This is a genomic window from Paraburkholderia phenazinium (assembly GCF_900141745.1).
Lineage (GTDB): Bacteria > Pseudomonadota > Gammaproteobacteria > Burkholderiales > Burkholderiaceae > Paraburkholderia > Paraburkholderia phenazinium_B.
This window is the reverse complement of sequence record NZ_FSRM01000002.1, coordinates 227,992-456,719: the sequence shown is the minus strand read 5'-3', so window position 1 is coordinate 456,719 and position 228,728 is coordinate 227,992. Positions and strand designations below refer to the sequence as shown.

The 228,728-nt window shown below is 60.8% G+C and carries 202 protein-coding genes, 3 tRNA genes, 3 rRNA genes and 1 pseudogene (2 of these 209 only partly in view); 110 read left to right on the top strand and 99 right to left on the bottom strand.

Translation table 11 applies throughout. From position 1 onward, the window contains the following. Together BUS06_RS22160 and BUS06_RS22155 are read left to right on the top strand one after the other, a co-directional pair. A protein-coding gene (locus BUS06_RS22160) for a c-type cytochrome (protein ID WP_074266580.1) crosses the window boundary here: on the top strand, window positions 1-658 show its final stretch. Its footprint begins 770 nt before the window's first position; the window shows 658 of its 1,428 coding nt (coding positions 771-1,428); the start codon falls outside the window, past its left edge; its stop codon occupies window positions 656-658. 164 nt (window positions 659-822) lie between these two features. After that, complete coding sequence (locus BUS06_RS22155) at window positions 823-1,560, top strand: metallophosphoesterase (RefSeq protein ID WP_083611770.1); 738 nt, start codon at window positions 823-825, stop codon at window positions 1,558-1,560. A 23-nt stretch (window positions 1,561-1,583) separates the two neighbouring features. On the opposite strand, the gene BUS06_RS22150 is transcribed toward BUS06_RS22155, so the two are convergent. Together BUS06_RS22150 and BUS06_RS22145 are read right to left on the bottom strand one after the other, a co-directional pair. After that, window positions 1,584-2,285, bottom strand: a complete 702-nt coding sequence (locus BUS06_RS22150; RefSeq protein ID WP_074266578.1) for an RES family NAD+ phosphorylase — start codon at window positions 2,283-2,285, stop codon at window positions 1,584-1,586. Next, window positions 2,282-2,644: an MbcA/ParS/Xre antitoxin family protein gene (locus tag BUS06_RS22145; RefSeq protein ID WP_143787722.1), complete on the bottom strand. Its 363-nt coding sequence runs from the start codon at window positions 2,642-2,644 to the stop codon at window positions 2,282-2,284. Before BUS06_RS22145 ends, BUS06_RS22150 begins: the two co-directional genes overlap by 4 nt. Window positions 2,645-2,837: 193 nt before the next feature. Here BUS06_RS22145 and BUS06_RS22140 point away from each other — a divergent pair, with 193 nt between their 5' ends. Continuing rightward, window positions 2,838-3,416, top strand: coding sequence for a hypothetical protein (locus tag BUS06_RS22140; protein ID WP_074266576.1), 579 nt, complete (start codon window positions 2,838-2,840; stop codon window positions 3,414-3,416). A 36-nt stretch (window positions 3,417-3,452) separates the two neighbouring features. Here the strand turns inward: BUS06_RS22140 and BUS06_RS22135 are convergent, their stop codons facing one another. From BUS06_RS22135 to BUS06_RS22125, 3 genes are all read right to left on the bottom strand, one after another. Continuing rightward, entirely contained in the window at window positions 3,453-3,854 is a 402-nt protein-coding gene (locus BUS06_RS22135; RefSeq protein WP_074266575.1) for a DUF2442 domain-containing protein, read from the bottom strand. Continuing rightward, complete coding sequence (locus tag BUS06_RS38675; RefSeq protein ID WP_074266574.1) at window positions 3,851-4,093, bottom strand: DUF4160 domain-containing protein; 243 nt, start codon at window positions 4,091-4,093, stop codon at window positions 3,851-3,853. The genes BUS06_RS22135 and BUS06_RS38675 overlap by 4 nt, the downstream gene beginning before the upstream one ends. A gap of 75 nt (window positions 4,094-4,168) precedes the next feature. Next, window positions 4,169-5,023, bottom strand: coding sequence for a LysR substrate-binding domain-containing protein (locus BUS06_RS22125; RefSeq protein WP_074266573.1), 855 nt, complete (start codon window positions 5,021-5,023; stop codon window positions 4,169-4,171). 98 nt (window positions 5,024-5,121) lie between these two features. Between BUS06_RS22125 and BUS06_RS22120 the strand changes: the two genes are divergently transcribed. Further along, a complete protein-coding gene (locus BUS06_RS22120; RefSeq protein WP_074266572.1) occupies window positions 5,122-5,505 on the top strand; it encodes a tautomerase family protein in 384 nt (127 codons plus the stop codon). A gap of 182 nt (window positions 5,506-5,687) precedes the next feature. Here BUS06_RS22120 and BUS06_RS22115 read toward each other — a convergent pair whose 3' ends face one another. Next, complete coding sequence (locus BUS06_RS22115) at window positions 5,688-6,398, bottom strand: phosphatase PAP2 family protein (RefSeq protein ID WP_074269233.1); 711 nt, start codon at window positions 6,396-6,398, stop codon at window positions 5,688-5,690. Window positions 6,399-6,820: 422 nt separating this feature from the next. Here BUS06_RS22115 and BUS06_RS22110 point away from each other — a divergent pair, with 422 nt between their 5' ends. After that, window positions 6,821-8,011, top strand: a complete 1,191-nt coding sequence (locus BUS06_RS22110; protein WP_074266571.1) for an extracellular catalytic domain type 1 short-chain-length polyhydroxyalkanoate depolymerase — start codon at window positions 6,821-6,823, stop codon at window positions 8,009-8,011. A 131-nt stretch (window positions 8,012-8,142) separates the two neighbouring features. Further along, a complete protein-coding gene (locus BUS06_RS22105; protein ID WP_074266570.1) occupies window positions 8,143-8,319 on the top strand; it encodes a DUF3563 family protein in 177 nt (58 codons plus the stop codon). Window positions 8,320-8,399: 80 nt separating this feature from the next. Here the strand turns inward: BUS06_RS22105 and BUS06_RS22100 are convergent, their stop codons facing one another. The 6 genes from BUS06_RS22100 to BUS06_RS22075 all read right to left on the bottom strand — a co-directional run bounded on the left by BUS06_RS22100 (window position 8,400) and on the right by BUS06_RS22075 (window position 13,452). Continuing rightward, complete coding sequence (locus tag BUS06_RS22100) at window positions 8,400-9,899, bottom strand: cryptochrome/photolyase family protein (RefSeq protein WP_074266569.1); 1,500 nt, start codon at window positions 9,897-9,899, stop codon at window positions 8,400-8,402. Between the two features lie 36 nt (window positions 9,900-9,935). Continuing rightward, window positions 9,936-10,355 (bottom strand): organic hydroperoxide resistance protein, encoded by a 420-nt coding sequence (locus BUS06_RS22095; RefSeq protein ID WP_074266568.1) that lies wholly within the window; start codon window positions 10,353-10,355, stop codon window positions 9,936-9,938. A gap of 147 nt (window positions 10,356-10,502) precedes the next feature. After that, window positions 10,503-10,955 carry a MarR family winged helix-turn-helix transcriptional regulator gene (locus tag BUS06_RS22090; protein ID WP_074266567.1) on the bottom strand — a complete coding sequence of 151 codons (453 nt, stop codon included), beginning with the start codon at window positions 10,953-10,955 and terminating at the stop codon, window positions 10,503-10,505. 130 nt (window positions 10,956-11,085) lie between these two features. After that, complete coding sequence (locus BUS06_RS22085) at window positions 11,086-11,892, bottom strand: BPSS1780 family membrane protein (RefSeq protein ID WP_074266566.1); 807 nt, start codon at window positions 11,890-11,892, stop codon at window positions 11,086-11,088. Further along, a complete protein-coding gene (locus BUS06_RS22080; protein ID WP_074266565.1) occupies window positions 11,883-12,878 on the bottom strand; it encodes a homoserine kinase in 996 nt (331 codons plus the stop codon). Before BUS06_RS22080 ends, BUS06_RS22085 begins: the two co-directional genes overlap by 10 nt. Window positions 12,879-13,056: 178 nt before the next feature. Beyond that, complete coding sequence (locus tag BUS06_RS22075; RefSeq protein ID WP_074266564.1) at window positions 13,057-13,452, bottom strand: hypothetical protein; 396 nt, start codon at window positions 13,450-13,452, stop codon at window positions 13,057-13,059. A gap of 199 nt (window positions 13,453-13,651) precedes the next feature. On the opposite strand from BUS06_RS22075, the gene BUS06_RS22070 reads away from it, so the two are divergent. Then, complete coding sequence (locus BUS06_RS22070; protein ID WP_074266563.1) at window positions 13,652-15,178, top strand: AMP nucleosidase; 1,527 nt, start codon at window positions 13,652-13,654, stop codon at window positions 15,176-15,178. 16 nt (window positions 15,179-15,194) lie between these two features. Here the strand turns inward: BUS06_RS22070 and BUS06_RS22065 are convergent, their stop codons facing one another. Together BUS06_RS22065 and BUS06_RS22060 are read right to left on the bottom strand one after the other, a co-directional pair. Continuing rightward, complete coding sequence (locus BUS06_RS22065; RefSeq protein ID WP_074266562.1) at window positions 15,195-15,725, bottom strand: chromate transporter; 531 nt, start codon at window positions 15,723-15,725, stop codon at window positions 15,195-15,197. Then, window positions 15,722-16,291: a chromate transporter gene (locus tag BUS06_RS22060; RefSeq protein ID WP_074269232.1), complete on the bottom strand. Its 570-nt coding sequence runs from the start codon at window positions 16,289-16,291 to the stop codon at window positions 15,722-15,724. The genes BUS06_RS22065 and BUS06_RS22060 overlap by 4 nt, the downstream gene beginning before the upstream one ends. A 98-nt stretch (window positions 16,292-16,389) precedes the next feature. Between BUS06_RS22060 and BUS06_RS22055 the strand changes: the two genes are divergently transcribed. After that, window positions 16,390-17,298 carry a transcriptional regulator GcvA gene (locus BUS06_RS22055; RefSeq protein WP_074266561.1) on the top strand — a complete coding sequence of 303 codons (909 nt, stop codon included), beginning with the start codon at window positions 16,390-16,392 and terminating at the stop codon, window positions 17,296-17,298. A gap of 10 nt (window positions 17,299-17,308) precedes the next feature. Here the strand turns inward: BUS06_RS22055 and BUS06_RS22050 are convergent, their stop codons facing one another. Next, window positions 17,309-18,052, bottom strand: a complete 744-nt coding sequence (locus BUS06_RS22050) for an LOG family protein (RefSeq protein ID WP_074266560.1) — start codon at window positions 18,050-18,052, stop codon at window positions 17,309-17,311. A 1-nt stretch (window position 18,053) separates the two neighbouring features. Here BUS06_RS22050 and polA point away from each other — a divergent pair, with 1 nt between their 5' ends. The 3 genes from polA (at window position 18,054) to BUS06_RS22035 (ending at window position 23,346) form a co-directional block, all read left to right on the top strand. Beyond that, a complete protein-coding gene (gene polA / locus BUS06_RS22045) occupies window positions 18,054-20,807 on the top strand; it encodes a DNA polymerase I (protein ID WP_074266559.1) in 2,754 nt (917 codons plus the stop codon). A gap of 165 nt (window positions 20,808-20,972) precedes the next feature. Next, window positions 20,973-22,328, top strand: a complete 1,356-nt coding sequence (locus tag BUS06_RS22040) for an NAD(P)/FAD-dependent oxidoreductase (RefSeq protein WP_074266558.1) — start codon at window positions 20,973-20,975, stop codon at window positions 22,326-22,328. 148 nt (window positions 22,329-22,476) lie between these two features. Beyond that, window positions 22,477-23,346, top strand: coding sequence for a dienelactone hydrolase family protein (locus BUS06_RS22035; protein ID WP_074266557.1), 870 nt, complete (start codon window positions 22,477-22,479; stop codon window positions 23,344-23,346). An 81-nt stretch (window positions 23,347-23,427) separates the two neighbouring features. On the opposite strand, the gene BUS06_RS22030 is transcribed toward BUS06_RS22035, so the two are convergent. Both BUS06_RS22030 and BUS06_RS22025 read right to left on the bottom strand, forming a co-directional pair. Beyond that, complete coding sequence (locus BUS06_RS22030; RefSeq protein WP_074266556.1) at window positions 23,428-24,297, bottom strand: sulfurtransferase; 870 nt, start codon at window positions 24,295-24,297, stop codon at window positions 23,428-23,430. A gap of 217 nt (window positions 24,298-24,514) precedes the next feature. Continuing rightward, window positions 24,515-25,621, bottom strand: coding sequence for an aromatic ring-hydroxylating oxygenase subunit alpha (locus BUS06_RS22025; protein WP_074266555.1), 1,107 nt, complete (start codon window positions 25,619-25,621; stop codon window positions 24,515-24,517). Between the two features lie 287 nt (window positions 25,622-25,908). Here BUS06_RS22025 and BUS06_RS22020 point away from each other — a divergent pair, with 287 nt between their 5' ends. From BUS06_RS22020 to folE2, 4 genes are all read left to right on the top strand, one after another. Continuing rightward, the gene (locus BUS06_RS22020; protein WP_074266554.1) at window positions 25,909-26,214 is read left to right on the top strand and encodes an exodeoxyribonuclease VII small subunit; all 306 of its coding nucleotides are present in this window, start codon (window positions 25,909-25,911) and stop codon (window positions 26,212-26,214) included. Further along, a complete protein-coding gene (locus tag BUS06_RS22015; RefSeq protein ID WP_074266553.1) occupies window positions 26,211-27,092 on the top strand; it encodes a polyprenyl synthetase family protein in 882 nt (293 codons plus the stop codon). The genes BUS06_RS22020 and BUS06_RS22015 overlap by 4 nt, the downstream gene beginning before the upstream one ends. A gap of 85 nt (window positions 27,093-27,177) precedes the next feature. Then, window positions 27,178-29,085: a 1-deoxy-D-xylulose-5-phosphate synthase gene (dxs, locus tag BUS06_RS22010; RefSeq protein ID WP_074266552.1), complete on the top strand. Its 1,908-nt coding sequence runs from the start codon at window positions 27,178-27,180 to the stop codon at window positions 29,083-29,085. 177 nt (window positions 29,086-29,262) lie between these two features. After that, window positions 29,263-30,069: a GTP cyclohydrolase FolE2 gene (gene folE2 / locus BUS06_RS22005; RefSeq protein WP_074266551.1), complete on the top strand. Its 807-nt coding sequence runs from the start codon at window positions 29,263-29,265 to the stop codon at window positions 30,067-30,069. An 85-nt stretch (window positions 30,070-30,154) separates the two neighbouring features. Here the strand turns inward: folE2 and tsaD are convergent, their stop codons facing one another. Continuing rightward, a complete protein-coding gene (gene tsaD, locus BUS06_RS22000; RefSeq protein ID WP_074266550.1) occupies window positions 30,155-31,183 on the bottom strand; it encodes a tRNA (adenosine(37)-N6)-threonylcarbamoyltransferase complex transferase subunit TsaD in 1,029 nt (342 codons plus the stop codon). 79 nt (window positions 31,184-31,262) lie between these two features. On the opposite strand from tsaD, the gene BUS06_RS21995 reads away from it, so the two are divergent. The 8 genes from BUS06_RS21995 (at window position 31,263) to BUS06_RS21955 (ending at window position 40,696) form a co-directional block, all read left to right on the top strand. Continuing rightward, on the top strand, window positions 31,263-32,480 hold the full coding sequence (locus BUS06_RS21995; RefSeq protein WP_074266549.1) for a BaiN/RdsA family NAD(P)/FAD-dependent oxidoreductase: 1,218 nt from the start codon (window positions 31,263-31,265) through the stop codon (window positions 32,478-32,480). 68 nt (window positions 32,481-32,548) lie between these two features. After that, window positions 32,549-32,761 carry a 30S ribosomal protein S21 gene (rpsU, locus tag BUS06_RS21990; RefSeq protein ID WP_074266548.1) on the top strand — a complete coding sequence of 71 codons (213 nt, stop codon included), beginning with the start codon at window positions 32,549-32,551 and terminating at the stop codon, window positions 32,759-32,761. Between the two features lie 224 nt (window positions 32,762-32,985). Next, on the top strand, window positions 32,986-33,432 hold the full coding sequence (locus BUS06_RS21985; RefSeq protein WP_074266547.1) for a GatB/YqeY domain-containing protein: 447 nt from the start codon (window positions 32,986-32,988) through the stop codon (window positions 33,430-33,432). 93 nt (window positions 33,433-33,525) lie between these two features. Then, the gene (dnaG, locus tag BUS06_RS21980; RefSeq protein ID WP_074266546.1) at window positions 33,526-35,391 is read left to right on the top strand and encodes a DNA primase; all 1,866 of its coding nucleotides are present in this window, start codon (window positions 33,526-33,528) and stop codon (window positions 35,389-35,391) included. Between the two features lie 81 nt (window positions 35,392-35,472). After that, window positions 35,473-37,857 (top strand): RNA polymerase sigma factor RpoD, encoded by a 2,385-nt coding sequence (rpoD, locus tag BUS06_RS21975; RefSeq protein WP_074266545.1) that lies wholly within the window; start codon window positions 35,473-35,475, stop codon window positions 37,855-37,857. 164 nt (window positions 37,858-38,021) lie between these two features. Further along, window positions 38,022-38,109: transfer RNA gene (locus BUS06_RS21970), tRNA-Ile, on the top strand. Between the two features lie 443 nt (window positions 38,110-38,552). Then, a complete protein-coding gene (locus BUS06_RS21960; protein WP_074266543.1) occupies window positions 38,553-39,410 on the top strand; it encodes a methyltransferase, TIGR04325 family in 858 nt (285 codons plus the stop codon). 287 nt (window positions 39,411-39,697) lie between these two features. Then, complete coding sequence (locus tag BUS06_RS21955; RefSeq protein ID WP_167379417.1) at window positions 39,698-40,696, top strand: glycosyltransferase family 2 protein; 999 nt, start codon at window positions 39,698-39,700, stop codon at window positions 40,694-40,696. A gap of 41 nt (window positions 40,697-40,737) precedes the next feature. Here BUS06_RS21955 and BUS06_RS21950 read toward each other — a convergent pair whose 3' ends face one another. Both BUS06_RS21950 and BUS06_RS21945 read right to left on the bottom strand, forming a co-directional pair. Continuing rightward, window positions 40,738-41,964, bottom strand: a complete 1,227-nt coding sequence (locus BUS06_RS21950) for an alpha/beta hydrolase family protein (protein ID WP_074266541.1) — start codon at window positions 41,962-41,964, stop codon at window positions 40,738-40,740. Between the two features lie 18 nt (window positions 41,965-41,982). Beyond that, window positions 41,983-42,279 carry a class I SAM-dependent methyltransferase gene (locus tag BUS06_RS21945; RefSeq protein ID WP_143787631.1) on the bottom strand — a complete coding sequence of 99 codons (297 nt, stop codon included), beginning with the start codon at window positions 42,277-42,279 and terminating at the stop codon, window positions 41,983-41,985. Window positions 42,280-42,692: 413 nt separating this feature from the next. Between BUS06_RS21945 and BUS06_RS21940 the strand changes: the two genes are divergently transcribed. Next, window positions 42,693-42,983, top strand: a complete 291-nt coding sequence (locus BUS06_RS21940) for a hypothetical protein (protein ID WP_074266539.1) — start codon at window positions 42,693-42,695, stop codon at window positions 42,981-42,983. A gap of 68 nt (window positions 42,984-43,051) precedes the next feature. Here the strand turns inward: BUS06_RS21940 and BUS06_RS21935 are convergent, their stop codons facing one another. The 5 genes from BUS06_RS21935 to BUS06_RS21915 form a co-directional block, all read right to left on the bottom strand. Further along, complete coding sequence (locus BUS06_RS21935) at window positions 43,052-44,008, bottom strand: alpha/beta fold hydrolase (RefSeq protein ID WP_074266538.1); 957 nt, start codon at window positions 44,006-44,008, stop codon at window positions 43,052-43,054. A 126-nt stretch (window positions 44,009-44,134) separates the two neighbouring features. Beyond that, window positions 44,135-44,899 (bottom strand): bestrophin-like domain, encoded by a 765-nt coding sequence (locus tag BUS06_RS21930; protein WP_074266537.1) that lies wholly within the window; start codon window positions 44,897-44,899, stop codon window positions 44,135-44,137. A gap of 230 nt (window positions 44,900-45,129) precedes the next feature. Then, window positions 45,130-45,978, bottom strand: a complete 849-nt coding sequence (locus BUS06_RS21925) for an SDR family oxidoreductase (protein ID WP_074266536.1) — start codon at window positions 45,976-45,978, stop codon at window positions 45,130-45,132. A 72-nt stretch (window positions 45,979-46,050) separates the two neighbouring features. Beyond that, the gene (locus tag BUS06_RS21920; protein WP_074266535.1) at window positions 46,051-46,812 is read right to left on the bottom strand and encodes an SDR family NAD(P)-dependent oxidoreductase; all 762 of its coding nucleotides are present in this window, start codon (window positions 46,810-46,812) and stop codon (window positions 46,051-46,053) included. Between the two features lie 36 nt (window positions 46,813-46,848). Continuing rightward, a complete protein-coding gene (locus tag BUS06_RS21915; RefSeq protein ID WP_074266534.1) occupies window positions 46,849-47,589 on the bottom strand; it encodes an SDR family oxidoreductase in 741 nt (246 codons plus the stop codon). Window positions 47,590-47,889: 300 nt separating this feature from the next. On the opposite strand from BUS06_RS21915, the gene BUS06_RS21910 reads away from it, so the two are divergent. Continuing rightward, complete coding sequence (locus BUS06_RS21910; protein WP_429406444.1) at window positions 47,890-48,798, top strand: AraC family transcriptional regulator; 909 nt, start codon at window positions 47,890-47,892, stop codon at window positions 48,796-48,798. A gap of 17 nt (window positions 48,799-48,815) precedes the next feature. Here the strand turns inward: BUS06_RS21910 and BUS06_RS21905 are convergent, their stop codons facing one another. Next, window positions 48,816-49,730 (bottom strand): LysR family transcriptional regulator, encoded by a 915-nt coding sequence (locus tag BUS06_RS21905; protein ID WP_074266532.1) that lies wholly within the window; start codon window positions 49,728-49,730, stop codon window positions 48,816-48,818. Window positions 49,731-49,941: 211 nt separating this feature from the next. Between BUS06_RS21905 and BUS06_RS21900 the strand changes: the two genes are divergently transcribed. Together BUS06_RS21900 and BUS06_RS21895 are read left to right on the top strand one after the other, a co-directional pair. Beyond that, the gene (locus tag BUS06_RS21900; RefSeq protein WP_074266531.1) at window positions 49,942-50,808 is read left to right on the top strand and encodes an NmrA family NAD(P)-binding protein; all 867 of its coding nucleotides are present in this window, start codon (window positions 49,942-49,944) and stop codon (window positions 50,806-50,808) included. 91 nt (window positions 50,809-50,899) lie between these two features. Next, window positions 50,900-51,916 carry an aldo/keto reductase gene (locus BUS06_RS21895; protein ID WP_074269231.1) on the top strand — a complete coding sequence of 339 codons (1,017 nt, stop codon included), beginning with the start codon at window positions 50,900-50,902 and terminating at the stop codon, window positions 51,914-51,916. Between the two features lie 67 nt (window positions 51,917-51,983). On the opposite strand, the gene BUS06_RS21890 is transcribed toward BUS06_RS21895, so the two are convergent. Both BUS06_RS21890 and BUS06_RS21885 read right to left on the bottom strand, forming a co-directional pair. Further along, the gene (locus tag BUS06_RS21890) at window positions 51,984-52,382 is read right to left on the bottom strand and encodes a hypothetical protein (protein ID WP_074266530.1); all 399 of its coding nucleotides are present in this window, start codon (window positions 52,380-52,382) and stop codon (window positions 51,984-51,986) included. Between the two features lie 133 nt (window positions 52,383-52,515). Then, window positions 52,516-53,112 (bottom strand): uracil-DNA glycosylase family protein, encoded by a 597-nt coding sequence (locus BUS06_RS21885; protein ID WP_074266529.1) that lies wholly within the window; start codon window positions 53,110-53,112, stop codon window positions 52,516-52,518. Between the two features lie 419 nt (window positions 53,113-53,531). Here BUS06_RS21885 and BUS06_RS21875 point away from each other — a divergent pair, with 419 nt between their 5' ends. After that, a complete protein-coding gene (locus BUS06_RS21875) occupies window positions 53,532-54,293 on the top strand; it encodes a glucose 1-dehydrogenase (RefSeq protein WP_074266527.1) in 762 nt (253 codons plus the stop codon). Between the two features lie 205 nt (window positions 54,294-54,498). Continuing rightward, window positions 54,499-54,870 (top strand): DUF6697 family protein, encoded by a 372-nt coding sequence (locus tag BUS06_RS21870; protein ID WP_074266526.1) that lies wholly within the window; start codon window positions 54,499-54,501, stop codon window positions 54,868-54,870. An 85-nt stretch (window positions 54,871-54,955) separates the two neighbouring features. Here BUS06_RS21870 and BUS06_RS21865 read toward each other — a convergent pair whose 3' ends face one another. The 7 genes from BUS06_RS21865 to BUS06_RS21830 all read right to left on the bottom strand — a co-directional run bounded on the left by BUS06_RS21865 (window position 54,956) and on the right by BUS06_RS21830 (window position 60,535). After that, complete coding sequence (locus tag BUS06_RS21865) at window positions 54,956-55,381, bottom strand: organic hydroperoxide resistance protein (RefSeq protein ID WP_074266525.1); 426 nt, start codon at window positions 55,379-55,381, stop codon at window positions 54,956-54,958. Between the two features lie 489 nt (window positions 55,382-55,870). Next, window positions 55,871-56,278: a TetR/AcrR family transcriptional regulator gene (locus BUS06_RS21855; protein ID WP_143787630.1), complete on the bottom strand. Its 408-nt coding sequence runs from the start codon at window positions 56,276-56,278 to the stop codon at window positions 55,871-55,873. Between the two features lie 250 nt (window positions 56,279-56,528). Next, window positions 56,529-57,665 carry an amidase gene (locus BUS06_RS21850; RefSeq protein WP_074266522.1) on the bottom strand — a complete coding sequence of 379 codons (1,137 nt, stop codon included), beginning with the start codon at window positions 57,663-57,665 and terminating at the stop codon, window positions 56,529-56,531. Then, entirely contained in the window at window positions 57,662-58,195 is a 534-nt protein-coding gene (locus tag BUS06_RS21845; RefSeq protein WP_074266521.1) for a nuclear transport factor 2 family protein, read from the bottom strand. The genes BUS06_RS21850 and BUS06_RS21845 overlap by 4 nt, the downstream gene beginning before the upstream one ends. Window positions 58,196-58,304: 109 nt before the next feature. Further along, entirely contained in the window at window positions 58,305-58,691 is a 387-nt protein-coding gene (locus tag BUS06_RS21840; RefSeq protein WP_074269230.1) for a tautomerase family protein, read from the bottom strand. Between the two features lie 63 nt (window positions 58,692-58,754). After that, complete coding sequence (locus tag BUS06_RS21835) at window positions 58,755-59,255, bottom strand: aromatic-ring-hydroxylating dioxygenase subunit beta (protein ID WP_074266520.1); 501 nt, start codon at window positions 59,253-59,255, stop codon at window positions 58,755-58,757. Next, window positions 59,252-60,535, bottom strand: coding sequence for an aromatic ring-hydroxylating oxygenase subunit alpha (locus tag BUS06_RS21830; protein WP_074266519.1), 1,284 nt, complete (start codon window positions 60,533-60,535; stop codon window positions 59,252-59,254). The genes BUS06_RS21835 and BUS06_RS21830 overlap by 4 nt, the downstream gene beginning before the upstream one ends. Before the next feature lie 169 nt (window positions 60,536-60,704). Between BUS06_RS21830 and BUS06_RS21825 the strand changes: the two genes are divergently transcribed. Next, window positions 60,705-61,625 carry a LysR family transcriptional regulator gene (locus BUS06_RS21825; RefSeq protein WP_074266518.1) on the top strand — a complete coding sequence of 307 codons (921 nt, stop codon included), beginning with the start codon at window positions 60,705-60,707 and terminating at the stop codon, window positions 61,623-61,625. A 17-nt stretch (window positions 61,626-61,642) separates the two neighbouring features. Here the strand turns inward: BUS06_RS21825 and BUS06_RS21820 are convergent, their stop codons facing one another. From BUS06_RS21820 to BUS06_RS21795, 6 genes are all read right to left on the bottom strand, one after another. Then, on the bottom strand, window positions 61,643-62,953 hold the full coding sequence (locus tag BUS06_RS21820; RefSeq protein WP_074266517.1) for an MFS transporter: 1,311 nt from the start codon (window positions 62,951-62,953) through the stop codon (window positions 61,643-61,645). A 163-nt stretch (window positions 62,954-63,116) separates the two neighbouring features. Beyond that, window positions 63,117-64,037 carry a LysR family transcriptional regulator gene (locus BUS06_RS21815; protein ID WP_074266516.1) on the bottom strand — a complete coding sequence of 307 codons (921 nt, stop codon included), beginning with the start codon at window positions 64,035-64,037 and terminating at the stop codon, window positions 63,117-63,119. After that, entirely contained in the window at window positions 64,034-64,768 is a 735-nt protein-coding gene (locus BUS06_RS21810) for an ethyl tert-butyl ether degradation protein EthD (protein WP_074266515.1), read from the bottom strand. Before BUS06_RS21810 ends, BUS06_RS21815 begins: the two co-directional genes overlap by 4 nt. Window positions 64,769-64,770: 2 nt before the next feature. Beyond that, window positions 64,771-65,307 carry a 4-hydroxyphenylacetate 3-monooxygenase, reductase component gene (gene hpaC / locus BUS06_RS21805; RefSeq protein WP_074269229.1) on the bottom strand — a complete coding sequence of 179 codons (537 nt, stop codon included), beginning with the start codon at window positions 65,305-65,307 and terminating at the stop codon, window positions 64,771-64,773. Between the two features lie 31 nt (window positions 65,308-65,338). Beyond that, on the bottom strand, window positions 65,339-66,556 hold the full coding sequence (locus tag BUS06_RS21800) for an acyl-CoA dehydrogenase family protein (protein WP_074266514.1): 1,218 nt from the start codon (window positions 66,554-66,556) through the stop codon (window positions 65,339-65,341). Between the two features lie 61 nt (window positions 66,557-66,617). Next, on the bottom strand, window positions 66,618-67,958 hold the full coding sequence (locus BUS06_RS21795; protein WP_074266513.1) for an MFS transporter: 1,341 nt from the start codon (window positions 67,956-67,958) through the stop codon (window positions 66,618-66,620). 388 nt (window positions 67,959-68,346) lie between these two features. Here BUS06_RS21795 and BUS06_RS21790 point away from each other — a divergent pair, with 388 nt between their 5' ends. After that, window positions 68,347-69,468: a porin gene (locus BUS06_RS21790; RefSeq protein ID WP_074266512.1), complete on the top strand. Its 1,122-nt coding sequence runs from the start codon at window positions 68,347-68,349 to the stop codon at window positions 69,466-69,468. Window positions 69,469-69,519: 51 nt separating this feature from the next. Here BUS06_RS21790 and BUS06_RS21785 read toward each other — a convergent pair whose 3' ends face one another. The 8 genes from BUS06_RS21785 to BUS06_RS38280 form a co-directional block, all read right to left on the bottom strand. After that, on the bottom strand, window positions 69,520-70,455 hold the full coding sequence (locus BUS06_RS21785) for a 3-hydroxyacyl-CoA dehydrogenase NAD-binding domain-containing protein (RefSeq protein WP_074266511.1): 936 nt from the start codon (window positions 70,453-70,455) through the stop codon (window positions 69,520-69,522). A gap of 28 nt (window positions 70,456-70,483) precedes the next feature. Further along, the gene (locus BUS06_RS21780) at window positions 70,484-71,689 is read right to left on the bottom strand and encodes an acyl-CoA dehydrogenase family protein (protein WP_074266510.1); all 1,206 of its coding nucleotides are present in this window, start codon (window positions 71,687-71,689) and stop codon (window positions 70,484-70,486) included. A gap of 23 nt (window positions 71,690-71,712) precedes the next feature. Continuing rightward, window positions 71,713-72,468: an acetoacetate decarboxylase gene (locus tag BUS06_RS21775; protein ID WP_074266509.1), complete on the bottom strand. Its 756-nt coding sequence runs from the start codon at window positions 72,466-72,468 to the stop codon at window positions 71,713-71,715. A gap of 86 nt (window positions 72,469-72,554) precedes the next feature. Continuing rightward, complete coding sequence (locus BUS06_RS21770; RefSeq protein ID WP_074266508.1) at window positions 72,555-73,784, bottom strand: CaiB/BaiF CoA transferase family protein; 1,230 nt, start codon at window positions 73,782-73,784, stop codon at window positions 72,555-72,557. Between the two features lie 92 nt (window positions 73,785-73,876). Beyond that, window positions 73,877-74,806 carry an enoyl-CoA hydratase/isomerase family protein gene (locus BUS06_RS21765; protein WP_254368934.1) on the bottom strand — a complete coding sequence of 310 codons (930 nt, stop codon included), beginning with the start codon at window positions 74,804-74,806 and terminating at the stop codon, window positions 73,877-73,879. Between the two features lie 89 nt (window positions 74,807-74,895). Beyond that, window positions 74,896-76,137, bottom strand: coding sequence for a PucR family transcriptional regulator (locus BUS06_RS21760; RefSeq protein WP_074266506.1), 1,242 nt, complete (start codon window positions 76,135-76,137; stop codon window positions 74,896-74,898). Between the two features lie 293 nt (window positions 76,138-76,430). After that, window positions 76,431-78,050, bottom strand: a complete 1,620-nt coding sequence (locus BUS06_RS21755) for a phospholipase D family protein (RefSeq protein ID WP_167379416.1) — start codon at window positions 78,048-78,050, stop codon at window positions 76,431-76,433. 687 nt (window positions 78,051-78,737) lie between these two features. After that, the gene (locus BUS06_RS38280) at window positions 78,738-79,214 is read right to left on the bottom strand and encodes a hypothetical protein (protein WP_254368933.1); all 477 of its coding nucleotides are present in this window, start codon (window positions 79,212-79,214) and stop codon (window positions 78,738-78,740) included. On the opposite strand from BUS06_RS38280, the gene BUS06_RS21750 reads away from it, so the two are divergent. Together BUS06_RS21750 and BUS06_RS21745 are read left to right on the top strand one after the other, a co-directional pair. Next, window positions 79,161-82,211 (top strand): sensor domain-containing protein, encoded by a 3,051-nt coding sequence (locus tag BUS06_RS21750; RefSeq protein ID WP_367946978.1) that lies wholly within the window; start codon window positions 79,161-79,163, stop codon window positions 82,209-82,211. The genes BUS06_RS38280 and BUS06_RS21750 overlap by 54 nt on opposite strands. 139 nt (window positions 82,212-82,350) lie before the next feature. Beyond that, complete coding sequence (locus tag BUS06_RS21745; RefSeq protein ID WP_074266504.1) at window positions 82,351-83,142, top strand: SDR family NAD(P)-dependent oxidoreductase; 792 nt, start codon at window positions 82,351-82,353, stop codon at window positions 83,140-83,142. 90 nt (window positions 83,143-83,232) lie between these two features. On the opposite strand, the gene BUS06_RS21740 is transcribed toward BUS06_RS21745, so the two are convergent. The 5 genes from BUS06_RS21740 to BUS06_RS21720 form a co-directional block, all read right to left on the bottom strand. After that, the gene (locus tag BUS06_RS21740; RefSeq protein WP_074266503.1) at window positions 83,233-83,994 is read right to left on the bottom strand and encodes a DUF4410 domain-containing protein; all 762 of its coding nucleotides are present in this window, start codon (window positions 83,992-83,994) and stop codon (window positions 83,233-83,235) included. A 165-nt stretch (window positions 83,995-84,159) separates the two neighbouring features. Then, on the bottom strand, window positions 84,160-85,509 hold the full coding sequence (locus tag BUS06_RS21735; protein WP_074266502.1) for an ATP-binding protein: 1,350 nt from the start codon (window positions 85,507-85,509) through the stop codon (window positions 84,160-84,162). Window positions 85,510-85,511: 2 nt separating this feature from the next. Next, window positions 85,512-86,225, bottom strand: coding sequence for a response regulator (locus BUS06_RS21730; protein WP_074266501.1), 714 nt, complete (start codon window positions 86,223-86,225; stop codon window positions 85,512-85,514). A 26-nt stretch (window positions 86,226-86,251) separates the two neighbouring features. Continuing rightward, entirely contained in the window at window positions 86,252-86,542 is a 291-nt protein-coding gene (locus BUS06_RS21725) for an EF-hand domain-containing protein (protein WP_074266500.1), read from the bottom strand. A 67-nt stretch (window positions 86,543-86,609) separates the two neighbouring features. Further along, complete coding sequence (locus BUS06_RS21720; RefSeq protein WP_074266499.1) at window positions 86,610-87,608, bottom strand: hypothetical protein; 999 nt, start codon at window positions 87,606-87,608, stop codon at window positions 86,610-86,612. Window positions 87,609-87,910: 302 nt separating this feature from the next. Here BUS06_RS21720 and BUS06_RS21715 point away from each other — a divergent pair, with 302 nt between their 5' ends. Beyond that, window positions 87,911-88,837, top strand: a complete 927-nt coding sequence (locus BUS06_RS21715) for a sterol desaturase family protein (protein WP_074266498.1) — start codon at window positions 87,911-87,913, stop codon at window positions 88,835-88,837. A gap of 12 nt (window positions 88,838-88,849) precedes the next feature. Here the strand turns inward: BUS06_RS21715 and BUS06_RS21710 are convergent, their stop codons facing one another. The 4 genes from BUS06_RS21710 to BUS06_RS21695 form a co-directional block, all read right to left on the bottom strand. Further along, window positions 88,850-90,391, bottom strand: a complete 1,542-nt coding sequence (locus BUS06_RS21710; RefSeq protein WP_074266497.1) for an efflux transporter outer membrane subunit — start codon at window positions 90,389-90,391, stop codon at window positions 88,850-88,852. After that, window positions 90,388-91,464 carry an HlyD family secretion protein gene (locus BUS06_RS21705; RefSeq protein WP_074266496.1) on the bottom strand — a complete coding sequence of 359 codons (1,077 nt, stop codon included), beginning with the start codon at window positions 91,462-91,464 and terminating at the stop codon, window positions 90,388-90,390. The genes BUS06_RS21710 and BUS06_RS21705 overlap by 4 nt, the downstream gene beginning before the upstream one ends. Window positions 91,465-91,475: 11 nt before the next feature. Next, window positions 91,476-93,047: an MFS transporter gene (locus tag BUS06_RS21700; protein ID WP_074266495.1), complete on the bottom strand. Its 1,572-nt coding sequence runs from the start codon at window positions 93,045-93,047 to the stop codon at window positions 91,476-91,478. Window positions 93,048-93,152: 105 nt separating this feature from the next. Continuing rightward, window positions 93,153-93,827, bottom strand: coding sequence for an antibiotic biosynthesis monooxygenase family protein (locus BUS06_RS21695; RefSeq protein WP_074266494.1), 675 nt, complete (start codon window positions 93,825-93,827; stop codon window positions 93,153-93,155). 240 nt (window positions 93,828-94,067) lie between these two features. On the opposite strand from BUS06_RS21695, the gene BUS06_RS21690 reads away from it, so the two are divergent. Beyond that, window positions 94,068-95,000, top strand: coding sequence for a LysR family transcriptional regulator (locus BUS06_RS21690; protein ID WP_074266493.1), 933 nt, complete (start codon window positions 94,068-94,070; stop codon window positions 94,998-95,000). Here the strand turns inward: BUS06_RS21690 and mug are convergent. After that, entirely contained in the window at window positions 94,961-95,491 is a 531-nt protein-coding gene (mug, locus tag BUS06_RS21685; protein ID WP_074266492.1) for a G/U mismatch-specific DNA glycosylase, read from the bottom strand. The two genes, BUS06_RS21690 and mug, sit on opposite strands and share 40 nt — an antisense overlap. Further along, window positions 95,488-96,513 carry a GlxA family transcriptional regulator gene (locus BUS06_RS21680; protein WP_074266491.1) on the bottom strand — a complete coding sequence of 342 codons (1,026 nt, stop codon included), beginning with the start codon at window positions 96,511-96,513 and terminating at the stop codon, window positions 95,488-95,490. The genes mug and BUS06_RS21680 overlap by 4 nt, the downstream gene beginning before the upstream one ends. A gap of 299 nt (window positions 96,514-96,812) precedes the next feature. Between BUS06_RS21680 and BUS06_RS21675 the strand changes: the two genes are divergently transcribed. The 3 genes from BUS06_RS21675 (at window position 96,813) to BUS06_RS21665 (ending at window position 98,649) form a co-directional block, all read left to right on the top strand. Beyond that, the gene (locus BUS06_RS21675) at window positions 96,813-97,388 is read left to right on the top strand and encodes an AraC family transcriptional regulator (protein WP_074266490.1); all 576 of its coding nucleotides are present in this window, start codon (window positions 96,813-96,815) and stop codon (window positions 97,386-97,388) included. Between the two features lie 65 nt (window positions 97,389-97,453). Further along, a complete protein-coding gene (locus tag BUS06_RS21670) occupies window positions 97,454-97,753 on the top strand; it encodes an ArsR/SmtB family transcription factor (RefSeq protein WP_074269227.1) in 300 nt (99 codons plus the stop codon). Window positions 97,754-97,911: 158 nt separating this feature from the next. Then, complete coding sequence (locus BUS06_RS21665) at window positions 97,912-98,649, top strand: dienelactone hydrolase family protein (RefSeq protein ID WP_074266489.1); 738 nt, start codon at window positions 97,912-97,914, stop codon at window positions 98,647-98,649. A 137-nt stretch (window positions 98,650-98,786) separates the two neighbouring features. On the opposite strand, the gene metG is transcribed toward BUS06_RS21665, so the two are convergent. Both metG and BUS06_RS21655 read right to left on the bottom strand, forming a co-directional pair. Beyond that, window positions 98,787-100,322, bottom strand: a complete 1,536-nt coding sequence (gene metG, locus BUS06_RS21660; protein WP_074266488.1) for a methionine--tRNA ligase — start codon at window positions 100,320-100,322, stop codon at window positions 98,787-98,789. A 263-nt stretch (window positions 100,323-100,585) separates the two neighbouring features. Further along, window positions 100,586-101,377 carry an SDR family NAD(P)-dependent oxidoreductase gene (locus BUS06_RS21655; protein ID WP_074266487.1) on the bottom strand — a complete coding sequence of 264 codons (792 nt, stop codon included), beginning with the start codon at window positions 101,375-101,377 and terminating at the stop codon, window positions 100,586-100,588. Window positions 101,378-101,574: 197 nt separating this feature from the next. On the opposite strand from BUS06_RS21655, the gene BUS06_RS21650 reads away from it, so the two are divergent. From BUS06_RS21650 to BUS06_RS21635, 4 genes are all read left to right on the top strand, one after another. Then, complete coding sequence (locus BUS06_RS21650; RefSeq protein ID WP_074266486.1) at window positions 101,575-102,540, top strand: GlxA family transcriptional regulator; 966 nt, start codon at window positions 101,575-101,577, stop codon at window positions 102,538-102,540. 145 nt (window positions 102,541-102,685) lie between these two features. Further along, window positions 102,686-102,976, top strand: coding sequence for a hypothetical protein (locus BUS06_RS21645; RefSeq protein ID WP_074266485.1), 291 nt, complete (start codon window positions 102,686-102,688; stop codon window positions 102,974-102,976). Window positions 102,977-103,131: 155 nt separating this feature from the next. Then, window positions 103,132-103,962 (top strand): class I SAM-dependent methyltransferase, encoded by an 831-nt coding sequence (locus BUS06_RS21640; protein WP_074266484.1) that lies wholly within the window; start codon window positions 103,132-103,134, stop codon window positions 103,960-103,962. Between the two features lie 121 nt (window positions 103,963-104,083). Beyond that, the gene (locus tag BUS06_RS21635; RefSeq protein ID WP_074266483.1) at window positions 104,084-105,232 is read left to right on the top strand and encodes an iron-containing alcohol dehydrogenase; all 1,149 of its coding nucleotides are present in this window, start codon (window positions 104,084-104,086) and stop codon (window positions 105,230-105,232) included. 55 nt (window positions 105,233-105,287) lie between these two features. Here BUS06_RS21635 and BUS06_RS21630 read toward each other — a convergent pair whose 3' ends face one another. After that, window positions 105,288-107,099 carry an IlvD/Edd family dehydratase gene (locus tag BUS06_RS21630; protein ID WP_074266482.1) on the bottom strand — a complete coding sequence of 604 codons (1,812 nt, stop codon included), beginning with the start codon at window positions 107,097-107,099 and terminating at the stop codon, window positions 105,288-105,290. Window positions 107,100-107,392: 293 nt separating this feature from the next. Here BUS06_RS21630 and BUS06_RS21625 point away from each other — a divergent pair, with 293 nt between their 5' ends. The 6 genes from BUS06_RS21625 (at window position 107,393) to katG (ending at window position 112,896) form a co-directional block, all read left to right on the top strand. Then, entirely contained in the window at window positions 107,393-108,163 is a 771-nt protein-coding gene (locus tag BUS06_RS21625) for an SDR family oxidoreductase (RefSeq protein ID WP_074266481.1), read from the top strand. Window positions 108,164-108,203: 40 nt separating this feature from the next. Next, window positions 108,204-108,959 (top strand): aldolase, encoded by a 756-nt coding sequence (locus tag BUS06_RS21620; RefSeq protein ID WP_074266480.1) that lies wholly within the window; start codon window positions 108,204-108,206, stop codon window positions 108,957-108,959. A gap of 101 nt (window positions 108,960-109,060) precedes the next feature. Continuing rightward, window positions 109,061-109,741, top strand: coding sequence for a LysR family transcriptional regulator (locus BUS06_RS21615; RefSeq protein WP_254368931.1), 681 nt, complete (start codon window positions 109,061-109,063; stop codon window positions 109,739-109,741). Further along, complete coding sequence (locus tag BUS06_RS38275; protein WP_254368930.1) at window positions 109,675-109,947, top strand: LysR substrate-binding domain-containing protein; 273 nt, start codon at window positions 109,675-109,677, stop codon at window positions 109,945-109,947. Before BUS06_RS21615 ends, BUS06_RS38275 begins: the two co-directional genes overlap by 67 nt. 71 nt (window positions 109,948-110,018) lie before the next feature. Further along, on the top strand, window positions 110,019-110,510 hold the full coding sequence (locus BUS06_RS21610) for an ester cyclase (protein WP_254368929.1): 492 nt from the start codon (window positions 110,019-110,021) through the stop codon (window positions 110,508-110,510). Between the two features lie 205 nt (window positions 110,511-110,715). Further along, complete coding sequence (gene katG, locus BUS06_RS21605) at window positions 110,716-112,896, top strand: catalase/peroxidase HPI (protein ID WP_074266478.1); 2,181 nt, start codon at window positions 110,716-110,718, stop codon at window positions 112,894-112,896. Window positions 112,897-112,990: 94 nt separating this feature from the next. Here the strand turns inward: katG and BUS06_RS21600 are convergent, their stop codons facing one another. After that, the gene (locus BUS06_RS21600; RefSeq protein ID WP_074266477.1) at window positions 112,991-113,509 is read right to left on the bottom strand and encodes a cysteine hydrolase family protein; all 519 of its coding nucleotides are present in this window, start codon (window positions 113,507-113,509) and stop codon (window positions 112,991-112,993) included. 122 nt (window positions 113,510-113,631) lie between these two features. On the opposite strand from BUS06_RS21600, the gene BUS06_RS21595 reads away from it, so the two are divergent. Beyond that, window positions 113,632-114,594, top strand: a complete 963-nt coding sequence (locus BUS06_RS21595) for a helix-turn-helix domain-containing protein (RefSeq protein WP_074266476.1) — start codon at window positions 113,632-113,634, stop codon at window positions 114,592-114,594. Here the strand turns inward: BUS06_RS21595 and BUS06_RS21590 are convergent. Next, window positions 114,576-114,824, bottom strand: a complete 249-nt coding sequence (locus tag BUS06_RS21590) for a hypothetical protein (RefSeq protein ID WP_074266475.1) — start codon at window positions 114,822-114,824, stop codon at window positions 114,576-114,578. The two genes, BUS06_RS21595 and BUS06_RS21590, sit on opposite strands and share 19 nt — an antisense overlap. A gap of 184 nt (window positions 114,825-115,008) precedes the next feature. Continuing rightward, a complete protein-coding gene (locus BUS06_RS21585) occupies window positions 115,009-116,292 on the bottom strand; it encodes an MFS transporter (RefSeq protein ID WP_083611551.1) in 1,284 nt (427 codons plus the stop codon). Between the two features lie 104 nt (window positions 116,293-116,396). Between BUS06_RS21585 and BUS06_RS21580 the strand changes: the two genes are divergently transcribed. Next, complete coding sequence (locus tag BUS06_RS21580; protein ID WP_074266474.1) at window positions 116,397-117,296, top strand: LysR substrate-binding domain-containing protein; 900 nt, start codon at window positions 116,397-116,399, stop codon at window positions 117,294-117,296. A 6-nt stretch (window positions 117,297-117,302) separates the two neighbouring features. Here BUS06_RS21580 and BUS06_RS21575 read toward each other — a convergent pair whose 3' ends face one another. The 4 genes from BUS06_RS21575 to msrB all read right to left on the bottom strand — a co-directional run bounded on the left by BUS06_RS21575 (window position 117,303) and on the right by msrB (window position 121,685). Next, the gene (locus BUS06_RS21575; protein WP_083611550.1) at window positions 117,303-118,241 is read right to left on the bottom strand and encodes a glycoside hydrolase family 6 protein; all 939 of its coding nucleotides are present in this window, start codon (window positions 118,239-118,241) and stop codon (window positions 117,303-117,305) included. Window positions 118,242-118,431: 190 nt separating this feature from the next. Continuing rightward, a complete protein-coding gene (msrA, locus tag BUS06_RS21570; protein ID WP_429289303.1) occupies window positions 118,432-119,139 on the bottom strand; it encodes a peptide-methionine (S)-S-oxide reductase MsrA in 708 nt (235 codons plus the stop codon). A 104-nt stretch (window positions 119,140-119,243) separates the two neighbouring features. Next, window positions 119,244-121,127 carry a cytochrome c biogenesis protein DipZ gene (locus BUS06_RS21565; RefSeq protein WP_074266472.1) on the bottom strand — a complete coding sequence of 628 codons (1,884 nt, stop codon included), beginning with the start codon at window positions 121,125-121,127 and terminating at the stop codon, window positions 119,244-119,246. A 45-nt stretch (window positions 121,128-121,172) separates the two neighbouring features. Beyond that, a complete protein-coding gene (msrB, locus tag BUS06_RS21560) occupies window positions 121,173-121,685 on the bottom strand; it encodes a peptide-methionine (R)-S-oxide reductase MsrB (protein ID WP_074266471.1) in 513 nt (170 codons plus the stop codon). Between the two features lie 198 nt (window positions 121,686-121,883). On the opposite strand from msrB, the gene BUS06_RS21555 reads away from it, so the two are divergent. Then, the gene (locus BUS06_RS21555) at window positions 121,884-122,633 is read left to right on the top strand and encodes a response regulator transcription factor (RefSeq protein ID WP_074266470.1); all 750 of its coding nucleotides are present in this window, start codon (window positions 121,884-121,886) and stop codon (window positions 122,631-122,633) included. After that, window positions 122,630-124,111 (top strand): sensor histidine kinase, encoded by a 1,482-nt coding sequence (locus BUS06_RS21550; protein WP_074266469.1) that lies wholly within the window; start codon window positions 122,630-122,632, stop codon window positions 124,109-124,111. The genes BUS06_RS21555 and BUS06_RS21550 overlap by 4 nt, the downstream gene beginning before the upstream one ends. Before the next feature lie 15 nt (window positions 124,112-124,126). On the opposite strand, the gene alr is transcribed toward BUS06_RS21550, so the two are convergent. Continuing rightward, window positions 124,127-125,194 carry an alanine racemase gene (gene alr, locus BUS06_RS21545; RefSeq protein ID WP_074266468.1) on the bottom strand — a complete coding sequence of 356 codons (1,068 nt, stop codon included), beginning with the start codon at window positions 125,192-125,194 and terminating at the stop codon, window positions 124,127-124,129. A 243-nt stretch (window positions 125,195-125,437) separates the two neighbouring features. Here alr and BUS06_RS21540 point away from each other — a divergent pair, with 243 nt between their 5' ends. From BUS06_RS21540 to BUS06_RS21505, 8 genes are all read left to right on the top strand, one after another. Beyond that, window positions 125,438-126,556, top strand: coding sequence for a metallophosphoesterase family protein (locus BUS06_RS21540; protein WP_074266467.1), 1,119 nt, complete (start codon window positions 125,438-125,440; stop codon window positions 126,554-126,556). Then, window positions 126,553-129,180 carry an AAA family ATPase gene (locus BUS06_RS21535; RefSeq protein WP_074266466.1) on the top strand — a complete coding sequence of 876 codons (2,628 nt, stop codon included), beginning with the start codon at window positions 126,553-126,555 and terminating at the stop codon, window positions 129,178-129,180. The genes BUS06_RS21540 and BUS06_RS21535 overlap by 4 nt, the downstream gene beginning before the upstream one ends. Continuing rightward, window positions 129,177-132,821: an exodeoxyribonuclease V subunit gamma gene (recC, locus tag BUS06_RS21530; RefSeq protein WP_074266465.1), complete on the top strand. Its 3,645-nt coding sequence runs from the start codon at window positions 129,177-129,179 to the stop codon at window positions 132,819-132,821. The genes BUS06_RS21535 and recC overlap by 4 nt, the downstream gene beginning before the upstream one ends. Further along, window positions 132,818-136,726 carry an exodeoxyribonuclease V subunit beta gene (gene recB, locus BUS06_RS21525; protein WP_074266464.1) on the top strand — a complete coding sequence of 1,303 codons (3,909 nt, stop codon included), beginning with the start codon at window positions 132,818-132,820 and terminating at the stop codon, window positions 136,724-136,726. The genes recC and recB overlap by 4 nt, the downstream gene beginning before the upstream one ends. After that, window positions 136,723-138,873 carry an exodeoxyribonuclease V subunit alpha gene (recD, locus tag BUS06_RS21520; protein ID WP_074266463.1) on the top strand — a complete coding sequence of 717 codons (2,151 nt, stop codon included), beginning with the start codon at window positions 136,723-136,725 and terminating at the stop codon, window positions 138,871-138,873. Before recB ends, recD begins: the two co-directional genes overlap by 4 nt. A gap of 106 nt (window positions 138,874-138,979) precedes the next feature. Then, window positions 138,980-139,690 carry a response regulator transcription factor gene (locus tag BUS06_RS21515; protein WP_074266462.1) on the top strand — a complete coding sequence of 237 codons (711 nt, stop codon included), beginning with the start codon at window positions 138,980-138,982 and terminating at the stop codon, window positions 139,688-139,690. 154 nt (window positions 139,691-139,844) lie between these two features. Beyond that, the gene (locus BUS06_RS21510; protein ID WP_074266461.1) at window positions 139,845-140,219 is read left to right on the top strand and encodes a transposase; all 375 of its coding nucleotides are present in this window, start codon (window positions 139,845-139,847) and stop codon (window positions 140,217-140,219) included. A gap of 151 nt (window positions 140,220-140,370) precedes the next feature. Further along, window positions 140,371-142,044, top strand: coding sequence for an acyl-CoA synthetase (locus BUS06_RS21505; protein WP_074266460.1), 1,674 nt, complete (start codon window positions 140,371-140,373; stop codon window positions 142,042-142,044). Between the two features lie 16 nt (window positions 142,045-142,060). Here the strand turns inward: BUS06_RS21505 and BUS06_RS21500 are convergent, their stop codons facing one another. From BUS06_RS21500 to BUS06_RS21490, 3 genes are all read right to left on the bottom strand, one after another. Continuing rightward, a complete protein-coding gene (locus tag BUS06_RS21500; protein WP_074266459.1) occupies window positions 142,061-142,285 on the bottom strand; it encodes a hypothetical protein in 225 nt (74 codons plus the stop codon). A gap of 246 nt (window positions 142,286-142,531) precedes the next feature. Next, a complete protein-coding gene (locus BUS06_RS21495) occupies window positions 142,532-142,735 on the bottom strand; it encodes a cold-shock protein (RefSeq protein ID WP_012428559.1) in 204 nt (67 codons plus the stop codon). A gap of 332 nt (window positions 142,736-143,067) precedes the next feature. After that, window positions 143,068-143,706: a LysE family translocator gene (locus BUS06_RS21490; protein ID WP_074266458.1), complete on the bottom strand. Its 639-nt coding sequence runs from the start codon at window positions 143,704-143,706 to the stop codon at window positions 143,068-143,070. Between the two features lie 373 nt (window positions 143,707-144,079). Here BUS06_RS21490 and BUS06_RS21485 point away from each other — a divergent pair, with 373 nt between their 5' ends. The 3 genes from BUS06_RS21485 (at window position 144,080) to BUS06_RS21475 (ending at window position 147,161) form a co-directional block, all read left to right on the top strand. After that, window positions 144,080-144,343, top strand: coding sequence for an H-NS family nucleoid-associated regulatory protein (locus BUS06_RS21485; protein WP_074266457.1), 264 nt, complete (start codon window positions 144,080-144,082; stop codon window positions 144,341-144,343). 221 nt (window positions 144,344-144,564) lie between these two features. Continuing rightward, a complete protein-coding gene (locus BUS06_RS21480) occupies window positions 144,565-146,082 on the top strand; it encodes a sugar ABC transporter ATP-binding protein (protein WP_074266456.1) in 1,518 nt (505 codons plus the stop codon). Window positions 146,083-146,204: 122 nt separating this feature from the next. Further along, entirely contained in the window at window positions 146,205-147,161 is a 957-nt protein-coding gene (locus BUS06_RS21475) for an ABC transporter permease (RefSeq protein WP_438803563.1), read from the top strand. Here BUS06_RS21475 and BUS06_RS21470 read toward each other — a convergent pair. Genes BUS06_RS21470 through BUS06_RS21455 form a run of 4 tightly spaced genes read right to left on the bottom strand, consistent with a single transcriptional unit; the run spans window position 147,152 to window position 151,710 of the window. After that, complete coding sequence (locus tag BUS06_RS21470; protein ID WP_074266454.1) at window positions 147,152-148,111, bottom strand: ABC transporter permease; 960 nt, start codon at window positions 148,109-148,111, stop codon at window positions 147,152-147,154. The two genes, BUS06_RS21475 and BUS06_RS21470, sit on opposite strands and share 10 nt — an antisense overlap. Further along, the gene (locus BUS06_RS21465) at window positions 148,104-149,129 is read right to left on the bottom strand and encodes an ABC transporter permease (protein WP_074266453.1); all 1,026 of its coding nucleotides are present in this window, start codon (window positions 149,127-149,129) and stop codon (window positions 148,104-148,106) included. The genes BUS06_RS21470 and BUS06_RS21465 overlap by 8 nt, the downstream gene beginning before the upstream one ends. Next, window positions 149,126-150,685, bottom strand: coding sequence for a sugar ABC transporter ATP-binding protein (locus BUS06_RS21460; protein ID WP_074266452.1), 1,560 nt, complete (start codon window positions 150,683-150,685; stop codon window positions 149,126-149,128). Before BUS06_RS21460 ends, BUS06_RS21465 begins: the two co-directional genes overlap by 4 nt. Then, window positions 150,682-151,710, bottom strand: coding sequence for a sugar ABC transporter substrate-binding protein (locus tag BUS06_RS21455; RefSeq protein WP_074266451.1), 1,029 nt, complete (start codon window positions 151,708-151,710; stop codon window positions 150,682-150,684). The genes BUS06_RS21460 and BUS06_RS21455 overlap by 4 nt, the downstream gene beginning before the upstream one ends. 237 nt (window positions 151,711-151,947) lie before the next feature. Here BUS06_RS21455 and BUS06_RS21450 point away from each other — a divergent pair, with 237 nt between their 5' ends. The 5 genes from BUS06_RS21450 to BUS06_RS21430 all read left to right on the top strand — a co-directional run bounded on the left by BUS06_RS21450 (window position 151,948) and on the right by BUS06_RS21430 (window position 157,668). Next, window positions 151,948-153,186, top strand: a complete 1,239-nt coding sequence (locus tag BUS06_RS21450; protein ID WP_074266450.1) for an SfnB family sulfur acquisition oxidoreductase — start codon at window positions 151,948-151,950, stop codon at window positions 153,184-153,186. A 4-nt stretch (window positions 153,187-153,190) separates the two neighbouring features. Beyond that, entirely contained in the window at window positions 153,191-154,420 is a 1,230-nt protein-coding gene (locus BUS06_RS21445) for an SfnB family sulfur acquisition oxidoreductase (protein ID WP_074266449.1), read from the top strand. Between the two features lie 55 nt (window positions 154,421-154,475). Further along, window positions 154,476-155,858 (top strand): LLM class flavin-dependent oxidoreductase, encoded by a 1,383-nt coding sequence (locus tag BUS06_RS21440; RefSeq protein WP_074266448.1) that lies wholly within the window; start codon window positions 154,476-154,478, stop codon window positions 155,856-155,858. A 59-nt stretch (window positions 155,859-155,917) separates the two neighbouring features. Then, a complete protein-coding gene (locus BUS06_RS21435; protein WP_074266447.1) occupies window positions 155,918-156,988 on the top strand; it encodes a substrate-binding domain-containing protein in 1,071 nt (356 codons plus the stop codon). Window positions 156,989-157,089: 101 nt separating this feature from the next. Continuing rightward, window positions 157,090-157,668 carry an NnrU family protein gene (locus tag BUS06_RS21430; RefSeq protein ID WP_074266446.1) on the top strand — a complete coding sequence of 193 codons (579 nt, stop codon included), beginning with the start codon at window positions 157,090-157,092 and terminating at the stop codon, window positions 157,666-157,668. A gap of 139 nt (window positions 157,669-157,807) precedes the next feature. Here BUS06_RS21430 and pcaG read toward each other — a convergent pair whose 3' ends face one another. Further along, on the bottom strand, window positions 157,808-158,398 hold the full coding sequence (pcaG, locus tag BUS06_RS21425) for a protocatechuate 3,4-dioxygenase subunit alpha (RefSeq protein ID WP_074266445.1): 591 nt from the start codon (window positions 158,396-158,398) through the stop codon (window positions 157,808-157,810). A 3-nt stretch (window positions 158,399-158,401) separates the two neighbouring features. Further along, window positions 158,402-159,106 carry a protocatechuate 3,4-dioxygenase subunit beta gene (pcaH, locus tag BUS06_RS21420; protein WP_074266444.1) on the bottom strand — a complete coding sequence of 235 codons (705 nt, stop codon included), beginning with the start codon at window positions 159,104-159,106 and terminating at the stop codon, window positions 158,402-158,404. Between the two features lie 109 nt (window positions 159,107-159,215). On the opposite strand from pcaH, the gene pcaQ reads away from it, so the two are divergent. After that, window positions 159,216-160,280 (top strand): pca operon transcription factor PcaQ, encoded by a 1,065-nt coding sequence (gene pcaQ, locus BUS06_RS21415; RefSeq protein ID WP_074266443.1) that lies wholly within the window; start codon window positions 159,216-159,218, stop codon window positions 160,278-160,280. 253 nt (window positions 160,281-160,533) lie between these two features. Then, window positions 160,534-161,652 (top strand): 4-hydroxyphenylpyruvate dioxygenase family protein, encoded by a 1,119-nt coding sequence (locus BUS06_RS21410; protein WP_074266442.1) that lies wholly within the window; start codon window positions 160,534-160,536, stop codon window positions 161,650-161,652. Between the two features lie 70 nt (window positions 161,653-161,722). On the opposite strand, the gene BUS06_RS21405 is transcribed toward BUS06_RS21410, so the two are convergent. Further along, window positions 161,723-162,655 (bottom strand): LysR substrate-binding domain-containing protein, encoded by a 933-nt coding sequence (locus tag BUS06_RS21405; RefSeq protein ID WP_174567543.1) that lies wholly within the window; start codon window positions 162,653-162,655, stop codon window positions 161,723-161,725. Between the two features lie 167 nt (window positions 162,656-162,822). On the opposite strand from BUS06_RS21405, the gene BUS06_RS21400 reads away from it, so the two are divergent. Both BUS06_RS21400 and BUS06_RS21395 read left to right on the top strand, forming a co-directional pair. After that, window positions 162,823-163,860, top strand: a complete 1,038-nt coding sequence (locus BUS06_RS21400; RefSeq protein WP_074269224.1) for a DUF1338 domain-containing protein — start codon at window positions 162,823-162,825, stop codon at window positions 163,858-163,860. 156 nt (window positions 163,861-164,016) lie between these two features. Beyond that, window positions 164,017-167,037 (top strand): FAD-binding and (Fe-S)-binding domain-containing protein, encoded by a 3,021-nt coding sequence (locus BUS06_RS21395; RefSeq protein ID WP_083611549.1) that lies wholly within the window; start codon window positions 164,017-164,019, stop codon window positions 167,035-167,037. On the opposite strand, the gene BUS06_RS21390 is transcribed toward BUS06_RS21395, so the two are convergent. Next, window positions 166,955-167,581 carry a helix-turn-helix domain-containing protein gene (locus tag BUS06_RS21390; RefSeq protein WP_074266440.1) on the bottom strand — a complete coding sequence of 209 codons (627 nt, stop codon included), beginning with the start codon at window positions 167,579-167,581 and terminating at the stop codon, window positions 166,955-166,957. The genes BUS06_RS21395 and BUS06_RS21390 overlap by 83 nt on opposite strands. Window positions 167,582-167,714: 133 nt before the next feature. On the opposite strand from BUS06_RS21390, the gene BUS06_RS37905 reads away from it, so the two are divergent. Then, window positions 167,715-167,864, top strand: a complete 150-nt coding sequence (locus BUS06_RS37905; RefSeq protein WP_167379415.1) for a hypothetical protein — start codon at window positions 167,715-167,717, stop codon at window positions 167,862-167,864. 101 nt (window positions 167,865-167,965) lie between these two features. Then, window positions 167,966-169,111 carry an acyl-CoA dehydrogenase family protein gene (locus BUS06_RS21385; RefSeq protein WP_167379414.1) on the top strand — a complete coding sequence of 382 codons (1,146 nt, stop codon included), beginning with the start codon at window positions 167,966-167,968 and terminating at the stop codon, window positions 169,109-169,111. A 24-nt stretch (window positions 169,112-169,135) separates the two neighbouring features. Here the strand turns inward: BUS06_RS21385 and BUS06_RS21380 are convergent, their stop codons facing one another. Continuing rightward, the gene (locus BUS06_RS21380) at window positions 169,136-170,692 is read right to left on the bottom strand and encodes a class I adenylate-forming enzyme family protein (RefSeq protein ID WP_074269223.1); all 1,557 of its coding nucleotides are present in this window, start codon (window positions 170,690-170,692) and stop codon (window positions 169,136-169,138) included. Window positions 170,693-171,235: 543 nt separating this feature from the next. Between BUS06_RS21380 and BUS06_RS21375 the strand changes: the two genes are divergently transcribed. The 8 genes from BUS06_RS21375 to BUS06_RS21340 all read left to right on the top strand — a co-directional run bounded on the left by BUS06_RS21375 (window position 171,236) and on the right by BUS06_RS21340 (window position 181,056). Continuing rightward, window positions 171,236-172,480, top strand: coding sequence for a branched-chain amino acid ABC transporter substrate-binding protein (locus BUS06_RS21375; protein WP_074266438.1), 1,245 nt, complete (start codon window positions 171,236-171,238; stop codon window positions 172,478-172,480). Between the two features lie 67 nt (window positions 172,481-172,547). Further along, a complete protein-coding gene (locus BUS06_RS21370; protein WP_074266437.1) occupies window positions 172,548-173,495 on the top strand; it encodes a branched-chain amino acid ABC transporter permease in 948 nt (315 codons plus the stop codon). Between the two features lie 3 nt (window positions 173,496-173,498). Next, a complete protein-coding gene (locus BUS06_RS21365) occupies window positions 173,499-174,815 on the top strand; it encodes a branched-chain amino acid ABC transporter permease (RefSeq protein ID WP_074266436.1) in 1,317 nt (438 codons plus the stop codon). After that, on the top strand, window positions 174,812-175,585 hold the full coding sequence (locus BUS06_RS21360) for an ABC transporter ATP-binding protein (RefSeq protein ID WP_074266435.1): 774 nt from the start codon (window positions 174,812-174,814) through the stop codon (window positions 175,583-175,585). The genes BUS06_RS21365 and BUS06_RS21360 overlap by 4 nt, the downstream gene beginning before the upstream one ends. Then, window positions 175,585-176,298: an ABC transporter ATP-binding protein gene (locus BUS06_RS21355; RefSeq protein ID WP_074266434.1), complete on the top strand. Its 714-nt coding sequence runs from the start codon at window positions 175,585-175,587 to the stop codon at window positions 176,296-176,298. The genes BUS06_RS21360 and BUS06_RS21355 overlap by 1 nt, the downstream gene beginning before the upstream one ends. Window positions 176,299-176,323: 25 nt before the next feature. Continuing rightward, window positions 176,324-178,363, top strand: coding sequence for an acetoacetate--CoA ligase (locus tag BUS06_RS21350; RefSeq protein WP_074269222.1), 2,040 nt, complete (start codon window positions 176,324-176,326; stop codon window positions 178,361-178,363). A gap of 100 nt (window positions 178,364-178,463) precedes the next feature. Next, the gene (locus BUS06_RS21345; protein ID WP_074266433.1) at window positions 178,464-179,633 is read left to right on the top strand and encodes a fumarylacetoacetate hydrolase family protein; all 1,170 of its coding nucleotides are present in this window, start codon (window positions 178,464-178,466) and stop codon (window positions 179,631-179,633) included. Between the two features lie 37 nt (window positions 179,634-179,670). Next, window positions 179,671-181,056, top strand: coding sequence for an FAD-binding oxidoreductase (locus BUS06_RS21340; RefSeq protein ID WP_074266432.1), 1,386 nt, complete (start codon window positions 179,671-179,673; stop codon window positions 181,054-181,056). Between the two features lie 52 nt (window positions 181,057-181,108). Here the strand turns inward: BUS06_RS21340 and BUS06_RS21335 are convergent, their stop codons facing one another. Both BUS06_RS21335 and BUS06_RS21330 read right to left on the bottom strand, forming a co-directional pair. Then, window positions 181,109-182,779 carry a glycoside hydrolase family 13 protein gene (locus tag BUS06_RS21335; RefSeq protein ID WP_074266431.1) on the bottom strand — a complete coding sequence of 557 codons (1,671 nt, stop codon included), beginning with the start codon at window positions 182,777-182,779 and terminating at the stop codon, window positions 181,109-181,111. 200 nt (window positions 182,780-182,979) lie between these two features. Next, a complete protein-coding gene (locus tag BUS06_RS21330; protein ID WP_074266430.1) occupies window positions 182,980-183,246 on the bottom strand; it encodes a DUF4148 domain-containing protein in 267 nt (88 codons plus the stop codon). Between the two features lie 258 nt (window positions 183,247-183,504). On the opposite strand from BUS06_RS21330, the gene BUS06_RS21325 reads away from it, so the two are divergent. From BUS06_RS21325 to BUS06_RS21315, 3 genes are read left to right on the top strand one after another with little or no spacing between them, the layout of a single operon-like run. Then, on the top strand, window positions 183,505-184,182 hold the full coding sequence (locus BUS06_RS21325; protein WP_074266429.1) for a response regulator transcription factor: 678 nt from the start codon (window positions 183,505-183,507) through the stop codon (window positions 184,180-184,182). A 9-nt stretch (window positions 184,183-184,191) separates the two neighbouring features. Continuing rightward, on the top strand, window positions 184,192-185,553 hold the full coding sequence (locus BUS06_RS21320) for a sensor histidine kinase (protein ID WP_074266428.1): 1,362 nt from the start codon (window positions 184,192-184,194) through the stop codon (window positions 185,551-185,553). Window positions 185,554-185,565: 12 nt separating this feature from the next. After that, on the top strand, window positions 185,566-186,315 hold the full coding sequence (locus BUS06_RS21315) for a response regulator transcription factor (RefSeq protein ID WP_074266427.1): 750 nt from the start codon (window positions 185,566-185,568) through the stop codon (window positions 186,313-186,315). A 106-nt stretch (window positions 186,316-186,421) separates the two neighbouring features. Here BUS06_RS21315 and rpoD (BUS06_RS21310) read toward each other — a convergent pair whose 3' ends face one another. After that, window positions 186,422-188,407, bottom strand: coding sequence for an RNA polymerase sigma factor RpoD (gene rpoD, locus BUS06_RS21310; RefSeq protein ID WP_074266426.1), 1,986 nt, complete (start codon window positions 188,405-188,407; stop codon window positions 186,422-186,424). A 773-nt stretch (window positions 188,408-189,180) separates the two neighbouring features. Here rpoD (BUS06_RS21310) and BUS06_RS21305 point away from each other — a divergent pair. From BUS06_RS21305 to cyoD, 10 genes are all read left to right on the top strand, one after another. Next, a 16S ribosomal RNA gene (locus BUS06_RS21305) occupies window positions 189,181-190,711 on the top strand. Between the two features lie 80 nt (window positions 190,712-190,791). After that, window positions 190,792-190,868 (top strand) — tRNA-Ile (locus tag BUS06_RS21300). 84 nt (window positions 190,869-190,952) lie between these two features. Further along, window positions 190,953-191,028, top strand: a tRNA-Ala gene (locus BUS06_RS21295). Window positions 191,029-191,347: 319 nt separating this feature from the next. Then, window positions 191,348-194,229: ribosomal RNA gene (locus BUS06_RS21290) — 23S ribosomal RNA — on the top strand. 230 nt (window positions 194,230-194,459) lie between these two features. Beyond that, window positions 194,460-194,573 (top strand): 5S ribosomal RNA (rrf, locus tag BUS06_RS21285). Together the 16S, 23S and 5S rRNA genes with 2 tRNA genes alongside form the textbook arrangement of a ribosomal RNA operon. A 595-nt stretch (window positions 194,574-195,168) precedes the next feature. Beyond that, window positions 195,169-196,716 (top strand): complex I subunit 4 family protein, encoded by a 1,548-nt coding sequence (locus BUS06_RS21280; protein ID WP_074266425.1) that lies wholly within the window; start codon window positions 195,169-195,171, stop codon window positions 196,714-196,716. Between the two features lie 317 nt (window positions 196,717-197,033). Then, a complete protein-coding gene (gene cyoA, locus BUS06_RS21275) occupies window positions 197,034-197,927 on the top strand; it encodes a ubiquinol oxidase subunit II (protein WP_074266424.1) in 894 nt (297 codons plus the stop codon). A gap of 3 nt (window positions 197,928-197,930) precedes the next feature. Next, window positions 197,931-199,925 (top strand): cytochrome o ubiquinol oxidase subunit I, encoded by a 1,995-nt coding sequence (cyoB, locus tag BUS06_RS21270; protein WP_074266423.1) that lies wholly within the window; start codon window positions 197,931-197,933, stop codon window positions 199,923-199,925. Continuing rightward, a complete protein-coding gene (cyoC, locus tag BUS06_RS21265) occupies window positions 199,925-200,530 on the top strand; it encodes a cytochrome o ubiquinol oxidase subunit III (RefSeq protein WP_074266422.1) in 606 nt (201 codons plus the stop codon). Before cyoB ends, cyoC begins: the two co-directional genes overlap by 1 nt. Then, window positions 200,531-200,863 carry a cytochrome o ubiquinol oxidase subunit IV gene (cyoD, locus tag BUS06_RS21260; protein WP_074266421.1) on the top strand — a complete coding sequence of 111 codons (333 nt, stop codon included), beginning with the start codon at window positions 200,531-200,533 and terminating at the stop codon, window positions 200,861-200,863. Window positions 200,864-200,924: 61 nt separating this feature from the next. Here cyoD and BUS06_RS21255 read toward each other — a convergent pair whose 3' ends face one another. Then, window positions 200,925-201,953, bottom strand: coding sequence for a LacI family DNA-binding transcriptional regulator (locus BUS06_RS21255; protein WP_074266420.1), 1,029 nt, complete (start codon window positions 201,951-201,953; stop codon window positions 200,925-200,927). Between the two features lie 366 nt (window positions 201,954-202,319). Between BUS06_RS21255 and BUS06_RS21250 the strand changes: the two genes are divergently transcribed. The 7 genes from BUS06_RS21250 to BUS06_RS21220 all read left to right on the top strand — a co-directional run bounded on the left by BUS06_RS21250 (window position 202,320) and on the right by BUS06_RS21220 (window position 210,209). Next, on the top strand, window positions 202,320-203,561 hold the full coding sequence (locus tag BUS06_RS21250) for an ABC transporter substrate-binding protein (protein WP_074266419.1): 1,242 nt from the start codon (window positions 202,320-202,322) through the stop codon (window positions 203,559-203,561). A 93-nt stretch (window positions 203,562-203,654) separates the two neighbouring features. Further along, window positions 203,655-204,563 (top strand): carbohydrate ABC transporter permease, encoded by a 909-nt coding sequence (locus BUS06_RS21245; protein ID WP_074266418.1) that lies wholly within the window; start codon window positions 203,655-203,657, stop codon window positions 204,561-204,563. A 9-nt stretch (window positions 204,564-204,572) separates the two neighbouring features. Continuing rightward, window positions 204,573-205,424 (top strand): carbohydrate ABC transporter permease, encoded by an 852-nt coding sequence (locus BUS06_RS21240; RefSeq protein WP_074266417.1) that lies wholly within the window; start codon window positions 204,573-204,575, stop codon window positions 205,422-205,424. 88 nt (window positions 205,425-205,512) lie between these two features. Next, window positions 205,513-207,495, top strand: coding sequence for a beta-galactosidase (locus BUS06_RS21235; protein WP_074266416.1), 1,983 nt, complete (start codon window positions 205,513-205,515; stop codon window positions 207,493-207,495). A 75-nt stretch (window positions 207,496-207,570) separates the two neighbouring features. Next, window positions 207,571-208,866 (top strand): sugar efflux transporter, encoded by a 1,296-nt coding sequence (locus tag BUS06_RS21230; RefSeq protein ID WP_074266415.1) that lies wholly within the window; start codon window positions 207,571-207,573, stop codon window positions 208,864-208,866. Further along, on the top strand, window positions 208,866-209,705 hold the full coding sequence (locus tag BUS06_RS21225; RefSeq protein WP_074266414.1) for an AraC family transcriptional regulator: 840 nt from the start codon (window positions 208,866-208,868) through the stop codon (window positions 209,703-209,705). Before BUS06_RS21230 ends, BUS06_RS21225 begins: the two co-directional genes overlap by 1 nt. 93 nt (window positions 209,706-209,798) lie before the next feature. Then, window positions 209,799-210,209, top strand: coding sequence for a DUF2000 domain-containing protein (locus BUS06_RS21220; protein WP_074266413.1), 411 nt, complete (start codon window positions 209,799-209,801; stop codon window positions 210,207-210,209). 107 nt (window positions 210,210-210,316) lie between these two features. Here BUS06_RS21220 and BUS06_RS21215 read toward each other — a convergent pair whose 3' ends face one another. Beyond that, window positions 210,317-210,940, bottom strand: a complete 624-nt coding sequence (locus BUS06_RS21215) for an ABC transporter ATP-binding protein (protein WP_074266412.1) — start codon at window positions 210,938-210,940, stop codon at window positions 210,317-210,319. 122 nt (window positions 210,941-211,062) lie between these two features. Next, on the bottom strand, window positions 211,063-211,839 hold the full coding sequence (locus BUS06_RS21210; protein WP_074266411.1) for an SDR family NAD(P)-dependent oxidoreductase: 777 nt from the start codon (window positions 211,837-211,839) through the stop codon (window positions 211,063-211,065). A gap of 208 nt (window positions 211,840-212,047) precedes the next feature. Here BUS06_RS21210 and BUS06_RS21205 point away from each other — a divergent pair, with 208 nt between their 5' ends. Both BUS06_RS21205 and BUS06_RS21200 read left to right on the top strand, forming a co-directional pair. After that, window positions 212,048-212,638, top strand: a complete 591-nt coding sequence (locus tag BUS06_RS21205; protein ID WP_074266410.1) for a TetR/AcrR family transcriptional regulator — start codon at window positions 212,048-212,050, stop codon at window positions 212,636-212,638. Window positions 212,639-212,750: 112 nt separating this feature from the next. Further along, window positions 212,751-213,149, top strand: coding sequence for a PaaI family thioesterase (locus BUS06_RS21200; protein WP_074266409.1), 399 nt, complete (start codon window positions 212,751-212,753; stop codon window positions 213,147-213,149). A gap of 60 nt (window positions 213,150-213,209) precedes the next feature. Here the strand turns inward: BUS06_RS21200 and BUS06_RS21195 are convergent, their stop codons facing one another. After that, window positions 213,210-214,652, bottom strand: coding sequence for an alkaline phosphatase family protein (locus tag BUS06_RS21195; RefSeq protein WP_074266408.1), 1,443 nt, complete (start codon window positions 214,650-214,652; stop codon window positions 213,210-213,212). Window positions 214,653-215,053: 401 nt separating this feature from the next. On the opposite strand from BUS06_RS21195, the gene BUS06_RS21190 reads away from it, so the two are divergent. Further along, window positions 215,054-215,968, top strand: coding sequence for a CHAD domain-containing protein (locus BUS06_RS21190; protein ID WP_083611546.1), 915 nt, complete (start codon window positions 215,054-215,056; stop codon window positions 215,966-215,968). Window positions 215,969-216,004: 36 nt separating this feature from the next. On the opposite strand, the gene BUS06_RS21185 is transcribed toward BUS06_RS21190, so the two are convergent. The 3 genes from BUS06_RS21185 to BUS06_RS21175 all read right to left on the bottom strand — a co-directional run bounded on the left by BUS06_RS21185 (window position 216,005) and on the right by BUS06_RS21175 (window position 218,431). After that, on the bottom strand, window positions 216,005-216,226 hold the full coding sequence (locus tag BUS06_RS21185; protein WP_074266406.1) for a hypothetical protein: 222 nt from the start codon (window positions 216,224-216,226) through the stop codon (window positions 216,005-216,007). A 217-nt stretch (window positions 216,227-216,443) separates the two neighbouring features. Further along, window positions 216,444-217,367, bottom strand: coding sequence for an NADP-dependent oxidoreductase (locus BUS06_RS21180; RefSeq protein WP_074266405.1), 924 nt, complete (start codon window positions 217,365-217,367; stop codon window positions 216,444-216,446). Continuing rightward, entirely contained in the window at window positions 217,364-218,431 is a 1,068-nt protein-coding gene (locus tag BUS06_RS21175; RefSeq protein WP_074266404.1) for an alkene reductase, read from the bottom strand. The genes BUS06_RS21180 and BUS06_RS21175 overlap by 4 nt, the downstream gene beginning before the upstream one ends. A gap of 106 nt (window positions 218,432-218,537) precedes the next feature. Here BUS06_RS21175 and BUS06_RS21170 point away from each other — a divergent pair, with 106 nt between their 5' ends. Next, the gene (locus BUS06_RS21170; protein ID WP_074266403.1) at window positions 218,538-219,437 is read left to right on the top strand and encodes a LysR family transcriptional regulator; all 900 of its coding nucleotides are present in this window, start codon (window positions 218,538-218,540) and stop codon (window positions 219,435-219,437) included. 16 nt (window positions 219,438-219,453) lie between these two features. Here BUS06_RS21170 and BUS06_RS21165 read toward each other — a convergent pair whose 3' ends face one another. From BUS06_RS21165 to BUS06_RS21140, 6 genes are read right to left on the bottom strand one after another with little or no spacing between them, the layout of a single operon-like run. After that, window positions 219,454-220,947, bottom strand: coding sequence for a M81 family metallopeptidase (locus BUS06_RS21165; protein WP_074266402.1), 1,494 nt, complete (start codon window positions 220,945-220,947; stop codon window positions 219,454-219,456). Window positions 220,948-220,988: 41 nt separating this feature from the next. Then, on the bottom strand, window positions 220,989-221,690 hold the full coding sequence (locus BUS06_RS21160; RefSeq protein ID WP_074266401.1) for an ABC transporter ATP-binding protein: 702 nt from the start codon (window positions 221,688-221,690) through the stop codon (window positions 220,989-220,991). Continuing rightward, the gene (locus tag BUS06_RS21155; RefSeq protein WP_074266400.1) at window positions 221,687-222,454 is read right to left on the bottom strand and encodes an ABC transporter ATP-binding protein; all 768 of its coding nucleotides are present in this window, start codon (window positions 222,452-222,454) and stop codon (window positions 221,687-221,689) included. Before BUS06_RS21155 ends, BUS06_RS21160 begins: the two co-directional genes overlap by 4 nt. Continuing rightward, window positions 222,451-223,503, bottom strand: coding sequence for a branched-chain amino acid ABC transporter permease (locus BUS06_RS21150; RefSeq protein ID WP_074266399.1), 1,053 nt, complete (start codon window positions 223,501-223,503; stop codon window positions 222,451-222,453). Before BUS06_RS21150 ends, BUS06_RS21155 begins: the two co-directional genes overlap by 4 nt. Then, complete coding sequence (locus BUS06_RS21145; RefSeq protein ID WP_074266398.1) at window positions 223,500-224,360, bottom strand: branched-chain amino acid ABC transporter permease; 861 nt, start codon at window positions 224,358-224,360, stop codon at window positions 223,500-223,502. Before BUS06_RS21145 ends, BUS06_RS21150 begins: the two co-directional genes overlap by 4 nt. 52 nt (window positions 224,361-224,412) lie before the next feature. Beyond that, on the bottom strand, window positions 224,413-225,621 hold the full coding sequence (locus BUS06_RS21140) for an ABC transporter substrate-binding protein (RefSeq protein ID WP_074266397.1): 1,209 nt from the start codon (window positions 225,619-225,621) through the stop codon (window positions 224,413-224,415). 264 nt (window positions 225,622-225,885) lie between these two features. On the opposite strand from BUS06_RS21140, the gene BUS06_RS21135 reads away from it, so the two are divergent. The 4 genes and pseudogenes from BUS06_RS21135 to BUS06_RS21120 form a co-directional block, all read left to right on the top strand. Continuing rightward, window positions 225,886-226,737, top strand: a complete 852-nt coding sequence (locus BUS06_RS21135; RefSeq protein WP_074266396.1) for a FadR/GntR family transcriptional regulator — start codon at window positions 225,886-225,888, stop codon at window positions 226,735-226,737. 115 nt (window positions 226,738-226,852) lie between these two features. Beyond that, a complete protein-coding gene (locus tag BUS06_RS21130) occupies window positions 226,853-227,299 on the top strand; it encodes a hypothetical protein (RefSeq protein WP_074266395.1) in 447 nt (148 codons plus the stop codon). 1,064 nt (window positions 227,300-228,363) lie between these two features. Beyond that, a pseudogene (locus BUS06_RS21125) lies at window positions 228,364-228,546 on the top strand (hypothetical protein); the annotation flags it as partial. Window positions 228,547-228,672: 126 nt separating this feature from the next. Next, a protein-coding gene (locus BUS06_RS21120; RefSeq protein ID WP_074266394.1) for a phospholipase D-like domain-containing protein crosses the window boundary here: on the top strand, window positions 228,673-228,728 show its start. Its footprint extends 1,855 nt past the window's final position; only the first 56 of its 1,911 coding nucleotides appear in the window; it begins with the start codon at window positions 228,673-228,675; its stop codon lies beyond the right edge, outside the window.

Below are 228,728 nucleotides of genomic sequence, written 5' to 3'. Positions count from 1 at the left end.
GACCGATCGCTTTTCTGGCGCAACCCAGGCCGGCTGGCACGCATTCAATATCACGCCGGATAAAAATAGCGGCATCGGAAACTGGAGCGACGATGATCTGGTCAAATATTTGTCGACGGGTGTCGTGCCGGGCCGTGCAAACGCGGCGGGACCGATGGGCCAGGTCGTCGAGGACAGCACGCAGTATCTGACGCCTGAAGATCTGCGTTCGATCGCGACGTACCTGCGTTCGGTTACACCGGTGAGCGGCGGCGAAACGCATCCGCGCGACCAGCTGGGTACGCCCGCCAGCGACGTGACCGCGCTGCGCGGCACCGAGGTTACCGGCGTGAACGGCGCGCAACTGTTTGTCGCCAACTGCGCGTCGTGTCATAGCTGGACGGGGCAAGGTACCGGCGCGAGTGCGCCCGGGGCGTATCCTTCGCTGCTCCACAACTCGACGGCCGGCGCGAACGATCCTGCGAATCTGGCGATGGTGATCCTGCACGGCGTCAGCCGCACGACGAAGCAGTCCGATGTGCTGATGCCGGCATTCGGCGGAGAACTTACTGACGATCAGGTGGCGGCGATCACGAACTATGTGACGAAGCAGTTTGGTAACCCGCAAGCCACATTGTCCGTCGATCAGGTGGCGAAACTGCGGGCGCAGCAACAATGACCGTTCAGGTCTGAAAATTGCGGTGCAGTCCGGGATGCCTTTCCGGGTTGCATCGCTGATTCAACAAAAAGCAGACCGCGGCAGGTCATGCCGCGCAGCAACCGTTTAAGAAAAGATGGAAAGCGCGCATACGCACTTTGCGTTCGCGTTCTATTATGGTCCCCATGACTCCTGCAATCGTTACTACCGTCGAGCATCACGACGTCAACCGCACCGGCCGCGACTTTGTCGTGGGCGATCTGCATGGTTGCGTCGACGCGTTGCGTTATCTGTTGCGCGAGGTGGAGTTCGATCCGTCGCGGGACCGGCTGTTTTCGGTTGGCGATCTGATCGATCGCGGCACCCAGTCCGAGGAGGCGCTGGCGTTACTCGACAAGCCCTGGTTTTACGCCGTGCTCGGCAATCACGAAGACACGCTGTGTGCCGTCGCCGAAGGGCGCTTGCGCCGGCAGTGGTGGTACGGCATTGGCGGCACCTGGGCGGCGGAATTGCCGGATGAGAAGCTGCGGCACTACGCGCAACGTTTGTCCCGTTTGCCGCTGGCACGCGTGGTCGGCACCGGCCGCGAGCGTTTCAATGTGCTGCATGCGGAATTCTTCGGTACAGACACCGATCTCGACCTCGCCGACTTTTCCGCCGACGAACGGCAGCAAATGCTGTGGGGGCGCCGGCTTGCCATGGGCAACGGCGACCCGAGCCGGCAGCGCAGTCTGTCGCTCACCTACTGCGGCCACACGCCGATGCGTGAAGTTCAGCAGATCGGTGCGCAGGTATTCATCGACACCGGTGCGTTCGGGCCGGGCGGCAAGCTGACTTTGGTCGAGGCCCGCAAGATCGAGCGCTGGTCGGTGACTGTCGAGACGGCGCGCGCCGTAGGCGCCGCAGCGCTCGCGTTGCCGTGAGCGGACCGCTTTAGCGGTCGCTCCTATCCCACCTGATTCAGTTCGAACACCATATCGACGGCGCTGCCGTTCCAGTTGTATTCCAGATAGGCCGCGTGGTGGCAGTCTCGCAACAGCGTGGTTCTGAACGCCGCGAGACATTCGCCGCCGGGATCGCGTACGGACGGATAGGCGATTCCTGGCGCACCCGCCTCGCGTATTGCGCGACCTGCCGCTTGCCCGGCGCTGTAGTCGTGCGGTGATAAAACCGCGGGATCTAGCGATGCGTCGCCGCGCAGATCGACCACCTCGCCACCCGCGATCACCGTGTATAGGCGCATCTGCTGACGCGTCGGCGCCTCGGCGGTAGCCGCGAGGAATTTGCCGGTGTGATAGCGCGTCTCCGCGATCGCGGTGGCGCGGGAACGGGCGCAGTAGAACACGCCGTAGCTGCCGTCCGAAAAGCGGCTGCCAAGCGGATTCAGATGCGTGAACGCGGCCATGATCGGCCCATATCCGGGACCGAAGCGCCGTTCCTCGCGCGGCACCAGATCGAGTTCGCCGACTTCGGTGCGCAAGCGGTCGTTGGTCATTGCCTCGAGCGCGTAAAGCGCGTCGAAGTCTTCGGGAGAGGCGACCCGGTCGTACAGATTCACCGCGGGGAAGCGCGTCGGAATGACGCGATACGCGGGCGACCAGTCGAGCGGCGCCACGCGCCAGCGGTCCTGCCAATACAGTTCTGTCACGCCCAGCCGCCTCGCATCGCATCGAGATATTGGCGCACGGCGACGAGGTCGCTGATATTGCCGGCGAGCATCCGGTCGAGCGCGCGGCGGCCGCCGAACGGCGCCGCGCTGTTGGGGCGCTTGATCCAGCCGTCGGCTGCGGCGGGCTGCGGCAACAGGATCTGCAATGCTTTGTAAATGCCGAGCAGCAGCGAAAGCCGTTCGACGGTGTCGCGCCCCACCCGTGCTGTTTGCGGCTCGGCCTTCCATTTGAAGAACGTCGAGCGTCCCGGCGAGCCGAGCAGGATGATCTGCTCGTCTGTGCTCAGATCCCAGTCGCGCGCGATCTTGAAGAAGGCGCGCAGGCCCGCCGCCGACATTTCGGTCAGCGAGGGTTCCGTGACGGGCCGGCGTAGCGGCGGATCGTCGGGGGTGAGACGGGCGGCGTGAGGCATGTGGTCTGGTCCTTATCTGTACTTTGTATCAATATTAGTCCAGATATGGATTATTGCAAGGATAATTGGGTATAATCGCGTCCCAACAAGCGAACGAGATTACGAGGAGCGGCGGGCGATGTGGGTGCGAGCAGTGGCGGTAGCGGTGGTGGCAGTAGCTTGTGGTGTGGCGACGGCGCAAGCGCAGGCGGCCCAGTATTCGGAGGTGTGGAATCCGCCTGAGGCGGCGCATCCGGTAAAGCGGGCCAAGGGGCGTACGGCTGTGCCTGTGGATGCGAGGAAGGTTGCGGTGAAGGGCGCGCCTCGCAAAAAGGTCGCGTCGGTTCGCGCTGCCCCTGGAACCAAGACGCACCTCGCGCGTCAAGCGACGCCCCACGTAAGGGTCGCTGCTGCGGGTGTATCCGGTCGGTCTGCACATGCCTCGACGGTAAAGATGGCTGGCGCCAGGAGCGTATCGAGCAGGCCGCTCAAGGTGGCCCGTTCCAGTAGTGGCCATGTGCAGATGGCGGCAGTGCGTCCCAAGGCGACGCAGCGCAAGCAGCAGAAAATCGCCGCAAAACCGGTTTCGACACAGCCGGCGTCCGCAATGGCGGGCGTAGCGCCGAGACCGGCTCCTGCTCAGCCGGACGCCACGATGGCGAGTACGGCAGCAAGGCCTGTAGCCCAAAGCAGCAATTTGCCGCCGATCCTGCACTGAGTTCGTACGGTTGGGCTGAGTTTGCTTCCAGGAGGATCACGCCGCTTTTCGGGGGCGCCCTCCCTTCTTGCCGTTCTCCCTCGCAGCCGTCGCTTTCGCCTCCGACTTCGCACTCCCACCCACCCGTCCGATATCGCGCATCCAGGCTTTCGAGCCGAACACTCCGTCGATCAGGGCATGCACCGAGACCACTTCATCCAGCGCGGGAAACAGTAGCGCGGAGCCTAGACCGAAAATCTCGATCTGACGAAGGTCGGCTGCCACCGCTTCGTGCAGCCCTTCGATATAGGCGATCGGAACCAGCAGCGAAATACCATTGGTTAGCGTAATTTCCAGCCGCTTCGTTCGTGGCTTGTAGCAAGCCGTGCGCGCGGCAGGCCGCTTTGCCGTTTCCGCCCCTCGCTCGCGCGCGAGGCGCCATTCTTCATGCGTATTCATGCGTGGATTCCTTTCCATGCGGAGCACAAGAACGGCACCAGTTCGTTCACGCGCTTAGCGAGCTTGCGTGCCTCGCGTTCCGAATAGCCTCTAACCTCACGGATCGATACTGGGCCGGCTGGGCAATTCAGTTCGTAAATTATTTCACCATCAGGCCCAAGCACATGCACGTGCGGCGGCGTGTGGTCATGTGGATAAATGACGATGATCAAACCGTCGATTCGGGCAATGATTGGCATATTAATGATTATATACCGTAGCCGCTTGGGTTTTATGCGCCGCGGCAGAACGATGCCATGCGCCTTGAGGACAAGTCAAACCCCACTCCCCAACCCACCCGCCAGCAATCTCAGCGTCTCCACCGATCGCGCGTCCCGCAACCGCGAATGCAGTGTGACGCGCGATTCCGGCAACGGCGGCAAGCCAAGCCTCTCACCGACGTCGATCAACCTCCGCGGGGCCACCCGTCGCGCCAACGGCGCCACAGCCAGACCGGCCGCCGCCGCTGCGCCGACAGCAGCCACTCCACCGCCAACAAACGCTTCGCGCCACGCGATGCCCGCCTCGTCCAACGAATGAATTGCCACAGCGCGCACATTGCACGGCGCAGTGAGCAGCGCGAGCGGCAGCGGCTCGCCGACCCGCAACAGCCACTCCGGCGCCGCGAGCCAGCCGAGTGGTTCGCTGAAAAGCACCGTCGCATCGTCGCGCGGCGCATCCTCAGGCTCGTAGCGGACGATCACCGCGTCGAGCCGTCGCTCGTCGAACTGTGCCAGCAGTGCCGACGACATGCCCAGATGCAGTTCGATTACCAGCCCCGGATCGTAGCTGTTGAGCTTTGCCAGCAAGTCCGGCAGGTCTCTGCCGGCGACATGCTCGCTCAAGCCCAACGCCAGCCTGCGCCGTTCCACCGACAACGAACCAAGCGCCCGTTCATGTGCGTTCAGCAGATCGCGCGCGGCCATGAGAAACGCGTGGCCATCCGCGGACAGCCTTACGACACGCGGCGTGCGTTCTACTAGCTGCTTGCCTAGATGCGCCTCCAGCCGCTTGAGCTTCAGACTTACGGCCGACTGCGTGGTATCGAGCGCATCCGCCGCGCGAGTGAAGCTGTGCAGATCGGCGACCAGAACGAACGCGCGAACCGCATCGAGATCGAGTACTTTCATTTCAATTGAAAATATATGAAATAGCCGATGATGTCTGTTAATTATGATCGATGCGGTCTAAGCTGTGTACTCAATCTTCATCGAAAGGAGCTTTCATCATGCCGTTCACCCGAATTGCTGTCCGCGCCGGCAAGCCGGCGGCTTACCGGAAGGCCCTCACACAAGGCATTCAACGTTCGTTGATTGAGGTGTTCAATGTGCCGGAGGACGACATGTTCATGGTCGTCACCGAGCACGATGAGGACAACTTCTTTTATGGCAAGCACTACCTGGACATCAACCGTAGCGACGATCTCGTGCTGATCCAGATCACCGCGAACAATACGCGCACCGTCGAGCTGAAAAAGGCGCTGTACAAGCGGATCGCCGAGCTTCTGGCGGAAAGTCCAGGCGTGAGGCCGGAAGACGTGTTTGTGAATCTCGTCGACGTGCCGAAGGAAAACTGGTCGTTCGGTAATGGGATTGGGCAGTACGCGACTTAGGATCGAGCTGTTTGGCGATCCTGGCGCATAGGATGGCGAATCGATTTGGGTGCGACCCGGCTGTTTGCGGGCTATGTAGCATGACCGGAAAGAGGCTATGCCTCTTTCCTCTACCTGCTGTGAGCGGCTGCGCCTGCTGTGATGGCGGCGACCTGACCCCGACGGTCAGCGCTGCCGCGCCGTCACACGCTATCGTTGTTCAAAAGAACCGGCGGCGCCAAGGTGTTTTGAGTTTGCGACAGCGGCGCGGCACTCGGAGAGTCGTAGCGACCCGCCTTCCAACGCGCACGAATGAACGGCCGATCGTGGCCGGATACCTTGAGGGCAATGTGCGTCACCCAGCGCTGTGTCGGCACATGGACGCCGTGCAGTCCCACCGTCAGCATCATGAGGCTGACAGCGACGGGCACCGCGGACAAGCGGCCCGGCTCTGCATCCCACGACCAGCGCACGAACAGCAGCGCGGTCACCGCACCGACGATACAGCCGGTGATCGCCTCAGAGGGTGAGTGGGCACTCAGCACCACACGTGACATCCCTACAGCGATGCCCGCGACCAGTCCGAGCAACACGCCCACAAGGCGAAACTTGGGCCGTGCGGGCAGCAGCATCAGGAACAGGGCAACCGGATAGACGGCGGTGGACAGCATGGCGTGACCGCTTAGGCCGGTGAAATCCAGTTCGCGCACGCCGACGCCCCAGCCGAGAAAAGCCAGCTTGGTAACGGTCACGACGCCGATTGCCGCACTCAGCAGCAACAGCCAGCCCGCCGCCATGCGCCACGAGTAGCCGAGCGCCAGCCACAGCGCGATCGCAATGGCGAGCGGCAGCGTCAGGCCGGCGCCGCCGAGGCTGGTGATCGAATACCAAAGGTGATAGGACAAGTCAGGCATGGAAAGGAAACGTGGCAAGCGCCGCGTAGAATCAGGACCGTAGTTATATTTAACGCGCCAGCCGTCCATCTGGCCGACAAGGATCAAGACAGGGTTTACGTGTTCAATCTATCTGACTGTCAGTATAGACGGGAGTGCCCGACGGAGTTTGCACGGCGGCCATTTGGCGCCGTTTTGGCGGGAGGCGCCGATCTGCCGGTTACTCCTGCTTACGTATGAAACCCTGGGCAAAAAGTCTTGGCAATGCGCCGTACCACCGCGGACAGCCAGACACTGCGTGACTGCGAGCCCGGAAATAGGGATGCGCCAGGCGTTCGGCGCAGCATCGGAATTGGTGTTATTGTGCATTGCACAACGACCTACGGTTCGAACCTGAGGTTTTGTAGAACAGTATCGGTCCCTTTTTGCGAGGTCACCATCCGATGGCAAAAAGTCTGACGAAAATCTGGCTCGGCGGTCTGAAGCGTCTGATGTCGATTCAGGCCAAACACGCGCGCGACGTCAAGCGCACGGCCGCGCGGCCAACCCGGCCGACGGGCAAAGTGTCCGCCAAGCTCAAACCGGTCAAACCCGTACCCACACTGCGTACGCCCGCCAAACGCGAGACGCCCCGGCCGGGCGCGCGCGAATCGCGTGTGCGTCCGCGGGCAGCCGCCTGGGCGAGCGGATCGTGGACGCGCTCGTTCCATTCGGCGCCGGCTGCGCCGGGGCGCCTGGTCAATCATCTGCAATATGGCTTGTATGTGCCGCCGGGGACGCCGTCTGCGCCGCTGCCGCTCGTTGTGATGCTGCATGGTTGCAAGCAGTCCATCGACGAATTCGCCGAGGGCACTCGCATGAACCTGCTCGCCGATCGGTTCGGCTTTGCAGTGGTGTACCCCGAGCAGTCCAAGCATGTCCACGCGCACCTTTGCTGGCACTGGTACGACGCCAGTGACACCGCCGGCGGCGCCGAGGCGCGCGCCGTGGTGTCGCTGGTCGACGCGCTGGTCGCCGAACATGGCTTCGATGGTGAGCGCGTATATGTGGCGGGGTTGTCGGCGGGAGCAGGGCTGACGGCCTTGCTCGCGACGCACTATCCTGAACGGTTCGCCGCGGTTGCGATGCATTCTGGACCGGCGTTCGGCGAGGCCCGCTCGGGGATCGCGGCAATGGACGTCATGCGGCGCGGTACGCGGCACGACCCGATCGTGCTGGTCGACGAAGCCGTCGATGTCCGAGGTTTTCCCGGTATGCCCGCCGTCATTATCCATGGCGACGCGGATCATGTGGTCGCGCCGGCCAATGCGGAGCAGTTGACGGCCCAGTTTCTGCGCCTGAACGGGTTGGTGGATGCCGAGGGCAAGCTCATAGCGGGCGAAGAGCGAGAGGAGCGTAAAGCGGGGGTCGTGACGCGCGACTACATCCGGGGCGGACGGCGCGTGGTGCGTATGTGCCGCGTTCAGGCTCTGGGTCATGCGTGGAGCGGTGGTGACGACGCGGTGCCGTTCCATTCGTCCAAAGGACCCGATGCGAGCGCGCTGATCTGGGAGTTTTTCAAATATCAGCGACGCGCGACGGCGACTCGCGAGACCGCGCGTGTTTCCGTGGGAGCCGCGTCGGGCGGGGCTTAGCGGGAAAAAGACGAAGCCGGAGAGCAGTAGAGCAACACCTCAGAAAAGATATCTTGGCAGAACCTAGGGTTTTCCCTATAATACGGGTTATCCACTAGGAATTAACCCTAGATCACTGTCCGAGGTTCACCATGTATCTCTTGACCCGCTTGTTCCTGTTCCTGACGAAATCCGCTGACCAGATGGCCAAAGAGCGTAGCGACGCTTACCTGGCTGAAGCCACGGACCTGTATGACCTCGAGTTTCGTATGCGCAAGCTCGACCGTGAAGCAGCGACACGTCACCCGGCGTGGATGACCCAGCACTAAGCAGGCTGTAGGTAGCTTTACCTGCGTTACTGTAGTTCGATCATGTGAGTGCTTACTAGCGGGTGAATCGCCCGAGTGAGTCACTTGCCGAATCGAGCCAAGGTCCGTTCACGCGCTTCCGCGTGATCGACGATCGGCGCCGGGTAGTTTTCCCCAAGCGTCACCCCGAAGTCCGCCAGCCGATCTACGCCAGCCAGCCAGGGCGCGTGAATCCACTTCGGCGGCACGTTCGACAATTGCGGAAGGTAGCGTTTGATAAAGCGCCCTTCCGGATCGAATTTCTCCGATTGGGTCACCGGGTTGAAAATCCGGAAGTACGGTTGCGCATCGCAGCCGGTTGACGCCGCCCATTGCCAGCCGCCGTTATTGGCCGAAAAATCGAAGTCGTTCAATTGCTCGGCGAAATAGCGCTCGCCGAGGCGCCAGTCAATTCCAAGATCCTTCACCAGAAAACTCGCCGTTACCATGCGCAGCCGGTTGTGCATGTAGCCCGTCTGGTTCAGCTGCAGCATGGCTGCGTCGACCAGAGGGTAGCCGGTGCGGCCATCGCACCATGCTGCAAACGCGGCGTCGGCTTGCGGACCGGTTTCCCAACGTAACTTGTCGTACTCGGCCTTGAATGCCGACCCGCTCGACAGCTTCGGGTGATACGACAGGATCATGAAATAGAAATCCCGCCAGATCAGCTCAGAGAGCCATGTCGCCGCGCCTTGTCCGTCCGGCTGCAATGAGATCTCGTGCGCGAGCCGCGCTAATGTGCGGATCGACACGGTACCGAAACGCAGATGCATCGAGAGATAACTCGGACCCTTTACGGCCGGGAAATCGCGACGCTTGCCGTAGCCCGCGATCCGGGTAAGGAAATCGTCGAGCAGATGTTGGGCGCCGCTCATGCCGGTAGGCAATTTCAGTTCGGCGAGATTGCTGGGCGCGAAGCCCAACTGTTTGAGCGTGGGCAGGCCGCGATCCAGCCCAGTCGGCGGAGCGGCCAGATGCGCCAAATACGTCTCCACTGGATACGGCTTGAGATCGAAGGCGTTTAGCTGCTTCAACCACGCATTCTTGTACGGTGTGAACACCGTGAACGACTTGCCTTGTCCCGTGAGAATCTCGTCGCGTTCAAAGATCACCTGATCTTTGAACGTGATCAACTGGCGACCCTGCTCGGCCAACTGTTCGTGTACCGCTTCGTCACGCTCGATCGCAGCGGGTTCGTAATCATGGTTCGTGAAGACCGCTTCGACCTCGAGTTGCGCCGCCAGTGCCGGAACCGCATGGCGGGCATCGTCATGCAACACGATCAGGCCGCCGCCATTCTGACGCAGCGCCTGATCGAGTTCCTCCAGCGCGGCGCGAATGAATTCGACGCGCCGGTCTTCGGGTAGATGATCCGGCCGGCGGCTACGCCATGTCTCGATGATCGGCTGCAGGATCGTCGTGTCGAATACGAAGACGCACCAGACCCGTCGGCAATGCTTCAGCGCGTAGTAAAGCGCGGCCTGGTCCGTGCTGCGAAGATCGCGGCGAAACCAGACGAGGCCGGTGTCGAATTCGGTATTCAGGCGTCGGACGCGCGTCATGAGTATCGATTGATGGAGTGGGAGCGCCGTCTCAGGTCAGGCGACCTGCAAGCGCACGTCAACATTATTGCGCGTGGCGTTCGAGTACGGGCAGACCTGATGCGCCGCGTCCACCAGTTCGCGGGCCGCTTGGGCCTCGAGACCCGGCAGTGACACCCGCAGTTCGATGTCCAGTGCAAAGCCGCCATTGTCGTTCGGGCCTACGCCGACACCTGCCGTGACCGTCGTGTCCGCGGGCAACGCCTGCTTGCGCTGACCGGCGACAAACTTCATCGCACTAAGAAAGCAAGCCGAGTACCCGGCGGCGAAGAGTTGCTCCGGATTCGTTCCGACCGCGCCATTGCCGCCCAGTTCGCGCGGCGCAGCCAGCTTGACATCCAGAACCTGATCCGACGATACCGCGCGGCCATCGCGTCCACCCGTGCTGGTTGCCGTTGCCTTGTAAAGTACGCTCATTTCGCTGCTCCTTGGTTTGGGTCGGAAGATTGCCGCGCTTCGCGCTGACCATCGTCGAATCGGCATGCTATAAAGATAGCTCACTAATCATTAGTGTGCAAACGAAATTGCAAATGAAAGTGATAGCCGCCCTGCAGGTCGTGCGAACTAGTGGTCGAGATAGTCGTTGAGCGTGCCACGCAACTGTGTCAGATCGTCGCGCAACTGGATGAGGAATTCCGGAGACTGTTGCGTAGCGCAGAAAATATCGGCGGGCACGTCGCGCGCCATGCGTTTGAGCGCCGCGCCCTGCTTGGTGAGCCGGATATAAACCAGCCGCTCGTCTTCGACGCCGCGCGTCCGCTCGAGATAACCCTGCGTTTCGAGCCGTTTCAACAGCGGCGTGACGGTGGCGGAATCGAGATTCAACCGCGCCGCGATGTCCTTCACGGTCACATCGTCGCTTTCCCAGAGCACCAGCATGGCGAGGTACTGCGGATAGGTTAGCCCGAGCTTTTCGAGCAACGGTTTATACGCCTTCGTCATGGCGAGCGAGGTCGAATAGAGCGCGAAGCAGAGTTGCTCGTCGAGCGTAAGCGGAAGGGCGGGGCGTTGGGTCATGACGCGGCTCAGTCAAAATGGACGCACGCAAATGGATTGCGCACAAAGCAATTGTGACGTAATTCCGCCGTGCGCGCAGCATGCGACCGGCTAAGAACGGCAACCTGGCGCAGCGCGTAAAGATAAGACTTCAGCTAGCCGGCGTGGTAGGCAGATCAGGCGTGTCGGACGTTTGCACCCCAAAACATCCGCGATAGGTCGCGTAGAAGGAGCAGTAGAGCATCGTCGTGACGATGATCGTGGCCGGCATCAGCGCGGCGACCGCGAAATCTCCCGCGCCGAGCGCCTGCATGAGCGCGGTCAGTCCGAACGAGACGGTAGTGGCCACCGCAAACCACAGCGCGCCAAACACGATAAAGGCGCCGCGGTTGCGCCAGCAACTGACGATGCTGAAAAACATCGCCTTGACGGGCGACACGTCGTGCCACGCAGCGAGGATCGGCGCGAACCAGAACAGCATTACCACCGGAATATAGAAGACCAGCGCTGCAAGGAAGCCCATCGTGATGTTGCTGTTGACGATCGTGTCCGGGTCCATCGTCGTCGTGCCCAGCATGACCTTGAGCAGCATGCCGTCATCGGCGAGCGCCGAGCCGGCCAGCACGAGCGCCATCGCGACGAGGTACAGCACCCCAAGCAGAAGCAGGCGTTTGGCGACGACCGAGCCGTACGAGCGAAAGCCGTCTACCAGAATGGTGGGAAACACCGGTTTGCCCGCGATCGTGTCTCGGCAGGCGGCCATAAAGCCCACCGCGACGCCCGGAATGAACGCGAGCGGCAGCACGCCGCCGACGTAAGGAATCTGCGCGACCAGCGTCATTACCAGCAGATACGCAAAGAACAGCGTCAGGAAGGCGAGCGGGTTCTTGCGAAACAGCCAGATACCTTGCCGAAACCATACATAGCCGGTCTTCGCGGGAACTTCAATTAGTTGCATGAGGTATGGATGCCTGGAAGTGCAGCGCCGGAAAGGCGTTCGCGCAGAATGCGCTCGAAATGGCCCGGGTCGTGCGGCTTGAGCAGTTCGGCCGCCCGCGGCATATGAAAATCATACAGGCGCGAGACCCAGAAGCGGTAGGCGCCCGCGCGCAGCATGTCGCCCCAGTGACGGTTCTCTGCGGGGGTAAACGGCCGTACAGTCTGATAGGCGCGCAGCATCGCCTCGACGCGCGCGTCGTTCAGCTTGCCGGTCGTCAGATCGACACACCAGTCGTTGACGGTTACCGCCACGTCGAACAGCCATTTGTCGCAGCCGGCAAAATAAAAATCGAAGAACCCGCCCAGACGCACTGTGTGCCCGCTGGCCGGCGCCGCGTGGGCGAACAGCACGTTGTCGCGGAACAGATCGCAGTGGCACGGACCTTCGGGCAGTGCGGCGTAGTCCGCTGAGGCGAAAAAAGCCTGCTGGTGCGCGAGTTCTTCGCTGAGCAACGCACGCTGTGCGTCGGTGAGGAACGGTAGCACGCTCGGCACGGTTTCCTGCCACCACGAGAGGCTGCGCAGATTCGGCTGATGACGCGGGTAATCGCGCCCCGCGAGGTGCATGCGCGCCAGCATCTGACCGACCTCGATGCAGTGCTCGACGCCTGGCGCCAGTTCCGGTCCACCCTCAAGCTTGGTCACGATAGCGGCTGGCTTGCCGTGCAGCATGCCGAACAGGGCGCCGTCTTCGCGCGGCATCGGGTCCGGCACCGGCACCTGGTGCGCGGCCAGATGCTGCATCAGGTCGAGGTAGAACGGCAGTTGCCCGGCCGTCAGCTTTTCGAAAATCGTGAGGACGTATTCGCCGCGCGTCGTCGTCAGAAAGAAGTTGCTGTTTTCAATACCCGAGGAAATGCCGCGAAACTCGACGACTTCGCCGAGATCGTAATGTCGCATCCATTCAGCCAGTTGGGGTTCGGTGACAGCAGTGAAGACAGCCATGCGGGAAACGTCGGATCAGGTGGTCGGGCTGGCGCGGTGCGGCCAGTGCGGCAAGGTATGGGTAATCAGGGCAAGCGGGACAAACCGGTTGAAGGCCCGGGCGCCAGGCCGCGGGCGATTCACTGCGTGCAAGCGGAGCCGTCCGCGCTCCGCTGCTGGGCCGCACTCAAACGATCGATTAGTAGCTCAGGCTCATGGACGGCAGACGCGTGCTCGGATGGCCGCTGTTGTTTGCGGTAGGCGATGTGTCGAGCGGTGCACCCATGTGATAGCTCGTGCCGAAATTCGAATGCACGTCGATTTCTACCGGCTTACCCTTGTCGCGATATTCGGTAATTTCAGTGCCGTTCGGGCTCTTTTCGTAGAAACTCGGCAGCCGCGGCTGGTTGATTTCGACCTTCGAGCTGACCTCAGCGGCCGGACGGTTGATCGCGGCCAGGTCAGGCAGCCCAGCCTGTTCATTGGCGGACAAGGGCGGGCTGGCGGGCGGCGTTGCGTCTGCGGGCTGGGCAGCCATCGCGGTGTTGCCGATGGCGAGCGCCAAAGCAACGGCGACGGGAAGGAGCGGCTTCATGGTCATTCTCCAATAAGGTGCCCCGATTCTAGCAAATCCAGCCTTGCCCACGCGGAGCGTCAGGCTTATTTTGCGCCGCTTTCGCGCTTCGTGTGCGCGGCATGCGCTCAAACGTGCCGACGCCCGCTGGTCCGTCCCCGGATGACCAAACGGTCAGGTTTCCGTGGTAATGTGGATTCATCACTCGAGGCGAACGAAGATGAACAACAACACCAATCAGCGCGCGGTGCAGACACCCGCCAATGACTTCCCGACCGAGGCCTTCGACGACGCAGCGGATGCCGTGACTCACCTGTCCGCTATCTACGAAGCCAACACCTCATTCCTGCGCGATGCCTTCGCGCGTTACCGGCGTAATGAGCTGTTCGAGCGCCGGGTGCGTGCGTGTTACCCGTTTGTCAGGGTGTCGACCGAGGTCAACACGCATATCGATTCGCGCCGGTCCTATGGCTTCGTGGCTGGCCCGGGCGTGTTCGAAACTACCGTGACGCGGCCCGACCTGTTCGGCAACTATTATCGTGAGCAACTGCGTCTGCTGGCGAAAAACCATCACGTGCAGATCGAAGTGGGCGTGTCGGATCAGCCCATTCCGGTTCATTTCGCCTTTGCGGAAGGGATCCACCTCGAAGGTGACCTCGATCGCGAGCGGCTGCTTGGCATCCGTGACGTGTTCGATACGCCGGATCTGCGTTTTCTCGACGATCGCATTGTCAACGGCACCTACGAGCCGGGGCCCGGCGAGCCGCATCCGCTCGCGCTGTTCACGGCCGCGCGGGTCGACTTCTCGCTGCATCGGCTCAAGCACTACACGGCGACTTCGCCCACGCACTGCCAGAACTACGTGCTGTACACGAACTACCAGTTCTACATTGACGAGTTCGTCAAACTCGGCCGCACGATGATGGGACATACGGACGACGAAGAGTTGCGCGCCTATCGCAGCGAATACACGTCGTTCGTCGAGCCGGGCGACGTGATCACCTACAACGAGAATCTTGGCGAGCAGGCCGTCGAAGGCACGGCGCCGCCGCGCTTGCCGCAGATGCCCGCATACCATCTGAAGCGTGCAGACGGCAGCGGCATCACGATGATCAACATTGGTGTGGGCCCGTCGAACGCGAAGACCATTACCGATCACATCGCCGTGCTGCGCCCGCATGCGTGGGTCATGCTTGGCCACTGCGCCGGCTTGCGTAACACGCAGCGTCTGGGCGACTACGTGCTGGCGCACGGCTACGTGCGTGAAGACCACGTGCTCGACGACGATCTGCCATTGTGGGTGCCGATTCCTGCGCTCGCAGAAGTGCAGGTGGCGCTGGAGCGGGCGGTCGCGCAGGTGACGCAGCTCGACGGCGTCGAACTGAAGCGCGTGATGCGTACCGGCACGGTGGCGAGCGTCGACAACCGCAACTGGGAGCTGCGCGATCACCGCGAACCGGTGCAGCGTCTCTCGCAGAGCCGGGCGATTGCGCTGGACATGGAAAGCGCGACGATTGCCGCGAATGGCTTCCGGTTCCGCGTGCCTTACGGCACCTTACTTTGCGTCTCCGACAAGCCCTTGCATGGCGAACTGAAGCTGCCGGGCATGGCCGACCAGTTCTATCGGGCGCAGGTGGATCAGCACTTGCAGATCGGCGTGAAGGCGATGGAGTTGTTGCGCATGAACGGTCTGCATCGTCTGCATAGCCGCAAGCTGCGCAGCTTTGCTGAGGTGGCCTTCCAATAACCGTAACCTGCTCGCTCTAGAACTGGCCGAGGCCGGTTAGCCCTATCAGGCTGCCGGCGGCCAGCAGCCAAAGCGGATGGATGCGCGTCTTGATCGCAAGCACGGCGCATACGGCGGTAATGGCCCATGCAATCAACGTCGTATCCGACGCATGCGCGATCAGCGCAGCACTTGCCGCCACTAGCCCCGCCGTCACCGGCACCAGTCCGGCTTGGGCATAGCGCCGCCACGGGCGGTCCTTAAAGCGCTCCCAGGCCTTGAGCGCGAGGATCGTCACAATCGAAGACGGACCGAACTTCGCAACCGAGGTCACCAGCATCCCCGCCCATCCGGCCACGTGCCATCCCACCAGCGTCACGACCATCAGGTTCGGGCCGGGTGCGGCCTGTGCCAGCGCGAAGAGCGCGCTGAACTCGCTGGCTGGCATCCAGTGATGCACGTCCACCACCTGGCGCTGCATCTCCGGCAGGATCGTATTGCCGCCGCCGAAGGCAAGCAGCGATAACTGGCTGAAAATGATGGCGAGTGAAATCAGGGTGCTGCTCATCGTGCGGCCCTCGATGCGAGATAGATACTCAGCGGTGTGAGCACCAGCATGGTGGGCAGCAGAGGGAAACGCAGCAGCGCGATCGCCACGAAGCCCAGTGCGGCAATAGCGATCGCGGCCGGTTTGCGCCATAGCGGCAGCAGGATCTTTACCGCCATCGCTATCAGCAGGCCCGCAGCCGCGGCCGCGAGTCCCGCAAACAGATGGCGGATATGCGGATCGTTCTGCGTGTGCTCGTACAGCACACCGAGGCCGATCACGACCAGCGACGGCCCCGCAATCAACCCAAGCAGGCCTGCTAGTGCGCCCGGCAGGCCGCGAAAGCGCATGCCGATCGCCACCGAAAGATTGATCACGTTGCCACCCGGCAGGAACTGGCACAGGCCGAGCAGATCGGTGAAGTCCGAGGCGCTGAGCCAGCGGCGCCGCTCGACGATCGCGCGCCGCGCCAACGGCAGGGCGCCGCCGAACGAGATCAGCCCGAGACCGAGGAAGCCGCTGAATATCTCGCCGATGGTGGGCGGTGACGCAGGGTTGGCGTCGGTTGAAGTGAGGTTTTGATTCATGGTGCGCGCCGTGTTGTCCATGCTGCGGAGGTTAACTCCGATTCATCTTTGGGCAAAACGATTTTTCGGGCGCTTCTTTGTGATCTAGAATCACAAGCATGGCTCGCAATCTTCCCCCCTTTCCGGCGCTACGTGCCTTTGAAGCCGCGGCGCGGCATGAAAGTTTCACCGCTGCTGCGAACGAACTCCATGTGACTCACGGTGCAATTAGCCGGCAGGTCGCCGCGTTCGAGGCGTGGGTTGGCGTGCAGGTATTTCATCGTATCGGCAAGCGCGTGCGGCTAACAGACGACGGCCGCCGCTACCTGGCAGCCGTCCAGGCCGCGTTCGACAGCATCGCCCTCGCGACCAATCAGCTACGCGATAGCGGCGTCGTGCATGTGCTGCGCATCAACGCGCTGCCTACGTTTGCCATGAAATGGCTGCTGCCGCGGCTCAACCAGTTTCAGCGCAAGATGCCCAACGTTGAATTGCGGCTGTCGACGTCGAGCGTGCCGTTCGAGATGCTGGAAGGTTATGACGTCGCGGTCAGGCGCGGTCCCGAACATTGGCCGAACTGTGTGAGCGGACACTTTCTTGGAGAGAGCGAGCTGCCCGTGTGCAGCCCGGCGCTATTACAGCGCTCGCCGATCAAGGTAGCCGACGATCTCGCGCGTCATGTGCTGCTGCATTCCGATACGCGGCCCGATGCGTGGCGCAACTGGCTGACGGCGGCAGGCGTGAAAGCGAAATGCCGCAAGAAGCAGTCGTTCGATCATTTCTATCTGGCGTTGCAGGCGGCTGTGGACGGACTGGGCGTCGCCCTCGGACCATTGCCGATGCTGGCCGATGAACTGGCTTCGGGACGCCTCGTGATGCCGCTCGACGCTCCGCGCACCGACGCGCGCGGCTATTGGTGGGTAGCGCGCCGCGAAGTCGCGCACGCGCCGGTGGTCGAGCAGTTTTGCCGCTGGCTGCAGGAGCAGGGCGATCAGGCGGACGAAGTGGGGGATGCTTCGCCCGGCTGATCAACTCACGTCACAGATAGAACATCCGGTCTTCATCGGACTTCGCAGGATGCGGTTCTGCCTCGTCGCGGTCTTCGTAGAACTTCAGCACCGCTTCGAGCACCTGGTCCGGATCGTCGATCACCTGCATCAGGTTCATGTCGTCCGGATTGATGAGGCCCATCGGCACCAGCGAGTCCTTGAACCACGCCAGCAGGCCTTGCCAGAACTCGCCGCCCACCAGAATGATAGGCACGTGGCGCGACTTCTTGGTTTGAATGAGCGTGAGCACTTCGGCCAGTTCATCCAGCGTGCCGAAGCCGCCCGGCATCACGATCACCGCGTCCGAGTTCTTCACGAAGGTCACTTTACGCGTGAAGAAATGGCGGAAGCGCAGGGAGATATCTTGCCACTGGTTGCCCGATTGCTCGTGCGGCAGCTCGATATTCAGGCCCACTGACGGCGCCTTGCCTGCATGAGCGCCCTTGTTGGCCGCTTCCATGATGCCGGGGCCGCCGCCGGAGATCACCGCAAAGCCCGCATCGGAGAGCTTGCGTGCGATTTGCGTGGCGAGTTTGTAGTACGGCGAGGCCGGTTTCAGGCGCGCCGAACCGTAGATACTGACAGCCGGGCGAATCTCCGAGAGGTACTCGGTCGCCTCAATAAACTCTGCCATAATCGTGAACATCTGCCACGATGCGCGGGCCTTTTTGGCTGTCGCGCGCTCTTGATCTGCGAGCGATCGCAGACTCGGAATCACTTTTCTCTTGTTCATAATGCCTGAAGAACGAATCCTGGAAGCTGAGCTGGAAGGTAAGACCCTGCTACTGGTTGACGGTTCGAGTTATCTGTACCGGGCCTACCATGCGATGCCTGATCTGCGCGGACCCGATGGCGGACCGACGGGTGCGCTGTATGGGATCATCAACATGCTGCGGCGCATGCGCAAGGAAGTCACAGCAGAGTATAGCGCGTGCGTGTTCGACGCCAAGGGCAAAACGTTCCGTGACGACTGGTATCCCGACTATAAGGCGAACCGTCCGTCGATGCCGGAAGACCTCGCCCGGCAGATCGAACCGATTCACGTTGCGGTGCGCGCGCTCGGCTGGCCGCTGCTGATGATCGACCACGTCGAAGCCGATGACGTGATCGGCACGTTGAGCGTCGCTGCCGAGAAGCGCGGCATGAAGGTGATCGTCTCGACCGGCGACAAAGATCTGGCGCAACTGGTGACGGACAAGGTCACGCTCATCAACACGATGACCAACGAGACGCTCGACCGTGCCGGCGTAGTGGCCAAGTTTGGCGTGCCGCCGGAACGGATTGTCGATTACCTGTCGCTGATCGGCGACACCGTCGACAACGTACCTGGCGTCGAGAAGTGCGGTCCAAAGACGGCGGTCAAGTGGCTTACGCAGTACGAAACGCTCGACGGCATCGTCGCTCATGCGGATGAGATCAAAGGCGCAGTAGGCGACAACCTGCGCCGCGCGCTGGATTTCCTGCCCATGGCGCGCAAGCTCGTAACCGTGGATACGGCTTGCGATTTGACGCCGCATCTCACATCGATCGAAGAGAGCCTGACAAGCCGTCCCGAAGCGCGCGATGAACTGCGCGATATTTTCTCGCGTCACGGCTTCAAGACGTGGCTGCGTGAAGTCGAAGTGGCGGAGGTCGTGGAAGGCCCTGGCGCTGGCGTGGATGTGGCGCCTGTGATCGACGGCGAGCGCAAATACGACACCGTGCAGACGTGGGAACAGTTCGATACGTGGCTCGCGAAAATCAATGCGGCGGAACTGACCGCGTTCGATACCGAAACCACCGCACTCGATCCGATGCTGGCGCAACTCGTTGGCATTTCGCTGTCGGTCGAGGCGAACTCGGCCGCGTATATTCCGGTGGGGCACCGCGGGCCTGATCATCCTGTGCAGTTGCCGCGCGACGAAGTGCTCGCGAAGCTGAAGCCGTGGCTCGAAAGTGCCGAGCACAAGAAAGTCGGTCAGCACATGAAATACGACGAGCAGGTGCTCGCGAACTATGGCATCGCGATGAACGGCATCGAGCACGACACGCTGTTGCAGTCATATGTGCTCGAATCGCATCGCACGCACGATATGGACAGCCTCGCGCTGCGCCATCTCGGCATCAAGACGATCAAGTACGAAGAGGTTGCGGGCAAGGGCGCGGGGCAGATTGGTTTCGACGAAGTCGCGCTCGAACAGGCCGCGGAATACGCAGCGGAAGATGCTGACATCACGTTGCGTTTGCATCAGGCGTTGTACCCGCAGGTTGCCGCAGACGCAGGTTTGAAGCGCGTGTATAGCGACATCGAAGTACCCACGTCCCGCGTATTGCGCAAGATGGAGCGCAATGGTGTGCTGATCGACGCTGAGAAACTGCGCCAGCAAAGCAATGAAATTGCGGCGCGGCTGATCGAACTGGAGACCGAAGCTTATGTCCTCGCCGAGGGCGAATTCAATCTCGGCTCGCCCAAGCAGATCGGGCAGATCTTCTTCGAGAAACTGCAATTGCCGGTGGTCAAGAAGACGCCGAGCGGCGCGCCCTCGACCGATGAAGAAGTCCTGCAGAAGCTGGCTGAAGACTATCCTTTGCCCAAGCTGCTGCTTGAACACCGTGGCCTGTCGAAGCTGAAGTCCACGTATACCGACAAACTGCCGCGCATGGTCAACGCGCAAACGGGCCGCGTGCATACCAACTATGCGCAGGCGGTGGCGGTCACCGGACGGCTTGCTTCGAACGATCCGAATCTGCAGAACATCCCCGTGCGCACGGCGGAAGGCCGTCGCATCCGTGAGGCATTCATTGCGGCGCCGGGTCACAAGCTCGTCTCCGCGGATTATTCGCAGATCGAACTGCGCATCATGGCGCATATCTCGGGCGATGCGTCGCTGCTGCGTGCTTTCGCGCAGGGCGAGGATATTCACCGCGCCACCGCTGCGGAAATCTTTAGCGTGACGCCGCTCGAAGTTTCGAGCGACCAACGGCGCGTCGCCAAAGTGATCAACTTTGGCCTGATCTACGGGATGAGCGCGTTCGGTCTGGCTGCCAACCTCGGCATCACGCGCGATGCGGCGAAACTTTATATCGACCGCTACTTCGCGCGCTATCCCGGCGTCGCAAGTTACATGGACGAGACCCGCGCGAGCGCGAAGGAAAAGGGCTACGTCCAGACCGTGTTCGGACGCCGCCTGTGGCTGCCGGAAATCAACGGCGGCAACGGACCGCGTCGTCAGGCTGCGGAACGCGCTGCCATCAACGCGCCAATGCAGGGCACCGCAGCCGATCTGATCAAGATGTCGATGATCGCCGTGCAGGACTGGCTGGAGGCGTCGAAGGTCGGCACGCGCATGATCATGCAGGTGCACGACGAACTGATCCTCGAAGTGCCCGACAGCGAACTGTCCGAAGTACGCAAGCGCTTACCTGAGCTGATGTGCGGCGTAGCCGCTCTGAAAGTGCCGCTAGTCGCCGAAGTGGGTGCGGGCATGAACTGGGAAGAGGCACATTGACGCAGAGTTGACTATCAAGCGATATCGTCGTGCGCATGTCACATATGCGCCTTGATGGCTTGTGGCAAACCCTGCTGCTCGCAGACAATCTCTGACAGACGGCCCCTACGCGGATGACACCGGCCGTCTCGACGCACAACCGATCGGCAAATACGGAGAACTGCGATGCATCGTTTTATCGTCATTGGTGGAGGTGCGGGAGGACTGGAACTGGCGACGCGTCTTGGCGATCGCTATGCCTCACACAAGTACAAAGGCCAGGAGCGTGTGCAGGTCACGCTCGTCGATCGCAATCCAACCCATATCTGGAAGCCACTGCTGCACGAAGTGGCGGCCGGCAGCATGGACCCGTTCACGCAGGAACTCGCCTATGCGGCGCAGGCGCGCTGGCATCACTTCGAGTTTCAGCAGGGCGAACTGAAGAGCCTTGACCGCGCGGCGAAACGCATCACACTTGCGGCCGTGATGGATGACGAGGACGGTGCGGAACTGCTGCCGCAACGCGAACTGGAGTACGACACGCTGGTGATTGCCATCGGCAGCACCACGCATTTCTTCGGCGTGCAAGGCGCGCCGGAATACTCGCTTGCGCTCGATACGGTGAGTCAGGCCGAGCGCTTTCGCAAACGCCTGATCGCGGCCTGCGTGCGTGCGGAGCATCAGGCGCACGAGCTGGTGGAGTCGACGCCGGACGCGACGACCCCGTCGACGGAGCCGCGCATTCAGGTGGCGATTGTCGGCGGGGGAGCGACGGGCGTCGAATTGTCAGCGGAATTGCGCAACACCGCTCAGGTGTTGTCCGCGTATGGACTGCATAAGCTCGATCCGCGCCACGACGTCGGCATTGTGCTGATCGAGGCGGGGCCGCGGATCTTGCCGGCCTTGGCGGAGCGCGTGTCGACCGCGACCGCGGAACTGCTGACGAAGCTGGGCGTAAAGCTGATGACCGGCGAAACCGTAGCCGAAGTCGCGCCCGGAGTGGTGCGAACTGCCAGTGGTAAGGCGATTCGTGCCGATCTGACGGTGTGGGCAGCGGGCATCAAGGCTCCCGCGATCCTGAGCCAGCTCGACGGCCTGCCGGTCAACCGGCTCGGCCAACTGGTCGTGCGCCGCACGTTGCAAACCGAAACCGACGACAACATTTTCGCGCTTGGCGATTGCGCCGCTTGCCCGTGGCCGGGCAACGAACGCAACGTGCCGCCGCGCGCGCAGGCCGCTCACCAGCAGGCGAGTTTCCTGCTGACGGCGCTGGCAGCGCGGCTCGAGAATAAGCCGCTGCCGGAGTTCACCTATCGGGACTTCGGCTCGCTCGTTTCGCTCGGGCATTTCAGCGCGGTGGGCAACCTGATGGGCGGGGTGATCGGCGGCAATATGCTGATCGAAGGTCTCTTTGCGCGCTTTATGTATATGTCGTTGTACCGCTTGCATATTGCCGCGCTGCACGGGTACGCCCGCATGGTGCTCGACACCTTTGCGCATTGGCTGCGTCGTACGACGCTGCCGCGGGTGAAATTGCACTGAGGCTGGGGCAGAGGGCGGCTCGAGGCCGCCATTCGGGCGCCAGACGGACATCAGGCAAGCCACTGCAAGAGGATGCGCACGAGCGTATCCTGTGGCCTTTGCCTCGTCCGTCACCGCCGTTCACTGCCCATCACTCAAGGAGTGCCGCATGCTGAAGCCCGAAGTCGACAGCCTGGTTCCACACGTCCCCTTCAATCGACGCACCTTCATCAAGGCCGCACTCGGCAGTGGATTTGCCGCTGCCGTGTTGCCGGTGTCTGCTCAAACCATCCATACCGATAGCGATGGGCTCGAAGCCGGCGAAATCGCCGTGCATTCCGGCGACACGCTGGTGCCGGCCTATCGCGCGCAGCCGGCGGGCACGACGCACTTGCCGGTGATCATCGTCGTGCACGAGGTTTTCGGCGTGCATGAACATATCTCCGATGTCTGCCGGCGCTTCGCCAAGCAGGGCTATCTGGCGATTGCACCGGACCTCTATGTGCGGGAAGGCGATGCGTCGGTGTATCCGACGATCCAGCAACTGAGCGAGCAACTCGTTAGCAAGGTTCCCGATGAGCAGGTGCTGGCCGATATCGATGCGACGGTCGCGTGGGCTGGGCAGAACGGTGGCGACCTGAACCGGCTCGGCATCAACGGCTTCTGCTGGGGTGGGCGGATTACGTGGCTGTACGCCGAACACAATCCGCGCGTGAAGACGGCGGTGGCGTGGTACGGCCGGGTGGCCGGCGATCACACGGCAATGACGCCCGAGAATCCGATCGACCGCGTGGCCGATCTCCATGCGCCCGTGCTGGGCCTCTATGGACTACAGGATCAGAGCATTCCGCAGGACACCCTGGCGCAGATGAAGCAACTGATTGCGCAGGGGCCGGAGGCAGGGAGAGGCTCGCAGTTCGTCGTCTATGACGATGCGGGGCACGCGTTTTTTGCGGACTACCGGCCGAGCTACAAGAAGGTCGACGCCGAAGATGGCTGGCGCCGCGCGCTGGTCTGGTTCAAGCAGCACGGGGTATAGCGTCGGCGTTGCCGGTAAGGGTCGGTAAGGCGCGGCGGATGACGGCGGGCATGCTGCGCGCCCGCCATCCGCCATCTGCTCTTACGGGTTCGGCCCGGTCGCAACCGGTCGTGCCGGATTGGAACTCCATTCACTCCACGATCCCGCGTAAAGCGCTGCGCCATGCAGACCCGCGACCTCCATGGCCAATGCGTTGACACAGGCCGTCACCCCCGAGCCGCATTGCAGCACGACGTGATCGGGCGCGATGCCCGGCAACAGCGCCTGGAATTCTTCTCGCAGTGAATGAGCCGGCTTGAAGCGGCCGTCGGCCGTCAGATTGTCTTTGAAGAAGCGGTTCAACGCGCCCGGGATGTGTCCACCGACCGCGTCGAGCGTTTCGTTCTCGCCGCGATAGCGATCCGCAGCGCGCGCGTCGATCACCACCCGCTCGTGCGTACTGAGATTGCGCTCCACCGCCTGCACGTCGAAGGTGACCGCGAGCGGCGCGCCCGCCTTGAAATCACCAAGGCTTTGCGGCGCAACATCTTGTGACAGCGCGTAACCCGCTGCCTGCCAGGCCTGCAGCCCGCCGTCGAGCAGCGCGACCGCGTCGTGCCCGAGCCAGCGCAGCAGCCACCAGGCGCGCGCGGCGTACATGCCGCCTTGCGCGTCATAGGCAACGACCTGCTGACCCTGCTTCAGGCCGAGTGCGGCCAGCGCGGCGACCAGCGTGGCGCGGTCCGGCAGTGGATGGCGGCCATTGGCGCCGGTCTTCGGGCCCGACAGATCGTGGTCCAGGTTCAGATACTGCGCACCGGGCACGTGGCCCTCGGCATAGGCCTTTGCACCGGCTTCGGGATTGGCCAGATCGAAACGGCAGTCGATCACGAATACGCTGCCGGGCGCAGCGGCGAGCCGTTCCGCGAGATTCGTCGCGGAGATCAACGTGGTGTAATGAGTGTGCGGCATGACGGCTCCTCTGTCGGCCGGAGTGAGCGCTTTAGCGCTTACCCCGGTCCCATGCAAGATAGTTGCGGAACGGACGACTTCGGTGCGTGCAGCGGGGACATGTAGCGATGCCCAAGCCGCTCAACCGACTGATGTGTTAAGTCTAAACAAAAAAAGACGGGCCGAAGCCCGTCTTTCCATCAATGCTATCACCGCGTGCGCCATATGACGCTACCGGTCAGATCGTGCCGAGCTCTCGGCGCAGGAACTCGTGGAAGTGCTGCATGCCGTCTTCCATCGGGCTCTGATAAGGGCCAACCTGCGACTCGCCCCGCTCCATTAACGCGCGGCGGCCGGCGTCCATCCGCTCGGCAATTTCGTCGTCTTCGCGGGCCGTTTCCATGTAGGCGGCGCGCTCAGCCTCGATGAACTCACGCTCGAACAACGCGATTTCCTCGGGGTAATAGAACTCCACGACGTTGGTGGTTTTCTGCGGACCGCGCGGAATCAACCATGAAACGACCAGCACGTGCGGATACCACTCGATCATGAGGCCCGGGTAGTACACCATCCAGATTGCGCCGAAGTCGGGGGCTTTGCCCTCGCGGAAGCGCAGCACCTGATCGTGCCACTTGCGATACGTCGGGCTGCCCGGCTTTTCGAGTCCCTTGTGGACGCCGACCGTCTGCACGCTGTACCACTCGCCGAATTCCCACTCGAGGTCGTCACAGGAGACGAAGCTGCCGAGGCCTGGATGGAACGGCGCGACGTGGTAGTCCTCGAGGTAGACCTCGATGAACGACTTCCAGTTGTAGTTGCACTCGTGGACTTCGACATGATCGAACATGAAGTTCGAGAAGTCGAAGTGCTGCTTGGTGCCCAGACGTGCCAGATCTTTGGCGACGTTGCGCCCTTGCGCTTCGAACAGCAGCCCTTGCCAGTTCTGCAGCGGCGTGGCGCCGAGATTCAGGCAGGGGTTGTCCGCAAAATGCGGTGCGCCGAGGAGCTGACCGTTCAGATCGTAGGTCCAGCGGTGCAGGGGGCAGACGATGTTCTCCGTCTGGCCGCGGCCGTTCAGCATGATGGCTTGCCGGTGGCGGCACACGTTCGACAGCAGTTCGATTTTTGACTGCTGGTTACGGACGAGCACACGCCCTTCGCTCTCGCTGGGCAAAGCAAAATAACTCCCCGCATCTGGCACCATGAGTTCATGGCCGATATAGCGAGGACCTTTCTTGAAAAGGGTTTCGATTTCGCGCGTTAGAAGCGCTTCGTCAAAGTAAGCCGTGACTGGCAGCTGGCTGTGAACAGACCGCAACTGCAATGCATTGCTCAGATTGGACATTCCCACTCCCGATGAAGACGTGAAAGCAGTGAACAACCCAACCATCGAAGATTCGATTTAGGGAGCCCGCGATTATACCCGTTTCCCCTTGCTTGGGGCGACTAAGTGTCTGATTTGGGTCAAAATTGTGAAGATGGTTCACTCCTTTCGTCCGAGCAAAAAGGATTTTTTTCTGTCACGCTCTGGTTGAGCCGTAAGGGGAGCAAGCGGGGCGGAGGGCGTCGAGCGGATCGGATAAGTCGCTTTTGCCGTAGAATGTCCGACTTGTTTTAATTTTGCGACCATTCATGGCGAAGACCGCATCGAAGGACACCGCTGCAACACCTGAGGGCGTCGACAGCACGCCGCTGCCCGAGAATTACGAAGCGGCGCTGGCGGAGCTGGAAGGGCTCGTTGCGCGGATGGAAGGCGGCAGTCTGAGTCTGGAGGAATCGCTGTCCGCGTACCGGCGCGGCGCGAGCCTTGTGACGTTTTGCCAGCAACAACTGGAAAAGGTCGAGCAGCAGGTGCGGGTCCTCGACGGCGAGACCCTCAAACCGCTGCCCATGAGTGGCGCAGGCACAACCGCTACAGAGAGCGGGGACGACCTATGACTTTCGAACAATGGATGCACTCGGTACTCGAGCGCGTCGAGACGGCACTCGGACACTACTTGCCGGAGCCGGCCGTCGAGCCGGCACAACTGCACGAAGCGATGCGCTATGCAGTGCTGGGCGGCGGTAAACGGGTGCGCCCGTTGCTTTGCCACGCCGCCGGCGAGCTGACCGGCGCTCGTGTCGAATGCCTCGACGCGGCCGCGGCAGCGCTGGAGATGATCCACGTCTACTCGCTTGTGCACGACGACATGCCCTGCATGGACGACGACGCGCTGCGTCGCGGCAAACCCACGGTGCATGTTCAGTATGATGAGCCGACCGCGCTGCTGGTCGGCGACGCGCTGCAATCGCAAGCTTTCGTTACGCTGACGGCCGACGTGCTGCCGCCGGCGCAACAGGCGGCGCTGGTGCGTGAGCTGGCACTGGCGAGCGGTTCGATCGGCATGGCTGGGGGCCAGGCGATCGATCTGGCGAGCGTCGGTCACACGTTGACCCGGCCGCAACTCGAAACGATGCACCGCATGAAGACCGGCGCGCTGCTGCGCGCTTCGGTTCGCATGGGGGCACTGGCGGGCGAAGCGCCTGGCGCGGACGCAATGCGTTCGCTCGACGCCTACGCGGCCGCTGTGGGTCTCGCGTTCCAGGTCGTGGACGATATTCTCGACGTCACGACCGATTCCGCGACGCTCGGCAAAACGGCAGGCAAAGACGCGAAGGACGGCAAGCCGACCTACGTGTCGATTATTGGGCTCGAGGCGTCGCGCGAACTCGCCGCGCAACTGCGCACCGACGCCCACGCTGCAATCGCGCCGTTTGGCGCGCGGGCGCAGCGTCTTGCCGAACTGGCTGACCTGGTGGTGAACCGGGTGAGCTGAACGCGAAAGCCCGCCGCCGCGCATTTGCTACGACGAATGCGTGAATGAAGTGCGGGCGCGTAAGTTTTCCTACAATGGAACGACGATGTACGACTTGCTGAAAACCATCGACGACCCGGCTGACCTCCGCCGCCTCGATCGCCGCCAATTGCAACCGCTTGCAGACGAGTTGCGCGCCTACGTGCTCGACAGCGTCTCCAAGACGGGTGGACACCTGTCGTCCAATCTTGGCACGGTCGAACTGACGATTGCGCTGCACTATGTGTTCGACACGCCGCGCGACCGGATCGTCTGGGATGTCGGCCATCAGACCTACCCGCACAAGATCCTGACCGGCCGCCGCGACCAGATGCACACGCTGCGTCAGTACGGCGGCATCTCCGGTTTTCCGCGCCGCGACGAGTCGCAGTACGACACGTTCGGGACGGCCCACTCCAGCACGTCGATTTCCGCGGCGCTCGGCATGGCCGTCGCCAGCAAGCTGCAGGGTGAGGGCCACATGGGCATCGCCGTGATCGGCGATGGCGCGATGACCGCCGGCATGGCCTTCGAGGCAATGAACAATGCGGGCGTCGAAGACGACGTTCCATTGCTCGTCATCCTCAACGACAACGACATGTCGATTTCGCCGCCGGTGGGCGCGCTCAATCGCCATCTGGCGCGTCTGATGTCGGGCCGTTTCTACGCTGCCGCGCGTGCCGGTGTGGAGCGCGTGCTGCGCGTCGCGCCGCCGATGCTCGACCTCGCCCGCAAGCTCGAAGAGCACGCGAAGGGCATGATCGTGCCGGCTACGCTGTTCGAGGAATTCGGTTTCAACTACATCGGCCCGATCGACGGTCACGACCTCGACTCGCTGATCCCGACGCTGCAGAACATCAAGGAACTGCGCGGTCCGCAATTCCTGCACGTCGTGACGAAGAAGGGTCAAGGGTACAAGCTGGCCGAGGCCGACCCGGTGCTGTACCACGGGCCGGGCAAGTTCAATCCGGCGGAAGGGATCAAGCCGGCCACTGCGCCGTCGAAGAAGGCCTACATGCATGTCTTCGGCGAATGGCTGTGCGATGCGGCTGAGCTCGACTCGCGCGTCGTCGGCATTACGCCGGCCATGCGCGAAGGTTCGGGTCTGGTGGAATTCGAAAAGCGCTTCCCGGACCGTTACTTCGACGTGGGCATTGCGGAGCAGCATGCGGTGACGTTCGCAGGCGGCCTCGCCGCCGACGGTATGAAGCCGGTCGTGGCAATTTATTCGACGTTCCTGCAGCGCGCTTATGACCAGTTGATCCATGACGTCGCCTTGCAGAATCTGCCGGTGGTCTTCGCGATCGACCGCGCGGGTCTCGTTGGGGCAGACGGTGCCACACACGCAGGCGCATACGACCTGGCGTTCCTGCGCTGCATTCCGAACATGACCGTCATGGCTCCGTCTGACGAAAACGAATGCCGTCAGATGCTCCACACGGCGTTGCAGCAGCCGGGGCCGACGGCAGTGCGCTATCCGCGCGGCGCTGGATCGGGTGTGGCGACTGTCAAGCAGATGACGGCTCTTCCTGTCGGCAAGGGCGAAGTGCGTCGCGAGACTGCGCAGCCGGCCGGCAAGCGGATCGCGATTCTGGCGTTCGGCACGATGGTCGCACCGGCGCTCGCCGCAGCGGAGCAACTGGACGCGACGGTGGCGAACATGCGCTTCGTCAAGCCGCTGGATGCCGAGCTGGTACGCCAACTTGCGGAGTCCCACGACTACGTCGTCACGGTCGAAGAAGGCTGCATCATGGGTGGCGCGGGTTCGGCCTGCGTCGAAGCCCTGCTCGCCAGTGGGGTTATGCGTCCCGTACTACAATTGGGCCTCCCCGATCGCTTCATCGATCATGGGGATCCGGCCAAGCTGCTCGCGGAGTGTGGCCTGGATAGCGCGGGCATTGCCAAGTCGATCCGCGAACGCTTCATGGATCACGCCACGGGCGCCGCAGGCAAGTCCGTCAAGCGCGTCGCGTAAGAGAGAGCCGGCGAGCGAGCCGCAAGGCCGAGCCGGGCGCCGGGTGTGCAGGCGCTATTGCGGCTATAGCAATCTCCAACTTGAATCGATGGGCCTGCGGGCCCATCATGCAACGCCGGCACGAGCCGGCGTTCGCCGTTGCGTGGGTCGTTCCGCTCGGCCGCTGAGGAAAACAACATGAATCAAATGAATCCCGCTTTTGTGATGCCCGACGTGCAGAGCACCGTCGACACCCGCCAGATCCCTATTCAACGGGTTGGCGTGAAGGCCGTGCGTCATCCGCTGACGGTGCGCACACAGGGCGGCGATGTGCAGCCGACGGTTGGCACGTGGAACCTCGACGTCCACCTGCCGGCCGATCAGAAGGGCACGCACATGTCGCGTTTCGTGGCGCTGCTTGAAGAGAACAAGGCTCCGCTGGAGCCGTCGACGTTCCGCAAGATGCTGGCCGCGATGCTCGAGAAGCTCGAGGCGGAAGCGGGCCGTATCGAAGTGTCATTCCCGTACTTCGTCAACAAGACCGCACCGGTGTCGGGCGTGCAAAGTCTGCTGGACTATGAAGTAACGCTGACGGGCGATACCCGCAACGGCGTGACGCGTGTGTTCCTGAAAGTGCTCGTGCCGGTGACGAGCCTGTGCCCGTGTTCGAAGAAGATCTCGCAGTACGGCGCGCACAATCAGCGCTCGCATGTGACGATCAATGCCGAACTGTCCGATGACGTGCCGGCGGAAGACTTGATTCGGATTGCCGAGGAAGAGGCGTCGTGCGAGTTGTGGGGCTTGCTGAAGCGGCCTGATGAGAAGTTCGTCACCGAGCGCGCATATGAGAATCCGAAGTTCGTCGAAGACCTGGTGCGTGATGTGGCGCAGCGTCTGAATGCGGATACGCGGATCGTAGCGTATGTGCTCGAGGCTGAGAACTTCGAATCGATCCACAACCACAGCGCGTATGCGGTGATTGAGCACGACAAGCGGGCTAGCTAGTTGCGCGCTTTGCTTTGATGTGAAAACGGCCGCTTTAGCGGCCGTTTTCAATTGCGATGTAACGCGCCCTTGGGCAATTCCTCTTTTAGCGCGCGAGTGAGGTCAGATCCCAACGCGGTTTCACCGTGAACGCGTAATCCTTGCCCGATTGTGCCGGCCAGCGCTGCAGGCGCAGCGCGCCCGCTAATGCAATCATCGCGCCGTTGTCGGTGCACAGCGATAGATCCGGGTAGTGCACATCGAAGCCACGCTTCTTTGCAGCCGCCGAAAGCGCTTCACGCAACTGCCGGTTCGCGCCTACGCCACCCGCGACCACCAGCCGTTTAAGCCCGGTCTTCCTGAGCGCGGCCAGTGACTTGGCGGCGAGCACATCCACCGCAGCATCGACGAACCCGCGCGCCAGGTCAGCCTTGGCCTGTTCACAGATATTTGCGCCGCCAAGTTTTTTCACATTCGTCAGTACTGCGGTCTTGAGGCCACTGAAGCTGAAATCGAGATCACCCGAGTGCAGCATTGGGCGAGGTAGCACCACGGCCCCAGGCGTGCCGAATTCCGCCAGCCGCGAGACTTCCGGTCCACCCGGATAACCGAGCCCGAGCAGCTTCGCGGTCTTGTCGAAGGCTTCGCCGGCGGCGTCATCGAGTGTCTCGCCGAGCGTCTCGTAGACGCCTACATCCGACACGCGCATTAACTGCGTGTGGCCGCCGGAGACGAGCAAGGCGACGAACGGAAACGGCGGCGGTTCGTCGACCAAAAGCGGCGATAGCAAATGCCCTTCTAGGTGATGGATGCCGATGGTGGGTTTGTCCCACGCCATGGCGAGCGCATTGGCGATGCTGGCGCCGACCAGCAGCGCGCCAGCCAGCCCAGGCCCTTGCGTGTAGGCGATCGCGTCGATTTCAGTGCGCGCCGTGCCGGCACGCTCCAGCACTTCTTCGAGCAGCGGCAGCGCGCGCCGGATATGGTCGCGCGACGCGAGTTCCGGCACCACTCCACCGTACTCCCGGTGCATCGCAATCTGCGAATGCAGCGCGTGCGCAAGCAGGCCGCGCTCCGTGTCGTAGAGCGCGAGTCCGGTTTCGTCGCAGGAGCTTTCGATGCCGAGAACCAGCATGTTCAGGTGCCCGAAAAGTAAAAAAGCAAGCCTTAAAGTATAGCAGTGCGGGGCAGGGGCCGCAGGTACAATGCGCGCCATGGAATCCTTCGATATCGCGGTCATCGGCGCGGGCGCGGCCGGCATGATGTGCGCGGCGGTGGCCGGGCAAGTCGGCCGCCGTGTCGTGCTGATCGACCACGCGCCGCGCCTCGCGGAGAAAATCCGCATCTCCGGCGGCGGCCGCTGCAACTTCACGAATCTGTACGCGGGACCGGCCAACTACCTGTCGGCGAATCCGCATTTCTGCCGTTCGGCGCTCGCGCGCTACACACCACGCGACTTCATGGCGCTGCTCAAGCGCCATCACGTGACGTGGCACGAAAAGCACAAAGGCCAGCTGTTCTGCGACCAGTCGAGCGACGCAGTCATCGAGGTGCTGAAAAACGAGTGCGACGCCGGCGGTATCGCGTGGCGCAGGCCGCTTGCCGTCGAGCAGGTGCGGCACGATGCAACCACGGGCTATACGCTCGATACGCACGCCGGAGCGATCCGCGCTCGTGCGCTGGTGGTGGCAACCGGCGGTCTGTCGATTCCGAAGATCGGCGCGACGGACTTTGCTTACCGGCTGGCCAAGCAGTTCGGCCATAAGCTGATCGACACACGTCCGGCTCTCGTGCCGCTAACGTTTGCGGCAGCCGATTGGGATCCGTTTGCGGCTCTATCTGGCGTCTCGCTCGAGGTGCGGATCGAGACCGGCAGCAAGAAAACCGGTGCGGAATTCGTCGAGGATCTGCTGTTGACCCATCGCGGCCTGTCCGGCCCAGGTGTGCTGCAGATCTCGAGCTACTGGCAGCCAGGTGAGCCGATTCACGTCAATCTGTTGCCTGAGCAGGACGCCACCGCCGCGCTGCTGGAAGCGAAGACCAGCACAAAACGTCAGATTGCCAACCTGCTCGCCGAATGGGTGCCCGCCCGGCTCGCCCACGTCTGGCTGGAAACGCACCAGATTCCCGCAGACGCGCGCATTGCCGATCTGCCTGACAAGACGCTGCGCCGCATCGGCGAGGCGCTGTCGCGCTGGACGCTTACCCCGAACGGCACCGAAGGCTACCGCAAAGCCGAGGTCACACGCGGCGGGATCGATACGCGCGACCTGTCGTCGACCACCATGATGAGCGCCCGGGCACCGGGCCTGTACTTTATCGGCGAAGCGGTCGACGTCACGGGCTGGCTTGGGGGCTACAATTTCCAGTGGGCGTGGGCTTCCGGCGTGGCCGCGGGCCAGGCCGCCGCAGAGTACGTGAAGGGGGCTTGACGCGGACGTGTCTTTGTGAGAAAGGTTTGCTATAATCCTCAACCTTTACAAAGTTCCGTTATTGCAAAATGACGATCATCCGCGTAAAAGAAAATGAGCCTTTTGAAGTCGCGATGCGCCGCTTCAAACGCACGATCGAGAAGAACGGCCTGCTGACCGAACTTCGAGCGCGCGAATTTTACGAAAAGCCTACGGCTGAGCGCAAGCGCAAGAAGGCATCGGCGGTGAAGCGCCACTTCAAGCGGCTGCGCAGCCAGATGCTGCCAAAGAAGTTTTACTGATTCTGACGCCGCTGCGGGTCCTACGGAGCGGCGGCACGTAACCGGTGGCGGCGCTAAACGCAGCCCCGTTCGGACAACCTGGCCGTGAGGGCCATCCTGGTCAAGCCGCATCTACTCCGCGAATTCGCGCCAACCCGCTTGAGGAAGCAGTCCCAAGCGGGTTTTTGTGTTGATGCACCGCGCATGGCCAGATCTTTTTACATTCCAACGCATTCAGGTGAGTAATGAGTCTCAAGGATCGGATCAACGACGACATGAAGGCCGCCATGCGGGCCCGCGAAACCGAGCGTCTCGGCACCATCCGCCTGCTGCTCGCCGCGATCAAGCAGCGTGAAGTCGACGAGCGCATCGTGCTCGACGACGCTGCTATCACCGCGGTCATCGACAAGATGATCAAGCAGCGCAAAGACTCCATTAGCCAGTTCGAAGCGGCCGGCCGCACGGATCTGGTCGAGAAGGAGAGCGCCGAGCTCACCATCCTCTCCGCGTACATGCCGGAGCAGCTGTCGGACGCGGAAATTGCAGCCGAAGTGCAGGCTGCGGTCGCGCAAACCGGCGCCGTCGGCCCGCAGGACATGGGCAAGGTGATGGGCGTCCTCAAGCCGAAGCTCGCAGGCCGCGCCGATATGACCGCTGTGTCCGGGCTGGTCAAGGCTGCGCTGGCGAAGTAATTCGGCTTTTCCGGTGTTTTTGCGGTCTGTGCGGTCTGCTTCTGGACGGGCTGGCCGCGCAGCCTTCAGGTTTTAAAGGTAGCCCCCCCCACTGTGATTCCGCATTCGTTCCTGCAGGATCTGCTGAACCGCGTCGATATCGTCGACGTGGTCGGTAAGTACGTGCAACTGAAAAAGGGCGGCGCCAATTTCATGGGGCTGTGTCCGTTTCATAACGAAAAGAGCCCTTCATTTACGGTTAGTCCGACTAAGCAGTTCTATCATTGCTTTGGCTGCGGCGCGCATGGCACGGCGATTGGCTTCCTGATGGAGCATGCCGGTTTGACGTTTCCCGAGGCGGTCAACGATCTGGCGCAGTCAGTGGGCCTGACGGTGCCGCAGGAGCCGTCGCCGAATCAGGGCGGTGGGGGCGGCGGTTATGCGCCGGCGGTTTCGAAGGCCGTCACAACGGCGCTGTCCGATGTGATGCAGACTGCATCCGATTTTTACCGCAAGCAGTTGCGCGGCGCGCCCAACGCGATCCAGTACCTGAAAAAGCGTGGTTTGACGGGCGAGATCGCACTCCGGTTCGGGTTGGGTTACGCGCCTGACGGCTGGCAGAATCTGGAAACCGCGTTTCCTAACTATCGGGACGACGCGCTGGTAGAGTCAGGTCTGGTGATCGTCAGCGAAAAGGCGGACGCACAGGGCCAGAATCGCCGCTACGACCGCTTTCGCGAGCGGATCATGTTCCCGATCCGCAACGTTAAAGGCCAGGTGATCGGCTTCGGCGGCCGGGTGCTGGACGGCGGCGAGCCCAAGTATTTGAATTCGCCGGAAACGCCTCTATTTAACAAGGGCAGCGAGTTGTACGGGCTGTTCGAGGCGCGTCTGGCGATTCGTGAACAGCAGTACGTGCTGGTGGTCGAAGGGTACATGGATGTGGTCGCGCTGGCTCAATTAGGGTTCCAGAACGCGGTCGCCACGCTGGGTACGGCTTGCACGCCGATTCACGTGCAAAAATTACTGCGTCAGACGGATACAGTGATTTTTAGCTTCGACGGCGACTCGGCGGGCCGCCGCGCGGCGCGCCGGGCGCTCGACGCCTGCCTGCCGCACGCGGCGGACAACCGGACCATCCGCTTCCTGTTCCTGCCCACGGAGCACGATCCGGACAGTTACGTGCGGGAGTTCGGCACAGAGGGATTTGCCGAACAGGTGGAGCGGGCCATGCCGCTGTCGCAGTTCATGCTGAACGAAGTGCTGGCCGGCAAGGAGCTGGACCAGCCGGAAGGCCGGGCGCGCGCGCTGTTCGACGCGAAGCCGCTGCTGCAGGCGTTGCCGGCCAATGCGCTGCGTGCGCAGATCATGCATATGTTCGCCGACCGGCTCGACGTGCCGTTCGACGAGGTGGCGGCGCTATGCGAGGTCGATTCCCGGATCGCCGCGGCCGCGCGCCAGGCGCCGGCCCGCAAAGACCGCCGCAGCGTGACCGGAATCGAGGAAAAAACGCTCCGTAACCTGGTGATGCATCCGCGGACGGTCGCGGTGCTGGACGAGGAGGCCGAGCAGGCGCTGCTGACGATTACGCGCCACGGCGAGCTCTTTGAGGAAGTGGCGACGCACGCCCGCGCGCTCGGCGATGCGGCGGAGTTCCAGTTGCTGTCTGATCTCTTGCGAAACGGCGCTAACGCCCCGACTTTCGAGGAAATCTTTCGCAAAATTCTGGACTATGATGAAAACGTTCGGGATTTGTTGCTGAAGGACCCTACGGATGCGGCCGTTATTGAGGAACGGCGCGAGCAGGAACGGATTGTCGGCGAAGAGCTGAAGGCCGCAATCCTGAAGATGCGCTATGACGCCTATTGTGAGCGGCTCGAGCAACTTTCGCGTCAATCGAGGCATACCGCCGAGGAATTTGCCGAACTGACGGATCTGAATCAGAAACGGGCTGACATGAAGCGTCAGCTCGGGCTGTAAGAAGGGTGGGCTGAGGCCGAGTGCTACAATAAAAGGTTTTCAGCGGTTTGTTTTCCAGGCAAAAGGCGAAAGGCGATTGCAATGGCAAAGACTACAGGCGGAAAGAAAGGGACAGGCACGGGCTCCGAGGAGCCAACCATCAAGGTCACAGGGGCCAGGTCCGCTTCCTCCGCGAAAAGAGCGTCTGCCGCAAGCGTTACGCCGGATGTGAGGAAGAAATCCTCGACTACTTCCGCCGCGAAAGCGGCGTCGGTGAGTACGGCGAAAGCCGCCACGCCGGTTGCGAAGCGGCCGAGTGCCAGAAGCGCAAGGGAAGCCGTTGCCGCCCAGGACGATGCGGTAACGCGCGAGACTCCAGTATCCACGGTTCCGCCGGCTGTTGTCCAACAGCCGCGAGTCGAGACTACAGCCGGTACGGCGAACTCCATGACGAAAAAGCTGAACGAAGTATCCGTCGATGACGACGCAACCCCGAGCGAGGAAACTACTGCAGCTCCGGGCAAAGGCGAAAAGGCCAAGGCACGCGACCGCCGCGCGAAGGAAAAAGCGCTGCTGAAAGATGCTTTCGCATCCACCCAGCCTGGCACCGTCGAAGAACTCGAAGAGCGCCGCTCGAAACTGCGCGCGCTGATCAAGCTCGGCAAGGAGCGCGGCTTCCTGACGTACGCCGAAATTAACGACCACCTCCCGGACAACTTCACCGAGACCGAGGCGATCGAAGGCATCATCAGCACGTTCAACGACATGGGCGTGGCCGTCTACGAGCAGGCGCCCGATGCTGAAACGCTGCTGCTGAACGACAATGCCCCGGCGGCCTCGTCTGACGACGAAGTCGAAGAGGAAGCCGAAGTTGCGCTGTCCACGGTCGATTCCGAATTCGGCCGCACCACCGACCCGGTCCGCATGTACATGCGCGAAATGGGTACGGTCGAGCTGCTCACGCGCGAAGGCGAAATCGAAATCGCGAAGCGGATCGAAGACGGCCTGAAGCACATGGTGATGGCCATCTCCGCGTGCCCGACGACCATCGCCGACATCCTCGCGATGGCTGAGCGCGTCGCGAACGAGGAAATCCGTATCGACGAACTGGTCGACGGCCTGATCGACGCCAACGCGGAAGACGCGGATGGCTTCTCCGTGCAGGAAGCGGAAGCGATCGAGAGCGAAGAGGAAGAAGTCGAAGAGGGTGAAGAGGAAGACGAGGAAGACGACGATGGCGCGGCGCAAGCCACTGCCAACGCAGCGCAGATGGAAGCGTTGAAGCGTGCCTCGCTCGAGAAGTTCGCCCTCATCAGCGAATGGTTCGACAAGATGCGTCGTGCGTTCGAGAAGGAAGGCTACAAGTCGAAGTCGTATCTGAAGGCTCAGGAAACGATCCAGAACGAGCTGATGACCATCCGCTTCACCGCGCGTACCGTCGAGCGTCTGTGCGACACGCTGCGTGCTCAGGTGGACGAAGTGCGTCAGGTCGAGCGTCAGATTCTGCATACGGTGGTCGACAAGTGCGGCATGCCGCGTGCCGAGTTCATCGCGCGTTTCCCGGGCAGCGAAACGGATCTCGAGTGGGCCGACAAGATCGTGACGGAAGGTCACGCGTATAGCGCGATTCTTACGCGTAACATTCCGGCGATTCGCGAACAGCAGCAACGCCTGCTGGACCTGCAGGCGCGCGTCGTGCTGCCGCTGAAGGACCTGAAGGAAACCAACCGTCAGATGGCGGCTGGCGAACTGAAGGCGCGTCAGGCCAAGCGTGAAATGACCGAGGCCAACCTGCGTCTCGTGATCTCGATTGCGAAGAAGTACACGAACCGTGGTCTGCAGTTCCTGGACCTGATTCAGGAAGGCAATATCGGCCTGATGAAGGCCGTGGACAAGTTCGAATATCGTCGCGGCTACAAGTTCTCGACGTACGCCACCTGGTGGATCCGTCAGGCCATCACGCGTTCGATTGCGGACCAGGCACGTACCATCCGGATTCCGGTTCACATGATCGAAACGATCAACAAGATGAACCGTATTTCGCGTCAGATTCTGCAGGAAACCGGTCTCGAGCCGGATCCGGCAACGCTGGCGGAAAAGATGGAGATGCCGGAAGACAAGATCCGCAAGATCATGAAGATCGCGAAGGAGCCGATCTCGATGGAAACGCCGATCGGTGACGACGACGATTCGCATCTGGGCGACTTCATCGAAGATACGAACACGGTTGCCCCGGCCGACGCAGCGCTGCATGCGAGCATGCGCGATGTCGTGAAGGACGTGCTGGACTCGTTGACGCCGCGCGAAGCGAAGGTGTTGCGTATGCGCTTCGGTATCGAGATGAGCACCGATCACACGCTCGAAGAAGTCGGTAAGCAGTTCGACGTGACGCGTGAACGGATCCGCCAGATCGAGGCGAAGGCGCTGCGCAAGCTGCGTCACCCGAGCCGTTCTGACAAGCTGAAGTCGTTCCTCGAAGGGAACTGATCGAGGAGCAGCCGGCTACTGATGCGGATATAGGGGCTTTCGGATCGTTTTGCTCACGCGGAGCGGTCACGGAAGCCCCTTTTTCGTGTAGTATGTCGGCCAATCAGCGAATAGGCCCGGCCTCTGTTTAGACCGGGTCTTTTTGTTGGTTTCGCATCATCTCAGGGCCGGACGCCGTGCTGGTTGCAGGCAGCGGACTCATAATCCGCCTCCGAAAGGACACCGTGGGTTCGACTCCCACCCGGCCCACCAAGGCTTTCAGCCGTTTTTCATACTTCGTAGCGACTTCAACGATTCCTTCCAGGCTACACATAGGCTACGGCAGATCTAGCACGCAGCCTGGCCCCACCGACTGTGCGATCATGCTCTTCCCACGATTGCATGCCGCGCCGATGCAGCCGGTCGAATTCCTCGCCGTTCTCAAGAGCCTTCCAGCCTAGCCCGCTGACGGCGACGCACATTGCCTCGCTACTCGAAACCCTCAGACCTATTCTGAGGCGACCCCCGGCATCCTTGTCGAAGTAGCGTGGCATGAGCGACGCCGAACATTCGCCAGGGCGAAGATCGGCAACACTTTATGCCAGATGGATGACTTGGCTTGGCTTGTCGAATCTGGTCGTGTGTCGCGATGACTTTCGCGCACGGAAGACGTCTGGTTACGAGCGGCGAGCACATGTTCGCATGGGAGTCTATCAATGGAAGCGAAGATCAGGCTGCGCGATATGCAAATCGTCAGGACCGCGAAGGTTTTCAGGGTTCTCGGAACGATCGGTTATAGCCGCCGATTGATAGAAGGAATCGAACGCACTCGCTCAGGAGCCGCGATTTTCGGATGCATGCTGGGATACAGACGCAGCTTCCGAACGCTTGACGAAGCCGAAAGGGCAGTCAGACCCTATGCGAAAGGAGGCCATGAACATCCCGTAAATTCGGCCTTGCAGTTCGAGCTCAACCAGTTCGAGCTCAACCGCGTGGCCAAACCCAGTGACTACGCCGCCTTCTATTACCTCCGCGACCGGATCCCTTGCATAAAAAAGATCTTCGATATGGGTGGCAATGTTGGCAATCTTTACTATCGCTATCGAGATTATTTGCCCCTGAGACCGGACGCAATCTGGACTGTGTACGATCTGCCCGATAATATCCTGCGCGGGCGGGCATTGGCCAGCGAGAAGAACGTAGACAACCTTCAATTTACCGATGACCTGCAGCAGGCCGAAGGCCTTGATTTATTGATTGTGAGCGGGGCTCTTCACTACTTCGACAAACCATTGCCGGAGTTCATTGAAAATATCAAACAACGTCCAAAATATATCTTGATAAATCGATCACCGCTGACAGAAGGCCCAGAATTCGCTGTCGTTCAAGATTATGCGGGAATGATTCGTGTCGCTTGCAAGGTTTACAACCGTTCGAAACTCGTTGCTGATTTCAAGCGCCTCGGCTACGAGGTGCTGGGTGAATGGCAGGCGGCAGAACTCGGGCTCACCGTCGTAGATCGCCCCTCCTCGAGTGTAGGAGCTTATACAGGCCTATGGCTTGAACAGCTGTAGCCGGAAATTGAAGGGGATGTAAGGGCGGACGGCTTCAGCCGTTTAATCGTGAAGGGTTGGGCGGGGTCGTGCAGCCGCCACGCTACAGCCGAAGCAGTCAGCCGCTGTTCCGGCTGACGTTGCTGCCTTTTACAGATGGCGAACAGGCCCCTTTGAGGGGCAAGCCATCGAAAGCCACCGGCTCTGACGGTGGATCGTTACTTTTGAGGACCGCTAACTGACACTTCACACTCTCTCGCAAATCCTGGCGCGATGAGATCGTAAGTTATCCATCAATGGGGGCATCGTTGCAAATCGCCATCGTCATTCCTTGCTACAACGCCTCCGCGTATGTCGACACTACGTTGCAGACGGTAACGTCACAGACGCATGACGAGGTTGAAATCCTGATCGTCGATGACGGCTCATCGGACGATACCGTCTCGAAGGCTCGGGAGCACCTCGAGGGTTGCCGCCATCGGTGGACGATTCTCACGCAGCCCAACAAGGGGGTTAGTGCTGCCCGCAACCTGGGATGGCAATCGACGACAGCAGACTGGATTCAGTTTCTGGATGCCGACGATTTCCTGGCTCCTACAAAACTGCAGCTTCAGTCGATCGCCTGCCGGACTGCTGATCCGGGTGTCGCCTATGTGATGTCGCGATGGGAAGAGGTCATCGTCGAACGCGATGCTGCGCGAAGGGTTCGCCTCGCCGAGTGCTCAGCGTTTTCTTCACAGCCGAGCGAACTGGAAATTCTCGCCAAGGGACCTCTAATACATTTGGGCCAGAGCGTATTCAGAAGACAATGGATCGCGGATGTGGCCGGCTTCGACGAGAATATCAAGGTAGATGAGGACCAGGACTTTCTGCTAAAGCTCGCGAAAAAAGGCGCAAAGGTTTTGACGGTCGAGAGCGCAGACCCGCTCTTCGCGTGGAGACAGCAACCACACCGCCGTCTTGGGCTCCGGGGAGCGCGCTACAACGCCATAGACCTCACAGAACAATATATGGAGAACTTCTTCAGGATCACTGAGGGACACCGGCATTCTTTAGACATGCTGTCGGAGGACGATCAGGAAATGCTCAAGCAACGCCTCTCGTCATACATGCGGCTGTTGTATCGATACGATATCGGGGCGTTCCGGGCCCGCCTCGCACAACTCAACCAGATGTTCGGACGCTTCCTGCCCTTAAGTCCATCCTATCTCAAGGCATTGTCGCGTTTCGTTGGTTTCGAACGAGCAGAGGATGTCGCCTCAATATACCGGCGTGGCAAAGCCATGGCCGGAGTCGGCGTCGAATAGATTAACTCTGGTCGACCAGACGCGCAAAAACGCGTTGTGATCTAAGGACAGCGGGATTGTGTGGATCCAGTGGCCGATGCCCGGTCTTGTGGCGGCGCCTGATTCTCCATGAAGGGCCGTATTTCTGCGAACGGGGCTGGCTCCGTCAACAAAGGCTGATTTTCGCCTAGCAAAAAGCGGGTGAAGAATGCAACAACGTAGCGATTGATCTCGGACCAGGTCTTCGCCCTGTTGATTGCAGTTCTGTCGAATGCGGCCTTCCATGGGGGCTTCGCGAGCTTGTCCGCGAAATCATCATGTACCGTACCCTTTACCGTGAAGGTCCAGTTGTTCGGGAGCGTGGCCTGGCGAATCTGGTGCGCAACTGACTCGACCGTCAGCACCGAGTTGATCCGCGTGGCGAAGTCACTATGCAGGAGTTCCTCGCAAGTCGGATAGGTCCAACCGCTATAGAACATCATGTAAGGCACCTCGACATTGCCGCGTTCAGGGCGGCCATACAAGGAGCCGTCGAAATTCACGACGGCCTTGATGCGTCGATCGTCGCTACTCATCTGCGCTGCCGTCGCGCCTCCGAACGAGAACCCGACGGCACCGACTTTCGCCATATCCACACGTTGTCCAAACACCGGAATATTCTGAAATGCGTCGATGATGGCAGAGCCCGATTTCGCCGCCAGTTCAGCCCGGAGGGCTGCGACGGGGCGATAAGCCTCGAAGCTTTCCATCGAATCGCCGGGGATCTCCGATGCCTGAGCTGTGCCCTCTCGTCCGGGAAGACGAGGGGCGTGCACGATGTCGTCCACCGTAGCGACGACGAAACCATGGCTCGCCAGATTTGCTGGCGTAAATGTGCTCTGTTGGCGAACACTGAACCATGATGGAAAGTAAATGATGAGGGGATATTTAGCACGGGCCTCGGACAGCTTTCCATTTCGCGTGAACGGCGGCGAGGTAGGATGTCCGACTGATGCGATCCACCGCAGAATTGAGCGCCCCATGCCATCGCCGGGCGCCTGCGCGGGGTACCAGATATCGACCGGAAGCGAAGGGCCGTCGCTCCCCGTTTTCACATCAACACTGGCGAAGCCGACGGCATAGGGCCCCTCCAATCGGGGCCTGTCTGTGTCGAGGAACATCACGGCGCGGATCATTTCCTTCGGGTCGACAAGCCCTGCATACCAGGCGACGCCAATCACCGCCGCGACCACGAGCGCGACAAGACCGGAAGCGGCAAGAGCCCAAGAAGAAGGCGTTCCAGAGATCATGCGGATGCCTCGTCGCTGTTAGAAACCTGGGGAAAGGGACGTGTCCATGTCGATTCCAGGGGAAGCTTCCTCCGCGATGGCCTTATTGGTCCAAGCTTCGCCGATCGATTCTATCAACTGTTTACCCTTGGCCGTTGGCGCTTCGGTGGTTCGGTCCGGAATGCTCCATCGCGACAGAAGCCTGTATCCAAGGGCGTCTCGTGCCCGATCCAAATCTGCAATTGTCGTCACTTGGCAGGGAATGCGGCCGCGCCCTAAGGATTCAAGCGTGTAGAAGGCGCTGCCCTTGGAAATGGCATCCTTGGTATTTGACACCCAGATGATCTCCGAGATCCGTGTGGTAAGCCACCCTCGGCGTTTGAAGTCCATCGTGAAGAACATTACCGGTCAATCGAAGGACCGTTCCGGCTACTTCAAGGCCGTGCATTGGCCTCGATTTGGTCAAGCGCTCACGCAATTGATTGCCTATGGCCGCCGAGCCCGCACTGCTGAATAACTGGTCACGCATGCCGGGAACCTCAGCCACGACCAGGTTGCTCGCTACCTCCGAGCGCGATCACAAATCCGCTTGGCACGAGGAAAATGTCTACACCGAATTCGCCGAATGTGCGCTGGCAGAAACCCATTTCATCCATCAACAGTCCCTCATTCTCTCCTCACTTTCATCGACCAGAATGCATGTCAACCGATGCAGTCAATGCGCTGCGCCGGAGGTCAAGGAGAAAGACATGAAAGGGATTCGCCAGGCGGTAGTCGCCGCCGTGTTAAGCGTCGGCCTCGTGAGTGTTGCCGAGGCTCATGTATTCGTCGGTTTGAGCGTCGGAGTGCCGGCGGTGCCAATGATGCCGATGGTGGCCGCGGTGCCCGTCGCGCCCGTGGCGGTCTATGCACCGCCGCCTGCGCCCATCTATTACGCGCCCCCTCCGCCCGTGTATGCGCCGCCCGTGGTCGTCGGTTATTACGGCCGCCCGGGCGGATGGTATGGGCACTATGGATATGGATACGGCTACTGGCGCTAATGATCGGACGCGCGGCGCAACGTCCTCTATCCCCGTTCGCCGCTTTTCGCGTCCTCAATTGCAGCACATCAGTGACGCGCGAATGAATCGATCGCACGCGCCAGTGCGACCGGGTATTGATACATCATCGCGTGTCCCGCGTGCTCAACCAGCAGAAGATGAGCATGCGGCAATAAGTGCGTGAGCGCCAAGGCGTTCTCTTTGGCGACGACGGCATCGTCGGTTCCCGACAGCACTAATGTATCGATACACACCGAGCGCAATGCATCAGCGGCTGCATCGTCCGTTTCCCACTCTTTGAGCGAGGCGGATTGGCCATCCGTAACCGCGTTGGAAATGGCGGATGACTGGTAGCCGGACGGCTTGAACATATCCTTGGCGAAGCACCGTTCGGCGTCTTGTACGCTTGGTGCCGGGAACAGAACGGCCATGATGTCGTTGAACGTGACGCCAGGGCTGCCCGCCAGTTTCGCCATGACATCCGCAGGCACCGGCGAGCCGGCTCGGCCCGGCGCCAACGCACTCATCAGCACCATTTTGCCGATCGCCTGGGGCTTGTCGATCGCGAGTTGCTGCACGATCGAGCCGCCCATCGACCATCCGACGACCGTCGCATGCTTTAGCGCCAACGAGTCGATCAATGCGGCAGTATCGCTCGCCATGTCGTCGATGGTGAAGTTCGACGCGTCCGGCATCGAACGTCCGATGCCACGATTGTCGAAGACGATGACGTCATGGTGTTTCGCGAGTTCGGCGAGAAACGCTGCGTCCCATTCGGACACCGTCGCGCGATAGCCGGTGACGAGCAGAAGCGGACTGCCATGACCAAACCGGTAGTAGGAGAGCGGACCGCGTGGTGTGTTCGCGATCTGTTCGTGATGACCTGCATAGATCGATGACGTAGCAGACGGCGCCACGCACGCCGCTTCATGCGGATAGCTCACGGTTCGCGCGTGAGCGGCGGCTGACAGCGCGACACACGCCAATGTAATCGCGAGTGCCGTGGATCTTAGCGGCTTGTTCATATGGACGCTCCTTGACTCGATGATGATCGACGCAACACGTCAAGTGTATTGATCGACTATTAGCGTCGAATGAGGGGAGTCATCAGCCTGGGCCTCGATGTCTTTAGAGGGAGCATGTCATGCGCCCTAGGAGTTGCCGATGAACTTGAGTGCATCCATCATCGGCGTCTTCGATACATTGACCATGCCCTGGAAGGGTGTGTCGAGATCGAGGACAACGAACACGGCAGTCGTAGTCGATAGGGCGCAAAGAAGAAACACGACGCACATGCTCCAGTTTCTTGGGGCGCTGAAACCAAATATGCCGAATATGACCACCAGCCAGCCGACGAGGACCGCAATCAAAGGAGTTGGAATCAGGCCCTTTCTGTGTTCGAACGCGAGCCAGCGGCCGGCGAATATGTCGTCCCAAAGTTCCATCGCGTGGTCACGGAATCTCTCCTGTGAGGGGCCGGCAGCCTGCAAAGCGAAAATGCGTCCCTGGATGTCGTAAGTACTCTGGAGGATTTCTCGCGTCTCTGCCTCTGCGGGCGTTCCCGTTTTGTTGGAAAACAGAAAGGAGATCCATCGGCCATAGTCGTTTTTTATTTGAAGGCGCAGGCCGTCGGCCGATGGACCGAACTGGGACAGGGTTCGGTCTAGCCGGATCATCGTGACAGCATTGTGTTGGAGCGCGGTATTGACCAGGTCGAGCGAGGACTTCCCGGACGAAATCAGCAGACTCAGCACCAATGCCGACAGCGTCGCTACGAGACCAACGGCAATACGCATCGCGGCAAGCGAGGATTCCTCAAAGTGGTGATCTGCCAGTCTTGAGCGTACATACGACCCTAGCGCTGCGCTCGAAAGAACGAGCACAAACACGAAGGCAGAAAAGACGTAGTGATCCATGTGGAAAATGGCCTCGTTCGATCACGCGGGTCAGCTAACTCTTGCCGAGCCACCTTGGCACCCATGCTGCAGAATATGTGGCCGGCAGCGTAATCCACCGGCGCGAGTCGTTACTATGACGATAGTGCCGGATTGGAGCAAACGGTAGGGAATTTTGCTCGCCATTTACTTGAGCGTTGGATTTCTGCGGTAAAGCAGCGCCCATCGCTGGGCGCTGCCCGCTTTTGACGTTACTCGGCAAAGTCCGTTGCTTCCGATGAGCCTTTCCACGCATCAAGGTCGCGTTGAACCGCTGCGGCCTTTTTTGCCGCCAGTTCGTTGGCGATCTTGCCGGCGAACAGGTGCACCGGCGGTTCGGCGACGTTCACGGCCTGCATGATCAACATGGCCAGCTTGTCCGGATCACCGGCCTGATGACCGTGCAGCGTGCCCAGGTGCAGATCGAGCGACGCCTTTGCTTCGGTGTATTCATCAATCTGGCGTTTGGCCACTGCCAGCGCACCACTCGACAAAAACTCCGTGCGCACCGGCCCCGGGTACACCACCGTTGCCTTGATGCCAAACTCGGCCACCTCGACCGCGAGCGACTCGGTCAAGCCCGCAAGCGCGAACTTGCTCGCCACATAACTGCCCCAGCCGGCGTAGCCGCCCTGGTAACCGACGATCGAGGCGATGTTGATGATATGCCCGCCACGCTGCTTGCGCAGATGCGGGAGCACGTGCCGCAGTACCGTCAGCGGTGCGAACAGGTTGACTTCGAAATTTTGACGAAGCTCTTCTTCGGAGAGGGCTTCGACGGTTCCCTGCTGGGCATAGCCGGCGTTATTGACGATCACGTCAATCTTGCCAAACGTGTCGATGGTTTGCTCAATGGCCGAGCGTACGCTCTGGTCGCTGGTCAGATCCACTTGCAGCGGAAGAAATTGTGCCGAGGCGGGGCCGATGGCTTCCGTCAGCGACGCCACGGTTCGCGAGGTCGCCGCGACGTGATCGCCACGAGCGAGGAGTTGCCGCACGAGTCGTTGGCCGACGCCTTTCGATGCGCCAGTGACGAACCAGATTTTTGCAGAATTGCTCATGATAATTTCCTTGATAAATGAGTAGTACAGAATTAACAAAATGCTACGGTTTAAAAGAATCTGGTCCGAGTCTTACTTGAGCGCTACGCTCATACCGCCGTCCGCCATCACGACCGCGCCGACGATATAGCTGGCCTTCTCGGACGCCAGAAAGGCGATCACTTCAGCAATTTCCCGCGGGTCGGCCGCCCGCTTGATGGGCGAGTTTTTGCCGTGCTCGGCAAGGAAGGCCGGACCATCCTTGTGGATGTGATTCGTGATGTTCGTGACCGCGTCGCCGGATCCCACGGCATTGACACGAATGCCGTGATCGATCGCTTCGAGCGACATGGCGCGCGTCAACTGGGCGAGCGCACCTTTCGAAGCCGCGTAGGCGGCGATCAGCGGAAACGCCTGATAGCATGCATACGACCCAACGTTGACGATGGCACCGGTCTTCGCCGGCATCATCGCGCGCATAGCTTCGCGCGAGAACAGGAACGCACCGGTGGAGTTGACCGCCTGGATGCCATTCCAGTCGTCTAGCGTCATCTCGACAACCGGCTTGTTAATGATGATCGCGGCGTTGTTGACGAGAATGTCTAGCTTGCCAAAGCGTTCCATTGCGGTGGACACGGCACGCACCGCGCTTTCCTCATGCGCGACATCGGCGATAAGCGGGACGATCCCCGGACGGCCCAACGCTTCGACGTTGGTACCGCGTCCGACGGCGATCACGCTGGCGCCTTGTGAGTGCAGCAGTTCGGTGGTGGCGAGTCCAATGCCGCTAGCCGCTCCGGTGACGATAGCGACTTTGCCGGCGAACGGCTGGTTGGTTTGCGCAGATGAAGTCATGGTGAATATCTCCTTCGAGTTGAGGGATGAGAATGGTTAGAAAGGGCTCGCCGTCGGACGTACGACGATTTCGCTGACATCGACGTCTGCCGGTTGCTCGATCGCATAGGCGATCGAGCGTGCAATCGCGTCCGACGTCAGCGCAACGCGGCGGAAGTCGCGCATCGCTGCGCGCGCGGTGTCGTCGGAGATCGAATCGGCCAGCTCCGACTCCACGACGCCCGGGCAGATCACGGTCACGCGAACCTTGTCGGTTTCTTGCCGCAGGCCGTCCGAGATGGCGCGCACGGCGAACTTGGTGGCGCAATACACGGCGGCCGTCGGCGAGACGGACAGGCCGCCTATCGAGGACATATTGATGACCTGGCCGAACCCCTGGCGCTCCATGACCGGCAGGACGGCAGCGATGCCGTGCAGCACGCCGCGGATGTTCACGTCTATCATGCGATTCCATTCGCCCACTTTTGTCGCGCTCAAGGGTGACAAAGGCATCACGCCGGCGTTGTTGACGATCACGTCGATGCGGCCGAAGGCGTCCAGTGCGAACTGGGCGAACGCGTTGACGTCAGCGCTAGACGTGACGTCAAGTGCCCGGTAACGAACAGAGCCGCCGCTCGTCTGGATCTCCTCGGCCAGCGCCGCGAGTCGCTCCGTGCGGCGCGCGCCGATCACGAGTTGGTGTCCCTGGGCGGCGAGCAGGCGGGCCGCTGCTTCGCCGATACCGCTGCTTGCTCCGGTGATGAGGATGACTTTAGGTTGACTGGTTTGCGTTGCCACGTTGCGTTCTCCGTTTCGGCAATCTGTGCCGGTTGGTCCAAGGGAGAGGCAGCGAAGTTTGCGCATGAAGCGGCAAGGCAATCGCGGCGCGGTCTCCCGGGCGCTTCGGCTGCACCGTGCAACCGATGACCCAATCTTATGAGCCGGGTGCCTGCGCGCGAATACACGTGACAATTGCGGCATTGCCTATTCCTATTGAAGTGGATGCAGCCGGTCGATCGCATCCAGTAGAATTCCTCCACCTGATCCGGTGAGAGAGGAGTTCTCGTGACCGTTGCCGACAACGCTGCTTCTGCAAGAATGGTGAGTCTGCTTGAGCGACTGGCGCCGAATGAGGGGTACACCCAGTCCGCGCTGGAGGGCGTGCGGTTCATGCGCTCGAACCGGCCGCTGGGGCGCACCCCCGTGCTGTACGAGCCCAGCATCGTGATCGTGTGTCAGGGGCGCAAGCTGGGTTTTCTGGGCGAAGAGGTGTACGTATACGATGCCCAGCACTATCTGATTCTGTCCGTGCCGCTGCCGTTCTCGACTGAAACCGAAGCAAGCGAGTCCGAGCCGATGCTGGCCGTGACGTTGCGTCTCGATCTGATCGAACTGACCGATCTGATTCTGGTGATCGACCGTTCCGGACGCCATCAGCAAGGCACACCGCTCGGGATCGTATCGACGCCGCTTCAAGGAGACCTGGCCGAAGCGACCTTGCGTCTGCTGCAAGCCCTGAGTTCACCGCTGGACGCCGAGGTACTGGGGCCTGCAATCGTGCGGGAAATCTGCTACCGGGTCTTGATCGGGGAACGGGGCGCTGCGATGAGGGCGGCGCTCGCGCATCAGGGCCGCTTCGGGCGGGTGGCGAAAGCGCTGCGGCGAATTCACACCGACTATGCGCAGTCATTGGATGTCAGTAGTCTTGCGGAAGAGGCGGGGATGAGCGTTCCCGCGTTTCACGTCAACTTCAGAACTGTTACGTTGACCTCGCCGATTCAATACATCAAGTCGACGCGTCTGCATCAGGCGCGTTTGCTGATGATTCGCGACGGCTTGACGGCGGCCTCCGCGTCGGCGCGTGTCGGTTACGAAAGTCCATCGCAGTTCAGTCGCGAGTTCAAGCGCTTTTTCGGGCGCTCGCCGGTCGATGAAGCTCGGGATATGCGGGCATCGTTCGCGCTATCCCCAGCTGCAAAGATCGACGATTTCGCCGCATCTCATTGACCCATGAAGTCGATTTGCTAAGTTGTACTCGTCAAGGCGACGATAAAGTCAAGAAATACCCTTGTCTTGGCCGGCGTGTGGTGCCGCGATGGATGGTATGCATAGAGCGGGAAGCGCTCATCCGGCCAGTCTGGGAACAGGTTGACGAGCCGTCCCTCGCGGATCAGGGGCTCGGCTCCGAGCAGCAACACCTGCGCGACGCCGGAGCCTGCCAGACACGCATTGAGGAGCGCGCTTGGATCATTCACCGTGAGCCGTCCATTCGTTTCGACAACAAGCTTTTTGCGCTTGCGATGAAACTCCCACGGATACGGCTTTCCGGTTTCCGGGTTCCGGAATTCGAGGCACCTGTGCACACCGCGCCCCAGCTCTTGAGGCTCCGTTGGCCGCCCTCGGCGAGCGAGGTATGAGGGTGCTGCGACTGTAACAACTGCAGTGTCCAGAAGCTTTCGCGCAACCAGACTGGATGAACGGGGTTTGCCAAATCGCAAGGCGAGATCGAAGCCGTCCACGATGAGATCACCGAGCTGATCTCTCGCAATGAACTCGAGTTCAAGTTCAGGATGCGCATCCATGAATTCGTCGAGCTTCGGGCTCAGAGCGATTCGCAAAAAGGCCGGATCAAGGTTGATTCGCAGCTTTCCGCGTACTGTCGCGACGCCTCCTGCCGCGGCTGTGGCCGCTTCTTCCATTCCTCTTAGGTGCGGCATGACCTGCTCATAGAACCGTCGGCCCTCTTCAGTGAGGGAAACGGCGCGGGTCGTCCGATTGAAGAGCCGTATTTTCAACCGCTTTTCGAGCCGGGCGATTGCCCGGCTAACCCCGGGCGGTGACATGCCCATCAATTCGGACGCAGCTGCGAACGTCTTCGCATCGACGACGGCAGCAAATACGCTGATACCGCTGGAGAGATTTTCGCTAGGCGATCTCATTGGGCTGACCCTGGGTCAAAAACTGCACTATGACTCATTAGTGACTATCCGTCATTTCACAAGTGCCATTCATGTCATTCAGTTTCTTATCGAATTTGCCCACAATGCACCCCAACAGTACGTTTCAACCTCACTTCATTCCAATTTCCAGGGAGCGCGAGATGACCGTTCAACTTCCCTGCCGCGACTATCTATGCAAGGAGAAACTGCAATGTATGCAATCACAGGGATAACAGGAAAGGTCGGCGGTGCGGTGGCGCGCACGTTGCTCGCAGCGGGCCAACCGGTACGCGCGGTTGTACGCGATGCCGCCCGGGCACGGTGGTGGGCCGAGCAAGGATGTGAAGTGGTGACAGCCAGCATGGACGACGCGGATTCCCTCACCGCCGCGTTCGAGGGCACGCAAGGGGTCTTCATTCTGCCGCCATCCGACTTCGATCCGTTGCCGGGCTTTCCCGAGGCACGCGCTGTCATTGACGCCGTGCGCGGTGCGCTTGAGTCCGCGGCACCCGGCAAGGTGGTCTGCCTGTCGACGATCGGCGCGCAGGCCACCGAGACCAATCTGCTCACGCAACGTACGCTGATGGAGCAAGCGCTTCATGAGTTATCGATGCCCGTGACATTCCTGCGGCCAGGCTGGTTTATGGAAAACGCCGCATGGGACGTTGCGCCGGCCCGTGACGAAGGGATGATCGCCAGCTTTCTGCAACCGCTCGACAAGGCTGTGCCGATGGTCGCAACCGCGGACGTCGGTGGAGTTGCCGCACAACTGCTTCAACAAACCTGGCGCGGCGTGCGTGTCGTCGAGCTTGAGGGGCCACAACGTGTGAGTCCTAACGATCTGGCCGAGGCATTTGCAAAGGTCCTCGGTCGTCCGGTTCGTGCGGAAGTGGTGCTGCGCGAAACGTGGGAGGCGCTGTTCCGCTCTCAGGGGATGAAGGAACCGTTGCCGCGTATGCGCATGCTCGACGGGTTCAATGAAGGCTGGATCGCCTTCGAAGGCGAGGAAGCGGACATCGTCAAGGGCGAAGTGGAACTGGAAACCGTCGTGCGAAGCCTTGTCTCCCAGGCAGGTTAGAGCAGGCGCACCCGGTGACGCGAGCAGGATGCCGCGTCACCGGGTGTTTTCCGCCATCGTTCATCAAGAGATTCATATCAAGAGGTTCGCTATGGAATACAGCACACTCGGCAGCTCAGGGCTGCGCATTTCCCGTCTTTGTCTTGGCGCCATGACCTTTGGTGCCGGTACCGGAATCTGGGGCGAAATTGCCGGTCTCGACCGTGCGCAGGCCACTCAGCTTGTTGCAATGGCCGTCGAGCGCGGTATCAACCTGATCGATACCGCTGACGCCTATTCGCAAGGACAGTCAGAAACGGTCGTCGGACAGGTGTTGGCCGACCTCGGGCTCGACGAATCGCGCATGCTGGTCGCGACCAAAGTTCGGCTACGCACAGGAGCCGGTCACAACGACGTCGGGCTCGGCCGCTCGCACATCATGCGGTCGGTGGAAACGAGTCTTCGGCGCATTGGCCGCGATCATATCGACCTGTTTCAGTTGCACGACCGCGATGAACTTGTTCCGCTCGAAGAAACACTTCGCGCGCTGGATGATCTTGTCACGCAGGGAAAGGTGAGGCACATCGGCGTGTGCAACTTCAGCGCGGGCGATCTGGAGCGTGCACAGGGAATTACCGCCCGCACGCACCGGGCCCGCATCGTCAGCAATCAGGTTCACTATGCGCTGACGAGCCGCGATGTCGAACATGAGATCGCGCCCGTGGCAAAGGCGAATGATGTCGCGCTGCTAGTGTGGAGTCCGCTCGCGGGCGGATACCTGAGCGGTAAGTACACGCAGGGAAGCAGCGGCGAAACGGGGCGCCGAACCAGGCTGAATTTTCCGCCGGTCGATCCTGCAAAGGCGGATCCTGTCGTGGGTGTATTGCGCGACATCGCCACGGAGTTGAACGCGTCGCCGGCTCAGGTGGCGTTGGCCTGGATTCTGCAGCGCCGCGAAATCTGTTCCATCATCGTAGGCGCGCGCACGCACGATCAACTGAGCGCTAACCTCGACGCTCAGCAGATCGCCTTGAACGCAGAGCAGACCGAACGCCTGAATCAGGTTTCGCAGCCGCAGCTGCCATATCCTTACTGGATGCAGCAGTTCCACGACAAGGATCGAGTGTAGGCTGAGTCAGTTCGTTCCGCTCTCGTTCAGTTTGCGTGATTCAGAGCGCTTCGGGGCAAGGGCTCGATTAGTAGGCCCACCAGCCCGGGCCCCACATGCTCCAATTCCACGCCGCATTCTCATTCATCTCGGCGCTCATGCGCTCCTGGTCAAGGAAATGTTGCTGAAGTTGCTCCCGCTTGTAGTTGTCCCAGGCGTTTTCGTCGCCGATATACAGGCAGCCACATGAATAAGGGTCTGCATAGAGAAAGACGGCTTTTCCGTCCTTTACCTTCTGCACCACACGGTTCGGTGGCAACGTGTTCAGTTGCAAACGCTGCTGGTCTGTTGTCACCGGAACAATATGAAAGCCCGCTGCTGCAAGCAGGTCGTCTTTCTCGTTGGCCCGCTCGACCGGCGTGGCGCATCCGGAAATCAGTGCGCTCGCGATGAGCGCGAGAAAAAAGGCTGTCCATCTGAGCTTCATGATCGTCCCGTGCGTTAGGCTTTAAATGTTGGGGTACCTGGTACCGTGCACAGATTGACCATCAAAACTTAGCTGAAAATTACGGCAGTGTCCCGCGCTCTGACTCGTGGCGCCAGTGTCCTGCCGCATACCGTTACGCAGAAGCAGACAACGCCTGCGCAACACGCTCACGCAACGTCGGCAACACCTCGGCTTCGAACCACGGATTGCGCTTGAACCACGCAATGTTGCGCGGCGACGGATGGGGCAACGGAATGATTTTCGGGCTGAAGTCTCTCCATCGCAGGAGCGTATCGGTCAGTGTCTCCCCGCATGCTTCGCCGAGTCCAAAGCGCTGTGCATATTGACCAATCAGCAAGGTGAGCTGGACCGAGCGCATCTGTGCCAACAGATCGTGATGCCAATGTGCGGCGCACTCGGGCCGTGGCGGCAAGTCGCCACTTGCGCCACGCCCTGGGAAGCAGAAGCCCATCGGCACAAGCGCAACTTTCGTGTCGTCGTAAAAGGTCGCATCGTCGAGGCCGAGCCACGTGCGCAAGCGGGTACCGCTTGCATCGCTCCACGGAACGCCTGACGCGTGCACTCGCGCTCCCGGCGCCTGGCCGATGATCAGAACCCGCGCGCTTTCGGATGCCGCGACTATCGGGCGGGGGGCGTGCGGCAGCACGGGCGCGCAGATCGTGCAGGCGCGGACTTCGTGCAACAGCACATTCAGAGGGATTCGCTTCATAGGAACCGTTCGCAGTGTTTGCAGCAGTAGCGATGGAGAACAACTGGCCGCTGATCGAAAGGGCGAGGAATCGAAGGGTTGCGATGATTTGGCAGCCCATCATGGACGGCTTGCTGTCGATGCGTGTAGCAGTTTATCGCAGGCTAGCAAATGAGAGGGGCCGGCTCCCGGCAGATCGTAATGTTAAGCCACATATCGTCATTCCTCACGCGGAGGGCAACGTGCTCGTCATCGAAAGAGTTTTTCTAACCCGGGCCCGTATTTAATCTGCTTTGTCTTTGCATCGCACGATCGTTATTCTTGTCTGTCTGCGTTGGGGCGAATCGGCGAAGGCAGTCGGTGAGTAGCCAATGAGCCGCCAGCATTCAGCCGGTCCCAGCGCTCAATTGTTATCCCACCAACACACGAAGGTTCGCTAAATGAATACCGTCCCGCAGGCGCCGCTAATTCTGATAACGGGTGGTGGTCGTGGCGTAGGCGCAGCGACTGCGCGTCTTGCTGCCGCACGTGGCTACGATGTGGCGATCAGTTTCGTCTCCGACGAAGCTGCCGCCCTTGCGGTGGCGGCCGATGTAGAAGCTGCGGGGCGTCGAGCGTTACCTGTGCGCGCAGATAGCGCGGACCCTGAGCAGGTCGCTCAGCTATTCGCCGCGATCGACCGTAAGTTCGGGCGGATCGATGTGCTGGTGAACAACGCCGCGATCATTGCGCGGCAGTCCCGGCTGGAGGATCTTGAGTTCGAGCGGATGCAGCGGATCTTTGCTGTCAACTCGGTCGGTCCTATCCTCTGTGCACAGCAAGCGGTGAAGCGGATGTCCTTTCGTCACAACGGACGAGGCGGCGCCGTGATCAACATCTCATCGGCGTCGGCGCGGCTTGGCAGTCCAAACGAATATGTCGACTACGCCGCGTCGAAGGGCGCTCTTGAGACATTCACTACCGGCTTTGCAAAAGAAGTTGCGCGGGATGGGATACGCGTCAACTGCATTCGCCCAGGGCACATCTACACTGACATGCATGCCAGCGGTGGAGAGCCGGGACGGGTGGATCGCGTCAAGGATTCGATCCCTATGGGAAGAGGCGGCCAGCCTGAAGAGGTTGCGCGGGCGATCCTATGGCTAGCCAGTGCCGAGGCTTCCTTCATTACCGGCACGTTCCTCGACGTCACTGGCGGCAAGTGAGCAACTGCTGGAGCCGGCGTTCATCGTCGCCGTGTCGTGTCGTTCGCGCGCGGCCGGCACGTATGCCGATCTGTTCGACTTGGGCTGTATACGTCCTTTACCAAGGCACTCACACTCTTTACAAGGGATTTAGGTCAGGACCGATATCATCGCTCCGCTTGACGCTACTGGACCTCAGTCAGGCGTTATTGTCAGGAGTGAGAGCATGTTTGAAATCGGAAAAGAATATTCCCGGGAAGATATTCACAGGGTGACGGGCGGATGCAAGCAGGCATTTTTGCCCGTGAAGGGTGGCAAGGTAGTCGCCGCGCGATTGCGCCAGGATCTGAATCCCTACGCCCCAGACGTCATTGTTTGCGACAGCAGCGCGGCTTCACGTGCGGCCGGTCGAACGCTTGCGCGACAGACCGAACCCGTACCTGTCTTTGTGCGAACCGCGTCCGACCGCTTTCGTTATATGGGCGAATACGTCACTGAGGAATCGCTTACCGCGCCCCTTGACTACGAAAAGTACGTCAAGAACAGCGGTTTTACGCTGGGTCAGATTTCTCGTGTGCTCAAGATGAAGCGCCGTTGACACGGCTTTCAGCGCTCCAAACCGAGTAGAGGGGCGGCAGGTCACCGATTAGCGTGACCTGCAACGGATCGAACCGCTTGACGGCTTAGACGAGTGTCAGTGTCACGTCGATGTTGTTGCGTGTAGCATTCGAATAGGGGCACACAATATGCGCGCGGTTGATCAGATCCTGGGCCGCTTCGCGCGACATGCCCGGCAACGAGATCTTCAATTCGACTTCGATGCCGAAGCCATTAGGAATGGGCCCGATACCCACGTTTCCGTTGACCGACACATTTGCCGGGACCGTGATTTTGTCGCGCTGACCAACGAACTGCATTGCACCGATAAAGCACGCGCTGTAACCAGCGGCAAAAAGCTCTTCGGGGTTGGTGCCTTTCTCGCCATTGCCACCCAACGCTTTCGGTCTCGTCAGCTTCAGGTCCAATCCGCCTTCCGGCGCGACGGCGCGGCCTTCGCGGCCTCCCGTCACATCGGCGTGAGCACGGTAGATAACGTTTTCAATCGACATCGTCAGCTCCTCGTTAATACATCGGATGAAGGGTGCGCCTCGCGGCACTCTGATGATAGTTCAGTGCGCCGTATTCTGGCTTTAGCCTGTTGATGGCTTTTTTTTGATCGCGTACGCTACTTCCAGGCAGCGCGAAGGCTGAACTAGCAGGAAGCGGCAATCAAAAAAACTCGGGGCGGGGAAGTGCAGCGATGAAGATGTCTCACAGATTAGAAAGCTCTAGTACGGCGGGACCGGTGTGGGGGCTTATCTTTGGCTTGCTCATGACGGCGATCGGAATGAGCCTCTGGTTTCATGCAACGCTGTCGATCGACAGCGGACGGCATGATGAATCGTTGGCCGTAGCGGCCACGCTTATTGGCCTTTTTTTGGCTGTATACGCAGGGCGCGAACTTCGCCGCAAACGTCGGTAGGTTGGGCTCCTGTGAGGAAGGGGAGTGACGAGGGACAGTCGCCTGTTCAATTACACATCACCCGATAGACACGCATTCAGTCCAGAACCGCCCGCACCTCGCGAAGAATCTCTTCCGAGAGTTCAGGGTCGTCAACCGCGCGAGCCAGAATGATGGCTCCGACGATGCTTGAAAGCGTATGGATCGCATCGCGACGAGCATTTTTCTTTTTTGCCTTTGCAAGTGGCTCGGTTAAGCCTTTGAGCGTACCCTCCACATGCCGCGTGAATGCAGCTTGAGCCGCAGGCTCGCGCGCAATCTCGCTCCCCAATGCTGCGATCAGGCATCCGTCTCCCCTCTCTTCGCGGTGTTGCTCAGTGAGATATCTGTCGACGTATTGAGTCGTTGGCTTACCAGACGCCGCACTTTCCTTCATGAAGTCGAGCAATCTGGCCGATGCATCTTCAATGCTCTCCGAAATCAGATTGCATTTCAAGGCGATCAAGGTCGATCAGCAGGAACAGCTATTGGTGGGCGTCGACAACAGCGCGGCTGAAATCGTTGGTTAGCCGCTGACGACGCCAGAACAGTTCATCGCGCAGCATCGTCATCTTCTGGCGTAAGGGGCTATATGACGACAGTCTAGGGTGACCGCCACGTCGTAAAGAGCTGGACGAGCGCGACCGGATCCGGAGGATTCTCGCTTTTGCGGAAGAGAATCTTCCCGGATCGCGAATTATTGGGCGCCGGGATAATCACGCCGCAAGCGCGGCCTCAAAGCACGCTGCGACAGCACATACCCGTTCGTCAGCACCCTTGCGCCCGATAATCTGCAAGCCTGCTTTCAGTGACGAGTTGGCAACAGGTATCGGCATACTGAGCGCGGGATGACCACTCAGATTGAACGGGCGAATCAGCGACGACATGGCGATAACCGACGTACCGCTGCGCGCAGCCTCAACTGTGATGGGCAGAGTAGGCAAGGTAGGCATGACAAGCACGTCCACGTCGGCGAGAGCGTGGTCGACTGCTTCCGTGAACCGGCGCCGCACCTGCTCCGCCGCCTCTAACTGCGCGGCCGTCGTCGCGGCCGCGAGGCGCAAACGCGCTTCGAGATCGGCGCCGAGTCGACCGGCTCCGGCCAGGTGTCCGAAAGCGCGCGAGGTCTCCGCATTGATCACTGCGAGTCCCGCGTCGAACGCGTCTTGAAGAAGGCGAAGCTCGATAGATCGCATATTGCCTTCGACCCGATCGACCGCGTTCTGCACAGCCTTGAGTATGTCGGCGTCGGCCTCGACTGACACGCATGCGATGTTGATCCCTGTACGCCCCTCGCTTGCGGCGCCGATACCGAATGTTGGGTCGATCCCCGCCATCGCAGCGATGAGCGTGCGCATGTCGCGGGCAAACGGGCCAACGCAGTCGAGCGACGATTCGGCGGGTGCGACGCCGACACGCGACACGCGCCCGAACGTGGGCTTGAGGCCAATCACACCGCAACACGCTGCGGGTCCGCGAATGGAGCCGCCGGTGTCAGTACCGAGTGCCGCGTCCACGAGCTCGAGGCCGACCGCCGACGCCGAGCCGCTCGACGAACCCCCTGGAATGCGCGCTGGATCTTGCGGATTGCGCGGTGTGCCGGTGAAATCGTTGATACCTGTCATGCCGAACGCCAGTTCATGCATGTTCGCCTTGCCGACGATATGCCAACCCGCATCGAGCACGTTTTGCACCACGTCGGCATGGCGTGCCGCAGGTGGGGAACCGGCGAGCGCCCGGCTTCCCGCGGTGGTCGGGTAGCCAGCAACGTCGATCGTGTCCTTGATCGCAATCGTCAGCGCGCTCGCGGCTTCGTTAGAACGTAAGGAAAACTGACTGATAAAGGCTGTCATGATGTCGTGTCGTTTCGAGGGTTGACGTGCCAGGGCGCGTCGAACAGACGCTCGGTGCGAAAATGCTGGATGAGCCACCGGTCGCTGTCAGGTGCGGGCGAGAAATCGACTTCGAGGCGCGCGGAGATCAGTTGTGCTGGAGCGTCGACGTAGCCGGACGCCTGAAGCATTACCCAGCGCCCCTTGACCGACGAGCCCGCGACCTCGATTGTTTCCGCCGTCAGGAAGTGTACATTCGTGGTGAAGTGCGGGGTGGGCGGGAGATACCGCTGCAGCATCGTGACGATTTCTGCGCGTCCTTCCAGGCGACCGAATTTCTGCGCGTATTGGGAACCGATACCTTCCCAGATTGCGTCATTGGCGAACAGCGCCGCCAAAGATTCACCGCTGCTGGCGGCTGAAGGAACATCGCAAAGCGCCATATACCGCGAGATTGTCTTGCGCGCAGCGCGTTCGGCTTCGAGTGCCGAGATGCGCGCCTGGAGTGCCTCGAGCGTGCTCTGCCCTTGAGGGCTGTCATTCCGTGTCATGTCGCTTCACTCCTGCGCATTCATTGCGGACGGTACGGCCAATTCCCGACCAACATATGCTTTTATCCCGGTAGCGCCCCAGGTTGGGAGGCACAAGCCCCGTCACCTATCAGCGCCCGAGCGCCCGTGCCGTCTGACCGCCAATGCCGAAGTCAGTGTTGGGAATGTCCTTGATGATGACGCGCGTCGCCTCGATGGGGGCATCCAGTATCGCAGCGCCGGTGGCGGAGAGCGCAGAGATCAACGCCTGCTTTTGCGCGTCGGAGCGACCGGCAATCAGGATCGCGACAATGACCGGCAGGGATGGCGCCGCGCCGTTGGCTGCACTCTTGCCGCCAATACCGAAGTGCGCCGCCGGCAACTCGCTGAGCAGCACGCGCACCGATTCGGCGGGCGCGCCGATCGCACGGACAGTCGCTTGCGTCATTCCGTGAATCAACGCCGCTTTGCTGGCATCGCTGTGACCCGCGGCCAAATAGACTTCGAGTGTAGGCATGAGAGAGATACCGGTTGTATGCATCGTCCGCCGACTCACGGCCGACGCATTTTCATGGAGCAATCAAAGCAGGAAGCCGATTGCACTGAGCGCTTCAGTCGAATCGATCAAACGGATGACCTTTTCAACGAGGCGTGGTTCGCCACTCGCAAAGCTGACCGTGTGCGAGAGGTCTGCTGCAAAGATTGTCGTGACGCCGCGCTTGTAAGCGACGATCACCTGCGCCGATTTCACTTCGACCACTTCCGAGGTAGTGCTTTCAAGCGTGAAGCGCGACACGGTGCGCACGGTTCGTGCGGCATCCGAGGCCGATGCGGAATAGCCCGACGTCATCCGTTGCACGCGCTTTTCACGCATATCCTGATCGTCATAGGCGTAGTTCAACGAGGCCGCGTAGTCGGTCGTGCTGGGATCGATCGGCACTACGTAGAAACCTGAGGTATCCCATAGATCGAGCCATGCACGGTAGTCGCGGCGGTCGAGCATCTCGGCTTCGCGCCAGATGAACTCGACGGCCCGCGCGAAGGTTTGCTGCGAGAAAGGGGTGTTGCGCTCATCCATCATGCCTGCTCCATCATTGCACGCCACTGCCTGTACGCTTCGCGCATGCCCGTCTCGTCGGTGGCATGTGCGGTCTTTTCGCCGTTCGCCGCGGTGGCCTCGCGGTTGAGCCCGCGGTTTACCAGGATCGGCACATCGGGGCCGGCGTGCGAGCCGCGCTGAACGCGTTCCCACGCTTCCGCATCGTCCGGGCTGCCAAACCCGAAGGGACCCTGGAAGTGCTCATGAATACGCAGGCGAACGCGGTTCGCTTCATCGGGTCCGCCGTCCATCGCGAGCGCGACGTGGCGGATTTCTGTTTCCTCTGCAGACAGCGGCCGCAGTACGCGGAAGAACGCCATCGACAACGCCAGATTCGGAAACAGATTCAGATTGAAGCCGACGCCCATCAGCGAGCGCACGACGCGCCGGACTTCATCGGGCGAGTGACGCTCGGCCAGCTTCGTGGCGAGATCGTTGAAGCGCTCGGGCAACGGTGCACCGTCGTCGTGGTCGAGATCGACCAGCTCCGGCACGAGCACCGCAAGGCTATGGCCATTGCCGAGCGAGCGGCAGAAGGCGTCGTCGCTTGTCATGAAGCTGGTGATCACAGCGGCTGTTTCGTCGTCGATCGATTTCATCCACGACTTGTGAACGACCGGGAAGTGATAGAGATCAGTGGTGTTTTCCAGCTGGATTTTCCAGTTGCCCTTGAATCTGAACTTATGCTCGCCGTTCGCCTTGATCGGATAGCCGGCGCCCTGCTTCATGAACAGATCGATCCACGGCTTGGCGCCGCCGAGAAAGTCTTCCAGCGGCTCGATCTCTTCGTTGAAGCTCGCGAAGATTAGTCCTTGATAGATGCCCACGCGCAGCGATTTCAGCGGCAGTTCGTTTTTCTCGCAGACGCCTTCGTAGCCGTCGCCATAGGGTAGAGCACGCAACGTGCCGTCAAGCGCGTACGACCAGCTGTGATAGGGGCACGTAAAGCCTTTGGCGTTGCCCTTGTGTTCCTCGCAGACGGTGGCGCCGCGATGGCGGCAGCGGTTTTGCAACACGTTCACCGCGCCGCTCTTGTCGCGTACCACGATGACGGGCTGACGTCCAATCGTCGTGGTGCGGAAATCGCCGGGGTTCGGCAGCTCGCTTGCGTGCGCGACCCAGATCCACGTCTTGTAGAAAATGCGCTCGAGTTCCGCTTCGAAGAGCGCCGGGTCGTAGTACATGGACGGTGCAATGCGGTCGGGCTGTACGCGACGATGCAGGGCGTCGGTGTTGATGGTTTGATAGTGAGTGTCGCTCATCAGTGTCTCTGGGTTGTCACGGTAGAGTCGCTTGGAAGTTGTGTCGGGGCCGGGGGGGCGCAGTGTGCTGCGCGCTAGCGTTTTCACTAGTTTCGGCGTGTAGCCAATATCGGTCAAATCGATCTAAAATGAGTCGACGAATAAGTGACGCAAATAATAGGCTGCCCCCATGACTTCGCTTGACCATATCGATCTCAACCTTCTGCGGGTGTTTCAAGCCATCGTGGAAGAGCGCAGTTTGACCAAGGCGGGGGAACGTCTCGCGCTTTCGCAGCCGGCCGTGAGCTATGCGCTTGGCCGCCTGCGCACACTATTCGATGATCAGCTATTCATCCGTACCCGCTCGGGCATGCAGCCCACGCCTATCGCGCTGGAACTCGCGACGATCGTGGGCCGTGCGCTCGACACCGTGCGCGAGGCGCTGCGCTACGCAGAGTCATTCGATCCGGCGGTGAGCACACGCACGTTTCGGCTATCGCTATCCGATGCGGGCGAAATGGCCTATCTGCCCGTCATCTGCAAGGCATTGCACGAACAGGCACCGCGTACCCGGCTCATCGTGCAGCCGATGCCCGTGGAGGAAATGGAAGATGCGCTGCGTTCCAGCAAGCTGGACTTTGCCATCGGCAATCTTCCCGAACTGATGGCGCGCACACGCCACCAGTTGCTGTTCGAAGAGGAATACGTATGTATGACGCGGCGACGCCGCGGCTTGCCGACGGGAAAGAAGCTCGATCTCGAGCATTTTCTTGGGGCGTCGCACATTCAGGTGCGTTCTCTCGAGCACAGTCACCACGCTTTGGACGACGCGCTGCGGGCGCAGGGCGTCGGTCGTAATATCGCACTCGAATTACCTCACTTCGTCGCGTTGCCGAACATCCTGATGGTGACGGATCTTTACGCGACGCTACCAAAGCGTCTCGCGCAAATCCTGAACAAAGCCAAGGCATTTCAGATCTACGATCTGCCGGTTCGCTTGCCGGCGGCCTCGGTGACAATGCATTGGCACGAGCACTTTCACGACGAGGACGGCATTGTGTGGATGAGAAACCTGCTGATCGAGTCGGTGCGCAAATTCGACCAGTTATAAAGGAACGATGCCCTGCACTACGTCGAGGCGCGCGTCTCGTGCGTGAAGCGCAGCGTGACGACGGTCACGAGCCCGAGCAGCATGAGAAAGAGCGAAACGGGCCAATACGCGTGGTAGTGCGAAAGCAGCGCAACGGCAATCAGCGGAGACATGCCGCCCGCGAAAATCGATGCCACCTCGTGCCCAAGTGCAACGCCGGAATAACGCACCTCGGTGCTGAATAGCTCGCCAACGAGCGCAGGCAGGGTGCCGATCATCGCGCCGTGGCAGACCGCCGTGCCGAGCACGAGTGCCAGGTAGATCAGAGGCGTGGAATGCGTGTTCAGCAGCCAGAAAAACGGGAATGCCATGACCATGAGCGATACGGCACCAATCAGGTAGACGGGCTTGCGTCCCAGCTTGTCCGAGAGCTTGCCCCATAGCAGCATGGCGCCCATTTCGACCACCATGGCCAGCATGACGGCGGTGAGCATGGTCGAGCTGGCGATGCCGGCGAACTTGCCGTAGACCAGTGAAAACGCGAGAAAAATATACGCACCGCCATTTTCCGCTACGCGCAGACCCATCGCGATCAGGATTTCCTTAGGATGCCGTTTGATTGCTTCCAGTACCGGCATATGCGATGTCTTGCCGGCGTGCTCCGCGTTTTCGAACTCGCGGCTTTCCGGCAGGTTGTAGCGGATATAGACGCCGAGCGCAAAGATCAGGACGCTCGCGAGGAACGGCAGGCGCCAACCCCAGGCGAGGAACTGCGCGTGGGGTAGCGCCTGCGCAGCGAGAAAGGCGCCTGAAGACAGAACGAAACCGCCGCCCACGCCCAGTTGACTCCACGCGGCGTAGTAGCCGCGCTTCTCCGGCGGCGCATTCTCGCTGATCATCAGCACGCCGCCGCCCCATTCGCCACCGGATGCCACGCCTTGCAGCAGGCGCAGTGCGACGAGCGCGGCCGGCGACCACAGTCCGGCCTGGGCATAAGTCGGCAATAGCCCGATCCCGAAGGTCGCGACACCCATGATCAACAAAGTCCACACCAGCGACGCCTTGCGGCCGTGGCGGTCGCCGATGTGGCCGAACACGATGCCACCGAGCGGTCTTGCGACGAAGCCGATGGCGAACGCAGCGAATGCGCCTAGCGTACCGATAAGCGGGTCGGCATTGGCGGGAAAGAATAGTTGCCCGAAGACGAGCGCCGCAGCGGTTCCGTAGACGAAGAAGTCGTACCACTCCATCGCATTGCCTGCGACGGAGGCGACGACGATCCGGGTAAGGGCCGTACTATTGGACGCCGCAGTTGCGATTGACGGGGTGGATGGTTGCACGGATGCCATGTTTGCTCGGGAGGAAAGAGTCGGGCGTCGCGACCTCATCGGGAGGGCTCCGCATGGCAAACAGTTTCGACGCGCCATTTCGGTGCGTCAAATTCGCCGAAAATGGAGCCGGGTATCAGTGCAGCAAATGAGTGGCGCGGCAAATGAGTTCTTGAAGTGGGTTTTAAAAGCCGGCCTGATGAAACATTCCGTAGATCGCTTCGCGCAACCATGCGATGCCCGGGTCGGCCGAGAACTGCGCATGCGAGTGCACCTGAATCTCGATGGGCGGGAGCGCGAAAGGCAAGGGCAGAATCCGGAACGCCCCGTTCTGATTGAAGCGCTGGGCGATGCTCCGCGGGAAAATCACCGCGAGATCGGTGTGCCTGACGATTTCGGGCGCCACGACGAAATGCGGCAAGCGCAACACGACATCGCGCTTGAGATTCAAATCCTCCAGCCATTGCTCCACCATCCTGTGGCCGGTCGCGTTGGTGCTGGCATACACGTAACGCAGACCCGCGAGGTCTTCTTTGGTGGGCGCCGGCGTTAGCAAAGGATGGCCGGCTCGCACGACGCAAACGTGCTCGTCGACGAATAGCGTCTTGCTGACGCAGCCGGGATCGAGTCCCGGCACATAACCCAGCGCAAGATCGACCTTGCCGCTACGCATGGCGGCGGTCACCGATTCGACCGGAAAATTGGTGACTTCGATCCGGATGCCGCGCGCCGTGTGCTCGAGCATGGCGAGGATCGGCGGCAGGAAGTAGAACTCCGACATATCGGACATCGATACGCGAAAAACCCGTTCAGCCGTTGCCGGGTCGAATTTCGTGAGCTGCTGCACCGCGACGTTGATGATCCCGAATGCCTGGGCGAGTGGCGGATACAGGTGGGCGGCCGCGTCGGTGGGGGCCATGCCAGTAGGCGTGCGGACAAATAGCGGATCGTCGAATAGCGTGCGGAGTCTGCGCAGTGCATGGCTGACGGCCGGTTGCGTCAGGCCCAGGCGGTCTCCCGCAGCAGTCAGACTGCGCAGATCCCAGATGGCCATGAACACGCGCAGCAGATTCAGATCGGTATCGCCCGGGTTTGATTTGGTCATGACCTTCGATCGCTTGGCTCCTCGCGCAGATTACCGTAAATGCTGCGCATCGGGTAATGCGGGGTGCTCCCGCTATACGTCGGAAAGCGATCGAAGTCGCGCTTCATACGGGCGCGGACCGGAGAGGCCAGGGCGGCCGACAGGGCGAGCGGATCGTCGAATACCACCTTGTTGCGCTGCATTGCCGTGGCGCGCGGCAAGGCGAGGCCGCTGCGGTAGTCGACCCGCGTGTAGATCTCCAGCTCGCGGATGCCCGGAAGCTCGGCCATGAGCGGCGGATGGTGAATGAGGTAGTGCGTGAGCCAGGCATTGAAATCGTCAGCTTCGCCTTCGTAGCTGACGAGATACGTGCATCGCTCGGCGGATTGTTGTGGGGCACCCGCACCTGCAGGCGTAGCGAATGTCCGCACAGCCATGACCTGCTGCGCGAAGAGGCTCTGATGTGAAGACGTACCCAAAATGTCGAGGGCGGTCTGGATGCAGCCGTCGCTTTCAAGCGCCGTCTCCAGCGTGCCAAGGTCGTCGAAATACCACTGCAGGACGCAGTGCGGATGTTTCCCAGGCGCGCTCAGCAAAGGATCGCCACGCGCGGGTTCCACTGGACGATGGATCACAAGACGCCGCAGACCATCTATCGCATGTGTTGCGGCATGCAGGGACGCAACGTCGATCGTGGGCGCCCCGTCGGGCATATCGCTGACGGTGCCGATCAGAAAGAGGCAGACGTCCATGCTTACCTCGCCGTGCCGGCGCTGCCCGAAGGCGTCGCAATGCCAGGCCGCTCGAGGCGGTGGAACTGCCGTCCGAAATAGATCAGGCCGTCGCCGTCCTCACGCATCGAAATGTGATCGATGCGCACGAACAGGACCGAGTGCGAACCCACTGCCTTGCTGTCGACAATCCGCCCTTCCAGTCTCGCGATGGCATCTGCCAGCACCGGCACGGCAGAGGAACCGGCGGTCCATCCGCAATGTTCGAAACGCTCGTCCATCGAACAGCCTGTCATGCCGGCAAACGTGCGCGCTAGCTCCTGGCACTCCGCGGCCAGCACATTGATGCAGACACTGCGGTTTTGCCGCAGCAGGTCGTGCACGTAGCTGGTCTGGTTGATGCACACTAGCATGGTAGGCGGTGTGTCCGTCACCGAGCAGACTGCGCTGGCGGTGATGCCGCAGCGTCCATGCGGGCCGTCCGTCGTGATGATGTTGACCGCTGCCGGCAGATACGCCATTGCATCGCGGAACTGGCGCCGGGTGTCGTCGCTCGTCATGGTGTTGTCCTCGGTCATAAGGGGCTCCGCATCACGGATAGGGCGTGACGGGCGGAATGCCGACGAACAGCGCACCCGATGCATCGTAGGTGCCCTCGCCAAGAAACGCGTGTTGTGTCACCACGATCGAATCGCGCACCAGCCGCTGCAGACGATTCTCGCGGTAGATCGCCGCAATGCCGGCCATCTGATACGCCTGCATCACGACCTCTGCGCCGACCTGCGCCGCATGTGTTGCGCTGAGCCGCAGGAGGTTCGCCTGAGCCGGCATCACGGGGTCGCCCGCCAGAATCGTTTGCCACGCGGCTTCCGCGGATTCGAAGAAGAAGGCCCGTGCGCTGCGCCAGTTGGCTTCTGCCTTCGCGAGACCTGAGCGGTAGTAGGCCCGGTCCGCCAGACGCGGTGCGCCCGTGGTGGTCTGCGTGACGCCGGACATCTGCGCAAGCAGATCGAGCGCGGCGCGCGCCAGCCCGATGTTGACCGCGGCGTGCACCTGGGCCTGATATGCGATGGCGGGGTATCGATAGAGCGGCTCGTCGATGAGCGCCGCGCCGCCGCGCACGAAGGTCCACTGGGCGTCGACGAACTTGTTCTGCAGACGCAGATCGTGGCTGCCGGTGCCTTGCATCCCGACCACGTTCCAGTTTTCGACGATCTCGACCTCGCTTGCTGGAAAGACGGCTGTGAACGGTTTCCCGGCGCCCGCTTCGCCCGTGTTGGCCGGGACGCCACCGATGCCCACTCCGATCCAGTCCGCGCCCTTGCAACCGCTGGCGAAACGCCATTGCCCGCTGACCAGGTAGCCGTGCGGAGCCTGTGCGGCCTTCTGAAGCGGATAGAGACCACCGGCAAACACCTGATCCGGACCACCCGCGTAGATGTGCGTCTGAGTCTCGAGCGGCAGCGCCGCGAGATAGGTATTCGCGGAACCGAACGCCGCCACCCACGCAGTCGATCCATCGGCAATGGCGATACGTTCCAGTGTTTCCAGAAAACGCGGGGGCGGCAGTGCATCGCCGCCGAAACGCTGCGGCGTGCTGGCGCGGAAAATACCCGCGCGTTTCATCTTTGCGACCATGTCACGCGGAACGTGGGACAACCGGTCGAATTCGTCCCGGCGACGCTCGATTTCCTCGATCAGGATATCCAGGCTGATCGGGCCTGAGTACTCCGGATAGTCAGTGGCTGAACTGCCGGGCTGGGCGTTGTAGACATAAGTCGACGCGCCTGAGCTTTGGAGGGTTTGCATGCTCGATACCTTGAATGTATTGACGAAACGAATGGAGTCGCGGACTACCGCCGCTGTGATGTCATTGAGCGTCCTGTCTCGCCTGCAGCCGGAGCGCCTTGGGGAAAGTCTCGGGCGCGAGACAGGTGGCGAGCACGGTAATCAGCCCAAGCACGCCGAGATAGAGGGCGACGGGCGTCGCACTGTGGTAATGCGCGAGCAGGGCAGTGGCGATCATGGGCGAGAGGCCGGCACCCAGCACCGATGAAATCTCCCGTCCAATACCGAGTCCCGAGAAGCGCAGATGGACCGGCAGCAATTCGCTGATGAAGGCGGGTTGCGCGCCTTCGAGTATGCCGAGCGTGATGCTGTTGGCGAGAATAAGAGCGGCCATGACCTTGACGAACTCGCCGGAGCTCAGCAACACGAAGTAGGGGTAAGCGACCAGAACAATTGCAATGGCGCCGACCAGGTAGACGGGCTTGCGGCCCACCTTGTCGGTAAGGTGTCCTGTGAACAGCGAGACCGGAATCATCAGCAGCATGGAGACCGTCAGGCCGCCGAGGAGCCACGACGATTTCAGGCCGATGAACTGACCGTAGGCGATCGAAAAGGCGAAGAAGATATACGATGCTGCGCCCTCGCCGAAGCGCAGGCCGAAGACCGTCAGCACCTGGCGGGGGCAACGGCGCAGCACTTCCGCAATTGGCAGACGGCTCTCTTTACCCGTGGCCCGGACTTCGGCAAACTCGGCGCTTTCCTCCACGGAGCGGCGCATCCACAGGCCGAGCACCACGAGCAGCGCACTGCAAAGAAACGGTAAGCGCCAGCCCCAACTCTGGAAATCATCGGGCGACAAGCGCTTGACGAGGAGGAACGCGAGCGTCGACAGGACGAAACCAAACGCTGCGCCGCCAGGGCTCCAGGCTGCGAGTGCACCGCGCTTCGACGCGGGGGCGCTCTCGTGAATCAGCAGGATGCTGCCGCTCCATTCGCCGCCCGCTGCAAGACCTTGAAGGATGCGAAGCAGCACGAGCAATACCGGAGCCGCCAGGCCGACTTGCTGGTAGGTGGGCAGCAAACCCATGCATACGGTCGCGGTTCCCATGGTCAGCAGGGTTAGCATCATGACCGTCTTGCGGCCGTAGCGGTCGCCAATGTGCCCGCACAGCACACCGCCGATCGGACGCGCGATAAAGCCCACCGTAAAGCCGCCGAATGCGGCAATCGTGCCCGTCAACGGATCGTTCCCGACCGGGAAAAACAGGTGGCCAAACACCAGCGCAGCGGCCGTGCCGTACAGAAAAAAGTCATACCACTCGAGCACCTGTCCAAGCACGGCAGTCGTCACGGCGCGACGCACCGTGCTGATGGGGCGGGCGGGAGTTGGGGGAGCAAGCGTCACTGTCGCGTCGGAGTTCATGGTATTGGGCACACACGAAGTTGGAGTTCCTGCTCGCCGGAGACCGGGGGCAGCAGGCAGAGGAGACACTCGGGAAACATGGCCGAACGATAGGCGCGGCGAAAAGGCCGGTCAAATTCGGGACAAAAATGAACGCTATGAGCCGGCTTCATGTCGGGCGCGCTGCACTTGCCGAATTTCGCCCGAATAAGTCACGCTTATTTGGCAGGCCGTTTTTGGCTGATTTGCTGCCGGGAATATGCCAACTTAGATTTCGGTTCACGGGGTGGGTCTTCGCCATGTCGAAGTGCCGCCCCGTTGCGCGTGCTGGGTGAACGCTAAATCTTCTGCCCAATCAGATTAGTTCGTCATGCAAACGAAAGCTGGATAAATCATATAAGGAAACATTGTGAAGAAGCTGCTCCTCGCTTTGGCTGGACTCTCGTTCTCTAGTGCTGGGGCCTGGGCCCAAAGCAGCGTGACGATTTACGGCATCATCGACGACGGTCTGACGTGGTCGAGTAACCAGGGCGGCAAGAGCGCCTTGCAGATGCAGAGCAGCATTTCGCAGGGCAATCGCTGGGGTTTCAAGGGCGCCGAAGACCTCGGGGGCGGTACGAAGGCAATCTTCAGGCTCGAAAACGGCTTTAACGTCAATACCGGCGCGTTCAGCCAGGGCGGCCGGGAGTTTGGACGACTGGCTTATGTCGGCCTGACCAACGACACATACGGCACGTTGACGTTAGGACGGCAGGGCGAAGAAATCGGCGACTATATCGGCGCGCTATCGGCAAACGGTCTCTTGCCGGGTGGCATTCTGTTTCCGCACCCCGGGGACCTGGATAATAACGGCATCGACTTTCACCTCAACAATGCCGTCAAGTACGTCTCTCCAACCATTGCTGGCTTAACCGGCGTGGCGACCTACAGCTTCGGCGGCGTCGCGGGCGATGTCGCGCAGAACAGCGCGAAGTCCTTTGCGCTGCAGTATGTGAACGGCAGTCTGCAACTGGTGGGCGCCTATACCTCGATCGACCATCCGGCCACCGCCGTGACGGAGGGGGTATGGACGGCCACCAATACCGTCGACGGCAACTATGGACTCGCCGCCAGCAGCTATAAGGTGTTCGGGTTTGCCGCCGCCTACACGTTCGGTGCGGCGAAGTTGAGCGCCGACTGGACGCACACGCAGTTCGGTGGTCTCGACCCCACGGTAGGCGCGAAGATCGACGGACACGTGACGTTCAATATCGGCGAAGTGGTTGCCAGCTACATGGTGACGCCGACGTTGCAACTGGGCGCTGCGTACAGCTATACGATAGGGAATGTCTCCGCGACCGGGCAGGAACCGAAGTATCAGGAGTTCGATGCGAGCGCGGACTATTTTCTCTCCAAGTCCACCGATGTCTACCTGTCCGGAACCTACATGCATGCTGGAGGCGGAGCGGTTGCCGATCTCGCGCCCGTGCTCGAACCGTCCAGCTCGCCGAATCAGGTGGCGCTGCGGATCGGGATCCGCAAGCGCTTCTAGTTCCATGGCACTCAGCAGTCGCGGCTGGGGTTTACCAGCCTCGTGACAACATCAGACTTCGTCTCCCCGAAGGGACAGGAGGCCGAGCAGGATCTCATCGCGATGCGCGGCAAGTTCATGCGCGGATCGCGATTGAGTCTGTTCGTGCACCCCTCGGATGATGGTTGCGCGAACCTCGGGGGTCAGCTCGGGCGCGCCGAGTACGTGCCACCATGCGCTCATCGGTCCCGTGAACTGTTCGAAGAAATGTTCGATACCGCCATCGCCTCCGCCCAGATGAAAGAGCAGGCTCGGACCCATACCACCCCAGCGCAGACCGGGTCCCCAGGAAACAGCAGTATCCGCGTCGGCCACGCTGACCACGCCCTCCGAGATCAGATACACCATTTCTCGGTATAGCGCGGCTTGTAGCCGGTTAGCGACGTGCCCCGGCACCTCCTTATGCAGACGAACAGTGCGCTTTCCGAGACCGCTATAAAAAGCCGCGACACGTTCGATGGTCTCTTCAGATGTTTTGGCGCCGCCGACAATTTCAACCAGCGGTATCAGGTGTGGCGGATTGAACGGATGTCCAATCACGCACCGCTCAGGATAATTCTTGCAGGCCGACTGGATCTCGCTCATGGTCAGGCCGGAAGAACTCGACGCGATGATCGTGGTGGGCGCCAGGATATTGTCGAGATGCCTGTAGAGGTCTTTTTTGAAATCGATACGCTCGGGTCCATTCTCCTGGACCAAATCGCTGCCGGCCACCGCGTCGTCGAGATTCGCCGCGAACTCCAGTCGGGTGCGCGAGGCCCCTGGCGCGAGTCCCAACCTTTCCAATGCGGGCCATGCCGCGTCGATGAACGCCTCGAGCTTCACTTGGGCATCCGGCGCGATGTCCGTGGCGATGACATCCTTACCCTTGGCAAGGAACAAGGCGGCCCAGCTCGCACCGATGACGCCGGTGCCGATAATGGCAATGCGGTTGATGTCTTTGCTCATAACTAACAATCCTTCGAGTGGAGTGAGGTCAGACGAAAGCGCTAAAACCACTCACCGCCTTGCCGACGATCAGGGAGTTCATTTCGCGGGTGCCTTCGTATGAATAGAGCGCTTCGGCGTCGGCGAAGAAGCGTGCGACGTTATAGTCGAGCACGATGCCGTTACCGCCAAAGATTTCCCGCGCCCACGCGACGGTCTCGCGCATACGGGTCGTGCAAAATGCCTTGGCCAGTGCGGAATGCTGGTCCAGCAGTTTGCCCTGATCCTGCAACTGGGCCAGACGTACGACCATGCATTGTGACGCGGTAATATTGCCGAGCATCCTGGCAAGAAGATCCTGCACCATCTGGAACGATGCGATCGGTTTGCCGAACTGCTCGCGAGTCTGCGCGTAGCGCAGCGCGTGTTCGTAAGCCCCCATGCTGCAGCCGACCGCCTCCCATGCAACGTATTGACGGGTCAGCCGCAGTACCCGCGCGGTGTCGCGGAAGGACAGATCGCTCTGGAGGCGGTTCTCTTCTGGCACCCTGCAGTTATCGAGCGTGATGACGCCGTTCTGCACGACTCGCAGCGCGATCTTGTTCTCGATCTTTTCGACGGAAAAGCCCGGGGTGGTTTTGTTTTCGACGATGAAACCCTTGACCTGATTGTCATCGACATCGCGTGCCCAGATAATCGACAGGTCGCACCAGGGAGAATTTCCAATCCACCGCTTTTGGCCGTTCAGAATCCACGTATCCCCTTCACGCCTCGCCGTCGTCAGCAATCCGCCCCCGGCGCCGGACCCTACCAGCGGTTCGGTCAGTCCGAAGCAACCGACTTTTTCCAGCCGTGCCATCGGCGGCAGCCATTTCTGTTTCTGCTCTTCCGAACCGCCAAGATAGATCGAGCCCATCGCCAGTCCGCTGTGGACGCCATAAAAAGTTGCGATGGAAGAGTCGACGCGCGCCAGCTCCATGGCGATAAATCCATCGAAAAGCGTACTGCCGCCAGGGCAGCCATATCCTTCGAATCCGACGCCTACGATGCCGAGGTCCCGGATGCCGGGAATGAGTTCGAACGGGAACGCATCCTCGGCCCAAAATTTGTTGATCACAGGCGCGACCTGGCTCTCCATGAAGGTCCTTACCCGCTTAAGCAAAGCCCTCTCGGTATCGTTCAGAATCTCGTTAAGCAGATAGAAGTCGCTATCGGGAGCGGGAAGCGCGTGGTTAGGCTTTGAACTGGCAGTCATGGAGAGTTCCACTAGAGCGTTGATCAGGAGGCGTTCGAGGGATGGTGCAGATAGTCGTGCACGACTTCGGCGCCACCGATTGTGAGGTCGGTCAGGATATGGATCGCCGATAGGACCTCAAGTACCGGCAGCTTTGCGACCGGCGCGAAACAGTGAGGATGCAGCTCAAGGGAGGCCGGCCCGCTCCACGCGCCTTTGACCGTGACGTCGGTGACGTAATACCTGACCAGTTCGCAGACCCGCGACGACCCATCGACGTGAGGTAAGATTTTCAGCAGAAAGCCAGGCGCCGCGAGCGTCTTCTTGACGGCAGCGAGATCGAGTGGCTCGTACTTGTACGCCATGGTTGCGGTTGCAACGCGCACACCGTTGTAATCAAGGGTTCCCACCAGCGCGTCGTTGCGGATTTCAAGCTTCGGCTGGGCGAATACTTTAGGAAAGCCAAGTAACTCACGTCCGGAGGCGATACCGGCTCCGCTGTCGAGGTACATCGCGTGTGTGAAGCCTCCGGATACACCGTCGAAAGTCACCGGTACGACTTGACCCGATTCGGTGTATGAGCCGAGGCCGCTCGAGTCGGGCATCCTGATGAATTCGTACTTGACGATAGGTTCGGCAGGAAGCAGCGGTGCAGGGATGATTCTGGCCAGCGCTTGCGGATCGGTGCGATAGGTAATGATGATGAATTCGCGGTCGACAAACCGGAAAGGCGGTTTGGGATAGGCTGGGCTGCTGATCGGCATCGTGTAGGCGTGTGCGCGAATTTCGTCTTCAGTCATGTAAAGCTCCAGGTGAATGGCTGGGTAATGGCTTGCGCGTGCCTGGCAGCCAAGGGCGTTCGCGCAAACCGTCCAACGCGGTGGAATCAGGCCGCGCCTTCGAATCGCGCGACAGTGCCTGCCTCGTGAAGACGTGCGATCTCGTCCTGAGTGAAGCCCATCTCTCGCAGGATCTCGGCGCCGTGTTCCCCGAGTTGCGGCGCGGCGCCCGGCTTCACTTTGTGTTCACCCATGATCTGGATAGGATTGCTGACCGTGCGCATGGCGGGCTTTCCCGGCAGATCGAGCGGCACGACGATGCCGTTGGCCTCCAGTTGCGGATCGTGAATGATCTCTTCGGCAATCTGCACGACGCCAAAAATCACGCGCGCCGCGTTAAGCGTTTTTTTCCAGAAGGCAAGCGGCTGGCTCGCGAATAGCGGATCGAGAATTTTGACCAACGCGGCTGCGTTATCGATACGTCGTTCGTCGGAAAATCTTGGGTCTTCCAGAAGCTCTGGCACACCGATAGCGCGGGTAAAGGCGGCCCAGTCCTTGCGTTGCGCCGCAACCAGCAGAATCCAGCGACCGTCGGCTGTCTGGTATGGGTTCAGCAGTGCGTTGGGTGGATTCTTCCGGTCGTGCTGGGCGAAGAATCGACCGCCATTGAGACCGCCCTCGACCCACGCGGCTGCTGCCCAGATACCGTTGGCGATCAGCGAAGTCGACACATGGCTGCCTTTGCCGGTCCTGGTGCGTGTATAGAGCGCCGTGACGATCGCCGCATACAGTGTTGTGGCCGTGGCGTGGTCGCCAATCCCCGGAATAGGGAGTGTCGGAGGGCTACCGGCGTCGTGGGTAACTTCCATGAGGCCGGAGCGAGCCCAATACGCCGTGACATCGAAACCGGGTGTGTCGGCGTCGGGCCCTTCGGATCCATAGCCGGTAATGTCGGCGTAGATCAGCTTCGGGTTGAGCGGCGACAACGCCTCGTAGCTCACGCCCAAAGCGGCTTTCACACGTGGCGGGAAATTGACGACTACGACATCGGCCCATTGAACGAGGCGTGTCAGCACCTCCTTGGCTTCGCTGGACTTCAGGTCGAGGGCAATGCTGCGCTTGTTGCGGTTCGTCAATTGCCAGGCGTAGTTCGTGTTTGCCACCGGGTTCGGCGGCATGGCCGAGAAGAACCGGTACACGTCGCCCGTACCCGGCGGCTCGATCTTGATGACGTCTGCTCCGAAGTCCGCCAGAATCGTTGTTGCCGCAGGGCCGGCAATGTAGCTCGCAAGGTCGAGCACCTTGAGACCTGAAAACACGCGTTGTCCGTCAGTCATGGAAGTGTTCCCGATTTGGGGTTAGACGTTGACCATTTGCACTACTAAGCTTGACTGGATCGAGAGCTGGATCAAGGAAGAGCCGTTCCGTCTCAACGGCCCTGGAATCTCGGCGGACGCCTCTCCAGGAAGGCGGTGGTCCCTTCTTTCTTGTCCTCGGTCGCTGCGCATAGCGCGAAGAGTTTTCCTTCCAGCGCGAGTCCCTCCGGCAACGCTGAGTTGAGCCCAACGTTGACGGCATCCATTACATAAGCGACGGCTAACGGTGCGTTGGCGGCGATTTGTGCCAGAAGCGCCTCGGCGCGGGCGATCAGATTTCCGGCTTCTACGACTTCATCTACCAGGCCGATCCGATATGCCTCGTCCGCGGATACCATCTCGCCGGTGAGGATGAGTTTCAGCGCAACACTCCTGCCCACGAGGCGAGGGAGCCGCTGCGTTCCGCCGAAGCCGGGGATAAGCCCCAGTTTGATCTCAGGCTGCCCGAACTTCGCGCCCGGACTGGCTAGCCGGAACGTACAGGCGAGTGCGGTTTCGCACCCACCGCCAAGTGCCAGGCCGTTCACTGCGGCAATGACTGGCTTGCCGAGGTTTTCGATGAGATTGAGAAGCGCTTGCCCCGCCCGCGTCTGGCGTTCGGCCTCGATCGGCGTGGCGGTGGCGAGCTCAGAGATGTCGGCTCCTGCAATGAATGCCCGGTTGCCTGCGCCGGTGATGATGACGCCGCGAATCTGCGAGTCCGCTTGTGCGTCGGCAAACGCTGCGCCTAGTTCTGCAATCGCCTTCCGGTTCAGCGCGTTCATTAGCTCGGGACGGTTCAGCGTCACGTAAGCCGTAGCATTTCTCTTTTCGTAGAGAACGGTGTCGAAGCAGGGGGCAGACAAATCTTTTGACATCGAAACGGACCTTCCGGGTTCATGGACGTCCAGCGCCTGCCCGGTCGGGCGACGCTCATTAATTTGCGCAGGCCCTGACTTTTTCTTACCCTGTACGTAAGTTCGAATCAACGGCAGCGAGCACATCGGATCTTAAAGTTATCCCGACCTGTCGCATATGTGATAACTCACAACGCAGTTAGCTATTTTTCCAATGCCGGTGCCTCCGGCCTGGTTTACCTGGCCGAGCCGTGCAGCTTGATTGCAATATCGAGCTTCGATATCCAGCTGGCGTCGTCGAGGCGTGCTCCGAGGATATTTTCAATTCGTTCGAGCCGATAGTTGAGCGTATTCGGATGAATGCCAAGAACGCTCGCGGTGACCTTTCTCCGTTGCAACTGGTCGAAGTAGGTCTTGAGTGTTTCGAGCAATTCGGGTTCGCTCGCGAGTTGTTCGACCAGAGAGACAAGGTAACGCAGTGCGTTTTTCGTACAGCGTACGCTTTCTTCGAGGACGATTTTCGAATACAACCACACGCTCTCTTCGCCTCCCTGAGCGCGGCCGAGACTGAGGGCACGGCTTGCTTCTTCCGCGGACATAGCCCAGCCTGCCGCGCCTTCGCCCATCAGGCCAACGCCGATTGCCTTGATTTCCGGGCTTGTTTCTGCGAGCGCTGCGATCTGTTTGCCCACCTGAAGATCGCTCATGCCGATCAGGTCGCCGAGCCGGGCCGGTATCCACAGGAGTAGTTTCCCGCCGTACCAGATGTCGAAGAGCGTATCGACGGGCAATTTGAGCCGTCGGGCGATGGCAACGACAATTCGGTCGAGTTCACTTTTGAACGTCGGCGAATTGCTGTCGATCGAGTGTACGTCGATGGCCAGCGCTATTCTGGGAATCGTTCCATCGAGCCGGAGGGCGGCTGCGGTTTTGGCGAATCCTTCGGTGTCTTCGGGGTAGTAAAAAATAATGCTGTGCAGCTGATATCGAAGGGATTCCCGCCAGCGGGCCTGTTTATATTGTTCATCCAGGTAGGTCTGGGAGATGATCTGCGCCAGAACGTCGAAGAACTCCATCAAAAACGGTGAGATCCGGAATAACAGTTCATCCCGCAACTCGTCGCTTTTCTCGTCCGGGTCAATATAAAAACACCATAACTCGCGGGACCCCAGCCGGAAAGCGCGCAGCAACGCATCGAGAGGCAATCCCTGGTAGACCCGCCGGCGCCCGTACTCCCGGAAGGCCTCCAGTCCTTCGGCCGATGGAGCGGTGCCGGACAACAGGGTGCCGAACCAAAGTTTGGCCGACCAGGCAACCGAATTGCGTATATCAAGTTTGGTTGGGGAATCCAGATCTGCATACAGCTTGATATTCATCAACGCTGCATATACCCGGTCGACGACTTTCCCATGGTCAAGGGCCACTTTCTCGGTCCACTCGCGCAGGGCCGGCGATATCTCCGGGATATTTTTAGTCATGCTTGGCATTCCTCGGTGATTATGTCGTCGACAGTCTACGGAAGTCTTGCCCCGGCGCGTGGTGCTGCCGGTGAAGCGAACGACCGTTTTTTCAGGTTGACCACGGTCAAGGTCTCCGCCACGCTATTTTGCACTACGTCGTATTGCTCGGGGTGCAACTGAAGAGTGATGGGTGCGAAAACGCACCGTCGAAGTCACTGTGACGATCAACAAAATTATTTTGACTTTGAACAACGAGGATGCGTCTCTTTCCGAGGCGTGGGCCCTGGCTGGTTTTACCTGTAAGCCTGTTCTTAAAGCATCTGTTCCGAAACAAACGGAGCGAGAAGCCACATTTTCCACCGCGCTCCAAAGCTCACCTCGGGCTCGGACTTGTAGATCACCTCGGTGCCGTTTTCCATCGCCGTCCACTCCAGGGTCTTTCCGTCGCTCGCCAGGCTTAGGTGATAGGTCCCACTGCTTCGGATCCCATTCAATAGGGAAATGACCTGCTGGGAAAGCTGGTGGGAGTGCACGAACATCCCCATTTCTGTATTCTCGCGGGATGATCGTAAATCCATGTTCATCGATCCCACGAAGGTCGTATCGCTATCGATGACGACGATTTTGGCATGCGATCGACCGATAGAGTCCCGCTTGATCACTGTCTCTACATCTTTGTTGGCGTGTAGACCCTGCGAGCTCACCTCATAGATATCAATCCCCATTCGAAGCATGCGAACGCGGTATGTAGCATAAGCAGCGCTAGCCAGGGGCTCATCGTTCACGCCTACCGCATTGGTTATCAGCGTAACTTTCACGCCGCGGTCGCGCACCTTTTGCAGCGCAGCCATCCCTACTTCCCCCGGGACGAAATACGGCGAGACCAGCAAGACATCCGTATTCGCTTCGGATATCGCCTTTAAGACGCGCGACGTCACCGTGGACGCATCGTCTCCTTTCTCGGCGCGGCCGGAAACCTTCTCAGGCGTATCGGCAAAGGTTTCGACCTGACCGGAAAGCATGTTCAGCCGAGGCTGGTCTGCTTCCTGGCTGAAAGGAAGAAATCCGAGCTCATCTGCCACCGCCGCCGGTGCGCTGGCGAATGCGGTCTCGCCGGCGGTCTCGCGTTCGAATGACGCTTGCCGCGCGGCCAGGTCGTCGGGAGAGTTGTCGATGCTAGCCATTCGATACACCCGCGGGCTGTTCCAGTAGCTGTCGAAAATTGACTCAAGCCTCGGCACCGCATCTCCGGCTAGCAACAAGTCGAAATCGATGAAATTTCCAACATGGCTCTGAAAAAAGTACTCGTCAGCTATATTTCTTCCGCCAGCAACCGCAAACGCACCATCGGCAATGAAAAGCTTGTTGTGCATCCGGTGGTTTAGACGAGAGAAGTCATCCAGCGACAACGCCCATTTCATGAGCGCCGATGTCCTTCCGGCGGGGAAAGGGTTAAACAGCCTGATCTCGACGTTCGGAGTAGCCGACAGATCCAGGAGAAGCTGTTCACTGGTGTCCGTGTACAGGTCATCGACGAGTATGCGCACCCGGACACCGCGCAACGCAGCGTCCCTGACAGCTCTGAGCAGTGTTCTTCCTGTGGTGTCGTCCTGAATCAAATAGTACTGAAGGTCCAAGGTGTGGGATGCTCGCTTTGCAAGCGCGAGCCGGGTGTCCATGGAGATGCGGCTGAAAGGCATGGGCCTGAAGCTCGACCCTGACCCGGAAGGTGTGCTCGCCGTGGCGAGTTGTACTAGCGGATCTGCATCGTTTGCGGGCAATGCGAAGCTTTCTGCTTTCGCCGAGGGTGGCAGCGACGCGCAACCCTCGATTTGCGCCACTGCCAGAACAGAGAGGCAGACCAACGCTATCCGCGCGCCTACTCGAATTGATTTTCGGCCTCGCGTTGCCGGATAGCCTTGTAGTTGCATGGAACCCGAATTCCTGGATTGATCTGTTGTCCAGCGACGCAAGGATGACTGTACGAGCCATACCATAGTGCTCAATAGCTTTGGCACCAAGCCTATGGGTATGCTGCGGCCGGATCTCAGGCAAGCCCAAGACTTTTCAAAGCCAATGTTCAACATGATTCAAGCCTTCACTGTTATTTGGCTGAGGCACGTAACGTGTAACTCGAGGTCGCTGCGTCGCGGACTTGCCGCTAGCCAGACATAGTGGCAGTGGACCTGCTTGCAGACCGGTCCGCAGGAAAGGCGTGTATTTGGGAGCTAATTTGTTCCAGAGACAGCAGGCATGGGGCCATGGGGTGCGCCGTTCAGAAACATATTTGAATGAGACTTTGCTAGACCAGAAGTTACCGTCGTGAGTTCTCCTCACCCTGTACATAAGCGCAAGTTCACGGCAGTGAGCACATCAGATCTTAAAGTTATCCCGACCTGTCGCATATGTGATAACTCACAACGCAGTTAGCTATTTTTCCAACGCTGGTGGGTCCAGCCCCAACTTGCCTTGCCTGCTTAACTCTCCGGGTGTTCGAATCTCCAGTGTCCGAGACAATTACCATTTAGGGTTTGTACTGAGTGAGTTCATGCCTCTTCTTTCCAATATGCCGATCGCATACCGCATTCGGGATATGCATCATCACGTGGCACCTGGATTTAAATCACCAGGACGCAAAACGATCCGTATATTTTTGCTGTTGAAGTTTTGATAGCCAACTGCCGATAACGAAGAGAGGCAGCCATCAGAGGTCGATTCATGAACTTCACCGAAAATCCGGTCCACAGCAAGTTGCGGGAGCGCAGGCTGCCGGGTGGCGCCATGGCGTCTTGCCTCGATACTCGCACGCATCTCCAACAGACGAGATCTTGCCGTATCCATTGCTCCGGTGAATTGCTGCACCCTGGCAGGGTGCCACGAATAGCGGGGCCTCGGTGAACTGGGCCGGTAGCACGGGTCGGCAGTGGCTTTTCCGGCACGGCACTGCGCTGCGGACCGTGCTGGTGAGCGTCATTGCCATCGGCTGTGTGGCGGCGGCAGCCTTCCAGATCTTCGCTTCCAGCGAACGGGCCGATGCCCGCATGGCCGCGGTCATCCAGGTCAAACAGGATCTTGACGTGCTGCAGGCGTTGCATGTCGACGCGAACACTGATTTTCTGAAGGGCCTCGGCACGAGCCGCTGGGCTTCCTACGCGTGGCCCATAGCACGGGTAGGTGAAGCGACGCGTTGCTACGACGACCTCGCGAAGCTCCTTGCGGGAACGCCTGACGCGCTCGCGACGGTCGCCAGGATGCGCGAGGCCAGCGCCCAGTGGGCGCAGCAACTGGACGAACTGACCGCAGGTGCGGTGAGCGTGCACGGCACGGCGGTCAACAGTTCGACCCTGCTTGCAGCAAACGAAACATTCAGCGTGATCGCCGTGGCGGTCGCACGACTGCGCGCACAGGAAGATGCACGCGCGCGGGCAGATGCCAGCTACGCCGCGCAGCGGCTTGCCATTGAGCGGACTGCCCTTGCCATCACTGCCGTACTGGCAAGCGGCCTGCTCGCTTACGGATTTACCGCCAATTACCGGATCTCACTTGCCCGCTCGCGCGCAAAGATCGTTGCGGACGAAGCGGAAAAGCGCTTTCGGGAATACTTCGAGAAACACCCGGTGGCAATGCTGATCTTCGAGGTCCAGTCACTCACCATTCTCGCGGCAAACGGGGCCGCGCAGCGTCAATATGCGTATGGTGCGGACGGTTTGAGCGGCATGCGCATCACCGCGCTTTTTCCGGCCGCTCAGCGCGTCTCGTTCGAGGAAAAAATAGAGCGATTCCACCGCGGGGCGGAGGGCAGCGAGGCCAGTGACACCTGCCTGCATATGCGACGCGACCTGAGCGTGATCACCGTGCAGATGTCCTATCATTTCCTGCAGTACGGTGGTCACGACGCCTGTTTCATCACAGCCATCGATGTGACCGAACGCGAGCAGGCCAAGCAGGAAATCCAGCAGGCCAAGCAGATGCTGGAGACTGTCATCAACAGCGTGCCGAACCGTATCTGCTGGAAAGACCGCGATCTGCGATATGTCGGCTGTAACCGGCCGTTTGCTGCCGACGCCGGCTTCACCGAGGTCGAACAGGTCGCTGGTCTGGGTGATTTCGACATGCCGTGGAAGGAGTCATCAGCACAGCTCATCAATCTCGACGCCCAGGTCATGCGAACGCGTGAGCCTCTGGTGTCGCAGGAAGAAAGCCTGCGAATGCAGGACGGCAGCCTGCACTGGCTGTGCATAACAAAAGTGCCATTGTCCGACGCGCAGGGGAACGTGACAGGAGTGCTGACCTGCTACGAGGACACCACCTCGCAGAAACGGGCCGAACTCGCGTTGCGTTTGCGAAGCCGCGCGCTGGACGCAAGCGTCAACGCCGTGCTTATTACACGTGTGACCGCCACGGGCGGTGCGGTTATCGAGTACGCGAATCCTGCTTTCGGGCGGATTACCGGTTATGCGCCGGAAGACGTTCTTGGGCGCGATGGCGCATTCCTGCTGGCACGTGATCGTTCGCGGCCTGGCTTTGATCAACTGGGTCACGAACTGGCCGCGCAGCGGGAAGTCAGCACCTTGCTGCACAGCACCCGGGCCGACGGCTCCCTGTTCTGGAATCAGCTCTACATCGCGCCGGTGCGCGATGAGAGCGGTGCGATTACCCACCACATCAGCGTGCTGAACGACGTTACCGAACTGGTTGAATCGAGAGATCGGTTGCATATGCAGGCGCGCAGCGATGCACTGACGTCACTGCCCAATCGTGCCGTGTTGCGCGAGTGGATCGAACGCGCTGTCCGGCATGCACAGCCGGGCGAGGTGACTTTCGCAATCCTGTTCATGGATATCGATCATTTCAAGGACGTCAATGACACGCTCGGCCACAGAGCCGGTGACGGTCTGCTGCAGCATGTCGCAAGAGAACTGCGAACCTGTGTTGGGCCAGATGATCTGGTGGTGCGTTACGGCGGGGATGAATTTGTCCTTGCTGTTGCCAAACCGGAAACCGATGATCGTCTGAAAGGCGTGCTGTCATTGATACACGCGTGCCTGAAAGAACCGGTTTCGCTCGAAAATGTCCTCGTGCACGTGCAGATGAGTCTCGGCATCGCCTGCTTTCCCGATGATGGGCACGACGTCGAAACCCTCCTCAGGCACGCCGACCTCGCCATGTACCGCGCAAAAGCGTCGGGGCCCAATGCCATCCAGCGCTTCGACCTGAGTTTTGCGCAGGCAGCGCAGGTGCGCACGACATTGTCGCGACGCATGCGCATTGCACTCGAAAGCGGTGGATTCAAGCTCGTCTACCAGCCGCAGGTCGACATACAGTTGAACCGCATTACTGGCGTCGAGGCGCTGATCAGATGGCACGATGCCGAGTTGGGGCACGTCAATCCCGCCTCCTTCATCCCCGTTGCAGAGGAAAACGGGCTGATTGGTCCGATCGGCCAATGGGTGCTTGAGCAAGCCTGTGTGCAGGCCAGAGCGTGGCAGCAGGTGATGCCTGGACTGCGCATGTCAGTCAACGTTTCCCCACTCCAGTTCGTGCGAGGCGATTTCCTTCAGGTCGTCCAGCGTGCCCTTGCGGGAGCGGGGTTGCCGCCCCGGTTACTGGAACTGGAAATCACCGAAAGTGTGCTGGTGGCGCCCGGCGCGACGGAGGTTCTGAAGGACTTGCGCGAACTGGGCGTGGGCATCGCGATTGACGATTTTGGTGCGGGTTACTCGAGCCTTTCGTACCTGCGGACATTTCACGCCGACCGCCTCAAGATCGATATGTCGTTTGTACGGGGCATCAGTCTCAACCGTGAAGACGAGGCGATTATTACCGCCATTCTCGCAATGGGCCGCAGCCTTGGGCTTTCTGTCGTTGCAGAAGGCGTGGAGACTGCGACGCAATTGTCCTTCCTCGTAGACCTCGGGTGTGATTTTGTGCAGGGCTATTACTTCGCGAAACCCATGCCGGCGCGCCATGCGATGACATACATGGCCGGATTCAAAACTCCCTTGAATGATTCTGCAAAACCGGCCGCTGAAGTCGGCGAAGAGCCGGTTGTGGGTTTCGACGTCAATCGGAGTGGTGCACGACGATCGTAAGGAGCAGGGTCTAGTGGACCGATGCACTACACGCCGCTGGCCGCCTCAAATCGTCTATATTGACTTCTTGAGACGTAACCTCTCATGCTGATGCATCTACTGTTGCCTGCATAACAGCAGGCAGAAAAACGGGGGCGTTATGAGTGAGCTGACAGGGAAGGGCGCGATCGTAACCGGTGGCGGACGCGGTATCGGGCTGGCATGCGCACGGTTGATTGCGCAGCGCGGCGGATCCGTAGCACTGCTGGGCGAGGACCGCGAAGTGCTGGAACAGGCAGCCCTGACGTTACGTGTCGAAGGACACAATGTGATCGCGATCGCCGCCGATGTTTGCATCGAGGACCAGGTTGCCGCCGCGATGGAGCAGTCCGCCGCATTTCTGGGTTCGATCGACATACTGGTCAACAATGCGGCAATTCAGCCCTATGGCACTGTTGCGTCCATGGGCTCCGCCGAGTGGGACCGCGTTATCGGTGTCAATCTGCGAGGTACGTATCTGGCATGTCATCACGCATTGCCGCACATGCTCAAACTGCAACGCGGTTCGATCATCAACATCGCCTCAGTTCAGGCCCTTGCTAACCAGGCCCGGGTTGCCGCCTATGCGACGTCGAAGGGTGGCATGCTTGCTTTGACGCGCTCTCTCGCAGTCGATTTTGGTCCTGCCGGCATACGCGCAAATGCAGTCTGTCCGGGCTGCATCGATGCGCCGATGACACGCTTTTCGGCCGCTGAAACCGCTCCTGGGCGAGAGGAAGAAATCCTTCGGGAGTGGGGTAAAGCACAGCCGCTCGGCCGTATTGGGCGCCCGGAAGAAGTCGCCGAGGTCGTCGCGTTTCTGGCCAGCGATCGCGCAAGTTTTTGCACAGGCGCGGAGTTCAGGGTTGACGGGGGGCTGATGGCGAGCCTCGGCGTAGCACTGCCGGAGTGACGGAAACCACGACTGACATCCTGGGCCGGTTCGATAGGTGCCCTATACTCCGCACGCGTCCGGCCAGATGCCGCCAGGTTGAGACTGGCGTCAGTCGATACGTTTAGCCGACATCCACCCGTTTGCGGTGTTTGCCGCTGCAATCTGCTTCGCGATCGAATCGCCCAGCTTTTTCGCGTCACCACTCACGCCGTCCTGCTTCACCTCGGACACGCCATGCAACGCCGTGCCTGTCGCTGCAGCTGTTGCAATATGACCAGCCGCTGCACCGACCCCCGCTGTTTCCGCGATGCCCGGCATATGGCCGCTGTCGGCGTTAGCGGAAAAGCTTTGCAGTGCGATCGGTGTGCCTGCGGCGGGCTTATACAGGATCTGCACCGACGCACTCACTTCGCTTTTGCCAGCCCCAAGACCAATCAGGATGCGACGGCGACGCTTGCCTTCGTCGATCGTCTGGAAGCTGCCTTCGACGACCAGCGCGTTCTGGTTCGCCGGTGCGGGGCCATCCACGCGCACCGCGTGCAGGCCCATCGATTGCAGCTCGCGGACGATTTCGTTAGCGACCTGTTCGCGCGTATCGATCGCGGTCTGAACCTGCTTTTGCGCAGACGATTCGCCGCTCATCGCCGACCCAATTTTCTGTGCGATGCCGCTGTCCATTTTCACCTGCTCGGGGGTGGCGTTAAACGAATACACATAGATGACGTCAGCACGAACGTGCGGCGCCGCGCTGGTTTGCGTTGTGCCGTTGATGCCTGAGGCGCAGCCCGTCAAGAGTAGCGATCCTGCCACGAGTGCCATGCCTGCCAAACGTTTTGCATTGCCAACGAGGTATTTGAATGAGGTTTGCATGTCGATCCTGTCATCGGCACCGTGGCGCCGGAAAATGTCGGGGGGAGGTGTGCCGCAGCACGCAGACGTGAGTATGGGAGGAAGCGGTCCCGCACACCATTCAGGAATTGTGTCGCGCGATGTCGCCGGGATTCGTCGCACGCGGGCAGGGGATGCCCGCGTTTTTTATGAAGAATGCCGGTTTAGCGGCAACGTGACGTGCACCTCGAGACCACCGCCTTCACGCGCGCGAAACTGAAGCGAGCCGCCGTGCAGGCGTGCGATGCGCTCGACGATGGCGAGCCCGAGACCTGTGCCGCCCGAATGCGTCCGTGCGTTCGTGCCGCGGCTGAACGGCGTCTTGAGCTTCTCCATTTCCCCGGCGGCAATTCCGCTGCCGCGGTCGCAGACGGCGACGCATGCGACATCGTCTTCGGTCCACGTGCGCACGGCGAGACCTGTGCGCCCATAGACAACCGCGTTCTGCATCAGGTTCATCAGGAGCCGCATCAGGCTCACGGGCCGGTACGCGAACACGAGGACTTCGCCGAGCGATAGTTCGAACTCGTGTCCGAGCCCCGCAAAATCCGCCGCGAGCTGACCGATGAGCGCGTTGAGATCGCCTGGCAGCGGCGCCTCGCGCTCGCCGCTGCCGGCGTAATCCATGAACTGCTGGAGAATCGTGTCGATGTGGTCGAGATAGCTTTCCGCCGACGCCACGAACGTATCGTCGGCGCCACGCGGAATCGCCATCGCCATCGCGAGACGCAGCTTGGTGAGCGGCGTGCGGATGTCGTGAGACACCCCAGCGAGCATCAGCGCACGCGTCGCTTCAGCCTGCTGCAACGCCTGGGTCATCTGGTTGAACGCGCTACTCACCTGGGCGATTTCCGTCGGCCCGTCGGTCGGGAGAACGACCGGCGCTTCGCCCGCGCTCACGTGTCGCGCGGCGCGCGCCAGATCCTTGAGCGGACGGTTGATGTGCAACTGGATCAGATAACCCGTTAGCGCGGCCAGCAACGCGAGGCCCACGGAGAGCACAAGCGTCGTGGTAATGCCGCTCGCTTGCGCATCTTCGGTCATCGGCAGCGCAATCCAGCAGGGCGCGCCGGCTACGTGCACGCGAATCCAGAGCCGCTCGCCGTCGCCGGTCTGCCAGCGCACCAGCATGTCGGGCGGTAGATAGTGCTGCAGTGCGCCGACGAAGACGTCGCGTTGCCACGTGCGAAACAGGCGGACCGGGCTGCGCTGCGGTTCGACGCCAAGATGTTCGGGCGTCTCTGTCTGAGCGCCGAGGCGCGCGGCCGCGGCGCGGCCTTCGTCGGGTGGCATGGCGGCCAGCACGCCATCGAGCGTCTTGACGTAGTCGGCGAAGATGATCGCAGCACGGTCGATGCGCGGGCGCTGCACGAAATGCAGCAGCACCGCAAACGAGCATGCCTGGGTTAGTGCGACGAGCGCCACCAGCAGCACGATATTGCGCGCCAGCAGCGAACGCGGCAGCCATCTGCCGCGACGGTTTGAACGCGTAGGCATGCTCACGAGTCGATGCCTGCAACGAGCATGTAGCCGACGCCCCAGACGGTCTTGATGAAGCGCGGTTTCGACGGATCGTCTTCGACGATCTGGCGCAACCGCAGAATCTGCACGTCGATGCTGCGATCGAGCGCGTCATGGTCGCGGCCGCGCGCCCGCGCAAGCAGGTTCTCGCGGCTCACCGGCCGGTTCGGCGACGACCCCAGCGCGTGCAGCAGCAACATCTGCGCAGAGTGCACCTCGACCGGCTCGCCACGATGCAGCAGCGTTTGCGTACCGACGTCGAACTGGTATTCGCCGAAGCGCAGCGTCTGCGAGGTCACGGTCGGCACGCCCGCGGCCATTTTCTGGCGGCGCAGCAGCGCACGGATGCGCGCGACGAGTTCATCAGGGAGAAACGGCTTCGCGAGGTAATCGTCGGCACCGGTTTCGAGGCCGACCACGCGGTCGACCGGGTCGCCTTTCGCGGTCAGCATGAGGATGGGCAGCGTCTGCCCTTCGGCGCGCAGCCGCCGGCATATCGTCAGCCCGTCTTCCGGTTCCATCATCAGGTCCAGCACGAGCAGGTCGTACGGTTCGCGCTGCAGGTAGCGGTCGAGCTGCTTGCCGTCGGCGACGACGCGCACATGGAACCCGTGGCCGGTCAGAAACCGTTGCAGCATGTTGCGCAACTCGGCTTCGTCGTCCAGCACGATAATCCTGTTCACCTGCTCCATGACGCGTCTCCTGGCTTCATTGGCATTCAGCGTGACATTGCTTTCTGTTGCATCAGTGCCTCGATTTGCGGCAGCGTGACATAACCGACGTGCTGCGTATCGATTTCGTCGAAATGTTTCGCGACCATCGGCATACCCGCAGCCGCCTGTTCCCGCGTCAGCTTGCCGTCGCCCGTCGTGTTGGCACTGGCAAAGCGAGCCTGCAATTGTTGCATCGCACGCTCGCCGCGCGGGGTATCCGCAGGTGGCAGTGCGCTCTGAGCCGAAGCCGTTGCCGAAACAATACACAAGACAAGAACCGCGATCATCTTTTTCATCATTTACTCCGTGGTGTGGCCGACGCTCATGGCCGGCAGGGTTAATTCATTGATCTGATGTTTGCCGTTACGCCCAGTGCGCCGGCACCCAGAAGCGCCCAACCCAGTGGCCCGGCACGAATACAGCAGGACGCGGCGCGGGCGCTACATACACAGGACGCGGCGCGACATACAGCGTGCGGGACTGCGGCGCGATGAACACGACACGCGGCGGGGGCGGCGCGACGTAGACCACCTTGGGCGGGGGCGGCGCAACGTAGACGGTCTTCGGTGCAGGAGGCGCAACGTAGGCGACGGGCGGCGGTGGCACGTATGCAACCGGAGGCGCGACGACCACGGGTGCCGGCGCCACGACCACCGGTGCGGCTGCGACGGCGACTGGCGGCGGCGCGACCACAACCGGTGCGGTACCCACGGCAACCGTAGCGCCCACCGTCGTGACAGTGCCACCGGTGGTCACTGTGCCGCCGTGCACGACCGTCGTGCCGCCGCCCGTCGTGACCACGCCAGCGGCCACGCGTGTCGCGCTGCCCGAATGCGTGACGGTTCCACCGTCGGTGCCCGTCACGGTGCCGGAACGGGTGCAGGTGGAACCGGCGCAGTCTGTCGATGCCGTGTGACTAGTGGTGTTGCCATTCGCGGCAGTGATCGTGCCCGAAGACGAATACTGACCCGGCGCGTTGCGCGTCACGCTGCCCGACGTCGTGGCGCTGTGGCCGTCCGAGCCGGTCAGTGTGCCGGTGTGGTCGCACGTACCGCCTGCGCAGCTTGTGTCACCCGAGTGCTGGACCTGGCGTCCGTTAGGGCCGGTGGCTGTGCCCGAATTCGAAAACTGGCCGGGAGCAGTGCGAGTGACGGTGCCGGTGTTGGTGGCGATACCGCCATAGGGATTCGCGACGCCGCCTGCGTGCGTACAGCTGCCGCCCGTGCAGGAGCCGTAATGTGCGCCGTTGTAGGTGCCGTGCGGCGTGTAGGCAGTGCCATGACCCGACCATCCGGCGAAGGCGGGTGTGCTGAGGGCGATGAGCAGCGCAGCGCTGGCTGCGGTGAGGTGGCGGAGTTTCATGAGGTGTCCTTCAAGGTTCGGTTCAGTCACGCACTGCGGCGTGGCAACGGGACGAACTATAAAAGGAGCTCGCGAAATAATCGCCCGGTAAAAGATGTCGCGGTGTTACACCATGGCGGCGCGCCGCCAGCAGCCGGGCTGCGCGGCCGGCTTGCCGTCGCGGCCGGAGTTCCGTGACATCTGGCGACATGGTTTACGCGTGGTTTTTGGCCGGGCAGCCCACTACATTAGCTTCACCCGACGCGATAGCGGCTTTACCCGCAGACGACGCGTCTCACCTCTCAACCCGTTATCTGCCCATCATGTTGACTACTGGAAAAATCGCGCTTTTTGTTACGTTGTTCGTCATTGGTGTCTCGCTGATCGAGGCATGGGTGCTCACCCGCACACAGCGCAATAGCGCTTTGCCGTTCGACTGGTATGAAGTATGGATTTCGTTGGCGGATGTAGCCGGCCGCAAGCTGCTCGCGCTGTTGCCGCTTTCGCTCGCGACGCCGGTCTTCGCCCTTGCCTGGGATCACCGGATCTTTACCGTCACGCTCAACAGCGCGTTGATGGTGTTCCTGCTCTTTATCGGACAGGAGTTCTGCTACTACTGGTATCACCGTGCGTCGCACCGCATCCGCTTTTTCTGGGCGACGCATGCGGTTCATCACTCGCCGAACCAGTTGACGCTTTCGTCTGCTTATCGCCTCGGCCTGACCGGCAAACTGACTGGCTCGGCGATCTTCTTCGCACCGCTGGTGTGGCTCGGTGTGCGCCCTGAAATCGTGCTGGCGACGTTGAGTTTCAATCTGCTTTATCAGTTCTGGCTGCATAACACGTGGACGCCGAAACTCGGCTGGCTTGAATACGTGTTCAATACGCCGTCGGCACATCGCGTGCACCACGCATCGAATGTCGATTATCTCGATGCGAACTTTGGCGGCGTGCTTGTGATCTTCGATCGCCTGTTCGGCACGTATGTGGAAGAACGCGCCGATGAGCCGTGCCGCTACGGTCTCACGACACCGACGCGCTCACGCAATCCGCTCGTCGTCGAATTCGAGCACTGGGTTAGTCTTGCACGGGATATCGCGTCGGCGCGGAGCGTGTGGGCTGCGATCTGCTATGTGATCTTGCCGCCGGGCTGGCGCGCCGATGGTTCCGGCGAAACAACTGAAGCACTGCGTCGGCAGAGCCTGGTTGCAGCGCGTACCGTTCCGGTCAGTACTACGCAGGGACGGTGAGCAATGCTCCCATCAACGCGACACGTCTTGCCTGGCATAAGTCGACTCCCAGCCACCGCCAAGCGCCTTGCAAAGCGTGATCAGATTCGCGTCAGCGGTTGCCTTGCTTTGTTCAAGATTGCTTTCGCCATCGAGCAACTGCCTCTGTACGTTCAGCACGTCGAGATAATCGAGTGCACCGGCCTTGTAACGCTGCTGCGCGACCGACAGTGCGCGCTGGTTCAGAGCCACCACCTCCGTTAATCGGTCACGCCGCTGCTGTTCGGCATCGTAGACCACCAGCGCATCGTCCACCTCGCGCCACGCTTCAAGTACGGTGCGTTGATAGACGATCGCGGCTTCCTGTTGTTGCGCCTCACGCAGATGCAATGTCCCCTTGAGCCGTCCGCCTTCAAAAATCGGCATCGTGATGGAGGGTCCGACAACAAACTGTCCCGAGGCCCAGTTGGCGAGGCTCGAGAGCTGCAAACTCTGAAAACCTGCGCTGCCATTCAGCGAAATGCGCGGATAAAAATCGGCTTTTGCCATACCGATCGAGGCAGTGGCAGCATGCAGCTGTGCCTCCGCTTGCCGGATATCCGGTCTGCGTTGCACCAGCTCCGACGGAAAGCCGATGGGTACCTGCGCAGGCAGCTCGGGGACGTCATGCGGCTCGCTTAGTGTTTGCGCGAGCGCGCCTGGCTCTTCGCCGAGTAATACGCCAATCGCGTTGATCGTGGTCTCGCAGCGCGATTCGAGCGTCGGGATCAGGCTCTCGATCGAAGCCGCCTGCGCGGAAGCGTTGGCCACGTCCAGATCCGTCGTCACGCCTTCGCGTACCTGGACTTGCGTGAGTTTCGTGGTATCGCGAGCAAGTTCGAGGTTTTGCTTCGCAATGCGCAGCAACGACTGTGTATCGCGAAGCTCGATATAGTCTCGCGCGAGTTCAGCGCGGGCTGACAGCAACACAGCGTTTCGATCCTCGTAAGAAGCCTGCGTCAAGGCAGTCGCAGCTTCGACACCACGTCGATTGCGGCCCCAGATATCGAGTTCCCAGGAGGCGTCGAAGCCTGCCTGATAGAGGTTGTACGCCGGCGAACCCTTGGAGCCCGGCAACGGCGCGACACCGAGCGGCGTATTACCCGAAGCGGATTGCGACTGCGTTTCGGTCGGACTAACCCCGAGCAGCGACAGGATGCCGTTTGGACTTCCGCGCTCGCGGTCATACGACGCAGCGCCGTCCAGCGTGGGATATTCTGCTGCACCTGCGACCCGTTGCTCAGCCCGGCTTTGGCGAAGGCGCGCCGATGCCGCGGCCACATCGAGGTTCGCATTGGCCAGTTGCTGTTCGAGCGTATTCAAGGTGGGATCGTTGAACAGGGTCCACCAGTCCGTATCGAAGTCGGTCTCGACAGCCTTGCTTGGAGCCTGCGCCGCCTGAGTGCGATCGAACACTTGCGGCGGCGTGGACGTCACGGGAGGTTCGAAGTTCGGCCCAACCGTACAGCCCGCTATCACGAGGCACGCCAGTATCTCCAACACCAGCGCGCTGAAAGAAAAGCCGTTCGTATTCATTTTCTCTCTCCTGCTTCGGCCAGGGTATCGCTATGCTGACCCACGGCAACTTCCGTTTCGACAGACAGCCCCACGCTCAGCGCAGACGCTGCCTCCTGACCTCGATCGATCGTGATCTTCACCGGCACGCGTTGCACCACCTTCGTGAAGTTGCCCGTCGCGTTGTCGGGTGCGATAGGCGCGAAGGCCACGCCGGTTGCAGGCGCGAGACTATCGACACGACCATGAATCACAACGCCAGGGAAGCTGTCGACCTTGATGCGTACGCTCTCGCCAGGGCGCATGTTGGTGATCTGGTTTTCCTGGAAGTTAGCAACAACGTAAGCGTCCGAAAGCGGCACGATCGCGAGAACCGGCGCACCTGGCGTCACGAACGCTCCAACCCGTGCGGAACGCCGTCCAACCTTGCCGTCCACCGGGGCGCGAACCTCCGTATAGGACAGATTGAGCTGTGCCTGATCGAGCGCCGCTTCGGCGCGTGCGAGTGCGCCGGCTGCCTTATCGCGTTGGGTACGCAATACGTCGAGATTCTGCTCGGTCGACGCCAGCGCGGCCCGGTCGTGTGCCTGTTGCGCGAGTTGTTCGGCGAGCGTGCTCGACGCGTGCTGTTGCTCTTGGGTTGTTCCCGCACCTGCGTCCGAGAGGTCCTGATATCGCGAGGCGTTGGCTCTTGCAAACCCGATCGACGCATCGTCCGATTTGAGCGTCGCGCTCGCTTGCTCGACCAGCGAGGGCTGCCGCGCGATCTCGGCGTCGTAGTTCGCAACGGACGCCTTTGCCGCAGCCACGTCCGCTTCCGCACTCATCAAAGCGGCCTTGAAGTCGCGATCATCGATACGGACCAGCAATTGCCCGGCCTTGACCGACTCGTTGTCGTTGACGAATACGTCGGATATCTGACCGGCGATACGCGGCGCCACCAAGGTGAAATCGGCTTCAACGTAAGCGTCGTTAGTGGATTCGGTATTCGAGTTGCCGGTCAGGCTTGTGCAAGCCCACGCACCAATGCCGGCCGCAACAAGCAACGCGGCAACACGAATAATCCTGAGGGGAGATTTAGCAGCGGATGACATAAGAACCGTCCTTAGCGTGAAGTGGAGGGCGTCGTGCACCACGGCGGGTAGATTCGCACGGGTAACACGGGCACCAGGAAAAGGAGGGCGATGGCAACACCCGCCATGACCCGGTAAAGATCCGCCGACGTCAGCACCACTGCCTGCTCGTGGATCCGGTGTGCAAGTTCGCCGAGGCTATTTGCTGCGTCGACGCTTTGACTTGCTACAAGCGCGTGGTTGCCTAAATGGTCCACGAGCATGTTCGAATGAAGGTGTTCCCGATCGGTGCTCAGCCCTTCGATGAGCGCCGTTGCCACAGCCGCTGAAAAGGTTTTGAGCGAGTTGAACATCGCCGAAGCAAATGGGCCGTCTGTCGGGGCCAGGCCCGTCGTCACACCCATCAGGATTCCCAGGATTACCATCGGCTGCGCGACGATCTGGATCGATTGAAGCCAGTAGAAGTTGTTGCGAATCCACTCTGAGGTAATGAAGCTCCCCATCAGGCACGTGGCAAGCATGAGGCACAGGCCGATCGCCATGACCCAGCGGTGATCGACCCGCCGCAGATTCAGAACGGCAGCGGTCAGTGGGAGCGTGATCAGGAGCGGGATAGCAACCAGCAACGACAAGGGCGCAGTCTGCAGCGGCCTGTAGGCATGAACGCTCGCGAGATACTGGCCGGGTATTGCGGCCACACCCACCAGCAGGATCACCGCGCCCAGCAGGGTCGTCAGTCCGTGCGTGAAGTTTCTGCGCGACAGCAACTGCAGCTTGAAAAAAGGCAGCGGGTGAAACCACTCGTTGACGAGGAATATCGCAAACAGAAGCCCCCCGCCAATAAACATCACGCGAATGAGCTCGGAATTGAGCCAGTCCAGACGATCGCCTTGCAGCAGGCCCGTCACGAGCATCGCGACGGCCGGAAATCCCGTCAAAAACCCGGTCCAGTTGAATGCCTTGAGCCGTTCGAGTTTGAGGGGATCGGCGGGAAGCCCTTGCTGGATCGCCACACAGCACGCGATACCAAGCGGCACGATTTGCCAGAACGCCATCTGCCAGCCGACATACTCGGTCCACAAAGCAGCGAGCGGCGTGCCGAGCGCCGGTCCAAAGGTCGCCGTGAGGGCGTAGCCCGCGAGGCCGTATAGCTTCACCTTGGGCGGAAGGTAGCGCAGCGCCACGATGATCAGCATCGGGGGCAGACATCCCCCTGCAATTCCCTGCAGGACGCGCAGCGCATAGAGCGTCAGCAGGTTTGGTGCGAAGGGGCAGAGGATCCCGAACAGCATCGTCGCGATCACGGCGCCGATGGTGAATCGCTTGAGCGTGAACGTGATGCCAAACCACGGAGCAAACACCATCGTCGCGACATTGGCCGCTTCGAATAAAGCGGTCAGCCAGGTTCCGTCGTCATGCCCTATCGAGAGCGCGCCCTGAATGTCCGCCAGGGACTGCGCGGTGACCTGTTCGTTGAGAATAGCCAATAATGACGCGAGCAGCATTCCAACGAGACCAATCGCCAGGCGAAGCGGAAGCGCGGATTGTGCGGGCGCCGCCTGCGCAGGAGCGGCTGTCGTCGTTAAAAGGTTGGCTGTAGTCATGGCAATCCCGTTACTGTTCAGGTTCAATAGGGCTTCTAAATGTCGGTGTTGGAGATCACATGAGAAGCGAAGACGCTCCGGCACCGATAGCGACCGGCGGCCGGGTTACATCTTCGGTTGCGTCTCTTTGAAGTACTGCGGCGCTTCCCGGCGATCGAACATGCCGTACTCCCGGATAACGCGGATATTGCGCACGCGCGATGCATCCGCCGTAACCGCCTTGGCCAGGAACGCTTCAGCTGCTGCATGGTCGCGCCACGTCAGAACGGCGATGACGTCTCCCGGTGCCAGCAGTGCGTCGAAGACGTCCCAGGAAACGAGGTCAGTCGCGCTTGTATCCACTCCGAGTGATTTCGCCACCTCGTCTGCGCTGCTCTGCTTCACCCATGCTGGCGAGAATTTCCCGTCATGTAGCGTCACCGCCTTACCTTTTCCCGTCTCGGTGACATCCAGGCGCTGCTCGAGCAAGGCGTGTCCCGCGGGCACATGCGTATCGCTGACGGTCTGACCAATGCGCAGGCGATAGTCGGAAAACACGCGGTCGCGCGCAGCCTGCATGATCCTGTTGTGCGTCGCTTCGGTACGCCAGCGGATGAGCGATTTCTCGTCGCGCCAACTCGACAGCGAAAGAAGCCACCCCTCGCGTGTGAGACTGGCGTAGCGGTTGTTGTCGATGAATCCGTCGATCTTGTCCAGTTCAGGACGCAGCATTTTGGCCATGCCGAGATAGGCATCGACCTGCTCGGGGATCGGGTGAACTTCAAGCATTGCGGAGAACATGTGGACCTCTCTCGTTTGGTTAGTCGTACAACGTGTAGAGATTGTCCAGGATCGGCCCGATTCATTGGAGTCCAAACGAGTTGGTATTGGGCCAATGAGTGATCGAAATTTGCCATGCGTTCAAGGACGTTCTGCATAACCTTCACGGCCTGAAAAAGTCTTTTGCAGGCCGATCTCCGGCACCTCGATCACAACGCATAGAATCACGGCTTATGGACGCGTATGAGGGTAGGGAGCGAAATGGACAAATTGCGTGAGATGGAGATTTTCGTGGCCATCGTCGACCGGGGCAGCTTCACGGGTGCGGCTGACAAAGTTGGCATGTCGTCCGCCGCGGTCTCGCGGGCGGTCAATTCGCTGGAATCGCGTCTCGGCACACATCTGCTGGCCCGCACGACCCGAACGGTTCGTCCGACGGATGCAGGCCTGTCATACCTCGAAGCCTGCCGCAAGGTGTTGGACACCATCACGGATGCAGAAGCGACCTTGGCGGCCGATCAACTCAATCCCGTGGGGACATTGACTATTTCCGCACCGGTCCTGTTCGGCCAGCGATATGTTGCGCCGCTGGTCAACGCCTTCGTGCTGCGTTATCCGGACGTCAACGTCAATGCGGTGTACGCCGATCGAACGACGCGGCTTCTGGAAGAGGGTGTAGATATTGCCATCCGTATCGGCCATCTCGGCGACTCTTCGGCATTCGCCGTTCCGCTAGGCTTTGTGCGGCGTCGGACGTACGCGGCGCCTTCCTATCTCGCCGAGCATGGGGAGCCCCTTCACCCCAGAGATCTGGCCGATCACCACTGTGTATCGTTCACGGGCGTCTCGCTTCCGCTCGAGTGGGCGTTCAACGAGAACGGTTCGCGGCTGCCTGTGAGACTTCAGCCGCGGATGATTGTCGACCTGGGTCCCGCTGCTCTTCTCGCTGCCGTCGATGGAGTGGGAATCGCCCAGTTTCTGTCGTATCAGGCAGCGCCTGATGTAGCCGATGGCAGGCTCCAACCTGTGCTGACCTCATTCGAGCCCGAGGCGACACCGGTGAGCCTGCTTCACGTAGAAAGGCGAAGCACCAGCGGCAAGATTCGCGCTTTCGTGGAGTTCGTGACCGAGGCGCTACGCAAAAACGCGCACCTTCAGGACGTGGACGCGACGGCGACGCGAACTTCCCGGTAGGCGGCCACCAGCGCGTCAAGGCCGAACGCCCGGTTCAATCCGCTTGGATTGGGTACGACCCAAGCGTATGCGCCGCCGAAGGGCTTCGTTTGCAGCCCCCAATCGATATCGCGCGTGCCGGAGATGGCCGCGAGTGCCATCTTTCCGAGGAAAACGACGTGTTGCGGGGCGTACCGCCCGATCTTTAGCCGAAAAGCCTCCCCGGCCAGCTCGATCTCCGAGCGCGACAACTCGGCGGCCTGCGCTGTGGCGCGCGGGACCACCGCGGTGAGACCGCAACCGTATCGAAGAATCGAACGGTCGTCTTCGGGAAGGATCTGTTCAGGCGTGAAGCCTGCAAGATGCAGCACCCGCCAAAACCGGTTGCCGCGGCCCGCAAAGTGATGACCTGTCGACGCCGCACGCAGACCCGGATTGATCCCGCAAAAGATTACCGACAGGCCCGGCTCAAGGATGTCAGGAAGCGGCTGAATGGAATCAGCTTCAGTCACGGATGAGCCAGTCCTTGAAGCGAGATCTGCTTGCCGGCACCCTGAATGGCCCACGGTTGCGTGCCGGCCTCGCCGCGGAATCGTTGCCGATATTGTTTCGGGGTGACCTCCAGCCGGCGCGAGAAAGTCGTGCGCATATGTGTGGCACTCCGAAATCCGCATTTGAATGCGACGGTTTTCAGCGGTGCATCCGAGTCTTCGAGCAACTTTCTCGCGGTGTCGACGCGAACCTGTTCGACAAACGCGGAGGGCGTCACCTTGGCATACTTCGCGAATACTCGCGAGAAGGTTCTTCGACTCACCGCAACTGCGCCAGCGAGCTGTTCGATCGATAGCGTTTCGGTGATGTGTTCGGTCACGTAGCGGTGCACCTTGCCGATAATCGGATCTTCATCCCTTCCGCTTCCGACGTAAGGGCTGTACTGGGACTGACCACCCTCGCGCTGGATGTAGACGACAAGACGCTTTGCGACGCGCACCGCCAGTTCATGCCCCCAGTCTTCGGCGACAAGCGAGAGGCACAGATCGATGCCGGCCGTCACACCTGCCGAGGTAATCAGGCGTCCGTCACGAACGAAGATCTTGTCGGGCTGCACGGAGGCCTGCGGAAATTCGTGGGCGAGGCGATCTGCGTCCGACCAATGAGTCGTCACTTCCTTGCCGTCGAGCAGTCCCGCATGAGCCAGTACGAATGCACCATTGCAAACGGAGCCAAACCGCGTCGCGTTGCTTGCCTGATTTTGCAGCCACGTCAGGAAGTCACTGGACGGTTGAGCGTCGGGCAATTGCGGGCCGCCCGCGACGAGTAGCAGATCCCATTGCGTGTCGAGGTCCGCGTAGCCGAACGGCACGGAAAGTCCCATCCCGTTCGAGCACGTCACGGTACCGGCGCGCGCGCCCACCAGCGAGACTTCGTACTTCTGATGTTCGGGCAGGATCGTGTTTGCTTCCGCGAACACGTCGAGGGGGCCTGCAACGTCGAGCGCCTGCACACCATCGAATATGACAATGGCGACTTTCATACCGTGACCTTCGTGGAGTGAGTAGACCCGTTTCCGAGCGGTATTGCAGCTTACCGCAATGATCCAGAAAGAGGGACACACTAGCCGGTAATTGACTTTTGCAGCCGTGTAACAAGCGGACGGGCGTCCAGCCGTGCCTGGCCCAAATCTCGCGTTGATTGGCCCGGTATCGTGCCATCCGCGTGTTTCCTCTCCCATGCCGTCTGATTAAACTTTATCCCATGGATTCGGCTATAGCCGCCCCTTCATCGCGGTCTACGTTGACACGGGACGACAACCAGGGACAGGAGTGACGGCGCATGCATGTTGCAATGATGCTCTACGCAGGATTTCGGCTGCTCGAAGTGACGGGCCCGATGGAGGTTTTCCACGAAGCGAATCGCTTGTGCGGCGCAACGATGTACGAGCAGCATCTCGTGGGGCCGTCCCGAGGGCCGGTGGTGTGCTCGAGTGGCGTGGCGGTTAGCACGACTGAGTGTCTGCTGGATGTGAGCGCTCCATTTGACATCGTCGTAGTGCCGGGTTCGCCGGTGGTTGGCCCGAGGCACGCGCATCGCGAGCTGGTGGAGTGGCTCAGTGACGCCGGCCGTCGGGTGCGAAGGCTCGCGTCGGTGTCCAATGGGGCCTTTTTAATCGCGCGCGCCGGCCTCGCCGACCATCGCTCGCTGACCACGCATTGGCGCGACGCCGAACGGCTCTCCAGCGACTACCCCTTGGTACACGTCATGAGCAATCAAGGCTGCGTGAAGGACGGCAACCTCCACTCGTCGCGCGGCGTCAGTGACGGTATGCGGGTCGCGTTGGCCCTGGTCAGGGAGGATCTTGGCGACGAATTCGCCACGAGCCTCGCACGGTCATTGTCGAGGCAGTCATGACCCGGGACCCTATCGTCGAATGTGACGGATCTGCCTTTCACGAGCCGATGGTCGAAATGAAATGTATGGTTGACGAAAACCTGATCCATAAGGCACTCGCAAATCCGTTCCGGCGCGAGATCTTGAGATGGTTAAAGACGCCAGAAGAATACTTTTTGCGAAGTCGAATCGATCTTGGATGCGGGGTACCTTTAAACGCAATTCACGCGCGCAGTGGGCTATCCCAATCGACCGTGTCGGCCCACCTCGCGACCCTGATCGACGCCGGACTGCTTGTTTCGACGCGCGTCGGTCAGTGGATGTTTGTGATGCGAAACGATGAAGTGATTCGCGCCTTCGCGGAACAGATCAGGAAAGAAATATAGTGGCGGATATTGTCGCATCAGATGATTGAAGGCGCCGTCCGCCCATGCTTGTAATGACGATCCCCGTTACAATTAAGTTTTCCCTGAATAACCATGATCGCCGTGATCATTGGGCCGATGTCGGAAACCCGCGGCGAACACACACGGAGGCGTAGAGCATGAGCGAATCACAAGTCACCATTCAGGAAAAGGAAGGTCCCTGTAAGGCGTGGGTCCTGACGCCTGAAGGCGAGGGCAAATGGCCCGCTGTGATCTTCTACATGGACGCGTTTGGCATCCGGCCAGGCATGCTCCAGATGGCAAAGCACGTGGCGAGCAAAGGGTACGTTGTGCTTCTGCCCGACCTGTTTTACCGCTTCGGAGCTTACGGGCCGCTCGACCCCAAGGAAGTGCTGAAGGGCGACTTCCGTGCCACCGTTGGGCCCATGATGGCGAGCAGCGACAACCACAAAGCCGCTGAAGACACCGCGGCCTTTATCGAATACCTCGATACACGCGCTGATGTGGCCGGTAAGAAGATTGGCACCGTCGGTTTCTGCATGGGCGGCGGCATGGCACTCACGGCGGCGGCTTACTACCCGGATCGCATTGTTGCGGCGGCGAGCTTCCACGGCGGCAATCTCGCGACCGACCAGCCGACGAGTCCCCACCTGCTTCTCGACAAGATCAAGGCCGAGTTGTACATCGGCATTGCCGACAACGATCACAGCTTCCCACCCGAAATGGGCGAGCGCTTCGAAGCCGCGCTGGGCGCCGCGGACGTGAAGCACAAGAGCGAACTGTACAAAGGCAAGGCGCACGGCTGGATGAAGCCGGACATGCCCGTCTACGACGCAGAGGCGGCCGAGCGGGGCTGGAAGGAGCTGTTCGCGTTGTACGCCCGAACGCTCAAATAACAGTTCCTGATGCGCGGGAGACTCAGCGCGCAGTGAGCCGTCGGGCTTGAACCGGTACCTTTGATTGCTGTGCAGATCCGCAAACACCGTTCTGATAAAGACGGTGGATTGCGGATTGAACAGATCAGATCAAATGGCTAGTCCGGGTGTTCAGCGCCCGGCCGCTTTGGAAACAGGATGCCTTCCTTGACCTGCGTCCCCGGTCTTACGCCATGACCCCAAGGCAGATTCCACTGCGCTTCGGCGGAAACCCCAAGCAAGCCTCGCAACTCCTCCATCTTGCCCGGCATCACAGGATGCAAAAGATTGCTGACGCTGCAAAGCGCTTCTAACAGCGTATAGAGCACCGTATCCAACTGGTCCGACGCGTTGGAATCCTTTGCCAGTGCCCATGGCGCGCTGCTCGCAACGTAGCCGTTCAGGTGTTTGACGAAATCCATTACCTGTTCCACCGCGCGACTCAGTTTCATTTCTTCCACTAGCGCCAGAACGATGCCGGGCAGTTCGTTCGACCAGCCGATGATCGCTTCCTCGCGCGCTTCATAGGCCTTCGGCGCAGGCACCGTCCCGCCGCGATATTTCATCGCCATGGCCAGCGTGCGCGCGGCCAGATTGCCCAGATCGTCGGCGAGATCCCGATTCAGGCGTTGTTCGATCACTGCGTTACTAACGATTCCGTCGAAGCCGAAGCTGACCTCCCGGATTAGCGTGTAGCGCAGCGTATCGACACCGTAGGTATCGGCGGCCTCCAGCGGATCGACGCCATTGCCGAGCGACTTGCTCATCTTGCGGCCATCGGAACCGAGCAGGTGTCCGGAAACATGCAAGCGCTGATACGGCGCGATTCCCAATGCATGGGTCATGCTCAACCAGAAGAGCGTGTGCGTGCGCAGGATGTCCTTGCCGATCACATGCCGCACCGACGGCCAGTAATCAGCGAAGGCAGGCTGGTCGGGATAACCCAGTGGCGAAACGTAGCTGAGGAGCGCGTCGAACCATACGTACGTAACATGTCCGGCATCCCACGGAATCGGGATGCCCCAGTCGAGACGATCCACGGGACGCGAAATACTCAGGTCACCTATCGGCTGTTCCAGCAGCTTCAATATCTCGTTGCGGTATTGCACGGGCTGAATCAGGTCTGGCGTGTCCAGCAACAGCTGACGCATCCATTCGCGATGCGCTTCCATGCGGAAGAAATAATTGGGTTCGCGCCGCAACACAGGCGGTTCCTTGTCTTCAGGAAGTTTGCCATCCACCAGTTCCTTCTCAGTGACAAAGCGCTCCTGACCGATCGAATAAAGCCCCTCGTAGTCCGCCAGGTAGATATCCCCTGCATTAAAGAGCCGTGTCAGGCAATCGGACACCACCCTGGCGTGCGCGGGGTTCGTGGTGCGAACGAATATGTCGGGCTTGACTGCGAGGCGCCGCCACGCTTCCTTGAAGCTCTGTGCGTGGCGTTCCACAAACACTTGTGGCGCCTCGTTGGCCTGCAGGGCGGCCTTGGCGATCTTCTCGCCGTGCTCGTCGGCGCCCGTTAGCAGCAGGACCTGGTGACCGGCAGCACGCAGGTAGCGGGCCATGATGTCAGCATGCACGCTGGCGTAAGCATGGCCCAGATGCGGCCGATCGTTTACGTAGTAAATCGGCGTGGTGATGTATCGGTATGACATTGCCGCTCCAAAAAAGAAAAGGGACGCCTGCGGCGTCCCTTTTTCAGAAGCAAAAAAGCCCTCAGCGCCTGGGGGGAGAACCTGCCAGGGGCATACGCATCGAACGAAGGAGGACTTGGCTAGCTTGCATTGTGTTGGGGTTAAATTCAACGAAGAATCGGCGGATTCATCCGCGATGGATGAATCCTGCCAGCTAATTTAATGGTTGTCTAGCGCCGGGCGCGTCGATTGTTGCTTGCACTTGCATGGCGCATGCAGTCTCCCTAAACCGTCCTCAACATCCCACCATCGACAAAGTAGGTCGACCCGACGCTGTAGCTAGCCTTGTCGGAACAAAGAAACACAATAAAGTTGGCCAACTCTTCCGGAGACGCAAACCTGCGGATAGGCGCATGCTCATCCGCGACCTGCTGCAGATGTCCCTCCCAATCGCCGCCTGAATCCTGCGTCAACTGCCTGGCGGTCTTGATCCAGTCGGGTGTGAGCACGAGCCCCGGGTTAATCGTATTCACGCGGATGTTGTCCTGTATGAATTCGTTCGCCATATTCTTCGACAACATCATCAACGCCGCTTTCGTCACGTTATAGATCGGCTCGTAGCCGAGCGGCTGTGTTGCGCAAATCGATGCGTTGTTCAGGATCGTGCCGCCGCCGCGTGCTTTCATCAAAGGTACGAGGCCACGTGCGATGCGCACTGCAGCCATCACATGAAGGTCCCAGTACGCGAGCCACTTTTCATCGGGCGCGTTCATGATCGTTTCGTTGCTGCCCGTGCCCGCGTTATTGAAGACAATATCCGCGCCACCGAAATTTTCCTTCGCGGCGGCAACCAGTTTGTCGACGCCTGCCGAAGTCGACACATCGCAAGCGACCGGCACAGCGGTCACGCCGAACTTCGTTGCGATGCCTGCTGCGGCAGCGGACAGGCGCTCCTCATTGCGCGCCACGAGCAGAAGATGCGTGCCTTCCGCTGCGAACGCCTCTGCCACAGCCAGCCCGATACCCACGCTGGCTCCCGTCAATACAGCCACCTTACCGCGTAAATTCAGATCCATTTCGTTGTCTCCGTTTTTGATAGTCCAGGCTCGACGCCTAAGGCTGCTTTGGCGTCATTGACCTCACCACTGTGCTTGCGCAGAGCTGCGTTGTAAAGGCCTTCGCTTGTTGCGTATGTGCATGTCTGGCTCGCCGGATACGCATGAAGGTGATAGCTGGTAGAGTCGCAAATACCGGCTTTGGAGGTATTTACGCCATGCGCATTTCTGTGCTCGCTCTTGAAGGGCTCTTCGATACGGGGCTCACTGTCATGCTCGACGCGTTCGGGCTCGCCAACAAATTCTCGGCCACGCAACTAGGTGGCACACCGCGTTTCGATGTATCGATCGTAGGCGTGCGCAAGCGGGTTCGGTCCGGACAAGGGCTGACGATACCTGTGCAACCCGTAACGGCAGGTTTGAAACCGGACTGGGTAGTTGTTCCGGCATTGAGCACTGGCACGCCTGAGCAGCTCATTCCCGCTCTCACGAGACCGGATGTGGTTCAGGCCAAAGCGCAACTGCTGAAATGGCATGCCGAAGGAGCGCTGATCGCCGCGTCCTGTATCGGAACATTTCTTGTGGCGGAAACCGGACTTCTCGATCAGCAGGAAGCGACGACGACGTGGTGGCTCGGCCCGCTGTTTCGACAACGCTACCCCAATGTGTCGCTCGACGAGTCTCGCATGCTTGTGCCGTCGGATGTAGGTGTGACAGCCGGCGCGGCTTTGGGACATCTCGATCTCGCTCTCTGGCTGATACGGCGCGCGAGCCCCGAGTTGGCCACGCTCGTCTCGCGTTATCTGCTGGCCGACATACGCTCCTCGCAGGCGCCGTACATCATTCCCAATCACCTCGCGCAGGCAGATCCGCTGATTCAACGCTTCGAACAGTGGTCGCGGAAAAATCTTCGCTCGGGCTTTTCGCTCCAGGAAGCTGCCAGCGCACTCGCGACGAGCACGCGCTCGCTGCAGCGCCGTTGCCAGGAGGTGCTTGGCAAATCGCCGCTTGCGTACTTCCAGGACCTGCGAGTCGAGCACGCACAATCGCTTCTGCGCGGGGGACGCCTCGACCTCGAAGCGATCGCAAGCGAAGTCGGCTACGGCGACGGTGCGACATTGCGTACGCTGCTGCGCCAACGTCTGGGACGGGGTGTGCGCGACCTCCGTTCCGACCTGCTCTGACACGCGGATGCGCCTGGCGCGAATGGCTCTAAAGTTGGCGTTTGTGACTGTGTGAGTTCTGGGGTTCAGAGACTAGACTCGATCGCGCTGTTTGCAGCAATGAACACGCAGTCTCTGTCAATGAACGTTGAACCAGGAGTTATCCATGAAAGTTTTTGCCATCGCATCCGCCAAGCCGACCCTCACACCGGAGAAGCTCCAGCAGCATATGCCAAACGAAGTTCCGGCCACACTCAAGCTCTATCTCGACGGCAAGGTCGAGCAGTTCTGGTTTCGTGAGAAGGGCGGTCCGATCTTTCTGATGAACGTCGAATCGGTCGAGCAAGCCAAGGCGACGCTCGATACGTTGCCGCTCGTGGCTGACGGCGTCATGAGCTACGAACTGTTGCCGGTCGGCCCGCTGGCCCCGCTTGGCATGCTGATCCAGAACAAGTGAAGTCAGTGAAGTCATAAGCCGTGAGCGTATGGCGATCCGTTTGACGTGTCGGATCTCGTTGAAGAACCGTTCGATGAGATTTCACCGATGATGGATCGCCTGCAATTACGGCATCCGTAGCCGCATCAAGATGTGCATCACCAAGGAGTACGAAGATGGACGACGCAGCAGAGATCACCCGGCATTACGAGCGCGAGAGCCTGGTCGAGCACCTTCGCTCGGCTCTGGCCAAAAGCGGACTCGGCGAGAAACAACTCTCTGCGCGAGATCTTGCTCAACTTGACCAGTTTCATTCGCGCGGCCTCGCGGCCACCGTAGAACTGGCGAAGGCCCTGCCGATCACCGAGGCGACCCGTGTTGTCGATATCGGATCCGGGCTGGGCGGCCCGTCGCGCTATCTGGCGGAAACCTATGGCTGCACGGTGCACGGCGTCGACCTCAGTCAGTCGTTCGTCGAGGCTGCTACGTTTCTGGCCGAGCGTTCGGGTCTCGGAGGCAAGGTCACGTATCAGCGCGGCAATGCGCTCTCGCTGCCGTTCCCCGCCGACGCTTTCGATCTCGCGTGGACGCAGCACGTTGCCATGAACATTAGCGACCGCGCTGCGCTTTACGGTGAAACATGCCGCGTTTTACGTTCTGGCGGCCATTTCGCCATCTTCGATGTCATCGCTGCATCCAACGAACCCCTGCATTTCCCTGTGCCGTGGGCGAGCGTGCCTGAGTCAAGCTTCCTGGTGACGGCGGACGAGATGCGCACTGTTCTCGCTAAGGAGGGGTTCCGCATCACGTCTTGGACCGACTGCACGGAAGCCGGGATCAGCTGGTTTCTGGAGCGCGAAGCCGAACGCAAGCAGTCTTCGACGCCACCCCTGCTCGCACTCGGCACTGTGATGGGGCCCGAGTTCGGGCAAGCGACCGTCAACCTTCGCCGCAATCTGAGCGAGGGGCGTGCGGCGCTTATCCAGGCTATCTGCGAAAAGGTCTGAGGATGCTTGAGCCAGAAGGTGCGACAATGTTTTGCGACTTCCATGTAGTCGATGCACTCTGCCGCGTTGTTCATCCCGTGCCGCCGGTCGCCACGAACCCCACTCTGGAGGCTTCCGATCCATGTCGCTCATCAATTACATCACGCAGATCCAGTTCGATTTCGGCGCGATTGCGAAACTGCCTGACGAATGCACACGGATCGGCATCAAACGTCCTCTGATCGTCTCCGACGCGGGCGTGAAAGCCGCGGGCCTCATCGACAGGGTGCTCATTGCTCTTCAGGCAGATCACGAGCCCCCTATCTTTCTGGACACCCCTCCTAACCCCAACGAACGGGCTGTGCGGGCCGCTGTCGCGATGTACAAGGAGAATCAGTGCGATGGCGTCATCGCGGTAGGAGGAGGCAGTTCGATCGATCTGGCCAAGGGCGTCGCAGTGTGCGCGACCCACGAAGGACCTTTGCGCCAGTTCGCGCTTATCGAAGGTGGCTTGCAGCGCATCACATCGGCTACGGCGCCGGTTATCGCAGTCCCAACGACTGCCGGCACTGGCAGCGAAGTGGGGCGCGGCGCCATCCTGATTCTCGATGACGGCCGCAAGCTCGGCATCATTTCCCCCTACGTCGTGCCCCGTTCCGCAATCTGCGATCCGCAACTCACGTTAGGGTTGCCCGCGCAACTCACCGCAGCAACGGGAATGGATGCCATTGCCCATTGCATCGAGACCTTCCTGTCGCCCGCGTTTAACCCGCCCGCCGATGGCATCGCCCTCGACGGACTTTGGCGTGCATGGCGTCACATCGAGATTGCAACGCGTGACGGCAGCAACGTCGCCGCACGTCTGAACATGATGAGTGCTTCATTGCAGGGAGCGCTTGCGTTCCAGAAAGGGCTGGGATGTGTCCATAGCCTGAGCCACTCGCTGGGCGGCATCAATCCGAAACTGCATCACGGAACGTTGAACGCGATCTTTCTTCCCGCGGTGATCCGCTTCAATCGCGAAGCCCCTACAGTCCAGGGCGAAGGGAAAATGGTGCGGTTAGCAGGCGCAATGGGGCTGGAATCGCCAGCGAACGTAGAAAGCGCGATTGCGCGCATGACGGCCGACCTGGGGCTGCCGACTCGTTTGTCGACGCTTGGGGTCGAGCGCGAGCAGTTCGACAGGATTATCGAAGGCGCACTCGCCGATCATAGTCACAAGACTAATCCGCGCGAGGCAAGCCCTGCGGACTATCGGGACATGCTCGAAGAGTCGTTCCAGGGGTTCTAAAGAAGAAGGTGCGCCGGCACGACTGCTTGCTGGTAGCCGTATCGGCGCGTCCTTATCAGTGGTTATGGCGCGATTCGCCGCGCGTTTCCAGGATGTTGAGATACAGCGTTGCCGGCTCGAGGCATGCGCCGCTCGCCTGCTGACCTACCATGCTGCGATAGATCTCTTCCCACGGCGTTTTGTTCTGCAGAACAGGCGCTTTCCACTGTGCGCGGCGTGCTGCCAGTTCGCTCTCGGGGATCATCACGTCGACCTTGCGCGAGTTCAGGTCGATGCGGACCCGATCGCCGGTTTGCAGCAACGCAAGCCCGCCGCCGACTGCCGCTTCCGGCGAAACGTTGAGAATCGAAGGCGTGGCCGAGGTACCGCTTTGACGGCCGTCGCCGAGAGTCGGCAGCGTGTCGACGCCTTGCTTGAGCAACGCCGCAGGCGGCTGCATGTTGACCACTTCGGCACCGCCCGGATAACCGACCGGCCCGCAGTTGCGAATCACGAGGATAGAGCGCTCGTCGACGCCCAGTTGCGGATCTTCGATGCGCGCGTGATAGTCCTCCGGCCCTTCGAATACGATCGCTTTCCCTTCGAACACATCGGGATGCTCAGGATCGGCGAGGAAGCGTTTGCGGAACGCCTGGTCGATCACGCTGATTTTCATCACGGCGCTGTCGAACAGATTGCCGGACATCACCACGTAACCCGCTGCTTCCTTGAGCGGCTGCTGGTAGCTGCGGATCACTTCGCGATCGGGCTCGACGACTTCCGCGAGATCCTCGGCAAGCGTGCGGCCGGAAACCGTACGTACGTCGCCGTTCAGCTTGCCCGCGTTGAGCAGCTCGCGCATCACGCCGGGGACGCCACCTGCGCGATGGAATGCTTCGCCCAGAAAGCGGCCGGCCGGCTGGCAATCGACAAGCAGCGGAACGTCCGGTCCCAGTCGTTGCCAGTCGTCGAGCGAATGTTCGACGCCCATGTGCCGGGCGATCGCGACCATATGGATCGGACAGTTTGACGATGCACCAAGTGCGGCAGCGGCCACGACCGCGTTTTCGAAAGCCTCTTTGGTCATGACATCCGACGGGCGCAGATTCTCCGCGACCATCTCGACGATGCGTTTGCCCGTGCGATACGCCATCCAGCCGCGCTCGCGATGCGGCGCCGGAATCGCCGCGCAGCCCGGCAGCGACATACCCAATGCTTCGGCGAGCGAGTTCATCGACAGGGCGGTGCCCATCGTATTGCAATGGCCGACGGAGGGTGCCGACGAGGACACCATGTTCATGAATTCCTCGTAGTCGATCTCTCCGCCGGCGAGGCGCTTGCGCGCGTCCCAGATGACCGTGCCGGAACCTGCGAGCTTGCCGTGCCACCAGCCGTCGAGCATCGGGCCGCCCGAGAGCACGATGGCCGGGATATTCACGGTCGCCGCCGCCATCAGGCACGCTGGCGTGGTTTTGTCGCAACCGGTGGTGAGCACGACACCGTCGATGGGATAGCCGTGCAGGATTTCGACGAGGCCGAGGTACGCCAGATTGCGGTCGAGCGCGGCAGTGGGGCGCTTGCCCGTCTCCTGGATCGGATGGACCGGAAACTCAAGGGGGATGCCGCCGGCGTCACGAATGCCGTCGCGCACACGGGTCGCCAGCTCGAGATGGTGGCGGTTACACGGCGCAAGGTCCGACCCTGTCTGCGCAATCCCGATGATCGGTTTGCCCGACTGCAGCTCCTCTCGGGTAATCCCGTAGTTCATGTAGCGCTCGAGATACAGCGCCGTCATGCCCGGATCGGCGGGATCGTCGAACCAGCGGCGGCTGCGCAGGCGTGACGGTGAACCATTCTGAGGACTGTCGGGGGATGAGTGGTTTGACATGCTGTTATTCCGTTCGGCTTGTAGAGGCTTGTGAATATAGGCGCCCTCTGAGCAGCGCAACCGCCATACGGGAAGGCGAATTGCCATTCTAGAGCGCATTGGGCCCGGAGCGCATCGGGCCGGGCCGTGTCTTTCGGAAAACCCTGGGAATCACGTGGACGGCAGGGTCGGTCTGTCATAGCAGGTATGAACCCAACTGCATAGCTCGTCATGGCTCCTTGTCCGATACTGGTCTCAAGCGCCGAGACGTGACGGCGCAATGAAACGCGTTAAACCAACCGGAGGAATTCGACATGAGCAATCGTATCGCGATCGTAACTGGGGCCAGCCGTGGGATCGGACGGGCAACCGCAATTCGCCTCGCTAAAGACTTTGGCGGGCTGGTGTTGGTGGCCCGCAGCACGGAGTTGTTGGAAGAGACCGCCGAGGCGGTGCGCGCCGCGGGCGCCGAACCGCTGCCGCTGGGCGCGGACCTGCGCATACCGGCCGCCGCCAAGGAAACCGTCGACCAGACACTGGCGAAGTTCGGGCGTATCGACGCGGTGGTCAATATCGCCGGCGCGGTTCCTCAGATCGATGTGCTCGACATGACGGACGAGCAGTGGGACGACGGTTTTGCGCTGAAATTGCATGGCGCGCGGCGGCTCGCGGTTCACGCGTGGGAGTCGCTCAAGAAGTCGGAAGGCTCGGTCATTTTCACATCGGGAAATTCGGCCCAGGCTCCGAAGTCGGGTTACGGCGCGGTTGGGACAGTCAACGCGGCGATCGTCGCGATGGCCAAGGCTTTCGCAGATCGCGGCATTGCGGATGGCGTGCAGGTGAATAGCGTGCTGCCCGGCCCGGTGATGACCAATCGTCGCCGTACGTATATGGAGAAGTACGCGCCGGCTCACGGTATGACTCTGGAAGAAGCGCTCGAGAAGTTTCCGGCGCAAGTCGGCATCACGCGTTACGGCAATCCTGAGGACATCGCGGAATTGATGGCGTTCGTGCTGTCGCCAGCGGGTCGCTGGATGGTGGGCTCGGCGTTGCGGATGGATGGCGGCGAAATCAAAGGCGTTTGAGGTTCAGACGGCTGGCGGACTTTGGACGACGGAGGCAGTCATGGAATTGCGAGCAAAACAGTATTTCGACGAGCGTGCGACTCAGGAAATGAAGGAGAACCTGAAGCCGCAGGATCGGACGCTTCAGGAGAGGCTGGCGTACGCCTGTCGCATCCTCGCGATGACGGGTCAGGAAGCGGGACTGGCCGGGCAGATCACGGCCCGGTCAGACAAGCCGAAATGCTACTGGACGCTGCGTTTCGGCTTGGGCTTCGATGAAGCGACGCCCGACGATTTCATCGAGGTCGATGCCGATCTGAACACGATCAGCGGCAAGGGAATGGCCAATCCCGCGACGCGTTTTCATCTGTGGGTCTACGAAGCGCGGCCGCAGACGAATGCGATCATCCACACGCATTCGCCGTATGTGTCCGCGTTGGTCGCAGCGCGTCAGCCGCTGGTGATCGCGCAGATGGACATGACCCCCCTGCATAATGACTGCGCGTTTTTGGCCGACTGGCCCGGTGTACCGATCGCCGATCAGGAAGGGGTGATCATTTCGAAGGCGCTCGGCGACAAGCGTTGCATTCTGCTGGCACATCATGGCCAGCTCGCGACGGGTGCGTACGTCGAAGAGGCTACGTATCTCGCTGTGTACCTGGAGCGGGCAGCTCGCATGCAGGTGCGGGCACGTGTGTTTGGTCCGATTACGCCGGTGCCCGACGACCTCGCGGCCGAGGCACACGATTATCTGCTGAAGCAATCGATCGTGAAGGGTACGTTCGATTACTGGTGCCGTCAGGCGGACCGGACGTGAGGGGGTGGTTTCATTAGGCGTGGCATAGTGCCGGCAGGAGAAGCGCGAATCGCTTAAAGGTTGCGGCGCCGTTCAGCCGCACGCAATGCCAGGAAGACCGAATGAAAGCCAACGTCGATCACCAGGTGCGCCTGTTTGTTGAGATCGCGAACAGCAAGTCGCTGTCCGCTGCGGCCGAGGCGCTATCGCTGACGCAATCGGGTCTGAGCCGGCAGCTTTCGAGCCTCGAGAGCTACATCGGTCAGCCGCTCTTCGTGCGGCACGGGCGTGGCGTCGAGCCCACCGAGGCCGGACAGAAACTGCTGGAGGCTGCATCCTCGGCGTATCAGCTGGTCGATAGCACGTTAGTACAGTTGCGCGACCAGCACGGCGTGACCGCCGGCAGCCTGAACGTCGCAACCATTCATACGCTGAGCTACTACTTCATGGCCGAGGTGGTGGCGCGATTCATGGCGCAGCGGCCTAAAGCGAACGTCGCATTGCTCGGACGCAGCTCGCCCGGCGTGGTTGAACTGGTCGAGGCGGGCCGCGCGGAGATCGGCTTCGTCTACGATTCGGCGGTCGCCTCCGACGAGCTGGAAATCACTCCGCTGTTCGAGGAGGAAATGAGTTTCGTGGTGCACGAGAATTCGCGGTTTGCGACACTCGCCAGTGTCTCGTTGAACGAAGAGACCCTCCGCTGGTCGTCTTTCCCGCAGGCTATGCGTTGCGCCGTATGCTGCATAGCCGGGCTTTCAATGCCACTGTCGCGGCTGAAGTCGAGACAGTGGATGCGATGCTAAAACTCGTTTCGCTGACCAACGGTCAGTGCATCTTGCCCAGTCTGATTCCTGAAAAGTTGCTGCGCGAATACGAACTTAAACGTATTCCGATCGAGGAGCCGGTGATGCGCCGGCGTATCGTCGCCATTACCCGGCGCGGCCGGCCGCTTTCGGCGATGACCTCGCTGATTCTCGAGATTGCCCGCGCAAGCGCCCCCGCAGCGTAACGCTCTGCGCGCTGTGACGTCGACGACCAGATTGCGCTATCTTATGGAGAGCGCTGCGTAGTGGATCAGGTGTGTTCCGTTTCAGTGATCAATCGAGACTCTCGTCGCCCGGAGGCGTCACCATGAATACCGTTTTGGATGAGCAGGCAACCCGGGACCTGATCGCTCGGCTTTACGATGCGTTTTCGCGCAGGAGCGTCGAGTTATTGCGTCAGGTGGTCGCTGCCGATTGGGAGTACATTCCCGAGCCTGCAGGTGCCCAGCCGGGACCGGATCAGATGACCGCGGTCTTCGCAAGGATCGACAGCGCGTTGCCCGACATGTCGATTCAGCTGCTGGACGTGCTCATTCACGGCGATCGCGTTGCCGTCCGGGCGGAAGTGAGTGGTACGCAGTCAGGCAAGCTGCTCGGTATCGAGGCTACTGCAAAGCCAGTGAAATTTGCGATTCATTCCTTTCATGAAATCCGCGATGGCCTGGTCGCCAAGACCTGGCATATCGAAGACTGGCTTTCGGTATTCAGGCAACTCGGTGCATTTCCTCAGGGCGTTCCGGGCGGTTGAGCCGTGTTGACACTTTGGGAGCGGGCGATGTCTCGAGATTGACGCCGGAATTTTGCTGCACCTGCACCTTGAAACCGTTGCTGCTTCGGCTATCAGTCCGTTTGGAAGAATTAATACTCGCAGTGCGCGCTCGAACGCTAAACTGGGTTGAGTAGTCGAAGCTTAGCCGAGCAGTTGAGTGAAAACGATCTCAAGGAGAAAGCGCATGTCGACTGAAACGAAGTGCCCGTTCAACCACACCGCTGGTGGCGGCACGTCGAACCGAGACTGGTGGCCCAATCAGCTAAGCCTGAAGATCCTGCACCAGCATTCGTCCCTGTCCGATCCCATGGACAAGGACTTCAACTACGCTGAAGCGTTCAAGAGTCTCGATCTGGCGGCCGTCAAGAAAGATCTTCTCGCGGTAATGACCGATTCAAAGGACTGGTGGCCGGCGGACTTCGGCCATTACGGACCTTTGTTTATCCGCATGGCATGGCATAGTGCCGGCACCTACCGCATTGCCGACGGCCGTGGCGGTGCCGGCGGTGGACAGCAGCGCTTTGCGCCGCTAAATAGCTGGCCTGACAACGTGAGCCTCGACAAGGCGCGCAGGCTGATCTGGCCGGTCAAGCAGAAATATGGCAAAAAAATCTCCTGGGCCGACCTCATTGTCCTGACGGGCAACGTCGCGCTGGAGTCGATGGGATTCAAGACGTTCGGCTTCGCCGGCGGCCGCGAGGACTCGTGGGAACCGGATGACGACATCTATTGGGGCACTGAGACCAAGTGGCTCGACGACAAGCGCTATACCGGCGACCGTGACCTCGAAAACCCGCTTGGCGCCGTTCAGATGGGCCTGATTTACGTCAACCCGGAAGGCCCGAACGGCAACCCCGATCCGCTCAAGGCCGCCCGCGATATTCGCGAGACGTTTGCCCGCATGGCGATGAACGACGAAGAGACGGTGGCGCTAATCGCAGGCGGCCATACGTTCGGCAAAACCCACGGTGCAGGCGATGCGACGCTCGTGGGCCCCGAGCCGGAAGCGGCCCCGCTCGAGCAGCAGGGGCTTGGCTGGAAGAGCGCCTACGGCAGCGGCAAGGGCCGTGACGCTATCACCAGCGGTCTGGAAGTCACCTGGACCACTACGCCGACGAAGTGGAGCAACGACTTCTTTACGCATCTGTTCGGCTACGAATGGGAATTGACGAAGAGCCCGGCCGGTGCGCATCAATGGAAGCCGAAGGGCGATGCAGGCGCGGGTACGGTGCCCGATCCGCAGGACCCGTCAAAGCCGCGTGCGCCGTCCATGCTGACCACGGACCTCGCGCTGCGTTTCGATCCGGCTTACGAGAAAATTTCACGGCGCTTCTTCGAAAATCCGGACCAGTTTGCCGATGCGTTTGCGCGAGCCTGGTTCAAGCTGACGCACCGCGACATGGGGCCGCTCGCACGTTATCTCGGCCCGGAAGTGCCGAAAGAAGAGCTGCTCTGGCAAGACCCTGTGCCTGCGGTCAATCATCCCTTGATCGATGAGCAGGACATCGCCGCGCTCAAGAGCAAGATCCTCGCTTCAGGGCTGCCGGTGTCGCAACTGGTGTCGACGGCCTGGGCATCGGCGTCGACGTTCCGCGGCTCGGACAAGCGTGGCGGTGCCAATGGTGCTCGCATCCGACTCGCGCCGCAGAAAGACTGGGAAGTCAATCAGCCGGCTCAACTGGCGACGGTGCTCGAAACACTCGAGGGTATCCAGCGCGAGTTCAACGGCGCACACGCGGGTGGCAAGCAGGTTTCGCTCGCCGACCTGATCGTGCTGGCCGGTTGTGCCGGCGTCGAAAAGGCGGCGAAGAATGCCGGCCACGACGTGAAGGTTCCGTTTTCACCGGGCCGCACGGATGCGTCACAGGCGCAAACCGATGTGGATGCTTTCGCGGTGCTCGAACCGCTTGCCGATGGTTTCCGCAACTATCTGAAGGGCAAATACACGGTCACAGCCGAGGCGCTGCTGGTGGACAAGGCGCAATTGCTGAAGCTGACCGCACCGGAGCTGACGGTGCTTCTCGGCGGGATGCGTGTTCTGAACACCAACTTCGGTCAGACCCAACATGGTGTCTTCACGAAGCGTCCGGAAGCGCTGACCAACGACTTCTTCGTCAATCTGCTCGATATGGGCACGGAGTGGAAGCCAGTATCGGACGCTAACGATGTGTTCGAAGGTCGTGATCGTGCAACGGGTGCGCTCAAGTGGACCGGTACACGTGTCGATCTGATCTTCGGCTCACACTCGCAGCTTCGGGCTTTCTCCGAAGTCTATGGGAGCGCGGACGCGCAGGAGAAGTTTGTTCATGACTTTGTCGCGGTCTGGAACAAGGTGATGAACAGTGACCGCTTTGATCTTGCTTGAGCCTGGTGGTCAGGTTTTAAAGTTCTTAAGCTGAAGTGTGAAGCGGCCGGTCGCTGTGAACGGCCGCTTTTTTTTGCGCGGCAACGCGGCCCTGTCAGAGCACGTCCTTCGCTTGCACCAATTCAACACGCGTCGATACACCGCTAAGCGCGATCAGGTGAATCATCTCGGTTACGGTTGTGCAGCAATCGGCCAGAATCTTCACGGAATACTTCTCCGCTGCCTTCGAGATCGACGTGTGCGTGACGCAATTCTGCGTCATCATTCCGCAGATCAGAAGTTCTTCGGCATCCAGTCGCGTCAACGTTTCCTCGAGTGTCGTGCGGTGGAACGCGTCAGCAAAAGACTTGATGACGACAGGTGCATCCGGCGCGGCTGCGAGTATGCGTGGGTGAATTTCGACGCCTGGCGTCGCTTCGTTGAAGAACGGTGCAGTACCCTTGGTCTTGTCAGCAACGTGCTGGATCAGAACGACCGGAATGTCCTTCGCCTGGGCCTGTGCGATCGCAGTTTCGGTTTTGGCCAGAGTGGCGTCGGCGTTCCATAGCGGGAATTTGCCTTCAGGGAAGTAATCGTTCTGCAGGTCGATGACGATCAACGCTTGTTTGGACACGATGGACTCCAGGTGAGGTCGGGATAGATGCATTCTTCGCCATCCGGCCTTTCAACGGAAGTGGCCGTCATGACAATATCCGGTAAGATCGGGCCATTGCGGGTTCGTCGTCAGGTGCATCCATGTCCCAACCTATCATCGCCGTCGTGGCGTTCGACCGGATCAGTCCGTTTCACCTCTCCGTACCTTGTGTTGTGTTCGGTGAGCCTCATCCGGGCCTGCCGCCTGTCAAATTCAAGGTTTGCGCAGCCGAGCCTGGCGCCATCAATACGACGGCTGGTTTTTCCCTCGGCGTAAGTCACGGTTTATCCGCTTTAAAGACGGCGGATACGATCATCGTTCCGACCTGGCGTGACATCGAGGAACGGCCGCCAGAACCGCTTCTTAAGGCGTTGGTCGCTGCACAGCGACGAGGTGCGCAGATTGTCGGCCTCTGTCTCGGCGCTTATGTGCTGGCGGAAGCGGGACTGCTGGACGGACGTCGCGCTACGACGCATTGGGCGTATGCGCGCGATTTCGCGCAACGCTACCCCATGGTCACGGTGAACGCTGATGTGCTGTATGTGGAGGACGGCAACGTGCTGACTTCCGCGGGCACTGCGGCTGGCATCGACTGCTGTCTGCACATGGTGCGCCAGCGCTACGGGACCGAGTCTGCCAACAGCCTGGCGCGACGCCTCGTCGTGCCGCCGCATCGTCAGGGCGGCCAGGCGCAATTCGTCGAGCAGCCTATGCCGGCAACCGCGAGAGAATCGCGGCTGTCAGGGTTGATCGATCAGGTACGCGGTACGCTGGACGAAGCGCACACGTTGGACAGCCTCGCCGGCGAGGCATTGATGACTCGCCGTACCTTCACCCGGCAATTCCGGCAACTGACCGGCATGACAGTCGGTGAGTGGCTGCTGAACGAGCGGCTGGCCTTGACGCAGCGATTGCTGGAGACCAGCGATCACTCAGTGGATGCGATTGCGGTGCTTGCCGGTTTCGGATCGCCGGAGTCACTGCGGCTTCACTTCAGGAGAGCGTTTAGTGTCTCGCCAACGGTGTGGCGGCAGAGTTTCAAAGGTCAGGACGCTACCGCTTGACCCTGCTCGCAGAATTCGTCGATCAACAGTGTGGACCTGTGCTCGAGCGTGCTGATTGCCATCAGCGGATCGATCTTGACTCGAGGAATGGTCAGTTCGGGACCGACCGGCGCGCCTTTTTTGCTATCGCCATCAATGCGCTCGATCAGCGCCCGACAAATCCACTGCACGCCGAGTTCATCCGGCACCACGTCAACATTTACTCGAAAGCCACGATGTTCCAACGCCACGACAACCTCCAGACACACAACGAAATTTAGATCACTCGAACGACAACGCGATGAGAGTGGGGAAATGCTAGCACGGGTCCCACGATCTCTTCAGCCAAGTCGGCAATCAAACGTGATCAGTTCCGTTACAGATGAAATAGTGTGGCCTGGCTTACGCTCTTTTTCCCTCGTTCGGGACAGGAACCTAACGTTGTGCGGGTTGCGTCGTCGTGCGGTAGAGCCACAGCGCGATAACGATCGCGAACAGCAGCAGCGCGCAAGCCATCGCAACTACACCATGCCATCCACGCAGATTCCAGAACACCCCGCCGAGCGACCCGACTACGCTCGACCCCAGGTAGTACGCAAACAGATACAGCGACGATGCCTGTGCCTTGCTGACCTGCGCTCGCGCGCCGACCCACGCACTGGCAATCGAGTGTGTGCCAAAGAACCCGATCGTCAAAACGGTGATTCCGAGGATGATGAGCCAGAGCTGGTTCGACAGCGTCATGGCCGTTCCCGCGAGCATCAGTATCAGCGTGGCGGGCAACACAGTCCGCCTTCCGAGCTTGCCGGAGAGACTACCCACCCAGGCCGAGCTGACGATACCGAATAGATACACCGCGAAAATCAGGCCGATCTTCGTCTGGCTCAGCGAGAACGGAGCGGCAATCAGGCGATAGCCGACGTAGTTGTACACGGTGACGAAGCTGCCCATCAGCAGGAAGCCTTCGACGAACAGCAACGGCAGAACGCCATCGCGCAGGTGCGTGCCGAAGGCTCTTGCGAGCGGCGCAAGGCGGAGTTCCCGCTTCTCGAAGTGGCGTGACGGCGGCAAGAAGCGCCACAAGGTGGCGGCACTCAGTATGCCCAGCACGCCGATCACCAGCACCGCGGAACGCCATCCCCAGACATCGGTTATGACGCCGGTCAACAGACGGCCGGCCATGCCACCCAGGCCGGTCCCGCCGACATACAGCCCCATCGCATGACCGAGTGAACGCGGATGCATCTCCTCGCCGACATAAGCCATTGCGACCGCCGGCAGGCCGCTGAGCGCGACTCCCATCAGTGCGCGCATGACGAGGAAGGTCGGCCAGTGCGGCACCGCGGCGCAGACGACGGTGAGCACCGCCGAGAGCATCAGCGACGCGACCATGATCGGCTTACGGCCCCATGCCTCCGACAGCGCGCCTGCCACGAGCATGGTAACCGCGAGCAGCCCGGTGGTCAGCGAAAGGGAGAGGCTCGCGCCTGCAGCGCTGACATGAAAGTCTGCGGAGAAGAGCGGCATTAGCGGCTGCACGCAGTACAACAAGGCGAAGGTCGCGAAGCCGGCTGCGAACAGGGCGAAATTGGTTTGCCAGAACGCCGGCGTGCCGTGCTCGATTTTGCCTGCCGTCCCGTGAGCGCGAGGCGCCTCGCCGGCGGCCAGCGTCGCGGCCATCGTGTTGGGCGTCAGCAGATTGACGTCGTGCTTTCCCATGATTCCTGTAACTCCGTGTGCCATTTCCTTAAGACTGAATAATGACGCCGGCTCGTTCCATAGTCCAATATCGATTCGACTGGAATTGATACATAATCGATATCATGGATCTCCGCCGCATTCGCTATTTCATCGTGCTGTCCGAAGAGTTGCATTTCGGGCGGGCAGCGCAACGCCTGAACATCGCGCAGCCTCCGCTGAGCCAGCAGATCCGCGTATTGGAGGACGAACTAGGTGCGCGCCTGTTTGACCGGAGCAACCGGCGCGTGGAATTGACGGCTGCCGGCAAGGCGCTGTTGCCCGAGGCGCGCGCACTCGTGGCGCAGGCGGAGCGCACGGGTGAGGTGGCGCGGCGGGCGCAACTGGGCGAACTCGGTGAGCTGCGCGTCGGCTTTACCGGTTCGGCTGCCTTCGGCTCGGTCATCCCAAAGTTGATCTTCGAATTCCGCCGCCGCCTGCCGGAGGTGCACTTACGGCTCGAAGAACTGACCACTCAGCAGCAGTTGACGGCGATGCTGGAGCGGCGGCTGGAGGTGGCGTTTGTGCGCGGCATGACATCGCCGGATTTGCCGTCGTCGCTGCAAGTCACGCGTCTTTTCGAGGATGCGCTCGTGGTCGTATTGCCTGCGCAGCATCCGCTCGCCGCGCGAGAGAGTGCGCTTTCCATCGAAGCCCTGAAGGACGAGGGCTTCGTGATGTATCCGCGCGAGCGTGGCACAGGGGTGTACGACCAGATCATCGCGTTGTGTCAGCAAGCGGGGTTCGCGCCGCGGCTTGCCCAGGAGGCACGGGAGTCGGCCACCATCGTAGCGTTGGTGGCGGCCGGGCTCGGGGTGGCGATCGTGCCGGCCTCTCTGAGCAGCATCAATGTGGACGGCGTGGCATACCGGCCGCTACGTGGGAAAGCCGCACGCTCCGCCATGTGGATGGTGCTGCGCGCCGGCAAGCTGTCGCCGCAGGAGGCGTTGTTCATGACGCTGGCGCGGGAGTTGGGGACGCGGTAGGGCTTGTCAGTTTCCCTCAATCAACCGAACTGCCAGATTGGGGCTGAATACCCCCGCTTTCAAAGTCGGTCCAACGCCGCAAGGCCCGTCGGAATCGCCAGGGTTCTTGATCCAGGCAAGCAGGATCTGACCTGTTGCGTCGCCGGTCGGCTCGCCCAGTTTCGCGCCGGCCGGATTGCACCACTGGCCATTTGAACCGTTGCCGTTGCGACTGGTGTCGATCACAACTGGCTTCGTATAGCCGAATCTGCTCCCTAAAACGCCATTCACTGCGTTCGCATACGCGATCGATTCCTGAGTCGGGTAGAAATTCGACACGTTCAATGCAAACCCCTTCGCCTCGCCGATGCCTGCATCGTGCAGACGGTTCGCCATGACATCCGCAGCAGTCCAGTGAGCATTGCCGGCGTCAAGGTAGATGTCGGCTGCCGGTGCGTTGAGCCGCAAGCGCGATACCGCATAGCTCAGCAGGTTCAGCCGGGCGTCCTGTGCGTCGGTGGTCTTCAGGCAGTCGAACTGCGCCAAAGAATCCGGTTCGACGACAACGACCGCCTGGTTCTTGCCTATGCCTTGCGAGAACGCCTCGATCCATGCGCGATAGGCGTCGGCATCCGCGGCTCCGCCCGCAGACGCGCCGCCGCAGTCGCGGTTGGGAATGTTATAGGCGACGAGGATCGGCACCTGGTGCGCGGCGTCGGCGGCAGCCACGAACTCACTTACTGCCGCATGAACGTCCTTGTTCCAGCTACCGAACCATTGGGCGGTAGGCACGTGTGTGATCGACTCGGTGATTTTTGCCGCGCGCGGATCGTCCGCATGATTGCGAGCCCATACGGCGGGCTCGGAGTTGGGATCGACGTAGAACGAACCGGCGGCCCACGTCTGTCCCATGACGAACAGGGTGGCCAACGCCATACCAAGGACTTGCGCGAAGCGTTTTTTCATTTTTAGTCGCAGAGAGGTGGCAGCGGGCGGCGACCGCCGCGGACAGTGAACCGCACCAGAACTCTGAATCCTACCAACTCCGCAGGTTCCCGCGTGCTCGCGCAGCAAGCTGGACACCTCATTGCGAGGAGGTGTCCAACTTGCGCAAGCACACGATCATCTTCCTGAGGATACAGCGTAACGTGCCCTTCTATGACGAAGCAACCTTTAGCAGCACCGGATCGTTGCGATAGAGATCCGGGAACATCTTCTTCAGATCGGTGACCTTGGGCAAATCGTTGATGGCGATATACGGATAGTCCGGATGCAGCACGAGGAAGTTCTGGTGATAGTTTTCCGCAGGGTAAAAGCCCTTGAAGTTCTCTACGCGCGTGACCACCGGCTGCGAAAACACATGCGCCTTGTCGAGTTGCGCTATATACGCCTGCGCGACGATACGTTGCTCCGGATTGACCGGGAACACCGCGGAACGATACTGCGTGCCGTGATCTGGGCCCTGGTAATCCAGTTCGGTCGGGTTATGTGCAACCGAGAAGAAAATCTGCAGCAGCCGGCCGTAGGTAATCTGCGTCGGGTCGTAGGTGATCTGCACTGATTCAGCGTGACCGGTATCGCCGCCGCTAACGGTTTCGTATTGCGCCGTGCTGGCCGCGCCGCCGCTATAGCCGGCCGCGACCTGTTTCACCCCGCGCACATGTTCGAACACGCCTTGCACGCCCCAGAAGCAGCCGCCTGCGAACACCGCGGTTTCGCTATGGGTCGCGGTGACTTTCTCGTCCTGCGCGGGCGGCGGGACCTGGGTTGCCGCTTCCGCGGAGTTTGCCACGCGCTGCACGGCGACTGCCCCGAGGACGAGCGCTGCAACGCCTGCCAGCTTCGCGAACGATGCACGCTTCACTAACGGAGATGACGAAGCCACTTTGTCTGAGATTTTGCTCACGATGATCACCTGTTAAGTCTTAAGTGTTGGGTACTGCAAACGTATCGACATCGCGCCCGGCTTCAGCCGAACGTAAATGAATAAGCTTCGACACCCGGGTCCAGAAACTCGATCGAGAAGGTGTGATCCTTGACGTCGCCGGTCTGCCGCACCAGTTGATAGAGCCGCTGCTCCGTCACCGTGCCTGTGCCGTCGGCCGTCACGTCGCTGCCATGTGCTGCCCCAGGCGCGGCGCCGTCGATGCTGACGCGGAACCGCACAGGCTTGCCGTCTTTGTCCGGACCGAGCACCAGATGCAGATCGCGCGCATGGAAGCGATAGACGATGCCACCGGACGCTGCGGCGAGCGTCGCGTGCTCTTCACCGACCCGCCACTTGCCATCGAGACCCCACTCGTTGAGCGAGAGCTGTGTGGGGGCCGCGTACGTATGCGACCTGTTTTCTGCTTCGCCGCCAGGCGAAGCGAAGTTCTCGGCACGCGAGTAACCGATATACGTTTCCGGTGACTTCATATCCGAGTTGTCGGCCGCTGCTTCCACGCCCATGACGCTGGTGCTGGTCAAACCCGTCGGGACGCTGGTCGCGTTCGCGTGCCCTGCTTCAGCCAGTAACTGCTGGATGACCTTCTCCGACTCCGCATAGTCGCCTTCGCCGAAGTGGTGATAGCGGATGCGTCCCTGTGCATCGACAAAGTAATGCGCCGGCCAGTATTCGTTGTTCAGCGAGCGCCAGATGGCGTAGTTGTTGTCGATCGCCACCGGATAGTCGATACCGAGGTCATGTGTGGCTTTCTTCACGTTGTCGATATTGCGTTCGAAGGCGAATTCCGGGGCGTGCACACCGATCACGACGAGTCCTTGATCCTTGTACTTTTCGGCCCATGCCTTGACATATGGCAGCGAGCGCAGGCAGTTGATGCACGAGTACGTCCAGAAGTCGACCAGTACGACCTTGCCGCGCAGGCTCTGGGCAGTCAGAGGGGGCGAGTTGAGCCACTGGACCGCGCCGTTGAGCGACGGCAACTGGCCTTCGACAGGCAACGGCGGTGCGTTTTCGCTAACGGGTTGTGCTGCGCGCAGCATGCCGCCGGATGACTTCGCCATCATGCTGCCCGACGTCGCGACCATCGCGTTGCCTGTGGTGACCACGTCGTTGTCGGAAGAGGCAGCCATCGTGCCCGAAGCAGCGAGGGGGTTGGCCGCCGCCATCGCCGTCGTCGTGCGGGGCGCAAGCCGGTCGACCAGCTTCTGTTCAATACCGCCGGTCGCCACCGTGGACACGCGTGTCAGCACGCCCGTGTCGAGACCCAGCGCAATCGCAACCACACCGCACAGCATCGCCGCGCCGATCCCACGACGGACCCATTCTCCTGCGCCCAGCGAGCGCTTCATCGCCGTAAACACGCGTCCGCCGATCAGCAGCGCCACCGCCAGCGAGGTAGCCGCGCCGGCTGCATAGGCAACCAGTAGCAGGGTAGTGCCAACGCTCGCGCCACGCAGCGCCGCACCCGTCAGCACCAGACCGAGAATCGGACCCGCGCACGGTGCCCACAGCAGTCCGGTGGCGATCCCGAGCAGGAACGACGAACCTGCCCGCACCTGCTGGCCATCGGCCTGGGCAAAGTTCGACAGGCGGTTGCCGGCGCTCACCAGCGGGCGCATCAGATGGTCCGCAAAACGCGGAAACAGGAGGGTCAAGCCGAACACGCCGAGCAGCGCAATCGCGACCCAGCGGCCGTACTGATTGGCCTGGGTCACCCAGCCGCCGCCGACCGCGGCGAGCGTCGCCACGAGAGCGAACGTGAGCGCCATGCCGGCGAGCAGCGGCAGGCCGCTGCGCACGAATGGCTGATCGGCGCGCGCGAAGACGAACGGCAGCACCGGCAGGATGCACGGGCTGAGAATCGTCAGGGCGCCGCCAAGGTAGGCAAGAACGATGAGCAACATGACTGGTCCAGAAAGGTTATTGGCCTATGTTTGGTCCACTGGGGTTCAGGTAGCGGCCGGCGTAAATTCCATGGCGAGGCCGTTCATGCAATAGCGCAGGCCGGTGGGCTTCGGGCCGTCGTCGAAGACGTGGCCCAGATGCCCGCCGCAGCGCCGGCAGTGCACTTCCGTGCGCGACATGCCGAACGAGCTGTCCTCGCGCTTGTCCACGGCGTGATCGAGCGGCGCCCAGAAGCTCGGCCAGCCGGTATGGCTGTCGAATTTCGTGTGCGACGAGAACAGGTCGAGCTTGCATCCGGCGCAGGAAAACACCCCGGTGCGATGTTCTTCGTTCAATGGGCTGGAGTAGGGGCGCTCCGTGCCTTCCTCGCGCAGTACCTTGTACTGTGCCGGGGTCAGCAATTTGCCCCATTCGACGTCCGTATGGGTCACTTCGAAGGCCTTGGCCGGCGTGCCGGTATCGGTCGGCGCCGCGGCCAGCTTCGGCAAACGGCTGACGGCGGCCAGCGCCGCTACGGCTACGCCGCCCGAGAACAGAAAACGTCTGCGACTTTGCATGAGATGCTCCTTGGTGCCAGTCTGAGGATAGTGGCGCCATACTAGGACGGAGGCGGTGTCGAAGTCCTCACAGAAAGTTAAATTAAATGTGATAACTCGCCGGCTGGAAATTTTGCACAATGGGGGCAACGCGGCGTTCCTGCGCTGCTATGGCCGAACACCCCTCCAACCACCGCCTGACAGGCGTTTGAAGCCCTTATGGATCATCCGAAGCGCGTACTGATCGTCGAGGACGATGTCGACATTGCCAACGTTTTGAGCCTGCATCTGCGCGACGAACGCTACGAAGTCGTGCATAGCGCGGACGGTAACGAGGGCCTGCGGCTGCTCGAGCAGGGCGGCTGGGATGCCTTGATTCTGGACCTGATGCTGCCCGGCGTCGACGGCCTGGAAATCTGCCGGCGGGCCCGTGCGATGACGCGCTACACGCCGATCATCATCACCAGCGCGCGTTCGAGCGAAGTGCACCGGATTCTTGGCCTGGAACTGGGCGCCGACGACTACCTCGCCAAGCCGTTCTCCGTGCTCGAACTGGTGGCGCGGGTGAAGGCGCTGCTGCGACGCGTCGATGCAATGGCGAAAGACTCGCGGATCGACGCCGGTACATTGCAGACCGCCGGTTTGACGATCGACCCGTTGACGCGCGAAGCAGCCGTCGATGGCCGCCGTATCGAGCTGACGCCGCGCGAATTCGATCTGCTGTACTTCTTCGCCCAGCACCCGGGCAAGGTGTTTTCGCGGATGGATCTGCTGAACGCCGTCTGGGGTTATCAGCACGAGGGGTATGAGCACACGGTCAACACGCACATCAACCGGCTGCGCGCGAAGATCGAAGCCGATCCGGCGCAGCCTTCGCGCATCCTGACCGTCTGGGGGCACGGCTACAAGCTCGTGGCGCCTTCTGAAGGGGCTTCTTCCCAAGACTCCAAGCCGAAGGACACACCGTGAACCTAACGCTTACCCAGCGGCTCCTGATCGTCTTCTCGGTGCTGTTGCTCGCCTGTTCGGGCGCGTCCGCGTGGCTGCAGATTCGCTCCAGCGACCTGCATGAGAAGGAAGTCGTGCAGGGCCTCTCGCGCGACCTTGCCGCACACATTGCCGGCAGCGCGACACTGATGGATGCCAATGGCCTGCGACCCGACGCCGTGCGGCAACTGTTCGGCCAGTTGATGGCAGTCAATCCGAGCGTCGAGGTCTATCTGCTTGACAACGAGGGGCGCATCAAGGGCGATGATGCCCCCGCCGGACGCGTCAAGCGCCAGCAGATCGACCTCGCGCCGGTCCGACGCTTCATTGCCGGCGATGCGTTGCCGATCCTCGGTGACGACCCGCGCAGCCTCGATGGGGGGAAGGTGTTCAGCGCCGCGCCATTGCAAACGGCCGGGCAGCCGCCTTCGGGCTACATCTATGTCGTGCTGCAGGGCGAAGCGCACGACCAGCTCGCGGCGCGCGTGGCCGCAAGCTCGGTTTTGCGGACGACGCTGTGGTCGATGGCCCTGGTGGCGCTGCTATGCCTCGTGGCAGGTTTGATGGCATTTGGCTTCATCACACGGCCATTGCGGCGTTTGACCGAGGCGATGCGCCAGTTCGATGCCAACGGTGAGCCGGATACGCAGCCGAAGGTGCCGCGCTCTTCGTCGGCGGGGCGGCGCGATGAAATCGCCGTACTGGAGGCCACTTTCACGCAGATGGCCGATCGCATCGGCGAACAGTGGCGTGCACTGACGCGGCAGGATCAGCAGCGGCGCGAACTGCTCGCCAACATTTCGCATGATCTGCGCACGCCGCTGACTTCGCTGCACGGCTACCTCGAAACGCTATCGCTCAAGGCGGATACGCTGAGCGACGTGGAACGCAAGCGCTATCTGGGGATCGCGCTGGCGCAGAGCGTCAAGGTGGGGCGGCTTGCGCAGGCACTGTTTGAACTGGCGCGGCTCGAGCACGGCAATGTGCAGCCGGCGCTGGAGGATTTTTCGCTGGTCGATCTGGTGCAGGACGTGTTCCAGAAATTCGAATTGCCGGCCGAGGCTCGGCGTATCCAGTTGCGGGCCAACATTCCGCCGCGCTTGCCGGCGGTTAGCGCCGATCTGGGGATGATCGAGCGTGTGCTGACCAATCTGCTCGATAACGCGATTCGCCACACGCCGGCAGAAGGGGCGATTGATGTCGAGCTTGCGTATCGCGATGGCAAGGTGCAGGTGATGGTCAGCGATACCGGTCCGGGTATTCCGCCGGAGATGCGCGAAGGGCTGTTCGAGCGGCCGTTCAGCGCGGGCGGGGCGCATCGCGGCGGGGGCTTTGGGCTGCTGATTGTTCAACGCATGCTGCAATTGCATCACAGCCGGATTCGTCTGGTTGAGCGCGATGGTGGCACCGGGACGACGTTTTCTTTCGAGTTGCCGATCAGCGCCGCAGTGCATGCCTAGAGCGCCCTGGGGCGCTCAATCCACTTCAACGGGCACCCTGCGCGCCAAGGCACACATCAGTTCATACCCAATCGTGCCCGACGCCTCGGCCACATCGTCGATCTTCACCTGATCGCCCCATAGCTCGACTTGCGACCCGACATGTGCGCCCGGGCAGGGCGTGAGATCCACGGTCAGCATGTCCATCGACACGCGGCCCACCACGCGTGTCAGCGTGCCGTCCACGGCGATTGGTGTTCCTGTCGGTGCGTGCCGCGGATAGCCGTCCGCGTAGCCGCAGGCCACCACGCCGATCCGCATTTCCTCGTTGGCCGCAAACTTTCGGCCATAGCCGACGGTCTCCTGCGCAGACAGCGTTTGCGTGCCGATGATCTGGCTCGTCAAGCTCATCGACGCGCGCAACGGGGTGTCCGCGACATCGCGCGACACGCCCGACGGCGAGCCACCGTAAAGAACGATACCCGGCCTGACCCAGTCCCGATGGGCGCCCGGATGCCACAGAGCCGCCGCCGAATTGGCAAGGCTGCGCTCGCCGGGAATCCCGGCGGTGGCGGCATCGAACCGCTCCACCTGCCAGTCGATATCGTCATTGTCCGCGCTGGCGAAGTGGCTCATCAGCGTGATGTTGCCAATCGATTCCGATGCGCGCGCCCGTTCCCAGGCGGCCCGGTAGACGTCCGGTCTGAAGCCCAGGCGGTTCATGCCGGAGTTCATCTTCAGGTTGATATTGACAGGCTGTGTCACCTTGGCGGCGCGTAGCAGTTCGAGCTGCTCCGTGCAGTGCACCGAGACGCTCAGGCGCTGCTCGTCCGCAACGGCGACGTCGCCCGGCGTGAAGATGCCTTCGAGCAGCAGAACCGGCTTCGTCCAGCCCAGCTCGCGCACGCGGACCGCCTCGTCGAGGTCGAGCAGTGCAATACCGTCGGCATCGGCCAGGCCCGGATAGATGCGTTCGATTCCATGCCCATAGGCGTTTGCCTTGACGACGGCCCAAACCCGCGAGCCAGGGGTCTTTTGCCGGATCAGTTGAAGATTGTGTCGAACGGCATCCGGATGAATGCGGGCAACAATCGGGCGGGGCATCGAAGTCCTCTGCGGAAATAGGGGTTAGGAGTCATCGGCATGCACTGGGTTTTTGATCTCCACCCAGTTTCGGGCACTAGCATAGATCGACGTTTTCAGGTTTTGTTACTGTATTTCTGTCGAATTTCAGTATAAAAAATGCCCGCGAAAATGACCTGGGCGGCTCCGTTTCGAGGCGCGGTCACGGTAACATCCATGATCCATGACGCACGCAGCTGCGCTCATCCATAGAATGGGAACTTCATGATCAGATTTCTGCACACCGCGGACTGGCAGATCGGCACCCAATTCGGCCAGTTCGACGCCGAGGAAGCCGCGCATCTGGCTGAAGCGCGTTTCGGAACGGTGCGCCGGATCGCCAGTGAGGCCGCCACGCGCCGCGTCGATGCGGTGCTGGTGGCCGGCGATGTATTCGATCAGCAGACTGTCTCCGATACCGTCATCCGGCGCCTGTTCGGCGCGCTCGCAGGCTTTACCGGCGCGTGGATCATGCTGCCCGGCAATCACGATGCGGCGCTGGTCGAAAGTGTCTGGACGCGTGCGCAGCGTTTGAACTGTATCCCGGCGAATGTGCATGTCGTGCTGACACCGGGCGTCGTCCAGTTCGACGCGCTGAAGTGCGCGTTCCTCTGCGCGCCGCTTACGCAGCGCATCACCTACGACGACACCACGGCGTTTTTTGACCAGACGCCGACGCCACCCGATTATTTCCGCGTTGCCCTGGCTCACGGCAGCGTGAGCGGCATCCTGCAGGAAGGAATCGATTCGACCAATCCCATCGAGCCGACCCGCGCCGAGACCGCGCGTCTCGACTATCTCGCGCTGGGCGACTGGCACGGCCACTTCCAGGTGAACGCTCGCACGTGGTACGCCGGCACGCATGAGCAGGACCGCTTCCGCGCCAACGATCCGGGCTTCATGCTCGATGTCACGCTCGACGAGCCGGGCGCGTTGCCGTCGGTGCAGGCGGTGCCTGTGGGTAAATATCGCTGGTTGCGTTGGGAAGAGGAGATCGTGGTGCCGAGCGATGTGGATGCGTTGAAAGCGCGTCTGCAGGCGCTCGGTGCGACCGACGTGCTTAAGCTGGATGTGCGTGGCACGACCGATCTCGCCTCCGCCGAAGCCGTACGCCTCGCCGTGGACGAAGCCCGCGCACGAGTGCGTGCACTACGCGTGGAGATGAGCGAACTGCAAGTGCTGCCCACTGAGGACGACCTCGCCGCGCTCGGTGCGCAAAGCGGCTACCTTGGCAAAGTGGTCGCGCGTCTACGCGATCTGCAGGCCGACCCGCAGCAGGCGAAACTCGCGGCGGAAGCGCTATTGCTGCTTGCCCAGTTTCAGCGTGAAGCGAGGCCTGCATGAAGCTAGAAAGCATCGCGATCCAGGAATTCAAGCAGTTCAGCGGACGTCTGTTCATCGGCGATCTGCAGCCGGGGTTAAATCTGTTTATCGGACCGAACGAGGCGGGCAAGAGCACGATCGCCGAAGCGGTGCGCACGGTGTTTCTCGAACGCTACAAAGCCTCGCATCTGAAAGATCTGTTGCCTTGGGGAAAGGCGAGTGGGCAGCCGTCGGTGGAAGTCAGTTTCACGCTTGACGGCGTCGCCTGCATGCTCGCCAAACAGTTCGTCACGCGGCAGCGCTGCGATCTGCGGATCGGTCAGCAGGTGTTCGGCGAGGATGAAGCCGAGGACCGGCTGGCGGCGCTGCTTGGTTTCTCGCGTGCGACGCGTGGTGCGATGAAGGCCGATCAGGCCGGTGTGCCGGGGTTGCTGTGGGTACAGCAAGGCGAAACGCATGACGTGCGCGATGCGAGCGGCCACGCGGCACTGTATTTGCGTGATGCGCTTACGCAGCTTTCGGGCGGTAACAGCTCGGCCGGCGAAGATGTGTTGATCGGCGCGGTGCAGCGCGAGTTGCGGCAACTGCTCACCGCGCGCACGCAACGCTCGACGGGTCCGCTTGCTGAAGCTGAGCAGGCTTTGGCTACGCTCGCGGGCGAACGCGACACGCTCGATGCGCAACGTCGTCAGTTCGACGAGAACCTCACGCGTCTCGCGACGCAGCAGGAAGCGTTCGAGGATGCGCAACGCAAGCGGCCTTGGGAAGCTCACGAACAAAAGGCGGCGCAAGCGCAGGCGCGTGCTGCCGCGCTGGCCGAACTCGAGCGTAGCGTACAGGGGCTGGCGCAAACGCTGCATGTCAGTGAAGTCGAGTTGGCCATGTCGTTGCAGCAGGAGCAAAGCGCGGCGGAACTGGAAGCGACGCTTGCCAACGATCGGCAGCAACTCGAACGTTCGAAGGCGGCGGTGCTGACAGCCGATGCTGAGCACGCTCAAGCGAGCGCTGGAGTGGCGCGTTGCCAGCAGTTTAGTGATGCTGCAGCCCGTGCGCTCGAACTCGCGAATGCCGCCGTGATGGCGCGGGAATTGAACAATCAGATCACGCTGCACAAGGACGAGATCGCGCGGCTTGAAACTTCGATCGCTGCTGCGGAGGCTGCGCAGACCGCGGTGCTGGACGCGACGCGCAGCGCAGCCTCGCTCGAAATCGATGTGGCCCAATTGCAGCGGCTGCAAGCGCTTGAATCGCGCATCAGTGTGCTGCGGGCGCGCAAGGAAGCTGCGATGACGCGCATCGACTATCGGTTGAGCGGCGGGGCGATCGTGGTGGGCGGCGAAACGCTCACAGGCGAAGGCGTATTGCGGCTCGACGATGAGCAGACTATCGAGCTGCCGGGCGTCGGCGAGTTGCGCATCGTGCCCGGCGTATCGGATCTCGCAGCGCTGCGTACGGAACTGTCCGATGCCGAGGCGCAGCAAGCGGAGTTGTTGCGAGCCTTGGGCGTAGCTTCACTCAGCGATGCGCAGACGCGGCATGAACAATGGAAGGCACAGGTGGCGCATCTGCAGAGCCAGCAAAAGATTCTCGCGGTGCATGCACCGAAGGGCATCGAGCCGCTGCGTGCTTCGTTAGCAAGCGCACTGGCGCGTCACCAAACAGCTGACAAGCGTCTTGCCGAATTGCCCGATGTCACGGGTGCTCCAGGCGTCGACGAAGCGCGTCGCACTTCAGATGAGGCACGCCAGGCGATCGAGTCCGCGACGCGGATGTTGGCTCAAGCCAGCGAGCGGCGTTCGACCGCACTCGCGTCTAGTGGCTCGCTTGCCGAACAGGTCCAACGCAAGGAAGCACAGTTGCAGGACGAAGCGTTCCGCGCACGTCGTTCGCAATGGCAGGCAAAAATCGTCGAACAGCGCGCACGTGTGGACGCATTGACGAAGCAGCGCGACGAACGCAATCAGGAACTCGGCGCCGCGCGCACCGACGATCCGGCTGCGGAAGTGAAGCGCTATCGCGCGTCGGCGGAACTCGCACGCACCGAGCAGCAGGAGCGGCAAGTGCGGATCGCCGAACTGCGCAGCCAGTTGGAAACCATGGGTGCTTCCGGGCTCGGCGAGCGGCTCGCCGCTGTGCACGCCTCGATTGAGCAGATGGAGCGCCGCAAAGCCGAACTGAGTCTGCGCGCCGGCGCGTTGAGCCTGCTCGACAAGGTGCTGGTCGAAGAACGCGATGCGGCGGTGGCTCAGTTGCGCGCGCCGTTGACGGAACGGCTCGGGCACTATCTGAAGCGTCTGTTCCCGCAGTCGGCGCTCGAACTTGGCGACGACCTGAGCCCCATCGCGTTGCAGCGAGACGGCCGCATCGACACACTCGATGCCCTCAGCTTCGGTACTCGCGAACAGATGGGGATCCTCGCGCGCCTCGCCTACGCGGACTTGCTGAAAGCCTCCGGACGTCCCACGCTGTTGATGCTCGACGACGCCGCAGTGCACACCGACGGCACACGCCGCGACGCATTGAAGCGCGCCCTGCTCGACGCAGCAACGCGCCATCAGATCCTGTTGTTCACCTGTCATCCGGAGCTGTGGGACGACCTCGGCGTCAAACAACGTGCCATTGATGACCTGAGGGCCGCCGCATGAGTTCGATTCCCGCGGGGCTTATGCTGGTCCACGGTAATCAGCCGGAACGCCTGCGCGATCTGATGGTGCAATGGATTCGCCAGCATCCGCTGAGGCCGCTGGAAAAGGAGGTCATCCTCGTCCAGAGCAACGGCATTGCTCAATGGCTAAAACTCGCTCTGGCCGCCGATCCTGAAGACGGTGGTTGCGGTATTTCGGCAGCGCTCGATATGTCGCTGCCGGCGAGCTTCCTGTGGCAGGTGTATCGCGCGGTACTTGGCGAAGACTCGGTGCCGGCCATCTCGCCGTTCGACAAATCGCGCCTCGTATGGCGGCTCACGCGTCTGCTGCCCGAGCTGCTCGAATCACCAGAGTACGCGCCGCTCAAACGCTTCATGTCCCGCGACGACGACCAGCGCAAACGCTTCCAGCTTGCGCAGCGGGTGGCGGATCTGTTCGACCAGTATCAGGTGTACCGCGCGGACTGGCTCGCGGCATGGGCCGCGGGCAAGGACGTGCAGATCGACGCGCGCAACAACAGCACGCCGCTGCCGGACGAATACCGCTGGCAGGCGGCGCTATGGCGCTCGCTGCTGGAGGACGTCGAGGCACATACACCGGATGGCATCGACATGGCGACGGTTGGACGCGCCGCGGTGCACGAAGAATTCATGCGGCGTGCCGCTGCCATGCCTGACGACGAACGTCCGGCTGATTTGCCACGACGGGTGATCATTTTCGGCATTTCGAGTTTGCCGAGGCAGGCGGTGGAAGTGCTCGCCGCGCTCTCGCGCTGGACCCAGGTGCTGATGTGCGTGCATAACCCTTGTGCGCATTATTGGGCCGACATCGTCGCCGACAAGGATTTGCTGCGGGCGGAGCGCTCGCGCCAGCAGCGCCGCCAGGGCGCGCCTGTCGCAATGGACGATGCGCAGTTGCACCTGCACGCGCAACCGTTGCTGGCGGCGTGGGGGAAACAGGGCCGCGACTTTATCGGTCTGCTCGATGAGTACGACAGCGCGGAGGAACGCGCGCGCTACGCGTCGCAGTTCACCGGCATCGGGCAGCGTATCGACCTGTTCGAAAGCGATGACGCGCTGACCATGCTGCAGCAGCTGCAAGACGACATTCGCGATCTGCGGCCAATACGGGAAACACGTGAACTCTGGGACGAAGTGGACCCACACACGGACCACTCGATTCGCTTCCACGTCGCGCACAGCGCGCAGCGCGAAGTGGAGATCCTGCACGACCAGTTGCTGGCCGCGTTCGCCGCAGATTCGACCTTGCGTCCCCGCGACGTGATCGTGATGGTACCGGATATCGAAGTCTATACGCCGCATATCCAGGCCGTGTTCGGTCTGCTCGACAAGGAAGACCCGCGCTACATCCCATTCAGCGTGGCAGACCGCGGACAGCGCGATTTCGATCCGCTGATCGGCGCGCTCGAAACGCTGCTGGCGCTGCCGCAATCGCGTCTGACGGTCAGCGATGTGCTCGATCTGCTCGAAGTGCCCGCGCTGCGCGCGCGCTTCGGCATCAGTACGGACGATCTTCCGAAGCTGCGGACGTGGATCAGCGGGGCCAATATCCGTTGGGGGCTGCACGCTGAACAGCGCGCGAGCCTGGGCTTACCGCAGGCCGGCGCCGACAACGCGCCGAACAGCTGGGCCTTCGGTCTGCGCCGGATGCTGCTCGGCTATGCAGCGGGTGACAAAGCCGGCGCGTGGCGCGAGATCGAACCGTATGCGGAAATCGGCGGACTGGATGCGGCGTTGCTAGGGCCGCTGACGCGCCTCGTCGATGCGCTCGACCACACCTGGAAGACGCTACGCGAGCCCGCTACGGTGGAGGAATGGTGCAACCGTCTGCGTTGGCTCAAGACCACTTTCTTCGCCACCGACGATAGCGAGGACGCCTACACACTGGAACGCCTCGACGCCGCGCTCGAAGCCTGGCGCGATGCGTGCGACGAAGCGGCGCTTACGGGCGAGCTGCCGCTTTCGATTGTCGGCGACTACTGGTTGTCCCAGTTCGAAGGCGGTGGCCTGACGCAGCGCTTCTTTGCTGGCGCCGTCACCTTCGCAACGCTGATGCCGATGCGCGCGATTCCGTTTCGCGTCGGCTGTCTGCTCGGCATGAACGACGGCGACTATCCGCGTAACCGGATGCCGCTCGACTTCGACCTGATGCGCCGCAACTACCGGCCTGGTGACCGCTCGCGTCGTGAGGACGATCGTTATCTGTTTCTGGAGGCGCTGCTGTCGGCACGCGAGCATCTGCATGTGTCGTGGGTGGGGCGCAGTGTCAACGACAACACGCCGCGTCCGCCGTCGGTGCTGGTCGGTCAGTTGCGCGATCATCTGAAAGCGGGCTGGCGTCTCGAAGGCGCAGCGGATGATGATGCGGATGCGCTCCTCAAGGCGCTTACAGTGGATCACAAGCTGCAACCGTTCAGCGCGGATTATTTCCCGGTGCAGCCGAAGGCGTCGGGGTTGTTCACGTATGCACGGGAATGGAGCCGGGCTGTGCCGCGGTCTGGCTTTGGCACAGCCGCAGATGATGCGCCGCTACCGCCGCTGGAGCGGACCGAGCCGTTATCGGTGCGCGAGCTGGCGGACTTCCTCAAGGATCCGGTCAAGAGCTTCTTCCGGCAGCGTCTGCGCGTCGCTTTCGAAGCCGAAGATGCGGCCAGCGAGAATCACGAGCCTTTTGAAGTCAATCAGCTTGAAGCGTGGCAATTGCAGAATGAACTGATTCGCGCACAGGCTGCAGCCTTGGAGCGCGGTGATGAAGATGTGTTGCCGGCCGCTATAGCGCGCCTCGAGCGCATGCATCGCAGCGGCGATCTGGCGGCGGGCGGTTTCGGCGAGGTTATCGCCGGTGAGTTGATGGAACCGATGGCCGATCTGTTCGAGCGCTTTCGGGCGGAACTGCAGCGCTGGCCCGATCTTCTCGACGAGCAATTCGAACTGCGCGTGGAGGGCGGCCCGGGTTTGGGCACGCTGACGATCGAAGACTGGGTCGGCGAATTGCGGGCCGGTCCCAACCATACCCGTGGCCGGGTGTTTCTCGAACCGGGCACGCTGATCAAGGACCGCAAGTATCGCGGCGACCGGCTTATCGCCTATTGGGTGGGGCACCTGGCCGCGCAGCTTGCCGCAGGCGCGGTCACGACCGTAATCGTCAGCAAGGTAGGGAGCGTGGAGTTCACACCGCTCGCGGAGGACGTGGCGCGCGCGCATCTGCTGACCTTGCTGCGAGCCTGGGACGAAGGCACACGCAAACCGCTGCCGCTCGCCGTGAGAACGGCGTTTGCGTGGCTTAGGAAGCGGCCAGGCGCGCTTGATTTCGCCGATGCCGAGAGTCGCACGGGCGCGGGTGGCGAGCATGACTTCAGTGGTAGCGGCGAGACGCTCGCTGCGCAGCTCAACGAAGCGCGCGAAGCCGCCCGTCTCACTTACGATGGCGTGGGTCGCCAGGCAGGCGAGCGGCAGACTAACGCGTATCTCTCCCGTGCCTACCCGGATTTCGACGCGCTTGCCGAAAGCGGCGAGTTCGAGACACTTGCCGTCGCACTGTTGTTACCGCTGCATCGCGCGATTCCGGTCTCGGCGTCGAAGCCGAAAATTGCACCGTCACAAACGGGAGACGCGCAATGAATACTCCCCTGACAACGCAGCAGTCCGAGGGAACCGCGGTAGAGCTGAAGCCGCTTGAATTTCCACTGCAGGGCAGCAGCCTGATCGAAGCGAGCGCCGGTACTGGCAAGACCTTCACGATCGCTATGTTGTACGTCCGGCTCGTGCTCGGTCATCGTGGAGCGGATAGCGAGGCACGGCCGCTGACGCCGCCCGAAATACTCGTCGTGACGTTTACTGATGCGGCCACCAAGGAGTTGCGGGATCGCATCCGCGCGCGGCTGATCGAGGCCGCCGCGTATTTCCGCGCGTCGCCGGAGGAGGTTGAACCGCTCCCCTCCGGCAAGGACCTGTTGCACGACTTGCGTGACAGCTACGACGCCGACCAGTGGGCCGCCTGCGCGCACCGCCTTCAACTCGCCGCCGAATGGATGGACGAGGCCGCGGTCTCCACGATTCACGGCTGGTGCAACCGCATGCTGAGCGAGCATGCGTTCGACAGCGACAGCCTGTTTTCGCAGACGCTCGAAACCGACCAGAGCGAGTTGCGCGCGGAAGTCGTGCGCGATTACTGGCGCACCTTCCTTGCGCCGCTTGATGTGCAGTCGGCGGCGGAAGTTCGCCAATGGTTCGCGAGCCCGGCGAAGCTGCAGCAGGCGATTCGCGGTCTGCTAGGCCATGCCGATCTGCTGGAAGAGGCCCCGCCACCGCTCGAAGCACTGCAGGACGCGCGCAAAAAGCAGCGCGAACATGTCGACCATCTGAAGACGAACTGGGCAGCGTGGTGCGACGAGCTTCAGACGCTGTTCGACGATGCGCGGGCGAAGAAGCAGTTCAAGGCGACGAGCCTGAACGCACCGAACTGCAAGAAGTGGCTCGACAAGCTTCGCGACTGGGCCAACACACCCGACATGCAGCGGCCCGATTTCGAGGCTACCGCCGCAGTGTGGACTCGGTTTACGCGGGCTGGCGTCGCCGAAATCTGGCTCATCGGCGAGCCACCGGCGCATCCTGCCTTCATCGCGATGGAGACGCTGCGCGACGCGTTGGCCGCACAGCCCACGGCGCAACACGCATTGCTGCGGCACGCGGCACGCTGGATTGCACAGCGCTTCACGGAAGAGGAAGCGCGCCGTTCGCAGATGGGTTTCGACGATCTGCTCACGCGTCTTAACGAAGCCTTGCACAAGCCGAACGGCAAACGCTTGGCCGAGATCATCCGTCAGCAATACCCGGTCGCGCTGATCGACGAGTTCCAGGACACGGACCCGGTGCAATACCGGATTTTCGACGCCGTCTACCGCATTGAGGAGAACGATCCGGACACGGCAATCGTTTTGATTGGCGATCCGAAGCAAGCGATTTACGCGTTCCGTGGTGCGGATATTTACACGTACCTCGGAGCGCGTCGTGCCTGCGCTGGACGGTTGTTCACGCTGAAGAAAAACTTCCGCTCGACGCAAGGAATGGTGGACGCCGTCAATCGCTGTTTCGAGGCGGCCGAAGAGCGGCAGAGCGGCGAGGGGGCATTCCTGTTTCGCAGCGCCGAGGGGGGAGCCAATCCGCTTCCGTTTATTGCCGCCGACGCAGCAGGCCGTAAAGACTCGCTGCAGGTCCAAGGTATGGAGGTGCCTGCGCTGAGTGCGTGGTGGCTGCCCTCCGTCGACGAAGGCAAGCCGCTCAGCAAGGAAGCATATCTGCGCGAGATGGCCGCCAGTTGCGCGACTGAGATGGTGCGCCTTCTCAACCTGGGGCAAGCCGGCAACGCGGGCTTCGAAGGCGCTAGTGGCAATACGCCGCTACAGCCGGGCCATATGGCGGTGCTGGTCAACAACGGCACGGAAGCGCGTGCGATCCGCGCTGCGCTGGCAGAACGCGGCGTGCGTAGCGTCTACCTGTCCGATCGGGATTCGGTGTTTCAGACGGGGGAAGCACAGGAATTGCATCACTGGCTCGCGGCGTGTGCGGACCCCGATGACGGGCGTCTGGTGCGCACGGCGCTGGCGACCGCGACGCTCGGACTCGATTGGGCCGCGCTTGATACGTTCAACCGCGACGAACTTGCGTGGGAGAAGTGCGTGCTGCGGTTCCGCGACTACCGCGACTGCTGGCGCGACAAAGGCGTGCTGCCGATGCTGCGCCGTCTGCTCAACGATTTTCACGTGCCGCAGCGGCTGCTCGGACAGACGGCAGGCGCGGCAGTCAACGGCGAACGCGTGCTGACTAACCTGCTGCATCTGGCCGAGCTGCTACAACAGGCCAGTGCGCAGCTCGACGGCGAGCACGCGCTGATTCGCTATCTGGACGAACAGTGCGCGGACGAGGGCGCCAATGCGGGCGGCGATGCGCGGCAACTGCGGCTCGAGAGCGATGCGGGTCTGGTGCAGGTGGTGACGGTACACAAGTCAAAGGGGCTGGAGTATCCGTTGGTATTCCTGCCGTTTGCGTGCACCTACCGCCCGGTCAATGCAGACGATATGCCGCTCAAATGGCATGACGAAGCGGGCAAGTTGCACATCACGCTGGGTGACGTCGACGTGTTGCCGCGAGCGGACCGCGAGCGGCTCGGCGAAGACCTGCGCAAGCTCTATGTGGCGTTGACGCGGGCGCGCTATGCGACGTGGGTGGGGATTGCGCCGATCCAGAGCGTCGAGTTGAGCGCGTTCGGCTATCTGCTCGGCGGTGGCAAGCCGATTGCCGGCACGGAACTCAATGCGTTGCTGGAGCAATTGCGAGGTGCGTGTGGCGATATCAGTATTGCCGAGGCGCCGCCTCCGAACAGCGAACCGTTCGTGCCGCTGGGCACACAGCAGTTGCGCGGTGAAGCTCGCATGCTGACGCGGCCCGTGCGCGAGTCGTGGTGGATCGCCAGTTATTCGAGTCTGCGCAAGGACAATGGTGTGATCGGCGGTACGGGTGCTCATGTAGTTTCCGTACCGGTAAGCGCGACCGACGACGCGGCGACAGACGATTCACGCTTGGCCCCTGAAACGCGCAGTGAAGATGTTTTCCACGAGTTGCTGGAAGCAGAAGCGCTCGAAGACGACGAGGTTGCTTCAACAGTCCAGTCGCGGCAGGCGCAACCGGTAGAGCCCGCCGCGGCCGAGACCGCGCTCGCGTTGCCGGCCGATGAGACCTTGCATGGCTTTCTGCGTGGCGCGGACGCAGGCAGTTTCCTGCATGACCTGATGGAGTGGGCGGCCAACGAAGGCTTCGCGAAGCTCGCCGCCCACCCGCAAACGGTGCGCGATACCGTGGCGCGCCGCTGCAATCTGCGTGGCTGGCCGCGCTGGATCGAACCGTTGACGGATTGGCTGCTGTACCTGCTGCGCACGCCGCTCGCACTGCCGCCAATAGAAGGCGAGACGGTGCAGCCAGTTGTGCTGGCGAATCTCGACCCCGCGTCATACATGGCCGAAATGGAGTTCTGGCTCGCGGCGCACACCGTCGATACACAAGTGCTCGATCAACTCGTGTGCGACCTGACGCTCGATGGCGAAGCGCGGCCCGCGCTCGAGCCCGCCCGCCTGAACGGTATGCTCAAGGGTTTTATCGATCTGGTGTTCGAACACGAAGGTCGCTATTACGTCGCGGACTACAAGTCGAACTGGCTCGGACCGGATGACGCGGCGTACACGCCGGCGAGGATGCGCGCGCAGATCCTGCATTCACGCTACGAACTGCAGTACGTGCTGTATCTGTTCGCACTGCATCGTTTGTTAAAAGTGCGTCTGCCGGATTACGACTACGACCGTGATGTGGGCGGTGCGGTGTATCTGTTTTTGCGGGGCGGTCGTGCGCCTGGTCAGGGCTTGCATGTCGAGCGGCCGCCGCGCGAGTTGATCGAAGAACTGGATGCGTTGTTTGCGCATCATCGCTCCGCGGGCGAAGATGCCGATGAGTATGCGTTAAAGGAAATCGAATGACGCCCCGTTCCAACGACACCGTAGCCGTCATCGACGCCAAGGGCGACACGCGCCGCATGCTCGTCGTGCTGGACCAGTGGGTCGAGCGCGGCTGGTTGCGCGCGCTCGATGCCGGCTTCGCGCGCTTCCTGTGGACGGAGGAACCGCAGACGCCGCCGCTACTGGTGCTGGCGGCCGCGCTCGCGAGTCATCAGTTGGGGCGCGGCCATGTGTGCCTCGACCTGCAGGCGACACTGGACGATCCGACCTTCGCGCTTTCGTTGCCGCCTGATGGACCGCAGGCGCTCACCACAGCGGAACCGCCGCAGGCGCCGGCGGAAGTCCTGGCAGGCGTCAATCTCGCGCGCTGGCTGGGAGCGCTCGATCAGCCCGCGCTGGTCGGCGCAGATGCCGGCAATACGCCGCTCGTGCTCGTCGGCACGCGGCTGTATCTGCGTCGCTACTGGCAATACGAGCAGGATGTACGCGCTGGCATCGAGTGTCGGCTTGCGGCGTCGGCGCAGATGGAAGCGTCGCTCCAGGCTGGTTCTGCGCGTGCCGCGCTGGACGCGTTGTTTCCACCGCGCGCCGCCAGCGTGACGGGCGCGGACTGGCAGAAGCTCGCTTGCGCACTGGCAGCGCGCAGCGCGTTCAGCATCATTACCGGCGGCCCAGGCACCGGCAAGACGACTACCGTGGTCAGACTGCTTGCGTTGCTGCAGACGCTTGCACTCGACGGCATAGCGAATCCGCTGCGTCCCGCGCGACCGTTGCGGATTCGTCTCGCAGCGCCGACCGGTAAAGCCGCGGCGCGTCTGAACGAGTCGATTGCAGGCGCGGTCGAGCAACTGCCCGTCGACGCGCTGCCGAACGGCGCGGCTGTGCGCGAGGCGATCCCGACCGTAGTGACGACGCTGCATCGCGTGCTCGGCACGCGTCCCGACAGCCGGCGTTTTCGTCACGACGCGAGCAATCCATTGCCGGTTGACGTGCTGGTGATCGACGAAGCCTCCATGGTCGATCTCGAGATGATGGCGGCCGTGCTCGACGCATTGCCCGCATCGGCACGGCTGATTCTGCTAGGCGATAAAGATCAGTTGGCGTCGGTCGAAGCCGGGGCCGTGCTCGGGGAACTGTGTCAGCGTGCGGGCGAAGGGCATTACACGCCGGCCACGCGCGACTGGCTGCTCGCCGCAACCGGCGAGCGCATCGAGGAGGCCATGCTGGACGAACAGGGCACGGCGCTCGATCAGTCGATCGCGATGCTGCGGCACAGTCATCGGTTTTCCGCACAGAGCGGGATCGGCCAGCTCGCTACGCTCGTCAATGCGGGTGACGCTGCGGCTGTCGCCAGGATCTGGACACACGGTCACGCGGATCTCGCGTTGCTGGTTTGCTCGGCTACTGACGATGCGTCCTTTAAGGCACTTGTCATAGATGGATACGGCGGCGCTAGCGATGCATCGGCGTCAGCGCAATTGTTCGGCGCGAATGGCGAGCTGGGCCGGCCACGCTATGGCTATCGGCATTATCTGGAGACGATGCGCACCCAGCAGCCTGAACGCTACGACGCGCCCGAAGCATTTGACATTTGGGCGCGCGCGGTGCTCAAGGCGCACGGCGAATTCCAGCTTCTGTGCGCGTTGCGCCGCGGACCGTGGGGCGTCGAAGGACTCAACAAGCGCATTGCCCGGCTGCTGCAGGAAGACGGGCTGATTGCGATGCGCGGCGAGTGGTATCCGGGACGGCCGGTGCTCGTAACCCGTAACGATTACGAGTTGGGGTTGATGAATGGCGACATCGGCATCACGCTGGAGCTTCCGGGCACGACGGATGAGAACCCGGTGTTGCGAGTGGCCTTTCCGGCGGCCGACGGCACAGGCGGCATCAAGTGGGTTTTGCCTAGCCGTTTGCAGGCAGTGGAAACAGTGCTCGCGCTCACCGTACACAAATCGCAGGGCTCGGAATTCATGCATGCCGCATTGGTGTTGCCCGATACGTTTAGTCCTATTCTGTCGCGCGAACTCGTCTACACAGGCATCACCCGGGCGCGGGCGTTTCTGACTCTGGCGATCCCGCAAGGTAAGCCCGTGCTCGAACAGGCGGTGTGCGCGAAGGTGCAGCGGGCGAGCGGGTTGATGGCGGGGTTTGAGCGCGAGACGCAGTAGTCGGACTAATGGATGCGTCACCAGGGTTCAGGCTTATCAGCGACTTTTGTCCCACCGGGCTACAATAATTTCGCGCCCATGTTGCATGTCACTTCAAGAGGCGAGCATGAGAATCGCGGTACTCGATGACGACCCCGCCCAAACCGCTTTCGTGCATGAAACGATGTCAGCGGCGGGCCATGTCTGCCATACCTTTTCCGAAGGTCGCGCACTCGTCCAGCAGTTACACCGTCAGACCTTCGATCTCCTGATCCTCGACTGGATCGTGCCGGACCTGTCCGGCGAAGAAGTATTGCGCTGGGTGCGCTCGACGCTAGCCGAGCGCGTGCCAGTGATTTTCATGACCTCGCGCGGCCGCGAAAGCGACATCGTTGCAATGTTAAATGCCGGCGCGGACGACTACGTCGTCAAGCCGGTCGCCGCGAGTGTGCTGCTGGCGCGGGTGGGCTCGCTGCTACGGCGCACCTATCAGCTCAATGCGGCTGCCGTCAAAGCGACCTTTGGCGACTTCGAATTCGACCTGAACGCTAAACAGGTACACGTGAAGCAACAATTGGTGAATCTCACGCAGAAGGAATTCGAACTCGCATTGTTGCTGTTCCAGCATTTGAACCGCCCGTTGTCGCGGGCGCATATCGTCGATATGGTCTGGAAGCAGACCGTCGACATTCCTACGCGCACCATGGACACCCATGTGTCGATGTTGCGCTCGAAACTGGGCCTGCGCCCGGAAAATGGCTACCGCCTCACGCCGATCTACGGTTATGGCTACCGGCTCGAACAGATCGGCGATGAAGTGATCGACACGCGCGACTAGCAGTCCCACGGCGAGTCCTACAGCCCGATCTAACAAGATTTGACTTTCTTCGACCGGCGCATCAGTTAAGCTGAATGCAAGGCATCGGAAGGGCGGCCGGATAGTCGTCCTGCGGATGCCACCCTCAGTCGCGTCGTTAGCGTTCCTCACTTGTATGAATACACTCGAGTCGACCCAATCGCATTCGCCGCTACCGTTCGCGCTTTCGGTCTACGATCTGACCGACGCGCAGTGGGAACGTATCGTGCCGCTGCTGCCCGAGCTTAACCAGAGCGTTGTGCGCAGAGGGCGTCCGTGCGTGAATCTGCGTGGCGTGGTCAACAGCGTTCTGTGGGTGTTGCGTACCGGCAAACCATGGAACGCCATGCCGCAGAACTACCCTCCCTATCAGACCTCGCACCGGTACTACTTACGCTGGCGTGAGGCGGGTGTGTTGTCGGACATCGCGCTCGAGTTGTTTCATACCGACGCGGTTCTAGCCCGTTACGTCTCCCGCAAGCGCGAGCAGCACGAAAACAAAGCTGCCTGATTTCGACGCGTCGTCTCCCTTCTGTACCATTCACGCTTGATCCTACGGCGTCTTCCCGCTATGCCGCATGGGAAGTCGCGAGTACGATAAGCTGATTGGCCATAAGACGCAGAAGGACAGCGGAGCCGCTGGCTCCCGAGGAGACGACCCAATGATGCCTATGTTCGACGAAGGTCTCGGCCGCCGTGAGGCGAACCATGTTCCGCTCACGCCGATCGATTTCATCGCTCGTGCTGCGCAGGTCTATGGCGAGCGTTGCGCGGTGGTTCACGGTGCGATCCGACGCACGTGGCGCGAGACGTATGAACGTACGCGGTGTCTTGCCAGCGCGCTGCAACAGGCAGGGATAGGACGTGGCGACACCGTCGCGGTGCTGTTGCCCAACATCCCTCAGATGATTGAAGCGCATTTCGGTGTGCCGATGGCAGGAGCGGTGCTCAATACGCTGAACACGCGGCTCGATATCGCGTCGATCCTGTTCATGTTGCGGCATGGCGAGGCCAAGGTGTTGATCGTCGATACCGAGTACGCCGAACTGGCGCATCGTGCTTCGCTGGAGTTTCCGGAACTGAGGATTGTCAGCGTCAATGATGTGATGCCTGCTGATCCGCACAGGTTTCCACGCGCAACCGATTACGAAGCCTTCCTGCAAGGCGGCGATCCGCAATTCGCCTGGCAGCCGCCGGCCGACGAATGGGACGCGATCGCGCTGAACTACACGTCCGGTACGACGGGCGATCCGAAGGGTGTCGTCTACCATCATCGCGGCGCTTATCTGAACGCCGTGAGCAACATCCTCGAATGGGATATGCCGAAGCACGCGGTGTATCTGTGGACGCTGCCGCTGTTTCATTGCAACGGCTGGTGTTTTCCATGGACCGTGGCGGCGCGTGCGGGCGTCAACGTCTGCTTGCGCAAGTTCGACGCGAAGACCGTGTTCGAGCTGATTCGCACAGAGGGCGTCACCCACTATTGCGGCGCGCCGATCGTCCAGAGCGCGCTGGCCAATGCGCCTGAAGCGTGGCGCGAAGGCATCGGGCACCGGGTCGCCACGATGGTGGCCGGTGCGGCGCCCGCGCCTGCAGTGATAGCCAGGATGAAGGAGATTGGCTTCGATCTGACTCACGTCTATGGCCTCACCGAGGTCTACGGACCGGCGTCTGTCTGTGCCAGGCAGGAACACTGGAACAGCGTCGGCGACGACGAACTCGCGCGGCTCAACGCACGTCAGGGCGTGCGCTATCACCTGCAAGCCGCCGCGACCGTGCTGGATCCGGACACGCTCGAGCCGGTACCGAACGACGGCGAAACGCTGGGCGAAATCATGTTTCGCGGCAACATCTGCATGAAGGGTTATCTGAAGAACGAGCGCGCCACCGAAGATGCCTTCAGGGGCGGCTGGTTCCATACCGGCGATCTGGGCGTGATGATGCCGGATGGCTACATGCGCATTCGCGACCGCAGCAAGGACATCATTATTTCGGGCGGGGAAAACATCTCGAGCATCGAGATCGAAGACACGTTATACCGGCACCCGGCGGTTTCGGTGGCCGCCGTGGTGGCGATGCCCGACGCGAAGTGGGGCGAGGTGCCCTGCGCCTTCGTCGAGCTGAAAGAGGGCGCAGAGGCTACTGCCGAAGAGATCATCGCGCATTGCCGTCTGTTCCTTGCGAGCTTTAAGTTGCCCAAGGCAGTTCGCTTTGGAGAGCTACCTAAAACGTCGACCGGGAAGATCCAGAAATTCGAACTGCGCGCACGGGTGAAATCCGGCAGTGCGATTGATCTGGCCGACGGGAGCGCTAGCTCACCGCAGGCCAAACCGTGAAGCGGGCCGGACGCTATTAACCGCGGCTGTCGACCCAATGACGGGCCCAGCGGCATGAGTGCTGCAGCGCCTGTTCTTCGTCGTTGAAGTAGTCGAGCGAGTAGAACTGATAGCGCGCTTCGGTGCGAGCCGTGTCGGCACGCTCGAGCAACAGGTTGGAGGAAAACGAACCGTCAGGCAAACGATGTGCCGAAGGTTGGACGGCATAGCCGTTGTAATGATGAATGTGTTTGTTTTGCATTTTAATTTTAAATATTCGTACGCGCTCACGGCGATCAGGGACGAACCCGTTCGAGCCGAAGCGAATGCCTGATGGAAAAGGCGGGGAAAGGCGTTAAAGCCGGTGAAGCCAGGGAGGATGAGGGGGCAAGCGATGCGTTTGGCGCAAAGAAACTGCTAAGCGATTACGCCAACTGTGGGAGAACAAGCTCCGCGAGGGTGTCGCTGCAGCCCGGTACCCGATGCCGGATACCGGACCCTTCAAACTTTACAGCGGCTTGATGTTAGCCGCTTGCAGACCCTTGGGGCCTTGCTTCGTTTCGAAGCTCACCTTCTGGTTTTCAGCCAGCGTCTTGAAGCCGTCGCCGCTGATTTCCGAAAAGTGAGCGAACAGGTCGTCGCCGCCCTTGTCCGGTGTAATGAAGCCAAAGCCTTTGCTGTCGTTGAACCACTTAACGGTACCGGTATCCATGAAGAATCCTTGAGGTAGAAAAAGTAAGAAATCGCTCGCTATGGAGCACGTGAAGCGTCAAGGAGGGAATGGACAACGAATACCGCTGAGGGAGCGAGCAATTGATGAACAGCAATCGAACTTCTTGAACTTCGAGGGCCACAATAGCGGTTTGGGACTACTGTCGTCAAGAACTATCTTGTAAAGTTTCCGTCGGGCGGCGTGCGGCGGAGCGCCAAATGGTCAGCCCCCCTTAAGAAAACGGCGCGCGGCGAACCCTCTGGATGTCATGCCTGGCATGGCTTGCAAGGATTCGCCTTGGAGCGGGCCGAGGCCCCGCACCTCGAGACGCGTTAAAGTCCGACGCGATGTGCCGCAATGATCAATCTGAGGCCCAGGGCAGTGATCGCGCCGGCCGCAAGCCGGTCGACCCAGGTCTTCGCCCGCAGATACAGTTCGCGTGGACGCTTGCTGGAAAAACACAATGCGACGACCGTATACCACCCGGCTTCAATCGAGAAGATCGCTGGAGGCAACGCGAAATAACACCACAGCGGCGGATGCTGGGGTAACAGGGCCGCGAATATGCTGCCGTAATAAATAGCGGTTTTCGGATTGCTGAGTTGCGTGCTCAAACCAATCCAGAAAGATTTTCTCGGATTGGCGCTGGCATTCGCTTGCCCCTGGTTGAACGCGAGCGGGGTCTTTGCGCCGCGCCAGATCTTCGACGCGAGATAGATCAGATACAGGCCGCCTGCCACCTTGAGGCTCACATACAACCACGTGACCGCGGCCAGCAACGTGTACAGCCCTAGCAAGGCGATGCCGCTAAAGAACACGCCGCCGATTCCCATGCCAAGCGCGGTCGCCAGTCCGTCGCGCCGCGATAGACCGATTGAGTTGCGCGCGACGATGACAAAACTCGGTCCTGGGCTCATGGCGCCGATCAAAAGCGCAGTGAGAATAGCGGCGATTGCAGTTGACGGCGACATGGCTGCTTTCCTTTAGAGTAGGGCGAAAGAAAGTCTGGAACGACAAAATAGCACGCTACTGCCGCGATATCGAGGTCTCCACCGCGTATTGCCGTGCGCGGCGGAAAAAATGGGTGCTAAAATCCAGATATAGACGCTGAAGCAGCCCTTGAGGGTAAAGGGCCAGACGGGCGACGATTCGAGCCGCTTGCCGAACGGATTTCCTGATCAATAGATTTGTCGGGCATCATTTCCGGGGGCGCATTTGCGCAAAAGGCAAGGTGAGGTCGAACGGCGTTCGGCTCACCCGAATCACGCATAGGCTTCGCGTTTCTCAGCGAAGCCTTTTATTTTTTCAAAACGCGCGCAATATCAGCCGCGACATCGGTACGTTATGAAAGAGCGAGAAGAACAACGGATGTTCGACCTCGACGGGAACGCGCGTGAGCGGCTGGTCCTGTGGATACGTCGCCGCATGGACGAATACGGCATTACGATGGAAGCATTGGCCGCGGCGATTGAAGCGGACGCTCATGCAACCAAGGCGATAATGTACCGGGACGCCTACGGCAACACATGGGACGGCCAGGGCGATAAACCCGATTGGCTCGCGCGTGCGATTTACGCCGGTCAGAATATCGAGCATTTCCGCTGTTAAACCCCTGCTGAATCGGGCTTTTCCAGTGGGCGCTGAATACGCGCCGGCCTGCGATATGCCATCTCCTTCCTGCTAGCCTTCGGACACATCGGTCCGGGTAGAGGCTTTGTCATCCCCAGACAAGCTATCGATATGAACAACGCTTCGTTGGCACACCCGTAGCGGGTGGCTACGATGAACGGTCATCCTTTACGAGCGCAGTAAAGCGCGCGTCCCCTTCGATGACTGTTCCTGTTCTGACCGCTCGCGCGGTTTCCAAACGCTTTGGCCCTACGCTCGCGCTCGATCGTGTCGATCTGTCGATTCATGCGGGCGAAGTCGTTGCGCTAATGGGCGCGAACGGCGCCGGCAAGTCGACCCTCGTGAAGATTCTTAGCGGCGTCTATTCTCCCGATGAAGGTGAGCTCTCGTTGCGCGGGCAACCGTTTCGTCCGGCTTCACCGCACGATGCCAAACGGAGCGGTGTTTCGACCGTTCATCAATCGATTGCGGATGCAGTGGTGCCGACGCTTTCGATCGCGGACAACCTGTTGCTCGACCGCTTGTGCGATCCGTCCTCGCCGTGGCGCGCGACGCCTGCCGCCCGTCTTCAGGCGGCCGCGCCGTTGGCCGAGCGTGTTGGGCTCGAGGTTGATCTGTCCGCACCGCTCGCCTCGTTGTCGCTCGCGTCGCAGCAGTTGGTGACGTTGGCGCGTGCGTTGGCGACGCGGCCCGCGCTGCTGATTCTCGACGAGCCCACCGCCAGTCTGTCTGCACCTGAGGCCGAGCGTCTCTTCGGTCTGCTTGACAGGTTGCGCGCCGAGGGTGTCGCGATCCTGCTGGTGTCGCACCGGCTCGGCGATCTGCGCCGCATTGCCGGACGCGTGACGGTTGTGCGCGATGGGCGCGTTGTTGCCGATCTGTCTGCACCGATCGATTTCGATGCCGCGGTTGAAACGATGATCGGCCGTCCGTTGCGTACTAAAGCTGCTGATGTGAGCGCAACGGCGGCGTTCGGCTCTGCTTCCGCTTCCGCTTTTGCGACACAGGTGCCGTACTTCAGCGTGCGTGATCTTCAGTTGACGCCCAGCAGCATTCCCTTCGATCTCGATGTGCAGCGCGGTGAAATTGTCGCGATTGCCGGCCCGGTTGGCGGTGGCAAATCCCGCTTCGCGCGAGCCATTTTCGGCGCGTCGCTCGCTGCGGCGGGGGCGATGACGCTCGATGGCAAGCCGTGGCGTCCTCGCTCACCCGCCGATGCAATCCGTGCCGGCGTCTTCCTCGCCGGTGAGGACCGTTGGCGAAGCTCGCTGTTTCCGGATAGCGTGCCTTTCGCTTCGATTGCGGGCACGCTTAGTTTTCCGTTCCTGTCACGCTGGTTCAAGCACGGCAGGGTGCGACGCGCACGCGAACAGCGTGCCGCGACTGAAGCGATCGAACGCTTCGGGATTCGCTGCACAGGCCCTGACGATCGTCTCACGCGGCTTTCCGGTGGCAACCAGCAGAAGGTAGTGCTAGCGCGTTGGCATGCGCAGCCCGCACGCCTGCTATTGCTGGATGAACCGTTTCAAGGCGTGGATGCCGGAGCACGTGCCGATATCGTCGATACGCTGCGTCGCCATGCGCCCGAACGCGCCACTCTCGTCTTCGTCAGCGATCTCGAAGAGGCACTCGAGATCGCAGATCGCGTCGTCCGCTTCGACCGCGCGACGCTCGATCACGTTTCCCATTCCGATCTCACTTCCTACGTTCACTCATGAAAACCAGCCCTTCGGTTACCTCCGATGTTGCCTCTGAAGGCGTCCCCGCTATCCACGAGTCTGCTGGTCGAATTCGCCCCAGCTGGCTGCAAAGGCTGCGCGTGCAACTCGAACGGACCGGCATGCTGCTCGTGCTTGCGTTGCTCGTCATCGTATTCGCCGTCAACCAGCCGGCGTTTTTGAACATCGACAATCTCTTCAGCATTTTGCAAGCGGTGTCGATTGTCGCGTTGTTGGGGATTGGCGTAACAGTGACGCTTGCCGCGGGCGGCTTCGATCTTTCCGTGGGCAGTGTGGCTGCCTCGGCGCAGATGGCGGCGAGCTATGTGCTAATCGTCTGGCACGGCAATGCGCTGGAAGCGGTTGCGGCATGCCTCGTCCTCGGTGTCGCCGCAGGCCTGTTTAATGGCCTGCTGATTACACGTCTGCGTGTGCCGGACCAGTTGGCAACACTTGGCACGCTGTTTCTGCTTGCCGGTCTGCAATTGATTCCGACGGGCGGCCGTTCGCTCGCAACTGGCACGATTCTGCCCGATGGCACTGAAACGACAGGTGTCTTCCCCGATGCGTTTCTTGCGCTTGGGCGCCTGCGATTGTTCGATGTCGTGCCATTGCCGGTGATCGTGCTGCTCGTGCTCACCGTAGTGGCGTGTGTCGTGATGGAAACCACACGCTGGGGGCGGGTCATCTACGCAATTGGTGGCAACGAAACAGCGGCGCGCCTCGCAGGTGCGCCGACCGCGCGATACCGCGTCGCCGCCTATGTCGCGTCGGGCGGGATTGCCTCGCTGGGTGGCGTGCTGATTGCCGCACGCGTTGGACGTGGCGACGTCAGCGCAGGCCATTCGATGCTGCTCGATGCGGTGGCGGCTGCGCTGGTCGGCTATGCAGTTTGGGGCGCCAAGCGGCCCAACGTGTTTGGTACGGTAGTCGGCGCGGTATTCGTCGGCGTTTTGCTTAACGGCCTGACGATGTTAAATGCGCCGTACTACATGCAGGATTTCATCAAGGGCGTATTGCTGGTGGGTGCGTTGGCGTTCACGTTCAGCGTGGGGCGTGGCACGGAATCTCACGCATAGCGGCCACGTCTTTGCGCGAAGCTGACGGCCAGCACGGCGAAGATCAGCGCACCGGTCGCAACCTGCTGCCAGTAGAAATTCCAGCCAATCAGCAGCAAACCGTTTGCGACCAGGCTTAGCAGCAGGACACCAAGCACTGTGCCGACGACGCCGGGACGGCGCGTCGGTGACAGCGTCGTGCCAATGAAGGTCGCGCCGATCGCATTGAGCAGATAACCGTTGCCGGCCTGCGGCACGTAAGCTTTGACGGTCGACGACAAGATCAAACCGACGACGCCATAAATCAATGCGCTGGCAATAAACGTCACCAGCGTGATGGCCGCAACCGGCAGGCCGGAATAACGTGCCACGCCGGGTTGTGCGCCGAGCGCGGTTAGCTGCCTGCCTAACGCGGCATGCGCGAGTGTGACATGCACGCCGAGCGCCAGTACCGCCACGATCCAGAGCGGCACAGGCAAGCCTGCAAATGTGCCGTGTGCCAGCGCGCTAAAGAGCGGCGGCAACGCGACGTTGAGCAGGTATACCGGCTGACCGCCGTCGGTGGCGAGCTGTTGGACAGTCTGGCCGATAAAGAGCGTGCCCAGCGTAGCAAGAAACGGCGCAATGCCAAGCCAGCCGATCAGCACGCCGTTAAACGCGCCGACGACGAGCGCTGCAGCAAGGCCGCCGAGCGCCGCGGGCACGACGCCAACCTGGTGTGCGCTTAGCAGGACAAACGCGAGGCTGGCTACATCGATTGATGTGCCGAGCGATAGATCAATGGCACCCAGCGACAACACGAGCGTCATCCCAAGCGAAGCAATTGCCAGCAGTGCGAAATTGTTCAACAGCACGTTAGCAAGATTATCCGCTCGCGCGAAACCGGGCGCGAACATCGCGAAGAAAGCGATCACCGCAATCAGTGCCGCCACCAGCGCGAAGCGCTGCAAGCGGCCAATCTGTTCAATCATGAGCTTGATTCCCTGCATGGCGGCGCACGAGCGCCGTAGTGGCAACGACGAACAGGATCAATGCGCCTTCGACACCGTTGACCCAATAGCTCGATACGTTGTCGAGCTGAAACCCGTTGCTGATGACGCCGATAAAGAGAACGGCGAGCAGTGTGCCGGGGATGGTCGGAACTAGCCGCCGTGAAAATACGACGCCCAGCAGCGCTGCGGCCACGGTGGCAAGCAGATTCTCCCCGGCGCCGGGCGAACTACCGCTGAGCAGTGCGGTGGACGCCAATGCAGCGAGCGCTGCGGCAATCCCACTCAATATGTAGCTCGCGGCAATATAGCGGTTCGTCCGTATGCCGGCGGCCTGCGCCGCATCGCGATGCGCACCGGTGGCGCGTAGCCGCAGCCCGAATGGCGTGTAATGAACCACTACCGTAAACAACGCGGCAACGACGAGCAGCGCGTAGGCAAGATGCGGCACGCCGAATGCGCCGTTATCGAGCAGAGAGCTCAGCAGTGTGCCGCTCGCAGGCACTGACGTGTTCTGCGTCAGCACCAGTTCGAATCCGGCACAGAGATTCATCGTGGTCAGCGTGGCGAGCAGCGGAAAGATGCGCAGTACGATAACGGCGAATGCGTTAAGCGCACCGACTCCCGCGCCTGCTGCGAGCGTCAACAGCAGGGCATTGTCAGGTGCGATGCCTTCGCGTTGTGCTACGGCATAAACGGCCGCACACAGTCCGAGATTGGCCGCCACCGAAAGATCGAGACCGCCTCTAAGCGGATCCGCACCGCCACCGATCAGCACAACCGTCAAACCGAAACCGAGAATCCCAACGACAATGGATTGCTGCAACACGTTCGCAAGATTCCCAACCGTGAAAAACAACGGCGAGCTCACCGCGAAGCCAATAAAGACCACGGCGAACGCGAGCGCCGCGCCGCTTCTCAGCCACCATTGAGCGCCGAAGAGCCGCTCGGGCAATTCGAACTTGCTGGTACGCGGCGCGGCATCGAGTACCTTGCTCATGCTGCGATCTCCTGTTGTCCTGTCGAACCGTGCGTACCGCGTGCTCCGGTGGCCCATGCGAGCACGTCCTGGCTATCGGCTTCGCTCGAAACAAGTTCGCGCACGATGCGGCCGCGCGCCATCACGAGCACGCGGTCGGTGACGCCGAGCAGTTCGATCAGGTCGCTGGAGAACAGCAGGACGCCGGCACCATCGCGGGCGAGCCGGTCGAGTAGCCGGTAGATTTCGATCTTTGCGCCGACGTCGACGCCCACCGTAGGTTCGTCCAGCAGATAGAGCGAAGAGGTGCGGCTCAGCCATTTGGCGAGCGCGACCTTCTGCTGGTTGCCGCCGGAGAGATGCCGTACAGGAGTTTCCGTACTGGACGTGCGCACCGCCAGTTCTTCGATCAGGCGTTGCACGGTATCCGCTTCGCGGCGTTGCGCTAGCAGTCCGAAACGACTGAAACGGGCGAGGCTTGCAAGCGTCGTGTTCTCTCGCACCGAGAGCGCTGGCGCTACGCCATGCGCGCGCCGGTCCTCGGGGACGAAAGCGATGTGCTCGCGCACGGCGTCTTGGGGACGGCGCAGGCGCACCGCCTTGCCGTCCACTTCGATATCGCCCTGCACCCCGCGTTCGAGGCCGAACAGGCTGCGCACTACGGGCTTGCCACCGGAGCCGAGCAAACCGGTGATGCCGACAATTTCACCGCGTCGCACATTGAACAACACGTCTTCAAAGCGTCGCGGCGCGCTCAGATTGCGCACGTTGAGGACAACTGCCCCTGGCGTGCGCGCTGACGTTTCAGCTCGCGCTTCCGCCTGAGTGCCGATCGTTGCAGTGACGAGGGCTTCGGTAGACGTCGAGCGCGCGTCGACATGGGCGACATCCACGCCGTCGCGCAACACGGTGACCTGATCGCAGATGGCAGCGATCTCGTTGAGGTAGTGCGACACGTACAGGATCGTCAGGCCGCGTTGCCGCAAACGGTCGATGGTTTGCAGCAGACGGTCCACTTCACGGCTAACCAGTGCGGCCGTCGGTTCGTCGAAGACGAGAATGTGCGGCTCACGGACCAGTTCGCGCGTGATCTGCACGATCTGTTGTTCAGCGACGCTCAGGTCCCCGATGAGCCGGTTCGGTGGAATGTCGACCCCAAAGTGGTTGTGCAACGCGTCGCGCGCGTCGCGGTTCATGCGTCGCACGTCGAGCAGCCGGAAGCCGTTCGTTACCTTTGGACCTATGGCGCGTTCGTCGCCGAGCCAGAGCGCTTCGGCCACCGTGAAGGTGGCCGGCAGCAAGCGCTCCTGGTGAATGAAACCAATCCCCGTGGCGCTTGAGCGGTCCGATGCGGCGAGCGCTTGCGAGACTCCGTCGACGGCAGTCGTGCCCGAGTCGGCGTCGTGAATGCCGGCGAGGATCTTGATGAGCGTCGACTTGCCCGCACCGTTCTGTCCGATCAGACCGTGAACGGTACCGCGTGCTACCTTCAGCGAGGCGCCGCGCAGCGCGGGCACACCGTCGAAATGCTTGACGATGTGGTGTAGCTCGAGCGCAGCAGGGATTTCGGCGCTCATTTTGCAGCGAGCTGACCGAGGGTCTGCTGGATCGTGCCGGCGTTGTCCTTGGTGACGAGGATGGACGGCACATAGGTGTATGGCGCCAATGTGTGATCGCCGGCGAGATAGCGCGCAACGTTATCGACCGCGGTTTTGCCGATCAACGCGGGTTGCTGCGCGACGACAGCCGCGGCGCTGGATTTCGGATCCTTGACGAGCGTGACGACGTCAGGGCTGCCATCGACCGCATAGGTCTTGATCTCGTCGCGATGCGCAGCATCCACGGCCTGAGTGGCGCCAACCTGCGGCACGTCCCAGGCGGACCAGATCGCAGCGACCTGTCCCTTCGGATACTTCTGCAGCAACTGGCTCACTTGCGCATACGCGCTTTGCACCGTGTTAGGAATTACATCACGCAGTTCGGGCTGGATGATGTGTACTTTCGGGTAGTACTTGAGCACGGCCTTCAACTGGTCATAGCGGATCGCGCACACCGGCACGCCGTAAAAGCCGTTGAAGACGAGGATGTTGCCTTCGCCGTGGATGTCGTTGACGAGCTTTAGCGCGAGCTGCTCGCCGATGAAGAAATTATCCGAAGTGGTGTCGTTGATGCTCGACGGCGAAGCGGTATCGATCGTAAACAACGGGATGTTGGCCTGGCGGATTTTCTGCAACCACGGCTCGAGCACCGTTGCAGTACCCAATTGCTCCACGATTGCATCGGGCTTCTGCGCGATCAAGGTTTGAATCTGCGCGATCTGGCGATTGTCGTTACGGCCCGCGTCGAGTGCGATCGGTGTGCCGCCGAGGCGCTTCACTTCGTCGACGGCGCCTTGGTAGGCCTTGAGGTCCCAGTAGTGGTCGGTGCCCGCAGCGGTAATGCCGATGCGCTTGCCTTTGAGCGAAGGCACGGAAGCCGCGTTGTCGGTTGCATCTGCTGCGGGTGCAGTGCCCTGGGCGTGAGCGTGAATGGCGATACCGCCGACCAGGCCAAAGACTGTCGCGGCCAGCAACGAAGAGAGAGTGTTGTGCAAGCGTTTCATGTTGTCCAGATCAAAGAGGCAGAAGGTGTCCAGCTTGCGACGACTTTAATCAACAACCCGCTGCGCATGAAACCATCAAATCCAACTATGCTTATCACGCTTTAGCCGAAGTGCTTATGCGCGATTCCATGGCAGTTGGTTTGCCATCCGAAGGAATATCTATTTCTCAAACGTTCAGTTTGCGCGTGTCGTACCCGCTGATAGATTGTGCGAACAGTCACTCAAGCGGAGATTTGTATGGCCGAGCTTTACGAAGCGACCTCATCGCATACAAGCGGTGCAGGTCAGCATGCGGTGCGCCTCATTCGGGACGACGCCCAGGCCATCGCCGTGGCGCACGAACTGGCGGTTCGCCTCGCGCAAGACGCGCCGCAGCGGGATCGCGAGCGCCGTTTGCCGCATGAAGAGATCGAGTGGTTCTCGCAATCAGGGCTGTGGGCGATCACCGTGCCGAAGGCTTATGGTGGCGCGGGTGTTTCCTTCGTCACGCTTACCGAAGTGATCAAGATCATCGCGGCGGCAGATCCGTCGTTGGGACAGTTGCCGCAAAACCACTTCGGCCTTGTCGATGTGATTTCGCTGACCGGCACGGAAGATCAGAAGCGCTATTTCTTTACCCAGATACTGGAAGGCAAGCGCTTCGGCAACGGCTTCTCCGAGAAGGGCACGAAGCACGTACTCGATCTGAAAACGCGCGTGCGGCGTGATGGCGGCGACTACGTGGTCGATGGCACCAAGTTCTATTCGACCGGCGCACTGTTTGCGCATTTCGTGCCGGTGCTGGGGCTCGACGACGAGCGCAAGGGCTGGCTCGCTTATATCCCGAAGGGCACTCCGGGCCTGAATGTGATCGACGACTGGTCGGGCTTCGGGCAACGCACTACTGCGAGTGGCACGGTGGTGCTCGAAGCGGTGCGCGTGCCGGCGTCGCATGTCTTTCCTGCGCATCGCGTCTCCGATTTTCCCACGCTGAATGGCCCGATCTCGCAGATCATCCAGGCAGCAATCGACGCCGGCATCGCGCAAGCGGCGATAGCGGATACCCTGAAGTTCGTGCGCACGCGTTCGCGCCCGTGGATCGACAGTAACGTCGAGCGCGCCAGCGACGATCCTTTGACCGTGCGCGAAGTCGGGCACCTGCATATCCAGTTGCACGCGGCCGAAGCGCTGCTCGAACGCGCCGCAAGGACACTCGATGTGATCGCCGCGAAAGGCGACACGACCGAGGACGACGTTGCGGTGGCGTCGGTGGCAGTAGGTGAAGCGAAGGTGTTGACCACTGAGATTGCGTTGCTGGCGAGCGAAAAGCTCTTCGAACTGGCCGGTACGCAATCCACGCTGGGCGAACACAATCTCGACCGGCACTGGCGCAATGCACGCACACATACGTTGCATGATCCCGTCCGCTGGAAATATCACCTGGTCGGCAACTACTATCTGAACGGCGTCAAACCGGCTCGCCATCCGTGGAATTGACGTTATGAATGCTTTTGCAGAAACCGTGGCTTCTCACGCGCCTCATGCGCCGCAGGCAGCGCGTATCGCGAACGATCAGCAGGCACTCGAGGTTGCACATGCGGTTGCGGGCACGCTTGCGGAAGGCGCTTCGCAGCGCGACCGCGAGCGCCGCTTGCCGTATGCCGAGATCGGCATCTATTCGGCGAGCGGTCTGTGGGGCATTGCTGTGCCGCGCGAGTTTGGCGGCGCGGAGGTCTCGTACGCCACGCTTGCAGAGGTGACCGCAATCATCTCCGAGGCGGATCCGGCGCTCGGGCAGATTCCGCAGAACCACTTTTACATGCTCGACGTGCTGCGCGTAAACGGTACACGCGAACAACAGGCGTTCTATTTCGAACGTGCACTGGCGGGAGAGCGATTCGGCAATGCGCTCTCCGAGCGCGGCACAAAAACAGTCGCCGATTATCGGACCACGCTCGTGCCGGACGGCGATGGCTTTCGCGTCAACGGCACGAAGTTCTACTCGACGGGTGCGCTGTTTGCGCAGTGGATTCCGATTGTCGCAAAGGCGGCGGACGACACCTTGTATGTTGCTTTCGCTAGCGCGCAAACACCGGGGCTGTCCGTGGTGGATGACTGGTCCGGATTCGGCCAACGCACGACCGGTAGCGGCACGACTACGCTCGACAACGTGTACGTCGAGGCATCCGCCGTCGTGCCTTACAGCTCGGCGTTCGACGCGCGGCCCACGACGGTCGGGCCGATCGGTCAACTGATTCACGCTGCGGTCGATCTCGGCATCGCACGCGCCGCTGTTGCCGACGCACGGCGTTTCGTGCGCGAACGTTCGCGACCGTGGATCGATAGCGGGGTTGAGCGAGCGAGTGATGATCCGCTAACGCTCGAACTGTTCGGCAAGCTTGCACTGCAATTGCACGCGGCCGAGGCGCTTCTCGAACGTGCCGGACGGCGAGTGGACGCTGCGGTTAAGGAGTCGACAGCGCAGACGGTCGCTTCGGCTTCCATTGCCGTGGCCGAAGCGCGTGCCGCGACCACTGAGATCGCGCTGCAGGCGTCCACGCGTCTGATCGAGCTGGCCGGTACCCAGGCCACGCTTGCCGAGCACAACCTTGATCGTCACTGGCGCAATGCACGCACTCATACCTTGCACGACCCGGTGCGCTGGAAATACATCGCGGTTGGCAACTACTACCTGAACGACGTACTGCCCCCGCGTCACGGCGCGATTTGACGTTCAATTCGCGCTTGCCGTGGGCATTGTGCGCATCACCTAACTGGATCCGACTATGGCCAGACAGATCCGTCTAAACGCATTCGACATGAACTGCGTCGGACATCAATCGCCGGGATTGTGGGCGCATCCGCGCGACACATCCTGGCGCTACAAGCACCTCGATTACTGGACCGATCTCGCGAAGCTGCTCGAGCGCGGCAAATTCGACGGCCTGTTCATTGCTGACGTGCTCGGCATCTATGACGTTTTCAAGGGCAACGGCGAATCGGCGATTCGTCAGGCCGCGCAGGTGCCGGTCAACGATCCGGTGTTGCTGGTGTCCGCAATGGCTCACGTGACCGAGCATCTCGGCTTTGGCGTGACGTGTTCGCTTTCGTACGAACATCCTTATCCGTTCGCGCGGCGTATGTCCACACTCGATCACCTGACCAACGGACGAGTCGGCTGGAACATCGTCACGTCGTATCTGGACAGCGCGGCACGCAATGTCGGATTGCCGAGCCAGGCCAATCATGACGAACGCTACGCGTTGGCCGAAGAGTATCTGGATGTCTGCTACAAGCTGTGGGAATCGTCATGGGAAGACGATGCCGTTGTACGCGATGCGACACGGCAGGTCTTTACCGAACCCTCCAAAGTGCATCCGATCGATCACCACGGACAGTATTTCGACGTACCAGGTATTCACCTCTGTGAACCGTCGCCCCAACGTACACCGGTGTTGTATCAGGCGGGCGCGTCGAAGAGAGGCAAGGATTTCGCGGCACAGCACGCCGAATGCATCTTCATAGCGGCGCCTTCGCGAACCATTCTGAAGCAGTTTGTGGCCGATATTCGCGCTCGCGTGAAGTCGTTCGGCCGTGATCCGCACGACGTGCTGATCTTTAATCTGCATACCGTGATTACCGGCAAGACCTCGGCCGAAGCGCACGCCAAGCAGGCGGACTACCGGCGCTATACGAGCGATGAGGGCGCGCTTACGTTGATGTCGGGTTGGACAGGTATCGACCTGTCGAAGTACGACCTCGACGAACCGCTGCGTCACGTGGAGAGCAACGCGGTGCAGTCCGCGGTGGAAGCGCTCTCGAGCGCCGATCCTACGCGTGTGTGGACCGTGCGTGAGATCGCGAAGTGGGGCGGCATAGGCGGCCTTGGGCCGCTCTCGGTTGGCGATCCGCAGGAGATTGCCGACGAGCTGCAGTCATGGGTCGAAGAGACCGATGTCGATGGCTTCAACCTCGCCTACGCTCTGACGCACGAGACGTTTAGCGATTTTGTGGATCTGGTTGTGCCCGAACTGCAACGACGTGGCGTCTACAAGACCGACTATGAGAGCGGCACGTTGCGCGAAAAGCTGCACGGCGGCAGTGCGCGTCTGGCTGAGCCACACCCGGGTGCCCGCTATCGCGCTCATCACACGGTCCATGCGGGCTAACGCTTCGCCTTCGAATTTAAAACTTCACGAACTATTAGACAACGCGCTGAGGAGCATTCATGAAATCACTGTTTCGTCGTAAATCGGGTGCGCGTCGCGTGGTCGGCGCGTTGGTGCTCCTGTCTGCAACCGTGTTGCTGGGTCAGACAATCCAGGCCGAGCCGCTCAAGGGCGCACCAGCACCGTTCAATAAAGGTGGCGTGAAGATCGCGCTGGTCAACTACCTGTCGACTGGGGACTTCTTCCAGGCCTATGAGGCAGGCGCACAGAAGCAGGCGAAGGCGCTCGGCATCGATCTGCGCATTTACGAAGGACGGCAGGACGCCGCCGAGCAGCGTGAGCAGATCCAGCAGGCGATCAGCCTGGGGGTCTCGGCGATCATCGTGAATCACGGCTTACCGGAATCGCTGAAGGATGTGGTGCAGCGCGCGCTCGACAAGGGCATCAAGGTGGTCGCATTCGACGTCGACCTGAATAATCCTAAAGTGCCGCAGATCGAGCAGAGCGATCATGATCTGGCCACGCTGTTGCTGACTCAGGCAGTGAAAGACAATGGCGATTCATTCGCGGCAGGGTATGTGTACGTAGCGGGCTTCGCACCGCTCGATCGCCGCGATGCGGTGTGGCGCGACTTCAAGAGCGCGCATCCGCAGGTGCAGGAGAAAGCGCGTTGGGGCACGGTGGACAACCCGATCGCGCAATCCGTCGCGAATCAGGCGGCCGCTGCTTACCGTGCGCATCCGGAGATTCGTGTGGTGTTTGCCCCGTATGACGAATTTGCGCGTGGTGCGACGCTCGCGGCGAACGAGGCGAACCTCGGCTCGAAGCTCCGCATTTACAGCGCGGACATTTCGACCGCGGACATCGAAGCGATCCGCGCGCCGGATAGCCCGTGGGTCGCCACAGCTGCAACCAATCCGGCGGTCGTGGGCGCAGTGTCGGTACGCGCGGCCGCGCTGGAAGTGGCAGGAGACGATCCCGGGCATCACATCGTGGTGAAGCCGACATTGATCACACGCGACGACCTCGTGAAGAACGACATCAAGACGGTTGCCGAACTGGGCGCCAAATTTCCGGCTTTTCGCGCGAGTGACGCGGCCAGCGCGGCGTGGATTCCGGCTGCGGAGTGAATTCACGGCCGGGCTGAGGCCCGGCAATCCGGCATTGGCAGGACGGGTGTCTTGAGCGACAATCGCGGCCATCGGTCGACACCCGTCGCGAGGAGCTTGCCATGTCGGTACTGGTACTGGGGTTGGTAATTTTTCTGGGCGCGCATTCGGTGCGAATCTTTGCCGAATCGTGGCGTACACGGCAGATTGCGCGCTTGGGGGCGAATGGGTGGAAGGGCCTCTATTCGGTAACCTCTGGCGTGGGGTTGGTGCTGATCATCTGGGGGTACGGGATCGCACGACGCGATCCTGTCTTGCTGTGGGCACCGCCGGTTTGGGCGCCGCATCTTACTGCATTGCTGACGCTGATTGCGTTTGTTCTCTTTGTTGCGGCTTACGTCCCGCGCAATCACTTTAAGACCTGGGTCAAGCATCCGATGTCGCTTAGCGCCGCGCTGTGGGCTTTAGGGCATCTGCTGGCTAATGGGACTTTGAACGCGGTTGTCCTGTTTGCAGCTTTTCTGGTTTGGGGTGTGCTGGGCTATCGCGCTGCGCGGCGGCGGGACCTGGTTTCAGGGGCGGTTTATCTGGCCGGGACGGTGGCGATGGATGCGTTGGCGGTGGTGGTTGGGGTGGTGGCGTGGGTCGTGTTTGTGTTCTGGTTGCACGGGTGGTGGATTGGGGTGAAGCCGCTGGGGTGAGAGGAAAGAGGGCACCGCCAGCTACGACACAACGAAAAAAAGCCCGCACACAAGCGGGCCCAAAGTACTCGGAGTTTCGCGATCAAGATCGCGAGAGGCAATGCTATCGCGCCAATATGAAAGCCCCGTGAAAGATCGATCACAGATCGAAGAACACGGTTTCCTGTTCGCCCTGCATATGGATATCAAACCGGTAAACGGTCTTGCTGGTCCCCGGCACACGTCGCGCGATCAAAGTCGTGCGCCGCTCCGCCGGCACAGCAGCCAATACCGGATCGCTCTCATTGGCCGCCGCCTCGTCGTCGAAATAAATCCGCGTGAACGTATGCAGCAACATCCCGCGCATCGTCAGGATCACATTCAGATGCGGCGCTTCATTCGCTGAAGCCCGCCCCGGCTTTACCGTTTCGACGATAAACCGCTTCTGCGGATCCGTCCCGGTGCCAACCCGAGCAAACCCGCGGAATCCGCTCGACGCGATCTCTTCGCGCGAAGCCGGATACTTCCCCTGGCTGTCCAGTTGCGATATCTCCAGCATCGCATCGCCTACTAACTTGCCATCGCCATCGAACACCTGGCCGACAACCGAAATATGCTCGCCAGCGGCTTCGTAATCGGCAACCGCGGCAGTGAAGAGGCTCTTGAAATCAAAGTTGTACTGCTCGGGGCACAGCCCATACGCGAAGTACGGTCCAACCGTTTGCGAAGGCGTTTGCTTGAGTGTGGTCATGGCTTAGCGCTCCATCGGAGTTTCGTTAGGGCCGCGCAGCACGATGTCGAAATCGTAGCCGAGCGCGTAGGCTTCTTCGGTCGTATCCAGCGAGAAGCGCGATACAAGACGCTCGCGTGCCTGCTCAGGTGTGCCCTGGAAGATCGGATCGAACGCCAGCAACGGGTCGCCGGGGAAATACATCTGCGTCACGAGTCGCGAACCGAAGTGGTCGCCGAACAGCGAGAAGTGGATGTGATTCGGACGCCACGCGTTCGTATGATTGCCCCACGGATACGCGCCTGGTTTGATCGTCAGAAAGCGATACCGGCCCTCGTTATCGGTCAGGCAACGTCCGGCGCCCAGAAAGTTGGGATCGAGCGGCGCGTCGTGCTGGTCGGCCTTATGCACATAACGGCCGGCTGCGTTGGCTTGCCAGATTTCGACCAGCGTATTGCGCACCGGGCGGCCGCCCTCGTCGAGCACGCGGCCCGTCACGATGATGCGTTCGCCCAGCGGCGCGCCATTGCGTGCGGCGTTGCGCGTCAGGTCGTTGTCGAGTTCGCCGAGGTCTTCTGCGCCATACACCGGCACGCGCTGATCGCGCAGCTTTTCCTTCAGCGGAATCAGCGGGCGTGTCGGGCCGCGCTTCACGGATGAACCGTAGCTGGGATACACGTGAGCGGGGTGCGATTCGAAATCGCGCGGAGTGAGGATGGACTCGTCCATGGGGTGTCTCCTTGGATGAATTATGGGATAGCAGGCTATGTCGGGACTTTAACTAATCCGAGAAGTTATGAAAAATGACGTTTTCTCGCCTTTCGTATAACCTGTCGTTATGCAACGAAGCCTCGCGGATAGCCGCGTCAAATTCCGCCATCTCCAGTGTTTTCTGGCCGTCGCGCAGTTCGGCGGGGTCCAGAAGGCCGCTGAGAGCCTGTCCATCACTCAGCCGGCGGTCTCCAAGACGGTGGCCGAGCTCGAGGCCATTCTCGGCGTCAGGCTGTTCGAGCGCGGCCGTCATGGGGCCGTGATCACCCGCGAAGGGCAATTGTTCATGCCGCACGCCAGCGCCTGCGTCAGTGCGTTGCGGCTTGGTGTCGATCTGCTGTCGAGGGCCGAAGGCGCGGCGTCGGCGACGCTGGAGATCGGTATTCTGCCCACCGTCGCCAGCGCGCTGGTGCCGCGGGTGCTCAAGCTGTTCGGCGCGCAATGGCCACGCGTGATTGTGCGTCTTGCGACCGGCGCGAACGCGGAACTGCTGGAGCGTTTGAAGGCCGGTTCGATTGAGTTCGCTGTGGGGCGTCTGGCCGATCCCGAGCGAATGGTCGGACTTAGCTTCGAGCAACTTTTCACCGAGCCGCTGATTGCGGTCGTGCGCGCCGGGCATCCGCTCGAGGCAAGCGCCGGGTTGCCGGCCGCGTTGCTCGAAGGCTTCACGGTGGTCGTGCCGCCGTTCGGCACGCTGATCCGGCAGTCCGCAGATAGTCTGCTGGCGGCGTGGGGTGTGCCGCCGCTTTCGGCCTTCGTCGAGGTGCTGTCGGTATCGACGGGCCGCGCGCTGGCGCTCGAGAACGACGCGGTCTGGTTCGTGCCGCAAAGCGCCGTCGAATACGAGTTGGCACATGGCATGCTGGTACGCCTCCCGTTGCCGTTTGCCGGGACCGGCGAGCCAGTCGGCCTGATCCGGCGCTCCGATACGCAACCGTCGCCGGTGGGGCTGGCCCTGATCGATGCGCTGCGAACGGTCGCGCGGCAACGCATGGCGGATACGGCGGCGGCGCCGGTCAAGGCCAGCGCTAGTGCCGGTGCCCGAGCACGCGGGAGCACCGGCACCAGCGTCAGCGCAAACGCAGACACTGGCGCGCCAAAGGCGTCAAAGCGCCGCCGCAAGCCCGCCTGAGCCTGCTTCCGCCGCGCCCAGGCTCGTTCAGCGAGACAGTACCGTCAATCCAGCGAGCTCACGCCAAAGTGAACCATTCAGTACAAAATGCAGTTGCGGGCTGCCCCGTCTCCGGTGTACAAACACGGTGCGAAAGTTATGGCGCAATTTGCGTAGTGCGTAACATCCCCAGGTCGCTGCGGCATTGCGTAATCGCGATGGCCTGCGTACAACATCAGGAAGAGCGTCGGAAAGTATGAACAAGGAGAGTGCCATGCCCAGCGACCTGCCCACTCCGGGCGACGCGATGCAGGCCGTATCGGACCCGGAACACAATCCGCTCGGCACAGCTGGTCTTGAGTTCGTGGAGTTCGCCGCGCGCGATCCGCAGGGGCTCGGGCAGACCTTCGAGCAACTCGGCTTCAAACCGATTGCGCGGCACGTCAGCAAGTACGTCACGCTATACCGCCAGGGCGAGATGAATTTCCTGCTCAATGCCGAGCCGGATTCGTTCGCTGCGCGCTACGCAGAGGAATACGGCGCGGGCATCTGCGCTGTGGGCATTCGCGTAGCCGACGCCCAGCTGGCCTTCGACCGGGCCGTCGAGCTAGGCGCCTGGGCCTTCGAAGGGGAGAAGGTCGGCAAGGGCGAGCTGGTGATCCCGTCCATCCAGGGCATCGGCGATTCGCATATCTACTTCGTCGACCGCTGGCGCGGCCGGGGTGGTCTGCGCGGCGGTGTGGGCGACATCTCGATCTTCGACATCGATTTTCGTCCCATCGAAATCGACACCGCCCACGCGGATCTGAGTCATGCCGGCACGGGTCTGGTCGCCATCGATCATCTGACGCAAACCGTCGGCGCGGGCAGGATGCAGGAGTGGCTCGACTTCTATCGCGACCTGCTTAACTTCCGCGAGATTCACGAGTTGCACGCCAACTGGCATGTCGCCGCGGAATCGCGCGTGATGGTGTCGCCGTGCGGGGCGATCCGTATTCCGCTCTACGAGGAAGGCACGCAGCGTACGAGTCTGATGCATGAGTATTTGCCTGACCATCCGGGCGAGGGTGTGCAGCATATCGCCTTGGCCACCGGCGATATCTTTGCCTGCGTCGAGCAACTGATGGCCAATGGCATTGAATTCGTCGAACCGCCGCCGCGCTATTACGAGCAGATCGATGCGCGTTTGCCGGGGCATGGGCTCGATCTCGAGCGCCTCAAGCGCGGGCGGATTCTGGTGGACGGCGAGATCGGTGTGGATGGCGTGCCGTTGCTGTTCTTTCAGACGTTTGTGCGGCGCCGCGCCGGCGAGATCTTCTTCGAAATCGTGCAGCGCAAGGGACATCACGGATTCGGCGAGGGCAATCTGAGCGCGCTCGCCAAGGCCCGTTGATCGACGTCTCTATTGCCAGATCGACCAGAAGCGTTAGCGAATCGAATGCCAGAAGGCCGGAAGCGGCCGCTCAGTCTTCGTCTGCCTCGCTGGCCAACACAGGATTCGCGGCCCCATAGGCCGCAGCCTGCTCCAGCAACCACTCGCGGAAGCTCGCTAGCGGGCGACCGTGGCTGAGCTCGGTGGGATAGACCAGGTAGTAGGCGGCTTCGGCAATCGCCGGCGCGTCGAACGGCACGATCAGCCCGAGTCGCGCGAATTGCGCATCCACGAAGAAACGCGGCACCAGTGCGATGCCGAGCCCCGCCGCGGCGCCGCTGATCAACATCGTATGCAATTCGTAGCGTACGCCCTGCATCGTACGGTTATCGTCCACACCCAGTTTCTCGAACCAGTTCGCCCAGCCATCCGGGCGCGTCGTCGAGTGCAGCAGCGGGTAGTCGAGCAGTTCGGCGGGCGTGGTCACGGGCCGCTTCAATAGACTCGCCGCACAGACGGGAATGACCTCCTCGCGAAACAGGAAGTCCGCAGACGTGCCGGGCCAGGTCGGCTTGCCGTAGTGAATCGCCGCTTCGAAGTGGGTCTCCGCAAACGGAAACGTGCCGGTGCGCACGCCCATGTTCACGCGGACGTCGGGATAGCGCGCATTGAATTCGCCCATGCGCGGAATCAGCCAGTGCGATGCGAAGGTGGGGAGGGCGGCCAGTTCGAGGTAACCGCCGCCGCTGCCGTGCGCGACGATCGACAGCGTGTCGCGGTCGAGTCCTTCTAGCGCTCGGCGCACCTGGGCGCTGTAGACCTTGCCCGCCTTGGTGAGCACGACGCGTTGCTTGACCCGCACGAATAGCCGTACGCCGAGATTGCCCTCGAGCGTCGCGATCTGCCGCGAGACCGCGCTCTCGGTGAGAAAGAGTTCGCGTGCTGCGTGGGTGAAGCTTTCATGCCGTGCCGACGCTTCGAAAGCGAGCAGCGCGCCCATGTTGGGGATCTTGAACTTTCGCACGTTGATTCCGAAAACGCATCAAGTCTGAAGTTTATCTCGCTTTACGGCACCCGCGTGGATTTGAATAATTGCCGTCGAACGATGCCGGCTTGCGTCCAAGCGACGCGGCACTGGCGGATCCCCCCTACATGCGTTGGCTCATGCAGCCCGCGCTCCGGAGAAAGACCGTGCAGAACCCGCGAAATGCAAATGTCGAACAACTGCTGCTGAAACTGATCGGCGCCGAGAAGACCGCGGCGCTCTTCAAGACGCTGAACCATCCGCAAGTCCTCAATGAATGGGAACCCGGCGTGGTCACCCGCGCGGAGCTCGCGCAGGCGATGAACATGGTCCTGTTCGAAGACCTGCTGGCGCGCTCGGCGAACGGCCGCGCCTACACGCAGGACGCGCTGACCGTGGGCGGCAGCGTGTACTTCGATCACGGGGCGTTGCGCACGGTGCGTTGGGCGTCGAGTGGAGCGTTGCCGCCGGGCGAGGCCGCATTCGCTCGCATTTTGCGGCCGCTCGGTTTTCGCATCAACGGACGCTATCCGCTCGATCGTCTTGGCATGACGGGCCGCGCATGGGCGCATGAGGATGCACCCGATGAAATCGCCCAGTTCTTCGTCAGCGAACTGCATCCGGAGCGCTTCTCGCCTGAATTTCAGCAGGCCGTCACGAATGTGATCGGGACATCGCGCGATCCGGTGACGCCGCTCGCCACGGCGCATCTTTGGGAGCTCGAGCGTGAAGGCGTGCTGCCGCTCGCGGCGGCGCACGAATTGCTCCCGGTGATCGTCGGCGCGTTTGCGCGGCAACACGAGACGCCACGCGAGGCCGATTACGAAGTATTGTTGAAGGAGTCGGCGGAAATGGCGTGGATCGCCACCGAAGGTAATGCATTCAATCACGCGACGGATCGCGTCGCCGACGTGTTCCAGCTTTCGGACGACGAAAAAGCCAAGGGACGTCCGATGAAACCGGAAGTCGAGCGTTCGCGTTCGGGCCGGGTGTTTCAGACCGCTTACCGGGCGGATATTGTGAAGCGCGAATTCCGCGCGGGGGATGGCAGCACGGTGACGCGTGAGGTGCCGGGATCGTTCTACGAGTTCATCACGCGCAAGCGGACGTTCGATCAGGACACGCGCCGCTGGGAAACGGACCTGCGTTTCGATGCGGGTAATGCGCAGGGGATCTTCAAGATGACCGCCGGTCAGGCTGCGTAAATACGCTTCCGGGCTGCTTGATTAGCAGGTCTATGAGCGTGCCGCGCTCATTCGCACGAGAGGGCAGTCGAGGTGGAATCGTCAACCGATGAGACACGGGTTAAAGCAACTGGCACCCCATCCGTAGCTACGCCGTTTCGCGGTACGGCGGCCGTCATGCAATCGCTCGAAGCCGATCTGCGGCAGCATGTGCGCGGCGAAGTGCGGTTCGATCAGGCGTCCAAAGCGTTGTACTCGTCGGATGCGTCGAACTACCGACAGGTGCCGCTTGCGGTGGTCGTGCCGGCCAATGTCGACGATCTCGTTGCCACCGTCACCGTGTGCCGGCGCAACGATGTGCCGTTCCTGCCGCGCGGCGGGGGCACGTCGCAGAATGGACAGTGCGTGAATGTGGCAGTCGTTGCGGACGCGAGCAAGTATGTGAATCGCGTTGTCTCGGTGGACCCGGTGGCGCGCACCGCGATCGTCGAACCCGGCGTGGTCTGCGACACGTTGCGCGATGCCGCGGAACAGCATGGCCTGACCTTCGCTCCGGATCCGGCCACGCACAGTCGCTGCACGCTGGGCGGCATGATTGCCAACAATTCTTGCGGCGCGCATTCGGTGATGGCCGGCAAGACGGTCGAGAACATCGAAGCGCTCGAGATCGTCACTTACGACGGTGCGCGCTTCTGGGTCGGTCCTACGCAGGATGATGAACTCGAACGCATCATTGCGGCTGGCGGTCGGCAGGGCGAGATTTATGCGGCGCTTAAACAGCTGCGCGATGCGTATGCCGACCTGATCCGTGCGAAATTCCCGCAAATCAAACGGCGCGTGTCGGGCTTCAATCTCGATCAGCTGTTGCCGGAAAACGGCTTCAATGTCGCGCGTGCGCTAGTTGGGACTGAGGGCACGTGTGCGATCACCTTGCAGGCGAAAGTACGGCTGGTGAAAAGCCCCGCGAAGCGCGTGCTGCTCACGCTTGGCTTCACGGATATCTTCACGGCCGCCGACGCGGTGCCGCATTTCATGCATTGCGGACCGATCGCCATCGAGGGGCTCGACCGGGCAATCATTCGGGGCCTGCAGGCGCGTGGTCTGAAAAGGGACGAGATTGCGCTCCTGCCCGCGGGCGATGCGTGGGTCGTGCTCGAATTCGGCGCGGATACGCACGACGAGGCAGTGCTGCAGGCTCGCGCGGCGGCTGAGTATTTTGCATCGGGCGCGGCAGGGTCTGATGTTTCGATGGTGCTCGTCGAAGATCGTGCGTTGCAGGCGAAGGTCTGGTCGATTCGCGAGACGGGTGCATCGGCGGTGGCGCTTTCCGTTGACCCTGCGCGTCCCGATCCGATCGTCGGATGGGAAGATGCGGCGGTCGATCCTCTACGGCTCGGCGATTATCTGCGTGCTTTTCAGGCGATGGTCGATCGTTACGGCTATGAAACCAGCTTGTACGGCCACTTCGGCGACGGCTGCGTGCACGCGCGCATCACCTTCGATCTGCGTACGGCAGAGGGCATTGCGACATGGCGCGGTTTTCTGCGTGAAGCGGCCGAACTGGTGGTGGAATTTGGCGGCTCGTTGTCGGGCGAACATGGCGATGGTCAGGCGAAGGCCGAGTTTTTGCCCATCATGTATGGGCCAGAATTGATGCAGGCGATGGAGCAGTTCAAGGCGATCTGGGATCCGGCGAACCGTCTTAATCCCGGCAAGGTAGTGCATGCGTATCGTGCCGATGAAAACTTGCGCATGGGGCCGGCGTACAGGACGGTGACCTTGCAGACCAGACTGACGTTCGCCAGTCAGGAGGGCGATGGTTTTCAGCGCGCGGTGGAACGTTGTATTGGCATGGGCAAGTGCCGTTCGCTGGAAGGAGGCACGATGTGTCCCAGTTATCGGGCTACGCGCGAAGAGAAGTATTCGACTCGCGGCCGCGCTCACCTGTTTTGGGAAATGCTGCAAGGCGAAGTCATTAAAGATGGCTGGCAGAGCCGGGAAATCAAGGAAGCGCTCGATACGTGTCTTGCCTGCAAGGGCTGCAAGTCCGATTGCCCCACGCATACCGACATGGCCACGTACAAAGCGGAATTTCTTTCGCATTACTATGAAACGAATCGCCGGCCACGCCAGGCGATGCTCATGGGCCGGATTGGCGAGTGGGCGCCGATTGCAGCGCGCTTTCCACGGTTGGCCAATTTTATGACTTCGGCGCCGGGGTTAGCGTCGTTGGGTAAGTGGATGGCTGGGGTGGCGCAGGCGCGTGAGTTGCCGAAGTTTGCGAAGCAGACGTATCGGGAACGTGCGAGGCTGGCGGCGTTTGATTTGGGTTTGTCTGAGGCGGCCCCACCTAAGCCGGCCGCACCTAAGCCGGTCGCTCGCAAAGTCATCCTCTGGGTGGATACGTTCAGCGATCACTTCTCGCCGGAGATCGCCGAGGCCGCCGCGGACGTGCTAACCCAACTCGGTTGGCAGGTCGTGCTGCCTGAAAATCGCTTGTGCTGCGGTCGCCCGCTGTACGACTTCGGCCTGCTGGACCGTGCGCGGCAATTGCTCGTGAACGTGCTTGACGACCTCGCCGACGATATCGCAGCAGGTGTGCCGCTAGTCGGTCTTGAGCCCGGCTGCCTGTCGGTGTTCAAGGATGAACTGCTCAAGCAGCTACCCGATCATGCCCAGGCGAAGCGTCTATCGGCACAGACTTTCCTGTTCTCGGACTTCGTCGTGCGCGAGCCGTACGACTGGCCCAGGCTCGACGCCGAGGTGGTCGTACACGGCCACTGCCATCAGAAGGCGCTGTTCGGCATGCAAGGCGATACGGCACTGCTGGAACGGCTCGGTGTGAAATGGAAGCTGCTCGATACCGGTTGCTGCGGCATGGCCGGTTCATTTGGCTTTAACGCGGAACACCATGAGCTCTCGGAGAAGATCGGCGAAGACAAACTGTTTCCGGCGATTCGCGGCGCAGCGGCGCAAACCATCGTATTGACCAACGGGTTTAGCTGCCGTGAGCAGATCGAGCACGGCACGGGGCGTCATGCATTGCATATCGCGCAGTTGGCGCAGCGGGCGTTGTTAAAACGAGGTGCCGTGCACGCAGCGACTCGCGCGGCGCCTATTTCTTCGCCGAATCAGCCGCTACTTGTGGAATGTCCGCGCTGGTCGCCATCCAGAGTACTTCGGCATCTTCATCGCTAGTGGAAACCGCAGCGTGACCCGTGCGGCTATCGAAATAGATACTGTCCCCCGCATTCAGATGCGTAGGGGCGTAGAGCTCGGAGTACAGGCACACACTGCCGCTGATCACATACAGAAACTCTTCGCCTTCGTGACGCCCCCAGTCGTCGAATGCATCCAGCGTGTGCGCCGAGATACGGATGCGAAACGGCAGCATTGCCTTATGGGCGAGGTCGGTGGCGAGCAGCTCCATCTGGTAGCCGCGATACGCGTGGCGTTGACCCGCATCCTTGCGAGTCAGCGCACGGCGACCGCCGGCGCTGACCTTCGGCGTGGAGCCGAACAGCTCGCCGATCTCGATCTTCAGGCCGAGCACGATCTTTTGCAGCACGTCGAAGGTCGGTGACATCAGGCCGTTTTCGACTTTCGAAAGCGTCGAGCGCGACACGCCGCACAGGCGGCTCGCGGTCTCGAGCGTCAGGTCCTGCGCCTGGCGCGCGGCACGCACGCGCCGGCCCAGATCCGAGGTGGACGGCTCCGCGGGTTTGGTGAGATGGGTATCCATGGAATGTAGGGACCGACGTTCGCCTTTTGGCGGGTAATGTTTCCGATCATAACATTGGGTGACCTCCCAGGCCTTTTCTGTCGGAGGTCGTCCAAAACAGGCTTAACAGTCGGTGCGCCTGGAGCCCGACCTTATGGCATTTCGCTCAGGTTTTCTCATCGGAAACGCCAACGGTTCCTGGAGCGCCGAGGGGAAGACACCACTGGAAGCGATCATCCTTACCGAGTACGGTGCCCCTGACGTGCTGCGCTACGGTGTGCGCCGCCAGCATGGAATAAAGTAGTCGCTCATGCGTTCTATAAAACGATATCGCGCAGTTGTTGCCGATCTTAAGAGACGAGAACACAAATGACCGATACCGCTGCCCCCAACGCAACGCAAGCCTTGATCGATGCGGCCGATGCACTCGGCTCCATCGTCGCAAAGCATAAGAAAGCACTGGCACTGGGCCCGGATCTTCCGCTTGAAATCGCCGAGGCACTCGAAGCCGCGGGCTTAACCCGTCTGTGGCTTCCCCGAAATATTGGAGGCATGGAGCTATCTCCAGTAGATTACTTCCGCGTAATGGAAGCGGTTTCCAGACACGACGGTTCAGTCGGCTGGTGCGCGAGCATTGCGTCCACGGGAACGCGCGCGGCTGGCTTGATACCGCAGTCGTCCGCAGCGCAATTGCTCGCAGACGGGGGCTTTGTCTCGGGCAGCCTCAGTCCGACCGGTAAGATCGTCAAGGAAAAGGACGGCTGGCGAATCAACGGACGTTGGCCTTGGGGAAGCTTCATCGTACACAGCAAGGTCACGCTGGCGGTCTGCGTGGAGTACGAAAACGGCGTCGCACGCTCAACCCGTGAAGGCGGCCCGGTGCTCAGAGCAGCGCTGCTGCCCACGCGCGAAGTTAATATCATCCACACGTGGGACGGCGGTGGATTACGCTCGTCGGGCAGTCATGATTTCGCCATCGAGAATGGGTTTGTCGAAGACGCACGTACATTCGCCTTGACCGACTTCAACCCTGAACCGTGCCAGCCAGGGGCGCTTTACGGACTGCCTTTCATTACCATGTTTGCTTTAGGGATCACGGCCGTATCGCTTGGTATCGCTCGTGGGTCTATCGACGCGCTGGTTGAACTGGCACAGCACAAGGTCGCCGCGGGCGCACAAGGCCCGTTGCGAGAGCAAGCCAGTGTCCAGGCTGCCGTTGCTCAAGCTGAAACAGCATTTCGTTCGGCGCGGGGATTTCTTTTTGAATCGGTCCAGGATCTATGGGATCGTCGCGTTTCGGGGCAACCGGACGATATGAAGCAGCGCGCGCTCGTCCGCATGGCGAGTTGCAATGTCGTCGATATGGGAAAGAAGGTTGCGATGCAGATGTTCGAGGCGGCCGGCGGCTCGGCTCTACACGAGCGTTCGCCGTTCAGTGCGTATCTGCGGGACGCGCAGGCGGCGGCCCAGCACCTGGCGTTTTCCCAACGCAATATGGAAACCGCCGGGCGCGTGCTGCTCGGTATGCACCCCGGTACTCACAGGTTCTAACGGACGAATACCGGGTGAGAACGTTCAACGCGTTCCCGAACTGAACTGCTCGCGCAACTCCCGTTTGAGCACCTTGCCGATGGGGCTGCGCGGCAGTGTATCGACAAATCTCAGCGCGGAGAGCCTCTGCATCTTCCCCAGACGCGCATTGATCCACGTTAGCAACGCGTTTTCGTCTAGCGTTGCACCCAGGCGGCGCACGACGAAGGCCACAGGCGTTTCGCCCCATTGCTCGGACAGCGCGCCGACCACGGCGGCATCCGCAACATCAGGATGCCTATGCAGTTCTGCTTCCAGATCGCTTGGGTACACATTGAAGCCGCCCGAAATGATCATGTCCTTCTTGCGATCGAGCAACGTGAGAAAGCCGTCTTCGTCGAAACGTCCCATATCGCCGGTGCGGATAAAGCGCTTGCCGCTCGGGTCGTACCATTCCGCTTCAGCGGTTTTTTCGGGTTGCCGGTAATAGCCGGTCATCATTGCCGGTGAGTTGCCGACGATCTCACCGACTTCGCCTTGCGCGACCTCGTTGCCGTGCTCGTCGATGAGGCGGATATCGTGCCCTTCCACGGGTTTGCCGACCGTATGCAGTTTGTCGGGGAACGCGTGTGCTTCCAGCTGACATGAACCTCCGCCTTCGGTCATGCCGTAGTACTCGGTGAGCTTGCCGGGCCAGCGCCGTACCACGTCGGCCTTCACACTGGCCGAGAATGGCGCGCTGGTGCAAAACTTGGCCTGGAAGCTGGACAAGTCGTAACGGTCGAACTCGGGGTGCGCCATCAGCCGCTGATACTGGACCGGAACGAGCATCGTATGCGTCACGCGGTATTGCTGCGCGAGTGTCAGGTAACGCGTGGTGTGGAATTTCGGCATCAGCACGACGGTGCCACCGAAGGTGAGCGTCGGCATGAAGCTCACGAGCGTGGTGTTCGAATACAGCGGCGTCGAGATCAGCGTTGTGGCGTGCGGCCCATAGCCACGCTCGACGCTGCGCTGCGCGTAAGCCCAACGCATGCCGTGCGATTGCACGATGCCTTTCGGCGTACCCGTGGTGCCCGAGGAATAGATGATGTTGAATGCCCATGCAGGATTGATCGCAACTGGCAGGGGCGCCGTACCCTCGGGCGCGAGCCATGTCTGCAGGGCGATGCTGCCTGAGTGCCCATCAAGTCCGATGGCCTTGGCGTTGATGTCGCCGGCCAGCGGCTCGAGCAGACGCTTGACCTCGGCGTCCAGAAACAGCAATCGCGCGCCTGAATTGCCGATCATGCTGACAAGGCTCGCCGTGCTCGACGTCGGTGCAAGCGGCGCAACCGCTGCGCCCGCCCTCAGGCCGCCAAGAAAAGCGACTACGTATTCAACCGAAGCCGCCGCGCATAGCGCCACCGCATCGCACGGCTTAAGTCCATCGCGCTGTAACGCGGCCGCGAAGCGGTCGACTCTTGCGTCCAGTTCAGCGTACGTCACAACCTCGCCGTCGCAGATCAAGGCGGGATGATCGCCGCGTTCGGTGGCGAAGCGGCGTAACGTATCCGTGATGCAGACGAACGGTTCGTCCACCAATGTGTCGAGCCATGTCATTTGCGCGTGCCCCAGCAGGTCTTCATGCCACCATTCGATGTAACAGATAGCATCGTCTTGCGAAGCGGATGAAACACGTCTTTCACAGGCATTACAGCGCTCCTCGATGTTGTTGTGTGGCGCAGGCGTACGCGCGTATTGTTTGACGATCATACGTGCGCACTTGTGCCGTGTAAATAAAAGCACGTTCATTCACTTCGTGGGGCGCATCACTGCGCTAGGTGTTTTCCCGGCCAACCCCTGCCGGGGAGGACTTTTGCGCGGTTTGCCCGTTGACACGCTACGAACGGTCGTGCGAAATTGTGTGTCGAATCCCCTCGATAGCCATCCCGGATAGACGCGCATCACTTCGTCAATTGAAGCGATTTCAACTGACACGGAGATACGAAGCATGTCGGCCAGCCGTTCCTGTTTACGTGTCGCGGCAGCACCGTTCCCAACGTCTCATAACGCCCAGCGCAAACGTGCAGGGCCGCTTCAGCTTCGCATATAGTTAGTTATACCTAAGAAAGAATCGATTCCAGAATCGTAGGAGACAACTGCATGAACAAGATGCGTTCCTTAATGGCTGGCGCAACGATTGTCTTCGCGCTAGCGTCCAGTATCGCCTCGGCGGAAACGGTCCGGATTGCGTATATCGATACGCTGTCGGGCCTGATGGGTGCGCTAGGCAACAACGAACTGAAGAGCTGGCAATACGTGACCGAGGTGGCCAACCAGCAGGACTGGGCCGGTGGAACAAAATTCGAAATGGTCCCGTTCGACAACAAGTTGTCTCCGCAACAGAGTCTTACGCTGCTCAACGAAGCGGCCGATCAGGGCATCCGTTACATCACGCAGGGTAACGGCTCTTCCGTGGGACTTGCGCTCGAAGATGCGGTGTCCAAGTACAATGCGCGCAATCCTGGCAAGGAGATCATCTACCTGAATTTTGCGGCGGTGGATCCGGCCATGACCAACGCCAAGTGCGACTACTGGCACTTCCGTCTCGATGCAAACTCGGACATGAAGATGGAAGCGTTGACGACATTTCTTGCCAAGGATCCGAACGTCAAGAAGGTCTATCTGATCGATCAGGATTATTCCTTCGGCCATGATGTGTCGCGTACTGCGCAGGAATACCTCAAGCGCAAGCGTCCGGACATCCAGATAGTGGGCGACGATTTTCATCCGCTTGCACAGGTCAAGGATTTCTCGCCCTATGCGAGCAAAATCAAGGCATCCGGTGCCGATACGGTTATCACGGGTAACTGGGGCAGCGATCTGGCGCTGCTCATCAAGGCCGGTAAGGACGCGGGTGTGACCGCCAATTACTATACTTACTATGCCTCGACCACCGGCGTGCCGACGGCGATGGGAGCGGCTGGCGCCGGGCGCGTCAGATACGTGGGTTACATGGGCGCGAATACCGCGAGCAATCCGCCGCAAGCGAATCAGATCATGGACGGCTTCAAGAAGAAGTACGACGACGATTTCTTCGAAATGGCCGCCTATACGGGCGTGGCATTACTGAGCAAGGCGATCAAGGACACCAGATCCACCGATCCGGTCAAGGTGGCCAAGGCGATGGAGGGCATGAAGGTACAAAGCCTGAACGGCACCGTCGAGATGCGGGCGTCGGACCATCAGGCGGAGCAGCCCCTCGTGATCGCCACGTGGGTCAAGGCGGACGGCAAAGACGTCAAGTACGACCAGGAGAAAACCGGCTATGGCTGGCGAACCGATGCGGTGCTCGATACTTCGTCGTCAGTTCAGCCGACAACCTGCCAGATGAAGCGACCTAACTAGGCGGCGCGCTCTCCATCGTGCGGCACGAGTTTCCCGATACTGGCGCAAGAAGCAAGGAATATTGTCTGTGGAATTCTTCGTCATTTCCCTGTTGAACGGCATCAGCTACGGGCTGTTGCTGTTCCTGTTGTCATCGGGGCTTACGCTGATTTTCAGCATGATGGGCGTGCTTAATTTCGCTCACGCCAGCTTTTACATGCTGGGCGCTTATTTTGCGTATGCCATCGCCAGCAAGATCGGCTTTTGGCCCGCGCTCGTGTTAGCGCCATTGCTGATCGTGGTTGTCGGGGCGCTCGTCGAACGTTTCGGCTTGCGCACCGTGCACAAGTACGGGCATGTTGCCGAACTGCTGTTTACGTTCGGTCTTGCCTATCTGATTGAAGAGGCCGTCAAGCTCGTCTGGGGACAGTCCGCGGTGCCTTACCGGATTCCGCAGGAACTGGATGGTCCGCTGTTTCAGGTGTTCTCGTCGGTGTTTCCGAAGTATCGTGCCTTCATGATGCTCGTGTCGGTGTTGATGCTGGTGACGATGTACCTCGTGCTTACTCGCACGCGCATCGGGCTCGTGATTCAGGCTGCGCTGACGCATCCGCAGATGGTCGAGGCGCTCGGCCACAATGTGCAGCGTGTGTTCATGCTGGTGTTCGCCGGCGGCGCAGCGCTTGCGGGCATCGCGGGCGTGATCGGCGGCAATGCGTTTGTCACTTCGCCCTCGATGGCTGCTTCAGTGGGCACCATCGTGTTCGTCGTGGCGGTGGTGGGCGGCATGGGTTCGCTTGCAGGGGCGTTCATCGCTTCGCTATTGATAGGACTCTTGCAGACATTCGCCGTCACCATCGACTCCTCACTAGCCGACCTGTTCGGCTTCATTGGCTTGCATGTGACGAGTGCCACGCCGCTGTCCTCGGTGTGGAAGCTGACCGTCTCGCAGATGGCGCCAGTGCTGCCTTATCTTTTGATGGTGGTGATGATGATTGTGCGCCCACGTGGTCTCATGGGAACCCGGGAGGGCTAGGTCATGAAACCAACCATGAGGCAGAGCTACGAACGGGCCATGGCACAAGAGGGACGTGCGGCTTCTCCACCGCGTCATCTCGCGCGCTACCTGATCTGGGGGATAACGGCTCTTGTGATGGCGATCGCACCGCTAATCTTCTCCAGCGGCTTCGCGATCACCCTGTTGTCGCAGATGGGCATCATGATCATCTTCGCGCTGTCGTACAACATGCTGCTCGGTCAGTCCGGCATGTTGTCCTTCGGTCATGCGGTCTATTCGGGCATGGGTGCGTTCATCGCCGTGCATGTGCTCAACCAGGTCGGTGCGGGGGCGTACTGGTTTCCGGTCTCGTTGTTGCCGCTGGTGGGCGGCCTCGGTGGGGCTTTGTTCGGTGTGCTATTCGGTTACGTGACCACGCGCAAAGCGGGCACGACATTCGCCATGATCACGCTCGGTATCGGCGAGATGGTGTTCGCCAGTTCGCTGATGTTTCCCGACTTCTTTGGTGGAGAAGGTGGCGTCTCGACCAACCGGGTCGTCGGCAATGCGGTGCTCGGCATTACGTACGGACCCGGGCGCCAGGTGTATTACCTGATCGCGGTGTGGTGCCTGCTGTCGATGATCGCAATGTATGCCTGGACGCAGACCCCTTTGGGTCGCATCGCCAACGCCGTGCGTGACAACGCGGAACGGGCTGAGTTTGTCGGCTACAACACGCAGCGCGTGCGCTATCTGGTGGTAATTCTCTCGGCGTTCTTTGCGGGCATTTCCGGCGGGTTGTCGGTTATCAACTTCGAGATCGTCTCGGCGGAGAACGTGGGGGCCGTGCATTCGGGCAGCGTGTTGCTGGCCACGTTTATCGGCGGTGGTGGCTTTTTCTTCGGGCCCGTCATCGGTGCTGTGGTCTTTGTGCTGTTTGCAGTCGCACTGTCCAGCCTGACACAGGCGTGGCTACTGTATCTGGGGCTGTTCTTCGTGCTCATGGTGATGTTCGTGCCCGGCGGCGTCTCCAGTCTGCTGATGAAGCAGGTGCCGTTGCTAGCTAAGCGCAAGTTTGGCCGCATGTTGCCGACGTACTCAGCCGCATTGGGGGCGGGCCTGATCCTGTTGGCCGCGTTGATCCTGACGGTGGAGTTGACCTACAAGCTGCAGATCGATAGTGACAACGGCACGGCCATGACACTCGCCGGCTTTAGCTTCGATGCGTCGTCGTTCAAGCCTTGGGCGGTTGCCGTGGTGCTATGGCTAGCGGGTGCGCTGGGTTGGCGCGCAGCGGTGGCGCGTGTGCATCAGGCCTGGGACGCAGTGCAGGCGGAAATGGCAGGAGGCGCACGATGACGGCCGCACTTGAGCTAACAGACGTTCGCAAGAACTTCGGACAGACGGAGATCATCCGCGGCGTTAACCTGAGCGTTCCGAAGGGCGAACGCCATGCGCTGATCGGCCCCAATGGTGCGGGCAAGTCGACCACCTTCAATCTGATTTCGGGGCGCAGTGTGCCGAGTTCAGGCTCGGTCAAGCTTAACGGTACCGAGATCGGCGGACTCAAGCCGTTTGTGATCAACCGTATGGGCCTTTCGCGCAGCTTCCAGATCACCAACATTTTTCATCGGCTTTCGGTGTTCGAGAACTTGCGCTGCGCGGTGCTCTGGTCGCTCGGCTACAAATACTCGTTCTGGCATCGGCTGTCCCAGTTGCACGACGCGCGTCAGCGTGCCGACGAGGTGCTCGAACTGATCGGCCTGCAACGCCGCCGCGATACGCAGGCGAGCCTGCTGACCTACGCGGAACAGCGCGCGCTGGAGATCGGCATCACTATCGCCGGCGGTGCCGAGGTGATCCTGCTCGACGAACCGACAGCGGGCATGAGCCGCTCGGAATCGGATCAGGCGGTGGAGTTGATTCGCAATGTGACGGTAGGCAAGACGCTCGTGATGGTCGAGCACGATATGGGCGTGGTGTTCGGTCTCGCGGACCGTATCTCGGTGCTGGTTTATGGCGAGGTCATCGCAACGGATACGCCTGAGGCGATCCGCAACAACAGCAAGGTCAAGGAGGCCTATCTCGGCGCCTCCCTCGACGAAAGCTCCACGGAAGGAGCGCACTAATGACCCAGCGCATGCTCGACGTGCAAGGTCTGCACGCCTACTACGGCAAGAGCCATATTCTGCAAGGCGTCGACGTGCATGTCGACGAGGGCGAGATCGTCACCTTGCTCGGGCGCAACGGGGTAGGGCGTTCCACCATGGCTAAGACGATCCTCGGGATGGTCAAGGCTGCGGGGTCAGTGCGATTTCGCGACGAAGAAATTCTAGGGCGCCGCACGTTTGAGATCGCCCAGTTAGGCATTGGATACGTTCCCGAGAACCGCGATATCTTCCCCACGCTAACGGTGCGCCAAAATCTGCTGTTAGGCGAAAAGCGTAACCGTCGACAACACAAACCACGCTGGACGCTAGCGGAGATGTACGGAATGTTCCCGCGCCTCAAGGAGCGCGAGAATACCGCAGCGGGCGTGCTTTCGGGCGGCGAGCAGCAGATGTTGACGCTGTGCCGAACGCTGATGGGCGACCCGGATCTGATTCTCATCGACGAGCCCACGGAAGGACTCGCGCCCAAGCTGGTGGCGCTGGTGGGTGAGTATCTGCAGGCGCTCAAGGAGCGCGGCGTGTCGGTGCTGCTGATCGAACAGAAGCTCGCCATTGCGCTCGACATCTCGCAGCGCGTCTATGTCATGGGCCACGGAAACATCGTGTTCGAAGGCACGCCTGCCGAGCTAAAGGCCAACGCGCAGGTACGCAAGGAGTGGCTGGAGGTTTAGTGTTCCTCTATTGCCGATCGAAAATATGAACCAAGCAGATTCTGTCGCTAGAGACCCGGCTGTTGGTCCCACCTGCGTTCCGCAAATTCGCCTCTACCAGGAGTGGTTGCAGCAAACCCGCGGCCTCTCCTTCGATTCGTACGATGCGCTGTGGCGCTGGTCGGTCTCTGACCTCGACGCGTTCTGGGCAAGCGTCTGGGAGTTTGGCGGCATGCTCTCGCCGACACCCTACAGCGCGGTGCTGGCCGAGGAACGCATGCCGGGGGCACGGTGGTTTCCTGGTGCACACGTGAACTACGCGCATCAGGTGTTTAGGCATGCGGACGCCGCACATGCCGCAGGTATGCCAGCTATCGTCAGCGAGGACGAGCAGGGCCGGACAAGAGAGCTAGGCTGGCCCGAACTGAAACGACAGGCTGCCTCGCTTGCACTGACCTTGCGTGAACGCGGAGTGCAGCGCGGCGATCGCGTTGTGGCTTATTTACCCAATGTACCCGAGACGATTGTGGCGTTTCTCGCCTGCAGCAGTATCGGGGCGGTGTGGAGCGTGTGTGCACCTGACATGGGGCTTAACGCTGTAATCGACCGGTTTCGTCAGATCGAGCCGCGCGTTCTGATCGCGGCCGATGGTGTCCACTATGCCGGCCGTCCAATGGACCGCAGCCGGGTGGTGGCCTCGTTGCGTGCCGCGCTGCCGGATGTGCATACGTTGATCGTGCTGGAAACGCCGCATGCGGCATCACGCGTGGACGATGCACTCAGCTTTGCCGACGCGGTCGCGCGCGACGATGCGGCTACGGCCGCGTTTGTTCCCGAGTGGCTGCCGTTCGATCATCCGCTATGGGTGGTGTATTCGAGCGGCACCACGGGTCTGCCTAAAGCGATTGTGCAAAGCCAGGGCGGCGTCGCGGTGACCGCAATGGCCGTCGCGTTGCTTAACGACCTCGGCGCGAGCTATAGCAGCAACAATCTTGGCGAACGATTCCACTGGTACACGTCGACCGGCTGGATTATGTGGAACGTGCAGCTTTCAGGTTTGTTGGCCGGCACGACGATCTGCCTTTACGACGGTAGTCCGAACGGCCGCAAGGAACATCCGGACTGGGGCGTGCTGTGGCGCTTCGCCGCCCGCCATCGCATTACCGTGTTGGGAGCAGGCGCGGCTTTTCACGGCAACTGCAAGAAGGCGGGGCTTTCTCTGGCCGACTGCGGCGATCTTTCGCGGATGCGTGCGATCGGCAGCACTGGCTCGCCGCTGCCGGAAGACGTCCAGCGCTGGGGTACTGAGCAATTTGCTGCAATCGGTACGCCGGACATCTGGTGGATCAATATCTCCGGTGGCACCGATCTGTGCTGCAACTTCGCCACCGGTAACCGGGAACTGCCGCAAGTGCCGGGGCAAATGCAGTGCCGCCAGCTAGGCGCTGCAGTCGAGGTCTGGAACGAAGCGGGGCAGCCGGTGATTGGCGAGGTCGGCGAACTGGTATGCACCCGGCCCATCCCCGGCATGCCGCTGTATTTCTGGGGCGATGAAGGCAACGCCCGCTATCTTTCGAGCTATTTCGACGTTTATCCCGGCGTGTGGCGTCACGGGGACTGGCTCAAGATCGAAGCGGACGGAGGATGCATTATTTACGGCCGTAGCGACGCCACGATCAACCGTAGCGGCTTGCGCATGGGCACGAGCGAGATCTACGCCGCGGTCGAGGCCTTGCCTGAAGTGCTCGATTCGATGGTGATCGATCTCGAGTTTCTCGGCCGCGAGAGCTATATGGCGCTGTTTGTGGTGCTGCGCGACGGCATCGTGCTGGACGCTGCGCTCGAATCGCGTTTGGCGGCGGCAATCAGGACATCGCTATCGCCGCGTTTCGTGCCGGATCAGATTCTGCAGGCACCGGAAATTCCGCGCACCCTGTCCGGCAAGAAGCAGGAAGTACCGATCAAGAAACTGTTTCTCGGCCACGCACTCGAGAAGGTGGTCAATCGCGAAGCCATGGCCAATCCGCAGTGTCTGGACTGGTATGTGCGGCAAGCCGCCCTGCACGCGGCGCATCGTCAGGCGTAGTGCGGCGCGTTCCCAGAACGTGCCGCGTGCATCAAGAGGTGGACACTCTGCGTCGTCATGGATAGGATCGGTTTTTGGTCAATGCTCCGGACATGACGATATGCGAATCGAACCCGCTTCCTTGCTTCCCAACGATCTCGACCAGGCGCTGCTCGTAGGCCGCGTATGGCGCCCCGCGCCGGTTAATGGACCGTCTGTCGTGGTAGTTCGCGGCGGGCAGGTCTTCGATATCACTTCCACGGTGCCCACGACGGCCGATCTGTTCGATCGGGCCGACGCCGTGCAAATCGCCCGCACTGCGCCCGGTGAGGCGCTGGGATCAGTCCGTGCGTTGCTAGAAGCAAGTTTGGCGTCGGCGGGTCAAGCTGGCATACGACTGCTTGCGCCTTGCGATGTGCAGGCGATCAAGGCGTGCGGCGTAACCTTCGCCGTGAGCCTGCTGGAACGGGTGATCGAGGAGCAGGCGGGCGGCGACGCCGGCAAGGCTGACGAAGTGCGCCGGACCATCACGGAACTGATCGGCACCGACCTCGCGAAGATCAAACCCGGCTCGGACGCGGCGATGAAACTGAAAGCTGAACTCGAGCGACGCGGTGCATGGTCCCAATACATGGAGGTCGGTATCGGGCCGGACGCCGAGGTGTTTTCTAAGTCCCAGCCGATGTCGGCCGTAGGGCTCGGTGCTGACGTTGGTCTGTACCCGACGTCCGTGTGGAACAATCCGGAACCGGAGATCGTGCTGGCCGTGAATAGCTCGGCTCAGATTGTTGGCGCAACGCTCGGTAACGATGTGAATCTGCGCGATATCGAAGGCCGTTCGGCTTTGCTGCTCGGCAAGGCAAAAGACAATAACGGCTCGTGTGCGATCGGGCCGTTCGTGCGTCTGTTCGACGAGCGCTTCACACTGGATACCGTACGCGCAGCGAGCTTGTCGCTGCGCATCGAAGGCACGGATGATTTTGTGCTGGAAGGTGTGAGTCATATGAAGGAGATTAGTCGCGATCCGGCTGATCTCGTCGCGCAGACCAGTGGAAAGCATCATCAGTACCCCGATGGTTTTATGTTGTTCCTCGGCACGATGTTCTCGCCGATCAAGGATCGCGATGCGCCCGGTGCGGGTTTCACTCACCATCTTGGTGATGTGGTGACGATTGCGACGCCTTCGCTAGGTGCTTTGGTGAACACAGTGCAGCTTTCGACCGAGATTCCTCCGTGGACATTTGGTGTCAGAGCGCTCTATCAGAGTCTTGCAAAACGCGGACTGCTGTAGATCCTTCCTGAAGCGCATTCCTTTAAAAGAGACAGTCATGCAAGGCGATGTTGTGAAGGCGTTGCTTGAGGCGCTAGGTGCAGACGTGGTGACGTTGCCGGAGCAGTTCGGTTCGCGTCAGGTGGTGGATTGGAGCGGGTTGCCGGGCAAGACGCCGCGCGCTCTCGTCCGGCCGCGCAATACGGACGAAGTCGCAACGGCGATGAGGATCTGCAACGAATATCGCCAGCCTGTCGTTACGCAAGGCGGACTGACTGGGCTCGTTGGCGGTGCGAATGTGCTCGATGCCGAACTGGCGCTGAGTCTTGACCGGATGAACCACATCGTCGAAATCGATCGTGTTTCAGGCACGATGACGGTCGAAGCCGGAACGCCGTTGCAGGTCGTGCAGGAGGCCGCACTCGACGCGGATCTTTACTTCCCACTCGATCTGGGCGCGCGCGGCAGTTGCACGATTGGCGGTAATCTCGCAACGAACGCAGGCGGTAACCGCGTCATCAAATACGGAATGATGCGAGACCAGGTGCTTGGCGTCGAAGCAGTGCTGGCGAGCGGCGAAGTGGTAGGCGCGCTGCACAAGATGATCAAGAACAATAGCGGCTACGACCTGCGGAATCTGCTGATCGGCAGCGAGGGTACCCTCGGTGTCATCACGAGTGCGGTGCTGCGTTTGAGGCCGCGGCCTCGAGCGGTTGCGACTGCATGGTGCGCGCTGCCGTCATACAGTGCGGTGACGAAGTTGCTCGAAGAAGCCCAGGCCGGGCTCGCGGCTGGCGTTTCCGCCTTTGAGGTGATGTGGGCCGGTTACTACGACGCGGTGCTTGCGAATCTGCCTGAACTTCGTGCGCCTGTGGCGGAGCGCTATCCGTTTTACGTGTTGCTCGAAAGCGTAGGCGGTGATCCGGTGCGGCATGCGCAAGCGTTTGAGGAATTTCTCGGCCGTATGTTGGAGGCGGAGATAGTCAGTGATGCGGCGTTAGCTGTCTCGGAGTCGGATGCGCTTGCGTTCTGGGCGATCCGCGATGCGCCGGGCGAGTATCCGAAGTTCATTCCAGATCACGCTGCGTTCGACGTGAGCTTCTCGATCAGCAATGTCGGCGATGTCGCCCAGCGATGCGACGTCCGTTTGCGTGAGCGCTGGCCGCAGGCCGTGGTGATGATTTACGGTCACCTTGGCGACGGCAACATCCATATCGTTGTGGATGTGCCGGGAGCAGGCAAGACTTTGCATGGCGAGATCGACGACGTGATTTACGATGTCACGCGCGAATTCCACGGATCGGTTTCCGCCGAGCACGGCATTGGCACCAAGAAGAAAGCGTATCTTGAGTTCACGCGCAGCGATGCGGATGTTGCCGCGATGCGTGCCGTGAAAGCCGCGCTCGATCCGAATGGGATCTTGAATCCGGGGAAGATATTTTAGGGCGGCCACCTCTCCGATGGAGTAGGTGGCCTCTTGGTCTTTAACGTTAGTCTCAGCGCAAAGCCAGCCACGCCGCCGCGTTACCAGGCAAGCGTCCCGATGCGTCTCGCTGTTCGCTCGATAGCAGCAGCCTACCGGGCGGCAGTGTGACGGGGCGCATTCCCAGATTGATCACCGTGCATAGCGTGCCGTTGTCAAAGCTCAGCACATCTGACGAATCGCCGGACTGCCAGCGCAACTGGCCATTGCCGAGCTTGTAGTCATGCCGCAATTGAAGAAGTTGTCGATACAGTTCCAGCGTCGAACCGTACACGCCTTCCTGGCGATCCACCGCATAGCGCGCGAAATTTTCCGGCTGCGGCAACCAGCTTTTCTCGCTCGGACCGAAGCCGAAGGACGGTGCGTCCGCTAGCCAGGGCAGCGGCACCCGGCAGCCGTCGCGTCCGATTTCTTCGCCATTGGTGCGGAAAAAGGCGGGGTCTTGCCGATAATGCGCTTCGAGCGTGGTGTGCTCGGGCAAACCCAGTTCCTCGCCCTGATAGATGTATGCCGATCCCGGCAGCGCAAGCGTGAGGAAGGCGGCGGCACGCGCGCGGCGCAATCCCAACGCTTCGTCTGGCTGCTCGCCGTCCGCAGCGATGCCTTTAGGTCGAGCCCCCGGTTTGCTCAAGCCATAGCGCGACGTATGACGCACGGAGTCGTGGTTGGACATCACCCAGGTCGTGGGCGCGCCGACTGCTGCTGAGGCAGCCAGCGAACTGTCGACGACAGCCTTGATTTCAGCCGCATCCCAGTGCGTCAGCAGATAGTCGAAATTGAAGGCCTGTTGCATTTCATCGGGACGAATGTAGCGGGTAAGCCGGGCCTGCGGCGCGATCCATGCCTCCGCCACCATCATGCGCTCGCCGGGGTAGCTGTCCAGCAGGCGGCGCCAGCTCCGGTAAATCTCGTGCACGTCCTCCTGATCCCACATGGGGCCTGGATTGTCGTCTCCGCCCTCGGTGCCCTCCACCATTGCGGCCTGACCGGCCCAGTCGGGCAGCCCAGGCGCCTTGACGAGGCCGTGGGCGACGTCGACGCGGAAGCCATCCACGCCACGGTCTAGCCAAAACTTCAGTACATCTTCGAACTCCGAACGAACGTCGGGGTGGTCCCAGTTCAGATCTGGCTGCCTGCGGTCGAACAGGTGCAGATACCACTGCGAGTCGCCCGGCGCACGCGACCATGCGTTACCGCCAAACACGCTTTGCCAGTTATTCGGCGGCAAATTGCCGTGCGCGCCTTTGCCGTCGCGAAACAGGTAACGCGCGCGCTCGGCGCTGCCTGGCGGCGATTGCAGCGCGGCCTGAAACCATGCGTGTTCGTCGGACGTGTGATTGGGCACCAGATCGACGATCACCCTCATGCCCAGCGCGTGCGCCTGCTCGAGCATTCGGTCAAAGTCGTCCAGTGTGCCGAATAACGGATCGACGACGCGATAGTCGGCGACGTCGTAGCCGGCATCCGCTTGCGGCGAGAGATAAAACGGCGACAGCCAGATAGCGTCGATACCAAGACGCCCGAGGTAGGGCAGTTTTGCCGTGATACCGGGCAGATCGCCGATACCGTCGCCGTCCGAGTCTGCGAAAGAACGGGGATAAATCTGATATATCACCGCGCTGCGCCACCATTCTAGGTTGGTGCAGGCTGCGGGGGTGGTGAAGTCTTTCGTGCGCATATTCATGTTGCGTCCCTCTTGTGAGTCTGCCCGGAGAGAGCCTCTGGTAAAGCCCCGGATTGGCAGGATGACAAGGTGCCAGGTGCACGACGGCATCACGACGTCGTAACCGCTAACGGTGAACCCCCGACGTAGAGCCGGCATGCACTGCATGCCGGCGCGCAACCGTGATTATGCGGCCTCGAAGGCAGATAGCGCGCGAGCGCTTACCTGACGAAGTTCGCATAGGCGGGGTCCACGCGTGCTTCCTTGACACGCTGCGCCGCGACTTCTGCCCGATCCTCGGGAGGTGACGGATAGGACGTCTTCTCGTCGGCGGCGGTCGTGCCGTTCAAGAATGCTTGGTACAACTGCGCCTTCACTTGTTCCCGTGTCAAACCCTGCGAAGGGACTTGAGCGGGAGAGGCATGGGCAGCAGCGGCAAGCAGGGAAAGCGTACCGGTAAGCAACAGCGTGGCGAGTGTGCGTTTCATGAGTGGCAACCTTGGGAGGGGAGTGAATGGTTCCGCACCGCGAGACAGGCGCTTTGTTGCCCTCTGCGCGCGGTGCATTCACATCTTCGCAACGTGATTGCGGATGCTCGCTTGGCAAAGATTAAGGTTTGTTTAACGAGTGATGGGGTCGCATTGAATGCGTACCTAAAGGAACTTTCATGTTGCACTGCAGCGCATTTGAGATACTGCGGGTTCGCTTTCCTGGCGCCGGCTTCCATAACGCCGGCCACGCAGACCATGGCAAAAATCTTGACGATTGAAGACGATCGCATTGTCGGGCGCGACATCGTAGATACGTTGTGCGACGCCGGTTTCGAGGTGGAGTGGGTTTTGAGCGGACAGGACGGCATCGCGCGTGCGGTGCACGACGAGTTCGATGTCATTACGCTCGACCGCGTGCTGCCCGGCATCGATGGGCTGACGATTCTCAAGACAATCCGCGGCGTGGGCATCGAAACGCCGGTCTTGATGATCAGCGCGTTGTCCGATGTCGACGAGCGGGTGCGCGGACTGCTCGCAGGCGGTGACGATTACATTCCCAAGCCGTTTTCCGCGGAAGAGATGAAGGCGCGTATCGAAGTGCTGCTACGCAGGCGCGGACGTCGGCAGCAAGCTGCGTCCACGGTGCTGCGCGTCGACGATCTCGAGATCGATCTGATTGCCCGCACGGCGACGCGTGGCGAGCATGTGGTCGCGCTACCGCCGGTGGAATTCAAACTGCTTGAATACTTCGCGCGCAACTCCGGGCAGATCCTGACCCGCACGATGATCTTTCAGTCTGTGTGGGACATGCATTTCGATCCGGGCACCAATCTGATTGAGGTGTACGTTGGGTTGCTGCGGCGGAAGATCGATCTCGCAGGCATGCGTCCGTTGTTGAAGACCGTGCGTGGATCGGGTTACATGCTGGGCTAGGCCATGACAATGAGCTTGTGGCGTAGCACGATATTCCGTTTGCTGATGATCTACGCGCTGGTGTTTGCCGGCTCCGTGTTGGGACTCGTATGGGTTAACTACTGTAGCTCTGCGAACTACACGGCGACCCAGGCCGATTACAACATCAACTGGCAATTCCAGTACTTCGCGGCATTGCCTCGCAATCTCATGCTCGAGCAGATCGATGCGCGTATCAGGACGACGATCCGCCGGCCGGTTAACTACTACGGTGTGTTCGCGCCGGATGGCCAGTATCTCAAGGGCGATATCGCCGTGCGGCCGGCCGCTGTCGAGCCCAACGGAGATGGCGTCTGGTTCAGGCCGCAGCTGACATCGCTAAAAATCGAGCGGCCACAATACATGCGGACCAAGGCCACGCGGCTTGCCGATGGCGATGTGCTGGTGATTGCCCGTGACGTGGACGAAATGACGCGTTTGCGCGATTACATGCTGGGCGGCATCGCATGGAGCGGCGCGATTGCGTTGCTGGGTGGCCTCGGTTTCGGTGTTCTGTGTTCTGCTGTGCAACTGCGGCGTATCAAGGAGATGCGCCGTCTCGCGAATCTGATCGCGCAAGGTAACCTGAATACGCGCTTGCCGGAGCGTGGCGGCGATGAACTCGCATGGTTGTCGCAGATCGTCAATCATATGCTCGACGAAATATCGCGTTTGATGAACGAGGTCAAAAGCGCATGCGATGGTATTGCTCACGATTTGCGTACACCGCTCATTCATATCCGGTCGCTGCTTGCACGTATCGAGCCTACAGCGCTCAGGGATGCCGATGCGCAGCGTGTGCAGCTAGCCGCGCAAGAAACGGACGAAGTGCTCAAGCGCTTCGCCGCGATACTGCGTATTTCGGAGATCGAAGCATTGCATCGTCGCGCAGAGTTCAGCGATACGGATATGTGTGCCTTGTGCCAGCAGATAGGCGAGCTTTATGCGCCTGTTGCCGCTGCGAGAAGCGTCGAATTGAAACTCGATTTGCAACCCGTGCTTCATGTGCGCGCCGATTATCCGTTGATGTACGAAGCGTTGGTGAACATTGTCGATAACGCGATCAAGTTTGCGCCAGAAGATGGGACAGTGGTGATCGCGGTGTCGCAATGCGCGGAAGGGCCGCGTATCACGGTGCGCGATGACGGCCCCGGGATTCGGCGCGAAGAAAAGCTCGCGGTGCTGCAGCGTTTCTATCGCAGCGAGCGCACGCGCGACACGCCGGGCTCCGGGCTGGGTCTTTCGGTTGTGCAGGCGGTCGCTCGTCTGCATGATTTCAGGCTGGCGCTCGAGGATGCCAATCCGGGCACGTGTGTCGCGCTCGATTGCTGGCCCGAGCGGCGCGGCCTATGAGCGGGGGATGTCATGCGCATCTTGTGTGTGGGAAGCGGGGCACGTGCCGAGTATCTGGCCGCCGCGCTGATCGAAGCGAATCACAGTGTTTCGAGCGTGGAACGCGTTGTCGATGCGGCTTATCTGGTGGCAGTCGAGCATATTGATGCGGCGATCGTGCTCTGCGCGGGAGAAGCTACGGACGCAGCACGCGCGATGGTGGCGCGGCCGGTCCATACCGTGCTGGTGATCATCGATGCGCCAGGCAATCAGGATGCGCGGATTGAGGCGTTGTATGCGGGCGCAGACGCGTGTTTTACTGGGGACTATGAGTACGCTGAACTGGAGGCGCGATTGCATGCCCTTTGGCGTGATGGTGCACAAGTGGATGCGGACATGCTTGTACCGGTCGCATCATCGTCGTCTTTGGCTGGCGGTCCGGTGCTTTCTCGCACCAAGCGCAGCCTGATCGGCGCGGATGGCACTGAATTGCCTTTGACGCGGCGCGAGTACCTGTTGATGGAATGCCTGCTGCGCAATGCCGGCAGCGTCGTGCAGCGCGATGAACTGATCGGTTACGTGTTCGGCGATGCGGAGGCAGATGGCGTTTCACTGCAGCGCCTCGTGTCGGCGTTACGGCGCAGGATAGTGGAGTCCGCATGGGGCTTGCGCCTCGTTACGATGCCGCGGGTGGGGTATCGCGTAGTCCTCGATATGCAAGATGCTTCCGAGCCGTACTCGGGCGATTCACGTAAGCGCACTGCCGTGGAGAATTCTCCATGACGGACCGAGGAGCGGATTTGCGCACCCGTCTCTTTGATCGATCTGCCGAGTGCATAGAAAAAGGGCTCTGGTTTCAACAACCAGAGCCCTTTTTAAACTTGCCGATTTACCGGTCGAGGAACGATTTCAGTCGATCCGCGCGGCTAGGATGCATCAGCTTGCGCATCGCCTTGCTTTCGATCTGGCGGATCCGTTCGCGCGTGACGTCGAACTGCTTGCCGACCTCTTCCAGCGTATGGTCCGACTTCGTGTCGATACCGTAGCGCATGCGCAGCACCTTCGCCTCACGCGGCGAGAGCGAATCAAGCGCGTCGTCGATCGCGATCCGCAAGTCGGCCTGCACCGCTGCTTCCGCCGGCGACGTGGCCGAGGAATCTTCGATCATGTCGCCCAGCGTTGCATCGCCGTCTTCGCCCATCGGCGTTTCCATCGAAACCGGCTGACGGGCAATCTTCAGGATGCTGCGGACCTTTTCTTCCGACAGATCCATCCGCGCAGCCAGCACGGAAGGATGCGCTTCCTGGCCGGTCTGTTGCAGAATCTCGCGCGAGATGCGGTTCAGCTTGTTGATCGTCTCGATCATGTGCACCGGCACGCGAATCGTGCGAGCCTGATCGGCCAGCGAACGCGTCACAGCCTGACGCACCCACCACGTGGCGTACGTGGAGAATTTCCAGCCACGGCGATATTCGAACTTGTCCACGGCCTTCATCAGCCCGATGTTGCCTTCCTGAATCAGATCCAGGAACTGCATGCCGCGGTTGACGTACTTCTTCGCGATCGAAATCACGAGACGCAGATTCGCCTCGATCATCTCGCCTTTCGCCTTGCGCATCTTCGATTCGGCAGCAACCATCTTCCGGTTGATGTCCTTCAGTTGCTTCAGCGGCAGGGCGACGGCGGCTTCGATGGCGATCAGCTTCTGCTGTTCGGCCTGAATGGCCGGCAGATTACGCTCGAGTGCGGCACCGAATTCCTTCGACTTGGCGGCCATGCGCATCGTCCAGCCCAGATCGGTTTCGTGACCGGGGAACGAATCGATGAACAGCTCGCGCGGCATTCCGCTCTTTTCGAGCACGATTTGCTGCACGCGCCGCTCGATCGCACGGACCTGCGTGACCTGATGGTGCACGTCGCCGCAGAGGCGGTCGATCGTGCGCGCCGTGAAGCGCAGCGCCGCGAGTTCCTGCTGGATGTCCTGGCGCGCGCGCAGATGCGCTTCCGAGGAACTACCCTCTTTCTCGTGGAGCGTGCCCACTTCGTCGAAACGGGTACGCACGCGGTCGAAGATCTCGAGGCAGTCGGCCGTCAGCTTCTTCAGACGTGCTTCGTCTACCGCGCTCGAGTCTGCGGCGATGTCGTCGTCGCCGTCGGCTTCGTCGCTGTCTGCTGAGTCGGTGTCGAGATCCGCTGCGGCTTCGACGCTGTCATCCGCCACTTCTTCGGCGTTGATGTTTTCGTTCAGACCGTCGACGAGCTCGTCGATGCGCAACTCACCGGCCGCGACCTGATCCGCGCTGGCCAGAATGGCCGACACCGCCGACGGGCACGCGGCGATCGCCTGCACCATCTCATGCAGGCCATCTTCGATACGCTTGGCAATGGCGATTTCGCCGGCGCGGGTCAGCAGTTCCGTTGCACCCATTTCGCGCATATACATACGCACGGGGTCGGTGGTGCGGCCAAACTCGGAGTCCACCGTCGACAGCGCGACTTCAGCTTCTTCGTCGGCCTGGTCGTCCGTGACCACCGGCGAGTTGGCGTTCAGCAGCAGCGCTTCAGCGTCGGGTGCGGTCTCGTAGACGGCCACACCCATGTCGTTGAAGGTGGCGACGATGGTTTCCATCGCCGCGGTTTGCGCGAAGTTGTCGGGCAGGTGGTCGTTGATCTGCGCGTGCGTCAGGTAGCCGCGCTCCTTGCCCAGCTGGATCAGGGCGCGCATCTGGCGTTGCTGTTCTTCGACTTGCTGCGACGTTTCGGCAGCAACCGGGATCGCTTTACCCGCGCCCTTGCCTTTGGCGGTTCGTCCGGCAGGGGCCTTGATTGAGTATCCGGCGTTGTCTCCGGAATCATCCCGATCGAAAGGGTTCAATGTCTTCTCCTCGAAGGCTTCGCTATGAGGCGCAAGACGCGTCGCTCAGGCGTTTCGGCTAGGCCGCAACATCACCTGAGTGATACATGCGGCTGGTTTGTCTATGCTCGCAAAGAGCGAAAAGATTGGCCCGCTCGAAGCGGGCCCATAGAGACGCGCGAAATTCGCGCGGCCAACGATTATATACGAACTAGAGGGCGAACTCCTCTCTTTCGTGAGATATATGTTGAAAATGGTCAAGTGGTGTGTGCCCTGGGGGGGCAGATCACCATGATGACGAATCCCCGCGCGTGACGACGTTCCTTGCGTTGCCCTCCATATGTAGGGGCGACCTCGCGGCAAACAAGATGTTGTTGCGAGATACGGGAGGAACGCGCTGCGCGCTTGCGACGTGGGGCGCAATACATGCGCGATCGTCGTCTTCATCAGCGCAGCGGAGGTCATGAACGTTGACTTCGATGTGCTCGCAAACTTTTTTCGTGGATGGGGTTGACGGCCCCGGAACCGCATCGCATAATTCGCCTCCCGTTTGATGACGGACGCGAAGAAAGCAGAGCTTCTGAGCGAGAGTTCTTTAAAAATTAACAGCCGATAAGTGTGGGCGCTTGATGGCGACGCGGCGGTGGACCTTTCGGGGTTTGCCGCGAAAGCGAAAGTATCAAGTCTCACACAGTAATGAAAGGAAGGTTTTTTCATCGCAAGATGATTGAACAATTCGTCAGTACGTTGAGTGAGCGACCTATTCGGAAGAATAGAAAACAGTAACAGGAATTGAACTGAAGAGTTTGATCCTGGCTCAGATTGAACGCTGGCGGCATGCCTTACACATGCAAGTCGAACGGCAGCACGGGAGCAATCCTGGTGGCGAGTGGCGAACGGGTGAGTAATACATCGGAACGTGTCCTGTAGTGGGGGATAGCCCGGCGAAAGCCGGATTAATACCGCATACGCTCTACGGAGGAAAGGGGGGGATCTTAGGACCTCTCGCTACAGGGGCGGCCGATGGCAGATTAGCTAGTTGGTGGGGTAAAGGCCTACCAAGGCGACGATCTGTAGCTGGTCTGAGAGGACGACCAGCCACACTGGGACTGAGACACGGCCCAGACTCCTACGGGAGGCAGCAGTGGGGAATTTTGGACAATGGGGGCAACCCTGATCCAGCAATGCCGCGTGTGTGAAGAAGGCCTTCGGGTTGTAAAGCACTTTTGTCCGGAAAGAAATCCTTTGGGCTAATACCCTGAGGGGATGACGGTACCGGAAGAATAAGCACCGGCTAACTACGTGCCAGCAGCCGCGGTAATACGTAGGGTGCAAGCGTTAATCGGAATTACTGGGCGTAAAGCGTGCGCAGGCGGTCCGCTAAGACAGATGTGAAATCCCCGGGCTTAACCTGGGAACTGCATTTGTGACTGGCGGGCTAGAGTATGGCAGAGGGGGGTAGAATTCCACGTGTAGCAGTGAAATGCGTAGAGATGTGGAGGAATACCGATGGCGAAGGCAGCCCCCTGGGCCAATACTGACGCTCATGCACGAAAGCGTGGGGAGCAAACAGGATTAGATACCCTGGTAGTCCACGCCCTAAACGATGTCAACTAGTTGTCGGGTCTTCATTGACTTGGTAACGTAGCTAACGCGTGAAGTTGACCGCCTGGGGAGTACGGTCGCAAGATTAAAACTCAAAGGAATTGACGGGGACCCGCACAAGCGGTGGATGATGTGGATTAATTCGATGCAACGCGAAAAACCTTACCTACCCTTGACATGGTCGGAACCCTGCTGAAAGGTGGGGGTGCTCGAAAGAGAACCGATACACAGGTGCTGCATGGCTGTCGTCAGCTCGTGTCGTGAGATGTTGGGTTAAGTCCCGCAACGAGCGCAACCCTTGTCCCTAGTTGCTACGCAAGAGCACTCTAGGGAGACTGCCGGTGACAAACCGGAGGAAGGTGGGGATGACGTCAAGTCCTCATGGCCCTTATGGGTAGGGCTTCACACGTCATACAATGGTCGGAACAGAGGGTCGCCAACCCGCGAGGGGGAGCCAATCCCAGAAAACCGATCGTAGTCCGGATCGCACTCTGCAACTCGAGTGCGTGAAGCTGGAATCGCTAGTAATCGCGGATCAGCATGCCGCGGTGAATACGTTCCCGGGTCTTGTACACACCGCCCGTCACACCATGGGAGTGGGTTTTACCAGAAGTGGCTAGTCTAACCGCAAGGAGGACGGTCACCACGGTAGGATTCATGACTGGGGTGAAGTCGTAACAAGGTAGCCGTATCGGAAGGTGCGGCTGGATCACCTCCTTTCTCGAGCTAAAACGTGTCAAACGTTGAGCGCTCACGCTTATCGGCTGTGAAACTGAAGACAGATACGCAGACAGACTCAGGGGTCTGTAGCTCAGTCGGTTAGAGCACCGTCTTGATAAGGCGGGGGTCGATGGTTCGAATCCATCCAGACCCACCACTGTTTCTGCGGTGGCTGCGCTGACCGGTAGACCCCGGGGTATGAGATACAGGTAGAGGTAATCTGTGTTGTCTGTGCATGACTGGGGGATTAGCTCAGCTGGGAGAGCACCTGCTTTGCAAGCAGGGGGTCGTCGGTTCGATCCCGTCATCCTCCACCAATCTTCAATGCAGAAAGTCTGGTTCGGTGAACCGGGCGTTATGCATTGGCGATTGAGCCAGTCAGAGTGATACGCAATCAGAGATTGCGATATCGGCTGTCGTTCTTTAACAATCAGGAAGAAGTAGTAAAGAGATTCACGAAAGATCACTTAGAGATGGGTGATTGAGTAGGTGAATCAGGGTTGTGATTGTATCAATGTATTTTTAAGTGATCGAAAGATTGCTTTGGAATACGGCGCAACACGAATACTCAACCTGTAGCGTGTGTGGCAAGCGTGTCATTCCCAGTGGGTGACACATGAGACACACCCGTTATAGGGTCAAGCGAACAAGTGCATGTGGTGGATGCCTTGGCGATCACAGGCGATGAAGGACGCGGTAGCCTGCGAAAAGCTACGGGGAGCTGGCAAACGAGCTTTGATCCGTAGATGTCCGAATGGGGAAACCCACTCCGTATGGAGTATCCGCAGCTGAATACATAGGCTGTGCGAAGCGAACGCGGCGAACTGAAACATCTAAGTAGCCGCAGGAAAAGAAATCAACCGAGATTCCCAGAGTAGTGGCGAGCGAAATGGGACCAGCCTGTACTCTTTATCTTCATTGTTAGTCGAAGGCTCTGGAAAGTGCCGCCATAGCAGGTGATAGCCCTGTAGACGAAAACAGCGAGGAAGAACTAGGTGTACGACAAGTAGGGCGGGACACGTGAAATCCTGTCTGAAGATGGGGGGACCATCCTCCAAGGCTAAATACTCGTGATCGACCGATAGTGAACCAGTACCGTGAGGGAAAGGCGAAAAGAACCCCGGGAGGGGAGTGAAACAGATCCTGAAACCGCATGCATACAAACAGTCGGAGCCTTTGAAAGAGGGTGACGGCGTACCTTTTGTATAATGGGTCAGCGACTTACATTCAGTGGCAAGCTTAACCGATTAGGGCAGGCGTAGCGAAAGCGAGTCCGAACAGGGCGATTCAGTCGCTGGGTGTAGACCCGAAACCAGGTGATCTATCCATGGCCAGGATGAAGGTGCGGTAACACGTACTGGAGGTCCGAACCCACTAACGTTGAAAAGTTAGGGGATGAGCTGTGGATAGGGGTGAAAGGCTAAACAAACCTGGAAATAGCTGGTTCTCTCCGAAAACTATTTAGGTAGTGCCTCGTGTATCACCTTCGGGGGTAGAGCACTGTCATGGTTGAAGGGTCCATTGCGGATTACTTCGCCATAGCAAACTCCGAATACCGAAGAGTGCAATCACGGGAGACAGACATCGGGTGCTAACGTCCGGTGTCAAGAGGGAAACAACCCAGACCGCCAGCTAAGGTCCCCAAATATTGCTAAGTGGGAAACGAAGTGGGAAGGCTAAAACAGTCAGGAGGTTGGCTTAGAAGCAGCCATCCTTTAAAGAAAGCGTAATAGCTCACTGATCGAGTCGTCCTGCGCGGAAGATGTAACGGGGCTAAGCAATATACCGAAGCTGCGGATGCATATTTATATGCATGGTAGGAGAGCGTTCCGTAAGCCTGCGAAGGTGCATTGAAAAGTGTGCTGGAGGTATCGGAAGTGCGAATGCTGACATGAGTAGCGATAAAGGGGGTGAAAGGCCCCCTCGCCGTAAGCCCAAGGTTTCCTACGCAACGTTCATCGGCGTAGGGTGAGTCGGCCCCTAAGGCGAGGCAGAAATGCGTAGCTGATGGGAAGCAGGTTAATATTCCTGCACCATTGTTAGATGCGATGGGGGGACGGATCGCGGAAGGTTGTCCGGGTGTTGGAAGTCCCGGTCCTTGCATTGGAGAAGGCGCTTTGGCAAATCCGGGCGCGGAATTCAAGGGTGCGAGGCCATTCACTTCGGTGAAGAAGCAATCGGAAGTGGTTCCAGGAAAAGCCTCTAAGCTTCAGTCTAACAAGACCGTACCGCAAACCGACACAGGTGGGCGAGATGAGTATTCTAAGGCGCTTGAGAGAACTCGGGAGAAGGAACTCGGCAAATTGGTACCGTAACTTCGGGATAAGGTACGCCCCTGTAGCTTGATGCCCCTGCGGGCAAAGGGTGAAGGGGTTGCAATAAACTGGTGGCTGCGACTGTTTAATAAAAACACAGCACTCTGCAAACACGAAAGTGGACGTATAGGGTGTGACGCCTGCCCGGTGCCGGAAGATTAAATGATGGGGTGCAAGCTCTTGATTGAAGTCCCGGTAAACGGCGGCCGTAACTATAACGGTCCTAAGGTAGCGAAATTCCTTGTCGGGTAAGTTCCGACCTGCACGAATGGCGTAACGATGGCCACACTGTCTCCTCCCGAGACTCAGCGAAGTTGAAGTGTTTGTGATGATGCAATCTCCCCGCGGCTAGACGGAAAGACCCCATGAACCTTTACTGTAGCTTTGCATTGGACTTTGAACCGGTCTGTGTAGGATAGGTGGGAGGCTGTGAAGCGTGGACGCCAGTCTGCGTGGAGCCAACCTTGAAATACCACCCTGGTCTGTTTGAGGTTCTAACCTTGACCCGTTATCCGGGTCGGGGACAGTGCATGGTAGGCAGTTTGACTGGGGCGGTCTCCTCCCAAAGTGTAACGGAGGAGTACGAAGGTACGCTAGGTACGGTCGGAAATCGTGCTGATAGTGCAATGGCATAAGCGTGCTTAACTGCGAGACCGACAAGTCGAGCAGGTGCGAAAGCAGGTCATAGTGATCCGGTGGTTCTGTATGGAAGGGCCATCGCTCAACGGATAAAAGGTACTCTGGGGATAACAGGCTGATACCGCCCAAGAGTTCATATCGACGGCGGTGTTTGGCACCTCGATGTCGGCTCATCTCATCCTGGGGCTGTAGCCGGTCCCAAGGGTATGGCTGTTCGCCATTTAAAGAGGTACGTGAGCTGGGTTTAAAACGTCGTGAGACAGTTTGGTCCCTATCTGCCGTGGGCGCTGGATATTTGAAGGGGGCTGCTCCTAGTACGAGAGGACCGGAGTGGACGAACCTCTGGTGTACCGGTTGTCACGCCAGTGGCATCGCCGGGTAGCTATGTTCGGAAGAGATAACCGCTGAAAGCATCTAAGCGGGAAACTCGCCTTAAGATGAGATATCCCCGGGGCTTCGAGCCCCTTGAAGGGTCGTTCAAGACCAGGACGTTGATAGGTCAGGTGTGGAAGCGCAGTAATGCGTTAAGCTAACTGATACTAATTGCCCGTAAGGCTTGATCCTATAACAGGTGTGTCTCGACCCGGGTTGGCGCTTTAGCGCCTACCCGGGTCCGATCCCCGAAGGGGATGCGTGTGAACCCCCAGACGGGGGTAGCAGAACGCACGGTTGAGTGATCGATGTTGTGCCAGAAACAACACAACCCCAGAACGCTCCCGCTGGTGAGCATCACCAGAAACTACTTCTTCCCGATTGGCCGTACTGCTCCATGAGCAGTGCAGCAACAAGTCATGCCTGATGACCATAGCGTGTCGGTACCACCCCTTCCCATCCCGAACAGGACCGTGAAACGACTCCACGCCGATGATAGTGCGGATTACCCGTGTGAAAGTAGGTAATCGTCAGGCTCCCTAGCAGCATCAGAAACCCCACCCCGCAAAGGTGGGGTTTCTGCGTTTACGGAAACGCCATCAACAGCAACGTCCATCATCTGAGTTCCGAAAGCTTCCGTGCAAACGCATCAACAAAGAACCAGGATTGACGAATAAGCTGATAAACGTTTCTGTAAGCTTTCTGAATATCGAAAACAGTTTTCTTTCTGTTTGTAATGAATAACTAGCCTTCCGCCACGCCAGCTTCCAGCCTTACCAAACCATTCAAACCGCTTTCGCCGTGCACCAAAACAGGACGCTCTTCCACGGATCACGTCCAAAATTTGTGCAAACGCACATTTAGGGTTATGCACGCAACACCGAAGTCTACAATAGAGTCTACCGACTACTGCACTAATTACTTAACACTTGTTTGCGGCGCTGCAAAAATCTTAATTTCAGGTTATGCTCGTTAACCCTTGATGCCCGTGCGTCATTCGGACACATTGACCTGGCCCCCGAATCAAGCGTTGTACCCGTCAAATGAAGTCGAAATGTAATATAAATTTCAATGCTTTCAGTTTGACGGTTTTGATTCGGACGTTTTCCTGCTTCAGTCTTTAAAGAATAAATGCAATCCGCACCGCTTCTAAGCCTTCTGATCTGGGTCCCCATTGTGGCGGGCATCATCGTTCTGCGAGTGGGTTCGGGTTCGCCTGGCCGGGCTCGTTGGCTCGCGCTCATCGGTGCACTTGCCGGCCTCGTGCCTGCTATCCCGCTGGTCGCAGGCTTCACGAACGGGTTGCCGTCAATGCAGTTCGTGGAGAACGTGAAGTGGCTGCCGTCGTTCGACATTGCGTGGCACCTGGGCGTAGACGGGATCTCGTTGTGGCTGATCGTATTGACTGCACTGACGACGGTCGTGATCGTGGTGGCGGGCTGGCAATCCATCACGGTGCGCAGCGCGCAATACTTCGGCTCGTTCCTCATGTTGTCGGGCTTCATGCAGGGCGTGTTCAGTTCGCTGGACGGCATGCTGTTCTTCATCTTCTTTGAAGCGACGCTGATTCCGCTGTACCTGCTGATCGGTACGTGGGGCAACAAGAACCGCTCGTACGCCGCGGTCAAGTTCTTCTTCTTCTCGCTGATCGGCTCGCTGATGATGCTGATCTCGATGCTCTATCTGTTCGCGCAGACCCACAGCTTCGACCTCGAAGTCTGGCGCAACGCGCATCTGGACTTCGTGCCGCAAGCGCTGATTTTCCTCGGCTTCCTCGCCGCCTTCTCGGTGAAGGTGCCCATGTGGCCGGTGCACACCTGGCTGCCTGATGTCCACCTCGACGGCCCAACCGGCGCCGCCGTGATGCTCGGCATGCTGAAGATCGGCGGCTACGGTCTGCTGCGCTTCGCCTTGCCGATCACCCCGCAAGCCAGCCACTTCTTCGCGCCGGCAATGATCACGCTGTCGCTGGTCGCCGTGATCTACTCGAGCCTGCTCGCGCTCGTGCAAACCGATATCCGCAAACTGCTCGCCTACTCGTCGATCGCTCACATGGGTCTCGTTACGCTGGGCCTGTTCATCTTCAATCCGCTTGGCCAGGAAGGCGCGATCATGCAAATGATCTCGTACGGCGTGGTCTCCGGCGCCATGCTGCTGTGCACGGGCATGTTGTACGACCGCACGCAAAGCGGCTCGATCGACGCCTACGGTGGCGTCGCTAACACCATGCCGAAGTTCGCTGTCTTCGTGATGCTGTTCTCGATGGCCAACGTCGGCTTGCCGGGCACGGCAGGTTTCGTCGGCGAGTTCATGGTGTTGATGGGCGCGATCGGCTTCAACTTCTGGATCGGCGCAATTGCTGCACTGACGGTGATCCTGAGCGCCGCCTACACACTGTGGATGTACAAGCGCGTGATCTTCGGCGCAATCGCCAATGCACGCGTCGCGAAGCTGACCGACCTCGGCAAGCGCGAGTTCGTCCTGCTCGGCGCAATGGCAGTACTGGTACTCGCGATCGGCATCTATCCGAAGCCGTTCACGGATGCAATCAACCCGACGTCGACCAGCCTGCTCGCGCAGACCAATCGTCCGGCACAACCGGTCGAGTCCGCTGCTGTCGAGAACGCAGAGCATTTGCAAGCACGCGCTGCGGTAAACGCAACACACGCGCCGGGTTGAATGCATTGATTGTGTAGCTGCGTCGTGCCGCTAAAACGATACGACGCGCTACCTGAAGCGCGTGCGATCGCGCAGATGTGCGGTCGTTACTTGCTCGCGGTCCATAGCTGAAGCAGTTGTTTTATCTCTTGATGTACGGCAAGCACCGATCATGTGCGCAGGATTGTGCGGCAACGTGTCACACACTTCACGCTCGCAACAGATCGTTGCAAAAATCGCTGTTTATAACGAGATAGCACGGCTTTACTATGCGACCGCTTACTAATGGAGAGCGGTCGGATGTTGTTCGTCACAGTCGTAAAGAGCAGGCAATCGATATGAAAGAAAAAACTCTACGGGGGGCGATGAGCACAGTCGCCATTGGCCTGGTTGCGCTGCTCTCGGGCTGTAGCAATCTCGATCTGCTGAATTCCAAGGGCAGTGTGGGAATCGCGGAGCGTAACCTGATCGCGACGTCGACATGGGCCATGCTCATCGTCGTGATTCCGGTCATTGCCATGACGCTGCTGTTCGCCTGGCGCTATCGCGCGTCGAACAAGAGCGCCGAATACCGACCCACCTGGTCGCATTCCACGGGCATCGAGATCGCGATCTGGACGATTCCGACGCTGATCATCCTGTTCCTCGGCGTACTGACGTGGAAGAGCACGCACGAGCTCGATCCGTACCGTCCGCTTGAATCGAGCGTGAAGCCGATCAACGTCGAAGTAGTCGCACTCGACTGGAAGTGGCTGTTCATCTACCCCGATCTGGGCATCGCGTCGGTCAACCAGCTCGCGCTTCCCGTGGGCACGCCGGTCAACTTCAATATCACGTCGGACTCGGTGATGAACTCGTTCTTCATCCCGCAACTCGGCGGCCAGATCTACGCAATGGCAGGCATGCAGACGAAGCTGCATCTGATCGCGGATGAGCCAGGCGACTACGCCGGCGAGTCGGCGAACTTCAGCGGCAAGGGCTTCTCGGACATGAAGTTCCGCGCGATCGCCTCGTCCCCGGAAGAATTCAACGCATGGGTTGCCAAGGTGCGCGCATCGTCGGACCGCCTCGACATGAACCGCTACAACGTCGTATCGCAGCCGGGCGAGAAAGCGCCGGTCACCTACTTCTCGTCGGTCGATCCAAAGCTCTTTCACAACATCATTGCCCGCTATAACAACGGCAACGTCATGGATATGAAAGACGACAGCAACTGCAAGGCCAAGGGGTAACGCATGTTCGGTAAATTAACCCTCGACTCGATTCCGTACCACGAGCCGATCATCATGTTCGCCGCGGCCCTGATGGGCATCGGCGCGGTTACGGTGCTCGGCGCCGTGACATATTTCGGCAAGTGGCGCTACCTGTGGACCGAGTGGCTCACGTCGGTCGACCACAAGAAACTCGGCGTGATGTACATCGTCGTGGCGATGATCATGCTGCTGCGCGGCTTCGCCGACGCAATCATGATGCGCACGCAACTGGCGATCGCGTATCACAACCCTGGCTATCTGCCGCCGCATCACTACGACCAGATCTTCTCCGCGCACGGCGTCATCATGATTTTCTTCATGGCGATGGTGTTCATGGTGGGTCTGATGAACCTGATCGTGCCGCTGCAGATCGGCGCACGCGATGTGGCGTACCCGTTCCTGAACTCGCTGTCGTTCTGGATGACGGCAGTCAGCGCCATCCTGATCAACATCTCGCTTGTGATCGGTGAATTTGCACAGACGGGCTGGCTGGCGTATCCGCCGCTGTCGGAGCTGCAATTCAGCCCGGGCGTCGGCGTCGACTATTACATCTGGAGCTTGCAGCTCTCGGGTATCGGCACCTTGCTCACGGGTATCAACTTCTTCGTCACGATCGTCAAGATGCGCGCGCCTGGCATGACGTTCATGAAGATGCCGGTGTTCACGTGGACCGCGCTGTGCACGAACGTGCTGATCATGGCTGCGTTCCCGATTCTGACGGTTACCCTGGCGCTGCTCGGCCTCGACCGTTACCTCGGCATGCACTTCTTCACGAATGAAGGCGGCGGCAACGCCATGCTGTATCTGAACCTGATCTGGGCGTGGGGCCATCCGGAGGTCTACATCCTGATCCTGCCCGCGTTCGGTATCTTCTCCGAAGTCATTGCGACGTACGCGAAGAAGCCGCTGTTCGGCTACAAGACCATGGTCTACGCGACCTGCGCGATCATGGTGCTGTCGTTCCTCGTGTGGCTGCACCACTTCTTTACGATGGGTTCGGGCGCGGACGTGAATGCCTTCTTCGGCATCGCGACCATGATCATTGCGATTCCGACTGGCGTGAAGGTTTTCAACTGGCTGTTCACGATCTACAAGGGCCGCCTCGAGTTCTCGACGCCCGTATTGTGGACGCTCGGCTTTATGGTCACCTTCACGATCGGCGGTATGACCGGCGTGATGATGGCGATCCCGGGTGCGGACTTCGTGCTGCACAACAGCCTGTTCCTGATCGCTCACTTCCACAACGTGATCATCGGTGGTGTGCTGTTCGGCTATCTGGCTGGCTTCAACTACTGGTTCCCGAAGGCATTCGGCTTCAAGCTGAACCAGAAGCTCGGCAAGGCCTCCTTCTGGTTCTGGCAAATCGGTTTCTGGATCGCTTTCCTGCCGCTGTACGTGCTGGGCTTCATGGGCATGACGCGCCGTCTGAATCACTACGACAACCCGCAATGGCATCCGTGGCTGCTGCTGGCCGAAGTGGGTGCTGTGCTGATCGCAATCGGTATCGGCCTGCAACTGCTGCAGATCTTCGTCAGCATTCGCGACCGCAACCTGCCGGAGAACCGCGACGTTTCGGGCGATCCGTGGGATGGCCGTACGCTGGAATGGTCGACCACGTCGCCGCCGCCGGTCTACAACTTCGCTATCGTGCCGACGGTGCATGAGCTGGATGCGTTCACCGACATGAAGCAACGCGCGAAGACCGAGAAGACCAAGCCGGTGTACCGCGACATTCACATGCCGTCGAACACGAGCGCAGGTTTCTTCATTGCCGCGTTCAGCCTGGTGCTCGGCTTCGCAGCGATCTGGCACATCTGGTGGCTGGCGATCATTGGCCTGGTGGGCGCGATCGGCACGGTGATCGGTCGCAGCTTCAGTAATGACAACGGCTACTACATCCCTGCCAGCACGGTTCAGGCGATCGAAGAACGTCGTAGTGGCGCTGGTGAAGCGCTTGAACTGGCAGAGGTGGATTAATGTTGACGAAGACTCATCTGGCGCACGAGGTCCACGACGCGGACCACGTGCCATCGCAATCGGTGTTCGGTTTCTGGCTGTATCTGATGACCGACTGCATCATCTTTGCCTCGCTGTTCGCCGTGTTTGCGGTGATGAGCCACCAGTTCGCGGGTGGCCCGAGTGGCAAGGATCTGTTCGAAATTCCCGGCGTTGCACTGGAAACGGCCGCGCTGCTGCTGAGCTCGATTACCTACGGCTTCGCGATGATCGGCGCACACCAGGGCAAGAAGGGTGTGCTGCTCGGCTGGCTCGCGGTGACGTTCCTGCTCGGTGCATCGTTCCTCGTGCTTGAACTGCGCGAGTTCTCGCACCTGATCGCGATGGGCGCAGGTCCGGACCGTAGCGCGTTCTGGTCGTCGTTCTTCACGCTGGTCGGCACGCACGGTTTGCACGTGACCTGTGGCCTGCTGTGGATGATCGTCCTGAGCGTGCAGGTGATCCGCAGTCCTGAACTGACCGAGCGCGAACTGACGCGCCTGACGTGCCTGAGCCTCTTCTGGCACTTTCTGGACATCGTCTGGATCGGTGTCTTTACCTTTGTCTACCTTACGAGTGTGATTTAAATGGACCACGCCCATACCGCTCACTCGGGTGAAAGCCATGGCAGTTTCGGCAGTTATACGGCCGGCTTCATCCTGTCCGTCCTGCTGACCGCTGCGGCGTTCGGCATCATCATGACCGGTTCGTTGACCGGCCATAGCGCAGTGCTGGCAATCGCCGGACTGGCGTTCGTGCAGATCATCGTGCACCTGGTGTTCTTCCTGCATATGAACACTTCGTCGTCACAGCGCTGGAACGTGATGGCGTTTGGTTTTACGGTGCTGACCGCCGTCATTCTGATTGTCGGTTCGTTGTGGATCATGCATAACGTCAGCATGAACATGATGTCGCGCTAAGCACACACCGCACGTTGTACAGATAGAACGGCCCCTGCAATAGGGGCCGTTTTGCATTCGGTCACCTCCGACGCGAAGCCTTAGGCGCCGGCGCGGTCGTCTCGCGAATCACCAGTTCCGAGAGCGGCACCTTGTATGCATCGCGTTTGGCTTTGACACCTTCGATACGATCGATCGTCAACGCGACCGCAATCGATGCAATCGCAGCGGTCGGAAATCCCACCGTGGTGAGCGCAGGCCGGAACTGATGCGCAAGGTGGATGTTGGTCAGTCCGATCACAGACAGATCTTGAGGCACGCGTTTGCCGATGTCCGTCGCCGCCTGGATCGCACCGATCGCCATCAGGTCGTTGGTCGCAAACAACGCAGTTAGTTTGGGCTGCTCACCTAGCAGTGCACGGGCAGCTTCGTAGCCGGCCTCGATCGAGTCCTTGCACGAACGAACCTGCACCGCATCGGCGGCGACGCCTCGCGCAGCTAATGCGTCGACAAACCCATGAAGCCGTGTCGATTGCGGGCCGCCGGAACCTTCCCCGAGCAGCGCGCCGATCTTGCGATGACCAAGTTCGTAAAGATGTGCAGCAGCGAGGCCGCCGGCATGGATGTGATCGACAGTGACGCAAGGCAGCGTACGACTTGCCTGAACGTTTTCCCACATGCACAGCACGAGCGGGGAGCCACGCTGAGCGATCTCAGCGAGTTCGCCAGCGCTGACATCGGTGTTCATCACTATCACGCCGGCAGCGAGCGTGCCGGCGATCTTGTCGAGGTACGCGCGTGCGATGGCAGGGTTGTCATCCGTGTTGCACACCAGCAAAAAATAGCCACGCCGGCGCGCCGCGGTTTCAGCTTCCAGCACGAACTCCGGATAAAACGGGTTCGAGATATTCGACAGCATCAACGCCAGCGTGGACGTGCGTCCCTCGGCCAAAGCGCGCGCCGTGAGGTTGGGGCGGTAACCGAGTTCGCGCACGGCCGCCATGACACGTTCGACGGTGGTCGGCTTTACTTTCTGAGGATTGCGTAACACGTTCGATACCGTGGCCGCCGTGACCTGCGCGCGCTGCGCGACTTCGGCGAGTGTCACCATGTCGGGTACACCGCGTCCAGGGTTAACGAGTGTTGGCCGGCGGCAATTGGCTCCGTTTCTAGTGTTTCACCCATATATTGAGACGTTTTGGTAAGGGTTGCGTGTCGGGAATAGCTCGGCTACTTTCACGATTAGCCACAGAAGGAGCACATGTTAATTCAAGCGGCAGTTTTTCCGTCGGAAAATTTAAGCGCTTAAATTTTGTGAGTGTTTCACGAACCATCTCAAGAACGTCAACGAAGAAAATGACGAAAGCGGCGATGCAGTAGCTGTAGCACGTCACCTTTCGCTTCACTAGCCGGTTTGCTGTGACCCGGCGGCTGACGCGAGGCAGCTGCCACCATAAATTGAATATTGGAGACGAGCATGAAATTCAGAGCTGGGAAGGTTTTACTGGCCGGCATCGCGTGTCTTGCGATGGCGACCGCGACCTACGTGGAAGCCGCGACGTTGCGGGTGACTGTATCGGCGCGCGGCAATCAGCGTGCGGTGTGGCAAGACGCTTTCGATCAGTTCAAGAAGGCCAATCCCGATGTCGACCTGAAAGTGACCTACGTAGGCGAGGAGGCCTACAAGGTGCAGATGTCCGGCTGGCTCGCAACCGATCCGCCCGATGTGCTGAGCTGGCACAACGGCGAGCGCATGGCCTATTTCGCGAAGCGCGGTCTGCTCGACGACCTGACCGCCGACTGGCAGAAAGACGGCTGGAATCAGACCTACGCCGCGGTCAAGCCGCCTTCGACGTACGCGGGCAAGCAGTATGCCGCGCCGCTCGGCTACGACTCGTATGGTTTCTTCTATCGCAAGGACCTGTTCCAGAAGGCCGGCATTGCCGGCGAACCGAAGACATGGGATGAGTTCCTCGCCGACTGCAAGAAGCTGAAGGACGCGGGCATTGCACCGATCGCCGTGCCGGCCAAGGACTCGTGGACACTTGCAGCATGGTTCGACTACCTTGACCTGCGCATCAACGGCTACGCATTTCACGAGCAACTGATGGCGGGTGAAATCCCCTACACCGACGCGCGCGTGCGCAAGGTCTACGCAACATGGAAGACGCTGATCGACGACAAGTACTTCGTCGACAACGCGCTTTCTTACGACGTGGATTCGGTCAGCCCGCTGCTCGTCAACGGTCAGGCCGCCATGATGTTGATGGGCACGTTCTTCTCTGCCGGCCTGCCCGAAGCCACGCGCGACAAGATGGGCTACTTCCGCTTCCCGGTGATCGACGCATCCGTGCCGATGGCTGAAGACGGTCCGGTCAACATCCTGATGATCCCGGCGAAAGCCAGCAACAAGAAGGACGCGCACCGCCTGCTCGCCTTCATGGCGCAGCCGCAGATCAACGGCGAACTGGCGAAGGGCTGGGGCCAGTTACCGTCTAACAACCAGGCGCCGGAACCCCAGGACCCGATCTCGAAGATCGGTTTCCAGATTCTGTCGAGCACGCCAGGCGGTGTTGCGCAGTTCTACGACCGTGACATGACCAAGGAAATGGCCGACGAAGGCATGAAGGGGATGCAGCAGTTCTACAGCGACCCGAGCCAGATCGACGCGGTCCTGAACCACCTCGAACAGTTCCGCCAACGGATCTATAAGAAGTAAGCTGTGGAGTGTCTGGGTTGCGGTGGCCAATGCATTGCGCCGCAGCTCAGACAAACCCGCATCCGTACGAGGAACCTGAACGTGTCGACCACTATGTCAGACAAAGCGGCCTCAATCGGCCGCGCACGCCAGCGCCAACGAGCACCTGCGCCGCTCAGCCGCCGGCGCAATCGCACCGCGTTGCTGTTTCTGCTGCCGGGCGGCCTGCTGTTCGCGCTGTATGTGATTTACCCGGTGATCAGCAGCATCTTGCTGAGCTTCTATAACTGGGACGGCATGACGGCGAGGGCGTTCGTCGGACTCGATAATTACCGCGAGCTGTTCCACTCCGATACGTTCTACACAGCGCTGAAGAACAACGTCATCTGGCTCGTGCTGTTTTTGCTGGCGCCGCCGTTTGGTCTCGTGTTCGCGCTGTATCTGAATCAGAGCGTGCGCGGCATCCGGCTCATCAAGTCGCTTTTCTTTGCTCCGTTCGTGCTGCCGGGCGTGGTGGTCGGGCTGGTGTTCGGATGGTTCTACGACCCCACCTTCGGCTTGCTGAAGTTGATCGTAGGACACGGCATACCGGTGCTTGGCGATCCGCGTTATGTGACCTACGGGATCATTTTCGCCGCGCTCTGGCCGCAGATTCCGTTCTGCATGATTCTCTATCTGACCGGGCTCACCGGCATCAACAGCGAAATCATCGAAGCGGCCCGCATGGAAGGTGCGCAGGGCTTCGCGCTGCTCTGGCATGTGATCTTGCCGCAACTTCGGCCCGCCACTTTCATGGCGTTCGTGCTGACGGTGATCGGCGCGCTACGCAGCTTCGACCTGATCTCGGTGATGAGCGGAGGCGGTCCGTTCGACAGCTCGACTGTGCTGGCCTATTTCATGTACGACCAGGCGATCAAGTATTACCGCGAAGGGTATTCCGCTGCGATTGCAGTGGTGCTGTTCGTGATCATGCTGATCTTTATCGTTTGGCAGTTGCGGCGGCTCGTGCGCAGCGAAACCTGAGGAATCGACATGTATCCGATGCCCGTTTCCCGCTGGCGGCCCGGTAGCCGTCTGCTCTACAAAATCTCTCTGCCTGTTGCGTTGCTGCTGTGGCTATTGCCCTTGCTCGCTGTGCTGGTGACGTCGGTGCGCTCCAGTGACGAGCTCTCCGCGGGCAATTACTGGGGTTGGCCCGAGCATTTCGCATTGGTCGAAAACTACGGTACGGCGCTCACGCAAACGCCGATGCTGCATTACTTCCTGAACAGCGTGCTGATCACCGTGCCCTCGGTGCTGGTGTCGATCTTCCTGGCATCGATGGCAGGGCACGCGCTCGCGAATTACCGCTTTCGCGGCAATCTCGTCGTGCTGGCGATTTTTGTGGCGGGCAATTTCGTGCCGGTGCAGATTCTGATGATCCCCGTGCGGCAGTTGACGCTGGATTTCGGCCTCTACAACACGGTGTTGGGACTGGTGCTGTTTCACACCGCGTTTCAGACGGGATTCTGCACGCTGTTCCTGCGCAACTTCATTCGCGCGCTGCCGTACGAGCTCATCGAAGCAGCACGCGTCGAAGGCGCGAGCGAGTGGTCGATCTACTTGCGCATCGTGCTGCCGCTCATACGTCCCGCACTCGCGGCGCTCGGCATTCTCGTCTTCACGTTTGTGTGGAACGACTATTTCTGGGCGCTGTGCCTGACGCAAGGCGATGACGCGGCGCCGATCACCGTAGGCGTCGCCGCGCTAAGAGGCCAGTGGACGACGTCATGGAATCTGGTTTCCGCGGGTTCTGTGCTGGCCGCACTGCCATCGGTCGTGATGTTCTTTGCCATGCAGAAGCATTTCGTGACCGGTCTCACGTTCGGCGCCACTAAGGGATAGCTTTGCGAGCGAACCTCGATCGCTCGCCGCCACCTTGCGACTCGTCATCACTCAGAACACAAACCTCACTACGTTTAGCGAGAGCACCATGCATTTAGGAGTTTGCTATTACCCCGAGCAATGGCCGCAGCACCAATGGGAAAGCGATGCGCGCCGGATGGCGGAACTGGGCATCAGCCGTGTCCGGATCGCCGAATTTGCATGGAGCAGGATGGAGCCCGAACCGGGCCGCTATGAATGGGCATGGCTGGATACCGCGATCGAAACACTGGCAAAACACGGCCTGAAAGTCGTTCTTGGCACGCCCACGGCGACGCCGCCCAGGTGGCTGGTGGAACTGCATCCGGAGATTCTGCCGGTCAACAAGGATGGCGTCACCTTGAAGTTCGGCTCGCGACGTCACTACGATATTTCGAGCGAAGTGTATCGCGAGCATTGCGCGCGCATCGTCGAGCAGATGGTGCAGCGTTACGGCAAGCATCCCGCGGTGATCGCCTGGCAGACGGATAACGAACTGGCATGCCACGACACCTCGCCGACTTATACGGAAGCGGCCCGCGTGCGCTTCGGCAAATGGCTCGCGGCGCGCTACGGCGAAGTGGCGCGCTTGAACACGGCCTGGGGCAATGTGTTCTGGAGCATGGAGTACCGCAGCTTCGATGAAATCGGTTTGCCGAACCTCACGCCCACCGATGCGAATCCGAGCCACTGGCTCGACTTCAGGCGTTTCATGTCGAGCGAGGTGGCGAGCTTCCATAGCCTGCAAGGCGAACTGATTCGCGAGCATGCGCCGGGACGCGATCTGCTGCATAACTTCATGGGCTTTTTCACGAGCTTCGATCACTACGAGTTTGCCGAAAGCGGTCTCGATGTCGCCGCATGGGACAGTTATCCGCTGCCGCGCACGGAAGTGCTGTGGTTCGACGACGCCGAGAAGCACCGCTGGGCTCGCACCGGTCATCCCGACATCCCCGCTTTCAACCACGATCTGTACCGGGGCGTCGGCAAGGGGCGCATGTGGGTGATGGAACAGCAGGTCGGTCCAGTCAACTGGGCGCCGTATAACCCTGTGCCGAAAGCGGGCATGGCGCGTCTCTGGACCTGGGAGGCGTTTGCGCACGGCGCCGAACTGGTGTCGTACTTCCGCTGGCGCCAGGCGCCCTTTGCGCAGGAGCAGATGCATTCGGGCATCAACGCACCGGACGACAAGCTGACTACCGGTGGCCACGAAATTGCCCGTGTGGGACGTGAGCTGGCGGCGTTCGACCGGGCAGCCGTGGCTTCAGGCGCAGCGGCGACTGCCGAAGCGAAGCAAGCCCCTGTGGCTTTGCTGTTCGACTACCCGGCAGACTGGATCGTGCAGATCCAGCGTCACGGGGCCGATTTCGATTACCAGCGGCTGGTGTTCGAGTGGTACTCGTGTCTGCGCGAGATGGGCGTCGACGTGGACATGTTGCCCGCCACCGCCGACCTGAGCGGATACCGGCTGATCGTCGCCCCCTCGCTACCGGTGGTGCCGGATGTGCTGGTCGCGCAGATCCAGGCCGGCCACAGCCACTGGCTATTCGGCCCGCGCACGGGTTCGAAGACCGCGGGCTACACAATCCCTGCAACGTTGCCTCCTGGCCCGTTACAGGCCGTTCTGGACGTGCGGGTGGCGCAAAGCGAATCGCTACGTCCGACTCTGCGGCCAGCAGCAAGCTTCAACGACGTCCAAGGACAAGGCAGAAGCTGGCGCGACCACGTAGAAGCCGGTCCTGGCGTAGATGTGCTTGCCTCGTTCGATGATGGCTGGCCGGCGCTCGTGCAGTCCGGACGGGTCCGCATGACGACGGCCTGTTTCGACCCGGCGTTGCAGCGGGCGTTGCTTGAAAGCAGCGTGCGCGACGCCGGCATCGAGGTCGTCGATCTGCCGGAGGGCGGCCGTTTGCGTCGTCTCGGCAAAGTGCGCTTCGCCTTCAACTACGGTGAAAAGGCCTGGCAGGTGCCCGCTCCAGAGGGCGCACACTTTGTGCTGGGCGGCCGCGAAATCGGCTCATGTGACGTAGCGGCGTGGATCGAAACGCACTGACGTCGGCTGCCGATGTGCTAACACGTTCCAGCAAGCTTTGGCATACTGCCGGTTCACCCGTGTTTCGCGTCATCGATGAACTACTCCCGGCTCCTCAGCCTCGCGCGCATCCCGTCCTTCATGTCACTGGCGGGCGCGACCTTGATGCTCGGGGTCGCCATGTCGTTTACCGCTCCGTATCTCTCGCTATTCGGCGTCGAGCGGGCCGGCATGACGCCGCTCAAGCTCGGGCTGTTCATGACGCTGATCGCGGCGAGCGGGGTGGCGGCAAGCGGTTGGGCCGGTAAATGGTCCGACCGCCATGGTCATCACCGCACGCTGCTGCTCGCGGCGCTGGGCGCGGCGGCGCTTGGTTTTCTGCTGCTGTGTTTCGTGCGCGACTACCGGGCGCTCCTGATAATTGGGATAGCGTTCCTCGGCGCAGGCGGCTCGGCGTTGTCGCTGGTGTTTTCGTTCGGCCGCGCAGCGCTGCCGGTGACGAACGAATCCGAGCGGACCTTTGCGACTGCGACGCTGCGCACGGTGTTGTCGGTCGCGTGGGTGTTCGGGCCTTCGGTGGGGGCGCTGGTGTTGGCTGCCATCGGTTTTTACGGGCTTTTCCTGTTCGCGGCGGCGTGTTTTGCCGGCTGCGGCGCGATCATCTGGCGCATGCATGAGGCGCCGGATGGCGAGTTGCACAGCGTGGAGGATCACATCCCCGGCGACCCGGCTTCGTCGCTCGAGGTCACCACGGTCGAGCCGGAGACGCCGGTCAAGCCCGATCTCGTTCATCCTGCGGCGCCGCCGCGCATGATCTGGCGCTCGGTGCTGGCACTGACGCTCATCGGTCTGGCCGCCAACGCGACGATGATCGTGTTGCCGCTCTACGTCACCCACGGACTGCACGGCACGCGCATCGACGTGTCGGTCATGCTCGGCCTTGGCGCCTTCCTCGAAATTCCGATGATGCTGGCGCTCGGCGCACGTGGCTCGAGTCTGAACAAGCTGCGCTGGCTGGCCGCGTGTGCCGGCGTGCATATGCTGTACTTCCTCTGCGTGGCGGCGGCCGGTTCCATCTCGTTCCTGATTCCGATGCAGGCGCTCAACGCTTTCGTGGTGGCCGTGACGTCCTGCCTCGGCATGACCTATGTGCAGGATCTGATGCCGCGCTCGCCTGGCCAGGCTACGGCGCTGTTCTTCAATTCGGCCCGTGTCGGCTCGATCCTCTCGGGTGTGCTATCAGGGTTGCTGGTGGCCGGAGTAGGGTACCGGGGTACGTTCCTGTTCTGCGGCTGCCTGTCGCTAGGGGCATTCATCCTGTTCGCCGATCCGCCGTGGCGGCTTATGTTCCGCTACGTTCAGGACAGGTGGCCGGGTCGCCGGAGAGACTGATGGCCGGGCCTAACTGGGTCGATCTGCGCCAGCACGCCAGCACCGGAATCGAAACGCTGCGCGCGCATTTCGAAGGTCATGCCTACGATCCGCACTGGCATGACGCGTATCTGCTTGGCTTTACCGAGCAGGGCGTTCAACAGTTCGATTGCCGCCGCGCGCGTCTGCAAAGCACGCCGGGTCACGTGTTCATGCTGGAGCCAGGCGATATCCACGACGGCCATGCACCGGCGCAGGGCGGCTTCACTTACTCGATGCTTTACCTGAAGCCGGACTGGCTCACGCGCGAACTGCGGACGTGGTCCGATGAGGCGCCCGTTACCGGACAGCCGCAGTTTCCCGCCACCTTGATCGACGACATTGCGTTCGCAAGGGCGATTGCAACACTGTTCCGCGTGTTGCGTCGCGCGGAAGAGCCGCGTCTTGCGAGGCAAACGGCTATCGACGGCTTGCTCGAAAGTCTTGGCCGCCATCTCGACTGGCGCTTGCATGGCGAGCGTGATCCCCGCTTGCCCGGCGTCGCACAACGCGCGCGAGATTATCTGCACGCACATTTGCACGACGATATTGGCCTTGATGAACTGGCGATGGCCTGTGACGTCGACCGGTTTCGTCTCACGCGCGCTTTCAAGACCAGCTTTGGGCTTGCTCCGCATGCGTATCTGATCCAGTTGCGGTTGGCGACAGCGCGTCAGTGGCTCGCCCGTGGCGTCGCGCCGGTCGAGGTCGCGCATGCGCTGTGTTTTGCCGACCAGAGCCACCTCGGCCGCTGGTTCCGGCGCGCTTACGGACTGACGCCTGCTCACTACGGCAAGCGTTGCACAAACGTTCCAGACTGAGCGCCAAACCACGATTAACCTTGCCTGGAAGGGCCCGGCGGGCGTTGCCTGCACGAGGATGAGTCAAGGTGAAATCGCAAAGGAATGGAACGGATGGAGTTCGATACAAAAGTTGTGCTGGTGGTTCGTGAGGACCTGGCGTCGTGGCAAAAGCTCAACGTCACGGCGTTTCTGGCAACGGGGATTGCCGCGGCGGCGCCCGAAGCGATCGGCAAATCCTATGAGGACGCGAACGGCAGGCACTATGCCGCGTTGCTCGGGCAGCCCGTGATGATCTATGGCGGCGATGCAGCGGGAGTGTTGCGGGCGTTTCAACAGGCCCAGCAAAGAGAACTGACCATCGCGGTCTACGTGAAGGCGATGTTTTCCACTGGCAATGATGACGACAATCGGGCGGCGTTTCGCGCTGAGTCCGTGGACCAACCCGACCTTGTGGGGATCGCGCTGCGTGGCCCGAGGAAGATGGTCGATAAGGCCGTGAAGGGGTTATCGCTGCATCCGTGACGTGTGTGCCGCTGTGTTGAGCCGCTTAAGGGCAGTGAGTGGCTAGTGGCGCCTTCGTGCGCGGTGCAGGCGGCCGCCGCTTCCACCGTCAGCGTCACCTCCGCGGCTCAAGCTTTCGCAGCGAGATCCGCGAAACTGACTACCTTCGCTTCGCAAGCGCTCGTGAGTGCCGCGTCGTAGCTCGTGAAAAACACCACACGGTCTTGCCCCAGCAGCTTGAACAGTTCGACGAGGACGCCACGCGCAGGAGCGTCGAGGCCGCCGCCCGGTTCATCCGCGATGACGACGGCGGGTTGTCCGATCGACGCTGCCGTCAGGAAAATCTTCTTGCGCGTGCCGAACGACATTTGCTCGAAGCGCTTCTCGAGATGCGCGGTAAGGCCGAACCGGTCGGCGAGTTCGAGCACGCGGCTGTCGAGCGCGGTCTGTCGTTCCGTCGCTATCCGTTCGAGAAAGTCGCGCCCGATTTCCATCGAACCCGGGAGACAGTCGTCGGGCACGTAGGCAAGCGCTGCTCTTGCCGCGACAGGAGCGCTCCGCAGCGAATGACCGCCGAGCCAGACCTCGCCCGCGTCCGCTTCGATCTCGCCGGCAAGGATACTCAGCAGAATCGATTTCCCGCTCCCACTCTCATCGTTCAGCGCGACGCAGCCTGCATCGACGCTGCAATGCAGTCCCTGAAAAATGGTGCGTTCACCGTAATGTTTGCACAGATTCTCGAATCGAAGCATTGATAATCCGGGTTCTCAGACAAAGAAGATTCGCGATGCGGCGGCGAGCCAACGCGCGGGTGCAAGTATAAATTGCGCTTGCGTTCCCGGTGGGCATCGCCGACTACTCTCGCGTTTCTTCCTTAGCCTTTGCGGAACGCCGGTGCGCCCCACGGCGCACCTGTCGAGCCGCCGTCGACGACGATTTCCGCCGCCGTGATTCCCGACGCATCGTCCGAAGCCAGGAACAGCGCCGCTGAGGCGACTTCCTCAGGCGTGGCGAAGCGGCCCATCGGAATGAGCGGGGAGATTGCCTGTTCGGTCTGATCGACAGTTGCCCCGGCGCGTGAGCCGCGTGTCCAGATCGGCGTGCGCGTGCCGCCCGGGATCACAGTGTTGACGCGGATGCCGCGCGGGATGAGTTCCGCCGCAAACACCTTTGCCATTCCGGTCACGCCTGCCTTGGTGGCGGAATAGGCCGCCGATCCCGGCGAGCCGAGTTCGCGCATGACCGATCCGTTCAGCACGATCGAGCCACCTGCGCTCATCAACGGCAGCGCGCCCTGCACCGTGAGGAAAACCCCGGTCAGGTTGGTGCGCAGAATCGCCTCGAACGCGGCGGCCGTTGTGCTGCCGAGCGGCGTCGAGCCCGGAATGCCCGCATTGGCGAACACGATGTCCAGCTTCCCGTAGGCTTCCTGAATCTGCTTGAACAGCGAGTCGATCGCTGCGGGATCGTCCAGATCCGCTTGAATGCCGAGCGCGTTTTCGCCCAGCTCCGCCACAGCGGCATCCAGCTTTGCGCGATCGCGCCCCGTGATCGCCACGCGGCCGCCATCCGCGATCAGAAGTCGTGCCGCGGCAAAGCCGATGCCGCTATTGCCGCCCGTCACGAGCGCTGTTTTTCCGGTAAATCGCATGTTCCTTCTCCTGTGTAGTGCGCCGCGAGATCGCCGGCATCGCCGCGTCTGCTCGCATTGCGAAAAGACCCTGTCAAGCGGCGCGGGACAGCGGCCGCATCTGGACATCACGAGCATCGTCAACAGCTGAAATCTGCATGTTGATCATCATGCACAAATTCAGTATGATGATCGTCATGCAGATTGTCAAGCATGACGGAGCAGAAAAATGGGTTATTCACAGGCACAGAAGGCTGAGAGCAGGCAGCGTGTTCTGGAGAACGCGTCGCGGCAGATTCGCGAGAACGGTATCGAGGCGCTCGGCGTGGCCGATTGCATGCGCAGCGCCGGGCTGACGCACGGCGCGTTCTATGGACACTTCGCGTCGCGCGATGCGCTGATCGTGGAAGCGCTGGAATATGCGCTCACGCAAAGCCGGGCGCGCATCGCCGCGCGCGATAACGATGCGGGCAAGCGTAGCGAGACGCCGCTGCAGTCCATCGCCGAGGCCTTCCTTGATGAGCGTCACGTGAACGATCCCGGCACTGGATGTGCGCTGTGCGCGCTCGCGGGTGAAGCGCGGCATGCAAACGCAGATGTGCGCGCACTGTTGACGCGGTATCTGAATGAATTGACCGCACGTGTTGCCAAGGCGGCGCTTCGCGGCGGCGAGAAGTCGGCGCTTGGCATCGTGGCGACCATCGTAGGTGCGATCACGCTGGCGCGCGCAGTGGACGACGATGAACTGGCCAAATCGGTTCTTTCTTCGTCGCTCGCGCTCGTGATGACGCAGGACGGTGACGGCGATAGCGTGCAATAGCGCATCAGCGGGCGGTAGCGGCACGACGGTTTTTTGAGCGTCCGGGTATGCTGGCGAGATCGAGCGAATTCTCAAACGCATTCACGGCATAACGTTCACAAGAGGCCAAAGCATGTCGGACCATCCCATCGACAACCCGTTTCTCGAATCGCTAGGCGTGCGGTTAACGCAATGGCGTGAGGGCTACGCCGAACTGACCATGCTGATCGACGCCAGCAAGCTCAACCGGCAGGGCGTCCTGCAAGGTGGCGCGATTGCCACCCTGCTTGACGCAGCAGCGGGATATGCAGGTATCTTTGCGCCGCCCGGCCAAACCGCGCGGCATGCGTTCACGCTTTCGTTGACCACCAACTATCTCGACAAAGGACTCGGCGAACGGGTGACCGCAAAAGGGTTTCTCGAGCGTCAGGGACGTTCGATCTTCTTTTCGCGCGCCGAGGCCTGGGTGGACGAGCGCATTCTGATTGCGAGTGCGCAAGGCACATTCAAGTATTCGAAAACGGCCGGGTAGGCGCCGGCATCAGCCGGGCGCCCCCAGCGCCGAGATCGAAGAACCCGCTTGTCTCCCGAACTAGCTCTGCGAACCTGCCCGATGCGCCAGCCATGCCTGGGTGCGTGACTCGATGTAATGCGCGTACTCCGCGTTGGTCCGCAAAGCGGGCATCTGATGATGCATGCCTCCCTTCGCATCCGGTACCGGCAGTCGCGATACCAGTTCCGCGTGCACTTCCTGCAGGTGCGACGGCTTGTCTGCCGAGGGATTCGTGCCCTTCGACGTGGGCACCACCACGCCGGAAAGTGGATCGTCGGTACGCGGCGTCTTGAGCGTTAGCGCGTCGCCCACGTCGGGCGCGGCGGCGTCGCGGGCCGTGAGAGCAGGCACACCCCAGCGCGTTTCGACCGTCTTCAGGATCGAAGTGTGGTCGAGCGGCGTCGTGCCTGCTGGAACGCGGAACACGGTCCCTGGTGCGATCAGTGGCGAAACCAGCACCGTTGGCACGCGCAAGCCGAAGCGCGTGAAGTCGAAACCATATTCGCCGGCCGTGTTATCAGGCGGCACGGCGCCCAGCGGCGGCGGAACGTGGTCATAGCATCCGCCGTGCTCGTCGTAGGTAATGATCAGGAGCGTCTGATTCCACTGCGCTTCGTTGCTGCGCAAAGCGTAGTACACGTCGTGGATAAATTGCTCGCCCAAGGCGACGTCGTAGTTGGGATGCTGGCTGTTGCCGGCTGCGTCCCAGCTCGGTTCGAGAAAGCTGTATGCGGGCAGCGTGCCGTTTTTCGCTGCGCTCTGGAAGTCCGTGAAGAGTCCGAAGTGATCGTCGGACGCATTCGTGGTGTCAGGGAAGTTCAGACGTGTGAGTGGCTGCTGGGTGTATCCATAGATGACCCAGCTTTGATTGTGCTGCGACAGCGCGCCGAAAATACTCGGCGACGTAAACGTCTTGGTCTTGTCGTCCATGTGTCCCTGGCTTGTCCCCGCGCACACGAAGGCGCGATTCGGCAAGGTCTCGGTGGGCACCGAACTGAACCACTGGTCGCATACGGCGTAACCGCGCGCGAGTCCTGACAATACTGGCAGCGTCTCCGGTGTGTACATGCCCATGATGTCCGAGGCGACCGTGCCCTTTAGCACGCCCCAGCTCGGCTCCTTCGATTCCCAGCCAAGCGTGTAGTCGTAGTCCGTCACGAAGCCCTGGTTAGTCGCGTTGGCCGGCGACGGCGCGGTGGCCGTGCCAAACAACTGCGAGTTCGTTGCGCTATAGCCTTCGCCTGGATCGGCGCCGGGCTGAAAGTATGCGTTGCTGTCGCTCGACTGAATCTTGTACACCTTCACGGACTCGCCTTTTTTCGAGGCCGGGTTCGATTCGTTGCCGGTCAGGCCGTCGAACGCCTGACCGGAAGGCGATTTGTTCTGCTGGTCCGTATAGAGGAAGCCAAGCATGTGATCGAAAGAACGGTTCTCCAGCATCAGAACGACAATGTGCTGAATCGCGGCAAGCTGGTTAGCCATGGACACTCCTTCGGTAATGTCGTTTGCGGTGCTCGCAATGCAATGCGTGTTTCAGCATGCATGCGTTCCGAGGCTTCGACATGGATGCCCGAAGCAGGTTCGAAGAAATATCTCTGATGTTTTGCGAGGCAAAAACGCCTCATCAGTTCATTACCTTTTGATGTCACACGGCAAAAAATATGGTGCGAATTCAGTGCAGATATAGTGCTCGCGGAGACGCAGCAAGCATGCCGCGCGAAGGTGACACTTTTGTTCTCATTGGCGCTCGTGTTCCCGCGTTGTAGGATTGAAGAGGAAATGCGGGCCATGCGCCACACGCGCATCGGTCTGTCTATGCGGAATACGTGAGCCGTGTTGCGCTGTTCTTGTCCTGCTCGCCGTTACAAAAGGCGTATCGAATCATGAGTTCCCGTACCGTGGTCGCTGAAACTGCACACATGGACGCGTCGCCTGCAGCGGTCGGCCCCGTCAGCACCGGGTCGGTTTCCGCTGCGATGACGGCTGCCGACGCTTTCGTGCTGCTTGCTACATCGATTTCCGGCGAGGCAGTGTGCCGGGTTCGCAAGCTCAATTCCAGCGCGGGTCCTGAGGACCTCCACAAGCTTCGAGTCGCGCTGCGCCGTTTGCGGACACTGTGGTGGGCATACGACCCCTTGCTCGACAGAAAAGAGGCGAAGCTGCAACGCCGCGAGTTCAAGTCACTCGCCGATGCCGCCGGCCGCACGCGGGACTGGGATGTCTTGCGCGAACTGATCGCCGCAGCGGATGCAGCGGAGAAACATTCGTTTGCCTTGCTGATTGCCGCGATCGATGAGCATCGGGCTCAGGCGTTGTCGTTCAGCTTGCGCGCGCTCGGCAATGCAGGCGTGGAGAGAATCCTGGAGCAGACTTTTGCAGATGCGCGTTTGCACCTCGATGCGCAATGCGCCTCTCGTCCTGTTGCAAGCTTTGCGGAAGAACGCGTGCAAGTAGCCGAAGAAGCCTTGAAGAAGCGCGTCAAACGGGCGATATCGGCCGACGGATCAGACTACGCGGCGCTGCATGAGGTGCGGATTGCAGGGAAAAAACTTCGCTATTTGCTGCAGTTTTTCGCGCCGGTTCTGGAGAGCGGCCATCAGGCCGTGATTGACCGTCTTACAGTAGTGCAAGACGAACTGGGAACGTTGAACGACCAGGTGATGAGCGAAGCGCTGCTTCGCGAGTATGCCTTTCAGTTAGGTGACGCCGGGCGGGTCAAACAGGCCATTGCGTATCTGCAAAGCGAGACCGCGCATCACATGCATCACGTCCACAAGATATTGCATACGATGGCGTAGCGGGCCGACGCCTCGTGCTGTCCCCGAGGCGCATGTTTATGCCAGTTCGGACCGGCGCTGCTCTCCGTCGTGCTGCCAGCTGTTCGCTACCCGTTCGCCGTCCGCACGTGCCTGTGCTTCCGAGGAAAACAGGTCCTCGCTATAAGCGACTACCTTTTTCCCCGTCCCGTGCTGCCTTTCGGTCGTAAGTGCCCAATGCCAGCCACCATCCTGTTCAAACACATGAAGCGTCAAATCAGGTGAGTGCGGATATGTCATTTATGCCTCCGCAGTTAGGGGGCCCGATGGGCATCTGTAAGCCCCCAAGCTCCGCTCAACTCAGCATAGGCGTATAAATGCTGCGACGCAACATTAAATTTTTACGACACGTTTCGAGCGTTGCGAACCGGTGCACAAAAAGTCCACACACTTACTTCGGATAACGAATTGAAGCTGATGTATGGACGTCGTGCAGCCGGGCTCCTGACAGCTTCAACTACTGGAACTTGACGACAGTTTTGCCGCGGCCATGCCCCGTTTTGTTGCGCTCGATTGCATCAGCCGCCTGGGACAGATCGACGATCTCGGAGACTTCCGCTCTCAGATTACCTTGAGCGACTTCGCGCGCGATTTCCGCGAGCTTTGCGGCGTCCGTGCGCATCTGAAACCAGACGCCCCGTTTGCCTGTTGGCGTTTGCGTCGCTATCTCGGGCGCGGCCGTACTCACTATGCGACCCTGTTCCGCGACGATCGGCCAGGAGCCGGTCAATGCGGGGCCGCCAACGAGATCGAGCACCAGATCCACGTTGCGTGCGACTTCCCAGAATGGTGTGGTCCGATAATCGATCACTTCATCCGCGCCCAGTTCCCGAAGATAAGCCGCGTGGATGCCTCGCGCAGTCGCAACGACACGCGCTCCGGCACGCCGGGCCAACTGCACCGCAAAACTGCCCACGCCGCCCGCTGCTCCGTGAATCAACACCGTCTGCCCGCGTTTCAGTTCACCCGCTTCGAACAACGCCTGCCATGCTGTCAGCGCGGCAACCGGAATGGCTGCGGCGATGGTGTCGTCGAGGCTGTCGGGAATGGGCGCAAGCTTGTCGGCGTCGATTGCTACGTGATCGGCGTAGGCGCCTATGGCGCCCAACGCGCCCAGCACACGGTCGCCTACCGTAAAGCGCGTTACGCCTGCGCCAATCTCCGTCACTTCGCCGGCAAGCTCGATGCCGAGGGTCGCCGGAAGCGGGAGCGGAAAGACGCTTTGCAGCGAGCCGTCGCGGATCTTCCAGTCGAGACCGTTGACGCCGGCCGCGCGAACCCGCACCACGACCTCACCGGCTGCCGCCGTCGGCAAGTCGATACGGTCGATAGAGACGGCGTCGGCGCCGCCATAAGCATGGATAAGAAGAGCTCGGTTCATTGTGCATTCTCCAGAACAGGATAGTCGATGTAGCCTTGCGGGCCGGCTGAGTAGAACGTGTCGCGGTCGGGCGTGTTGAGCGGCGCATCGGCGAGGAAGCGCTGCGGCAAGTCCGGGTTGGCGAGGTACAGGCCGCCGAATACAACTGCATCGGCACCTCCCTCGTCGATCAGTGTTTGGGCGCTTGTCCTGTTGAGGCCGCCGCCGTGCAGCAGCGCGCCGTCGAACAGCGGTCGCAGGAGGGCGCGGCAATCGAACGGGCTCTTCGTTTTGGCCACATGCAGATAGGCCAGATTGAGTTGCCCGATCCGCTGAACAAGGTACTGATAGGTTTCCTGCGGTGTCGCGTCGCTCACGCTGTTAAAGCCCATCTCCGGCGCGATCTTGATGCCGACGCGATCGCCGCCGGCCTCTTCGACCATGGCCGTCAGCACGTCGAGCACGAAGCGCGCGCGGTTTTCCAGTGAGCCACCGTATTGATCGGTCCGTTGATTGGTCCCCGAGGATAAAAACTGTTCCGGCAGATACCCGGAAGCAGCATGCAACTCGACGCCGTCGAAACCGGCTTCCAATGCGTGACGGGTAGCGAGCCGATAGTCCTCGACGATGCCGGGGATTTCTTCAGTTTCCAGCGCGCGCGGTACTACGAAATCCTGCGGGCCGGTGGCGGTGAAGACCTTGCCTTCCGCCGCAATCGCCGAAGGCGCGACGGGCGTCGCGTGGTCCGGCAGCAGGCTCGGATGCGAGATGCGTCCGGTGTGCATCAATTGCAGGAAGATCAGGCCGCCTTTTGCGTGGACTGCTGCGGTAATGCGCTTCCACGCTTCGATCTGCGCGGCCGAGTGGATGCCCGGCGTACGCACATAACCCTTGCCCATCGGCGACGGAAAGGTGCCTTCCGTCACGATCAGGCCGGCATTAGCGCGCTGGGCGTAGTACTGCTCGGCGAGCGGGGAGGGCACGCCGGACACATCGTCGGCACGTGAGCGGGTCATCGGCGCCATGACGAAGCGGTTGCGCAGGGTGTGGCGGCCGATACGGATGCTTTGGTAGAGGGAGTCCATGTCGTTTCCTTGGTGTTGGTGAAGGAGTAAGGACAGAATGAACTGATCCATTGGAGAGATAAAGGCATAAAATTGAATACAGTGATCCATCAGTGGAGCAATCGGCATGGAATTGTTGAGCTACATGCGCCTGTTTGTCGAAGTGGCGCGGACCCGGAGTTTTCGTCGCGCGGCGGAGGCGCTGGATATGCCGAATTCGACGGTCTCGCGGCATATTGCGGAGCTGGAGAAGACGATTGGTTTGCGCCTGCTGCACCGGTCCACCCGGAAAGTGGAATTGACCGAGGCGGGCGAGGTCTATTTCAGGCGCTGTCAGAGCATCGTCGAGGAAGCGCGCATTGCGCATGAGTCGCTGCTGGACATGGCTGAACGCCCGACCGGCACACTGCGGGTCTCGATGCCCGCGGATCTGGCCACCGGCCATCTGGCGCCGATCCTTGCCGATTTCGCCAAGGCGTACCCACTGATCGCTTTCGAATTCGATTTGACGCCGCGCCGGATCGATCTGCAGACGGAGCCGTTCGATCTTGCGATTCGCATCGGACCGCCGCCCACGGCCCCGTCGATGCTGGTAGCGCGGCAGATCGCGTTGCTGCCGCGCTATCTGTACGCTGCGCCAGGCTATCTGAAGACCGCGCCGCCGCTTGGTCACCCCGATGATCTTCGCCATCACGTGTTGTGCGTGACGCAGGGGGTGCCAAGACAGGGTGAGATGTCGAGAACGTTTTATCGCGGTGACGAAAAGGTTGAAGTCGTCACTGCAACCCGCTTCGCGATGAACAGTGTCGGTCTGAGCCGCGAACTGGCGATTCAGGGTGTCGGAATTGCGGCGATGGACCACGAACTCGCGCGCGACGACCTGGCGCTGGGGCGGCTCATACGCGTGCTTCCCGAGTGGCGTCTTTCACCTGTGCAGGTGCATGCCATCACGGAGACGCGATTATTGCCGGCGCGGGTGAGGTTGTTTATCGAGTTTTTGAAGGCGCGGTTGTCGAGTCTCGGATGATTGCTTTAGCCGGCGCTCACGAAGCAATGCTTTGCCACCTTGCATCTGCATCCAGGGGATAGACCGGCCGCTTCACGCGCTCGAAATCGAACAGGCCGTAGTCCGAACTCGTTACGCCGCGGCTGTCGCATTCCACGAGTGCTGCTGCTATCGGTACGAATACCGGCCGGCAATACATCCGCGATTTGAGCAGCAGAAAACGCGCGCGCCGTGGATCGATACCGACGCTTTCGAACACGCCCAGATCCCAGGGCTCATGCGTGCGCTCGGTCAGGACGAGCGTTGCAGCGCCGATGTCGAGTACCGCGGCACGTCCCATGTAAGCGCGCTGTCCGGTGTAAGTAGGACCGCTAATGGTGTACTCGCCATCGGTGAGTGCACGTACCACGCCGGTCAACGTAAGGGGAGCCTGCGGCTTAACAGCTTCGCTGGCGAGTTTATTGCCTACTGGTAGCGTTACAGTGGCTCCCACTCCGGCCTTATGTAGTGCCGCTACCGCTTCCGGATCGCAAAGCGGTCCGCTCACGACACCGTCGAGTCCCTGTTTGAGCACCTCTGTGAGCAAATCCATCGTGTCGCAGGTGCCGCCTGACATGCAGTTATCGCCGTGATCGAGCAAGAGCACGGGCTTGTCCGCGCCTTTGGCGAGAGCGGCCGCCTGAGCGACCGAGTCTGCGAGCGGAGCGCTGCGATAAAAGAAGTCCTCCCTGTCATCCCAGATCTGTTGTGCGATGCGTTGTGCGGCCCGATCCGCGGCGGCGTGATCGCCATCGCCCACCACCACAACGCTAATACAGGGCGCCGCGATATCCGCCAGCGAAAAACCCGACAGCACCGATACCGCCAGCATCCCGCCCGCCTCGGCTGCGCGCGCGGCATCGACCGCACGCTTCATCGCGCCTTCGGCCGTCGCGCTGCGCAGCGTATGCGTAAGCAGCGGCGGCTGGCACCACGCGATCACCGGCCGTGCCCGCCGATGAATCAGATCGAACAGCAAACGCGCCGCGTGCGCGCCGGTCTCGTACATGTCGACATGCGGATAAGTCTTGAAGCTGACGATGACGTCAGCGTTGTCGATCATCTTTTGCGTGACGTTGCCGTGCAGATCGAGCGCTACGCCGATGGGCGCATCCGGCAATGCCGCGCGTACGCGGGCGAGCAGATCGCCTTCGCCATCGGCCGAGTTCTCCGCGACCATCGCGCCGTGCAGATCCAGCAACACAGCGTCGCACCCTTGCGCGGCCTCGACGATCGCATTGCAGATCGCATCGTAGGCAGCAGCCGCAACCGGGCCACTTGGGTTGGCCGAAGCCGAAACCGGTGTCACGTACTGTGCGTGCTCACGCTCGGCTGCATCGATAAACGCAGACATCGCGGTCTGCATGCCTTTGTTTTCGCGCAGTGCGTCTTCGTGCCAGCTCGGGCCGCTGCGCCCGAATGCTTCGAGCGGTGTCGCGACGGGAGAGAACGTATTGGTTTCGTGATTCATCCTGGCAATGAGGAGTTTCATGCGCTTGCCTTTGCGATTTCTTGCGATAAATGACGCTGCAGTTAAACGACGCCCACGCCGAGATAGCGGTCCTTGACCGACTCGTCGGCGATAAACGCGGCGTTTTCGCCTTCGTACACGACCACGCCCTGCTCGATGATGTAATGCCGGTCAGCGAGTTGCGAACATACCTCGAGGTTCTGTTCCACCAGCAGGATCGCGACACCCGCTTGCTTGATCAGCTTTAACTGCGCAACGATTTCTTCGACGATCACCGGCGCGAGTCCCTCCACCGGCTCGTCGAGCATCAACAGACGAGGATGGTTCAGCAATGCGCGACCGATGGCGAGCATCTGCTGCTCACCGCCGGACAATTGAGCGCCGCCATTCGCGCGCCGTTCTTTGAGGCGCGGAAAAATACGGTAGATATCGTCAAGCTGCCACGGCGAGTCTTTGCGGGCACCGAGCCGCAGATTTTCTTCAACCGAAAGCAGCCGGAAGATACCGCGATGCTCGGGCACAAAGCACACGCCGCGCGAAGCGATCCTATGCGGTGCGAGCTTGTGGATCGGTTCGCCTTTGAAGGTCACCGCGCCATGCGCCGGCGTCACGACGCCGGCGATACTCTTTAGCGTCGTCGACTTGCCGGCGCCATTGCGGCCCAGCAGCGTAACGGTCTCACCTTCGCCGACACGTAGCGTAACCCCTTGCAGGATGTGACTTTTGCCGTAGAAGCCATGAATCTGCTGGACGTCGAGGATCATGCGCGACCTCCTGTGATCATGTTGCCCAGGTACGCGCTCCTGACGCGTTCGTCGCCGCGAATTTCGTCTGGGCGGCCCTCTACCAGAACGCGGCCCTGTTGCATCACGGTGATGGTGTCGGAGATGTCCATCACGATGCCCATGTTGTGCTCGATCAGCACGACTGTGTATTCGTCGCGTAGGCTGCGGATCAGTTGCTTCATATCGGCGAGATCGTCGATACCCATACCCGAGGTCGGCTCGTCGAGAAAGATCGCCTTGGGTCGCGCGGCGAGCGCCATGCCGACTTCGAGACGCCGCTGCTGACCGTGCGACAGGGCACCCGCAGCGGTGTCCGCAAAACGCTGCAAGGCAAGCCGTTCCAGCACGCTGTCCACTACATCGTTATGCGCCAGCGTATCGCGCGGTGGTTTCCACGCATTCAGCGCACGCTTTGCGTCTACGCCTTGCGCGGCGAGGCGTAGATTCTCGCGCACGCCCAGATTGGCAAACAGACTCGTCACCTGAAACGAGCGAGCGACGCCACGGCGCACGCGTTTGTGGTCGGGCTCATGCGTCACATCGTGGCCGTCGAACATAATCTTGCCGGCGGTAATCGGCAAGGTGCCGGTGAGAACGTGAAACAGTGTCGTCTTGCCCGCACCGTTGGGTCCAATCACCGAATGCACCGTGCGCGGCAGAATGCGCAGATCGACTTCGGAGAGTGCGGTAAATTTTCCGTAGCGCTTCACGATGCCGCTAGCCTGCAGGATGGCTTCGGTCATGCGTGCTCCTCGCCTGCGTCCGCAGCGGGTGTATCGCGCCGTACAGCTTGCCAGATACGTTCGCCGAGACCCCACAGTCCGCGTTGCATGAACAGACTCACGGCGATCAACAGCAGGCCGAGCAGCAGCAACCAGCGCGGCCATAACGTAGAGAGCCAGTCGGCGAACAGCACATAAAAGGCCGCACCGAGCACCGACGCAAACAGATTGCCGGTGCCCCCGATTACCGTCATCACAAGGATCATCTCGCTTGTGTGGTAATCGATATTCGACAACGGTGCGATGCCGGTCATCAGCGCATGCAACGCGCCGGCGAGACCCGTAACCGCACCGGAGATCATAAACGCCATCAGTTTGAAGCGCTTGACGTCGTAACCGACCGCGGCGGCGCGCGCTTCGTTGTCACGGATCGCCAGCAGGGTGCGTCCGAAGACCGAATGCGACACACGCATGAGCAGCCAGAACGCGAGGAGGAACAGCACCGCAACGAAACCGTAGTACTGCCACGGTGTCGTGAGCGGGACGAGCGTCTTGCCGAACAGGGAGAGTGCAGGGCGGGGGATACTCAGCAGGCCGTCGTCTCCGCCGGTCAGATTGGGCGTTGTGTAGGCCAGAAAGTAGAACATCTGCCCAAACGCGAGCGTTAGCATGACGAAGTAGGTGCCGCGCTGACGAATCGAGAACCAGCCGACCAGAGCAGATGCTGCCGCGCCGACGATGATCGACGCTAGCAATGCGAGCGTGACAGGCGTGCCGTCGAACTTCGTCAGTATGATGCCCGCGGTATAGCTGCCCAGCCCGAAGAAGATTCCCTGTCCAAACGAAAGCAAGCCGGTAAAACCTAGCAACAGGTTGCAGCCGAGTGCGGCGAGCGCATACACCAGCACCTCGGTAGCTAGCGAGCCTGAACGCAAGGTCAGCGGTAACACGCAGACCACAAGTAGCGCCAGCAGAATGAAGCGATAGTGATGCAACGCCTGTCTGAATGTGCGCCTGGAGCCGGCTGCCGACGCATCCTCAGTAGTGAGCGTCTTCGACGTGTCGATCATGTCGCTCTCCCGAGCAGTCCGTTCGGGCGCAACAGCAGCACGGCAGCCATTGCAACGTAGATCATGAGGCTTGCGCCTTCGGGCCACAACGTGCTCATCACGCTCTGCACGATGCCGACCAGCAGACCGCCCACCAGCGCACCCAGAAAATTGCCCAGGCCGCCCACGACCACCACCACGAATGCGACGCTCAATGCCTCGATGCCCATGAACGGATCGACACCGCGGATCGGCGCGGCGAGCACGCCCGCTAGCGCAGCCGTAGCGGCACCGAGTGCAAACACGAGGCTAAACACCCGCAACACGTTGATGCCAAGCAGCGAGACCATCTCCGTCGATTCACTACCCGCCCGCACCGCGCTGCCGAGGCGCGTACCTTCGAGCAGCCACCACAGCAAGCCAGCCAGCACGGCAGTAAACCCGATCACGAACAGCCGGTACTTCGGATACACGAAGCTGCCCCAGATCACCACACCGTTCAGTGAATCCGGTACGGGCACGTTATTGCCGAGCGGCCCCCAGATCAGGATCACGCACTCCTGCAACACCAGCGCGAGACCCACGGTCACCAGAATATGGAACTCGTGCTGCTGTTCATAGACGTGTCGCAGGACCAGCTTCTCCACCACCCACGCCAGTGCGCCGACAACGATCGGCACGACAACGAGCGCGGTCCAGAAACTCATCGACCACTGCAGCGCCTGATAGCAGAAGTACGCGCCGAGCAGATAGAACGCCCCATGCGCAAAGTTGACGAAGCGCAGCAAGCCGAAGACGATCGACAAGCCTACAGCCAGCAGGAAATACAACATTCCCACGCCGATGCCGTTGACGATCTGCAGAAGATAAACGTTCATGACGTCCGTCGCTGAAGGTTGCGGTGGGCGCGGCCGCCCGACGCGAGGACTATCAGGCCAGCTTGCAACCGGTTTTGTCGAGCGGCAGGAACGACTGGCCGGAACTGACGATATCGGCGAAGTCGTCCGCGTTCTTCATCTTGTTCTTTGCCTTGCCCTTGAGCAAATAGTAATTCTTGATGACCTGATGGTCGCCTTTGCGTACTTCCTCCGGACCCGTCAAGCCTGCGTACTTCATGCCCTCGAGCGCGGCGACCACCTTCTTCGGATCGGCCGAGCCCGCCTTGACGATGCCGTCGAGCAGGATCTTCGTGCAGATGTACGAACCCGCCAGGCTGTAGTTCGGATTCTCCTTGAACGCCGCATTCGAGCGTGCGACGAGATCATGATTAAGCGGCGAGTCGATGCCGTGCCAGTACTGCGCGCCGAAGTAGACACCGTCGCACAGGTCGGCGCCGAGCGCCTGGAACTGCTCGAGCCCGGAGGCCCATGCAATCAGGATCGTGCAGTTGTTCTTCATGCCAAAGCTGATGGCCTGACGCAGCGTATCCGACGATTGCGAGCCGAAGTTGAGGATGAGCAGCACGTCGGGTTTGGCGGCGACGGCGTTGGTCAAATAGCCGCTGAATTCCTTCTCGGTGAGCGAGTGGTAGCTGTTGCCCACGTGCTCGATACCCTTCTCCTGAAACACCGCTTTCGCCGCGGACAGCAAACCGTCGCCGAACACGTATTGCGGTGTGATGGTGTACCAGCGCTTGGCCTTGGGCAGCATCTGGATGAGCGGGCGCACGGTCTGATCGATGGCGCCGAAGGTCGGCACCGACCAGCGGAAGGTCGCGCTATTGCAGTCCTTTCCGGTGATTTCATCGGCGCCGGCGGTGGTGATGAATACGCCGCCGTCCTTCTCGACTTCGCTGGCCATGGCCAATGCTTCGGAGGACAGAATACCGCCCGCGAAATAGCGCACGTTCTTTTGTTGAGCGATTTCTTGCACGCGACGCACAGCGGTGGCCGGTTTGCCTTCCGTGTCGAGCACTGTGTACGAGAGCGGTTCGCCGAGCACCTTGCCGTACTGTTCGATAGCGAGCTTCATGCCGAGATCCGCGTATTTGCCATTGGCGGCAAAGGCGCCCGACATCGGCACGGGGCAGGCGAACTGGAGCGGCTCGCCCTGGGCAAACGCGCTACGCGTAACCAGCGAGCCGAGCGTTCCGGGGACGGCCGACAGAGCGGCCAGCTTCAACATATTTCGGCGATTCAAAATGACGCTCCTTGGTGGAAAGAGACACGCATGCAACCGACTGCGAAACCGGGCTGGCCGCCGCACGGTCTTTTTTGACCGCGCTGACTGGATCTATTTATCATGATAAATAGAATGAACCCGATGCTAGGTACAATAAATTCGGGTGTCAATAAGGCAAAATTCCCGTCCCGCAGCGGGCCGGCTACCCGCCGGCGGCGACTACGGGTTTGCCCGTAGCAGGGGTGGGCAGGCGCCGACAGGCGCACATGAGGAGCATCGAAGATGGTCATGGATCGAGCCAAGGGTGGCGTCGCGATTGAAATCAAGCAGCAGAAGCGCCCCGATCTGGTCGCCGAAGAGATCAAGCGGCTCATCACCGAGAAAGACCTGAAACCGGGCGACCGTCTGCCGCGCGAGGTCGAATTGCAGGCGCTGTTTTCGGTGAGCAAGAGCACGATTCGCGAGGCACTCAAATCGCTGGAGGTGCAGGGACTCATTAAGGTGACGACCGGGCCGAACGGCGGCGGCATGGTGGTGGAAGTGCCGCTGGATCGCACGCTGCAGTTGCTGCAGAACTATCTGTTCTTCAAGGACGTCACCATCGACGATATCTATACGGTGCGGCAGTTGCTCGAACCGGAACTCGCAGCGGGTGCGGTGCCGCATCTGACCGAGCAGGATTTCGCCGCGCTCGATGCGAGCATCGCATGCTGCGATAAACCGGCCGCGGCACATGGTGTGAGCGATATCCTGAAGCAGCGTCAGGAGGACGTGAATTTCCACGACATCCTTGCGGCGGCGAATCCGAATCCGTTCTTGCGATTTAGCTGCGAGTTGATCAACGAAATGATCCGGCAACTGATCGAGTTTCGTAACGATACGCCGCAGTCCGAACATGAACGCTTCGGTGAGGCTAACGTGAAGATTCACAAGGCCATCACGAAAGCGGCGCGCGCTCGCGATGTCGAGAAGGTGCGCGAACTGATGGTGATTCACATGACCGAGGCGCCGCGCTACGTCAAACGGATGAAGGGTAAGTTGCGCGGAAGGCTGATTCTCGATTCGGAGATCCGTAAGAGGCTGCGTACGCGAAGCGCGGTGCCGCTGGAGGATGCGGAGGGGATGGGGGATTGAAGATGCTCGTCCGGCGAGTGGCGGGCGGCATGAAACGTGCTGGCGGAGAGAGGCGGAAGTGTGTGCGCAGATGGCAGCACACAACCTGAAAGATCCTCTATAAGGAATCACGCTAATGAAGCACTTCAACCGCCCCATTTTGCACCTCACGTTGGGCGCAGCAGCGCTTGCTGTGTTGTTGCCCACGGTCGTGTTGGCCGACGATGCCCCGTCTCCCTGCGCGGCGTTGAAACGCATCGTCGCCGCTGCGCCGGATGGGTTTACCGGGCTTAGTCAGGCAGAGGTGAACGGCGTCGCGCAACCCTACGGTGACGATGCGCAATGCAACGCGAGTCACGACAGCTATCAGTGTCTGTGGACGCCGCATCATGACGCGGGCTCGAGTGCAGACGCGCTTCAGTCGGTGGCTGCGGATATCGCTTCGTGCTTGCCCGATGCGACCCACGATCAGAACTCGCCGGCGCGACAGCATTTCTATTTGGGAGCGCGCGGCAAGCGCACGCAGATTACCGCGACGACGGCTGGGGCGGCCAAGCTTAGGCTGGTGGTGACGGGGAAGTAAGAGGCGCCTATTCAGTCGCGTACCAGGCGGAGGCGGCGTCACCGACGTCATACATCACATGCGGCATCTGGTGCTTGGGGCGCGGTACGTCACGTCGGTATGTAAGGTTCACTCGTTCTAGGCGCGGCGGGTTTTGCTAGAGGGCAAGCGCGCGGTGTGACGGCGGGGATCGACTTGCGTTGACACTGGCTGCCAAGCTAACCGATGAAGTCACCGCGCAGTCCGTGCAACTTGGTCTGGAGTACGTGCCGCCGCTGCCGTTTCAGGCAGCACTCCGGAGACAGCATCCGCCGCCGTGCCAGAACGGACGATAGCGCGCAACGCGCAGAATCATTCATCACGTCGCCCGGTCGCAGAAAATGTGCAGCCGACTATCGGCGCGTGGGGCCGCGATAGTTGGTGGCTCGCTGCGAAGGCCGCTGCTAGCGCTGGCGGCGCGCCCGAAGCAGCGCGCGGTTAACCCGCTACATCAATGGCTTGGCTCGCTTGCTCTTAGATTATCCACAGGCTTATGAACGAAGTCTGTGGATAAGTCTACCCCGCGACGCACAAGGTCTACAAACATCTATTCCGTTTGAATTCAACGACGTAGTTGTTGGCAAACGGCCTTCGGTTCTCCGTATCGTCGTGACGGCCCGCTCCTGAAGCTCACCGCCGCCGACCATGGCCGCGTCGTGAACGGCGGCAGCGGCCTGTCTGGCCGGGGGCATGCCGGGGTGAAAGGCATCAGCGTCCACTTCCGTTATCGTTACCGCTTCAGAAAAATCATAGAGTGTGATTTTTCGTAGTCCCTATCATTGAAGAAGGGAAAAGTGACTCGATAACCGGATTGCAGAGTGGTTTTTTGGGATGAAAAACCACTCTACTATATCGGGCGTGGTTCGTCATTCGCCACACATTTCTCCGGAAGGGTGCCTTTCCGACGCTCTGTTTTTGTTGAACAGCAACGCGTTCGAATTTCAAAACCTTTTGAAACTCGCATCGGCACTTTCCGGACGTGTCCGATCGCCGGGTGCGGCGCCTCGCACAGCGCGGACCAACAATCAGAAAACAGGGACTTGTGTATGGCGGAATTCGATCGGGTTGCAAACCTGCTCACAGGACGGCAGGCGTATTTCCTCGATGTGGCCGGCACGGACAGCGCGGCGGCGCTCTCGGTCGTCTCGTTCGAAGCGACCGAAAAGATGGGCGCACCCACCGAGGTGCGCATTGTTCTGACGCATCCGTTGCAGCTTGCGCAGGCTGACTAACGGTGCGCTCGCCAATGGAGGCTTTCACTTCTACGAGGGGCAAAGCGGTACGAATGCTGGCGCGGTTGATCGCGCGCAGCACCGCGCCGACTATGACGAACTGCTTGATACGGATGCCTGACCATGACCCAGCAACCGCCGATTACCGTACCCATCGCGCTGTCGTGCACGCGGAGCGC

Bases quoted from the DNA above. Each gene is read 5' to 3' on its own strand.
- BUS06_RS22155 (WP_083611770.1), top strand. From the start codon at position 823: ATGACTCCTGCAATCGTTACTACCGTCGAGCATCACGACGTCAACCGC.
- BUS06_RS22145 (WP_143787722.1), bottom strand. From the start codon at position 2,644: ATGTCGGCGGCGGGCCTGCGCGCCTTCTTCAAGATCGCGCGCGACTGG.
- BUS06_RS22140 (WP_074266576.1), top strand. From the start codon at position 2,838: ATGTGGGTGCGAGCAGTGGCGGTAGCGGTGGTGGCAGTAGCTTGTGGT.
- BUS06_RS22135 (WP_074266575.1), bottom strand. From the start codon at position 3,854: ATGAATACGCATGAAGAATGGCGCCTCGCGCGCGAGCGAGGGGCGGAA.
- BUS06_RS38675 (WP_074266574.1), bottom strand. From the start codon at position 4,093: ATGCCAATCATTGCCCGAATCGACGGTTTGATCATCGTCATTTATCCA.
- BUS06_RS22125 (WP_074266573.1), bottom strand. From the start codon at position 5,023: ATGAAAGTACTCGATCTCGATGCGGTTCGCGCGTTCGTTCTGGTCGCC.
- BUS06_RS22120 (WP_074266572.1), top strand. From the start codon at position 5,122: ATGCCGTTCACCCGAATTGCTGTCCGCGCCGGCAAGCCGGCGGCTTAC.
- BUS06_RS22115 (WP_074269233.1), bottom strand. From the start codon at position 6,398: ATGCCTGACTTGTCCTATCACCTTTGGTATTCGATCACCAGCCTCGGC.
- BUS06_RS22110 (WP_074266571.1), top strand. From the start codon at position 6,821: ATGGCAAAAAGTCTGACGAAAATCTGGCTCGGCGGTCTGAAGCGTCTG.
- BUS06_RS22105 (WP_074266570.1), top strand. From the start codon at position 8,143: ATGTATCTCTTGACCCGCTTGTTCCTGTTCCTGACGAAATCCGCTGAC.
- BUS06_RS22100 (WP_074266569.1), bottom strand. From the start codon at position 9,899: ATGACGCGCGTCCGACGCCTGAATACCGAATTCGACACCGGCCTCGTC.
- BUS06_RS22095 (WP_074266568.1), bottom strand. From the start codon at position 10,355: ATGAGCGTACTTTACAAGGCAACGGCAACCAGCACGGGTGGACGCGAT.
- BUS06_RS22090 (WP_074266567.1), bottom strand. From the start codon at position 10,955: ATGACCCAACGCCCCGCCCTTCCGCTTACGCTCGACGAGCAACTCTGC.
- BUS06_RS22085 (WP_074266566.1), bottom strand. From the start codon at position 11,892: ATGCAACTAATTGAAGTTCCCGCGAAGACCGGCTATGTATGGTTTCGG.
- BUS06_RS22080 (WP_074266565.1), bottom strand. From the start codon at position 12,878: ATGGCTGTCTTCACTGCTGTCACCGAACCCCAACTGGCTGAATGGATG.
- BUS06_RS22075 (WP_074266564.1), bottom strand. From the start codon at position 13,452: ATGAAGCCGCTCCTTCCCGTCGCCGTTGCTTTGGCGCTCGCCATCGGC.
- BUS06_RS22070 (WP_074266563.1), top strand. From the start codon at position 13,652: ATGAACAACAACACCAATCAGCGCGCGGTGCAGACACCCGCCAATGAC.
- BUS06_RS22065 (WP_074266562.1), bottom strand. From the start codon at position 15,725: ATGAGCAGCACCCTGATTTCACTCGCCATCATTTTCAGCCAGTTATCG.
- BUS06_RS22060 (WP_074269232.1), bottom strand. From the start codon at position 16,291: ATGAATCAAAACCTCACTTCAACCGACGCCAACCCTGCGTCACCGCCC.
- BUS06_RS22055 (WP_074266561.1), top strand. From the start codon at position 16,390: ATGGCTCGCAATCTTCCCCCCTTTCCGGCGCTACGTGCCTTTGAAGCC.
- BUS06_RS22050 (WP_074266560.1), bottom strand. From the start codon at position 18,052: ATGAACAAGAGAAAAGTGATTCCGAGTCTGCGATCGCTCGCAGATCAA.
- polA (WP_074266559.1), top strand. From the start codon at position 18,054: ATGCCTGAAGAACGAATCCTGGAAGCTGAGCTGGAAGGTAAGACCCTG.
- BUS06_RS22040 (WP_074266558.1), top strand. From the start codon at position 20,973: ATGCATCGTTTTATCGTCATTGGTGGAGGTGCGGGAGGACTGGAACTG.
- BUS06_RS22035 (WP_074266557.1), top strand. From the start codon at position 22,477: ATGCTGAAGCCCGAAGTCGACAGCCTGGTTCCACACGTCCCCTTCAAT.
- BUS06_RS22030 (WP_074266556.1), bottom strand. From the start codon at position 24,297: ATGCCGCACACTCATTACACCACGTTGATCTCCGCGACGAATCTCGCG.
- BUS06_RS22025 (WP_074266555.1), bottom strand. From the start codon at position 25,621: ATGTCCAATCTGAGCAATGCATTGCAGTTGCGGTCTGTTCACAGCCAG.
- BUS06_RS22020 (WP_074266554.1), top strand. From the start codon at position 25,909: ATGGCGAAGACCGCATCGAAGGACACCGCTGCAACACCTGAGGGCGTC.
- BUS06_RS22015 (WP_074266553.1), top strand. From the start codon at position 26,211: ATGACTTTCGAACAATGGATGCACTCGGTACTCGAGCGCGTCGAGACG.
- dxs (WP_074266552.1), top strand. From the start codon at position 27,178: ATGTACGACTTGCTGAAAACCATCGACGACCCGGCTGACCTCCGCCGC.
- folE2 (WP_074266551.1), top strand. From the start codon at position 29,263: ATGAATCAAATGAATCCCGCTTTTGTGATGCCCGACGTGCAGAGCACC.
- tsaD (WP_074266550.1), bottom strand. From the start codon at position 31,183: ATGCTGGTTCTCGGCATCGAAAGCTCCTGCGACGAAACCGGACTCGCG.
- BUS06_RS21995 (WP_074266549.1), top strand. From the start codon at position 31,263: ATGGAATCCTTCGATATCGCGGTCATCGGCGCGGGCGCGGCCGGCATG.
- rpsU (WP_074266548.1), top strand. From the start codon at position 32,549: ATGACGATCATCCGCGTAAAAGAAAATGAGCCTTTTGAAGTCGCGATG.
- BUS06_RS21985 (WP_074266547.1), top strand. From the start codon at position 32,986: ATGAGTCTCAAGGATCGGATCAACGACGACATGAAGGCCGCCATGCGG.
- rpoD (WP_074266545.1), top strand. From the start codon at position 35,473: ATGGCAAAGACTACAGGCGGAAAGAAAGGGACAGGCACGGGCTCCGAG.
- BUS06_RS21960 (WP_074266543.1), top strand. From the start codon at position 38,553: ATGGAAGCGAAGATCAGGCTGCGCGATATGCAAATCGTCAGGACCGCG.
- BUS06_RS21950 (WP_074266541.1), bottom strand. From the start codon at position 41,964: ATGATCTCTGGAACGCCTTCTTCTTGGGCTCTTGCCGCTTCCGGTCTT.
- BUS06_RS21940 (WP_074266539.1), top strand. From the start codon at position 42,693: ATGAAAGGGATTCGCCAGGCGGTAGTCGCCGCCGTGTTAAGCGTCGGC.
- BUS06_RS21935 (WP_074266538.1), bottom strand. From the start codon at position 44,008: ATGAACAAGCCGCTAAGATCCACGGCACTCGCGATTACATTGGCGTGT.
- BUS06_RS21930 (WP_074266537.1), bottom strand. From the start codon at position 44,899: ATGGATCACTACGTCTTTTCTGCCTTCGTGTTTGTGCTCGTTCTTTCG.
- BUS06_RS21925 (WP_074266536.1), bottom strand. From the start codon at position 45,978: ATGAGCAATTCTGCAAAAATCTGGTTCGTCACTGGCGCATCGAAAGGC.
- BUS06_RS21920 (WP_074266535.1), bottom strand. From the start codon at position 46,812: ATGACTTCATCTGCGCAAACCAACCAGCCGTTCGCCGGCAAAGTCGCT.
- BUS06_RS21910 (WP_429406444.1), top strand. From the start codon at position 47,890: ATGGTGAGTCTGCTTGAGCGACTGGCGCCGAATGAGGGGTACACCCAG.
- BUS06_RS21905 (WP_074266532.1), bottom strand. From the start codon at position 49,730: ATGAGATCGCCTAGCGAAAATCTCTCCAGCGGTATCAGCGTATTTGCT.
- BUS06_RS21900 (WP_074266531.1), top strand. From the start codon at position 49,942: ATGTATGCAATCACAGGGATAACAGGAAAGGTCGGCGGTGCGGTGGCG.
- BUS06_RS21895 (WP_074269231.1), top strand. From the start codon at position 50,900: ATGGAATACAGCACACTCGGCAGCTCAGGGCTGCGCATTTCCCGTCTT.
- BUS06_RS21890 (WP_074266530.1), bottom strand. From the start codon at position 52,382: ATGAAGCTCAGATGGACAGCCTTTTTTCTCGCGCTCATCGCGAGCGCA.
- BUS06_RS21885 (WP_074266529.1), bottom strand. From the start codon at position 53,112: ATGAAGCGAATCCCTCTGAATGTGCTGTTGCACGAAGTCCGCGCCTGC.
- BUS06_RS21875 (WP_074266527.1), top strand. From the start codon at position 53,532: ATGAATACCGTCCCGCAGGCGCCGCTAATTCTGATAACGGGTGGTGGT.
- BUS06_RS21870 (WP_074266526.1), top strand. From the start codon at position 54,499: ATGTTTGAAATCGGAAAAGAATATTCCCGGGAAGATATTCACAGGGTG.
- BUS06_RS21865 (WP_074266525.1), bottom strand. From the start codon at position 55,381: ATGTCGATTGAAAACGTTATCTACCGTGCTCACGCCGATGTGACGGGA.
- BUS06_RS21850 (WP_074266522.1), bottom strand. From the start codon at position 57,665: ATGACAGCCTTTATCAGTCAGTTTTCCTTACGTTCTAACGAAGCCGCG.
- BUS06_RS21845 (WP_074266521.1), bottom strand. From the start codon at position 58,195: ATGACACGGAATGACAGCCCTCAAGGGCAGAGCACGCTCGAGGCACTC.
- BUS06_RS21840 (WP_074269230.1), bottom strand. From the start codon at position 58,691: ATGCCTACACTCGAAGTCTATTTGGCCGCGGGTCACAGCGATGCCAGC.
- BUS06_RS21835 (WP_074266520.1), bottom strand. From the start codon at position 59,255: ATGATGGATGAGCGCAACACCCCTTTCTCGCAGCAAACCTTCGCGCGG.
- BUS06_RS21830 (WP_074266519.1), bottom strand. From the start codon at position 60,535: ATGAGCGACACTCACTATCAAACCATCAACACCGACGCCCTGCATCGT.
- BUS06_RS21825 (WP_074266518.1), top strand. From the start codon at position 60,705: ATGACTTCGCTTGACCATATCGATCTCAACCTTCTGCGGGTGTTTCAA.
- BUS06_RS21820 (WP_074266517.1), bottom strand. From the start codon at position 62,953: ATGGCATCCGTGCAACCATCCACCCCGTCAATCGCAACTGCGGCGTCC.
- BUS06_RS21815 (WP_074266516.1), bottom strand. From the start codon at position 64,037: ATGACCAAATCAAACCCGGGCGATACCGATCTGAATCTGCTGCGCGTG.
- BUS06_RS21810 (WP_074266515.1), bottom strand. From the start codon at position 64,768: ATGGACGTCTGCCTCTTTCTGATCGGCACCGTCAGCGATATGCCCGAC.
- hpaC (WP_074269229.1), bottom strand. From the start codon at position 65,307: ATGACGAGCGACGACACCCGGCGCCAGTTCCGCGATGCAATGGCGTAT.
- BUS06_RS21800 (WP_074266514.1), bottom strand. From the start codon at position 66,556: ATGCAAACCCTCCAAAGCTCAGGCGCGTCGACTTATGTCTACAACGCC.
- BUS06_RS21795 (WP_074266513.1), bottom strand. From the start codon at position 67,958: ATGAACTCCGACGCGACAGTGACGCTTGCTCCCCCAACTCCCGCCCGC.
- BUS06_RS21785 (WP_074266511.1), bottom strand. From the start codon at position 70,455: ATGAGCAAAGACATCAACCGCATTGCCATTATCGGCACCGGCGTCATC.
- BUS06_RS21780 (WP_074266510.1), bottom strand. From the start codon at position 71,689: ATGACTGCCAGTTCAAAGCCTAACCACGCGCTTCCCGCTCCCGATAGC.
- BUS06_RS21775 (WP_074266509.1), bottom strand. From the start codon at position 72,468: ATGACTGAAGACGAAATTCGCGCACACGCCTACACGATGCCGATCAGC.
- BUS06_RS21770 (WP_074266508.1), bottom strand. From the start codon at position 73,784: ATGACTGACGGACAACGCGTGTTTTCAGGTCTCAAGGTGCTCGACCTT.
- BUS06_RS21765 (WP_254368934.1), bottom strand. From the start codon at position 74,806: ATGTGCTCGCTGCCGTTGATTCGAACTTACGTACAGGGTAAGAAAAAG.
- BUS06_RS21760 (WP_074266506.1), bottom strand. From the start codon at position 76,137: ATGACTAAAAATATCCCGGAGATATCGCCGGCCCTGCGCGAGTGGACC.
- BUS06_RS21755 (WP_167379416.1), bottom strand. From the start codon at position 78,050: ATGCAACTACAAGGCTATCCGGCAACGCGAGGCCGAAAATCAATTCGA.
- BUS06_RS21750 (WP_367946978.1), top strand. From the start codon at position 79,161: ATGGCCGCGGTCATCCAGGTCAAACAGGATCTTGACGTGCTGCAGGCG.
- BUS06_RS38280 (WP_254368933.1), bottom strand. From the start codon at position 79,214: ATGCAACGCCTGCAGCACGTCAAGATCCTGTTTGACCTGGATGACCGC.
- BUS06_RS21745 (WP_074266504.1), top strand. From the start codon at position 82,351: ATGAGTGAGCTGACAGGGAAGGGCGCGATCGTAACCGGTGGCGGACGC.
- BUS06_RS21740 (WP_074266503.1), bottom strand. From the start codon at position 83,994: ATGCAAACCTCATTCAAATACCTCGTTGGCAATGCAAAACGTTTGGCA.
- BUS06_RS21735 (WP_074266502.1), bottom strand. From the start codon at position 85,509: ATGCCTACGCGTTCAAACCGTCGCGGCAGATGGCTGCCGCGTTCGCTG.
- BUS06_RS21730 (WP_074266501.1), bottom strand. From the start codon at position 86,225: ATGGAGCAGGTGAACAGGATTATCGTGCTGGACGACGAAGCCGAGTTG.
- BUS06_RS21725 (WP_074266500.1), bottom strand. From the start codon at position 86,542: ATGAAAAAGATGATCGCGGTTCTTGTCTTGTGTATTGTTTCGGCAACG.
- BUS06_RS21720 (WP_074266499.1), bottom strand. From the start codon at position 87,608: ATGAAACTCCGCCACCTCACCGCAGCCAGCGCTGCGCTGCTCATCGCC.
- BUS06_RS21715 (WP_074266498.1), top strand. From the start codon at position 87,911: ATGTTGACTACTGGAAAAATCGCGCTTTTTGTTACGTTGTTCGTCATT.
- BUS06_RS21710 (WP_074266497.1), bottom strand. From the start codon at position 90,391: ATGAATACGAACGGCTTTTCTTTCAGCGCGCTGGTGTTGGAGATACTG.
- BUS06_RS21705 (WP_074266496.1), bottom strand. From the start codon at position 91,464: ATGTCATCCGCTGCTAAATCTCCCCTCAGGATTATTCGTGTTGCCGCG.
- BUS06_RS21700 (WP_074266495.1), bottom strand. From the start codon at position 93,047: ATGACTACAGCCAACCTTTTAACGACGACAGCCGCTCCTGCGCAGGCG.
- BUS06_RS21695 (WP_074266494.1), bottom strand. From the start codon at position 93,827: ATGTTCTCCGCAATGCTTGAAGTTCACCCGATCCCCGAGCAGGTCGAT.
- BUS06_RS21690 (WP_074266493.1), top strand. From the start codon at position 94,068: ATGGACAAATTGCGTGAGATGGAGATTTTCGTGGCCATCGTCGACCGG.
- BUS06_RS21680 (WP_074266491.1), bottom strand. From the start codon at position 96,513: ATGAAAGTCGCCATTGTCATATTCGATGGTGTGCAGGCGCTCGACGTT.
- BUS06_RS21675 (WP_074266490.1), top strand. From the start codon at position 96,813: ATGCATGTTGCAATGATGCTCTACGCAGGATTTCGGCTGCTCGAAGTG.
- BUS06_RS21670 (WP_074269227.1), top strand. From the start codon at position 97,454: ATGGTTGACGAAAACCTGATCCATAAGGCACTCGCAAATCCGTTCCGG.
- BUS06_RS21665 (WP_074266489.1), top strand. From the start codon at position 97,912: ATGAGCGAATCACAAGTCACCATTCAGGAAAAGGAAGGTCCCTGTAAG.
- metG (WP_074266488.1), bottom strand. From the start codon at position 100,322: ATGTCATACCGATACATCACCACGCCGATTTACTACGTAAACGATCGG.
- BUS06_RS21655 (WP_074266487.1), bottom strand. From the start codon at position 101,377: ATGGATCTGAATTTACGCGGTAAGGTGGCTGTATTGACGGGAGCCAGC.
- BUS06_RS21650 (WP_074266486.1), top strand. From the start codon at position 101,575: ATGCGCATTTCTGTGCTCGCTCTTGAAGGGCTCTTCGATACGGGGCTC.
- BUS06_RS21645 (WP_074266485.1), top strand. From the start codon at position 102,686: ATGAAAGTTTTTGCCATCGCATCCGCCAAGCCGACCCTCACACCGGAG.
- BUS06_RS21640 (WP_074266484.1), top strand. From the start codon at position 103,132: ATGGACGACGCAGCAGAGATCACCCGGCATTACGAGCGCGAGAGCCTG.
- BUS06_RS21635 (WP_074266483.1), top strand. From the start codon at position 104,084: ATGTCGCTCATCAATTACATCACGCAGATCCAGTTCGATTTCGGCGCG.
- BUS06_RS21630 (WP_074266482.1), bottom strand. From the start codon at position 107,099: ATGTCAAACCACTCATCCCCCGACAGTCCTCAGAATGGTTCACCGTCA.
- BUS06_RS21625 (WP_074266481.1), top strand. From the start codon at position 107,393: ATGAGCAATCGTATCGCGATCGTAACTGGGGCCAGCCGTGGGATCGGA.
- BUS06_RS21620 (WP_074266480.1), top strand. From the start codon at position 108,204: ATGGAATTGCGAGCAAAACAGTATTTCGACGAGCGTGCGACTCAGGAA.
- BUS06_RS21615 (WP_254368931.1), top strand. From the start codon at position 109,061: ATGAAAGCCAACGTCGATCACCAGGTGCGCCTGTTTGTTGAGATCGCG.
- BUS06_RS38275 (WP_254368930.1), top strand. From the start codon at position 109,675: ATGCTGCATAGCCGGGCTTTCAATGCCACTGTCGCGGCTGAAGTCGAG.
- katG (WP_074266478.1), top strand. From the start codon at position 110,716: ATGTCGACTGAAACGAAGTGCCCGTTCAACCACACCGCTGGTGGCGGC.
- BUS06_RS21595 (WP_074266476.1), top strand. From the start codon at position 113,632: ATGTCCCAACCTATCATCGCCGTCGTGGCGTTCGACCGGATCAGTCCG.
- BUS06_RS21585 (WP_083611551.1), bottom strand. From the start codon at position 116,292: ATGGGAAAGCACGACGTCAATCTGCTGACGCCCAACACGATGGCCGCG.
- BUS06_RS21580 (WP_074266474.1), top strand. From the start codon at position 116,397: ATGGATCTCCGCCGCATTCGCTATTTCATCGTGCTGTCCGAAGAGTTG.
- BUS06_RS21575 (WP_083611550.1), bottom strand. From the start codon at position 118,241: ATGAAAAAACGCTTCGCGCAAGTCCTTGGTATGGCGTTGGCCACCCTG.
- BUS06_RS21565 (WP_074266472.1), bottom strand. From the start codon at position 121,127: ATGTTGCTCATCGTTCTTGCCTACCTTGGCGGCGCCCTGACGATTCTC.
- msrB (WP_074266471.1), bottom strand. From the start codon at position 121,685: ATGCAAAGTCGCAGACGTTTTCTGTTCTCGGGCGGCGTAGCCGTAGCG.
- BUS06_RS21555 (WP_074266470.1), top strand. From the start codon at position 121,884: ATGGATCATCCGAAGCGCGTACTGATCGTCGAGGACGATGTCGACATT.
- alr (WP_074266468.1), bottom strand. From the start codon at position 125,194: ATGCCCCGCCCGATTGTTGCCCGCATTCATCCGGATGCCGTTCGACAC.
- BUS06_RS21540 (WP_074266467.1), top strand. From the start codon at position 125,438: ATGATCAGATTTCTGCACACCGCGGACTGGCAGATCGGCACCCAATTC.
- BUS06_RS21535 (WP_074266466.1), top strand. From the start codon at position 126,553: ATGAAGCTAGAAAGCATCGCGATCCAGGAATTCAAGCAGTTCAGCGGA.
- recC (WP_074266465.1), top strand. From the start codon at position 129,177: ATGAGTTCGATTCCCGCGGGGCTTATGCTGGTCCACGGTAATCAGCCG.
- recB (WP_074266464.1), top strand. From the start codon at position 132,818: ATGAATACTCCCCTGACAACGCAGCAGTCCGAGGGAACCGCGGTAGAG.
- recD (WP_074266463.1), top strand. From the start codon at position 136,723: ATGACGCCCCGTTCCAACGACACCGTAGCCGTCATCGACGCCAAGGGC.
- BUS06_RS21515 (WP_074266462.1), top strand. From the start codon at position 138,980: ATGAGAATCGCGGTACTCGATGACGACCCCGCCCAAACCGCTTTCGTG.
- BUS06_RS21510 (WP_074266461.1), top strand. From the start codon at position 139,845: ATGAATACACTCGAGTCGACCCAATCGCATTCGCCGCTACCGTTCGCG.
- BUS06_RS21505 (WP_074266460.1), top strand. From the start codon at position 140,371: ATGATGCCTATGTTCGACGAAGGTCTCGGCCGCCGTGAGGCGAACCAT.
- BUS06_RS21500 (WP_074266459.1), bottom strand. From the start codon at position 142,285: ATGCAAAACAAACACATTCATCATTACAACGGCTATGCCGTCCAACCT.
- BUS06_RS21495 (WP_012428559.1), bottom strand. From the start codon at position 142,735: ATGGATACCGGTACCGTTAAGTGGTTCAACGACAGCAAAGGCTTTGGC.
- BUS06_RS21490 (WP_074266458.1), bottom strand. From the start codon at position 143,706: ATGTCGCCGTCAACTGCAATCGCCGCTATTCTCACTGCGCTTTTGATC.
- BUS06_RS21485 (WP_074266457.1), top strand. From the start codon at position 144,080: ATGAAAGAGCGAGAAGAACAACGGATGTTCGACCTCGACGGGAACGCG.
- BUS06_RS21480 (WP_074266456.1), top strand. From the start codon at position 144,565: ATGACTGTTCCTGTTCTGACCGCTCGCGCGGTTTCCAAACGCTTTGGC.
- BUS06_RS21475 (WP_438803563.1), top strand. From the start codon at position 146,205: ATGCTGCTCGTGCTTGCGTTGCTCGTCATCGTATTCGCCGTCAACCAG.
- BUS06_RS21470 (WP_074266454.1), bottom strand. From the start codon at position 148,111: ATGATTGAACAGATTGGCCGCTTGCAGCGCTTCGCGCTGGTGGCGGCA.
- BUS06_RS21465 (WP_074266453.1), bottom strand. From the start codon at position 149,129: ATGAGCAAGGTACTCGATGCCGCGCCGCGTACCAGCAAGTTCGAATTG.
- BUS06_RS21460 (WP_074266452.1), bottom strand. From the start codon at position 150,685: ATGAGCGCCGAAATCCCTGCTGCGCTCGAGCTACACCACATCGTCAAG.
- BUS06_RS21455 (WP_074266451.1), bottom strand. From the start codon at position 151,710: ATGAAACGCTTGCACAACACTCTCTCTTCGTTGCTGGCCGCGACAGTC.
- BUS06_RS21450 (WP_074266450.1), top strand. From the start codon at position 151,948: ATGGCCGAGCTTTACGAAGCGACCTCATCGCATACAAGCGGTGCAGGT.
- BUS06_RS21445 (WP_074266449.1), top strand. From the start codon at position 153,191: ATGAATGCTTTTGCAGAAACCGTGGCTTCTCACGCGCCTCATGCGCCG.
- BUS06_RS21440 (WP_074266448.1), top strand. From the start codon at position 154,476: ATGGCCAGACAGATCCGTCTAAACGCATTCGACATGAACTGCGTCGGA.
- BUS06_RS21435 (WP_074266447.1), top strand. From the start codon at position 155,918: ATGAAATCACTGTTTCGTCGTAAATCGGGTGCGCGTCGCGTGGTCGGC.
- BUS06_RS21430 (WP_074266446.1), top strand. From the start codon at position 157,090: ATGTCGGTACTGGTACTGGGGTTGGTAATTTTTCTGGGCGCGCATTCG.
- pcaG (WP_074266445.1), bottom strand. From the start codon at position 158,398: ATGACCACACTCAAGCAAACGCCTTCGCAAACGGTTGGACCGTACTTC.
- pcaH (WP_074266444.1), bottom strand. From the start codon at position 159,106: ATGGACGAGTCCATCCTCACTCCGCGCGATTTCGAATCGCACCCCGCT.
- pcaQ (WP_074266443.1), top strand. From the start codon at position 159,216: ATGCAACGAAGCCTCGCGGATAGCCGCGTCAAATTCCGCCATCTCCAG.
- BUS06_RS21410 (WP_074266442.1), top strand. From the start codon at position 160,534: ATGCCCAGCGACCTGCCCACTCCGGGCGACGCGATGCAGGCCGTATCG.
- BUS06_RS21395 (WP_083611549.1), top strand. From the start codon at position 164,017: ATGCAATCGCTCGAAGCCGATCTGCGGCAGCATGTGCGCGGCGAAGTG.
- BUS06_RS21390 (WP_074266440.1), bottom strand. From the start codon at position 167,581: ATGGATACCCATCTCACCAAACCCGCGGAGCCGTCCACCTCGGATCTG.
- BUS06_RS37905 (WP_167379415.1), top strand. From the start codon at position 167,715: ATGGCATTTCGCTCAGGTTTTCTCATCGGAAACGCCAACGGTTCCTGG.
- BUS06_RS21380 (WP_074269223.1), bottom strand. From the start codon at position 170,692: ATGACATGGCTCGACACATTGGTGGACGAACCGTTCGTCTGCATCACG.
- BUS06_RS21375 (WP_074266438.1), top strand. From the start codon at position 171,236: ATGAACAAGATGCGTTCCTTAATGGCTGGCGCAACGATTGTCTTCGCG.
- BUS06_RS21365 (WP_074266436.1), top strand. From the start codon at position 173,499: ATGAAACCAACCATGAGGCAGAGCTACGAACGGGCCATGGCACAAGAG.
- BUS06_RS21360 (WP_074266435.1), top strand. From the start codon at position 174,812: ATGACGGCCGCACTTGAGCTAACAGACGTTCGCAAGAACTTCGGACAG.
- BUS06_RS21355 (WP_074266434.1), top strand. From the start codon at position 175,585: ATGACCCAGCGCATGCTCGACGTGCAAGGTCTGCACGCCTACTACGGC.
- BUS06_RS21350 (WP_074269222.1), top strand. From the start codon at position 176,324: ATGAACCAAGCAGATTCTGTCGCTAGAGACCCGGCTGTTGGTCCCACC.
- BUS06_RS21345 (WP_074266433.1), top strand. From the start codon at position 178,464: ATGCGAATCGAACCCGCTTCCTTGCTTCCCAACGATCTCGACCAGGCG.
- BUS06_RS21340 (WP_074266432.1), top strand. From the start codon at position 179,671: ATGCAAGGCGATGTTGTGAAGGCGTTGCTTGAGGCGCTAGGTGCAGAC.
- BUS06_RS21335 (WP_074266431.1), bottom strand. From the start codon at position 182,779: ATGAATATGCGCACGAAAGACTTCACCACCCCCGCAGCCTGCACCAAC.
- BUS06_RS21330 (WP_074266430.1), bottom strand. From the start codon at position 183,246: ATGAAACGCACACTCGCCACGCTGTTGCTTACCGGTACGCTTTCCCTG.
- BUS06_RS21325 (WP_074266429.1), top strand. From the start codon at position 183,505: ATGGCAAAAATCTTGACGATTGAAGACGATCGCATTGTCGGGCGCGAC.
- BUS06_RS21320 (WP_074266428.1), top strand. From the start codon at position 184,192: ATGAGCTTGTGGCGTAGCACGATATTCCGTTTGCTGATGATCTACGCG.
- BUS06_RS21315 (WP_074266427.1), top strand. From the start codon at position 185,566: ATGCGCATCTTGTGTGTGGGAAGCGGGGCACGTGCCGAGTATCTGGCC.
- BUS06_RS21280 (WP_074266425.1), top strand. From the start codon at position 195,169: ATGCAATCCGCACCGCTTCTAAGCCTTCTGATCTGGGTCCCCATTGTG.
- cyoA (WP_074266424.1), top strand. From the start codon at position 197,034: ATGAAAGAAAAAACTCTACGGGGGGCGATGAGCACAGTCGCCATTGGC.
- cyoB (WP_074266423.1), top strand. From the start codon at position 197,931: ATGTTCGGTAAATTAACCCTCGACTCGATTCCGTACCACGAGCCGATC.
- cyoC (WP_074266422.1), top strand. From the start codon at position 199,925: ATGTTGACGAAGACTCATCTGGCGCACGAGGTCCACGACGCGGACCAC.
- cyoD (WP_074266421.1), top strand. From the start codon at position 200,531: ATGGACCACGCCCATACCGCTCACTCGGGTGAAAGCCATGGCAGTTTC.
- BUS06_RS21255 (WP_074266420.1), bottom strand. From the start codon at position 201,953: ATGGTGACACTCGCCGAAGTCGCGCAGCGCGCGCAGGTCACGGCGGCC.
- BUS06_RS21250 (WP_074266419.1), top strand. From the start codon at position 202,320: ATGAAATTCAGAGCTGGGAAGGTTTTACTGGCCGGCATCGCGTGTCTT.
- BUS06_RS21245 (WP_074266418.1), top strand. From the start codon at position 203,655: ATGTCAGACAAAGCGGCCTCAATCGGCCGCGCACGCCAGCGCCAACGA.
- BUS06_RS21240 (WP_074266417.1), top strand. From the start codon at position 204,573: ATGTATCCGATGCCCGTTTCCCGCTGGCGGCCCGGTAGCCGTCTGCTC.
- BUS06_RS21235 (WP_074266416.1), top strand. From the start codon at position 205,513: ATGCATTTAGGAGTTTGCTATTACCCCGAGCAATGGCCGCAGCACCAA.
- BUS06_RS21230 (WP_074266415.1), top strand. From the start codon at position 207,571: ATGAACTACTCCCGGCTCCTCAGCCTCGCGCGCATCCCGTCCTTCATG.
- BUS06_RS21225 (WP_074266414.1), top strand. From the start codon at position 208,866: ATGGCCGGGCCTAACTGGGTCGATCTGCGCCAGCACGCCAGCACCGGA.
- BUS06_RS21220 (WP_074266413.1), top strand. From the start codon at position 209,799: ATGGAGTTCGATACAAAAGTTGTGCTGGTGGTTCGTGAGGACCTGGCG.
- BUS06_RS21215 (WP_074266412.1), bottom strand. From the start codon at position 210,940: ATGCTTCGATTCGAGAATCTGTGCAAACATTACGGTGAACGCACCATT.
- BUS06_RS21210 (WP_074266411.1), bottom strand. From the start codon at position 211,839: ATGCGATTTACCGGAAAAACAGCGCTCGTGACGGGCGGCAATAGCGGC.
- BUS06_RS21205 (WP_074266410.1), top strand. From the start codon at position 212,048: ATGGGTTATTCACAGGCACAGAAGGCTGAGAGCAGGCAGCGTGTTCTG.
- BUS06_RS21200 (WP_074266409.1), top strand. From the start codon at position 212,751: ATGTCGGACCATCCCATCGACAACCCGTTTCTCGAATCGCTAGGCGTG.
- BUS06_RS21195 (WP_074266408.1), bottom strand. From the start codon at position 214,652: ATGGCTAACCAGCTTGCCGCGATTCAGCACATTGTCGTTCTGATGCTG.
- BUS06_RS21190 (WP_083611546.1), top strand. From the start codon at position 215,054: ATGAGTTCCCGTACCGTGGTCGCTGAAACTGCACACATGGACGCGTCG.
- BUS06_RS21185 (WP_074266406.1), bottom strand. From the start codon at position 216,226: ATGACATATCCGCACTCACCTGATTTGACGCTTCATGTGTTTGAACAG.
- BUS06_RS21180 (WP_074266405.1), bottom strand. From the start codon at position 217,367: ATGAACCGAGCTCTTCTTATCCATGCTTATGGCGGCGCCGACGCCGTC.
- BUS06_RS21175 (WP_074266404.1), bottom strand. From the start codon at position 218,431: ATGGACTCCCTCTACCAAAGCATCCGTATCGGCCGCCACACCCTGCGC.
- BUS06_RS21170 (WP_074266403.1), top strand. From the start codon at position 218,538: ATGGAATTGTTGAGCTACATGCGCCTGTTTGTCGAAGTGGCGCGGACC.
- BUS06_RS21165 (WP_074266402.1), bottom strand. From the start codon at position 220,947: ATGAAACTCCTCATTGCCAGGATGAATCACGAAACCAATACGTTCTCT.
- BUS06_RS21160 (WP_074266401.1), bottom strand. From the start codon at position 221,690: ATGATCCTCGACGTCCAGCAGATTCATGGCTTCTACGGCAAAAGTCAC.
- BUS06_RS21155 (WP_074266400.1), bottom strand. From the start codon at position 222,454: ATGACCGAAGCCATCCTGCAGGCTAGCGGCATCGTGAAGCGCTACGGA.
- BUS06_RS21150 (WP_074266399.1), bottom strand. From the start codon at position 223,503: ATGATCGACACGTCGAAGACGCTCACTACTGAGGATGCGTCGGCAGCC.
- BUS06_RS21145 (WP_074266398.1), bottom strand. From the start codon at position 224,360: ATGAACGTTTATCTTCTGCAGATCGTCAACGGCATCGGCGTGGGAATG.
- BUS06_RS21135 (WP_074266396.1), top strand. From the start codon at position 225,886: ATGGTCATGGATCGAGCCAAGGGTGGCGTCGCGATTGAAATCAAGCAG.
- BUS06_RS21130 (WP_074266395.1), top strand. From the start codon at position 226,853: ATGAAGCACTTCAACCGCCCCATTTTGCACCTCACGTTGGGCGCAGCA.